Here is a 230686-nt window from a genome sequence, read left to right on the forward strand (position 1 = left end):
CCCGGCGACAGCAACTCCCAGCCCGCGAACAGATCCACCACCTGGTTACGGCTGCGGAACGTCAACGGCGACCCCGTCGACTCCCGGTACCGCCGCACCACCCCGACCGTCTCCCGCGACATCTGCGCCGGCGTGGTCAAGTGCGACAACACGAGATAGCTGCCCGGCACCACCGCGGCCCGGAACCGGCCCAAAATCGGCGCGGGGTCCTCCTCTACAAAGTGGAACACCGCCGCCGCCACGATCCCCACCGGACGATCGAAATCGATCAAACGCCGGGTGGCCGGGTCCTCTAGGATCGCCTCCACGTCACGAACATCGGCCTGGACCACCGCAGTCCGCTCATCCCCAGCCAGGAGCTGCTGACTGAAAGCAACCGCCACCGGATCCACATCGACGTACACGACCCGCCCGTCAGGGGTGACGGCGTGCACGATCTCATGAACGTTCCCGACGGTCGGGAGCCCTGAGCCAAGATCGATCACCTGGTCGACGCCCTCGTCCAGCAAGCCGTCGACCGCCCGGCGCAGGAAACGACGGTTCGCCCGTGCATAACGAACGGCCTGCGGCTCGGCCGCAAGCATCCGACCAGCCATCTCGCGATCGACCTCAAAATTCGCCGACCCCCCAAGCAGCACGTCATAAACTCGAGCGGCGCTTGGGTGATCCGCACCCATGGCGCCGAAACTCCCGCCGGTAGCGCCTTGGGCATTCATACGGCGACCCGCGCGCCTCGAACCGCTGACATTCTGAAGTCCTCCATCAGTTGACCCGGCGATTCAGTAGCGAGTTGAACCACGTCGGATGCCCGACCGATAGGCAGGCGCACCGCACCAAAGCGTCGCGACAGGAAACGCCGACTGTTCCTGCCGCCGCCCCATTGACGTCAGCGGGCGCAGGTGCACGCCCCAGTCATCCAGCCGTCGAAGCGTGCTCCCTCTCGCCGCTTATCGCTGGGAGCACGATGCCGAACGATTTGAGGCCGTGACATGACCAAGAGTGGGTAACGGTATGCACAGCTCGCATAACGCCCTTGCGGCTTACGAACTCGGCCAGCCCAGGCGACTCCGGTCGGCGCCGCGATATGGGGGTAGCCGAACGATGTCGCACGCGGGGGGCGCCGACCACTATGGCGCGCCCGCCGCTACGCCTGGTTCACCGATACCTGGTACGACAGCCTCGAGGTCTTCAGCGTCAGACACCCATGGCCGACTCCCCCTTCGTTGCAAGCGGGCCTCTATCGCCGGGCCACTCGCGTCCTCTGCGGACGGCAGTTCTCGTGGTTACAGACTGCGTTGGCCGACCGTGACGACTTAACCTCAGGCGTGGACGACTAGGGACGTCCTCGATAAGGTGAGCCGTCCCTCTAGATGTCCCTACATGTGCCGATGGAGAGTGTGGTGCCGAACGACCGGCTACGAGACGGACTGCTCAAGCGAGGGCTGACGCCGGCCGCCCTTGCCGAAGAACTGGGCGTAGATCCGAAGACCGTCGAGCGGTGGATCACACAAGACCGCACGCCGTACCCGCGCTACCGGCACGCCATCGCGGCCCTGCTCAGGGAAGGCGAGTCTTACCTGTGGCCGTCCGCCCTGCCCGCCGAGCGTGCCGCGCAGGTCAGCCAGTCGGAAATCGTGCACGTCTACCCGCGTCGCGGAGCCGTGCCGCAGGAACTGTGGCAGCGCCTACTCGACGGCGCCAGCCGCCACATCGGCATCCTGGTCTACGCCGGACTATTCCTGCCCGAGCAGAATCCGCGGTGGGTGGCGACGCTGCGGGCCAAGGCAGAGGCCGGCGCCCAGGTAGAACTGCTGTTCGGCGACCCGGAGGGCCAGCACGTCGCCCAGCGGGGCGAGGACGAGGGCATCGGGTCGGCCATCGCCAGCAAGGTGCTCAACACCCTGGCCTTCTACAAGGACCTACGAGGACTGGACACCGTCGGCATCTACTACCACGACACGATCCTCTACAACTCGATCTACCGCTTCGATGAGGAACTGTTGGTGAACACCCACCTCTACGGCACGCCAGCAGCCTACGCTCCCGTCCTGCACCTCCGGCGGCTCGGCGGCGGGGAACTGTTTGACAACTACGTGTCAAGCTTCAACCGCACGATCTCGCAGGCCCGAGCGGTCTGGCCAGAGGACTGATGGGAAGCTGAGACATGGCACGGACCGAGCACTTCAACAACCCGCAGGCGCCCAAACCGAACAGCATCGTCGTCGCCGTGACCGTCTTCGTCCAAGACGACAAGGACCGTGTTCTACTCATCCAGCGGACCGACAACGGCCTATGGGCGCTCCCCGGCGGCGCCCAGGACTTCGGTGAATACATTGCCGAGACGGCCGTACGCGAGACCCGCGAAGAGACTGGCATCGAGGTCGAAGTGACCGGGGTCGTCGGTATCTACACCAACCCGAACCATGTGGTGGAGTACAGCGACGGCGAGGTTCGACAGCAGTTTTCTATCTGCCTACGGGCTACGTACATCGCGGGGGAACCGACGATGAGCGACGAGTCCTCCGCCGTCCAGTGGGTTCCACAAGAAGGCTTGAACTCTATATCGATCCATCCGTCCATGCGCCTCCGAATCGATCACGGGTTCGAGCGGCGCCCCGATCCCTACATTGGCTGATTGGCGATACGTTCTTCGGTCCTTCGAATAGAATCGATCAGAGCAGGCTCGGCCCTCTCCCAGAATCGCGTCACCAAATCGTCAGGACCGTACCGATTTCGGATTTCGGCAAGCCTGTCTTTGACAGTTAGATCTTGCCCGTCTGGACCGGTCGTCATATCTGCATACCAGAGCGCGTCCGCCGTCGGCGAGAGTTCGCACGGAAATTCCGCCTCGAGGGCACCGCCCAAGCCTCGTTCGTCTGCCTCGTATTGGGCACACGAATGGTAAGCGACTAGGGCGGCGAGCCGCAGATTGTAGCCCGACGCCCTGAGCCACCGTGCGCCGTCGAGGGCGTGAAAGCCAGTGTCCGTGATGGTGGGGGCGTATCCGATGTCGTGTAACCAGGCGGCTGCGACGAGTAGGTCGGCATCTCTCGCGGCGAGTGCTCCTAGGCCGGCGGCCTTGCGCGCGACTGCTTGCACGTGGCGCCACCGGTTGGGCATAACCACGGCGAGATGGCGCTCGGCGACCTGGGCAGCTACGTCTTGCAGTCGACTCACCGCTTGATCGTAAGACTCAGCCGAAATCCCTGCCAGAGAACGTCGCCATCGCCGAGATGACTCTCACTGCTGGAGACATCAGCAAGTTCGATAAGTGTCGATCAGGTTAACAAAAGGGCGTCAGAAAGCAGGGCTGTTCCCGCAATAGTCGCGGTGGTTCGAAAAGCAGGCAGCGTATGGAACACTGGCATGCAGCGAACTGGGGCGACAAGCGACGTCCGGCGTGGTACCGGGCCGGACGGTCAACCGGCCGCCCGGGTCGGGTACGGGAGGTGGACATCGTGGCGGGAGCGGGTGCGCGTTGCTCGTCCTGTGGAGGACGCCTCGCCCGAGACAACCGCAACGCGCAGTGCGGGGCATGTCAGACAGCCAAACGCGGTGAGCCGTTCCACGTACCCCACATGACCGGGGAGTTCTGGGACGACCCGGCGATGCGAGACGCGCTCCGCAACCGCCACCTCGGCCAGATCATCCGCGCCTGGCGAACCCATCCACAACAGGGGCGGCAGGCGGTCAGCCAAAACCTCGTCGCGGCATGGATGGGCATCACCCAGACCCAACTCAGCCGCATCGAGACCGGAGGCCCAGTCGTCCACCTCGACCGACTCATCGAGTGGGCCAAAGCGTTACGCATCCCACCCCACCTACTGTGGTTCACACTGCCCACCAACGACAGCAGCGACAGCCAAAAGGCGCCCAGCCGCAGCGAATTGCACGATCCCGGTCGAACGGCCCCGGCCGAGACCCGGTACCCGGATCACGACAGGCATCAAGCACTCCGGTCGAGAGTGCTGAACTACCGGTGGGACGGCCCGGCAGAGCCGATGCCATTGACACAGGATGATGTGGTGAATCGTCGGGCGGTCCTGTACGGATTGATGGGGACGGCCGGGGCGGCCGGCAGCTCGTCTCTTGCCGCCCGTCTGGAGGCACTGCGGCGTGGCCTCGACGACAGGCTCAGCGGCGACGTAGTCGACAGTGCGGATGTCGATGAGTGGGAGCGTGTCATCGACCAGTACGCGCATGATGTCGGTCTGCTGTCCGCCGGTCGTGTGCTTCCGCAGCTCGCTACGGACCTCGAGGACATTCAGGCCAGCTTGCGTGGCGCCTCCGGGAAGCAGCGCGCTGACTTGGCGCATGTGTGTTCGAGGTTGAGCGCGCTCATCGCGATCACCCTGCTCAATCTCGATGAGGCGCAGATGGCGCGGCGCTATTGGCGTACGGCGACACGTGCCGCCGACCAGACGTCGGACCTTCGGCTACGGGCACTGATCCGCGGCCGGCGGGCCGTGTTCTCCCTGTACGACCAGCGATCCGCGTCGACGGTCCTGGCCCTGGCCGACGAGGCAATCGAGGTCGCGCCGGGGATCGCATGTACTGGAACCGTCAGTGCCCACGCAGCCCGCTCGCAAGCGCTCGCCCTGTTGGGCGATCACCGCGCTGCCCTGGACGCCCTCGACGAGACGTTCAAGGCGTTTGCCCGGCTACCGGAGGCGACGGTGACCGACCGTAGCTCGCAGTGGGGCTGGAGCGAACAGCGTCTCAGACATGTGGAAAGCCATGTGCACTCGTACGCCGGCCGCACCCACGACGCCGCGAGGGCCCAGAACGTCGCGCTGTCCTTGTATCCGGCTCAGGCATATCAAGGGCCTGCCCAGATCGAGTTGCACCGGGCGGTGTCCATGATCGTCGCAGGTGACCCCTCCGAAGGCGCCCGCCACACCGTCCGTACCGTGAGCGGCCTTCCGGCTCACGTCCGCGACGACGCCCTCGTACGCCGCACGGCCGCACTGGCGCTCGACGCCATCCCCGCTGGCGCGGCGAAGCTACCGGCTGTTTCCCAGGCCCGTGACCTGCTGGCACTACCGATCGGCCCCTCATGACCCACACCCCACAAGCAGCATTCGCCCACTACACCGCACAGGACGTTGACGCCGTCCTCGACTCGGTCGTCGTTCCGATCTACGAGGCAACGCACGCCGACGTGATCAGCGACCCGTTCTACAGCGCCGAACGGTTCGTCGAGCGAGTCCGCCGGTACATGACGTCATCCGGATTCGAACTCGTCGCCGCCGAGGTGAACCGCCAGCCGGTGGGGCTGGCCTTCGGGTACGCACTACCCGAGGCAGCCCGCTGGTGGCAGGGACTGACCACCCCGGTCGACCCGGACCTCATCGCCGAGACCGGGCACCGGACGTTCGCCCTGTGTGAGCTGATGGTGCACCCCGACTGGCAACGCCGAGGCATCGCGCAGGCCCTACACGACGAACTGCTGCACCACCGGCCCGAACAACGAGCGACGCTGCTGGTCCGCGAGGACAACACCGCCGCTCAGACCGCCTACGCGAAGTGGGGGTGGGAGAAGATGGGCAAGCTGAAACCGTTCCCGGACTCCCCGAACTACGACGCCCTGATCCTGCCGCTGGACAGGTAGCACACGGGAGGTGGACATCATGGCGGGAGAAGCGAGTGCGCGTTGCTCGTCCTGTGGAGGACGCCTAGCCCGAGACAACCGCAACGCGCAGTGCGGGGCATGTCAGACAGCCAAACGCGGTGAGCCGTTCCACGTACCCCACATGACGGCGGAATTCTGGGACGAGCCAGCGATGCGAGACGCGCTCCGCAACCGCCACCTCGGCCAGATCATCCGCGCCTGGCGAACCCATCCACAACAGGGGCGGCAGGCGGTCAGCCAAAACCTCGTCGCGGCATGGATGGGCATCACCCAGACCCAACTCAGCCGCATCGAGACCGGAGGCCCAGTCGTCCACCTCGACCGACTCATCGAGTGGGCCAAAGCGTTACGCATCCCACCCCACCTACTGTGGTTCACACTGCCCACCAACGGCGACAGCCAAGAAACACTAGATCAGTCGCCGATTGGCCCACCCCCCTTGCGGTCGGCAGCGGAAGGCGCGGCGGCGGCCGAAAACACCACTGATGTCCCCTTGCCGCTAGACCGCGAGTCCGATGAGGAGGACCTCGTTGACGTGGCTGGCCGCATCCAACGCTTGAGAAGGACTGTAGCTCCCGAAGTTATCGACCATCTTAGGGATAGCTTACGAGGTGCCATAGAAGGGTATGAGCGTTCTGCTGCCTCGACTCAAATTCATCGCCTGGTTCGACAACGAAGGTGGATCGATGAACTAGTTGGCGAATGTGGAGATCAGGCGCAACAACGGCAATTGTTCGCTGTTGCCGCAGGAGTTTCGGGGCTACTCGGCTATATAACTGTGGGACGCAGTAGGTTTGTACTTGCGCGCGCTTACTGCGAGGAGGCTTTCCAGCTTGGGCGTGCCGCCAATGACGCAAACCTGCAAGCCTGGGCCCGCGGCCTACAGAGCTTCTGCGAGTATTACGCACGGAGGTACAATAGCGCATTCGATTTTGCAGTCGACGGCCTAGCGATCGCAGGATCGGGTCCGCAGAGCGTCCGCCTCGCAGTTAACGGTGTAGCACGATCGCTGGGTAAACTGGGCGACGTGGAAGGCGTACATCGCATCATCGGTGATGCCTACGGGTTGTTGGCAAGGAACGAGCCTCCTTCGGGTATTCCATCGAGCATCTCGTTCGGTTGCTACAATGAGACGCAGGTTGCGAGTAACGCCGCGACAGCTTACGTATCCCTAGGAATGCCGGAAAAGGTTGACGAGTACATCAGTCTCGCACTGCCGGAAATCATCGACTCTGGATCCACATGGAGTCGATCACTGGTGGCGCTTGATATTGCCAAATCCTGCACGGTCTCGAAGGGCGATCTTGATCGTGCCTGCGATGCCGCGATCGAAGCACTTAAGATCTCGTTCAACAAGCCGGTAGTCTCCGTCGAGCAGCGGGCAACCGAGTTCGTACAGGCAGCCACTCAAGCCTGGGGCAATGTAAGCCAGGTTCAGCAGGTCAGCGAGGCTCTTGCCCACTACGTGAAGGGCTACCGGGTTGGGTAAACGCGAGACCGGGCCGGTCGACACTGAAGAGTTCCGCCGGTTTCAGCGAATTCTCATGCTGACCAATCACTGGGATCGACCTCGGGGACCTCGCTCCTACTACTGGTATTTGACTTTCCGCAGATCTCCTCAATTGCAGGCTTTCGTTGCGCGCTGTCAGGCTCTCATCAACTTCCCTTTCTATGATCTCGTCGAAAACCGCGCCTTGCACCTCACGATTGATCGGATCGCCTACGAGGGCAACGTTGCCGACAGGGAACTGATCGAGATTGAAGCGACCGCGAGGCACACCTGCCGTGCGGTGCCGGCATTCGAGTTGCATGTGGGATCAATAGGAGGAACGCCAGGCGCTATCGGATTCAGCATGCATCCTGTTGAGCCGCTACGGCAACTAAGGAACGCACTCCGAGAGGCCACCCGGCTTGGGCCATTTAGTGCGTGCCGTGGATGGCGTCGAGTGCGGTTTGGAGGTCGTTTGGGAGGGGGTCGGCGGCGGTGATGGTGTGTTCTCCGGCCTGGATCTGGATGGTGCGGTAGCGGCGGGCGGTGGTGACGAAGCGTTTGATGGTCCAGCCGGTGGTGTTCTCGATCCAGCGGGACACGGCCAGGGCGGCGAACACGATGGTCAGGTGCGCTTCGATCGATTCGCGGGTGTGGTGGTAGACGGGTCGGGCGGCCAGGTCGGTCTTGGACATCCGGAAGCTCTTCTCGACCTGTAGCAGCCGGCTGTAGGCGGCGATGACCTGCTGCGGGTCGGGGTTCGGGAGGTTGGTGACGTAGCCCTTGATCCCGGCCAGGGCCCGGTTCTTCGCTTCCAGGGTCCGGTTGACGCTCTTGGTCGCGCCGGTCAGGCGTACGTACCGGTTCCGCTTGACTGGGGTCCGGCCCTCGACGGCGTTCTCGGCCTTGGCGATCTGGGTGTCGATCCCGCGCAGGGTGCGGCGGGCCCTGTCCGCCTTGTACTGATAGAAGAACGTGTGGTCGCGGCGGTTGTCGCCGCGGCCGGCCGGCCACGGCTGGACGAACACGTGCCCGTCGGGGATCTCGGCGTCGGGGTGGGCGTCGCGCCATACCTTGACGACGTAGGGCACCTCGGGGATGCGGGCGCCGAGGATGAACGACAGCCCCGCGGCCTCGATGGCGCGTTTGTTGGCCTCGGACACCATCCCGGCGTCGGCCACGACGGTGACGTCGGCCAGGCGGTGCGCGTCGAGGAAGGCCCGTAGAACGGGCAGCATGGTGGTGGTCTCGGCCCGGTTGCCCTCGAACGCGTGCACCATCAGCGGGAACCCCGACCCGTCAGTCAACAGGCCGACGGTGATCTGCGGCTCCAGGCGACGTTCCTTGCTGAAGCCGGGCTCGCGGAACCCGTCACCCTCGTCGGTCTCGAAGTACAACGTCGTGACGTCGTACAGCAGCAACGTCGCCGGCCCCAAGCCGACGTGCGCGGCGCAGGCACGGGCCAGCCTGGCCCGCCACCGCCCGCCAGCGGGATCGACCTGCCCGGTTTCCAGGTCAGCGGCGCCGTCGCCGTCCCGGGCGGTGTCGTCGGGGTTCTGTCCGGCGCCGGCTGTAGATACGCAGCCGTCGCTTCACCGTCCGGTAGGACGGCGGGTCCATACCCGCCTCAGCCAGGACCCGTAGGGAGTCCAGCTTGCTGGTCGGCTCGATGATCCTGGCCAACACCAAGGCCTTGAACACCTCGTCGCGGCCGGCCGCGGCCGCGAACCCCAACACGTCGTAGCCACGGCCGAGCGCGTCCAGCAGGTGCCCCATCCGGGAGGAGGTGATCGGCAACGCCTCGCCCTGGTTGGCCGGACCGCCCGGCAGACGCAGATCCAACTCGCCCTGCCCCGCGGCCAGCCGCTGCCGCGCCACCGCCTTCAGCAACTCCAGGTCCGCATCGGTGTGAGCGGACCCGATGTGCTCGATATCCCGCGACCCCCGCCGCTGCGAGTGCACGATCTGCACCGCCCGCGCCCCGGACGCCGTCCTCACCGTCCGCACGTACGCCACAGCCGACACGATAGAACCCGGCCCGTTTAGTGCGTACCTCCCGACACAACACCCCAGCTCACAGCCCTACCCGCCATCGAATCAGCCAACCGTGGCCCAAGTCGGGTCAGGCTCTCATCAACTTCCCTTTCTATGATCTCGTCGAAAACCGCGCCTTGCACCTCACGATTGATCGGATCGCCTACGAGGGCAACGTTGCCGACAGGGAACTGATCGAGATTGAAGCGACCGCGAGGCACACCTGCCGTGCGGTGCCGGCATTCGAGTTGCATGTGGGATCAATAGGAGGAACGCCAGGCGCTATCGGATTCAGCATGCATCCTGTTGAGCCGCTACGGCAACTAAGGAACGCACTCCGAGAGGCCACGCTTTCAGTGCTACCTGACGCTCCCGTGAAGAGTCTCAGCTTCAATCCGCACCTCACGATTGCCTACAGCAATACGCACGTTTCCGCTGCTCGAGCGATTGCCGCCGCCGAGGCAGTGAATGAGTTGCCCCGTGTTAGCGTTTCCGTAGAGACTGTAGACCTGGTATTAATGGAACGCCGAGAAAGCGCGTACACCTGGGAAGAGGTCGCACAGATAAATCTCGCCACCAAGAGGTAGCTTTATGACTGTCGAAGTAAGGACCTTCGAGTCGGCCCACGCACCGCTCGAAGAGCAGTCAACTGGGCATTCTTGGGGGAGCCGCTGTCCGTTTACGGACACGTCTATTCGAAGGAATTGCTTGAACCCGCTCTGCGGCGCGCAGGAGGTGGCACTGATCGCGGCAGAGGCTCTCGCCGTCCACCCACGGCACGCCCACCCGCGCTACCTCTCGGTACGAGGCGCACTCCTGTTACACGCCGCCGTCATGGCCGCCCGACTCCGCCAACGCACCGACGCTCAACAGAGGCTCGAAGAGGCCGAGCAGGTCGTCAACGACCTCGGCGACGACCGCAACGAGATGTGGACCGCCTTCGGCCCGACCAACGTCGCCCTCCACCACTTGTCGGTAGCCGCTGCTCTCGCCGACCACCACCACGATGCCGTCGACCTCGGCAACCGCATCGACACCAACCGCCTCCCGCCCGCCCTGGTCAGCCGTCGCGCCCAGGTACACCTCGACCTCGCCGCCGTACACAGCCAACGACCCAACGGCGATCCGCAGGCGCTGCTACACCTCATGGAAGGCGAGCGCATCGCACCCCAGGCCATCCGTCACAACGCCGACGCCCGCCACCTGATCGCCGCAATGCTGAGACGGGCCCGCCGCGGCGACACTCCCGGGCTTGCGGCCTTGGCCGAGCGAGCGGACGTAGCCGCATGACAGCAGACCAGCGCGCCCCCGTGCTGATGCTCGTGGTCTGCGCCGCACCACCCGCCATGCAGATCCACGAACTGGTAGAGCAGGTCCAGCTCGACGGCTGGAGGTCCAGGTGATCGCTACACCCACAGCCATGACCTGGATCGACACCGACCGGCTCACCACGCTGACCGGCAACCCGGTACGCGCGGCCACCCGACGCCCCGACGAACCCAAGTCGCTACCGACGGCGGACACGGTCGCCGTCGTGCCGGCAACCTTTAACACGATCAACCAGTGGTGCGCAGGGGTGAACGACACGCTCGCCCTGGGCGTACTCAACGAGGCCCTCGGCAGCCGGCTACCGATCATCGCCGCCCCGTACGCGAAACCCACCCTCACCGGCCACCCGATCTTCGGCAGGAACCTGCGGTTTCTCATGGACGTCGGCGTGGACCTCCTTCCCACCGAGGCCATCCGCCCAACGAACCCAGACCGGCCGTTTCGCTGGGAACTGATCACGCAGCGACTGAAGCCGTACCGGGAGAGAGCCCTCGCCCGGAGGGACAGCGATGCCGCCAGCCGCCGGAATGGTCCCGGCGTATAGGCGCCCGAGCCAGCCCCGGCCATGGTCATCGATAAGGGAGGTGGCGCGATCCCGCTGACGGACGAGATCGATGATGGCCTGCGAACGCTGGCCGCCACGGTGGACGGGGCAAGGAGCCAGACGGCGGCGATCGACGACGCCCTGACCCGGATCAGCACCACGGCCGCCGCGGCGGGCTTCACCGGCATCGTCGTCAGGCTGACGGCCATCCGCGAGGTAGTCGCAGATGTTCACGGACGGCTGGCGGCGGCCGGTGACGTGCTGGGGCAGGCCTTTCGGTCGGTTGCCGCCGTACCAGGCCAGCCTTCCCCTCACGACATCACCAACGCGCTCACCCCCATGCCGGCGGCCCTCACCGCCATCGACGGCCACCTCGTGGAGGCGGCATCCAGGGTCGAACAGGCCACCCGGCTCGTCACGGCGACCCTGCGAGGCGGTGAGCCCGGCCCGACCCTGTCACGCCTACAGCAGTTGGGCCGGACCCTCGCCGTAGCCAAGGCACACGGACACGCCGCACGGCAACGTGTCGAGTCGGCGCTGACGCGGGCACGCCAGGTCGGCGCCACCGGTCACCCAGCCGCCATCAGCGGTGACACCGGTGGCGGCCCCTCCAGGGACCCCCTATCGACTGGCCCAGGCCAGGCCAGGGATCCTGCCGGAACGCCGACATCCTCCCCGGTACAGGACCAGGCCATCCCCGAACCGGCCGATCCCGCCTGGGCACAGGCCGATCCCGCGACCTTGCCCGACACGGTAAGGAACGCCGCCGGCCGCCTAACGTCACGCCCGGCCGGCAGCACCCGCCCCACCCAAGGACTACTCGACGGCACCCCGGTCACCTCCGGCGGAGGCGACCGCACCCTGGCCGCCGACCTCGACCACGACCCGCTACGAGGCCCACCCGTCACCTTCTACGACCACGCCGAGTCCAAAGCCGCCGCACACATGCGCCGCACCGGCCGCACCGAATCCGACCTCGCCCTCGACAACACCGTCTGCGGCACCAACGACCGCGACAAGACCTACCCCTACACCTGCGACAAGATCCTGCCCGCCATCCTCCCCACCGGAAGCCGACTACGAGTCTGGGTCACCCGCGACGGCGGCAACACCTGGTGGCACCGTATCTACACCGGCACCGGCGAAAGGATCACCCGATGACGCCACAACTACGCGACTACCACGGACACCCCTACGAACTCACCGACCCCGAGCAGGCCGGACGCCGCTTCGACGAACAGATCGAAACGATCATGCCGCACGGAGGCTGCGGACAGAGGATCACCATCGGCCCACCCGACCAGCCCACCCTACGCATCGACATAGATATCGACGCCGACCGCGCCGCCCTACGCTGGCTACCCGACGGCAGTCACGCCGCCGCCCTGCCCCCCGACACCCCCATCACCGTCTACGAATCCCCCGACACCGGGCTGACCGACATCCCCGCCAACCTCGCCCGCCTGAACACCGCCACAACCCGCCAAGCCGTCATCGAATACGTCACCACCGGCACCCGCCCCACCAACGTGACCTGGCAACACCCGGCGCACAACTGATGCCACCCGGCGACCAGGCGGATTGCCGATCGGGGGCAGAGGAGCCGGCAGCCTGCGGTCACCCGGGCCGTGCCGCACATCAGAGAGGGGCAGCAGCCCAAGCGGGTGGTACCACCTCGGTGACATCGTCGCCGGGGGCCGCCCGACGCGGCCCAAGAATGGCCTGAGCCCGGTCGACCGCGCCCGCCCGGGCTCGAAGCACCGCGTCCTGACCGAGGGCGCCGGCAGGGTCCGTTGCGTCGGGTATCGGCAAGATCGAGGCAGACTTGAGTAGTGAGGTCATCGATCCGATCTGATTCGTGGCCGTGTGCGAGGTCGGTCTAGTACGACAGCCGTGGTTTGCCGAAGGAGTGTCTTCGCTGGTAGTGGCTGTTCTTGGCCCGGTATTGGTGCCGGCGGCGCCATCGTGACCATCGATCGATGAAGTCGCGGCAGCGCTGCGCGGTGATCAGGTGTGCCAGCGGCGTCCGTGACGGCCGATCAAGTGTCCTGTGTAGACTTCCTGCTCCGTGACCATGAGCGATCTTGAGGGATGGTCTGTCGGTCTCGACGACTTGATGTCCCGGGTGGCAGGCCGGTTCGGCCGGGTGGAGCCGCGCCGTCGTGCCCGCTCGTACGTGCTGGGCCTGCTGTCACCTCTCGCGGGGCAAGAACAGTTGGACCTTGGCCGAGGCCGCCGGTGACGTCAGCCCGGACGGCATGCAAGCACTACTCAACCGCTCGGTGTGGGACACCGACGGTGTGCGTGATGATCTGCGGGGCTACGTCGCCGAGCAGCTCGGCGACGTAGACGGTGTGCTCATCGTCGACGAGACCGGCTTCCTCAAGAAGGGCGTCAAGTCCGCCGGCGTACAGCGGCAGTACTCCGGCACCGCCGGACGCGTCGAGAACTGCCAGCTCGGCGTGTTCCTCGCCTATGCCAGCGCCGCAGGGCGCACGTTGATCGACCGCGAGCTGTATCTGCCGACCAAATGGTGTAACGACGCCGAGCGACGCACCGAGGCCGGTATCGGCACCGCAGTGCGGTTCGCGACCAAACCGCAGCTGGCGTTGCGGATGATCGAGCGAGCACTGGACGCGCGGATGCCAGCCAAGTGGGTCACCGCCGACGAAGCCTACGGCAGCGACTCGAAGTTCCGCATCGCACTGCAACAGCGCCGTATCGGCTATGTCGTGGCCGTCGCCTGCCGGCAGAAGATCCCGACAGAGACTGGCAGCGCACGCGCTGACGCCCTGGCTGCGGCCGCACCCGAGCCGGCTTGGAAACGACGCAGCTGCGGACCCGGCGCCAAGGGCGAACGCCTCTACGACTGGGCCGCCGCGACCCTGCCGGACACCGGCACCGCAGAGCACGGCTACCACCGTTGGCTACTCGTGCGACGCAGCATCAGCGATCCGGCCGAGCTGGCCTACTACCTCTGCTACGGCCCAGCCGACACCACCGACGAACACCTGATCAAGATCGCGGGCAGCCGCTGGGCCGTCGAGGAATGCTTCCAAACCGCCAAGGGGCAAGTCGGTCTCGACGAATACCAGGTCCGCCGCTACGACGCCTGGTACCGCCACATCACCCTGGCCATGCTCGCTCACGCCTTCCTCGCGGTCACCACCGCGGCAGTGGGAAAAGACCCCACTGCCACGACGGACTCATCCCCATCACCCTCGCAGAGACCCGTCGTCTGCTGGCACACCTGATCACCGCGCAGCGCTGCCGCGACTTCATCGATCGATGGTCACGATGGCGCCGCCGGCACCAATACCGGGCCAAGAACAGCCACTACCAGCGGAGACACTCCTTCGGCAAACCACGGCTGTCGTACTAGTACCAATGCCGTTCAGTTAGGCGGGTTGATCGGTTGTCAAGGTCCGGTGTCGAGGATGTTGATCTCGATGGTCCCTTTGTAGGTGGTGCGGTCGATGTCCGGGCCGCGGGCGTTGTACTTGGAGATGGCGCGTTTGACGGTCCGGGGTTTGGTCCGGACGCGCCGGTCGGGCATCAGCGTGGCCAGGACCCGCCGGCCGATCGTGCCGACGAGGTCGATGACCGTGTCGGCGATGACGTTGGCGGCTTGGATGACCTGGTCACGGGCGGTTTGCAGGGCGATGGTGAAGCTGGCCCGGTCGGGGGCCAGGCCGGGGATGGTGTCGGTGGCGTCGGTCATCGCGGTGCGGAGCACCTGGTAGGTGACCAGCAGGGCGTAGATCTCCTGGTTGATTCCGGCCGGGGTGCGGGCGCGTAGCACCCGCCCGCCCAGGATGGTGGACTTCAGTTCCAGGTAGACGCTCTCGATCTCCCAGCGCTGGTGGTAGAGGGTGATCAGCTCGCCGGCCGGATAGCGGTGCGGGTCGAGCAGGGTGGTGACCAGGCGGTAGGTGCCGGTGCACCGGCCGGCGCTGGTGACGATGCCGATCTCGGCCTCGATGACACGGACGGCGAGACTGCCGAGTTGGGACAGGTAGGTGCCGTCGCGGTGGCGGGATCTGACCGGCAGTCGTCGGCCGCTTTTGCATCGCACCAGCAGGTCCGCGCCGCTGCCGGCGAGGTGGGTCAGCAGGTTCGCAGCGGCGAAGTTGCGGTCGGCCAGCAGCAGCATGCCCGGTCGTAGACTGCCCGCTAACCGTGCCGCGTACCCGGTCTCTCCAGTACTGGCCGGGCCAAAGACCGCGTCGATGACGCTGCGGGTTCCGCAGGCCACCAGGGCCAGGAATCGGATGGTGGGGTAACCGCCCGCGCCGTGGTTGCAGCGGTGCTTGACGAAGCTGCGCAGGTTAGCGGCGCTGTCGGCCACGCTCATCAGCGTGCCGTCCACGGCGCAGACCAACAGCCCGCGCCAGGACACCGCTGCGGTCGCGGTCGTCGCGGCCGGGCCACGCAGCAGGTCGAACAACGCCCGCATCGGCGCCGCCCCGAGACGTTGCCGGGCCTGACGCAACGCGCTGGCCGTCGGCACAGCAACGACCAGGCCATGCAGCCCGGCGGTCAGCCGATGCCAGACCTGCCCGTAGCCCAACTCGGCGAACAGGCAGCCGGCCAGCAGCAGGTAGACCACCACCCTCGCCGGCAGCAACCGCACCCGCGACTGCACCGCGCCGGTACGTCGCAGCGCGTCATCGACCATCTCGAACGGCACCAGCTGGGTCAACTCACCTAGATGGCCCGGCGCGAACCGGCCCGCCGCCACCATCGTCGTACGCGTTATGGCAATCTGTCCGGACAGCGGAGCTCCTGGTTTCGGGGTGTCTTGGAGTGACAACCCTCTCTACCGGAGCTCCGCTGCTTCACATCCCCCGACACGCCTTGACAAACCACTAATCCGCCTAACTGAACGGCGTTGGTACTAGTACTGCAACGGCGGGTCGTGACTTATGGCGGTTCGAGTCGTTTGCGGTAGTGGGCGGCTCGGGCTTGTTCCTGGCGCAGGCGGCGGAACCTGGACCAGTGCAGGATGTGGTCGGCTCGGCCGCCGACGGTCAGGACGAGGTGGGCGAACAGACGGCGGATCTCGTTGCTGCTCAACGGGATCAGGCTGCCCGCGTCTGCGGTGGCGCCCCCTTTGCGTCTTCGGCGGCGCGGGTGACGACGAGGAACGCGGCAGCGGCCATGGCCAGGGTGATATGGGCGTACCAGGCGTCGTAGCGTCGGACCTGGTACTGGTCCAGACCGACCTCGTTCTTCGCGGTCTGGAACGATTCCTCCACTGACCAGCGGCTACCGGCGACCCGGACCAGGTCCCGCAGTCGAGTGCCGCGGCACCGGCGCGGCGACGGCCGTGACGTGATCACCGCAGCGGCTCATTCCTGACGGAGTACGTGTTCCACGGCCCGGCGCAGGCTCGTCGGCGGCCGGCCCAGCACCCGGCGCAGGTCGTCGGTCTGCCGTTCCAGTGCCCCGGCCAGGGCCAGGCCCTGGAGGAAGGCCATCGGCCCGGTGATCGCGCCGGCGTCCTCGTGGTATTCGACCTTTGTACCGGTGACGTCGCCGAGTTCCCGGGCGAGCTGCGGATAGGTCCACAGCGGTCCGGTCAGGTCGTAGCCCCGGCCCAGGTGGTCGTCGTCGGTCAGCACGTTCACCGCCGCCTCGGCTAGATCCGTCCGCAGCGCGGTGTTGAGGCCCCGTCCGCCGGTGCCGCTGACCAGGATGCCCGACTCGGCCGCCGCCCGCAGCCCGGCGTCGACGAACGCCTCGGTGTAGAACGGGTGCCGCAGGATCACGTAGTCGAGTCCACTGTTGACGATCGCCCGTTCGGTGGCGTGGTGGGCGGCGTTCATGCCCCCGCCGTCGCGGTCGGCGCCCAGGAAGCTGGTGTAGGCGACGGCCCGTACCCCGCTGGCGCCGGCAGCCTCGACGGCAGCCAGATGCTGCCGGATCCGACGGTCTGGAGCCAGTTCCGGCGAGGAGATGAGCAGCAGCCGCCGTGCGCCGGCGAACGCCGAGCGCAGGCTCGCCGGGTCGTCGTAGTCGCCGTGCCGTACGTCGACGCCGAGCGCGGCCAGGCCGGCGGCCCGATCAGGGGCGCGTACGGCGGCGACGACCTGATCGGCGGGCAGCCGGGTCAGCAGCCGTTCGACGACGAGCCGGCCGAGCGCACCGGAGGCGGCGGAGACGACGATCATGGGAGCTCCTTACCGTGCGTGGGCCATCCCGGCCGAGGCGGCTGCCAGCCAACACCGTCGACGCCGGTGCGCGCCACCCAATTCCCGGCCAGCTTCCCGACGGCATCGGCACCCGGATCGCCCCCCCAGCCATACCCGGCGACCGTACCGGCGAAAACCGCTTACCGTACGGCGGCAGGCTCGGCGAAGGTGATGCCCATGACGTACTGACGGACAGCACCCCCGTTTCGCTGCCGCCACACGCCGCGCCGACCGGTGCCGCTGCGTGCGTGCCGCCGGGGTCCGTTGCGTTGGTATCGGCAAGATCGAGGCAGACTTGAGCAGCGAGGCCATCGATCCGATCTGATTCGAGGCCGTGTGCGAGGACGGCGATCGCCGGGTTCCGGTTCCCGGCGGAGGTGATCGTCCTAGCCGTGCTGGTACCTGCGGTTCAACCTGTCCTATCGCGATATCGAGGAACTGCTGGTCGAGCGCGGGGTCGATGTCGATCACGTCACCGTGTTCCGGTGGGTGCAGCGGTTCACCCCGCTGTTGGTCGACACCGCCCGCTTCCGCCGGCACTCACCAGGTGACCGGTGGTTCGTAGACGAGACGTAGTGAAGGTCAATGGAGTCTGGCGGCACGCGCACAGGGCTGTCGACCAGTACGGCCAGATCATCGACGTGCTCGCGTCGACACGTCGGGACGCCGCCACGGCCCGCCGGTTCTTCCACCGGGTGCTGTCGACGGTGAAGGTGACACCGGTCGAGGTGGTCACCGACACCGCCCCCGCCTACCCCGGTGTGCTCAACGAACTGGTCCCGTCCGCGTGGCACCACGTCGAGCGGTACACGAACAATCCGATCGAAGCCGACCACAGCCAGCCCAAACAGCGACTGAGACCGATGCGCGGGCTCCGCAACGACCGCAATGCGCAGGCGATCATCGCCGGACACGCCTTCGTCCAGAACTCCGCCGCGGACACTACGAACTCGGACTCGACGGCCCGCCCCACGACGGATCGCCGCGGCGTTCGCCGAACTCGCCGAAGCGATCTGACCGCAGACCCGACACCGGTTCAACACACCCACCGATCCGGTAACGCAACCGCGCCCGCTGACACCATACGAGAAGCGGAGCGCTGACAGCCCGGCGAGAAGTCTCCACGGCGGGGCCGGACAGCAGCGCGAACCGCTCCCCCGATCGCAGCGGCCGTCAGTCGTCGCGGGGATGTGTCCGACGGCGGTGATGCCGCCGGCATCACCACCACAAACGCCCCCGGACCAGCACAACCAGGTCTACTGTAGAGAGGGTGGCCGATGGATCGTCTCCACCCGCGCACCCGATCCCGACCCTTACCCGGCGGTTCGACGCCGACAGCGCTGCCAGCGTGCTCGATGCCGTCGCCCGATGGGTCGCGACCCACCCGGACGTAGACGTGACCGCGCTGCGCTACGAGCACCAGGTGCGCTACGCCCGGCACCGCATCAGCGTCCTCTACCGGCCCTGCGACGCCGATGACCAGGAGCAGGCGAGATAGCCGTTACCGGTCGAGCGACGATGCCGGGCAACAGGTCGAGGTGACGTCGGTGCCGTACCCGCACCCGGGCGGTCGTCGGCCGTGGTGGGGCGCGAGCATGGCCTAGACCGCCCACGATGGACCCGGCCGACAAGGCGGCGACGGCCGCCGCGCTGAATCTCTACACCAGGCTCGGCTTCCAGCCGGTCGACGGACTGAGGTCACTCAACCTTCCGCTCGCACCCAGCTGACCGTCGGCGCTTCCCTGCGCCGGGCCGGCCCATCGGCTACGGCAACCGGCCATCCGCGACCGGGAGCGGGCCGGGAACCTCGTGCAGGCCGCCTGAAGGTGGGAGCGAGCAGGGACCGACCGTCCGGAAACCACCACAGCCGGTGGATCAGCGGCGGACTCGGCAGCTCGTGCCGCACCTTGCCCGCGTCGAGATCCCCCAGCCGGATCGCGTCAGGGTGCGGGGTCGCGAAGACGCCGTCCGCGGCCAGGTCACCGCGTCTGGTGAACTCGACCGTCTCGATGCGGTCGTGCCGGACGGTGCCGTCGGTCGGGTCGGTCACGGTGATCCAGCCCCGCTCCGCCAACTCCCCTGTTTCTTTCCTCGTCACGTACGTCCGTGTCTTGACCTGCAGCGCCCGGTGCGGATACAGGTGACGATGGGTGTCGGCACCGGGCTGGCCTGCGTGGATCTTCTGGCGGATGCGACGGCCTGCGACGGTGTCGTACTCGACGGCTACGCGGTCACCGCGCAGCAGCAGCCGGCGTTCATCGAGCAGATCGGTGGCGGGGTCAGCGTGCGAGGAAGTCGACGGCGGCGGGGGCGAACTTGTCGTGGAACTGGAAGATGCCGCCGTGGCCGGAGTCGGGGTAGATGATCAGTTCGGATCCGGCGATGCGGTGGTGCAGGTCCTCGGAGAGGATCGAGGGCACCATCCGGTCGTTGTCGCCGTTGGCGATCAGGGTGGGCTGGGTGATCTTTGACAGGTCGGCTGGGGTCGAGCGCCCCCATTTTTTGATCGCCTTGAGCTGCGTTCGGAATGCCTTCACGCTGATCGGGGCGTCGCGGTCGACGGTGCGTTCGTTGAGTCGGTTGACGAACGCGCGGGCGGCGGGCTTGCCTGTGGCGTTGCGGTTGAAGAACAGGAACTCTTTCGGGTCCGACCGGGTCAGTTTCGCCCGCAACATGTCGAGGTAGGTCGTGCGGGCGACCTTGTCGATGTTCTTGCCGCCCTTCGGGCCGGTGCCCGTGAGGACGAGCTTCCGGACGAGTTCGGGGTACTTGACCACGAGGGCCTGGGCGATCATGCCCCCGAGGGAGAAGGAGAAGATGTCGACCTTGTCGAAGCCGAGCGCTTTGATGAAGGTCACGGCGTCGTCAGCCATCGCCTCGATGGTGTCGGGGACCTCGCCGGTGGAGGCGCCGACGCCCTGGTTGTCGAACGCGATGACGTGGTGGCTTTTCGCGATCGGGTCGACGATGCGGGGATCCCAGTTGTCCAGGGTCGCGGCGAGGTGGACGAGGAAGATCACGGGGATCCCACCCTTCGGCCCCAACTCGCGGTAGGCGTAGGTGACGCCGCCGGCGGTGATGGTGCGTGCCGGCGCGTTCTTGTAGGCCGTGATCACGGCATCGTCGGGCTGTTTCTGGGTGCTCATGGTGGGTGTCCTTGTGTGCGGTGGTGGGGACGGTTGCGGTCAGTCGCGGGTAACGACGACCTTGCCGCGGGGCACGCCCTTGGCGAGCGCTGAGAGGGCCTCGGGGGTTTCGTCGAACGGGAGGATCCGACCGACGACGGGGCGCAGAGCACCGGCGTCGACGAGGGTCGAGATTTCGGCGAGTTGGTCGCCGCTGGCTCGCATGAACAGGAATTCGTAGTTCACCCCGCGCTTGCGGGCCTGGCGGCGGATGCCGAGGCTGATACCGGCGATCGCGAGGCGGAGCAGCGGGTTCAGGCCGATCTCTCGGGCGAAGGCCGGGTCTGGCGGCCCGGATATGCCGATCGCCTTGCCGCCTGGGCGCAGGACGCGCAGCGATTTCGCCAGGTTCTCCCCGCCGAGGCTGTCGAGCACGAGGTCGTAGTCGTGCAACTTCTCGGCGAAGTCCTCCGTGCGGTAGTCGATCGTGACGTCAGCGCCCAGTTCGCGGACCCAGCCCGAGTTGGAGCCGCTGATGGTGGTCGCCACGGTCGCGCCGAGGTGCTTGGCGAGCTGGATCGCGATCGACCCGACACCGCCGGCCCCGGCGTGGATGAGGACCTTCTGCCCGGGCTGCACGTTGCCGCGCTCCACGAGCGCCTGCCACGCGGTCAACGCGACCAGGGGCAGCGCGGCCGCCTCTGTCATCGTCACCGAGGCGGGTTTGAGGGCGAGGTCGGCCTCGGCGACCGCGATGCGCTCGGCGAAGGTGCCGATCCGGTCCTTGCCGGGCCGGGCGTAGACCTCGTCGCCGGGCGCGAAGGCGCGCACCTGGGAGCCGACGGCGCCCACCACGCCCGCGAGGTCGTTGCCGAGAATCAGCGGGAGCTTGTAGGGCAGGATCTGCTTGAACTCGCCGAGTCGGATCTTCTCATCGAGCTGGTTGATGCTGGCGGCCCTCACCTCCACCAGCACGTCCCGATCCCCCAGAACCGGCTCGGGCACGTCGGCCGCATGCAGCGGCTCGGTGTAGCGGTCGATGACGAACGCCTTCATCACCGGTCTCCTCTTCTCTGAAGCGGTTCTCCCGCGCTGACAGTCGCGGCGCGGGCCGCGGGGGGTGGATGGTCATCTCGGTCAGTCCTGTCCCCGGCCGGCCCGGACGCCGCAAGGACGAACCGCTCGATCAGGCCCGGCGATCGCATGAGCGACCGGGCCGCCCATCGACAGCCCGAACAAGGTCGGCGCGCTTCGGGCCGAGAGCATGGATGAAGAGGCCGAGGCGTCGTCGGTCATCCCTCGATCGTGTCGCGGACGGAGCCGCTCGAGTACCCGACACCTCGGGCAGGTAGCGGTAGCTGTCGTCGGCGTTCGGGCCCCCATGGACATCGTCGCAGAAGCACAGGTGCGACTGCGGGTACTCGGCGCTCAAGGGGGCGCAGTTCGACCTGCCGGGACGCGGCTTCGGTGCTCGGGGGAGTCGGAGCGTGTCGTCCTGGCGTCGTAGGCCATGAGTGCCAGGACGGCGACGCAGAGGCCGGTGAGAATCGCTGCGGCGATGCTCACCGCCACGTCCAGGCCGTTTGCGGTCGCGAGCGCTCCGGCGCCGATCGCGGTGGCGGCCTGGAGGAGGTACGCGAACAGGTAGAGCAGGGACAGGGCGGCCCCGCGGTGGTGTTCGGCCGCGGCGCGGTTGATCAGGCCGAGCCCACCGGTGAAGGCGAAGGAGTACGCGACCCCGCCGACCAGGCACCACGCCAAGAACAACACGATCGAGCCCGACGTGGCGACGGCCGCCATGAGCGCCAGACTGACGACCGTCAGGGACACGCCGACCCACACGCAGGTATGCGCCGGAACCCGTGTCAGGAGTAGCGCGGTGACGCCGATCGTCGCCGATGAGCATCCGAGTAACGCGCCGATGACGAGCGTGTCGTCGGTCTGGGTGAACTGCCGGATCATGTACGCGCCGAGGGAGAGGAACAGCGCGCCCACGCTGTAGGCGAGACAGACGGAGAGCGTCGCGATCGTGAAGGTGCGGCGCAGGCCCGGGGCGAGTCGCAGCGCCTGAGGTCGCCATCGCCGAGCGTCGGCGGGGCGGTCGTCGGGCGTGGCCGCGAGGGCTGCCACCGCGGCGACGGCGAGCACGAGCAGGACAATGTAGCTCCAGAACAACGGCAAGGGGGCGAACTGGGCGAACGCTCCGCTCAAGACGAGCGCGAGCGTCAACCCTGTGGAGGTCGCGATCGTCGCGAGGGAGTTCGCGAATCTCGGGTTGCCGGAAATGTTGTTCTGCACGAGGGATGCACTGGCGGCACCTATCGCGAGCCCGGTGCCGGCCCCTTGGAGCACCCGTCCCACGAACAGGAAGGTGACGTTCGGGGCGAGGGCGAAGATCACGGCGGACGCGGCGATCAGGGCGACGCCCCAGATCATCACGAGGCGTCGACCGATCTGGTCGGACAGACTGCCAAGGAGGGGCAGGACGACGACGAGCGCGAGCTGGTACGTGGCGAACACCGCGGTGACGACCGCCGGGCTGAGCGCCCACTGCTCCGCATAGATCGGATAGAGCACGCTCGGTGCCCCGCTCGACCACAGTGCCAGCGCCAGCACGGATGCGGAGGCCCAGAACGCTCCCCGCCTGCCCAGCCTCCGCCAGGAGTCCGGACCGCCAGGCCGCCCGGCATCTACAGTCAGCACGGTCGGTTGCGCGTCGTCACGAGCGCGTCGTCCACGACGACGCCCACCAGGCCGGCGCTCACGCGACCGGGACGACAGGGCCGTCGATGAGCGCCGAGATGCCCCCCTGCACGCCGTCGAGCTGGCGTGCGTTCGCCTCGTGCGGGGTGCCCAGTGCGATGGCGCTGACCTGGGTCAGACGGTCGTACTGCTCGGTGGTGAGCTCGATGTCGAGCGCTGCGAGATAGTCGTTGAGCTGGGCCTGGCTCCGCGGCCCGATGCTCGGGACCGCCGAGGTCGCCAGACGCCGCGAGCGCTCGTTCACCCAGGCGGTCGCCACCTGCGCCGGTGGGCGTCCGACCTCGTCGGCGATCGCGAGGACCGTGTCGACGACGGCCGCTTTCTGCTCGGTCGACTCGGTGTGGACGAGGAACTTCAGGTCGCTCAGGCGTCCCTGATCGCTCTGCCGGTATTTCCCGGTCAGCAGCCCGCCGCCCAGCGGCGACCACAGGGTGACTCCCAGGCCGAGCGCCTCGGCCGCCGGCAGCAGTTCCCGGTCGGCGGAGCGCTCAACGAGGCTGTACTCAATCTGGATGCCCGCGACCGGCGTCCATCCTGAGAGGTCCGCCAGGGTCACCGCCCGGGAGACCCGCCAGGCGGGGAAGTTCGACAGCGCCGCGTACAGGATCTTGCCCTGGGAGGCGAGATCGTCCAGGCCACGCAGCAGCTCCTCGACAGGGGTCAGCGCGTCCGGGAAGTGCACCCAAAGCACGTCGATGTAGTCGGTGTCCAGGCGCTGCAGGCTCGCCTCGACCGAGGTGCGGAGGTTCTTACGGCTGTTGCCGGTGCGCGAGATACCGAGGCCCGGGCGGGCACCGACCGTGAACTTCGTGGCGAGCACCAGGTCATCGCGGTCTGCCTGGATGAACTCGCCCAGGAGCTGCTCCGACTGACCTGCCTGGTAGGTGTCGGCCGTGTCGATGAAGTTGCCTCCGGCCTCTACGAATCGCTCGTAGATCGCCTTCGCCTCGTCGCGTTCGGCACCGGCGCCCCATCCCGTGCCGAAGTTTCCGGTGCCCAGCGCGTACTGCGATACGCGCAGTCCCGTGCGACGGCCGAACGTGGTGTAGCGCATGAAGAACTCCCGGGGACCAGCCTGAATCTGCTTACCCAAGTTAACCATCTGAGTTGGCAGTAGCAAGCCAGAGGTAAGCTTCCCCCATGCCCCGCAGGTCGAAGACCCTCGCCGACGCAATGGACAGCTCGTGCGCGATCACCCGGAGCCTCGGAGTGCTCAGTGACCCCTGGAGCTTCCTGCTGCTGCGCGAGGCGCTCCTGGGGCGCCGGACGTTCGCGGAGTTCCGCGACAATCTCGGCATCGCCACCGACGTGCTGACGGCGCGACTGAACAGCCTCGTCGAACACGGAATCATGGAGAAGATCCCGTACCAGGAACCCGGCCAGCGCACGCGCCACGCCTACACGCTCACCCCGGCCGGCGAGCAGCTGAAGCTCGTCTTCATCGCATTGCAACAGTGGGGCGACGAGCACCTCGCATCCACCGAACAGCTACGCGTACTGCCCGTCACGCGGGACACCCGGCGCCGGGTCCGCGTGACGCTAGTCGACGAGGAAGGGACGCTCGTTGACCAGGCGAACGCGGAGTTCGTGCCCGCCGCCTCCGCCATCCCTCGAATACATGGTGCTGCCCGCGTTGTCCATGACGCCTGAGCCCGCGCTGCGGATGAGCGTGCTGGCCGGTTACACCGCCAGCACACCGGCCCGTCTAGGCAACGTCGTCACCAGGCTGAAGAAGCGGGCCTGGGTCCGTCGCGCCTCGAACCTCCAGCCGTGGACGGGCAGAGCTCTGCAGGTCGGCGTCCAAGTACACCTTTCCGTCTCACTTGCCGCGCCCGGACCGTCTGGCAGTGCCGGTCCCCCTCGTCGTTGTCAGGGCCGCTTCCGCCCTCACCCCGCCTCGGGCATCAGGTGGCCCTCAGCTTCGTCACCCCGCTGCGACGGAATGACAGCGATGCCCTTTCACCATCGCACCGTTCGTCAGCGCCTCGTGGCGCTCGACGTCCGTAACCCACTGGTTGAGCAACGAGCGGGCAAAGTCGCGGTTGACCAGGTCGCGCGATCGGTGTCTGCATCTTCGCCTGGGCCGGCGACTACCGGGCAGCCCACGGATGCCGGCGCGACGCATCATCATCTCCACCGCGCGATAGCCGACAACCAGGCCACGGTCCAGCCGCAGTTCGACATGCACCCGGCGGAAACCATACGTCCTTTGGGACGCGAGGTGCACCGCACGGATCCGATTGATCAGCCACGCGTGACGCAGCGCCCGTACCGATGGCGGCCGGTTACGCCACGCGAAGTACCCGGAGGTGGACCCTCCACCACGCGGCAACACACTTCGACCGGCAGTCCATCAGCAGCCATCCGCTTGATGGCAGCCCAGCCGCCCGTCGATGCACGGCCAGCTCGGTCTCCAGCTCGGCGATACGCCGCCGGGCAGCGACCAGCTTCGCCTGGTCAGCGGAGCTGACACCGGGCATCTGGCCGGTGTCGATCAGCTCCTGGCGATGCCAGTTGTAGATCGTCTGTTCACTGATCTCCAAGTCTCGGACCAGCTCCGCGACCGACCGCCGGCCGGCCGGCCTTGAGTAGATCGAGGCCTTACGACGAGACTCGGCTGGGTATCCCCTCGGCACGTCTCTCCGCACCGAGTGAGAAACCTGACGAGTCAACCAACCCGACTCCACCGAACCCGGGAGCATCAAAGCCTCTACAAAATCCGGGGCGGTTCAAAGATCGCCTTGGCTTCGTCCCGTTCGGTGCCCAGGGAGTACTCGGAGACCCGCAGCCCGGTGCCGGCGGCCGAAGGTGGTGAGCCATACGTCGGCTCCTTGTCTGAACGTGCCTTGACCCCACCCGGGCTGGATTGGTTGACGCAACCCAGCCGGCTAGGGTGAGACACCTCCACGTCACAAGTCATCGAGGGAGTCGATCATGCCCGTGTTTCAGGTACACCTTCCGAAGGGTCGCTTCGACTCGGAGCAGAAGCGCGCCCTTGCTGGTGCCCTACCTCAAGCGCTGACCGATGCACTCGGTATCCCCGTCGAGGATCAGTTCGTGACGATCACGTCTCACGAACCCGACGAGATCTTCCTGGACGCCACGTACATGGGCATGCAGCGCACCGCGGATGCCGTGATCATCTCGGTGCTTTTCACGGCCGAGCGTCCCCTGTCGGACAAGCGGGCACTTGCGAAGGCTATCTGCCGGAACGTGACTGACGCGTTGCGGATCAGCGCTGATGACGTGTTCATCGCGCTGGTGCCCGTCCCGAAGGAGAACTTCTCCTTCGGCCACGGAGAACTGCAACTAAATGAGCCAAGTCGGGTTTGAACGGTCGTGCTGACTTCAGAGTGAAGCAGACTGTCCTCGGGGCGGCGCGGCTGGAGCCTGCGGCGTCCGTTTGCCTGGCAGCGGCATGGGTACCCCGCCGAGCGTGGCGGACGAAGGGGGTCCGTCAGCGTCGAAGGGATTGGCTGTGATCGGTGCCGTGCAAATCCTCGCCATCGGCTACAAGCAGGCGGAACTGCCAAAGGAGATTGGGCGCCAGATCAATCTGCTCCGGTCGAGTGACGCCGTCAGGCTGCTTGATGTCTACGCCATCCACAAGGCCAGGGACCGCACCATCACCGAACAGGCGATCGAAGCGATCAGCGATTGGGATGGAAACCTCATCAGGAAAATATTGACGTCGGCTGGAGCTCACAGGGCTTTCAGCTCCTACACGACGGATGCCTCTGGCTTCCTCGTGCAGGGAACCCCCATCCCCGATCCGACGGTCAGCGTCCCGGCGGGCACCAACCTCGTCATCCTCCTCATCGAGCACTTGTGGGCGGGCCCGCTTCAAGACGCGATGCGAAACGGTTCGGCGTTTCCGCTGGCGGGCGGCTGGGCCGGCCGCGACGTGCTCCAGAAAGCCGGCCTCGTCATGAACGACACCGCCGACTGACCTGCGCGCCGAACACGTCAAAACCCGTCGCGATCGGCCGAGGTCCTGGACGGCGCACGGTCGACGTGGGCCACTCACCCGTGTTCAAAACAGCCTGCCGCAGTGGTAGCAGCACTTCCCATCACCCTCGGGTGAGTCGAAGGTCACCCCTGGGTCGGCCAGCGTGGGGCCACGTCGGTGGACCGGCCAGCCGTCGGCGCGGCGCCGGTCTGGTCCGGACGGCGCGGTGGGAACACCGTGCACCAGGGGTTGTGGTAGCCGACAACGGCATGGGTGGTGCTGTAGTCGTGCTGCGGCCCGCACGTGTCGGCCGCCGACGTCGTCAGGGTCCGGTTGGCCGGGCAGGATCGTGGCCGATTCGGGCACGGCATGACGCCGCTTCGGCAGCAGCCGCGCGCGGGTTCACGGTTCCTCACTTCCGTTGGGCAGGCGTAGGGCGTGAGTGGCGGGGCGGTGAGGTCGAGGCTGGCCGCGAGCAGCATCCCGGTGTCCGGGCCGGCCGTTCAGCGCCAGGGCGGGAACGTCGCAGCCGGCGAGGGCGCGTAGCGTCTCGGTTTCCGCGGGCCGCGGACGGCGAGGGTGACCTGCCGGTGCAGCAGCTTGCGCTGGTCGGCCAGGCTATCGAGGAACGCCACGTACGCGCGGGTGGCGTCCTCCAACGCGGGGTACGGCAGGGCCGGCGCGACGGCGAGGTAGGTCAGGTCGAGGACTTGCGCCCGCACCACAATCTGCGCCGGCCCGTCGAGGCCCTACCGCATCGCACCCCGCGAGAACAACAGCGGATGTAGCAGCGCCATCGCTCTGCTGCCGCTTTGACGAGCACAGCTTCCCCACGACCAGCGCCGCGGTGGCGTGTCCGCCCTGCACGGACGCGGCGACCCGCAGCAGGTCGTCCCACATGCTCGTGATCAGGTCCAGGTTCAGCCGCCGGGTCAGCAGCGCCCCGGCGCACGGATACCGGGCCTCGAAGTCGGCCTTCGGGCCATTGCGGTATAGGGAGCCATTTTCATCGTGGGTAGCGGGCGTCCTCCGCGGCTTGGAGGACGAGGATGGCCTGCACGATCGCGGTGGCGCGGCGGGGGCAGCAGCGGAGCTTGGTGAGGATCTTCCAGCTCTTGAGGGTCGCGACGGCGCGTTCGCCGAGGGCTCGGATCTTGGCGTGGTGGCGGTTGACGGTCTTCTGGCGGCGGGACAGGCGGGTGCGTCGGCGTTTGAAGGGTGTCCAGACGGTGCCGCCGGCGCCCTGGTAGCCCTTGTCCGCGAAGGTCATCACATTCGCGGTGGTCAGGGCGTCGATGAGGCCGTGGGTGCGGGCGGCGGTCAGGTCGTGCGTCGATCCGGGTAGCGCGGCCGAAGCCCATTTGAGCCGGCCGGCGGGGTCGGCCAGGACCTGCACGTTGACTCCGTGCCGCTTGTGCTTGCCCGAGTAGTACGGCCGCTGGTCGGCGACCCGGTCGATCGGGATCAGCGTTCCGTCGAGGATCGCGAACGCCAGCCGCGCCGCCGTGTGCATTGCTTCGGTGAGGTCTGGTGCGCAGGTGGCGAGTAGGTCGACGGCTTCTCGTAGGTATCGCCACGCGGTGGTCACCGATACCCCGAACCCGGCGGCCAGGCGGGTGAGGGTGTCGCCGTTGCGCAGGTGGGCCAGGGCCATCAACGCCTGCCGCTGCGCCGGTAGTCTGCGCCACCGGCCGCCAAGGGAGACCCTGCGGGCGCGGATCAGGTCGGTCAGGCGGGTCAGGCTGCGCGTGGACAGGGGGATGCTGGCAGGATAGGCAAGCAACGAAGCTCCCGTGGCGGGCGGTGTGTCTTGGTCGACTGCTGTCCTACCGGGAGCTTCGTCCTATCTGGAGCAGCGACACGCCATCCCCGCCCGGCCTGCCCAGACCAGCCCTGCTCACGATGAAAAAGGCTCAGGAGTGGCTATGGGCCGGGCAGTTTCTAGTGTCGCCCGGATGTGGTGTCTGGAATTTCTGGGCAAACGGCGAACGGCGGACGGGGGCCTGAGTCGATGCGTCGACGTGAGGCACCCGACGTGAAACCGCCGGTAGGCGGTGCCACCACTTGCCGGCGGGGCGCGAGGGCACCGCCTACCGGGGTTAGTAATCGATTCTGGACCGCCATTCGCGGATGGTCAATGGACGATATCCCGCCGCCTCTGCCCGCACACCGCCGACGATCCGACCGGGACAGAACATCTGACGTTTTCCGTCGACATCGTGGGGTTATTATCGCGCGACACGAAATTTCACGCTGATGACCCCGGTTGACCTGCGGGTTCCCGATCAATCAGAGGCGAACCTAAGGCCGAATTTACAATTGCGGAACTCATCATTTTCAGTTGTGACACTCAGGCGCGGCCAGGTTCGCAACATACTTGACGGCGAAATCGAGTACCGTCCACTCATCGGGACGCGCCGTTTCCCTCCGGAGGTCCTTTTCGACACTCGCCGAAGGATCGCTCGCGCCGGAAGGTTGCCTCGTGCGGAGAGTTCTTGCCGTCGTGAGGGTGCCGCGATAGCGCTTGCGTTGAACCCGCCCATGGTGCAGGCAACGCCGGCACGGGTATCAGAGTCCGGCTCAACATCTCGAGCGTCGCGGCCAGAAACACGTTCACGTGCTCGCACTGCATCCTGGGCAACGATGTCACCCAGAAAGGAATCGACTACCGGATCAAGCTCCATGAACGGACACGAAGCCATCCGTCGATGCATGCAAGATCGGGTTCGACCTCCTCGAACCGGATCCGCCAAACGATTTCGACGGTGGCGTGTCGTCACCGTGGCGCCCAGGTGGAGGAGGCATACGTCAAGATCAGGAGCGGATTGACCGGCGGGCTCGAGCCGAACCCGGACGCGGAAGGCATGACGCGACTACCGCAGTGCCTGTCACCGCACCACCGAGCAGCGAACGCACCCGCACGATCAACGCGCTGACCGCCCTGCTACGCCCCGTCGATCTCGGCATCGACACCCGACGGGCGTTGACCTCCACAGCCACCGCCACGAGATAGATTGGGTGCGGCTGTTACCGTGTTCGATGCCTTGACAGAAGGTCGGCGCCCTTCGGCCGAGGGCACCATTGAACGGCTCCACCAAAGGTGTCCGGCTCCGGCCCCTCGGAATGAGACCGGAGCCGGACTTCGCACCGCTCGCCTTGGCGCCCGCACACCGGAAATCTTGACGAAGACGCACCGCCAGCACCGCGATCCCGGCCCGGAAGAGCAGCGCCTCGCCCACAGAACGACGTCCCACTATCCGGACTTGCGGGCCGACAGGGACACCATGATCCAAACCAACCCGGACAGGACGGGCCGCCGCTGGACAGGCCTGGACGCAAGGGATGCTCGTCGCACGAGCACCCACCGAGCACCCAACCATCCACAAGGGACGAAACAAACAAGGGGCCTGACCGACATTCCTGCAGGTCAGACCCCTGTTGATTCTGTGCGCCCGAAGGGACTCGAACCCCTAACCTTCTGATCCGTAGTCCGAAGCAGACGCGCACTCTCATCCAGAGTCGACCTTACGGCAAGAAGCGTCCGACCGCAACCCACCCGGTCCGACCCCATCCCGACCCATCCGCCCAGGTCCTAGCCCCACAGACCCCAGCCATCTAGACTTATGGATTCTTCGGAACGCTTGTGGAAGCCTCGAACTCCGGCTACCTCCTGATGCGTCCGTGCCAGTTCCCCGACGTCCGAGCACCCACGGAGCACCACAGATCGCCGCCCTGGCCCCGATAGCCGGCGCGACGACCGCTGCAACTGCCCCGGCCCACACGATCACGGCAACTTTCGGACGCTGACAGCGTTGCCTTCAGCCACACGTACTCGACGCACTCACATTCGCCCATGGCTACGCTGGGCCCGGTGACCCACCCCCGGCAGGCCCGCCCCTACCCAACCTTCCACAGGGCTGACGATCACCGCCAAGACGACGACTACCTCAGACGCATCGCGGAGGCAGTAGAACGCATCGCTGACGCAGTCGCCGGACCGGGTCCCGACCAAGACCCGGACATCCTTCCGACCTACCCCATCGTCGACTGCGACGGCCCCTCCCCGTAGGTGGGGACGCCCGAGCCACACATCCAATGCTCGGCGGGACGGCTCTACATCGCCGTATGCACCTACTGCCCGGAAGGTCCGGGTGCAGCCGCCGACTCAGGTGAACCATTTACCTGGCTGGAGTACCAGGAATCCTCCTATGACCTCGACGAGCAACGGGCCGCACTCGCCCGCCACCTCACCCACCACCGCAAGCAGACCGATCCCACAGCGGCGCTGCCGATCTGGACATGGTCCGATCACACGTGTCCCCGTTGCCACGCACCGGCCGAGCACGAGTGCCGCAGCAGCTCTGGACGGCCGAGCACCACAGTCCACGTCGAACGATGGCAAGACAATTCAGGCAACTACTGGTAAGCCAACCAACACTCGGAGCAACGAACAACGCGACCCAATGTGGTCGGATCGGCGCGTTAAGGTGCCAGGGACCCCGACTACCGACAGAGACGGCAACCGAAGGTGAGATAGGGGGACTTCGATGGCCGACCTTCGGAACACCAAGCTCTTCAAGGAGCGACTCGCCCAGCTTGAGGAAGAAGCCCACCGGCTCGGAGTGGTCTTCGCACCCGCCGAAGCCGCGGACCTCCTCGCCGAACGAGTCACCGCCACCGCCAACCAGCTCGGCGTCACCGAACGAACCGCGCTGCAGACCTACACCACCCCGCACAACATCTCGCTGTTGGCGAACGTCCTCGGCGAGCACGCCGCCACCTACCGCGAGGTGATGGCCGAAGCCGACCCCGTGACCATCACCGTGCCGGACGCGGGACGGGTGATCGCCGCGCTCGGCATGGTGTGCAAGCTGGCCACCGAGCAGATCAACAAGGATTCCGCCGACGCCGCCGGCGTCCTGACCGACGCGGCCGACGCGATCGTCGGCATCGGCGCGCAGGTCAGGACCAACCAGGACTACGAGCCGGTGACCATTGCCGGCAGGACTCTGGTCTACTCGCGTACCGTTCTCACGCACGCGGTCGACCGGCTCACGACTGGCATCTGGGCATGTCCTTGCAGGCAGCCGCACCCGTCCGGAGCGGACAGCTGCACCCTGGTGCAAGGGCTCACCGCCGACCTCAACATCGTCGCTGGCTGGCTGACCACGTCCAACGAGCGGCCCGGCGACCAACGGTAGACCTCTGGTCTGGCGAGGCATGCCGACGGCCTACGCGCCGACCGGAATCCTGGTGACCGGCACGGCCCCTTCAGCAGAGAATCATCTTGTGAGTGACGGTCTTGACCCTGTTGCACTGATACGTAGCGCCCCCACGCCGTGGCCGATGGCAGCGCCGTGGACGGCGCTCGTCGCCGTGGCAGACACGAACGTTCTGCTGCAGCGAGCGTGCCACGAGGTTCGCAGCGGCCCGGACGGCAACGTTTTTCGTGGGCTGACCGCGACAGGGCGCTCCAGGACCTTCGTAGCCGCGCACGTTCCGGCGGAGTCGGTCAAGTACTTGCCGACGGTCGCCGACAAGAACCGTGTGAGGCCCGATGACGCCGCAGCGACGCTCCGAGAAGTGATCATGCCCGCGATCCCGGTGGTCGACCTGCCTATTCGCGACTTCCTGCACCCCCGCGTCCGGCCGCTCCTTTCCGTCGACCCGTCGTTGCCCAAGAGGCTACGAGGCGATCCGGACGATGCGGGCACCGCTGCCCTCGCTGAGTTCCTCGCCCCGACCATCATCTTGAGCGCCGACACAGTCTTCGAGCGACTTGGGATCACCGCCGCGGCAGCGGTCGCCTATGTCGAGACGGCGCGAACTCTAATTCGCATGGCGGGCTTCGAGGCCAGCCTCGCGGACACCGTCGCCTTGGTCAACATCGCCGTCCGAGCAGCCGGGTTCCTCGGAACCCAAGCCGTGCACGGGCTGCGCCAGCACCCATTCGCCGGCGCGGCGATCATGGGCGCGATGTTGTGGCTCGCGTACCGATTCGGCTGCTTCAAGCGCGACCGAATCCGCGAGGGGCTGCGTCAACTCGGGAGGATGGCCGGCCCGGTCGTGGAGGCCGCGACGGAAGCCGCCGAGGGACGCCAGACCGCCCGTGATGCACTGCGGGGCGTCGAACCACACGGCCCTGCAACCGTCGAACAGGCTGCGGCACGTCACCTCGCACGCCACGGACGACAATTGACCCCCAGTGAGCTACGCGACCAACTCCGTATCAGCGGGATCGCGATACCCGCGACCGCCCTGAAACGGGCGATGCGTAGCCACCCCGCGTTCATCCGCGCCCCCGGAGAACTCTACGGAGTCGGCGCGCCCATGCTGTGGCACCCGATCTCGCTACCTTCCTGACCTGCCTTCCTTGACTGGATTCCCGTGAAGTGGTCCACATACTCTGGTCTATGGACGTGACCCAAGCGGGGACGACGAGCTAACGAGTGAAGATCAATCACCTACACGATCAACGTGCGCTCTGCCGGCCGCACAAAAATGGCTCAGTGGCGCTCGGACGCTACTTTCATACCCGACTCTCGGGATCCTCACCATCGCGACGACGTCACGAAGCCGGAGAATCGGTCGCCGTCCAGGGAACCAGCGTAGGGTTTCCAAGCCACCCGTAAGGAGGAATCGCGCTCAGGTAGCCACCCGTGTAGCCGATTGCATGCAGCAGCAGGAGACAGATGTACTCGCGGCTCTGCTGCCAGGCCTCCACCACCAAGGATTCCCGTGCATACAGACCGTCGTGTGGATTCTTGGGGTGGATCAGCCTGTTCCGCACCCAGGTAACCATATCCGGACCGTCGACTCCCTTTTCCACGGCGAATCGATACAGAACGGGTAACCGCTTCTCGTCAATGTCGACCGGAATCTGTGCGCGGACGAGAAGTTCACGGAGACGGCGTGCAGTCGGCCACACCTTCGAGTCCTCGAACTCCTTCTTCGGAACGAGCCCGCCAAGCACGAAGGTCTCCCAGCTTAAGTTCTCGATTGCGGGAAACGCGGAAAAGATTCGATTCTCCACGAAACCCAGATTGGAGGTCTGCGTCGCCAACTGCATCTGGAACCCGGTAGTGTTGGTGGCGTCACCATCGTAAAGCCTGGCAACGCTGGCCTTGATGAACGCCTCTAGATCGCTGGAGACGACGGGACTGATAACCGGTGAACCAATCCTCTCGTAAGGTGCACAGATCGGCGACCCCCACCGCTGCCACGCCCCCCCGCCCATCGCGTCGAAACCGACAGTAAGTGGCGGCGCGACCCATCGGCCAGCTGCGAAGGAAAGCGAAAGCCGCAGCGCCTCGATCACCCGCTTCGCACTGTCAGAATCAAACGAGGCGCCGTCAGTGCGGCGGAGTTCCAGAACGTGCGTAAGGACGTAACGCGCCAAGCCGACGTCGTCTTTGAAGAGACGACTGTTGTCTGGCCGGCCATCGAGCGTGAGACCCCAACCGTCGACTTCCAAGGCGAGACGGCCAGAGGTCCAAGTCCTGCTGCCATCAGTGTCGTAACGGAGCGTCGCGTTGCCGCTATAGTCCGGCAGATTCATCCAGTGCACGAGGACGCGGTCCATTGGATCGCCGGACTCGAACTCTAGGCTAGACAAGGTGCCTGCGGCGGAACCGAACGACGTACTGGTGACCAGGCCGCGCCCGGTCATCCGGCCCGCTGTCAGGTCGAACAAATCGCGAGGGCTGTTCATCAAGTAGCCGTCGGCGTCCGGTACATCCACCTCCCAGCGGAGGCCCGGGGACGGGAAAGGGGCCAACCGAATTGTCCCTTCCAGCGCACTGTCGTACAGCCCGCCGATCGGCCCCGAGTAGAGATCGACCGCCTCTCCCGGCTGGTTGAACGGGTAGATCGGCGTCAGCGGTACGTTGTCACGCTCGCCTTCTGACTCCTTTGTCAACACCCGACCATGCTGTACCTGCCATTGCCGATACTCAACCTCATTTTCGGTTGCCCAGAAGGGGTCTGTTGCATTGGGTGGAGACATGATCAATCATCGGATTGATCGTTGTGGTCTGCTTGGCTGGTGAGGTCGCTGTCTCGTGTCCGGTCGGGGTCCCCGCCGCCGTCGGCGTTCGCCGGGTTCCGGTTCCCGCCGGAGGTGATCGTTCTCGCGGTCCGCTGGTACCTCCGGTTCAGCCTCTCGTATCGGGATGTGGAGGAACTGCTGGTCGAGCGCGGTGTGGAGGTGGATCACGTCACGGTCTACCGGTGGGTGCAGCGGTTCACCCTGCTACTGGCCGACGCTGCCCGGTTCGCCCGTCACGCACCAGGTGACCGCTGGTTCGTGGACGAGACGTACGTCAAGGTCAACGGTGTCTGGCGGTACGTCTATCGGCCCGTCGACCAGCATGGGCAGGTCATCGACGTGCTCGTCTCCGCCCGCCGGGACGCCGCCGCGGCCCGGCGGTTCTTCCAACGGGCCCTGACCACGCTGAAGGTCACGCCCGCCGAAGTGGTCACCGACGCCGCCCCTGTCTACCCCGGCGTGCTGGACGACCTGGTCCCGTCGGTGTGGCATCACGTCGAGCGGTACGCGAACAATCCGATCGAGGCTGATCACAGCCAGCTCAAACACCGGCTCAGACCGATGCGCGGGCTCCGCAACGACCGCACCGCCCAGACGATCATCACCGGACACGCCTTCGTCCAGAACCTCCGCCGCGGACACTACGAACTTGGACTCGAAGACCCGCCCGCACGACGGGTGGCCGTGGCGTTCACCGAACTCGCCCGAGCGCTCTGACCACAGACCCGACACGGGAACAACACGCCCACCGATCCCACAACGCAACGGCGCCGCGTAGATCAGCGAGCGGCCGGCTGTCCGATCCTGGACGGAGTCGGCGGTGACCGCGACGAGCAGGAGCTTGCCGATCGTGTCGACGGTGACGTGTCGTTTGCGGCCGTTGATCTAATGGGCAGAAGTTGAAGCCGCTGACGTCTGCTGGTCACTCGAGCGCGAGTTCTGAGTGTGGATCGGCTTGGCGACTTCAGCGGGTCCGTCGTCGGCCGGCCAGCGCCAGCACTACGTCCTCCGTTGATCCGTGCGTGCAGCCCTCAAAGAAGGCTGACGGGTGCTGACGCTGGCCGCCGGCGACGTGCCTAATTGCGCGATGACAACGAAGATGATCGTGGTTCGAGTCGCCCGCGGGAATCACCTCCCACCGTGTTCGGGAGCCGACGAGCTCCTGATCAGACCGAGGGCCCCGCGGGCTGCTGGGGTTACGAACGACCAATCGGATGTCGGGCCACCGAGCCCTTCCATTAGGGAGCCGCGTGCCCTGCACGACAACGACCAGCCAGATTGCGCCTATCAACGGAGACAGCGTGGATCAACCGACCGTGTTCTGCGGCATCGACTGGGCCAGTGACCACCATGACATCGCCGTCATCGACGACACCGGGGCCTTGCTGGCCCGGGCCCGCATCGACGACACCGCCGCAGGCCTCGCGCAGCTGCTGCAGGTCCTCGCCGAGCACGGCGACTGCGCCGAACAACCCATCCCCGTGGCGATCGAGACGTCGCGAGGACTACTCGTCGCGTGTCTGCGCGCCACCGGACGGCGGGTATACGCGATCAACCCGATGGCCGTCGCCCGATACCGCGAACGACACACGCTCACCCGCAAGAAGTCTGACCACCTCGACGCCATGACACTCGCCAACATCCTGCGCACCGACTCAGCCGCGCACCGCCAGTTGCCCACCGACACTGAGCTGGCCCAGGCCGTCGCGGTCCTCGCCCGAGCTCAGCAGGACGCCGTCTGGGACCGCACCCAGGCCGGTAACAAGCTCTGCTCGCATCTGCGTGAGTACTTCCCCGGATACCTCGCCGCGGTCGGCGTTCGCCGTGAAGGCGTCTTCCACCCCATCGCCCGAGTGCTGCTCGCGGCGGCGCCTACCCCCGAACAGGCTGCGAAACTCACCCGTGCCCAGCTGCGGTCACTGCTCAAGCAAGCCGGCCGCAAGAACACCATCGACGCCGAGGTGCAACGGCTGCACAACGCTTTCCGTGTTCCGCAGATGCGGCAACTGCCGCTGGTCGAGCAGGCGATGGGACGGCAGTCCCTTGCGCTGCTGCGGCAGATGGAAGCCGCCTGCGTCAGCGCTGACGACCTCGCAGACGCCTCAACGCAGGCGTTCGAGGCTCACCCCGATGCCGAGATCATCGCCAGCTTCCCCGGCCTCGGAGCCGTCAGCGGCGCACGCGTCCTGGCCGAACTCGGCGATGACCGATCACGCTTCACCGACGCCAGAGGCCTCAAGGCCTACGCCGGAGCAGCGCCCGTCACCCGCGCCTCCGGCAAGAGCCGAGCCGTCCTCGCTCGCCGGGTCAAGAACCAGCGACTCGCCGCCGTCGGCTACGTCTGGGCCTTCGCCGCCCTGACCCACTCCACCGGCGCCAGAGCCCACTACGACCGCCGCCGGCAAGCCGGCGACCGGCACACCGCCGCCCAACGCAACCTGTTCAACCGCATGATCGGCTGCCTTCACCACTGCCTCAGCAACCGCATCACCTTCAATGAAACCGTCGCCTTCCCCGACGCTGCCAACCAGCGACTACCTTCCGCTGCTTGACAGCAGTTCCGCATCGGATGTCTTCTTGCCGGCGTCATAGCGGCGGCCGGTGGCGGTGACGGTTTCGGCGGAGCGTACGGACTGGGAGTCGATGATCGCCGCGGCAAGGTCGCGGCCGTCTCCCTCGGTGGTGCCTACCTGGTCGCGTACGGCGTTATGGACACGGTTGACGGTGCCGTCGCCGGTCCAGCGGGCGTGGTAGTCGTAGACGGTCTGCCCGGGTGGGAAGTCCGCTGATAGTGCCCGCCACACGCCACCGTTGTGGGCGAGGTAGCGGATCGCGTCGATGATGCCGCAGCGTGGGTGGACCAGTCGCCTTCCGCCCTGCCGGCCGGGTTGGCCCTTCGCACCAGTGGGGCGAGCAGTGCCCATTCGGCGCCGCTGGTATCCGACGGGCAGCGGCGCGGGCGGCGGGAGGGCAGGTGTATGGACCGGGGCGGCTGAATGGTTGGCTACACCGACGCCGACGATAGGTAAAAAGTCATACAGGGCTCTCCTTATGACACTACTGTTTAATCGCCAGTGCACCTACCGGAGAGCCCTATCTGCCGTCACCGCGACACGCCGAACTCGCCCAAGACCGATCGCCGGCCATGAAATCCGGTTAAAGACGGCTTTAACATCCTATCAAGGGGTGGCACAATTTCATCACATATCATCGGCACGGGCCGTAGCAACGCAGCAGCAGGCTGACGATCACATCACTGCGACCTAAGGCACCAGCATCCACCGCGTGACCTCTGGCAGTGAACCTCCAGACCAGCCAACCCACCGCCGCGCCACTCACGTTAAGCCCGCAGGCTCGAACAGAGCTATAACACCCGAGATGCCGACCCAAAGCATTCGCCGGCTATATCACGGCCTCAAACCGATCCCGGTAGTAATCTGCCCAGGAGCCGGAGTAGTCCAAGGCGTCAACAAAAGCCACCGATGCCCTGACCGAAAAATCTTTCAACCCAACCGGGAAGCCGGCAAAAAATATGGACAGCAGATTTGAGAGATACTCAGCAAACCATTCTCCGGGAACCAGATACGCACCTTCCCCTTGCCTTATGCGACGCTCCACACGAGCACGAACGAGCCTATTCACCACCTCGCGCCGCTGCGCCGGCAGTTGGGATTTGCTCTCGATTGCCTTGAGCGCCCCCTTCACTGCCTTTGCATCGATAGATCCGAAATGATCTTGATTTACCACTGACTTTTTCGAGAACCCTACGTGACACCACGCACTATGCGCTTTAGCGAGACAACATAGAGTGATCCATTCAGCCCACAGGAAAGAGAGCGCTCCCGGCCAGTTCACGTGCCTCGCCAGGAACTGATTGACGCTCCGTTCATCCAGATGAGCGGCCGACATGATTGCGACACGCGAATCACCGAATACGAATGCGTGAGCAAGGGCATCGTAGGTTCGAGTGTAGACGACATGCGGCGACCGCCGAAGACTACCCGACACGTCGTCATTGTCGCGATCTAGACAGAACACAATCGATCGCCTGCCCGATGAATTTTCTACCGTAAGCGATCTTCGCCGACGACAGTAATCGTACATCGAAAGAACCGCGCTCTTACCTCCCGGCGCCGGAGCCAAAGAGCCGGGCACTCTACTAATCTGCTCGATAAGCCAAATCTGAACACCTGCCGATTTAACTCGAGGGCTACTAACGGCCAAGCGCTCATAGAATGGCACATCAACCTCACGTCCCTCCACAACAAGAAAGAGGGAAGCGACTTTCGACATTCGCATTCTGGCAACGAAGCCGGCGCGAGAATAGGAGAGTTTGCGACTCAAAGCTCAAATACCCTACTATTCGGAATCTCAGCCATCACCTCAGGCGAATGGGTTGCCAGAATAATCTGAACTTCATCATTCACGGCACGCATACTCTCGACGAGCCTATGCTGCCAGTCAACATGGAGCGACAACTCGGGCTCGTCGATCAAGATGCAGTGATTCCCAGCCGCCAAACATTCCAACAGAATTCGAACAATTTGCTTCTCCCCACTCGACAATGACTCGATAGGGATCTCTTCTCTCCCAACCCGCACCGCAACAGACCTCGAGTCAAGCACAACCTCTTTACCCCTCGAGAAGAGAGACGAGAGCAAGTTTGTCAGACGCCGCTGAGGCTCCTGCGCCATTCGTATGGACACCTCCACGTCGGCTATTCGAGCCACAACATCTCGGAGGAGTGCGTTCTTCTCGTAGTTCTCTTGAAATTTCTCACGCGTACTTAATTGGGGACTGATTCGCTGTTGCTGAAAGAACGAAGTCACCAGCGTGAAAGCGAGATCACTCGGAATAGTGTCCGCATTCTTTGTCCGACGCCTCGACCTTTCCCCAGTCAGAATCGCAGACAGCACTTCAGCCAGACCCTGCTCTTGAGCCCTGCGGATTTTAATCAGGGCTTGATTATTGTATTCACGCCATAAAGCAAGCGTCTGACGAGCAAATTCTTCATCGATCTGCGCTTCATCAAGAAGACCTCCAACATCCCGCCTCCCCGTACTAACGTGCCGCGATCCTCTAACAAGGTCAGTCATTCTTGAGATCGGGAGATAACCGTGACGAAGCCGCCGCACTGGACCTTCAGGCTCGGTCTTCCAAGCCATCTGCCGACTCATTTCCATAAGCATGAACTCTTCGACCGCTTGGCCCGATGCCGCCAAGTCCTCAATGAATTCCAATTCGCGCTTACTGGGCCGCCTGGACGTCTTCCGGATTGTGCGTGTGTAGCGCTCGCCTGACGAGACTTCAAAAGTCACCGAAGCAGACTTGAACGGAACACGAACAATATAACTTGGGTCACCCGTCAGGGCACTATGGAGAATTTTCAGAAACGAAGTCTTGCCCGACCCATTCATGCCCCAAAAGATGTTCAAGTCTTCATTAAAATCTACAGAGAAGGTCCCTTCCCTTCCCGCTAATCCAACAATCTGGGCGTGCCGTATCTTAGCCACGGGACCTTCCTACTCTCGGTTTGTGCGACACAGCGACGCCACGAGCAGCGGCGAGGCTGGGAAGGTTGACTCTAGCGGAGGTGGCCCGTCTTCGGAGCCCTCACATAAGCCAAGGTCAATCACTGACATAGCCCCCGCAACAGGGCCCCGGCAAAGTCGTGACGGTGTCTGACTTGTAGGTCTTGGAGTAGAAGCGCCGCTGTTGGTGACACAAAACGGGCATGACCTGTTCAGAAGATCATCAGGGTTCTCTACGCCATGCTGATCATCCGAAGTGAGTCATGCCCGCGCTGCCATCATCGCTGATCTCGTCCCTGTCCCACGCACCGGCTCTGACCGTGCCAGAAACCGCTGGTGGGCTACCCGAAGCGCTCGCCGGTCTGCCTGATCCACGGGCCCGGCGAGGTGTCCGGCACCAACTGACAGTCGTGGTCACCGCAGCGGTGTGTGCCGTGGTCGCCGGCTACCGCTCGTACGCGGCGATCGCCCAATGGGTCGCCGATGTTCCGGCCACGACGGCGCTCGCCCTGGGCATGACTCCCGATCGGCGCCCGCCGGAGGCGATGATTCGTCGGCTGTTGCAGGCCATGGACCGGCAGCTACTGACCGCCGCGATCGGCGTCTGGCTCGCCAGCCGGGCCACCACCGCTGCCTCGACGACCCCGCAGGCGATTGCCGGGCGCCGTTGCGTTGTGGGATCGGTGGGCGTGTTGTTCCCGTGTCGGGTCTGTGGTCAGAGCGCTCGGGCGAGTTCGGTGAACGCCACGGCCACCCGTCGTGCGGGCGGGTCTTCGAGTCCAAGTTCGTAGTGTCCGCGGCGGAGGTTCTGGACGAAGGCGTGTCCGGTGATGATCGTCTGGGCGGTGCGGTCGTTGCGGAGCCCGCGCATCGGTCTGAGCCGGTGTTTGAGCTGGCTGTGATCAGCCTCGATCGGATTGTTCGCGTACCGCTCGACGTGATGCCACACCGACGGGACCAGGTCGTCCAGCACGCCGGGGTAGACAGGGGCGGCGTCGGTGACCACTTCGGCGGGCGTGACCTTCAGCGTGGTCAGGGCCCGTTGGAAGAACCGCCGGGCCGCGGCGGCGTCCCGGCGGGCGGAGACGAGCACGTCGATGACCTGCCCATGCTGGTCGACGGGCCGATAGACGTACCGCCAGACACCGTTGACCTTGACGTACGTCTCGTCCACGAACCAGCGGTCACCTGGTGCGTGACGGGCGAACCGGGCAGCGTCGGCCAGTAGCAGGGTGAACCGCTGCACCCACCGGTAGACCGTGACGTGATCCACCTCCACACCGCGCTCGACCAGCAGTTCCTCCACATCCCGATACGAGAGGCTGAACCGGAGGTACCAGCGGACCGCGAGAACGATCACCTCCGGCGGGAACCGGAACCCGGCGAACGCCGACGGCGGCGGGGACCCCGACCGGACACGAGACAGCGACCTCACCAGCCAAGCAGACCACAACGATCAATCCGATGATTGATCATGTCTCCACCCAATGCAACAGACCCTCAGGTTGGCCTCGTCGGCGAGGGTGGCGGATCGCGCCTGCTGCAGCAGGGCGGTCAGCTGGTCGATGGCGCGATATCGAGTTTCGCGCCGCCGTCGCCTTCGGTAATCTGCATGTACACGACGGATGCCTGCCCGGTTCGTGAGTCGCTCAGAATCGGAAACCGAAGAGGCCGCCGTCGTTGTACCGGTCAGTCAGTCGCTGCGACAGTAGAAACTCGTCGGCAACGAAGTTGCGGCGTCGGGCTTTGTCCAGATCGTCTGAGTTCAAGGTGACGATGTACTGGAGACCCTCGCGAGCAGTTACCTCTGCAGCCAGTGATAGGGCTGCGGCCAGTTGGCGGTCGTCGACGCCGTCGAACAGGTGGCTGTCGTGGACGAGGATGCCGGGGGCGCGTCCTGCCCGCGTTGCGAGGACGCTGAGGGTGAGGTCGAAGCAGAAGATGACCATGCTGCTGATGCCGGCGCTGTTGTCGCTGTCGATGTGCGGATCGATGCGCAGGCTCTTGTCGCCGGCTTCGAACTTGAGGTGGGCGGTGCGGCCGGGGCCGTAGAGGCGTCGGGCGAACTCGGAGAACATCACGGTCGCTTCGTCGATGAAGCCCCGCCGGTCCTCGATGTCACGGTCCATCTCCTGCTGCAGCGTCAGGCGGGCCTGGGTGATTTCTCGTTTCGTCGCTTCAAGGGCCTGGGCGGCCTCGTAGCGGTGGCGCAGGGCGGACAGGAGTGCCTGTTGCTGGGCGAGGACCTGTTGGAGTGTGGTTAGAGCTTCTAGGGCCCCACCTTCCTGCAGGGTACGGAGCGTGGCGGCGAGTTGGTCGCCGAGGCGTTGACGGTCGGTTTCGCTCTGGGCGAGGCGTTGCCGAATGGTGGCGGCTTCCTCGTCGAGGTAGCGGCGACGGTTCCGTACGACGGACTCGTGGAAGGCTTGGACCTCGTCGAACCGTCGCCGCACCTGGTCGTTGAGTAACACGCCGAGCTCGGCGTATACCGGCTCCAAATAGCTGACGTCAGGGTCGGTCGTTTCCTGCAGCGCGTGTTCCAGGTCCTGGAGATTGCGCCGATCCACGACGTCGCGTGCGCGTAGTTGTCGTATCTGCTGGTCAAGCGCGTCTGCCTGCTCACGCAGACGCTCGTACTGCGGGACGACGCGGAACTCGGAGATCTGGCGTTCCAGATCGCGCACCCGCCGCTCGGCCAGGGCGATCTCGCTACGCAGGTCCGCAACCTTGCCGATGATCCGGCCCAGCAGCGGGTCCTGGGCAGCCTTCTGCATCTGGGTCCGTGCGGTGTCTCGCGCCTTGAGCAGCCGGTATCGGTCGGCGAGATGCCAGTCGAGGCCGAAGAGGTAGGCGAGGTTCGTGGTCGCGTCGGCGTCGGACTGTCGTCCGTGACTACGCACCGCGGCGTTGTAGCCGTTGGAGCTGGTGCGACGAATGAGGAACGACACCAGGCTCCGGCCGCTGATGCCGGCGTGCTCGCCGGGCAGGCTGAAGAGGTCGCGTTCGATGAGGCGCTGCCACTCCCCGAGCCGGAGGTGACCGGTGTTCAGCTCGAGTTGGCCGCGGTCGGTGGCTGGCGGCAGCGGATCGAGGTGTACCCAACCGGGACGCGATCCCATGCGTCTCACCTGCAGCGGTTTGGTGAGCTGCGGCCAGTCGAGTGACAGAGTGAACTCGATGCCGCGCAATTCCGGACGTGCGGGAAGGGTGGAGGCGTCTGCCCGCTCTCCGAGGAGGAAGTGCAATAGTTCGATCATGCTGGACTTGCCGGCACCGTTACGGCTGTCGGTATCCCGTGACCCGGGGGTGATGTCGGCGACGAGGATGTTGAGCCCGGGGTGGAAGCTCAGCGTCCGGAACCGCGGGTCATCGGCTCCGAGCTGACGCAACATCCGCCTGCCTCCTCGTGAGCAGTTCCCGCTCCAGTTCCAGCGTCCCTAGCGCGAACAGCACATCCAGGGAGAGGACGAACCACCAGAACGGTACGGGCGCGTGGTGCCCGTTGGCGGTCCGCCACTCCCGCAGCCTCGTCCACGTCTGGCTGATCGTCATCGGTTGGTCGAGGATCCGCAAGATCTGCGCCCCGACGACCAGCAGCGCCCGCTGCGGCGCGATACCTTTCGTCGGCGTGATCATCAGCCTGTTCCCTGTAGAACTGGGGCCCGCCAGTTGGTGGGCGGCTCTTCGAAGATGTCGCAGGTCTCGAAGAAGTACGCCAGGACGACCATCACGGCCCGCTCGTGATCACGTCGGCCGCGGGCGTTGCCGGCGACGTACTCCTGCAGCTTCCACAACACGTCCCCCGGGTCGCCGTAATCAGCCTTGACCTGCTGGTAGTAGGCGTTGAAGCCCTGCGCGACCTCGTCGCGCTCGGTGACGTCCTGACGTTGCTGGTAGTACTCGTCCACCAACGGGGTGTACCGCATGGCCGAGATGATCTCGTCACGATCCTCGATAGCAAGGCGGTTGTAGGCAAGCTTCTCAGGCGGGACCTCGCGGGCGGGCGCCTGAGATGTCGCCTGACGCCGCTGCGCGACCAAGTGCGTCAGGAGGGGCTCCAGGTCCTCCAACCCGATCCGGTACACACGCTCCGACACCGGAATCTCACAGCCAAGCAGCTCCTGAATCTCGTCGCGCTCCAAGCGGCATAGCTCCCGGTGCAGGTGCTGCGGCCCTCGCTGCTCGAACCGCAGACTCGAGTGCGCGGCGCGTGCCTCGCTCAACAGGATCGACAGCTCTGGGTGGACGCCGCGCAGGTCGTTGTGCACGAACACGAAGGTGTCGAAGTGGTCTCCTCGCTTGGCGATCGCCTTCTCAAGATCATCGGCGAACTTCGTCCGGACAGCCTTTGCATCCGGGACCTCGGGCGCGTAGCACGCGTAGAGCTTGCCGTCATGCAGGCTCAACCCATCCGCCCCGATGTCACCGAGGTTGCCGTGGGTCCTGACATCAATGAAGTCGGGATAGCGGGCGCACATCAGGTTCTGGAAGAACCGCTCGAAGGACTTGCCGAAGCGTTCCTCGAGGAGCCGCCGCAGCATGGCTCGGACGAAGCTCTGCTCCTCGAAGCTGAGCACCGGCCCTCCGTCACCTATGTGGATGTACTGCCGCACCCAAGGTAACCAGTTCACTGGCGGTTTGGTAGGTACCAACGACCGAGGAAGCACCGACCAAGCGGCTCCCGCCGTTTGGTGCGCCGAAGCGCCAGGCCGGCGAACTGAGGAGGTCGATGAGAGACCTGCCCGCAGCGCTGGCCGTCTCCGGCCACCCGTACCACTCGACGCAAGTGAAATCTTTCCCTCAACCTGCCGTGGCGTCAGCCACCTGCGTACGCCAGGGTGCGGACGGGTCCGCGAGCGTGTCGAGGACGACCTGGCACCAGGTGTGTGCAGCGCCGACGGCAAGGTAGCCGTGACGGGGACGAAGACCGGTACGGCGGGCGGCGTGGCCGGTTCCCCAGCCCTCGTTACGCAGCTCGCCGAGACCGAGCGCGATGCCCGACAGCCCGCCGAGGATGCGCTTGACTGCCTGGCTACCGTCCGGCCCCGGTGCGGCGGTCTGTGGGTGGAGTCCCAGCTCGCGTTGTGCCCTGTCGATGAGCTGCGGCAGCTTGGCCGTCTTGTCCTCGAACGGCACGCCCAGTTCTTCCAGCACCGTCTTCGCCGTTGCCTCGACCAACTCCTTCGCGGAGCCAATGGCCTGCGCCGGGTCGGTCGGAAGCGCTCTGTTGATCCGTTCGAACGAGTCCAGGATCATCGCCGGGTCCCGCAAGGTGTTCAGGGACCGCGGCATCGCCGCGACCATGGCAAGTGCGGTATTCGACTTTGGCCTGATTCTTCCCTCGGCATCGACGTCGAAGCCTTGCCGATCCATGAACTTGCGGGTACTCGCCAATTCCTCCGGCGTAATGGCGTCGACCAGCGTTTCGTAGACCCGCACTACACGGTTCACGTGGCCAGGATCGGTCCAGTCCACGTTGTCCTCGAACTCCCGCCAGAATCCGCGGCGCTCGCCGCTCTCGTTGTTCGGCTCACCGGACGGCGTGAACCCTTGGTCCTCCCACATACCCGCGATCAAACGGAGCGTGCTGTAGCTGGCGCTGAGATCACGGAAGTGCCGGCGCACAGGTAGCGGCACGAGGCTTCGGATCGTCACGACCACCCAGGGTATCGAGCACGCAACGTCCCGGCGACCGGTTACGGCATGCTCCGAAGGGCGCTGTTGCATTGAGCGATCGCCAAGATCGCTTACCGCAAGACTTTCTGCAAGATCAAAGTGGGTCACCGAACTCGGCAGCCGAGACCGGAACAAAAGGTTCCTACTCGATGAGGCGGTCGAGCGTCGGACGCCCAGCTCTACAACCAGCGGACGTCACATCGGGAAGATCTGCGCCGCCGAAGGCGGGAACGCTCAATGCAACAGGGCGCCGTTGCGTTGTCGAGACTCGGTTCCATGTCCTCCTCGTCGATTCCGCACTCGGACACGACGGCTGGGGCGTCTGCTTCCCGGTCCTGAGCGACCAAAGCCTGTGTCACGACGATGACGGCGGCACGCAGGCGCCACCGCGAGTGGGTCTGGGCTACAAGATTCGGGGCGGTTCAGGTTGCTGAGGTCTCGTAGGTGTGGGCGTTGGTTCGTCGGGGTGGATCGGATCAGGGTTGAGGATGTGCTGTTTGTACAGTTCGACCATTCGCGCGAGTCCGATTTGGAATGCGTTGGAGATTCCCGGTTGTTGGGTGGCTAGCAGCCTATGCAGCCGGATGCAATGTGCTCGATTTTGCGTTCGTTCGCCGGAGATGACAGCATTCTGGGCTGCAACGAGGGCTTCCTCTTCATGGCCGTTTGCGAGCAGCGATACGGCGATCAGCAGCGGCCCTGTGCCGGGCAGTTCGGCGGAGCGTGGGCAGACCAAAAGGATCATGGCGAGGGTTGTCAGGTCGCCGCTTTCGAGGGCATTGGTGGCAAGTTCGGCGGCTTCGGCGGGATTGGTAATGATCCGCAGGAGTGTGTCCGGCTGGTATTGGGCGGCGAGGGCGAGAATCGCGCCATGCTGTACGGCGATTGGATGGTCGTATTCGAGAAGTGTTTTACGGAGGTGTGGACGTTGCAGGGTGTCGGCGTGGTCCTGCAGGAAGGTGATGGATTCGGTCCAGCTGGGGGTGGCGATCCAGGCCTCAAGGGTGGCCTGCTCGTCGTGCGCGGTACGAAGGTGCTCGATTACGGTGTCGAATCCGTGCTCGTGCAGATCGGCCGTCAGTTCGCGCACGTCCTCCAGTTGGGGAATGTCCGGGTGCAGGATGGTAAGGATAGTGAGGGTGGTGGGGAGATCGGGCTCGTGAATCGTGGTTCGGTGTCGGTGGAGGGCGGTTTCGCGGTCGGGCCAGGTGTGGGAGTTGAGCAGGTCGTTGGCCAGTTGCAGATGATGGTCGGGAATTGGAACGATGGTCCAATTGGGCTGGTTGTCGGGTGGTGTCTTGAGGTGGTTGGTGACGGCGCGGACGTGTTGGCGAGCCGCGGCGGTCGCGTGTGGCGGCGCGCCAGGCTCAGGCTCGGTCGTCTCGACTGCTGCTGTGGCGAGCATGGCGGCCGCCTGGTCGGCCCGGTGGTTGAGGGCAAGCCATTGGGCGTAGTAGGCACGTAACCAGCCGCGATAGAGCGGGGGAAGGTTGTCGTCAATGGCGGCCTGCCAGGTTGCCTCGCCGGTTTCGGGGCGTTGGTTGGCTTGGTTGTTCAACGATCTGGCGAGGTCGGACAGGAACGCACCCGGGTTCGCCTCCGCCAGCTTGCGGTAGAACGCGACCGCCTCATCAATCGCAACCAGAGCCCCGGCCCGATCCCCGACCTCCGCCCGACGGCCGGCCTGGTTGTTCAACGACCCGGCGAGATCGGACAGGAACGCACCCGGATTCGCCTCCGCCAACTGACGTCGCAGGGCAACCGCCTCATCAATCGCGACCAGAGCCCCCACCCGGTCCCCGACCGCCGCCCGACGGCCGGCCTGGTTGTTCAACGACCCGGCGAGATCGGACAGGAACACGCCCGGGTTCGCCTCCGCCAGCTTGCGGTAGAACGCGACCGCCTCATCAATCGCAACCAGAGCCCCCACCCGGTCCCCGACCGCCGCCCGCTGGTTCGCCTGGTTGTGCAACGACATGGCGAGGTCGGACAGGAACACGCCCGGGTTCGCCTCCGCCAACTGACGTCGCAGGGCAACCGCCTCATCAATCGCGACCAGAGCCCCGGCCCGATCCCCGACCTCGGCCCGCTGGTTAGCCTGGTTGTTCAACGACCCGGCGAGATCGGACAGGAACACGCCCGGGTTCGCCTCCGCCAGCTTGCGGTAGAACGCGACCGCCTCATCGATCGCAACCAGAGCCCCCACCCGGTCCCCGACCGCCGCCCGCTGGCCGGCCTGGTTGTTCAACGACATGGCGAGATCGGACAGGAACGCACCCGGGTTCGCCTCCGCCAACTGACGTCGCAGGGCAACCGCCTCATCAATCGCGACCAGAGCCCCCACCCGGTCCCCGACCGCCGCCCGCTGGTTCGCCTGGTTGTTCAACGATGTGGCGAGGTCGGACAGGAACGCACCCGGGTTCGCCTCCGCCAGCTTGCGGTAGAACGCGACCGCCTCATCGATCGCAACCAGAGCCCCGGCCCGATCCCCGACCGCCGCCCGATGGGCCGCCTGGTTGTTCAACGACCCGGCGAGATCGGACAGGAACGCACCCGGGTTCGCCTCCGCCAGCTTGCGGTAGAACGCGACCGCCTCATCAATCGCAACCAGAGCCCCCACCCGGTCCCCGACCGCCGCCCGCTGGTTCGCCTGGTTGTTCAACGACCCGGCGAGATCGGACAGGAACACGCCCGGGTTCGCCTCCGCCAGCTTGCGGTAGAACGCGACCGCCTCATCAATCGCAACCAGAGCCCCCACCCGGTTTCCGACCTCGGCCCGCTGGTTCGCCTGGTTGTTCAACGACATGGCGAGATCGGACAGGAACGCCGCCCGGTCGGTCTCCGCCAACTGACGTCGCAGGGCAACCGCCTCATCAATCGCGACCAGAGCCCCCACCCGGTTTCCGACCGCCGCCCGATGGCCGGCCTGGTTGTTCAACGATGTGGCGAGGTCGGACAGGAACGCACCCGGGTTCGCCTCCGCCAGCTTGCGGTAGAACGCGACCGCCTCATCGATCGCGACTAGAGCCCCGGCCCGGTCCCCGACCTCGGCCCGCTGGTTAGCCTGGTTGTTCAACGATGTGGCGAGGTCGGACAGGAACGCACCCGGGTTCGCCTCCGCCAACTGACGTCGCAGGGCAACCGCCTCATCAATCGCGACCAGAGCCCCCACCCGGTCCCCGACCTCGGCCCGCTGGTTAGCCTGGTTGTTCAACGACCCGGCGAGATCGGACAGGAACACGCCCGGATTCGCCTCCGCCAACTGACGTCGCAGGGCAACCGCCTCATCAATCGCGACCAGAGCCCCGGCCCGATCCCCGACCTCCGCCCGATGGGCCGCCTGGTTGTTCAACGACATGGCGAGATCGGACAGGAACACGCCCGGATTCGCCTCCGCCAGCTTGCGGTAGAACGCGACCGCCTCATCAATCGCAACCAGAGCCCCGGCCCGATCCCCGACCGCCGCCCGCTGGTTAGCCTGGTTGTTCAACGACCCGGCGAGATCGGACAGGAACACGCCCGGATTCGCCTCCGCCAACTGACGTCGCAGGGCAACCGCCTCATCAATCGCGACCAGAGCCCCGGCCCGATCCCCGACCTCCGCCCGATGGGCCGCCTGGTTGTTCAACGACATGGCGAGATCGGACAGGAACACGCCCGGATTCGCCTCCGCCAGCTTGCGGTAGAACGCGACCGCCTCATCAATCGCGACCAGAGCCCCCGCCCGGTCCCCGGCGTTGGCGCGGCGGACGCTTACTCGTAGAAGGAGTTCGGCGTGTTGCTGGGGTGCATTGGAGGCGGCGTGTAGCTGACGTTCGTCAACGAGCCGGGCCAGGTGCCAGAGTCTGGTGGCGTGGAAGGGCAGTTGTTCGGACAGTTCATTCAGCGGCAACGGGCAGTCGGTGGCTTGGACTAGGGTTTCGAGCGCCTGCCCGGCCGGGCCGCCGAGAGCGGTGGCGATGGCCAGCACGAGCGGCCACCGCTCGGGGCTGGCCCGTAGCAGTGACTCGAACAGTTGGCTGTCGGTGCTGGCACGTTGCAGCACGAGCATCGGCGGCAGCACTGCGTCGTCATCGAGGCTGGCGGGTAGCCATCGGGCGAGCGACTCCGGTTTGGCGGCCAGAGTGCGGGTCAGGTGATAGTCGCCGATCGGGTCGGGCCGTATCGCCCACCGTTCGCCGGGGCGTCGGGCGAGGCAGGTCGCGAAGGTCCTGGCGATGTCGCGTCGCCATCGAGCGTCTTGGTGTAATGGTGGGACAACTTGAAGCGCCTCGGTCGCTGTGTCGAGGTCGGTCGGCCCGAGCAGCGTCAGGCAGGCTCCAGCGGTGGCCAACAGTTGCCTGTCGCCACGGCCACCGGCTAGGTCCTCGTAGGTGGTGGCCCAGTACTTCTGTTCATGTTTGAGTACAACTTCGTGCAGGCCGGCCTCGGTGGTCGGTAGCTCGGCCGTGCTGGTAGCGGCTAGCCAGCCGAACAGCACCAGGTCCAGTGTGGTCCAGTCGTGGCCGGGGCGGGCAGGCGGAACCGGCGGCGTCTTGGATGCGTGAGCTCGGATGCTGGCATAGGTGCGCTCGTAAATACGGTCGGGGTGCGGGTGGGTGTCAGCCAGTTCGACGCTGTCGAGGACGCACGGATGAAGGTCGGCGGTCAGCGCGTCTCGGACGTCGACCAGCCAGTCGCCCTCAACAGCGCGGGCGGTAACCACCACCACGGCGGGTGGTCCAGCACGGTGTTTGACAGTGGCCAAGAGCAGTTTGAGGTCCTCGACGCGGGCGTCGGCGTAGTCGACCAGCACGAGCATCGGCGCGGTGACCTCGGCCAGCCAGGTCAGGCTCGCCTGCCGGTGCGCCTCTTCGTCGTGGGTGATGAACTCGCGCAGCGGGCCGGCGTACCAGCCGGCTTTGCGTAGCCGGTCGGCCAGTTCCAGAGCGAGGCGGGTCTTGCCGGATCCACCGGTGCCGTGGATGATGGCTAGCCCGGTACGGTCGCCGACGGCAGTGCGGTGGGCGAAGTCCTCGAGGACGGTGAGTTCGTCGCGAGCCTGGAACGGGGTAAGGGCATACTCCGCGCGGACCAACTTCAGCACCGACTCGGCTACGTCGGGCCGCTGGTAAATCTCGCGCAGCGGCAATACCGCCGGGACGGGCGCCGGCCGGTACCGCGCCTCACTGTCAGGGGTGACGGCCAACCGCCACGTCAAAGCCCCACCGGTCAGGTGTCGGTAGCCGTTGCCGATCGCCCTGTCGAGATCGGTATCCAGGCCGGCGGTCGCAGTGGCGCCGACTGCGGTCGCGAGTCCATTGGGGTCAACGATGACCACGTCGCGTGGTGGCCCCTGCAGAGTCCGGGCCGTCACGGCGGCCAGGCGTTCCGGTGCGGCCATCGATATGCCACCGAACGGCCACCGGTCGGTAAGGCCAACCGCCACCAGCGCATGCCCCGCTTCGGCTCCATCAGCAGGTGACAGCACGATGACCGCGGTGGGCAGGCCGGCGTGCACACACGCCCCCGCCAACACCAGAGCCAGATCAAGACAGGTCCCGGTCCCCGGAGCGACCAGCACCTCGCCCGGTGCCCGCACACGCTGAAAACCCAGGGCGGCGTCAGGTGGCTCGACCGCGTACCCGACCCGGACATCACGCAGACCCGACCATACCTCCTTCAGCCGGCTGGTCGGTGAGCCGTCGCCCGCCGGTATCCGGACATGCCGGGCGACCACATCCGGAACGATGTACCGGGCCAGCGCCGCCGGATCGGTGGCGACCGACCACGCCGGCCAGTCCACCCCCGACGTCCGGCCGTCCGGAGTCCCGTCAGCCGAGGTCGGCGTCATCGAACACCTCGACCGTCTCGGTGGTCTCCAGATCCCCGGCGCCGGGCACCTCCCGCGCCGACAGCCGCACCGTGTACGTGCCGGGCGGTAGGGGCGGCAGCACCGTCCGGTACCCGCCCGCGTCGGCCACGAATTCGACGTCGTCGAACGCCGGTCGGCCCGTCGCGGGATCCTCAACCACGGCCCATACCCGTACCCCGGCGGTGTCGACGTCATCGCCGCGGATGCTCGCCGCGACGTCGACGGGCTCACCGGCGACCTGGACCTCGTCGAGGTCGGCACCCAGCACCGCCGGATGCTGCACGCCGCGGAACGGGCGCAGATCACCGCGGCCCTCGTAGCGGGCCGTGAGATCGGCGACGGCCGTCATCGCGGCGAAACGGCCGTGCCGGTACGGCATGAGGAAGTCGTCCGGCGGCTCATCGGCCATCTCCACCGGAACCGCCGCATAAGCCGGCACCGTCCCGTCACCGAGCTCGCCGTCCCATCGACCGAGCCGTGGAAACGACAGCGGGTCGGATGTCACCCGCACCCCCTCACCATCCCAGGCAGCGGCGCGCAGGGTGCCATGGCCGTAACCGACCCGCGGCACCACCTTCGTCCCGTCGCGGGGCAGTTTCGCCCACGCCTGCTCGATGTCCACGTGCAGCCGGTACGCCGCCGCCGGGTCAGCGCCCCACTCATGCCACGGCAACGGCAGCTCGTACGGGTAGAGCAACCCGCCCGTGCCACCCACGTGCGCCGGCCGTGCGTCCACCACCGCCTGGTAGCGCGGCAGCAACTCCGCGATGGACGGCCACTGCCGCAGCACGTCTCGTAGCCCAGAAAACGCTGGCAGGCCCTTGACCAAGATGCCGTTGGCCAGCACGTTCAATGCCTTCGGCGCGCCCCAGTGCGGCGTCCCCAACGTGATCAACGCCCGACAGTACGCATCACCGCCGCCGAGACCGATCCAGTGCCGCGCGACCAGGCCCCCCATCGAGTGCGCCACCACGATCACCCGACCGGCATGGTTACCGCCCGGCCACAGCTCTCGCAACCGTTCCTCGACCCGGTCCGCAAGGCGCTCGGCGGCCGGCGCGACGCCGAGACGGAAGTCGTACGGCACCGGCAACACCGTCGGATGCGGATGCCCGAGCGCCTTCAACAGCCCCTCGTAGCCAGGTACCGCCGTCCAGAACGGCACCGGCCGCAACGACCGGATCAGCCCCACCGGCTCCAGCGCCGGCGTCTCGGCCAGGCTCAACAGCTCCGGACGCCGCAGCAGCCGCCGATCCGTCCAGCCCACCGACCACAGCGGAGCATCAGGCTGCCCCGGCCGGGCCAGGACACTCCCTCCGATACCAGGCACCACGACCACTAGATGCTCGCGCACCACGCCCCCCTCGGCATCGTTTACCGAGCAACGTGTCACACAACGTTCACTGGCGGCAGTCACGATCCGGACAGAGAGCATCCGCCAGTCGGCCACCGCGCTAAGGATGGCCGCCGTTGATGGTTTACTGCCGACAAACTAAAGCCGATCTTCGCGTGCCACCGCTCCTCGTCGCGCCGCAGGAGCCACCACGTTAAACGGAGGCGACAAGGGTCTGTTGCGTTGGGTCATCGGCGAGGTCGAGGCAGACTTGAGCGGTGAGGTCATCGATCCGGCCTGATTCGTTGCCGTCCGCTTCGGCGTTCGCGGGGTTCCGGTTCCCGCCCGAGGTGATCGTCCTTGCGGTCCGCTGGTACCTACGCTTCAACCTCTCGTACCGCGATGTCGAGGAACTCCTGGTCGAACGTGGTGTGCAGGTGGATCACGTCACCGTGTTCCGGTGGGTGCAACGGTTCACCCCGCTACTGGCCGACGCCGCCCGCTTCACCCGCCACGCGCCGGGCAACCGCTGGTTCGTCGACGAGACCTATGTAAAGGTCAACGGGATCTGGCGCTACGTGTACCGGGCCGTCGACCAGTACGGGCAGGTCATCGACGTGCTCGTCTCACCGCGCCGGGACGCGGCCGCAGCCCGCCGGTTCTTCCAGGGGGCCCTGACCACGCTGAAGGTCACACCTCGCGAGGTGGTCACCGACGCCGCCGCCACCTATCCCGGCGTGCTCGACGACCTGGTCCCGTCGGCCCGGCACCATGTCGAGCGACATGCGAACAATCCGATCGAGGCCGACCACAGCCAGCTCAAACAGCGACTCAGACCGATGCGCGGGCTACACACCGACCGGACCGCACAGACGATCATCACCGGCCACGCCTTCGTTCAAAACCTACGACGCGGACACTACGAACTCGCCGCCGACATCGCACCCGTACATCGGGTGGCCGCCGCGTTCACCGAACTCGCCCGAGCGATCTGACCGGCGCCCCCGCCGCAGCTCACCATGCCCAGCGATCCGACAACGCAACGGAGCCCTCGGTCGCCTTCGCCACCAAGCCCGCCCTCGGGCTGAGGATGCTCGCCCGAGCCCTGGACGCCGGCCCACCCGCGTCGTGGGTCACCGCGGACGAGGCATACGGCAAGGACGGCAAGTTCCGCCTCGAACTCCAGCGACGACACGTCGGATACGTGCTCGCCGTACCGGCTAACCAGAAGGTCCCGACCGAACGCGGTAGCGCCCGCGCCGACGCCCTGGCCGCCGCCGCGCCCGATCTGGCCTGGAAACGCCGCAGCTGCGGCGACGGCGTCAAAGGGCCCCGCCTCTACGACTGGGCCGTGGCCACGCTACCGGACACCGGCACCGCCGAACACGGCTTCGCCCGCTGGCTACTCATCCGCCGCAGCGTCGCCAGACCCACCGAGTTGGCCTACTACCTGTGCTACGGCCCGGCCGACACCAGCGACGAAGAACCGGTCCGGGTCGCCCACCCGGTGGACGGTCGAGGAGCGCTTCCAGACGGCGAAGAACGAGGTCGGACTCGACCACTACCAGGTCCGCCGCTACGACGCCTGGTACCACCACATAACCCTGGCTATGGTGGCCCACGCCTTCCTCGCGATCACCGTCACACACGCACAAAAGGGGGCGCCGGAACAGGCCGGGACGGACTCATCCCACTCACCCTCGGCGAGATCCGCCGTCTCCTGGCACACCTGATCACCAAACCCCAACCAGTCGATCACATCGATCGATGGTCAACATGGCGCCGCCGACATCAGTTCCACGCCAGAACATGCCACTACCAGCGAAGACTCCATCTGACGGAAGGGCGGCTGGAGTACATAGGTGCCAGCCCCGCGGCCTCGGACGCCTTCGGGCTCCCGGGTCGGGTCGCTCTTTGCGTACTTCCGCGACATCGTCAGCCCTGGGCTGCGCAGCGTGGAAGGCCCATGCCGCCTCGATGCTCGGGGGCGATGTACACCTCCGACAGCCAGCCGGCCCGCCCGTCGTGTAGGACAACCTTGTACCACAGGTCAGAGGTCACACCTGCCGGGTTGTGGTCAATGCCCTCACTGGTCAGGTCGCTGTTGGTCATGGTTTCACCGCGGGACCAACAGCGGGCTACGAGTTCCGCCCCGGACCACACCTCCGTGTTGGGGATCTTGCAATTCCGGGCACCGCACCGCGCCACTGGTCGGGTTGACAGGTACGACGGTGTGGAATCTTCCGCTATCCCGGTCGCCCCGATCGCAACCTTGTTATGCACGGTGATCGCCGCTGACGACGGAGCCCGGGCACCTTTAATTGGCTGATCATCGCGTAGCCCTGCCCAGTACGCCCCGCCCAATGCGAACACCACGATACCTACGCTGCTGGCAATCTGGACGACGCGACGGCGTCCCCGCGACGCGGCCGTAGGCTCGACCATCGTCGCGTCTGGTACCGGCTTAACCGGGTTCGGTCGTGCTGACGCATCCACGAGACCTGTCGTCGTAACCGGGGACGGTGGTTCATCGACCGGGCGAACCCGGTCCCGAACCTGCTCCCACCGTGCGCGCCATACAAGCAAGTCGCCCCCGCACGCTTTTACAAACGCCTCCACGGTTTCCCAGGTGGGCAGATGGTCGCCTCCGGCCGCCTCTGCGAGGGATGTACGGGACCGGCCGGTCGTCCGGGCCATCTGCAGGTACTTCGGTGTGCCTGCCTCCTTCCGGAGGTCACGTAACTGCTGGGCGAAGGCCTGAATTGGGCCAGCGGTGGGGTCAAGGGGTCGCTCCGGGCGGGGCATCGCGGCTCCACAAGCTCGAAGTGTACGGCCTGCCAACATTTGCTGACGCAGAGTCATCCGATGGTACCGAAAGCGACCGCTAGCCCGGGATGCCCATCGCATTGACGACAGCTCGGTCCGACCCCGGGCCGATAAACCGTCGCCGCAGGTCGTAGACCGTCGCCACGCCTGAACAACATCCCCGGACGCTAGACATGGCGACAGGATCGGCACAGCATCCAGGGCGGCATCGGAATTACTCGTGCGAATGATGTGCACTGATGTGTGCCGAACTGGCGTCCGCTTCGAGAGAGGAACCGGTATGAGGTACGCACGTCTCCTGAAAAGAGCAACCCTTCGGGCATTGGTGCTCGTGCTCGGCGGCGCGGTGATCGCCACCCCAACGCACGTATACGCCAAGCCCGGCGACGCCCAGATCGCCGCTGGCGCATGCACCTTCTCAGCGCCAACCCCGTCGAAGAGCGGCGACAACGTGACCGCGACGGCCCACATCAGCGACTGCGGCACTGCCTACTGGACGCTCACTATCCAGCGACACAGGACCGGCCCGTTCTGGCAGACCATGGGCACGAGCAACCGCAACAATGACGGAGAGGTCCGGGTGACAACCGGCTGCAAGGAGTTGGGAACGTACACATACCGCAGCATCCTGGAGTCCAACAAGGGACATCAGAGCGTGAGTGGACACAACCGATTCAGCTGCTGATCCATCCACACGTGTCCGGAGGTAGCACGGCCTCCGGACACCTGTGATTGGCCAACTCTAAAACACGATGGCCCTGGCTGCGCCCAGTTAAAAATCTCTGACACCAGGGCGGGTCGAATCCGTCCGCAGCGGGCACCTTCACGAGGTCACGGCGAAGCCGAGCCCGCCGGGGACTGCAAGTCGCTGATCGATGTAACTCCTGATCAAGGAGCAGCATCGAACTGTCCGGTGCGGCGAAGCAGGATCGCTGATGAACAGGATGCCTATCGCTCGCTAAGGGCGCCGATCCAGGCGTCTAGCCCTGCGAGTCGTCCTGATTCGATGTGTTTTAGGGCTCTAGCCATACCGACTCCTCGCTGGGGTGCAGGAGCACCATACGCCGCGCGGGGGCCATCCGGATTTACGTGCACGACATCTGTGAAGAGGTGGCCGTTCTGGCGACGGACCTCGCAGGCTGCGGCGAGTCGGGCTGGATCGAATTCGTTAGTAATTAGCACATACTCGAAGTCCTCGCCGGCGTCTTCGAGCTGGTCGTAATCTCGGAAGTCGCTGACAAACTGCTCCTCCCGGTCGCTTCGAACGCTCCACTTACAGGAGACAAGCGTGCGCGTTCCTGTCCACCGATGAACGAGAGCTAGATCCACCTGGCGGGTCTTGCTGTTGGCGCGGGGGGGCCTGAAGCCTGGAAGATTGTGAAGCAGAGGACGCACGGATACTTCGTAACTATGTGAGATCGAGGGAACTCGCCTGAGCAACGCTGCGATCGTATCCTCGAATCCTTCACCTACGAGGTTCTTCCGTTTGTTCTCGAGCCCGACGTGGGCCTGGATTCGCTCCGTAAGCGTCCTTAGGGCCGTACGCGGAGGCTGCTGAAGGAGATATGGTTCCAGCAGTTCAGTAACGATGGACTCCAGTTCGGGATCCTCGCCCGGCAGCGGCAGTCCTAGCCCTTCAAATGGCTCGCGCTGCATCGCTATCGCTGGTTCCAGCCTGGCGCGGTTCCTGGCGGCCGCTCCAGCCAAGTCGGCGGTGGCGTTCCTGAACAGGAAGTCGATGTGCTTATCAAGCTCTGCAGGAGCGACGCCGAGAGCCTGGGAGACCCACACATGAAACGCTAGGCTTCTCGCATACCAGGGGCGTCCAGGTTGGCACTTGTCGCTCTCATAACAGTGAGCCAGCCCAGTGGTGCGGTCGATCCAGAGTAGTAGCCTATAAACATCACGCCAGGCGAGTCCGGGTTCAACCGGGCCAGATTGGGCGAAGTACTCCTCGAGGAGACGGTTTCGATTCTCTTCGCCAAAGGCGCGTGTACCTGCCGCAGGTGCAGCCCCCGTGCGCGCTTCACTCACTCCTGGCAGTACGGCCTGGTCGTAGTCCACGATGGGAGAGTACTAGAAGCTGACGACCTCGCGAGAAGGAGATTTCGCTGTAAAAGGGATATGGCAGACCCCCTCGGACTGAAGCCACCGGCCGGGTGCCGTCCGGTCACCTGGCCCCATCCAACAGGCCCTCAACCAGAATCGATGCTACGGAGCCCACTATCCGGAAGAGATCATCTCGGGCCTCGCACTGCGCACCGGAGCCGCAGCCGCTCCCAGATAACGTCCAAACTATGCGATGTTCCCAGGAGGCGACCGGTGCTTGCGGGTGTCACGCAAGCTTGAGATGCCGGCAGGGTTCTCGCCAGAGCACGTGCCACCGAACCAGCAGGGCGGCCGGCCGATCCCAGCCCATCACCGTGCTCAGCCATCCGGGAGAATCATGGCGGATCACCTATCCAAGCAAGGCCGCTCGCGAGTCATGGCAGCAATCCGCTCGGCGAACACAAAGCCAGAACTGCTTCTTCGGAAAGGGCTGCGCTCCGCTGGGGCGCTAGGCTATCGCTTGCACGTAAGGTCGCTGCCGGGAAAGCCGGATATTGCCTACACCCGCTGGCGTCTTGCGATCTTCGTTGATGGCGTCTTCTGGCACGGCCATCCGGATCACTTCAATCCGGCAACCGCGAGTCCTTACTGGAGAGAAAAGATCGCGCGGAACCAGGATCGGGACCGCCGCGTAAGCGCTGAACTTGCCGGTATGGGCTGGACAGTCATTAGGTTGTGGGATCTTGATGTCAAACGTGACCTCGATGCTGCGGTCCGGAGGGTTACCCAAGAACTGGCCGCGCTAGGCCGGAGCGTCGCTGCAAGCCCACCGGCCGGCGCGCCATCTGACAACGGGCCCCTCCAGGAATCCTCGATGCGGGTCGAATGGCCAGTTACTCCTGGCAAGCCGCCTGCCGCGCCCGCCGAATTGTAGCCTGGACAGCCTTTCCGATTTCCTCTGCCAGCAGAGGGGGGACCGCGTTCCCGACCTGGCGGTAGCGCGAGTGTGCCTGACCTCCGTCGATGCGCCCGGGAAGGGGACCCCGGCGTGGATCGGTCGTGAACACGAAATGGTCCGGAAAGGATTGCAGTCTCGCAAATTCTCTGACACTCAGCGCCCTGGCCGCCCGGTAGTGATAAGCCGAGTCCGCTTTTGTATTCAGCGTCCACGCCCACATTCCAGGATGCAGCCGGCGATATGCATAGAAGTGAGCGCGCACGAGCTTTCCACTATCAGTGCTCGGACCCCACTTCTCGCCACTGATATAGCGGGCAGTTAACGCTTCGGGGAGGTCGCGATGATTTCCTCCGGCCGGGATTTTCTTCAGTCGGGTGACGGTATCAGCATTTATTCTAGGAACACTGACGTTTGCTATTTCTCCAGATAGGTGTTTCCGCATGAGGCGCTGGTAGGCCGACTCCGCCTCTTTCAGTTCCCCGATACCCATGTTGTCCTCGCGCCTGCCCGCCTGCAGGCCGCGCAGGTCGGATAGGGCCTGATCGGTGGATACCACGCTCAGGTTGTCTGGGTCGGCTAGCGCCTCCATGAGGAGAGCAGCGCGCCCTTCGTCACGACGGCCTTCAACAGCGTACTTTCCCTTCGCGTGTCGCACGAGCGACAGGTACGCAGTCGCCTCACTTCCCATGACCATCGGCGGCGACTCCCCGAGGTCCCTCCGGATACCGACAAAGACTAGACGCTTGCGCGTCTGGGGCACGCCGAAATCAGCCGCGTCGAGGACCCTGGCGATGACCCTATAGGCTCCACCCAACTCAAGATCTTCCTTGACTTGCTCGAGGACCCCCATCTGGGCCATTCCTGGCACATTCTCCATCACGAATGCAGGAGGCTTGATCTCATCTACCGTCTTGACAAACTCGCGATAGAGCGAGTTACGGGGATCATCGATGATCCGAGAGTGATTTCGAACCTGAGAGAAAGCCTGGCACGGGGGCCCTCCTACCACGACATCGACGCCGCGGCCGGCTTGGACCACCTGCTCGTGAACCTCGGGCAGGCGGATGTCGCCACAGATAACCTGCGCGCCCGGGAAGTTGCGACTGTAGGTAGCGCAGGCATCGGGGTCAATGTCCGATCCGCCGGCAACCCTGAACCCCACCTGCTGAAACCCCTGCGACAATCCCCCTGCCCCTGCAAAGAGGTCCAGGACACGCAACTCTTCCCCGCCAGGAGGCACCAGCGAGGCCGCAGCGAGAGCACCAACATCCAGTCCTGGAAGTGGCAGCGCCAGTGGCTTGCCCACGGAGCCTCCTCAATCTTCACGGTCGCACCCGCCGTGCTGGCAGGCCTATCGTCCTTGACCCCAGGCTGCAAGCCTGGCTGCCGCGCCGCAGGACGCGGCCCCCACATTTGATCCCTTCCTACACGCGTTCGACAAGTCGTCCTCCGATCTTCCTGCTGGCCTGTCCGGCTGAGGCGAGTGGCAGCAGTGGCATGCGCCACTGACAGTGATGATGTGGGAGCGGGTCACCCTGAGGTTCCCCCGATAGCTCGGAGACTTTCGATCGTGGTCTGATAGGCCCTGACCAGGAGGTTTTCGTGCCCGCCCCTCGTAAGTACCCCGACGAGCTGCGTCAGCGTGCGGTACGGCTCTACCGGGAGTCCGACCCCAAACCGGTGATCAAGCGTCTGGCCGAGCAACTCGGTGTGCATCCCGAGGCGTTGCGTAACTGGATCCGTCAGGACGAGGCCGATCACGGTCAGCGGTCCGATCGGCCGACGACCGTCGAGGCCGAGGAACTGCGCCGGCTTCGCAAAGAGAACGCCGAACTGCGCAGAGCCAACGAAATACTCAAGGCCGCCTCGGCTTTTTTCGCATCGGAACTCGACCCGACCCGGCGACGGTCATGACGCTCGTGAACGAGCTGAAGGACCGGTTCGGGGTCGAGCCCGTCCTCCGGGTCCTGAAGATCGCCCCGTCGACCTACTACGGCTGGCTGGCCCGCCAGGCCGCTCCCGGACCACGGGAGATCGAGGACCGCCGAGCAGGGCTGGCGGGTCTCGGACAACACGATCGCGCGGTTCATGGCCGGGTCCGGCCTGACCGCCCGCATCAGGCGCCGCAGGCGGAACCTGACCCGCCCAGGTATACGTCCGGCCGCGCCGGACCTGGTCAACAGGGTGTTCACCGCGCCGACGGCCTGCTCGGCTTCGGAGTCGCCCTGAGCTGGCTGGTCGGCCGCGAGTTCACCGACGGCACGATCACCGGCCTGTTCGCGTTGCCCGTGTCCCGGCGGGTCCTCGTCCTGGCCAAGCTGCTGTCCCACCTGCTGTGGGCCGTACTGGTCGCCATCGTCCTCACCGCCGTCGTCGCGGTCGCCGGAACGCTTCTCGGGCTCGGCGCCTGGAACGGTGATGTCGTCGCCGCCCTGGGCCGGCAGTTCGTGCTGACCGTCCTGTCGGCGCTCGTCGCGGCCCCGGCCGGCTGGGCAGCGACCCTCGGCAGGGGGCCGCTGCCCGGCATCGCGACCACGATCTGCCTGATCGTCGTCGCCCAGGTCGCCGTCGTCGCCGGTCCCGGGGCGTGGCTACCGGTCGCCGCGCCCGCGCTGTGGGCGCTGCAGCCCGGCACCGTCGCCCCGGCGCAACTCGCGCTGGTCGCCGCCGTACCGGTCGGGTTCGCCGCGCTGACCGTCACCGCATGGAGCCGGCTGCAACTCGACCGCTGACGGTCCGGGACCCTCCTACGGCTGTCAAGCCGCGATGGTGATGGCTTGTTGTGGTCTGGGTGTGGGGTTGAGGACCTGGTAGATCTCTCGGGCGATGTAGCGTTTGAGGCAGCGGATGATCTCTTTCTTAGACATGCCTCTGCACCGCCTGCCTGACCGGCGAGTACCCCGTCGGGGTCGACGTCAGCGGCGGCAAGTACGTGCTGGAGGGCCGGTAGCGCCCTGCTCAGCCCGAACGGCAACCGCTGGCCGGCGCTGCGACACGCGTCGGCTGCCGGCCAGCGGTCGTTGCGGCTCGGCGGGGCGTTACGCCGCCTTCGGGCGGTTTCGGCGTGGGATCAGCTTGGTCGTGGCTGCGGCCGTGGTCTTCTTCAGCTCCGCCAACACGGAGGTGTAGGTGTCGGCGGTGAGGTTGTAGGAGGAGTGGCCGAGGGTGTCCTGGATTTCTTTGATGGTTGCCCCGGTGGCGAGCATCAGGGTCGCGGCGACGTGCCTGAGATCGTGGAACCGTACCGGTGGCAGCCCGCTGCGTTCGACGAGCCGGTCGAACCGGCCGGTGACCGTTTCCGGGTGCCAGGGTTGTCCGTCGCGCTTCCTGACGAAGAAGATGTCGCTGTCGACCCAGGCGTGACCGGCGACGACCTTCCACCCGGCGCGGCGGAACAGGTACTGGCGTAGGCTGGTCACGCTCTCGTCGCTGAGGTCGACGACCCGGTCCCCGGCCGCCGATTTCACGGCCTTCTCGATGATCTGGTAGCCGACGCTGGTGCGCTGGGTGGTGATGGTGATCGCGGCGGCTTCCAGGTCGACGTCGTAGTCGTGCAGGCCGCACAACTCGCCCCGGCGTGGCCCACGGTGAACGGCCAGGTCGAACAGGGCATACAGTTCGGGGTCCTCGGCTTCGGCGAAGTCCAGGAACTCGCCCACCTGGACGGGTGTCCAGACCATGACCGGGCTGGGTCGCTGGCCTGTGCGACGCCACCGGTTGACCGCCGCGTCCGTCCACAGCCGGGGCTTCGGCGGCCTGCCGGATTTCAGCTCGACCGACTCGGCCGGGTTGTGGTCGACCAGTTTGTGGTGGTAGAGCCGGCGGGCGTCGTTGAGTGCCTTGCGCAGCGTCGCGAGGATCCGCTGCTGGCTCGCCGCACCGACCGTGCGGATTCCCTTGACCGCGTCGCGGATCTCCTGGACGGGGCTGGCCTTGGCGGCGAGGATCTCGGCGTTGCGGGCGTCGATCGTGGCGAACACCGACTCGATGTGCGCGGCGCCGAGTTCCTGCAACGCCACCTGCCCCAGGTGGGGTGTCCAGTACTTGTTGATGTGGTCCTGGTAGCTGCGCCGGGTCGCGGGCGCCAGCTTGGTCCGCCCTTTGATCCATTCGGCGAGGTAGTCGCCGAGGGTGAGTCGGTTGTCGGCGGGTACGTCGGCGCGGATGCGGCGGGCGACGTGGTCGCGGTCGGGAAGCGGCTGGTTCGGCTTGCACGCCTGCAGCAGGTCGGCGATCCGCCGACGCAGCACCTCGTCACGGCCGGCGAGGTCGAGCAGCGTCCGGGCGTGGTCGCGTTCCTGTACGGCGTCCTCGCGGGTGTCGAAGCCGGTGCGGCGTAGCTGCCGCCGTCCACCGGCGGCGTCGACGGGGAGTTCGAGCTGGTACCGCCACGAGCCGTGGTGGGGGTTCCACCCGTTGCCCCGGCGCAGCTTGGGGCATCTGGCGCCCAGGCGCTTGCCGCCCTCACGGCATCCGCAGCGTTTGGTGATGGATCCGTCTGCCATAACGAGTCTGTCTCCTCATCGACACCCGCTGGCGGCGGGCATCGGATTGTCGGGTGTCCGGCTGTGGTGATCACCGCTCGTCCCGGCGGTGTGATCAAGTCGCGGGTGGCGGTGGGGTGGGGTGTTCGGTGGGGACGCCGAGGGCGGTGAGGATCGCGGCGACCGAGACCCGGTAGCGGGATCCGACCCGCAGCACCGGCACCGGCAGCCGGTTGGTGCGTGCCAGCTCGTAGGCGCTGCTGCGTGACATGCCGAAGATTTCGCCGGCGGTGGCGACGTCGGTTACCGCCCCGAGCGCGCGGATGCGCTCGACGGTCCACACCACGGAGGGCACCGCAGCGCCGTCTGCGGAAGTGCTGGCCGTGCTGTCCATGGGAGTTCGTCCTTTTCAGAGGTGGGAAAGGGGCCCGCCACCGTGGTGGTGGCGGGCCCCTTGGATTGGATGGTTCGTTGGTGCGGTGGTCAGCTCGACGGCTCCCACCGGTACCGGCCGATGCCGGCCGTGCCCTGGTCGACGCGTGGGCGGCTCGGACGTGACCAGCCCGGTTGCGGTGGTCGGGAGGCGACGATCCGCCACCCGGCCGCTCGCAGGCTGGCCCCGCTCTCCCCGTCCTGGGTGTAGGTCACCAGGCGCCGATACCCGAGCGCCCGGGCGGCCTGCCACGCCGCGGAGAACAGCAGCGAGTTCGCGTTACGGGTTCCGTCGGTGGCGACCCTGGTCACCTCGAGGGTCAGGCCGTCGTCGAGGAGCCGGGCGACCGGCCGCCCGACGACGGCCACGCCGACCAGGACATCGTCTCGGGCGACACCGATGCTGAACTTGTGGCCACGCGGCGGCCGGTGATGCCGATGCCACTGCTCGACGAAGCGGCAGGCTTCGGCGAAGGTGATCGGCACGGTCCGTAGGCTCACCTGCCGTCCTGCCTCGACGTCTTGTCGGGCAGGTGTGGGGCGAGCCGGGTCAGGGCCTCGTCGTGGAACGCGTAGCTGATGTCGATGCCCATGTAGCGGCGGCCGAGTCGCAGTGCGGCGAGTCCCGTCGTTCCGGCGCCGGAGAACGGATCCAGAACGCGGCCTCCGGGTGGGCAGCCGGCCGCGATCGCCCGCATCGGCAGGTCGACCGGGAACGGCGCCATGTGCGAACCGCGGTAGGGGCGGGTCGCGATCCGCCACACATCGCCGGGGTTGCGTCCCTTCGGATGGGCGGCGGTGTGAGCGTGGCCGAGCGGGGCGAGGTTGCCCGCACCGGCCCGGGGTTCGACACCGATGTCTTCGGCGCCGTACTTGCCGGCGCCGTAGGCGCTACTGCCGCGGCGGCGGGCGGTCGCACCGATCCCGCCGGTGCGGCCTTTGCGTGCCCCACCGATGATCCGGGTCCCGTCGGCGGCCTGCGGCCGGGCGAGCGGGATCCGGATGGGGTCGAGGTCGAAGTAGTAGGAGTGGGATCTGGTGAGCAGGAACAGCAGTTCGTAGCTGGTGGACAGGCGGTCGCGTACCGACTCCGGCATTGGGTTGGGCTTCGACCAGATGATGGCGTTGCGCAGCCACCAACCGCGTGCCTGGAGGGCGAACGCCACCCGCCAGGGCACACCGATGAGGTTCTTCGGCGGCAGCGGCGCCCGTCCTGGGGAGTTGGTCTCGCCGCTGTGGTACGCGCGGCGGGTGCCGCCGGTGTAGCTGTCGCCGATGTTCAGCCACAGCGTCCCGGCCGGGTCGAGGACCCGCCGCGCACCGTCGAACACGGCGGCGAGCCGCTCGACGTACTCCTCGACGGTCGGCTCCAGCCCGTACTGCGGGTCGACCCACGTCGCCCCGCACCGAGGACACGGCGCGCCGACGGTCCGCCGGTCCGCCCCTGGTGGGTGTGGGCAGGCGGGATCGCCGCCGTGCCACGCACCTGTGCCGTAGTCGCGTAAACCCCAGAAAGGAGGGCTGGTGACGATGGAGTCGACGCTCGCCTGCGGCATGGCAGCGAGTACCTGACGGGCGTCGCCGAGGTACAGCTCGACCGGGCCGACCCGCCGGTACCGGTAGGCGTCCAGCAAGGTGGGATCGGTCACGCGGGCACCGCCCACCGGTACGGGCACGTCAGGAGCCGCAGCGCCGCTTCGGCCTGTTGCGGCACGACGCCGTTCCCCAGAACTCTCAGTGCGAGCGTGCGTGGCAGGTCCAGGTCGGGGTCGGTCACCCATTGCGGCGGCAGGCCCATGAGCCATTCCACGAACGGTGGAGCGAGGACGGGTTTGCCGTGCCGGCCGGGCTGCGTCGGGTCCGGCGCGGGCCGGCCGAGCAGTGTCTCCCACCGGGCGACGGCGGCGGCGTAGATGCCCCACCGGCCTTCGTCCGGCGCCGCCGGCGGCAGGTCGGCGACGGTGGACCGCAGGTCCGGCCCGCCGGTGCCGTGCCGGCCCGGTCCCCGCCCGTCCGACGCCGTCGGCGTGGGCAGGGTTCGCAGCGGGATCCGGACCGCCGCCGAGGGCAGCGTCAGGTCCCCGTGCGAGCCCCGCTGTCCCGGACAGCCCTTCGCGCCGTCCGTCGCCCGCGGGGTGGGCAGCAGCCGGCTGGCGTCGGTCAACGTCCGGCCGGCGTGACCGCTGGGCGCGGTCCGGCCGGCGGTCGCGTTCGCCGACGACCGGCTGTCCGCCGCCGTGGGCGTCGGTAACAGGCTCCCCGAACCAGGGGCACCGCTGTCGCCGTGATCGGCGCGGCTGACGGGCGGGGCCGACGGTAGGCGTGCGGCCCACTGGTGCAGGCCGGGCCTGCGGGCCGCCCCTGGTGACGGCGAGCGGTTCGATCCGTACACCGTCGCGGTCGGGGTCGGCAGCAGGCCGTGCCGGGTGCCCGTCGGCTCGACCAGGTCCGGCAGCCCGTACTGATGGCCGGGGCCCTTGCCGTCACGGGCGCACGGCGTCGGCAACGTCCGCACCCCCTCCCAGGCGGTCGGTGGGAGTGGCCAGCAGGAACAGCCTGTCTCTACGGTGGGCTGCCCCGATGTCGGATGCGCGTAGGCACGTCCAGCTCGTGTCGTACCCGATCTCGGCCAGGTCGGCCTGGACGACGTCGAGTCCTCGGGTGAGGAGCGCGGCGACGTTCTCCACGAACAGGAGCGGCGGTCGAAGTACGCGAACGGCTGTGGCGACGTGCTTCCAGACGCTGGAGTGCTCGCCGGTGATGCCGGCGCGCTTGCCGGCGTTGGAGATGTCCTGGCAGGGGAAACCCGCCGTGATGATGTCGACCGGCTCGACGTCGGCCCAGGTGACGGCACGGATGTCCCCGAGGTTCGGAGCCTGCGGCCAGTGGTGGGCGAGGACGGTGCCGGCGTGCCGGTCGGTTTCGGCGTACCAGGCGAGGTGGCCGCCGAACACCAGCTCGACGGCCAGGTCGAGTCCGCCGTACCCGGTGCAGACGGATCCGATCCGCGGGCCGGTGGTGTGATCAATGCTCACGCCACCTCCCCGCGCCCGGTGTCCCCTGTCGACGGCTCGTCGTGGGGGCAGGTCCATGGCCCGCAGCCGGGCACATCAGCCGGCTGCGGGCGTGGACGCAGGATCACCTCGTCGAGCGGCACCCGCTGCCGGTGCAGGAAGAACCGCCCCCGCAGCGGGTGCCCGCCGGCGTTGGCCCGCGCGGAGCCGTCGCGGATCGCATGGTCGAACGCGACCGCGTCCGCCCACTCCCGCGGACTGTTCTCACGAAGCGCGAGCCAGAAGCCGTCGTCGTGGTACGGACAGCCCACGCACGACGACTTCGGGGTGTCCCCGAGACCCTGCCGGTGCAGGTAACGGACGCAGTCGGTCCGCCGCCACCCCAGGTCGAGCAGCGGAAAGACGTTGCGCATGTAGCCGACGTCGGAGTCCCGCGCCCGGCCGATCTCGTCCAGGCTGATCCCGATCGCCATCTCCGCCTGGACACCGGCTGGCACCCGGGCCGGGTGCGGGTAGCCGAGCCGGCGCCGCACCTCCGCCTTGATCGGTTTGATCTTGTATTCGGAGGTGCACTGCCGGCGTGCCATGCCCCGCTCGCCGTTCGGTCCGAGGGTGAACAGCGGCATCGAGGCAAAGCGATGCCGCGGGTCGAGCGCGTCAGCCCGGATGTCTCCGGTGCCCACGCGTACGACCTCGATCCCGGCCCGCTCGGCGATGCCGGTCAGGCGGTTCAGATGCCCGTAGACGGTTGAGGGTTCCCAGCGCGTGTCGGCGAAGATCGCCGCGTCGAATCGTGGGATCCTGCCCTGGACGGCCAGCAGCAGGAGCGTGGAGCTCTGCACACCGGCGCCCAGGGACAGGTAGCGGTGGGTGGATGCGGTCACGCCACCACCCCGGTTCCACCTTCCGCCGACCCTTTGACAAAGATCAATACGTCTTCGTGGGTGATGAGGTGCATCGGCACCCCGCCGGCCCTCGCCTTACGCACCTGCTGGAGCTGAAAGAAGCTGGGACGGGCTACCAGCTGCCCGTCGCGGACCGCCGCAAGCAGCGCGACGCACCGTTCGATCGGGACGAGCCCGGCGCGCAGACCGGCGGCGATGACGGCGCTGGGCAGGTCGACCAGCTCACCCCGCTTGCGCCACGGCCTCGCGGTCACCACGACGACGCCGCCCGGCCGCAGCAGGGTGGCGCAGCCGGCCAGGATCTGCGCGAACCCATCGGCCAAGCCGGTCAGGTCGCGGTAAGCGAGATTGCCCTTGTCCCCGCCGTCGTTGTAGCGGTCGTCGTACTTGACGACCCCGCCCTCGCCGGGACGGACCAGTCCGTGCACCGTCGGCCCGTACGGCGGCGAGGTAACCACGAGCGCCACCTGACCGGTGAGGACGTTCGGTACCAGCGACATCAGTCGGGTGGCGTCGCCGCGGATCACCGACGCGCGTCCGCTGGCGCCCTGGTCGTGGGCGTGGCGGATGTTGGCGTCGGCGATGTTGCTCCACTGCGGCTCGTACTCGATGCCGAAGGCGTCGCGGCCGGCGTGGACCGCCTCGACCAGGGTGGTGCCGATCCCGCACATCGGGTCCAGGACCAGGTCGCCGGGCTCGGTGTAGGCGCCGATTGCGTGGGCGGCGATCGCCGGCAGCATCCGGGCGGGGTGCTTGACCGACTCCGGCACGTACCGGCCGCGCCGCTGGACCGGGCCGGTCGACTGGGCGGTGGCCCAGACCGACAGGCCCTCGGGGTCGGCGCGGTGGCGTCCTTCGTACTCCCGGTGCCGGCCCGGGTAGTCCTGACCGGCGGCGCGACTGCTGGTGTCCGGCTCGTTCGGACCGGGGCGCCCGGCGGCGGTGTGCTCAGGCACGGCGACCACCACCGTTGCCACGTCGTCCCGACCCGGACGCCGCGGCGGACGGGTGTGGCGTGAACACCAGCAGGTCGGCATGCACCCGCAGGTGAGCCACCGCCCACTGCTCGGAGTTGGCGTGGGCCAGGGTGAGCAGTTCCTCGTCGACGACGACGTGGTAGACGAACTGGTCGCCGTCGGTGTCGGCCTCGACCGCGACGATGTGCTGCAGGTAGCCGAGCCCCACGCTGGAGGCGGCGGCCACGAGGGGGCCGAAGTCCTCCGGTGTGGGCTGGGTACCGGCGGGCACGCCGACCACGAGGACGAGGCAGCCGCCGGGACGCAGGAGCCGCGCGCAGGCGGCGAGGAGCCAGGCGAGCCGGATCCGGGCGGTCGTGTCCGCCTCGTGCAGCGGCCAGCAGGCGACCACCAGGCTGGTGGCCGCATCGAGAGGGCCGTCCTCGGGCGCCTGGACGGCAGCGGTGTCGGTGCCGGACAGGTCGGGGTCGGTGAGGTCGTCCCCGAACCACTCGGTCAGCTCGGGCGGCTCCTCGCCGTCGCCGGCCTGCGGCTCGTGCGACGTGGGGAGCGGGTTGGTATCGGTCGCCGGCGGCAGGCCGGTGGTGGCCGGGCCGATGAGCAGCCCGGAGCCGTCGGTGAACCAGGCGCGGTGGTGCCGGCGACCGCCCCGGGCGCAGATCGCTGCCAGGGTGTGATCGGTGGTGAGGTCGACGACCGCCTCCCCGGGCCGGCTGTAGGCGGCGACGAGGCGGTAGGCGAGACGGGTGGGAAAGCTGGTACGGGTTTCGGCGCCGGTACGGGCCGTACGCCAGACCGTGATCGGTATCGGCGGCTCGCCTGCGACCAGGTCGATAAGTGTGGAGTCGGCCGACTCGATGTAGTCGGCCTGGTTGTGCTGGTGCGGCGTGTGCTCGCTCATATGGATGTCGGCTCCGCGCCGCGCCGTGAAGCGCTGACACCCCCAAACCGGGATTTGTGAGTCCTGGCGAACTCTTGCGGGACTCACAGCCGCTCACAGCCCCGGGCGGCGCACGAGTAGTTCTGCTTCGTGCCGATTTGGGGCTTTCTGGATGCTGCAAGGGGTGGCGGTGCGGTTGAACTGTCAGCGGAGGGAACGGGTCGGCCTCTCCTCGTCTGTCAGTCACGCCGTGTTACTGGCAGAAGGCGGCGTTCACATCGGCCCGGATGGGAGGAAGGACGGGAGGACCGGCGTCGACCAGCGGTGTGAGGCGGCGCCGCTGTCATAGGAGCGGCCGAGCGTCGCCCGCGAAGGGTCTCGCGTCATTCGCGTCGTGTCACAGGCCGGGGACCGGGGCGGGTGTCACAGGTCCACGGGTGGGCTGGCACGGGGGGTGGCGGCGACAGGTTGTGACAGCGGCGCTGTGAGCGGGGCCAGTTGTCACAGGGGCGCCCGTGCGAGCGCTGTGAGTGCCGGCACGCCGGGCGCGGGGCTGCGCCGCCAGGGTGGCATGAACCGTTGTCACGGCCGCCCGAATGCCTCTGACGCGGGCCCTGTGACGTGTCACAGGGCAGGTCAACCAGCCTCGGCCAGCACTTCTGTCAGCGATCACAGTCGATGACACGCCGGTGTCACAGGTCGTACGCCGACAGCCGGGAGGTGCCCGCTCATCGGGTGGTTGAGCAGCTTTGTCAGAGCCGTGTGAGCCCGCTGTGGCGGAATCGGCGTCACCGATCGCTGCGACGCACCGGCGATGCCATCGATCCCCTTCCTTGTCACAGGAGCTTTGACATGAGCGTGTCCGACACGACGGACTGGCCCACCTCCGCCCTTGACGCGGCGGCGACCGCCTTCGCCGCCCTGACCTGCGAGCCCCAGCCGATGGTGCTCGACTGCACGATCTTCGACCCCGGCCTGGGACTGCCGGCGAAGGCGATACCGCTGCCCGCACTGCGGGACTGGCTGCTACGCCACCCGAACGCCTACACGGCCCGTGACGAGGTGTGGCGGGAACTGATCCGCCGGGCCCGGCTCGACGGGCCGCAATGGGTGGTCGCGGCCGTCGGCATGGCGATGCCTGCGCTGCGGCAGTACGCGGCCCAACTGTCCGCCGTCTACGGTGGCGACCCTGCGGACGTCGACGCCGAGATCCTCACCGGCTTCCTGACCGCCCTACGCGACCACGTCGACCTGGCCAAGCCAGCCCCACACGCGAGCCTGTGCAAGGCGGCGTGGCGAGCCGGACACCACCTGCTGCGACAGCAGCAGGAGTACCTCCCGGTGGACGACATCGAGCACGTCGCCGCCGGTCCCCGCGCCCCGCGCGTTCCCTACGGTCATCCGGACCTGCTCATCCGGCGTGCGGTGACCCTCGGCATCCTCGACCCAGAGGACGAGCAGGCCTACGTCGACGTACGGCTGGGGCACCGGGCGATCGAACCCATCGCCGCCGCGAACGGGGTCAGCGTCGACGCCCTTCGCATGCGACTGTCCCGCATCGACAGCCGAATCGCCGACGCGCTCACCGACGGACTGCTGACCGGCACCGCGTCGCCGGAGACAAGAGCGCACCTGCGTAAGCAGGCAGCACAACGCGCCCGGCGGCGGGCTGGACGTGCAACACCCGCCCACCGCGTCGCCGCTACGCCAGCCGCCTGACCGCTCTCGGCCGGTGGCCCGACGCTCGGCGTCGGGCCACCGGCGCTTCTTGCCGCCCGCACGCTGCGCGGACGACAGTTGTTGTCCCTGTGGCGGTATCCCGAATCTGATTGCAACCCGACTACGGCTTGACGGTCATACCCCGGGCGGCCGTAGGGGTGGCAGTGGTTCAGGCGGCGCTGTTGCATTGAGCGATCGCCAAGATCGCTTACCGCAATACTTCCTGCAAGATCAAGATAGGTGACCGAGCCGGGCAGTCGAGACCAGAACAAGAGGTTCCTACTCGGTGAGGCGGTCGAGCGTCGGACGCCCGGTTCTGCAAACAGCGGACGTCACGTCGGGAAGATCTGCGCCGCCGAAGGCGCGGAAGCGCTCAATGCGACAGCGCCGCCAGAGGGCCCAAGCCACCGGGCACCTCGCGAACGGCCTACTTCACCGTGCGGAAGCCCTGGGGTGAAATTCCCTCGGGCTACCCCGACCCGGGCGGCTGCGCTCGCCTTCGGATGGCAAGCTCGTGTGCCGTGATCGATGATTTCGCGAAGGACTACCCGCTCGGCCAGCTCCGGTCGACACGTCGGGCGCTGGTCTGGAAGCTCGATGGCCTGCCCGAGTATGACGTCCGGCGTCCCCGAACAGCGACGACCGCCCGGCGTGCCGGGCACGCCGACATCCCGCGTGAGCGGATCGACGGTCGGACCGGGGCGATGGCCGAGTACGAGGAGCAGGTCGACACAACGGCCCGCGAGGCGCACGGGGCGAAGATCAAGCGGGCTGCGCAGGAAGCGGCCAGCGGCTCGCATCATGCCGACCTGTCCGACACGCGTTACGCGGTGGGGACCGCGCCGTGAGAAATCCGGTTCTCGTGGAGGCTCGCCCGTGAGGGCGGTCATCGTCGCGGCGGCGGTCGCGTTCATCGTCTCCCTGCTTGGCACGCCGGTGGCGATCCGGGTCTTTACCGCACTCAAGGCCGGCCAGCCGATCCGCTCCCTCGGACTCGCCTCGAACCAGGGCAAGAAGGGCACCCCCGCGATGGGTGGCGTCGCGTTCATCGTGGCGACCCTCTTCGGCTACGTCGCCGGGCACGTGGCGCTGACCACGCTGCCCGAGCGGCAGATCGCGCAGGTGGGGCCGACCATGACGGCCCTCGTCCTGCTCGGCCTGTTCGTCTTCTGCGGCGCGGTCGGCTTCATCGACGACTACCTCAAGGTACGCCGACGCAACTCCGATGGCCTGTCCGCCAAGGGCAAGCTGCTCGGCCAGGCGATCGTCGGCGGCGGGTTCGGTATCGCCGCGCTCTACGTGGCGAGCACCAACGGCCAGACCGTGGCCAGCGAGCACATCTCGTTCATCCGCGACGTCGACTGGCTCGACATCGGCAAGGTCGGCTCAGTCATGATGTTCATCTTCGTCATCACGGCGATGTCGAACGGCGTAAATCTCACCGACGGCCTCGACGGCCTGGCCACCGGCGCGTCGATCCTGGTCCTCAGCGCCTACGCGCTGATCGGGTTCTGGCAGTACCGGCACTGGTGCGCCGACGACGCGTACGCCCGCGTGAGCGACTACTGCTACCAGGTCCGGGATCCCCTGGAGATAGCCATGATCGCGGCGGCGGCGGCCGCCGCCTGCGTGGGCTTCCTGTGGTGGAACACGTCCCCGGCGCGGATCTTCATGGGTGACGTGGGCTCGCTCGGGCTCGGTGGCCTGATCGGCGGGCTCGCGGTGGCGACCCGCACCACGCTGCTTTCGATCGTGATCGGCGGGCTCTTCGTCATCATCACGACGACCTGGGTGATCCAGATCGTCTCGTTCCGGACCACCGGTAGACGTGTCTTCCGGATGGTGCCGTTGCACCATCACTTCGAGCTGGCCGGTTGGAGCGAGGTCAATATCGTGGTCCGGTTCTGGATCGTGGCCGGTGTCTGCGTGGCGGTCGGCCTGGGGCTGTTCTACTCGGATTTCTTGGCGGCTGTTGGATAAGAGCCAGGCGACCAGCCTGCGTCGTGCCTGTGCTGCGCCAAGACCAGTCGCACACAGCGCGAGCTGGCACTTCCCGATACGCGTCGAGGAACATCGGAATGGCAGTTCGGCTGGTCGGCACTCTGGGGCTGCGGGTCCGCAGCGACACTGCGGTGCTCGCGGAGATCCTCGCCCTGCGTCATCAGGTGGCGGTGCTCCGGCAGCAGTCGAAGGTCCGGCCCCGCGTGTCGTGGCCGGACCGGGCCGTCCTGTCGGCGCTGCCCGGCTGCTACCCACCACGGTCCGGGCCCGCCGGCTGGTCACCCCCGCAGGCGCGGGAACGCTCAATGCGACAGTGCCCGCCGCAGACCACGCTGTCCCGGCCTGCCGTCTGTGCGTGTGTCTGCACTGACGCAACGTCGACGCCCGCCGTCCCGACGTCCTCGCCGCGTCAGGCCAACTGTTTCGTCACGGTTCGTCCACCGGCCTGCCAATCTCGCCGAGGCTGTCCAGCAGCCGCTCCCGGGCGGCGTCAAGACGACCGGCGTAGTCCGGCATGAAGACCTCCACCAGCGAGGTCTCCAACGTGCCGGCGATCTGGTGCAGCGGCGACCACACCGCACGGTCCCGGTTCACCAGGCCGTCGAATTCCGCAGTCCCTATCTCGCGGTATAGCCAGTCGGACAACACCAGCGCCTGATCCCGGGTGAGCTTGATCGTGAAGTCGTCGTCGGCCACGTCACGCAGATTACTTCCCGATCAGCCACCGTGGATGTTTCGTGGCCGGCGCACCAGCCCGAGGTGACCACGTGGCGGGCACTGACGATGCCACGGTCGCGAGACCGCGCGCGGGCGGATCCTGACGCGTCAGTCCTCTTCCGGCGGCAGCTGGTCGGGTGACCATCGTCCCAGGTACACAGCCGCTCTGCCCTCAGCAGGGTCGTCGGCGAGCGGCGCCGCAACGTCCAGGATGCGCCGCATGACCGGCACCGGCAGGTGTGGGTTGGCGGCGGCCGCTTCGCCGGTCGACGGGTCGTCGAACAGTTCGAGCACCCGACCGGATGACAGCCTCGGATCATCGGCTGTCCACTGCCGCACCACGGGATGCGCGTCGTGGCTGATCCGCTCGATGAGTTCCGGCGCCGCGTCGGGGTCGAGGACCACCAGGGCCCTGGCCTGCGGATCCGGTGAGCCGGCGAGCCGGGCCAGCCCGGTACGCGGGAACCTGGGGTGGTGCAGCAGACGGCCTCGGGTCATCGTCGTGGCCTCAAGGTACGTGTCGAGGACCGTGTCGGAGTCGACGTGCGGATTGTTTTCGCACAGCATCAGCCGGACCGCGAAGTCGTCGTCGGTGGCGAGGACGGCGACGAGGTCGGGCGTCAGGTGCCGGTTGCAGGCGACGCTGCGGCGTAGGCCGATGTGGGCCGAGAAGACGCAGCGGCGCTGCACCCGCGGGTCCCTGGTGTCCGTTGCCCAGCGGGCGGGCCGGACCCGGTCGTCGGGTCCGACGTGGTAGTCGATCGCCGCGCGTTGCTGCTCGTTGAGCTCGGGGCGCATCGACACGGCGAGCCGGACCTCGGGCGAGGGGTCCACGGCGAGCCGGGCGACGAGGTCGCCGGGCAGCCTGGGATCGGTGGCGGCGGCGACGCGTGTCCATTCGTTGTCGTCGCAGGCTCGGGCCTCGGCCTGCTCACGGTCCAGTGGCGGCTCGTCGGGTGCCGGTGACGATCCGGCCGGATACAGCCGGGCGCGTAGGTCCTGCGGCAGCCACGGGCTATCTGCCAGGATCAGTTCGAATTCCGGGTTCCGTTCGAGCAGCCGTTCGTATGCCCACACGGGCAGTGTCGGCTGCGGCGTCCACGTCCACGTGAGGAGGTAGTCAGGTCCCTCGACGAGTGCACGGAGCACACCGGGTTCTGGGTCCTCGACCAGTCTGGCCCGCTGCTCGGGCATGACGTGCACCGCTTGGGCCAGCATTTCACGCACCTTGCGGTCGGGGCTGCTGGCCACCGCCTCGAACTGCTCGTCGGTCCACTTCTTATGGAAGGTCAGAGTGGAGCCGATTTCCCTTAGCTGCTCATCGACAAGCCGCCGCAGCAGGCCGGCGGGGATGGCGGGATTGCGGGCCAGGCCGCGCAGGCGGGCTCGGGCGGGCTTGTTGTAGTGGGCGAGGAACGCGTCGTTGACGTACAGCGCAGCCTCCGGGTTGATCGTTAACCGGCGAGAAGCCACCGTAGAAGACGAAGACGCAGCTCAACAGGGCCGCGCGGCCGAGTGATCCGCGTCGTTGCCGGCGGTAGGCTGGTGCTGTTCAGCGCTGCGGCCGGTTGTCCTGTCGCCGACCGTGTAGCGCCTGACACGGCAGGTGGGACCATTCGACGTCCGTCCGCGACGACGCAGTGGTAGTCACCCATCCCGAAGATGGGATCTGACCTGCGCTGTGAGTCTCCCTTCGCGCGTTGTGAGCGCGGTGTGACAGCGGCAAGTGTTCGCCAGGGCTCACAAGACCCGGTTTGGGGGTACGGGACACTTCGCGGGTTGCACGGCTCGCTGGTCCCGCCCGCCGCCGGGCGCAATGAGGAGACGCGTATCCGCGTGCCTCGGGTGCCGCGCCACTTGATGCGCTGACACCACATCGATCACCGCAACCCACCCCAAGAGGGAGGACAAGCTCCTCCCGGGGCTGTCGCGGTTCGCTTCGCCTCGACCCGCGCCCGGCGGCGGCCTGTCCGAACCGCTCTCGACATTCGCCGCGCCCGTCCGTGCCGTCTCTCGGCGCCACCGGGCGTGGCCGGAGGTGCCCCATGTCCCGCATCGCACTCCATACCCTTCTGGCACGCACGGCACTGCGCGCGCTCGTGCCCCTGACAGGCGTTGGCCTGACCCTGTGGTTTCCGGCCATCGCATACGCCGTCCCCGGCGTTGCCGTTGATCTGGCGGCGAACTCGTTGCCGGTGGTGATCGGCAACCTGCGGAACTGGATCATGGGGATCCTGGCCGCGGTCGCCACCTTGTTCCTCGTTCTGGCCGGGGTGTACTGGGCCACCGCTGGTGGTGACCCGGCGCAGGTCGAGCGGGCCAAGCTCGCCCTGCGCAACGCCTTGATCGGCTACGGCCTGGCGGTCCTGGCCCCGATCCTGCTGCAGGTCGTCCAGGGCATCGTCGGGGGCTGACCGGCATGGGTTGGGCCCTCGATCAGGTTCTCGACTGGCTGACCGGGGCGGTCCTGGACTGTCTCGACGCGATCTTCGGCCTGGTCACCGGGGTGCTGCTGACCACGCCGCAGGTCACGGCGCTGCCGCAGGTGCAGGCGCTCACCGGCCGGTCGGTCTGGATCGTGGACACCGTCTTCGTCCTGGCGTTCGTCGCCGCCGGCGTGCTGGTCATGGTCGCCGGTGGCAGCGAACAGTCCCGGTACACGGTCAAGGACCTGCTGCCGCGGCTGGTCGTCGGTTTCACCGCCGCGCACTTCTCCCAACTGGTCTGCGCCCAACTCGTCGACGTCGCCAACGCGCTGACCGGCGCTGTCAGCGACGGCGGCCCCGACGATGACAGTGCGTTCTCGGCGATCCGGGCCCATCTCGCGGCGGGCCGGGACCAGACGGTCGCGCTGCTGTTCCTGATCCTGGCCCTGATTGTCACCGTGTTGGTAGCGACGACCGCGGTCCAGATGGTCGGCCGGATCGTGGCGCTGCTGGTCCTGACCGGTATCGCGCCGCTGGCACTGGCGTGCCACGCCCTGCCGCAGACCGACCCGGTCGCGCGCATGTGGTGGCGCTCCTACACCGGCTGCCTGGCGATCCCGGTCGTCCAGGCGTTCTTCCTCACCGCCGGACAGCAGATCCTGCTCGACCCGTCGGCGCTGCTGCCCGTGCTCGGCCTTCCGGTCGAGCCCGGCGGCGTCCTCAACCTGCTCGTCGTGGTGGTCCTGCTGTGGACGACCACCAGGATCCCCGGGCTGATGGCCCGCTGGGCAGGGCAGGCCGGAGCCGGCCCGAACGTGCTCGGCGCGGTCGTTCGCGTCGTCGTGGTGCAGCAGATCACCCGCAACCTTCCCGGACTGAACACGCTTCGGAGGACACGTTGACCAGACCCGAACCGGACGAGCCGTCGTCGAGGGCCCGCATGCCCGCCGACGTCGACGCCCCCGACAAGGTCGCCTACGGGCTGACGTTCCACCAGCTGGCGATCGTCGCCGCCGGCGCACTCTGCTTCTACGGCGTATGGCTCACGCTGCACGACGTCGTACCCGCGCCGCTGCTCGTCGGCGCCGGGGTGGTGTTCGGCGGCCTGGTCACCGGACTCGCGCTCGGCCGCCGCGACGGCCTGTCCCTGGACACATGGCTGCTCCACGCGATCCGGCACACCCGTAGCCCGCGTTCGTTGTCGATTGCCGGCCTGGCATCCGGTCAGGGACTACCGGACTGGGTCGAACCACCGAAGGCCGGTCGGATGCCGCTGCCGGCGCCGTTACGGCTGCCCGCCGACGCCATCGACGACGACGGGCAGATCGCCCTCGGCGGCGTGCGGGCGGCGATCGTCGGCACGACCACCGTGAACCTGGCACTACGCACCCCGGCGGAGCAGGCGGCCCTGATCGACGGCTTCGGGCGCTGGCTCAACAGCCTGTCGACGCCGACCCAGGTCGTCGTGTCCGCGCAGCCGGTCGACCTGGCCTCCCACAGCCGTACCCTCGCCGCCGCGTCGGATGCCCTGCCGCATCCGCGGCTGCGGGAGGCGTGTGCCGACCACGCCGCGTTCCTCGCCGATCTCGCCGCCCGCCGCGACCCGCTGCGCCGGCAGGTCCTGGTCGTCACCCGCACCGCCACCGGCGAGCAGGGCGGTCACGCCGCCCTGCGGCGGGCCGACGACACCGTACGGGCGTTGTCCGGGCTCGGCGTCAGCCCTCAGGTGCTGAACGGTCCGGCGGTCACCGCCGCCCTCACCTGCGCGGCCGACCCCTACCGGCCGCCTCGCCCGGGTGGCCTGGCCCCGCCCGACGCCGTCATCACCACAGCCCCACCCATGCGAAGGACGACGAACAGATGATGACCATCAAGCGACGCGGCATCCGCCGCTTCGACGGCCCACGGCCGTCCGGTGTGGCGGCGACGGTCGCGCCGGCCGCGGTCGAGGTCACGCCCCGCTGGCTGCGCGTCGGCGACGGGTACGCGGCCACCATGGTCGTGACCGGCTACCCGGCCGAGGTCGGCCCGGCCTGGCTGGAGCCGCTGCTGTCCTGGCCCGGCCGCCTCGACCTCGCCCTGCACGTCGAGCCGTTGCCCGGCCCGGTCGCCGCAGCACGGCTGCGGAACCAACGCGCCCGGTTCGAGTCCAGCCGCCGCGCCGACACCGGCAAGGGCCGGCTCGTCGACCCTTTGGTCGAGGCGGCGGCCGACGACGCCGCCGACCTCGCCGACCGGATCGCCCGCGGCGCCGCGAAGCTGTTCCGGGTCGGCCTGTACCTGACCGTGCACGCCCGCGGCGAGGCCGAACTGGTCGAGGCGTGCGCGCAGGTCCGGGCCGCGGCGGCGTCCACCCTGCTCGAGGTCCAGCCGGCGACGTGGCGGCAGCTCGCCGGCTGGACCACCACCCTGCCCCTGGCCACCGATGGGCTGCGGATGCTGCGGACCATGGACACTCAGGCCCTGGCCGCCGCGTTCCCGCTGTCGAGCCCGGACCTGCCCGCTCCGCTGCCCGGTGACCCGCCCGCGACCGGCGGCGTGCTCTACGGGACCAATCCGGCTAGTGCCGGCATCGTCTGGTGGGACCGGTGGGCGCAGGAGAACCACAACTCCGTCGTCCTCGCCAGAAGTGGGGCTGGGAAGTCGTACTTCGTGAAGCTGGAGATCCTGCGCAGCCTCTACCAAGGCGTGCAGGTCGCGGTCGTCGACCCGGAGGACGAGTACCCGCGGCTCGCCGACGCGGTCGGCGGCAGCATCGTCCGGCTCGGCCTGCCCGGCGTGAAGATCAACCCACTCGATCTGCCGGCCGGTGACCGTCGCCCGGACGTGCTCACCCGCCGGGGCCTGTTCCTGCACACCCTCGTCAGCGTCCTGCTCGGACACCAGCCCCCGCCGGCGGAGCGGGCCGCGCTGGACCGGGCCGTCATCGCCGTCTACCGGCAGGCCGGAATCACCGCGGATCCGGCCACCCACCACCGGCCCGCGCCGCTGCTACGAGACCTTGCCGCGGCCCTGGACGCCGACGGCGACCCGGCCGCGGCGGCTTTGGCCGCCCGGCTCGTCCCGTGGGTGCGGGGCAGCTTCAGCAACCTGTTCGACGGGCCGACCACCCACACCCCGGCCGGGCACCTGGTCGTCTGGTCCCTGCGGCAGCTACCCGACGAGCTGCGGACCGTCGGCACCCTCCTCGCGCTCGACTCGATCTGGCGTACCGTCGACGCCCCCGAACATCCGTCGCAGCGCAGGCTCGTCGTGGTCGACGAGGCCTGGCTGCTGATGCGCGACGGCGAGGGCGCGAAGTTCCTGTTCCGCATGTCGAAGGCCGCGCGCAAGCGCAACGCCGGGCTGACCGTGATCACCCAGGACGCCGCCGACGTGCTGGCCACCGACCTCGGCCAGGCCGTGGTCTCCAACGCCGCCACCCAGATCTTGCTGCGGCAGGCTCCGCAGGCGGTCGACGCCGTCGCCGCCGCGTTCGGGCTGACCGGCGGCGAACGCCGCCTGCTGCTGTCCGCCCGCCGCGGCCAGGGCCTGTTGATCTCGGGCACCAACCGGACCGCGTTCGAGGCCATCTCATCGCGGGCCGAGGACGTCCTGGCCACCACGAATCCGGCCGAGCTGACCGACCCCGGCGAGGAGGACGAGGACCTGTGACACCACCACTGGACGTGATGAGCCCAGTGCTCACCGAGCTGTCACCGGCGCCCCGCCCCACCTTCGGGCCGGGCGCCGGTGTCGTTGCGCCGCCCGCCGATCCCACCGACGCTGTCGTCGACGCCGTCCTGTGGGTCGTACAGCGGCCGTGGCTGGCCGCCGTCGCCGCCGGCCTGCTGGTCCTCGCCGTCGCCGTACGCAACCTGGTCGAGTGGTGGCGGCACCGCCACCACGCCCGTGGGGCGCGGCTGGTCACGATCGCGCCGCCGCCCGAGGTCGACCCGCGCAGCGCGGCCGCGTGGTGGGCGAACCTCGCCGGCATCCTCACCCCGTCACGCCGGCGGCGGCTGCTCTACGGCACCCCGCACGTGGTGTGGCAGTACACCTGGTCCGGCCGGCAGCTACTCATCTCGATCTGGGTGCCCGGCACCGTCCCACCCGGCGCGGTCGAGGCGGCGGTCCGGGCCGCGTGGCCCAGCTCGGCCAGCACCACCGACGACACCCCGGGCCCACCGATCCCACTCCACGCGCATCCCGCCGCCGGGGGACACCTGCTACCCGTTCACGCGGAGTGGCTGCCGCTTTCGACCGACCACGACATCGACCCGCTGCGCCCGCTGATGTCCGCCGGGGCGCAACTCAAGACCGGCGAGTACGCCTGCGTGCAGGTCCTCGCCCGACCCGCCGCCCCACGACGGGCGGCACGGGCCCGCCGCGCCGCCGGCCGGCTACGGGCCGGCAAGACCGCGCTGCCCGCGGTCAACCCCGCCGCACCGCTGCTGTGGCTCCTCGACATCTTCATCCCCGGCAGCGGCGGGCAACGCGCGGCGCCCGCTACCGGGCGGGACCCGACGATCGAACGTGACGTGCGCGCGATCCTGGACAAGACCGCGCACCCGCTGTGGCAGACCGGCCTGCGCTACGCGGTCGCCACCACCAACACCCGGACCGGCGCCGACCCGCGCGGACGGCTACGCGGCATCGCCGACACCCTCGCCTCGGCGTTCGCGATCCACACCGGACGCAACCAGCTCACCCACCGCACCCGCATGACCGCCCCGGTGGCGGTCCTCGCCGCCCGCCGGCTCGGCCCCGGCTTCCTCACCTCCACCCCGGAACTCGCCGCGCTGGCCGCCCTCCCACAGGACCTCGCCGTGCCCGGCCTGGACCGGGCCAGGGCCGCGTCCATGCCCGCACCGGTCGCGGTCCCCGCCGGTGGACGCGGCGTGAAGATCCTCGGCGACGCCGAGATCGGCGGCCACAGCATCGGGCTGTCCGTCACCGACGCCCGCTACCACACGCACGTGATCGGCTCGACCGGCTCGGGCAAGACCACCCTGCTGGTCAACCTGGCCGTCGACGACATCCGCGCCGGCCGCGGCACCATCGTCATCGACCCGCACGGCGACCTCGTCACCGACATCCTCGACCGGCTACCCGCCAACGTCGCCGGCCGCGTCGTGCTGTTCGACCCCGACCAGGACAACCCGCCCACGCTGAACCCGCTGCAGGGCGACGACCCCGACCTCGTCGTCGACAACCTCGTCTCGATCTTCGGCAACATCTTCGCCAACGCCTGGGGCCCACGCATGGACGACGTCATGCGGGTGGCCTGCCTGACCCTGCTACGCCACAACAACGTCACCCTGCAGCACATCCCACCGCTACTCAACAGCCCCCAGTTCCGGGCCGCGATGACGGTCAACCTCGACGACCCGGCCGGCCTGAGCGGCTTCTGGCAGTGGTACGACGGCCTCAACGACTCCCTACGCTCGCAGGTCATCGGCCCGGTCCTCGCCCGGCTGCGGTCCTTCCTACTACGCGACTTCGTCAAGCGGACCATGCGCTACCCGAAGTCGAGCTTCGACATGCGCACGATCCTCGACGGCGGCGTACTGCTGGTCCGCATCCCCAAAGGCATCCTCGGCGAGGACACCAGCCGCCTACTCGGCTCCCTCGTCCTGGCACAGGTGTGGCAGGCCGCCACCGCCCGCGCCGCCACCACCCCCGAACGCCGCCGCGACGCCACCCTGATCATCGACGAGGCCCAGAACTTCCTCACCCTGGCCAACTCGCTGGACACGATGCTCGCCGAGGCCCGCAAGTACCGGCTCTCCCTCGTGCTCGCCCACCAGGACCTGGCCCAGTTCCCACGTGACCTGCTCGCCGCCACCTCGGCCAACGCCCGCAACAAGATCTACTTCACCTGCGCCCCCGAGGACGCGAAACTGCTCGCCCGGCACACCCAACCCGAACTCGGCGAGCACGACCTGTCCCACCTCGACGCCTACACCGCCGCCGCCCGCCTCGTCGTCGACGGCCGGCAGACACCGGCGTTCACCATGCGCACCCGGCCACCGAAACCGGTCGTCGGCGCCGCGACCGCCATCCGCCAGGCCGCCGCCGCGGCCGTACCGAGCCAGGACACCAGCGCCGTCGACGCACTCGTCGAACGGCTTACCCGCAAGCCCGGCGACCGCCGACCCCGGCCCAGCCGCGGTCCCGGCTGACCGGTCCGGTCCCGCTGTCAGCCGGTGGCGTCACCCGGGGCGTACACCGGCTCGTCACCCGGATCACCACAGGTCACCGCCGGGTCTGGTCGACCACCTCTGACCTGGGCTGTCAGTGCCGCACACGGCCCTGACAGACCCCACAGGCCGATCCCGCCCGTGCCAGACACCCTCCCGATCGGGAGGGAAACCTCTTCCTGCCTAGGAGCAACCCCCGTGTACTCCCGCGTCCCCACCGCCTCCAGCAAGCCCGACCCACTCGCGGTCTACGGCCGCATCGTCGCCCGCGACCGCGCCCTACTCGCCCTGCTCGCCGAGCACTACCTGCTGTCCACCGACCAGATCACCAGCGCCCTCTTCGACGGCCGGCGCACCGCCCAACGCCGGCTGACCATCCTGCACCGCCTCGACGTACTGCACCGCTTCGGCCGCAGCACCGCCCACGGCCGCCACGGCCCGCTGCTCTACACCCTCGGCCCAGTCGGTATGCAACTACACCCCACCACCTACCACGACCCCGACCACCCCGGCGCCAGGCCGCCACGCAGCTCCCTCGACCGCGCCAGACGCATCGCCGCCAGCAGCAAGATCAACCACCTGCTCGGCGTCAACCAGTTCTTCACCGACCTCATCGCCACCGCCCGCGCCACCCCCGGCGCCGACCTGTCACGGTGGTGGTCCGAACAGCACGCCACCACCGTCTACGCCCAGTCCGGCATCCGCCCCGACGGCCACGGCATCTGGACCACCGGAGGCACCTCGACCGGATTCTTCCTCGAGCACGACAACGACACCGAAAACCTCGCCCGCGTCGTGGCCAAGCTCCGCGGCTACGAACGCCTCACCGAGTTCGGCCCCCGCTACCCCGTCCTGTTCTGGGTCCCCACCCGACGCCGCGAAGCCAGCCTGCTCGGCGTACTCGCCGGACTGCGTACCGCCAGCCCTATCGCGACCGCCGTCCACGGCCCCGACCCGGCCGGACGGGTATGGACACTCGTCTCCGACCTGACCCACCGCCGGCACCTGCACGAACTGCCCTCCGACCACGGCCCCGACGCCGCCACCAACCCACAACGCTTCGACGACTGGTGAAAGGGGCCAAGGTTCGCCTCGCGAGAACTGCCAAGATGCGGGTATGGACGACACGTTGATCGTGCTGAGGCGAGAGTTCGAGGCCGCAGAGGGCAGCTTCCTGGCCCGCCTGCGGAGCGATCTTGTCTGGGATCGAGTGGCGTTCAGCCGGTTGGAACGCGCGATGCGGGTGGCCTGCGGGCAGTACGAAGGTCATGACGGTCTGCCCCGCTGGGTCGCTGAGGGGTTCTACGAGGTCTCACACGTCGTGGCCGAGTGGACCGCCCACCCGAACTTCCCTCGGCCGCACCCGGCGCACTACTACCAGGATTGTCTCGAAAGGATTCGGGAGCTGGCGGACTGGTTTTTCCGTGGCTGGCATGCCTACCAGGAGCTGCACGTGGCCTCTCCCGAGTAGACGGCCACTAAGCTTGTTCTTAACCTGCGCGTTGTTTGCGGGCGGTGATGCTCAGGTCGCGGACGGTGGTTTTCCCGACGTCGTGGCGGTGTGCGCGTAGGCGGTTCGGGGTGCCGGGCGGGCGTCCGGGCCCTGGTGGTGCGGGTTTCGGTGCACTGGTTGGTAGAGCGCTTTTGGCGCGGATGTTCCGGAAGGCTCGACGGACGCGGGCGGGGGTGAGGCGGCCGGGTCGGCCAGGCGGAATTCGGGTCCGTGTTTGGGTGGCCGGCCGGCCGCACCGGCCGTGCGGGGCGGTTTCGGTAGGCGTAGCACCCGGTCGGTGCGGATCCGGCCGAGCAACCGCACGGGCAGGTCGGCCAGCACGAACGCCAGCCTGGCCACGTCGTAGCCGGTATCGCAGACGATCAGGATCTCGGGATCGCCGTCGCGCCAGTGCCCGGCGCGGATCAGCCGGTCGACCACGCCGCGCAACTGGGCCGCGCGGGCAGCGGGGCTGCCCGCGCCGCGGTGAACCCGACAGAGGCCGATCGGACCGAACTTGATCAGTCGACGCACATCGCTTCGTGGGTGGTCTCGTAGACCCATGTGCCGCCCGGAGAGGCGTAGACCAAGCGGGTGCGATAGATCCCAGGGGTGCAGTCGGTGCCGACCGCGAGGATTGCCTCTCGGGCCTTCTGTATGGACTGGTCAATCGCGCCGTTGACGCTTTTGTCCACTCCAAAGCCAATTGCGCTGCGGGGAGTGTCGTAGTCGTTGGCGTGCGCGGCCACGGGCGTGACTACCAGGCCGAACGCCGCCACCGCCGAGACGAGGCCGAGCCGGCGGAGCCAAGATTCTCTCAGCATGCTTCTCCTTCCGAGACGAGCCCTTAGGTCGATTAATTTACGTTTTTGGATCTGTCAGTGCAAGGGAGAGTGTCGACCATTCACAAAGCGGCAGGTGGGGTGCTGCGTAAGGCGTGGGCCAGGGTCATTGCGTAGCGGGCTGGGCGGCGGGCAGTGACGCCACCAGGTAGACCGTCTCGCGGGTGCGTTTGCCGGCCACGGTGCGGGTGCGGGCCTCGCATGCACAGGGGCCCCACTTCGGGGAAAAGGGAACGCGGAAGCTCCACAGCCCGGTCGTCAGCCTTCATAGTTGTCACGATTGTCAGCGTTGAACCGTATGGGATCGGTTCGGACAAACTCCGGTGGAGTCATCGCCTCTGCCGAGCCGCAACCGCATGAGCCGAGACCACCGAGCCTGGGACGTGGTACGCCGCACGCAATGGCCAAGCTACTTCGATGCTATGTCGTGGAATGGGTCCCAGTGGGCTGCGTACCGCAACAGCGAGCGGGCCAGATCCGGGTGGGCCGCCGCCCACCGGGTGTCGAAGAGGAACCACTGGTCGAATCCGAAGAAGTCATCGATATGCCGCGAGACCTGCGCGATGTGGGGATCCAACTGGATCAGCGACCCGGCGGACGGCTCCGGGGCCAGCAGCCGCAGCATCTCCTGGTGGATGACGTGGTGCGTGGGCATCGTGTCGATGCTGGCAGGCGACGGGTCGTATCCGGGCAGCCGGACGTAGCGCTCCAACGCCACGCGGGCGTCGTCCTCCGCAGGGGCTACCAGGGCTCGCAGCAGCCGGGCGTCGTGCGGCCAGCGGCAGGCACCGGGGTCGTCAACGGCACGCAGGCTGGCGGCGAGGTCCGGCAGCGTTAGACCCGGAAAGGCAATGGCGCCGGCCAGGTCCAGGTTCCGATGGGTATCGGGCGATCCCCAGCACACGCGGACCGAGAAGACGGATTCCGGCCCGGGCGGGGCCAGCCGAACGGTACGAACCGGTACGCCATGACTGAAGACCGCACCGGGCTCGGCGGCGCCAGTCGGCAGCGGCCAGGTGTCGTACAGCAGGAACGCGATCCGGTCGGGTGACGCGGCAGCGGCCTGGTCGTCGACGAAGTAGTAGGCCAGGTCCACCTCGTCGTCGTCGGTACGCACGCGCAAGGCGTGCTCGCCGAGGCGGATGAAGGTGTCCTCGTCGTCCCCCTCGATCCAGAGATGCTCGTTGAGCAGCTCGCGCAGTTCGTCAACCGTCTCCGGCCTGGGCAGGCCCCGTTTCTGGACCTCCTCGAAGACCGAATCCAAGCCGTAGACGTAGCCGCCCAGCTCGCTGTCGATCCATCCGTCGGGGTCGTCACGGTCCCAGCCACGGCGGAACCAGTCGAGCACCGTCGCGTCGGGCACGGTGACCACCCGCTTACTGAACGGCGATCCGTCCCGCCACCGGCACACGAAGTACATGCGGCGAACTCTAGGCGAGCGGTCTACAGGGATGGGTGCCGCAGCGATCGGCTCGTCGCGGGTCCGGCGCACCGTGGGCAGCCGTTACCCCCGCCTCGTTGGACGGCGCTCGGAATCTCGGATGTCCGCCACCACACCCCCGGCATTATCGCGCCGACCGAAGGCCGAAAACAGGAACGGCTCCCGTCGGACGCTGGCCCATGACCGTTGTCGTACGGGCCTGAAACCCACAAGATCACCTGTGAGCGCGGTCAAATCTCACCGCGACGCGCCGATCGCAGCCCACAGTGTCGCGGAAAGTCTCACAGCACAGGTCAGCCCTACTTTCCGGCGATCATCGCGCCGTATCGGCCTGACAGATCAGGCCTCTACCGTTCACGGCACCAACAGCACCTCACATATCCCCACCGGTTCGGCCCCACCCGGGGAGTCACCGCCGCATTAACACGGCACGCCACGCCCACCCGCCTTCAAAGGGCCGGTCGGCATCGCGCCGCGCGGCGCCCCCTTGGTCGCGCCGATCCATCAGCACCACCCACATCCCGCAATCGACCCATGTACCCGGTGGGCCGGTCACCCCTGCGTGCCCAGACACGCGTACCAGCAAGGAGGAACCCTCATGGCCAAGACCCGCACCAGCAAGACCGCCCAGGCCGCCCCGGCCACCCCGGCCAAGCCGGCCAAGCCGGCCACCCCGGCGACGCCGACGGTGACGATCCGCACCATGATCGTCTGTGTTCCGGACGAGTTGCCCGGCGAGGCGCTGACGTCACGCCAGCTCGACCGCAACTTCGGTGTACAGGGCAACCTGTTGCCGCGTTTTTGGGCGTCCCAGGCCCTGCGCCTGTGGCACCACCGGCAGATGATCGGCCTGCGCAAGGGCCGCCCGGCCTGCTGCGCCGGCGGACCGGCACACCTGCTGGACCTGGCCGGCCTGCGCCAGGCGTTCGGTATGGGGGCCGGTATCCGGCACCAGCTGTTCAGCCGGGTCGTCCACGGCACCGCGCCCGCCACCCCGTGGCACGTCTACGAGGCCCGCCACCTGGCGGACCCGGACGCCTACACCGGCGAGGCCGCCGTGGCCGACTTCAAGAACCAGCCCCGGGTCAACGCGATCCGGATGCACAACGCCGCCACCTACGGTGCCGGGCAGATCCCGCTCGAGGAGCTGGAGATGTTCCAGGCGGGCTGCATGGCCTACCAGCACTACAGCGCGTCCACCGCCCTCGCGGGCGACGCGCTGATCACCGTCGAGGGCGCGAAGCTGGCTCCGGCCAGCGACGCGATGGCCGACCGGGTCACCTACCTCGAACAGGCCAACCGCCTGCTCGACGGCATCGACCCCGAACAGCGGCTCCTCGCGGTCTCGCTCTAGTCCGACCCGCACCGCCCGCTACCTGGGCGTGCGTCAACCAGTGGAACCGATCGGGCCAGCGGCTGCCATCCCTGTACCCGAAGGATGCGCGCTGCTGCCCGGTCGGCCCCACCCCACCCGCCATCTCGCCTGCAGAAGGAGACTCCACCATGATCTCGGTCTTCCGGTTCCCGCTCGCCGACGTCCTGGACCTCGCCGAGCACGCCGTCGCCGCGACAGAACACGCCGACCCGGTCTGTGACGAGCCGTCCGGGCCCGCGCTGCTGCTCGTCGGTGACGACGGCGTCTACCTGATGTCCAACGGCCTGCCGCAGCCGCCGCCGGCCCCGGGCCAGCCGCCGGCCTCCACCGTCCGCGCGGTGTTCGCCGACCGGCTCGGCCGCGACCAGCCGGACCCCGACGGCGACGACCTGCTCGTCGCGCTGCCGCTGCGCCAGCCCGGCACACACCTCATCGAGCGGCTACGCGCCGCCGCCGGCACCGGCCGCAACTCGGTGATCGTCACCATCCTCGGCCGCCAGGTCACCGTCTCGGCCGCCCACGTGCCCACACCACGCCAGGCCTGAACCATGCCGGCCGCCCCCGGCGCAGGGGCGCCGCTCGCGCCACCAGCCCGCGAGACGGCCTGGCCTCCCCGGCTTCCATGACCAGCTCGACGCCGGCCCGGCAGCCCGCCGGCTGGCACCGCACCCACCAGGCCTACGGCGATCCGAACGCGTTCGCCTGTCGCCGCCCGTCTTTAAGGAGAAGCAGCATGATCCAGATCCCGGTCTGTCCTGTGTGTAGGGAACCCGTGGTAGACCAGCCCGCTGTCCGCTGGAGCAGCGGATTCCGCGGCGGTGCGGTCCCGTGGTGGCACCTCGCGGACGACACGCCTATCTGCTCCACCGGCGGCGGACGCCCTTCGCACGCCGTGTTCGTCGAGGAGACGGTGCCGGCCGACGAGGCCTCCAGCGCCTGGCTGGCGATGATGCGCGACCTGTTCGCGGCCGACGGCCGATTCAGCCCCGCCCGCCTGGGCAGCGCCGTGGTCGCCGCCGGGCACCTCAACCACTGGCTACACACCGCCACCGGCCCCTTCAGCGCCTCGACGGCCCTGCCCACGCCCTCCGACGTCGCCTTCCTCCTCGGTCACCTGTTCCGCACCTCACGGCTGCTCGCCCGGGTGCACGCACAGACCGGGGACCACTTTTTCGGCCAGGTCCGCCAGCCACACTTCACCGGCCTCGACGCCGACAGCGACATCCGGGGCGACCTCATCGACGCCGCCGACGAGGTCGAGGTGCTGCTACGCGAGGCCGCGGACTCGTCCACGGACACGGCACGAGCCGCCGGCAGCGCCTGGTCCCTCGTCCGCGACATCGCAGCCGCGACACCAGCTGCGGCCGGTCCCGTGCCGCCGGCTCCCGCACACGGCGCTCCGGTCGTCGAGGGCAGGGTCCGCCGGGTCCTGAACAGGCTCCGCCGGCACTGGCGGTGGACGGTGCCCGCCCCGGGATGGCGTCGCCGGTCCGGGGACGCCGACGAGGCGACGGCTGCCGCCTGTGCGGCGTCCGGAGCGTCGCTGGCCGATCAGATCGGTGTGGCCTTCGGCGGCGGGGCGACCTTCGGCCCCGAGCTGACCCGGACCGCCGCGGAAGCCACCGGCACCCTCGTGACCTACCTGGCAACGTGCCTCGGTCCCGCCCGGTCCGCCGCCATCCCCACGTCAGGAGATCTCGCCGGGGTCGCCACCTCGCTGACCCACCTGACACACAGCCTGGTCAGCGGACTACGGCAGCTCGCGGACAGCCCACCCGGCAGCGAGAGCGACGGCCTCGACGAGACCGACGCCGCGGCGATACGGGCGTCACTGACCGATGCGGCCGAAGCACTGCGGATCGCCGCTGGGCACCTCGCCGCCGTCTCCTACACCGCCGCCGGCCCCGACCTTCCGCAGCAACGGCAGTGACCGTTCAGCCCGCGATGGGTGTCATCGGTACGGGATCACGATGGGCTCATCTTGGCCCCGCGCGTCGGTGACGGTGACGTGCCCGGGCCCGGCGGGGCCGTTGCAGTCCGGGCCGTGCAGGTCCAGGGATGCCAGGTCGGCGGCGATGACCTGGCCCGGGCCGAAGTAGGCGTCGTCCAGCTCGAAGGACACGCGTGTCCCCGCCCCTGGCGGCGGGTCGATGCCGCGGGGCTCCGCGACTGGGTGCAGGCCGGCGAGTTCCTGGCAGAGGCCGTGGCCGTCCCGCCACACCTCGACCACGGTTCGTGAACTGACAGCCGCCGCTGCGGCGCTGATCCACCGGACGGGCCCGAGCAGCGACCCGTTGTAGCCCAGGCGTACGGAGCCGGACTCGTCCAAGGCATCGGCTTGATCGTCGGTGACCACGAAGGCAAGGTCACCGGTGATCTCGGCCGTCGCGTGCGGGGTATGCGGCGCGGCAACCCGCGTGGCCGGGTGCAGCGCATGCGCCAGCACGCTGCTCAGCACACGGGTGGCGAGGTCAGGGCTGCCTCGACCGGCGCCGAAGTACATGGCGGGCCATCTCTTCACGGACTCGTCGAACTCGACGACCTCGATACGGTCCGCGCTGTACCCGTTCCCCTCCACCGAATCACAGTACTTTCCCCGACGGGCCCTACAGCCCCGCGAGCAGCGCCGATAACCACTACGGGCCGCCGCTGCTGATGGCCAGCGTCCTCCTCACCGGCTGCCCGTCATGCGGAAGGTTCGGGCGTGTGCAGCCCGCGTGAGGGTGACCGCCCAGTGGTGCATGGCAGCCCGCGGCCCCGCCGACGCCCGCACCTGCAGGCCCCCATGCGAGCAGGCGTCACGCCTGCCCGCCTGCCCGGGCACACGTCCCGATCGCACCGCCTTGCGCGGCTCAGGCGAACCCCCGGGTCGGCGGCGTGGGCGCACCTGCGGTCGCCGCCGGCCAGGCCGAGCCAACTTCGGCTTCGGCGGCATCCCGAGATCCGGTCACCGCACTTGATCCGCGGCGCCGTCGAAGCGTGCATCAGTGCACGCCGATCCCATCAGCTCGACCAGAGAAAGAGAGGCAACAGATGGAAAACCCCACGTCAGGTAACACCCCACCCACCACCCTGGACAAGGTCGCCGCCGCCATCGCGGAACTCGGCGAGGCCACCGCGGCCGCGATCGCCGCCCACGCGGGCATCGGCTACTCGACCGCGACCAAGCGGCTACGCGCGCTGGAGGACGCCGGCCTGGCGCAGCCGTTCCGCGCCGACGACGGCCGCACCCTGTGGAAGCCCGTAGGGAGTACCGGCAGCGGCGGCGAAGGCGTCGACGAGCGACCCGACGGCGAGCCGTCGTCCGGGCAGCCGGAGCCCACCGGCCCCCACGCCCCACCAGAAGCGGCTCCGGACGACGACAGCAGCGGGCCCGAAAGCGTCGAGCACGACCACGTCACCTCGGCCGGGCAGACCGACGACGAGACGGCGCACCCGTCGGATCCCACCGCGCCGGCAGCAAACCCCGAGCCGGACGGCGAGAAGCTCGCCGCCGTCGGCGAGCCGCAGGACGTCGCCCCCGCCGTGCCCGGCGCACCGGACGCCGGGAACCAGGACGAGCCGGCAGTCCCGGCAGCCGCCGAAGAGCCGGCCACCGAAGGCGACGGCCGACGAGCCGACCTCGATCAGCCGGTGCCCGCCGACGGTATGCCGCAACCCACGCCCGCGCTGGTCGAGCAGGCCGCGACGGGCAAGGCGCGTCGGGCGGGCGGCAGCCTGCGCGGCGCGATTCTCGACGTCTTGGAGGCCGACCCGGACCGGCAGTTCAAGACCAGCGAGCTGTGCAAGGCGATCGACAAGGCCAACGAGGGCACCGGCGCGGCGAAGGCCAGCGCGGGCGCGGTCGTCAACGCCTTGCACAAGCTCGTCACCGCCGGTGCGGCGATCCAGACCGTGGAGCGGCCGGCGACGTTCCGGCTCGCCCCGAAGACCGCCTGACCCCGACCTGTCGGTAGCCCGGGGCGGGCGTCGAAGTTTGGCGGCTTGCCGCCCGCCCCAGTGCTCCCTTTCCACAGAGGAGCGATGCCCAGTGTCCCACCTGCACTCCTACCTCAGCGCAGCCGGCGGCATCCTCGCCGGCCTCGCCGCCGCCGGACCGCTACTCGGCTGGCAGCGGCGGGTACTCCGCCGGCAACGGCAGGCGATCGCCAGCCGGGAGCGTGACCTGACCCGGTGGCGCCGCCTGGCCATGCGCAACGACACCAGCGGCCTGCCGAACCGGCGGGCCCTGCTGGCGCATCTCGACGCCACTCTCACCCTCGGCGAGCCGCTCGGGGTCGTCCTGCTCGACCTCGACCGGTTCAAGGCGGTCAACGACGTCCTCGGCCACGAACTCGGTAACGACCTACTGTCCGAGGTCGGTCGCCGGCTGAGCGCCCTGCCACCGCCGGTGGCGCTGGCCGTGCACCTGTCCGGTGACGAGTTCGCCCTCGTCGTGCACGGCGACGGCACCGACACCGACGCCTCCGCCCGGGCCGCCTACGACCGGATCGCGGGGCAGGCCTTCGACATCGCCGGCCGGTGGGTCGCGGTCTCCGCCAGCGTCGGCTACGCCGTCGCCGTGCCGGGCATGGGCGCCCGTGATGTGCTGCACGCGGCGGACCAGGCCATGTACCTGGCCAAGCGCGGCGAGGGCGGCGTGTGCCCGTACACGCCTGACCGTGACGGTGACCAGACGCCGCCCGGCCGGTACCGCGACCTGCGGTAGCCGCATCCCCTTCTCCGGGACGAGCCCACATCCGCGCCCGACGACTTGACCTTGGCCAAGAGATAAGCGTCGATCGACACGGTCATCGTTCAGCCCGCCATCAGGCACGACCTCGCCGGCACCACCCGGCCGCTGCTCCCTGCCCGCAAACCATAGGAAAGGTCGCCCCGCATGTCCGACCGCAGCCGAATCCGCCCCTCCCACCGCGCCCTCGTACCCGCCGACGTCACCGACCCGCTGCTGTGGCGCCTCGCCGTCGACGTCCTCACCGCCCACCAGCCCGGCCCCGACAACCGGTGCACCAACCTGCAGTGCACCGACCAGGCCGGGCCGTGCCCCGCCGCGACGCGGGCACAGCAGGCGATGCGCGCCGCCCGGACCACCACGCCCCAGGTGCGGCGCCACTCCAGCCCAGCAGCCGTGGTCACCGGCCGGGCCGCCGTCGCGCACCGCCGTGAGCCGGGCGGATTCATCGGCTGGTTCAACCGGCATCACCCATCTGCGGTCGCGGCTGCCACGCCGGACTCCCGGCGCCGCACTGGCCGCCGCGTAGCCCGCCGTGGCTTCAGCCCGCCGCCCGCAGCCCATTTAGCCCACAGGAGGAACACATGCCCTTCCGCACCGAGCACACCCTCGCCGGCTACGCGCGAGTCGCCGTCGAGATGAAGACCCGCATGCGCGATTACTGCGCCACCATCGCCAGCGACCAGTACGCGAGGGCGTTCGTCGAGGCCCGCTGGGCAGCCCTGCCGCCCACGGGCGACGAGGCCCGCCGCACCGACAAGCTCACCGCCGTGCTCAACCAGGCGAACAGCACGGTGTGGGCACACGGTGAGGCGTACGTACTCGCCCCGGCCATGACCGCCGTCATCGCCGCCGCCGCGCAGGCCCTCGACCTGTCCGGCGAGCTGCTCACCGCCGACGCCGCCCCCACCGACACCGGCGTCCTCTTCCTGCCCGAACCGATCTACCACCGCAACCCGGCAGGCCACGTCAGCGGCATCGCGGCCATCACCTGGGCCACCGTCGCCTCCCCCTCCGGACAGTCCTGGCTGATCTGCGGCTGGGCCAACCGCGACGACCCCGAAGACCCCCACGCCGCCCGAATCCGCGACTACGCCCGCCAGGACCCGACCCTGCCCGCACGGCTCGGCCCCTACGTCCTCACCGTCCTCGACGTCCTACCGATCGCCAAACCGGTACCGGCCATCACCCAGCCTCATGTCGACGAGCCCGACCGCGACTGGCAGACCGCACCCGACGGCCGCTACCTCATCACCAGCGACACCGCCCGCGTGTGCGCCGCGATCGCGTACGCGTTCTGGCGCATCCAGGCCCAACCGATCAGCGTCTGCGCGCCCGCACCCCTGGACCGGCCCGCCCGCCGACGCGCCGTACGCGCCCGCATCGTCCACGCCACCCGCGTCGTGATGCTGCGCCGCACCTCCCCCATCACCGAACCCGCCGGCGGCCCCCCAAAGTGGCACTACCGGGTCCGGTTCCTCGTACGCGGCCACTGGCGCCGCCTCACCAACAGCCACGGCCAGGCATACCGGATCTGGATCCACGCCCACATCAAGGGACCCGACGGCGCGCCGCTGCTGCACGGCGAGAAGGTCGCCGTCCTCACCCGCTAACTCCACCCATCACACCACCCGACGACCGCGCGGCCAACCAACCGGTAGCCGCGCGGTCGTCGCCGTGCCCCCCACCCGAACCCGGCTCTCGACTACCGCTCATGGCAAGGAGACAGCTCCGTGGGAACCCCCTGCTACGTCGGCATTGCCAGTCCTCACCAGCCGCACCTCATCCACGCCCGCTACGTCCACTTCGACGGCTACCCCAGCTCGCTGCTCGCGCGGCTACGCGGTATCTGGGCGGGCGTGGCCCGCCGCGACACGAACGCGCTCACCGGCGCGGTCCTCGCCCACGACTGGGCGTACCTCGACCCCGAGGTCACCGCGACCACCACCTACGGACCCGGCGGCATTCCCACCCAGCGGCCGGTGCCCGGCGTCGGGATGACCCTCGGCACCCTTGAGCCCGACGGGTTCGAGCCGGTCACCGTCTTCCCGCTCAGCCTCGCCGCCGACCTCGGCGCCTCGTGGATCTACGTCATCGACCCGGCCAGCGACACCGTCGCCGTGTACACCGGCGACGGCGAGCCGGCCGCCGTCCATCCCCTCGCCCCGATCCCCATCGCCGCGCACCCGCTACAACCCCTTGTCAGGAACGGGTTCTCGCCCACCACCGCCAACACCAGCGCCCGCCGGACCCCGACACCCGGACAGGGTGACGCGGGGCGCCCGCGCCCCTGCCGGCCGCCCGCCGGACGATGCCGGCGGACGCGATGACCCTGCGATCGCTGCTGTCCCTTGCCGTAGCCGTCATCGCGGCGTTCGTCCTGTGCGCCGGTGGTCTGGCCGGTCTCGTCGGCGGCGGAACCGCGACCGCCGGGTGCGTTCCGACGGCGTTTTCGGCCTCCGCCGCGTCGCCGGTGGTGTGGCCTGCCGTCGGCGGCTGGGACAGCGACCAGGTCGGCAACGCCGCCACGATCGTGGCCACCGGCAACCGGCTCGAGGTACCAGCCCGCGGCTGGGTCATCGCGGTCGCCACCGCCATCCAGGAGAGCGGCCTGCGGAACCTGGCCGGCGGCGACCGGGACTCGGTCGGCCTGTTCCAGCAACGCCCCAGCCAGGGCTGGGGCACCCCCACCCAACTCCAGGACCCCGCCTACGCCTCGCAGGCGTTCTACCGGAAGCTCGTCACCGTCGCCGGCTGGGAGACGATGCCGCTCACCGACGCCGCCCAGGCCGTGCAGGTCTCGGCATACCCACACGCCTACGCCAGGCACGAGAACGCCGCCACCGACCTCGTCACCACCATCGCCGACACCCTCGACCTCCCCGCCGACGGTCTCGCCGGCTGCGCCACGACCGGGCCGTGGACCGCACCGGTTCACGCGCCCCTCGTCTCCGGGTTCCGTGTACCCGAGCGGCCCGGCCACGACGGGGTCGACCTCGCCGCACCACGCGGCACCCTCATCCGCGCCGCCGCGGCCGGCACCGTACGCACCGTGGCCTGTAACGCGGTCCACGCCGACAGCGGCGCGGACTGGGGCTGCGACCGCGACGGCGACCCCGTCCGCACCCGCGGCTGCGGCTGGTACGTCGACCTCGAACACCCCGCCGGCCTGCTCACCCGCTACTGCCACATGGACCAGCCACCCACCGTCCGCCAAGGGCAGCAGGTCGCCGCCGGGCAGCCGCTCGGCGTCGTCGGCTCCACCGGCCACTCCAGCGGCCCGCACCTGCACTACGAGGTCCGGGTACACCGGCCGGCACACGACAACCGGGCCCACGGCTACGAGCCGGTGGACCCGGTCGCCCACCACAGCCGGGTGGGAGCACCACTGGGGCATCACCCGCCACCCGGCGGGCCGCCGCCCCGCCCGTTCCAGTCCCACCGCCCTCGGCCATCTCGGCCGAGGGCTTCTTCGTATAGGAGCAAGGAGTAGCACGTGACCAGACAGCTCTGGTTCGACCTGCGGGAGACCCTCCGGCAGGCCGAAACGACCATCGCCGGCCCGACCGGCGAGCCGGGGGAGCCGTGGCTCGTCGTGGACACGGCCGCCGGCCGGCTGTGGTTCACCCCGGTCAACGCACCCCGTCCCCGGTCAGCGACCGTCACCGCCGTCCACGACGACGGGCCACGACCTTCGCGTCCGTGGCCGCCGTACCGGCAGCCCTTGACCGAACCCGGCCCCGACGACACCAGCCTGCTCGACCGGCTCCACGCCGCCGCCCGCGAGGGACACCGGTGGCTCGTGATCGACCCGACGACGCCGCCCCAGCTACACACCGCCGCCGCCTACGACACCGCCACGGTGCCGGCGACAGCGACCTGGACACCGGCCTACCTCGCGGCCGGGGAACTCGGCCCGTACCCGGGCGAGATCGCCGCCGGCTACCAGTACAACGGCTGCGTCATCGCCCGCTTCCGCCTCGAAGCCGTCGAGCGGATCGCCGCCGACGCCCACGCCCGCACCTGGCCCGGCCAGACCGCCGACCTGCTGGTCCGACGCGGCTACGGCAACCGCACCGAGGTGTTCATGGCACACGCGGCCGGCAGCATCGACGCCCCCACCCCTGGGCAGCCCGAGGTGGGAAACGAAACCCTCAGGATGCGGCGTGTCACCGCCGTCACCGACGGCTGGTACGTCCTCGTTAGCGACCTCTGTTCGTGGCGACAGGTCGACCCACCCATGGTGCAGACACGACATCACCGACACGCCCCCGAGCAGGACCTGTTCGAGCCGGACGGGCCACACGGCAGCCGGTGCACGGTGTGCGGGGCGACCGGCTACGACATCGCCGACCAGGCGCTGCCGTCGATGGCCGGCTACGGCAGCGACACCACGACCTGGTGCCGGATCTGCCGGTCCAGCGAAAGCCTATTGCAGGAGATCGGCTGGGTTAACCGCCGCGCCATGTGGCCACCCTCGATGGACGCCTGGACGGGTTAGTTATCCACAGCGGTTGCCCACAGGCGGATCCGCCCGTGGACAGGCCTGTCGTAAAAGGGGCGGCGCGGCGGCCGGCGACGGGATCCGTCCCGATCGTCGTGCCACCGCCCGGCCAGGCCGGGCAGAAGCCACCGACCCGCGCCACGACCGTCCGGGGCGCGGTGTCCCGCCGGTGATGGCTCGACCGGTGAGCCCTGTCCGCAGCCACTAGAACCCCCGCGCAGGGCCGATGCCGTTCCCGATCCCAGCCGCCGCGCCGAACGGTAGGCGCCCGACCTGAGTACCGCTCCGCGTAGCCGCCGCTCGGCTACGCGCGCTCTTCCCACCCGCAGCGGATCAACCACCGCCGCCGCGCGCCCCGGGAGGGCGCGCGGCGGCTTTCAACGCCGAAGGAGCACCCCATGTCACACCAGAAACAGTCCCGCCACGACCGACGCCCCACCGGGCAGCCGCCGACGTCGGGCCGCGACCGCGACGACTTGAGCACCCCCAGGCCGGCAGGTATCGGTTGCACGCCGCCCGCAGCCACTGTTGGAGGTGCCCGGTGACCACCCCCACCCACCCCGCCAAGCCGAAAGCCAAACCACGCCCGATGTTCTGGCCCGTGGTCAACCTCCTCGCGGACGAGCCGAGCCGCGCCTTCTCCATCACCGACATCGGCAAGGCGTTGCCCGGCCGGTCGTCCGGCGCCATCGGCTCAGCCCTGAACCGGCTCACCGATCGCGGCTGGGCCACGATGTCCGCCGGCCCGCCCCGCCGGTACACCATCACCGCGCTCGGGCTGGCCGCGTTCAAGGCCCGCGCCGGCTACGGCGCCATCCCCACCCCAGCCGCCGCCCTCACCCCTGCCCCGGCGGCGCCAGCGGCGGCTCCGGGCGGGCCGGTGCCGCCACGGCCCGGCGCCGTACTGCGCCCCAACGGCGACTGGTACCTGCCCCGCCAGCTCGGCGATGGCACCGACATCGAAGTCCTCCGCAAGCTACGCGGCGACAAGATCGCCGTCCTGCTCTACGGGCCGCCCGGCACCGGCAAGACCAGCCTCATCGAGGCCGCCTACCCCGACGCGATCACCGTCGCCGGCCACGGCGACACCACCGTCGAGGACCTCGTCGGAAACTACGTCCCACTACCCGACGGCGGATTCGAGTTCTCCCACGGCCCCCTCGTCACCGCCATGCGCGAAGGCCGCGCCCTGTTCATCGACGACGCCACCCTCATCCCACCCCGCGTACTCGCCGTCCTATACCCCGCGATGGACGGCCGCGCCACGATCACCATCACCGCCCACCACAACGAGACCGTCACCGCCACCGACGGCTTCTTCGTCTGCGCCGGCCACAACCCCGGCGTCCACGGCGCCATCCTCACCGAAGCCCTCGCCAGCCGCTTCTCCGTCCACATCGAGGTCACCACCGACTTCGACCTCGCCCGCTCCCTCGGCGTCCCCCACGGCGCCATCGACGCCGCCATCACCCTCAACCAGCGACTGAGCAAGCACGAGATCGACTGGGCACCCCAACTACGGGAGCTGCTGGCGTTCAAGCGCATCGCCGCGAGCCTCGGCCTGCCCGCGGCGGTGGCGAACCTGGCCGCGATCGCGCCGGAACCCGACCGGCCAGCGGTCGTCGAGGCCCTCCAACGCGCCTACCGCGGCGCCGCGATCACCCCACTCACCCTCGGCAAGCAGAAGTAGAGGCAGCCCCTTCCATGACCAGCGTTTCCGCACACGTCGTCACCTCCGGCACCAGCCCAACCCCAGCAGCGACCACGGCGGCGGCCACGTCGCCGTGGGATCCCTGGTCGGTGGCCTGGACCAGGCACGCCGCGCGGCTCACCAGCCGCACCGACGCCCACGTCACCGTCGCCCCCGCCGCGGCCGGCGGCTCACCAGGACGCAGCTACCCGGCCACCGCCCAGATCCAGATCGACGCCGACCTCATCCCCGACCCGGCCATCGCCGACCCCCGCCGCTCCGTACACAGGGCAAGGGCGAAGGCTCCCGTCGCCTACGGGGTCCTGCTCCACGAATGCGCCCACGTCATCCACTCCAAGTGGGACCCGCCGCCCAGCGTGCCACCCGTCGTCCGCGAAGCCGCACTCCTACTTGAGGAATCACGGATCGAAGCCCGCTACCGCGCGGCCCGGCCCCGAGACCGCCGGTGGCTGCGCCGCGCCGTCACCAGCATCATCGACCCCACCGACACCGCCACCGACACCACATGGAGCGCCGCCTACGCCGCCGGCCTGCTCCTCGCCCGCGTCGACGCGAAGATCCTCTACAACGGCGACGTCCGCGAACCACGACGCGCCATCACCAAAGTCCTCGGCCGCAAGCTCCTCAAAGGCCTCCGCACGATCTGGCAAGAGGCCCAGACCGTCGACGACACCGACGTCGACACCATGGTGACCCTCGGCGAGCGGTGGTGCCGACTGCTCGGCATCGACCCCACCACCAGCCCCGACCTGCCCGCCGACGACGCCGCCACCAGCACCATCGCCGCGACGATCGTGATCGCCCTCGACACCATCCGCCTCAACCCCACCGACACCCCACAACCCGCACACGACAGCACACGGACCGGCGGACCCGGCCGCCACGTCGACACCGACACACCGATCACCTGGCAGGAACGCGAACCGACCGACGCCGAACATCACGCCGTGAACCGGCTCACCGCCCTGCTCCGACGCGCCCGCCACCGCGAACCCGTCCGCACCACCCAGCCCAGCACCAGCCCACCCGGACGGCTACGCACCCGCGCCGCCGTCACCCTCGCCGCCCAACGAGCCACCGGCGCCACCCCCACCGCCCAACCCTGGCAACGCACCGTACGCAGACCCGTCCCCGACCCCGAACTGACCGTCGCGATCCTGATCGACGCCTCCGGCTCCATGCACGACTTCGCCGCCCCCATGTCCTCCGCCGCGTGGATCGTCGCCCAAGCCGCTACCCGCGCCGGCGCCACCACCGCCACCCTCGCCTACGGCGACCGGATCACCGTCCTCATCCCACCCGGCCGCAGACCCACCAAGGTCCGCGACATGCGCGCCGACGCCGGAACCGAGAGGTTCGTCGAGGCCTGCGCCGAAGCCGACCGGCTCCTGCACCTGTCCACCCCTGGCACGGCACGACTACTCGTCGTCGTCTCCGACGGCCACTACGTCAACCCCGACCAAGCCCAAGCCACCATCACCAGCCTCCACAAGACCGGATGCGCCGTGCTGTGGCTCGCCCCCGCAAACCACCACTGGCCTACCAGGGCTTACGACAACACGACCATCATCATGGTCGAGGACCCCACCACCTGTATCAACCTCATCGGCCAGGCAGCCATCGAGGCGCTCGCCGCCGCCTGACCCGGCAGGCCTTCATGTGCTGATCGAGAGTTCGAGGAGGCCGCTCCAGCCCTCTGCCCCAGGGCGGCCTCCTCATAGGCGTGCGGCCACGGCCGACGAGAGTTCTCCGACACGCGCACCCTGTCCATCCCCACTGGCATCAACGTCCCCGACGCCGCCGCTGGCGCCTGGACCAGCCGGCGCGCTTCACCACCGAACCACCTATGCCGTACCGACCTGCGCGCAGTCCCCCGGAAGCGTTCGCTCGAGGGGCACTGATCACAACGTAGTCGCCTGAAAGTCAGTCAGGGATGGGACGCCGGAATTCGGCGTCCCATCCCCGCCCTGGGAGCCGGCATAGTCGTCATAGCCGCCCTACACATCCTGTTGGGTGCGCCTACACTAAGCAGCCCGGACCGGATGTCCTCCATGCCTTCGGGCGCTGGTGTCCGGCGTTGGTGTAGTAGCTGACCATGCTCATGCAGCGACCTGCATCATGCCAACGAGCGCCCGCAATTCAGTCGAACGTGATGCGCTCGGCAGTGGGAGGGATCCACGGGCTCGGCTCTGAGGCCCAGCCGTGGTCGTACCGCCCTACAGCTTCGATGAACTCCGTTGGTGGCCGGTAGGAATGAGCGGTGACGTAGTGCCAAATGAGTGAGGGTGCGGCGAACATCCGGCCCGGCCCGGCCGGCACCCTGATCTCCGTGTGTCCAAGCAAGATCGCGCCGCTCGCATGGCCCACCGAGAGCATCGACCCGTCCGAGCGCGCCGGGCAAAACTGGCACCGATGGTATCCGCGCATCGTGTTGATGCGCGGGACCACGATGATGTCTAGCAGCGCGCCGGCGAACCAGGTCGGCGTAGGACCTTGCTCGAACGCGCGCGAGGCATCGAGCCAACCGACGTTGATCCGGTCGTATCCGGGCCGAAGTTGAAGCCACCCCCAGTCCATTTCGATGGTGTCGACGTCGGTGTAGCTGTAGGCGCTCAGGTCTTCGAAGTAGGCCACCTGGAGTTGGTACCAGAACTGCCGGCTGCTGCTCTCGCCGGCTCGACGGCAACTATCCACTGATGACTCTGTTGTGGACGCGCCAGTCAGCGTCGGAACTCCCGGTCAACCGTCGCCGAATGCGTGCTACCGGCCTCGTGCCCGTGGTACTCCGGGCTTTCGTGGGTAGTCCGGGGGAAGGTGCCGGTAGACCGATCGCAGGGACTTGCCGATCCGGCCGGCGATCACCTCGAGGTCCATCTCCGGGTCCACGCCGAGCCAGTAGGCGACAGCCTCCGCCGTCTCGGTCGGTGCCCGTGGATCGTCGCGCTCCGGCCCGACGACGGCGGGGCCGCCGTCGTGGCGGTCATCGTCTCTTGTCATGTCGTCGGCCGGGACGGCCTCCGCCGCACCTTGCAGGCCCCCGTCGAGGTCCGGTGTGCTGTCGGACGGCGGGGGAACCCATGCCGACTCCGGCGCGAAGATCGTGCCCCGCCCGGCGGTGTCCCGCGCGTTGATGACGATCGCCTCCGACGTCGCCGCCCAGACCGATCGTGGCGAGTGATCGACGGAGGTCGTCTTCTCCGTACGGTCGTGTCGTGCTCGGTTCGGCCTCAGCCCGTCCGTGTTGTTCCCGATGATTCGCTGTGGGGTGAGGTCTGTGGAGATGAGCGCGGTGAGGCCGTCGTAGTCTGCGGTGGCGGCCAGCCGCGTGGCGATCTCGTCGAGGTCGTAGACCTGTACCGCGATGTCCGCCATCGTCGGGTCGACCGTCTTCCTGATCTTTCGGCGCAGGACCTTGGCGATGGCAGCGTCGCGGCGTTCGCGGTGAATTGCGGTGCGGGCGGCGGTGAGGGACTCGTACAGGTCGAGGCCATCGGCCTTGGCCAGCGTGCGTGCCCGTGAGGTGATGACGGGGTGGCGGAGCCAGTGTCCGAGCATCTCGTAGGCCGGTGGTGTTGGTGGGAGGTCGCCGGTGGCGCGTAGCCGGTCGCGTCGCTGGTTGCCGGCGTGCATCACCCATACGGCGTAGCCGAGCGCGGACATGAAGGAGAAGAAGCCGCCGTGCAGGTGGTCGGGGTGTGCGGCCCAGTTGAACGCGACGGCCGCAGCGGCGATCGCGGCGGAGAGCAGCCGTGAGGCGAGGGCGCGTTCGCCGAGGCGGCGGCGTACGTCGGCGTTGACCATGACGACCACGCCGCCGAGTTCCAGGGCGGCGACGGCCGGGACCGCGACGAGCAGTGGGATGTCCAGGGTCTGAACGGCGCCGGTGACCTGCCCGACGAGGGCGACCAGCAGCACCAGGACGTAGAAGCCCTGGCGCAGTCGGGCCGCGTGCCGGACGGCCTTGGCAAGGTCGGCGTCGAGGTCGCCGTGTGCGGACACGGTGTGCGGTGACCGGTGCACCAACGCCCGCCGCCGGCCGTCGCCCTGGCTGGTTGCGGCGTCGTCCGCTGGTCGCCGTTTCGCGGTGTCGGGGCCGGTGATCGTGGTGCTCATGCCCGCCCCCGCCGCTGTGGGGCTCCGCCGTTCCGCCGGCCCACGCCCCGGTGTTGTCGCACGCTGGCGGTGAGCTGGTCTGCCAGGGCGGTGGTGTCGGGGCTGGGTTCGGCGTCGATCTCTTGTAGGCGGCGTGCCAGGGTCTGGTGTAGGGCTCGGATCTGGTCGGGCTGTCCGAGGGCGGCGTGGGCGTGCATCGCCTGCTGGTAGAGCGGTTCGGCGTACGGGTCGTGGACGATCGCGGCCTCCACGACGGCGAGGGCTTCGGCCGGGTCGGTCAGGGCGGCGGCGAGGGCGAGGTGGGCGTCGCGGGCCTGCCTACGGATGGCTTCGCGATACGCCTCGATCCACTCGTAGTCGAAGCCGTCGGCGAGCCCGCCGTCGTAGGCGTCGACGGCGCGTCGCAGGGCGGTGATGCGGTCGAGGTCGTTGGTGGCCCGTTCGGCGTCGCGTATCGCGTCGCGCATGCGCCACAGGTCGATGTCGAAGGCATGCGGGTTGAGGGCGTAGCGGTGGCTTGGGTGGGTGAGGTAGGTGTCGGGGCCGCCGGTGAGTTTGAGGGTCTTGCGTAGGGCGGATACGTAGGTGTGCAGGCGGTGTGGGGCCTTGGCTGCGGGGGCCTCGGGGAGCAGGTCGTCGAGGATCGCGTCCTGGGTGGCCTCGCCGTCGTGGACGGCGAGGTAGACGAGCAGTTCGAGGGACTTGGCCCGCAGCGGGATCGTGGTGTCGACGTCGACGATGCGCGCGGCTCCGAGAACCTGCACCCGGACCCGGCCTCCGACGTCCGCCACCTGGCCCGCCGCGTCGTTTGGCGGCCGGGCCTCGGTGGTCACGCGTCCGCCGGTAGCGGCTGATTCGACGATCGCCCGCGCGTTGCCATCCTGGCTCTGCTGGGGTTCCCGTTCGCCGGAGTGGAGACTCCTGTCTGTGGCATGGGTGCCGCTGTCTGGGCGGGTGGGAGAGGGATCGGCGGCCTTTTCGTCGTTGTGGCCCTGGCCAGGGCCGGGTCCACCGGTCGAGACGGCGGCCGACTCCGTGGTGGTGGCGCTGCCGGCGGGCGCCTGCCCGTCATCCGATTCCGCGAGGAGCTGGAGCAGGTCGGTGACGGCGGCCGTGTCGACGACAGGCAGCCACCCACCGTGGGAGGTGTCCGGTTCGTCGGCCGCCGTGGGGCTGGTGGCGCCGTCGGGTGCCACGGTGACGGTCGGGGTTTCAGGCCAGACACCGAGGAGTAGGCCTCGGATGTCGAGGTGGTGGCCCTGGGTGAGCAGGACCGTGAGGCGGGCATGGTCCCGGGCGGCGGTGGCGGCGTCGGCGATGAGCAGCAGGGACGGCAGCGGTTCGACGTCAGTGACGGTGTTTCGTAGGTCGGTGATGGTGTCGGCGTCGTGGTCGGCGAGGATCCGGCTGCGGTGCAGGATCTCCTGCTCGAGCAGGGCGAGGGCGTCCGGCAAGCCGCCGGTGACGGTCAGGCCGGGAACGGTGCCGGTGTGATCGGTGCCGCCGGTCAAGGCGGCCAGGGTGTGGCCGTCAACGACGACGTGGCCATGGACGTCGGGTTCGTCTTGCTGCTCGTTGGTCAGGGCGTCGGCCAGGATGCCGCGTGCCGCCGCGAGGGCGCCGGGGCCGGTGACCGCAAGCCCATGAGCCGGCCACGGGCGCGCCCGCCAGTCGAGGTACGCAGGGCCGGGTACGGCGCTGGCGCGGGTGGCACCGGCTGGCCGGCTGTCCTGCTCGGGATCGTCGAAGCCGTCGGTCGTTGCGACGTCGTCGGCCTGGGTGTCGGGTGTGCTGGTCTGGTCGAGCAGGGCGCGTTGGATGTCGGTCACGACGGGAGGCAGTCCTGCGAGGTCGGCTTCGTCGAGGGGTGTGCCGGGCGGCGGTGGCGGCTTCCCGTCGTGGCGTCGGCGGCGGGCCACTGTCAGGGCGGCCGCGGCCATGATCGCGGTCGCGACGCCGATACCGATCCAGCCGCCGGGCAGCGACACCCCCGGCGGGCACTCCTCACCCTGGCCGCCGGCCAGATCTTGTCCGTCGGCGGACGGGGCGTGGGTGGTGGGCCCGCTGGTCTGCGGTGCGGCCGGCGCAACGGGGCCGCCGTCCGCCGTGGTGGGCGGGGACTGGTCCTCGGTCGGGGCCGGTGGCGGCTGCTGGCTGGGCGGGACGGTCGGGGCTTCTGGTGGGGTGGGCAGGGTCAGGACCCAGCCGGGCCGTAGGTGGTATCCGCCCCGTAGCGGGTACTGGTCGGCGTTCAGCCGGTAGATCTCGCGCCAGCGGGTCGGGTCGTCCAGGCGGGTATCGGCGATCTTCCACAGGGTGTCGCCGCGCCGCACGGTCACCTGCCCGGACTCGGCCGTCGTACCGGCCTGTCCGGTCCTGGTCGTGGCGGGGCCGTCGGCGACGGTGGTTGGTCGGGTCTCGCGGGCCTGGTCGGGGTGGTTGTCGGTGACGGCGACCGGCGTAGTGGGGTGGGCGAGGGCGGGGCTGGCGGAGCTGACCGCAGCCGCGCCGAGCAGCGCGGCCGCCAAGCCCTGCACCGGTGCGGGCAGGCGCACCCGGGCCAGCCAGCGACGCCGCGACGACAACCTCGTCGTGACACGGGCGACGGCCACCGCCACCACCAAAGCCCAGAGCAGCCACCCGACGGCGGCCAGACAGCCGCCGACGAAACCGGGCGTGAGCGGCTCGGAGACCCAGGCGACCAGCGCCTGCCTGTCGGGCACATCTCCAGGGGTGGGTAGGCCGGCCAGGCGAACCAGGAGCACTGGTACCCCGGCCAGGAACAGCATGATCCATGCGGCTCCCCACACAGCCCGCGCCACCCGCATCGTCGACTCCTCCGCACCGTCTGCAACTGCGGCTGGCCCGGTGAACCCCTTTCGACGGGCACGAGGGCATGGACGATCACCCGGGCCGGCCGTGATGATCGGGCCGGCTCGGGATCGCCAGTGTGTGCCAGGGGATGAGAGGTTCGACCGGACCAATCCGGTCGAGATCGACGCTAGGACGGATCGGGCCGGTAGGGCAGGGGAACGGACCTTACACGACCTAACAGGACCTGACACGACCTTACAAACCGACCTTGACCTGCGACTTCTTCAGCAGCCTCCATTTGGCCGCCGGTCGACATGCCTGGTCGGCAACTCGAGAACGCTCCGCCAGTCCAGGGCATCGCCGTCCTCCCGCAGGTAGGCCTCGACGATGCGGTCGGCGAAGCCTCCCCCGATGCCGAAGATGAGGTGCGGCAGAGTTCACCCACATTCTCCGCGCGAGTGCCACGCCTCGACCGCCTCGTCAACGGCGCCCACCAGCATCCTCGGCACCCCGACTGACGCCGGGCAACTCATCGCCCGCACCCACCTCGCTCGGCAACACCTGACCGGATGCCGGAAGGCCGGCACCGCCTGGGCCGCCCGCATCGGTCAGGCCCAGCGCACGGCAGTTGGTGCGCTGGTAAGCGGTGAGGTCTGGCGCGACGGACTGATGATGGGCACACCCTCGCTCAGCACGATCTTCCGGCCGAGCCGTCGACCCTACAGAGGCTGACCACTGACGACGGGGTAGGCAGTCAACCTGTTTCGATATGAGGTTACTCACGACCAAACGGACAGACATCCAATGATCTAGATGGAACCATGAGCTCACCGCCGTAACACAGAGAGATGATTCGGGCACTCTTCGCCATCATCCTCTGTGTTTCGCGCTGTCTACCCGGAGCCGACCAGGCTCCGGAACAGTCGCAACGGAGAGGAGTCCATGACGTGCGTAACTCCAGAGGACGGTTGGCGTATTCACTCGCCGCCGTAGTCACGCTGGGCAGTGGCTTCTGGATAGCGGAACCTGCGAGGGCGGCGACGCCGCCACCTGAGCCGGTCGCAATCGGCCAGGCAGTACAGGGCGATCTGAATGTGCTCGCCACCGACGCTGACGCCGCGGGCACGCAGGTACGTGTTCGAACCTTCCAGTCCGGACTTCCGGCTGCGGTGAAGGCACAACGGTGGTCATTCGAGGTCGTCACCGGTGGCACCAGCCCGGTCTACCGGATCAAGCACCTGTCGTCGGGACGGTGCCTGGAGAAGTCCACGGCGAGCGGCGACGTCGTTGGCGCCTCTGTCATCATCGCCGACTGCAACAGCACGAACGAGCAACGCTGGACCATCGGGGGCAACCAGGTATTCCCGACCGGCGGTTTCGAGCTCAAGAGCATGCGTGATGGCCGGTGCATCGACATCCTGACCCGCACCAACGGCGAACCCTTGTCAATGTGGGGATGCGGGCTGTATAGCACGCAGATGTGGCGGACCCGCATCGGTCCGGCCGAGTGCCCCAGCCGCACGGTAATCGGTCTCTGCGTGGACCTTCCCAGCCCGGTCTCGGGAGTCATGGCCAGCTGGCGGCAGCAGCCGGCCACCCTCAACGCCCAGGCCACGGAGCCGCAGCACAACAGGCTCGACAACATGGTCGCGTGGAATCCGATCGACAGCTCCGGCGGCGACCCGTGCTGCGACAGCGTCGAGATGGGATGGCGCGCCCAGTTCGATCCAGACCTGGGCCGGACCGACTACACCGCGTACTGGCTCGAGCAGGGCGGCATCGTTCAGGAGTACCACGCCATCATCGCTCCCGACTCACAGCTCGCCAACGGGCAGATGCACACCTGGATGAGCCTGGGAACGTCCAACGGCCAGTGGGACATCCTCTATGACTTCAACCCCGTGGGAACCACCCACCTGATCACCGGCAGTCGAACCAGAGAAGTCGAGTACGGGCTCCTGCCGCAGTACGACGAAACCACCGCCCTCGCCACGCCCTTCGAGAATCGGGTGCAGGTCATGGACGCCAACAGCCTCTGGCGGCGGCCACGGCTGTCCGAGATCGGCGGCTTCGCCGCCAACGTCTGCGGCCAGCCAGATCCCCTGGCTCTCGCGTTTGGTAACCCGAACACGCCCCCGTGGTGCTTCACCACCTCCCTTGTCCCGCGCGCCGTGGCCAACAGCGTGCCGGAGGTCGACCGGTTCGTCGTAGGCAAGCCCGCGGTCGGAACTCTGGCCGCGCCGGCCACCACCGTCCAACCACAACCTTCCGCGATGCCGGCCTTCCATAACGGCGTCGACCAGCGCGCACTCGCCGCCTGCATGGCCACCGATGCCGCACAATGCATCGACACCGTCCCCGGCCTCGCCGACTGCGTTCACGCGCGCAAGGTCTGCAACGTCACCAGCACCTCCGCTGCGACCATCAGCGGTGAAGGGCGTCCGGTGACAAGCGACAAGGCCCTCGAGTTGGCGCACGGCACCTTGGGTGGACGCACGACCACCGACACCGCACTTGCCCCCGCCCAGGTGACGACCATGACGATCAACGACCTCAGCAGCCGAACGGGTACGTCCGTGCCCGTCGCGGGGACCGAACTGGTCCACGTCGTGACCGGAACTGACACCGTCCCCGGCCTGGGCAGCCGCCCCGGAACGTTCGACGGCTACACCCTGGTCTATCAGGCCTCCACCGGTCGCCTGCTGTACGCGTGTCTCGGCGACGACTGCTCCCGGAAGGAGTTGGCGTGATCCACAGCCGGCGCGGCCTGATCGCCCTTCTGGCGACCACCGCCACAATGATCACCCTTGCTGTTCCCGCCTCCGCGTCCCCTTTTCCCTCCGGAGACGCACCTGCGGCGTGGGTCGTCACCGAATCCGAAGGCGGCACGCCGGTCGCTCCCGACACCGCCCCACAAACGAACAGCAACCCACCGGACCATCACCTCCCCTCCGCCACAACCGCCGCGCTCCTGCCCGAAGACAACTTGAAGCAGGAGTGCCGTACCCACCACGCAACGGCGGCGAGTACCCAGGAAGGATGGATGAAGGACCGGTTCAACCGCTGTTTCATCGGTCACCGGGAAGTCCAACTTCGCTGCCAGGGATGCAGCACCTCCATCGCCAGCGTCGAATTCGACTACACCCTCGTCGGCATAGCACAAAACGGCACCCGCCAGATCGACTTCTACCTGACCTTCGACGACTGGAAGGCGCTGGGCGGCGCCGAACGGGAAACCACTCCCATGCGCGTCACCCTCTCTGGCTGCGGCAGCTTCATCAACTGCAACCCGATCCTCGGTGAACTGACTCAGCCCCTCGGGACCTGGCGCACCACCGGCGGCTTCCACCTCACCATGACCTCGGCAAACGGCACCGGCATCGGCGACGAGTTCATCGCCCGCGCCTTCACCACTATGAGCATGGCCATCACCCCGGCACAGCCGAACATCACGCCATGGATCGATAACGACATGACCAAGGCCGAGGTCCGCTTCGATTCAGCCGGGGCACGTGCCGGCCAGCACAACGGCACGGTTTTCTCAGACTTCATCCCCACCTTCGACCTAGTCAAACTGGCACGTGCGGAGAACGACGAGGACTCCGTTACCGAATCGATTCAGCACATTGACGATGCCCTTCATCGACCCGAGCGAACCTTCCCTTCGTTTCCAGGGAAGAGCGTTCCCGGCAAGTATCGGCCGGAACTCGGCGCCAACCAGCGCCCACTCCACCGGATGGTCGATCCACCAAATCAAACGAGGAACAGAGAGAACGCCAACCTGGTATGCGACGATGTCTGGGGCGAGGACGCCCACGCTCCCAATCTGAACTGCGATGAGTATCCTTTCGCCAGCACATTCGAAGGCGCTTACATGGGCAGCACCGTCTCTACGGGAAACCCCGATGGCTGGCAGACGTGGAACGGATCAGCCCGCATTATCGGTGAGGTGGACAACCAAAGGTCGGGCCAACGTTACCTAAACACCCGATTCTATCAGGCCAACCGAATACTCCACACCGACGCATTCTTCGTCGACATTCAACGCTGACAACTACAGTCGGTGTCCCAGGCGCACGCCTGGGACACCGACTTCCGCATAGGGAGACAACATGCCCGTGGTAGCCGAGAGCGCCATCCTGACCAGCGATGGGCTGTTCTTCGTCCAGGATACGGATTATGAGGCGATGGTCGACGCGGAACTTGCGGCTTTCGACGATGCGCGCGAGCCGGGCCAAGGACGAGGTGGCGGGCGGCTCTTCGGTACTGCCGGAGGAACGCTTCTCGTCCGCTGCGCTGATCAGTCCAGTCACCCGACGGTTCGGGTAGAGATCTGGGGCACCGCCCCAGAGGTCTTCGAAGCCCCTTGGCAATGGCAGGAACCTCGCACCTTGACGTGGACGACCGGACACTTCTGGGTATCCGATGGCGAGGGAGACGCACCGGAACCATTTCGGAACCTTGACGCCGGAGCGGGTGCGGGTATGTACTCCGTACGCCTCGCCCATGATGGCCGAGAGGCGGCACGGGAAGCCATCGTTCGTGCGCGACGTCAAACCAGGCACGCGACGACCGCAGAGTCGGACGCCGCCTGGCATCGAATAATTGGAATCGAACGCTATCTTATCCGCGTCTGGCCGGCAGCGACCACCGTATGACTGAGTTCAGCGAATAGTGGACTGAAATCTAATCAACCTCAGGCCTCGTACGGATCTTGCCGGTATCAGCCACGCCGAAGGGACTCACGCCCGCCCTTCCGCGTGATTGACCTCGCAGACACCTCCGGTCGCCGAACCCGGGCGATCACCAGACGGGACTTTCAAGCTGATCGCGGGCCGTACGGTTGCCGACACGCCACTCAGAGGCTGTCGGATACGTCGGTTCGTGTCTGGCTCGCAACCAGGGACCGCAGGTCGTCGCTGATCGTGAGGCCGACGCTGGCAAGGTGGTCGGCATACGTGTCGATGAGCGTGGGGATGGCGGTGTGCTGGCCGGTGTCGGCCAGGGCTCGGGCGGTGCGGCGGTACAGGTCCTCGTTGAGTGGGTCGACATTGATGGCCTCTTGCAGCAGCACCAGCGCAGTCTGTGGATCGCAGGCGCCGGCCAGGGTGGTGTGGGCGTCGATGACCTCCCGGCGCAGGGCTTCACGGGCGGCGGCCAGCCAGGGCCAGGGCCGTCCCTCCGCGAGTGGTTCGGGTGGCCGGCCGACGATTGCGCCGAGGACCTGCTGTCGGGCGCTGGGCGTCACCGCGCGGGCCGCGGCCTGGAGAGTGCAGCGGAGTTCCCACAGGTCGACGGTGATGTGGTCGGGGTCGAGTCGGTAGAGGTCGCCTTCGCGGGCGATGATGCCCGAGCCGGTCGCGGCGCGCAGCGTCCCTCGCAGGTCGCTGACAGTGGTGTAGAGCCGGGTTGTGGTCACAGCTGAGCGGTGGTGCGGCCAGATCATGCGGGCCATCCGCTCACTGGGCACCCCGTCGGCGTGGACGGCGAGCAGGACCAGGACCTGCCAGGCCGCGCTGCGGCGGACGACCAGTGGCGTGCCGTCGCAGGTGATCTCCAGTCGGCCCAGGACACGTAGCCGCAGCCGGCCGGTCTCGACCGCAGGTGGCGTCGCCGCGGTGGCCGGCGAGGCGGGTCCTCGAACGTCCGAGCTGGTCGGGTATGCCTGCCGGGCCAGGGAAAGCAGGTCCCGCAAGGCGCTGACGCCCAAAACACACAATCGCCGTCCGTCGGTGGTGGTGCCGTCCGCGGCCACCTGCCAGGCACGGCCGTCAGCCGGTGCCTCACCGAGCACGACCACGGTCCACGACGACCCCGGCAAGCCAGCCGACGCCAGACGGTCGGCGATGTCGGAGTCGACCGAGGTGCGGGTGAGCAGGATCAGGCACCGCTTTGCGAGTTCGACAGCCTGGCGGCTGTTGCCTGCCCCCTCTTGTTCGAGGGCTGTGGGGGCGTCGTGAATCGTATCGATGACCCGTAGCGTGTTGGTGTTTTGCCAGGTTCCGGCGGAGCTGGGGTCGGTGTCGAGCAGGGTGGCCAGGTCTGCTGTGGTGGTCATAAGCGTGTGTGGGCCGTCGTGGCTGGCGAGGGCGGCGGCGATGAGCAGGCCGCGGCCCGCGTCGGTGGCTCCGGGACCGGTGAGGTGGAGCAGGCCGGTCGGCAGGTCGCCGAGCCCGGCGACCTCGACATCGAGTGCCGGCTGCCGCGGTTGGTCTTCCGGATCGTCGGTGTCGGTCGGGTCGAGGGCGGCCTGGACGGCGGCGACCGTCGCCGGCAACGGCGCCAGGTCACCGTCGGCCTGGGTGTGGGGGGTGTTGGGGATGTAGTCGCGGCGGCGCCGGAACCATACCAGGGCCGCGGCCGACGCCACCTGTACCGCGAGGGCGTACGGAAGCCAGCCGCCGTCCGGCAACCCCACCCCCACTGAGGCGGCCGGGGAAGGCGGGGACCGGTCGGAGTCGTGGTCGGCGGGCGTCCCAGTCGGGGGTGGTGGATGCGCGGTGGCGGATGGTGCCAGGTCGGCGCTGGCGGCGGTCAGCATCGTGGCCCCGACGAGACCGGTCGCGGTCGCCTGCCATGGTGTCGGCACCGGCACCCGGCGCAGCCACCGCACCGTACGTCGCAGCCGTACCAGCGCATCGGCGACGATCGCGGCGACCAGCAGAAGCCAGATCAGCCAGGCCGCCAGCGCGAACGCTGCCGCGAGCGCCTGTTCGGTCAACGGCTCGGCGATCCACGCCGCCAACTGCTCCTGGTCCGGCCACCGTCGCGGCAGCGGCCAGCCGACCAGCCGCACCAACGCCAGCGGCAGCCCGACCAGCAGCAGCATGAGCATCAGCCCGGCCATTACTTGCCGCGGCCACCGCATCACCTACCCCCACCCGTCATCGGGCGTAAGCCGCCGCAGCCGACCGGTCCCGCCGGATCAGCACCCGGCCTGGCCACCTCACCCCGCCAAAGGCGCCGGCTCGTGTCGCGGCCCGGCACCTGGCACGCTCCGGACCCAGCGGCCACATGTGTCGGGCGGAGGCGCCAGGCCCGGTCACCAGGCATGGTGCTCGGCCCGTATCGGGCTGCGAACCAGGTGCCACAGGCGGCGGAGCCACCACACCGTCACCGCCACCACGTACATGACCGCCAGCACCCCGGTCGCCGGTGCGCTGATGACCGCCGCGCAGAACACCGCCAGCGGCGCCGCCGCCAACAGCCTGGGCAGCCACCCCGACACCACGGCCAGCGCCATCCCCACCCCGAGCAGCAGCCCACCGACCCGGCCGGCCGCGTCGAGGAGCAGCACGAGATCCGGCCACCGCGACGCGGTCATCGAGTACTGCAGCAGCACCATCCCGACCGACGCGGCCAGCACCGACGAGACCGGGAACGCCAGCCAGCCATGCCACCCCGCCGTCGGCGCACGCCCCGACCGGGCCGCCACCAGCGAGCCGACCACCGCCACCACCGCGACCGGTACCACCGGCCACAACGACCACCGCAGGAACGGATTCAACGGCATCCCGAAGAACAACGCCGCACCCACCCCGTACAAGCCCGCGACAGACACCCCCATCACCGCCGCCGCGACCAGCCCCGTCCCGACCCGCACACCCGGCGACCTGGCCGCCGACCCCGACACCGCCAAAGCTGAGGCGAGGACCCCGCCGAGCGACAGGCACGCCAGCAGCGCGACCACCGCCGCCATCGCCAGCTCACCCCAGTTCGCCAGCAGATACGTGTACGGCGACCTCGACGTCCGCGTCCCGTTGAACAACTCCGCCGTCGCCACGAAATGCGTCAACAACCCCAGCGACGCCAACGCCGGCACCGCGCCCGCGACCACCCGCCACACCGACGGCAAGCCCAAACTCTCGCCCGGCGTGCCCGCCGAGCCGACGCCAGGGTGTCCGCGGCTGGCGGGGCCGGTCGGCACCAAGGCTGTGGCGGGTCCGGTCGCGGACGCCGCGCCGACCACCGCCGCCAGCCCCGGCTGCTCCACAGCCGTCGGCGCCAGCCCGGTCCCCTCCGCCACCGCCCGCACCGCCCCCGGCATCACCGCGCCCCCACCGGTACAGAACACCCCCGCCACCTGTGCAGGGTCGACCTCCGCCGCTGCCAGGGCCTCACCAGCCAGGCCACCCGCCCGCCGCAACACCGGCCCGGCCACCGACTCCAGCACCTGACCGGTCACCACCAACGCCGGCAACGGATCCGGCAACACCACCGTCACCACCGACCGCGACGACAACTCCTCCCGCCCCGCCCGCACCGCGGCAAGAACCCCATACCCGCCCGGCTCCGACACATCCGGCAACCCCGGATCGGCCTTACGCAGCCGCTCCAGCAGCAGCTCGTCGACACGGGTCCCGCCTGCGGCCGGGTCGTGCAGGGTCGACAGCACCTCGAAACCGTACGGACCACGCCGCAACACCGTCGCCTCGAACCCGCCACCAAAGTCACACACCAGCAGGAACTCACCCACCAGCACCCGCGCCCCACCCGCCACCAACTGCCCCGCCACAGCGACCGGCGCCTCCACAAGCGACGGCTGCCCCAAGCCCGCCCGATGCGCCGCCTGCCGCAACCACATCCGCCGCCGCGGACCCCACCCCGCCGGCACCACCAACCGCACATCCCCCACCCGCACACCCGCCACCCGCGCCGCCTCATCCCCAACCCGGCGCAGCACCGCCGCGACCAAATCCAGCACCGCGACCTCGACCCCGGCCACCACAGTCGTCTCACCGGTCAGGAGCAGCGGTGAGGCCACAAACCGGGACGGATCTTCGGACGCCCGCTGCCACGCCGCGTCGCCGGTCAACAGGCTGCCGTCCGGTGCAACCCACACCCCGGGCGGCAACACCAGACCGCCGTCGAACCGCAACTGGGTCCAGCCACCACCAGGCCAGGCCACCACCCCAACCGTCGACAAGGTTCCACAGTCGATCGCCAGGCACGCCTCCCCAGGCCCCATACCCACGTTCCTACCCCATGATCCACCCAAACGTCACGCACAAATACACACAGTTACCATCGCAAGGGGACGACATCCTGGCCGCATCGCCAGGTAGCAGCACGACCAGGAGCTCGCAGGAGGGGTCCGGCAGGTCACCGTCTCACCAACGAGCAGTTGCGCGCAGGCGCTCCGGAGGTCGTCACTGCGCTCATCACGTTCATCCGCGAGCAGGTGGGGCTGTGAGCTGGCCCGAGCACCGCGACGAGCCCCGCACGCCAGCGGGTCGCCCGACGGTGTTGATCCCGGCCGCGGACTGGCGGCCCAGCGGCGTCGACGATCTCGAACCGGCCATTTGGAACGCCCTGCGAGACCCCGGAAACACGGCGGTCGTGGCCGGACCGGGGGCCAGCAAGACCGAGTTCCTCGCCCAACGGGCCACCTACCTGCTACAGACGGGCATCTGCCCGTGGCCGCGACGCATCCTGGCGATCTCGTTCAAGCGCGACGCCGCCGCCAACCTCGGCCGAAGGGTCGCCGCCCGGGTCCCCGAGCCCGTCGGCCCGGTCCATGTGGGGACACCTGCTGAGCCACGGCATATGGCAGGGCATCGCCGCGATTCGGGGTATCGATGCACTGGAGCCCCTGCCCCAAGCCGAGAGGTCGGGCAAGGTCTGCGGTGACCTCGGCTCACGGACCGCTGGTGGTCCAGGCCGCTGACACCGACGTTCGTGGGGGACGTGTGACCGTCAACGAGCGCGTTCCGCTGGCGCGGCCGACACGGTGTGACGAGGTGCGGCGGGTACCGGGGCGTACGCCAGTGGAGTTCGGTTCGGCCGGCGAGTTGGCCGAACTGATGGCCAGGTTGCCGGCCGGTACTCCCGTTCGGGTCGCGGACCGTGTCCGGGTTGACCCCTGTCTCGATGAGGGCGTCACCGAGAGTCGCGTCGCCACCGCCGCGATCGCCGTCGCACGCATCGAGGCAGGCACATCGAGAGAGCCTGGCGAGGACCAAACAGACCGGGTGGTCCCAGATGCGGCCGAGGTGCTGCTCGGGACGTACATCGTGGCCGAGGACAAACCGGTGCCGGCTCATACGGTGGCGTATGGGGCGTACGAGCGCGCCTTCGAGGCGCTGCATGCCGGCGAGGTCGGCACCGTGCTGGAGACGCTGCGAGAGCTGGTGCGCGAGGTTGGTTACCTGCTCACCGGCGAGTTCGACTCCGGCGTACCCGACGGGATCAGCGACGACGACCTACGTGGGCGGGTGTGTGTCGAGGGTGAGCGTCTGGTTCAGGCCGCGTTGCGGATCGACGCGCTACGCGAGCAGCTCGGGGATGTCTGAGCGGAGGCTGCCCCGTCGGTCGGATATGCCCTACCCGCAGGTTTCCCGATCACCGGATGCGGCTGCCTGGCGTTTGTGTCCGGCCGGCGCGGAACCCCGCGGGCCTGTTGATGGCCGCGGAGGGCGCTGGCTGCGGCTTGGGTGGGTGCTCCGGTAGCGTCTCGGCCGGCGGCGGGCCAGGCTCACCATCCGCAAACACTGTCCCGCCGCCTTCACCGTCATGGGGTACCACGGGCCGGACCGAACTGGCCGGCCGCCCGTTCATGGCAAGCCGGGTCCGTGCGAACGAGCGCAGATCGATCATCCGGGTCCATAGGTTGGCGCGGTCGGCTGGCAGTCTGGGCCGGTCGCGTTGAGGACGACGGGCGAGCGGGAGGTGGGTGTGTCGCTGGTTGACGGCGTTCAGGCGGGTTTGCGGACGTTGGTCGCTGGTATCGATCGTGCGGGGCAGGAGGCTGCTTCGGCTGATCACGGTGCGCGGCAGGCGGCCGCGCATGCGGTGGCGGTGGGCTTCGTCGGGGTCGCGCAGAACGTGGCCGGGGTCCGCGAGGTGATCGGCCAGATTCGGGCCGGCATCGGCGGCCTGGCCGCCCATACCAGCGAGGCCGCCGCCGCTTTGGCGAATGTCCCGCAGCAGCCGACGCCGCAGGAGGTCATCGCGACGCTCGCGCCAGTGGCCGAGAAGCTGAGCCGTGTCCACGACGGTGTCGGTGGCTGTATCGGCCTGGTCGACCAGGCCAGGCAGATGACCGCGACGGTGCTGCGCGGCGGCGACCCCGGGGCTCTGCTGGCCAGGCTGGACGCGGTCCAGCAGGTCCTGGCCGCGGTCGGCCAGCACGGCACCACGACCAGGCAGCAGGTCGAGGCGGCGATAGCCGAGGCGAGAAAGACCGGTGGCTCGGGAAACTGATCCCGGGTGGCGGCCAGCCGCAACGCCAGCCACCCACACCATCACCCGTACCGCAGGCAGTGTCGGCCGCCGCGGAACTGCTGTCGCGTCGGACCGGCCCGCACGACAAGACCGAGGCCGTGCTCCTCGCCGGCGACACCGTCGTCCACGACCCGGTGTTCGCCGCGGAGTCCGACGGGCGGCTGCGTAGCCGGCAGATCCGCGACGGGAACCTGCCCGCCGCCGGGGTCGGCCTGCGCCCGCCCCTGGCGCAGGCCGTGGTCATGGACCATGCCGAGGCGCAGGCCGCCGCCGTCCTGCGCCGGCCGGGTGCCCCGACCGACGCGACGCTGGTCATCAACAACGCGCCCTGCGACGACCCGAACCTGCCGCTGGTCTGCGAGAAGATACTGGCGAAGATCCTGCCCGCCGGCAGCCGGCTTACCGTCTACCTCACGAACAGCGACCGGACCTGGCTCCACCGGGTCTACACAGGAACCGGGGAAGGAATCCGACGATGACCATCCAGATCAGCTGGGGACGCGGCGCCGGCAGCGCCACCGTCGACAGCGTCACCGGCCTCGACACGGTGCTGGACTCCATCACCCCCACCGGCGGGCTGCCGTACTGCGTCAGCCTCATCGTCCCCGACGGGTCGGACTTCCCACCCATGCTGCAGATCTGCGTCGGCCACCCCGAACGGTCGTTCGCCTACCACGTGGCCGCCGACGGCAGCAGCGGCTGGGCCCACCAACCCGAACTCGACAACGGCCCCGCCTTCACCTTCGACTACGCCGGCACCCCGACCGACGCCTGGCCCGAACGCACCCGGGTCACGCCGGCGGGCGCGCGGGCCGCCGCCCGCGAGTTCCTGGCCAGCGGCGGCGGCCGGCCGTCGAACCTCGCCTGGGACGTCGTCGCCGACTAGGCGGCGACGACGTCGCTGGTGTCCGGACGCCGTTCAGGTCGTGCTCTGGCGGCTGGGACCGGTTCAGGCGTCCCTGGCGGCGATCATGATCATCTTGGCTGATTCGGCGGGGTTGAGGGCGGCGTCGCGGAGTTGTTCGTAGGCGAAGACGAAGCGTTTGCTGTGGGGTGCCTCGACGTAGATGTGGCCGGCGAGGTTGTCGAGGTAGCCGACCTCGGGGTAGGGGTCGGGCATCAGGAACACTTCGAAGGGTCCGAAGGCGCGGGCGGCGATCGTGACGTCGGCGGGTAGGACGCGGATGGTGACGCGTGGGTTGCGGGTCAGGTCGGCGAGGTGCGCGAGCTGGTCGCGCATGAGGCCGGGCTCGGGCGCCGTGGTGTGTAGGACCGCTTCGTCGATGACGATGTCGAGGCTGGTGATGCCTTCGTTGAAGGCGTGTCGGCGGGTGGTGCGGCGTTCGACCTGGCGGGCCTGGTGTTCGGTGGGTTTGCGGGTGCGTTCCCGTAGTTGGATGACGCGGGCGGTGTAGGCGGGGGTCTGGACCAGGTCGGGCAGGATCTGGGTGGCGTAGGCGCAGATGGTCTTGGCGTGTTGTTCGAGCCAGGTGTGGTCGACGTAGCCGCGGTTGAACACCTCGTCGGCGTTGTCGATGTCCCATTCGTTGACGCGCCAGCATTCCTCGGCCAGTTTCAGGATCCGTGACCGGCGGACGGCGTCGTCGACGCCGTAGATGTCGAGCAGGGCCAGGACGTCGTCGCGCTTGAACGGCCATTCGGCGCGTTCGTAGCGGGCGAGTGCGGAGTGGTCGCGTTGCAGGTATTCGGCGGCTCCTTTGAGGGTGATGCCGCGTTCGCGGCGGAGTTGGCGCATGAGGTAGCCGAGCCATTGGGCGCGCAGGGTCTTGCGGACGGGTTCCTTGAACGGCACAGGGAATCTCACCTTTGACGGGGCGGGCTGAAACGGACGGTGGTGGTGAGGCAGGACCTCACGGCCTCGAGGGATCGCAGGGCTCGGTGGTCGCGGGCCGGAACGCTCGGTACAGGCTGGCGCGATGGAGGCGCTGGTTGCCCTGGGACTACGGGCGGGCCGGGACTCGGCCGGCCGGTGGACGCCGTCGCCGGCACACGACCAGTACCCCGAGCACCACCGCCGCGGCGAGCGCCGCGACGGCCACGAGCATCAGGTCGTGGCGCGGGAAAGGCCTGGTTCCGCCGCTTGGTGGTGGGGTTGTGGAAGGTGTCGGCGGCGTTCGGGGGCGGGTGGGGTTGGTCGGCCAGCGCGGCGGCGGCCCTAGGGTCCCTCGTTCGGACCGGGTCCGGCCGTCACCGCTGGCCCTGGGTCGGCCCGGCGGGGTCGTGCGCGTCTGGCGGGCTGTCGCTCGTGGCCTCGGCGGCGGCCGGCGGCGCCGCCGGTGGTAGGCCGGCGACGCGGACGACGAGGCGTCGGATGTCGCTGGGCGGCTGGTCGATGTCGTGGGCGAGGATGCTGACCCATTCCAGGGCGTTGAGCTGCAGGTGGTTATGGCTGGTGTCGATGTCGACGACCCGCACGGTGATAGTGGTGTTGCCGCCGAGGTAGTCGCAGGCGGCGATCGTGACCTCGTCACCGGGGCGGGGCAGGACCACGGCGGGCTGGTGAGACGGGGTGGCTGTTCGTCGGGGCAGTGTGCCGGCGGTTGTGGTGGTCATCTTCGCTTCCTGCTGGGTGTCTGGGTTTCGGGTGGCCGGCGGCGTTGCTGGCGGCCGCCGCCGGCCCACAGATGGGGCCTCCTCGGGCGCCCCTTCGCGCCGAGAAGGCCCCCGGCCCTTCGGGTGGGTGCCGTGCCGTAGCTCACGGCGGGTACGGCACCTCGGTTCCGAGGGGTTCGGGGTTGAGCGGCAGGCGGGCCGATCGGCCCGCCGCCTGTGGTGGGTGCCGGGCCAGGCGCGAGAGTCCGGCACCTACGGCCGGTCTGGGGGAGGGACGGTGGGGCCGTTCTGGGCATGGTGCTGAGTCATGGTCTGCGGCCCCTGACCGAGTAGAGCTGGTGGCCGCGTACGACGAGCCCGGCGTCGGGGCTGATGAGCATGTGTTCGACGCGGGTGAGGTCGGCGTCGGTCAGGCCGGCGTCGCGCAGCCGGTCGCGGTGTTCGGCGATCGCGGTCAGGGCGAGGATCAGCCCTGGGCTGCCGGAGTGCCAGACCGGGGCGTTGATGACCGTGTCGACGTCGTGGAGTCCGGCGCGCCGCATCTGCTGGTGCAGGCGCAGCGACCATTGCGGGTCGGAGCCGGCGGCCTGGAAGACGCGCTGGTTGACCGCACGCTGGTAGGTGGTGAACAGGTCCCGGTCGTCGTCGGTGGCCGCGTCGAGGACGACGGCGTCGGCGGTGGCGTGCCAGTCCTCGACCATTAGGACACCGCCAGGAGCGAGGGCGGCCGCGAGGCTGGCGAGGAGCTGCTCGCGCTGTGGCAGGTGCATGAGGACCAGGCGGGCGTGGATGAGGTCGAACGGGCCGTCGGGAAGCGGATCGGTGGTGATGTCGTGCCGGAGCACGGTCAGCCGCGGGTGCGAACCGATGTGCCGCGGCTTCAGATCCGTCGCGGTGACGGTGCCGGCCGGACCAACCTGAGCGGCCAGCCAGACCGCGATCTCGCTGCCGCCGGCACCGATCTCGAGGCAGCGCTTACCGGCCAGGCCCAGATGCTGCAGCCGGCCGATGGTGAAGTCGTCCAAGGCCCTGGCAAGCGCGGACAGGTGCCGGCGGGCGGACGGCTGGTCGTTGTCGTAGGCGTACCCGTGTGGTGTGACAGTCGCGTCGGTCATGACGAAACACTCCAGATCAGAGGCGGGTGGGCCGGGAGCCGCCGGCCGGAGGCGCCCAGGAAACTCCCGGCCCACCCTGCTGGGAAGGAAAGATCAGGCGGGGACGAACCCGGTCGCGACCACATCCGGGGGCGTCAGACCGGCCGGGATGACCCCGGCGCCCTGCAGGACGGCGATGGCGCGGGCGATCCGTTCCGGGTCGAGGACGCCGGCGCGGGCGTTCGACAGCACATAGGGCTGCATCAGGGCGACCTCCTGCGCGGCGGCCTGCGGGTCGGCGGAGGGTACGTGTTTGTGCAGGATCTGGCCGGCCTCTTCGGGGTGGTCGATTGCGTAGACGAGTCCTTCGAGCAGGGCTTCGCTGAAGCGGCGCACCAGATCCGGATCCTCGTCGATCAACCGGGTCGGGGCGATCAGGGCATTGCCGTACAGGTCGGCGATCACGTCGGAGTACGGCAGCAGGTGCACCGGGCGGCCCTGGGCGGCTTTCTCGACGGTGCCGCGGGCGACGGTGAACTGGCCGATCCCGTCGACCTTGCCGGAGGCGAGGGTGGCCGGGGTCTGCTGTGCGGGCACGTTCAGCCATTGGACGCTCGCGGGGTCGATCCCGGCGAGCTTGGCGTAGGCGGGCCACAGCAGCATCGGCGCACCACCGGGGACGCCGCCGATTCGCTTCCCGACCAGGTCCGCTGGCACGGTGATCCCGGATTCCTGTAGGACGGTGATGGAGTTCAGCGTGCGTTGCTGGATCGCCGCGACCGCCCGCACACCACCCTTGTGATTCCCCTCCCCGAGCATCACCATCACCCCGGACAGGTCGTTCGCGGAGAACTGCGCCTGACCCGCCGCCAACAGCTTCAGATTGTCCGCCGACCCCTGCCCAGGCTTGATCTCAACCTCGATGTTCCGGTCACGGAAGAAGCCCTTCTCCAGGGCCACCCAGGCGTACGCCTCCCGACCGAACGACGCGACCGCGGTCAGATACGTCACCCGATCCACGCCGTCCGGTGCCTTCGCCGGCGTGCCGGTGGTGCAGCCGACGGTGAGAGCCAGCAGGCTAACCACCGCCGCAGCGCCGATCCGGCGCGCGATTCTGATACTCACTTATCCTCCCCAGATGGATAAAACAGGCGCACTGTGGGCGCGCCGATCCACCGGCCAGACCATTCGCGGACTCCAGCCGCCGGCCCGACCGGCGACAGCTACACAGATCCCCGCAGACCCACACCCGCCCAGATCGGCACCGGGCCCAGATCAGCGGACTCCTCAAGGTCTTCCGGCTCCGGCGACCACTGGTCGACCGGCACCACCCCCGGCGACAGCAACTCCCAGCCAGCGAACAAATCCACCACCTGGTCACGGGTACGGAACGTCAACGGCGACCCCGTCGACTCCCGGTACCGCCGCACCACCCCGACCGCCTCCCGCGACATCTGCGCCGGCGTGGTCAGATGCGACACCACCAGGTAACTGCCCGGCACCGTGGCCATCCGAAACCGGCCAAGGATCCCTGCCGGGTCGTCATCGACGAAGTGCAGCACCGCCACCGCGAGAACCCCGACCGGCCGGGAAAGGTCGATCAGCCGCCGGGTCTCGGCAGCCTCGAGGATCGAGCCCACGTCACGGATGTCGGCCTGCACCACCGCCGCCCCATCCACGCCAGCCAACAGATAGCGGCTGTACCCGACAGCCACCGGATCCACATCGACATACACAACCCGACCATCAGGATTCGCGGCATGCACGATCTCGTGCACGTTCCCCACCGTCGGCAAACCCGAACCAAGATCAACAAACTGGTCGATCCCATCGTCCAGCAGGACGCCGACCGCCCGACGAAGAAAAGCTCGGTTCGCGCGTGCATAACGAGCGGCCTGCGGCTCCGCCGCCAGCATCCGATCCGCCAGCCGGCGATCGACCTCGAAGTTCGCCGAGCCGCCAAGCAGCACGTCATAAACGCGAGCGGCGCTTGGATGATCCGCGCCGCCGTCGCCGAAACTCCCGCCGGTAACGCCTGGAGCATTCATACGGCGACCCGCGCGCCTCGAACCGCTGACATCTTGAAGTCCTCCATCAGTTGACCCGGCGATTCAGTAGCGAGTGGAACCACGTCGGACGGCGCCCTGCACCAAGGCGTCACGACAGGCAACGCCGACCGTTCCGGCCGCCGACCGTTGACGCCAGCGGGCGCAGGTGCACGCCCGGTCATCCAGCCGTCGAAGCGTGCCCTTCTCGCCACTTATCGCTGCGAGCACGATGCCGAACGATTTGAGGCCGTCCCATGACCAAGAGTGGGTAACGGTATGCACAGCTCGCATAGCGCCCTTGCGGCTTACGAACTCGGCAAGTCCAGGCGGCACCGGTCGTCGCCGCGATGTGGGGGTAGCCGGACGATGTCGCACACGGCGGCGCCGACCGCTATGGCGCGCCCGCTGCTACTCCTGGTTCACCGATACCTGGCACGACAGCCTCAAGGTCTTCAACGTCAGCCCCCCATGACCGACCCCCCTCGTTGCGAGCGCCTATCGCCGGGCCACTCGCGTCCTCTCCGGACGGCAGTTCTTGTAGTTACAGACTGCGTTGGCCGATCGGGACAACTTCACCTCAGAAGTGGACGACTAGGGACGTCCTCGATAGGGTTAGCCGTCCCTCTGGATGTCCCTAGATGTGTCGATGGAGAGTGTGGTGCCGAACGACCGGCTACGAGACGGACTGCTCAAGCAAGGTCTGACGCCGGCCGCACTCGCCGAAGAACTGGGGGTTGATCCGAAGACGGTCGAGCGGTGGATCACGCAGGACCGGACGCCGTACCCACGCCACAGGCATGCCATCGCGGCTCTACTCAGGGAAGGCGAGTCGTATCTGTGGCCGTCGGCTCTGACCGCCGAGCGTGCCGCGCAGGTCAGCCAGTCGGAGATCGTGCAGGTCTACCCGCGTCGCGGAGCTGTGCCGCAGGAGCTGTGGCAGCGCCTACTCGACGGCGCCAGCCGGCACATCGGGATCCTGGTCTACGCGGGCCTGTTCCTGCCCGAGCAGAATCCGCGGTGGGTGGCGACGCTGCGGGCCAAGGCAGAGGCCGGCGCCCAGGTGGAACTGCTGTTCGGCGACCCGGAGGGCCAGCACGTCGCTCAGCGGGGCGAGGACGAGGGCATCGGGTCGGCCATCGCCAGCAAGGTGCTCAACACCCTGGCCTTCTACAAGGACCTACGAGGACTGGACACCGTCGGCATCTACTTCCACGACACGATCCTCTACAACTCGATCTACCGCTTCGATGACGATCTGTTGGTGAACACCCACCTCTACGGCACGCCGGCCGCGTACGCCCCCGTCCTGCACCTCCGGCGGCTCGGCGGCGGGGAGCTGTTCGACAACTACGTGTCAAGCTTCAACCGTGCGATCTCGCAGGCCCGCGCGGTCTGGCCGGAGGACTGATGGGAAGCTGAGACATGGCACGGACCGAGCACTTCAACAACCCGCAGGCGCCGAAACCGAACAGCATCGTCGTTGCCGTGACCGTCTTCGTCCAGGACGCCGAGGACCGTGTTCTACTCATCCAGCGGACCGACAACGGACTGTGGGCGCTCCCCGGCGGAGCCCAGGACTTCGGCGAATACATCGCCGAGACGGCCGTACGCGAGACCCGCGAAGAGACCGGCATCGAAGTCGAAGTGACCGGGGTCGTGGGCATCTACACCAACCCGAACCATGTGGTGGAGTACAGCGACGGCGAGGTTCGACAGCAGTTCTCGATCTGCCTACGGGCCACGTACATCGCGGGAGAACCGACGATGAGCGACGAGTCCTCCGCCGTCCAGTGGGTTCCACAAGAAGGACTGAACTCTCTTTCGATCCATCCGTCCATGCGCCTCCGTATCGATCACGGGTTCGAACGGCGCCCCGATCCCTACATCGGCTGATTAGCGATACGTTCTTCGGTTCTCTGAATAGAATCGACCAGAGCAGGCTCGGCCCTCTCCCAGAATCGCGTCACCAAATCGTCAGGACCATACCGATTTCGGATTTCGGCAAGCCTGTCTTTGACAGTTAGATCTTGCCCGTCTGGACCTGTCGTCATGTCCGCATACCAGAGCGCGTCCGCCGTCGGCGAGAGTTCGTACGGAAATTCCGTCTTGAGGATACCGCCCAAGCCTCGTTCGTCTGCCTCGTATTGGGCACACGAATGGTGAGCGACTAGGGCGGCGAGCCGCAGATTGTAGCCCGACGCCCTGAGCCACCGTGCGCCGTCAAGGGCGTGGAAGCCAGTGTCCGTGATGGTGGGGGCGTATCCGATGTCGTGTAACCAGGCGGCTGCAACGAGTAGGTCGGCATCTCTCGCGGCGAGTGATCCTAGGTCGGCGGCCTTGCGCGCGACTGCTTGCACGTGGCGCCACCGGTTGGGCATAGCCACGGCGAGATGCTGCTCCGCGACCTGGGCAGCTACGTCTTGCAGTCGACTCACCGCTTGATCGTAAGACTCAGCCGATATCCCTGCCAGAGAACGTCGCCATCGCCGGGATGGCTCTCACTACTGGAGGCATCAGCAGCTTCGATATGCGTCGATCAGGTTAACAAAGGGCGTCAGAAAGCAGGGCTGTTCCCGCAATAGTCGCCGTGGTTCGAAAACCGGGCAGCGTATGGAACACTGGCATCCAGCGAACTGGGGGCGACAAGCGACGTCCGGCGTGGTAGCGGGTCGGACGGTCAACCGGCCGTCCGGGTCGGGTACGGGAGGTGGGCATCATGGCGGGAGCCGGTGCGCGTTGCTCGTCCTGTGGAGGACGCCTCGCCCGAGACAACCGCAGCGCACAGTGCGGGGCATGTCAGACAGCCAAACGCGGTGAGCCGTTCCACGTACCCCACATGACGGCGGAGTTCTGGGACTACCCAGCAATGCGAGACGCGCTCCGCAACCGCCACCTCGGCCAGATCATCCGCGCCTGGCGAACCCATCCACAGCACGGGCGACAGGCAGTCAGCCAAAGCCTCGTCGCGGCATGGATGGGCATCACCCAGGCCCAACTCAGCCGCATCGAGACCGGCGGTCCAGTCGTCCACCTCGACCGGCTCATCGAGTGGGCCAAAGCGTTACGCATCCCACCCCACCTACTGTGGTTCACACTGCCTACCAACGACAGCAGCGACAGTCCAGAGGCGCCCAGCGGCAGCGAATTGCACGATCCCGATCGAACGGCCCATGCCGAGACCCGGTACCCGGATCACGACAGGCATCAAGCACTCCGGTCGAAAGTGCTGAACTACCGGTGGGACGGCCCGGCAGAGCCGATGCCGTTAACGCAGGTCGAAGCAACGGTGCATGCGGCGAATCTTGCCTACCAGGCCGCCGATTACGGCTTCCTCGACCGCCTTCCCGAGGTGGCGGCGTCGACCGCCTCCCTGATCACGGGTTCCTCGGGCGCCGACCTACGCCGCGGTTACAAGGCGCTCGCGTGGACGTACCTGATCTTGTCGAAATTCGGCGCCAAGGTCGGCGACGGAGAGCTTGCCTGGATCACCGCCGACCGGGCCGCGACGTGGGCAATGCACCTGCAGGATCAGGCGGTCTCCGGGGTGGCTGCCTACCAGACGGCGTGCGCGATGGCGAAGAACGGCCGTCCTCACGACGCGCAGGAGGTGGCACTGGTCGCGGCAGAGGCTCTTGCCGTCCACCCACGGCACGCCCACCCGCACTACCTCTCGGTACAAGGCGCACTCCTGCTGCACGCCGCCGTCATGGCAGCCCGACTCCGCCAGCGCGACGACGCCCAACAGAGGCTCGACGCTGCCGAGCGGCTCGCCGACGACCTCGGCGGCGACCGCAACGAGATGTGGACCGCATTCGGCCCAACCAACGTCGCCCTCCACCGCCTGTCGGTAGCCGCCGCGCTCGGCGACCACCACGACGCCGTCGACCTCGGCAACCGCATCGACACCACTCGCCTCCCACCCGCCCTGGTCAGCCGCCGCGCCCAGGTACACCTCGACCTCGCCGCCGTACACAGCCAACGACCCAACGGCGACCCCCAGGCACTGCTGCACCTCATGGAAGGCGAACGCATCGCACCCCAGGCCATCCGCCACAACGCCGACGCCCGCCACCTGATCGCCGCACTGCTGAAACGGGCACGCCGCGGCGACACGCCCGGGCTGTTAGCGCTGGCTCAGCGAGCGGGTGTGGCCGCATGACCGAGGGCCAGCCCCGCCCTATGCTGATGCTCGTGGTCTGTGCCGCACCACCCGCCCTACAGATCCACGAACTGGTAGAGCAGGTCCAGCTCGACGGCTGGACGGTTCAGGTGATCGCCACCCCCACGGCCATGACCTGGATCGACACCGACCGGCTCACCACGCTGACCGGCAACCCGGTACGCGCGGCCACCCGACGCCCCGACGAACCCAAGACGCTACCGACGGCGGACGCGGTCGCGGTCGTGCCGGCAACTTTCAACACGATCAACCAGTGGTGCGCGGGGGTGAACGACACCCTCGCCCTCGGCGTACTCAACGAGGCCCTCGGCAGCCGGCTACCGGTCATCGCCGCCCCGTATGCGAAATCCGCGCTAACCGACCACCCGATCTTCGGCAGGAACCTGCGGTTTCTCATGGACGCTGGCGTGGACCTCCTCCCCACCGAGGCCATCCGCCCAACAAGCGCAGACCAGCCGTTCCACTGGGAACTGATCACGCAGCGACTGAAGCCGTACCGGGAGAGAGCCCTCGCCCGGAGGGACGGCGAGACCGCCAGCCGCCGGAATCATCCCGGTGTATAGGCGCCCGAGCCAGCCCTGGCCGTGGTTGTCGATGAGGGAGGTGGCGGGATCCCGCTGACCGACGAGATCGATGATGGCCTGCGGACGCTGGCCGCCACGGTGGACGGGGCAAGGAGCCAGACGGCGGCGATCGACGACGCCCTGACCCGGATCAGCACCACGGCCGCCGCGGCGGGCTTCACCGGCATCGTCGTCCGGCTGGCGGCGATCCACGAGATGGTCGCAGACGTCCACAGGCGGCTGGCGGCGGCCGGTGACGTGCTGGGGCAGGCACTTCGGTCGGTTGCCGCCGTACCAGGCCAGCCCTCCCCTCACGACATCACCAACGCGCTCACCCCCGCGCTTGCCGCCCTCACCGCCGTCGACGGCCGCCTCGTGGAGGCGGCATCCAGGGTCGAGCAGGGCACCCGGCTCGTCACGGCGACCCTGCAAGGCGGTGAGCCAGGCCCCACCCTGTCACGCCTACAGCAGTTGGGCCGGACCCTCGCCGCGGCCAAGGCCCACGGACACGCCGCCCGGCAACGTGTCGAGTCGGCGCTGACGCGGGCACGCCAGGTCGGCGCCACCGGTCACCCAGCCGCCATCGGCGGCGACACCGGCCGCGGCCCCTCCAGGGATCCCCTATCGACCGGCCCAGGCCAGGCCAGGGATCCTGCCGGAACGTCGACATCCTCCCCGGCACAGGACCAGGCCATCCCCGAACCAGCCGATCCCGCCTGGACACAAGCCGACCCCGCGACCTTGCCCGAGATGGTGAGGAACGCCGCCGGCCGCCTGACGTCACGCCCGGCCGGCAGCACCCGCCCCACCCAAGGACTACTCGACGGCACCCCGGTCACCTCCGGCGGAGGCGACCGCACCCTGGCCGCCGACCTCGACCACGACCCGCTACGAGGCCCACCGGTCACCTTCTACGACCACGCCGAATCGAAAGCCGCCGCACACATGCGCCGCACCGGACGCACCGAGTCCGACCTCGCCCTCGACAACACCGTCTGCGGCACCAACGAACGCGACAAGACCTACCCCTACACCTGCGACAAGATCCTGCCCGCCATCCTCCCCACCGGAAGCCAGCTACGGGTCTGGGTCACCCGCGACGGCGGCAACACCTGGTGGCACCGTATCTACACCGGCACCGGCGAAAGGATCACCCGATGACGCCACAACTACGCGACTACCACGGACACCCCTACGAACTCACCGACCCCGAGCAGGCCGGACACCGCTTCGACGAACAGATCGAAACGATCATGCCGCACGGAGGCTACGGACAGACGATCACCATCGGCCCACCCGACCAGCCCACCCTGCGCATCGACATCGACATCGACGCCGACCGCGCCGCCCTACGCTGGCTACCCGACGGCAGCCACGCCACCAACCTGCCCCCCGACACCCCCATCATCGTCTACGAATCCCCCGACACCGGCCTGACCGACATCCCCGCCAACCTCGCCCGCCTCACCACCGCCACAACCCGCCAAGCCGTCATCGAATACGTCACCACAGGCACCCGCCCCACCAACGTGACCTGGGAACATTCGGCACACAACTAAACACCCGACCCAGGCATCGCCTGTCACCGAGTAGGTAGTGCCCCGGTAGGTGGGCTTCCGCCTCGGATGTGGACACCGTGAGACTGGGACGTTGGTCCAGAGGGAAGGGGTGTCCCCATTGAGGCGTCCATCGAAGTACACGGAAGAGTTCCGGCGTGACGCGGCCGACCTAATCCACTCGTCGGGCCGGCCGATCAACCAGGTCGCGCGTGAGCTCGGAATGAGTCACGAGACGTTGCGCAACTGGGTCCGTGCCGTCGAGCGTGAGGCCGGGGGCGGGGCCGGTGACCGACGGGAGCGGGTTGTCGGTGGCGGACAAGGACGCCGAGGACGCCCGACTGCGGCGTGAGGTCGCCGAGTCGCGGCAGGAGAAGGAAGTCCTACGCAAGGCGGGCCGCGACGCCGACGTGCCGGAAGCAGGTCTATGGATCTAACGGTGTCTCCGGCCAGACCCGCCGGGCGTTGTCCAGGGTGGACGACAGGCGCGGGTAGGTTGGCGCGACTGTTACCGTATTCGATGCCTTGACAGGCGGTCGGTGCCCTCCGGCCGAGGACACCAAAGCACAGCCCCACCGAAGGTGTCCGGCTCCGGCCTCCCACAAGAGACCGGAGCCGGTCGTCGCACCGCTTGCCTCGACGCCCGCGCGCCGGGAAGACGCACCACCAGCACCGTGATCCCGGCCTAGAAGAGCAGCGCCTCGCCCACAGAACGCCGTCCCACTATCCGGGCTCCAAACAACAGGGACACCATGATCCAAACCAACCCGGACAGAAAGGGCCGCCGCTGGACGGGCCGGGACGCGAGGGACGCCCGTCGCACGAGCACCCACCGAGCACCCAACCATCCACAAGGGACAAAACAACAAAGGCGCCGACCCACGTTTCCGCAGGTCAGACGCCTTCTGATCTTGTGCGCCCGAAGGGACTCGAACCCCTAACCTTCTGATCCGTAGTCAGATGCTCTATCCATTGAGCTACGGGCGCTGGTGCCTGGGCCAGTCTACACACCGGTCCGAGCGCGGAGACTCCGGGATTCGAACCCGGGAGGGGCTTTAAGACCCCAACCGCATTAGCAGTGCGGCGCCATAGACCAGACTAGGCGAAGTCTCCCAGGTGGCCCGTAGACCACCGCCGACCGAGAATACAGTGCGCCCACCGGACGGGGCAAAGCGACTATCCTGCGCGCGCCGATCATGGCACCCTGGGGCACCAAACCGACACATACCGCCACCATGGCGCCCCGGGTCCCCTCACCCCCAAGGGACGTACGTGCGCAGATTCTCATCTGTCCGAACAACCGTGATGGTCGTCGCGGCGCTGGCCGCCGCGACCGCGATCGCCTCTCCCGCCGTGGCCAACCCCACTACTGGCTCGATCAGCGGCATCCTGACCACCAGCGGCGGGGCACCCAGCCCGCACGGGTCGGCGACGCTCTGGACCGTGGACCAGGACTACGTCGACCACGCCTCGATCAACCGGAGCGGCCGTTACGTCTTCTCCGGTGTCCCGGCCGGCAGCTACAAGATCGAGTTCCGCACCCAGGACAACCTTCGGTAGTGGGCCCACCAGAAATCCAGCTTCCAGGCTGCCGACGCGATCGCCCTGGATCCCGGTGAGGCCCTCGTCGTCAACGAGGTGCTGCGGCCGACCGGCTCGATCCTCGGGCGGCTGACCAGGTCGAACGGCGCACCGGTGGCGTACGCGTCGGTGACCGCGATCGCCCCGGGCGCCGACTTCGGCTACGGGGACACCGACCAGAACGGCAACTACCGGATCCCGGCGCTCTTCCCCGGCGACTACAAGATCGAGTTCCAGCTTATGGGTGGTTTCCGGCAGTTCGCCCACCAGAAGCGGACCCTCGACGCGGCAGACACCTTCACCGTGGTCGCCGACCAGGACGCGGTCGTCGACGACGTGCTGCTGCCCACCGGCTCGATCGCGGGCCGGTTCCTCGACCGCTCCGGCAGCCCGCTGCCGGATGTCAGCGTCGAGGTGAGCGGCGCCGGTTCGACGAGTTGGGCGACCACAGACTCGACCGGGGCGTACCGGGTCGACGACCTGTCGACCGGCAACGACTACCGGGTGGCGTTCAGCGACCAGAACCGGACGTGGCGGCAGTACGCGACCGGCCGTACCGGCCCGCAGGACGCCGACCGTTCCCCGGTCACCGACGGCGGCACCACCGTCGTCGACGACCAGCTGCTACCCGCCGGCAGGTTGGTGGTCACCAGCCGCGACTCGGTGACCGGCCTCCCGGTTTCCGACTACTGCCTGTATCTCGAGGGTGCCGGCAGCCGGAACCTGTGCACCGACAACGGCGGTCTGTCGTTCACTGATCTGGCGCCGGGCACGTACAGCGGCAGTGCGGAGACGGCCGGCGACTACCTGCCCCAGTCGGTGCAGGTGACGGTACGGTCCGGGGAGACCGGCAGCTGGAGATCGTCTTCGTACGCGGCGGCACGATCACCGCCGCGGTCACCGACGCCGCGACCGGCACCCCGCTCGCGGACGCCTGCATCACGGTGGCGAAGGCCGGCACCGGCGTGCTCCGCCCCGACGGCCAACACTGCACCGACTCGACCGGCACGGTCTCCGCCCCGCGGCTGGCGCCGGGTGACTACAACGTCTTCGTCAAGGCGCCGGACGGCAGCGGCCTCGGCGCGCAGTGGGTCGGCACCTCCGGCGGCACCGGCGACGCGGTCACCGCCCGCCGGATCACCGTCACCGGCGGCGCGACGGCGACCGTCGCCCCGGCGCTCGACCCGACCGGCACGATCACCGGTGTGGTCCGCAGCGCTTCCGGCGGCGGCCTGATCACCAGCGGGATGGTCGCGCTCTACCCACACGATCACTCCGGCAACGGGGTCGTGGGCACCGCCGTGGACGGGCAGGGTCGGTACACGATCGACTGGCTGGGACCGTACCGGTGGCCGCTGGTCTTCGACGTGCCGGACCACGCCCGGCAGTGGTCGGGTGGCACCGGCAACCGCCTGCTGGCCCAGAAGACCCGGGTGACGGCCGGGGCGACCGCCACGTACGACGTGCACCTGCGGGTCGGCACGGTGGTCACCGGGGTGGTCCGCGGCCAGGCCGGCCAACCGCGTCCGGGCGCGAGTGTCTACGCCTACAACGCGGTCACCGGCGAGGAGGTCGGCCGGGGCGGCGGTGACAGCGGCTACCGGATGCTGGTCGTCGGTCCGCAGCTCATCAGGATCAAGAGCGAGGTCCACAACGGATACGGGCACGACACCGTCTGGTACGACAACGACGGCTCCTTCGCGGCCGCCCGAACGGTGCTGGTCTCCGGCACCGGCACCCGGACGCTGGACATCGTCAACCCGGTGAACTGACGCTCACGGATCTGCCGGGCCGGCGGCCGCAGGCCCGGCAGAGTTCCAAGTGTTAACCGATGACCACCGATAAATGGCCCCCACCGTACGAAGTGGATCAACTATCCTGCGTGAGCCGATCATGGCACACGGGGACCAGACCGTCACACTATGTTGCCGGGCCACGTCCCCGGACCTTCCTTCCCCTCAAGGATGGCCGTGTACAGAAAACTGCTCCGCTCGGTGGCCATCGCGAGCATCGTGGCTCTGACAGCCACGGTCGCGCTCGCGTCGCCCGCCACCGCCAATCCCACCTTCGGCTCGATCACCGGCACCCTGACGACCAGCACCGGCACCCCGGCCACCGGGGTGCGCGTCACGCTGCTGACCACCAACCACCACCACGTCGCCGAGGTCGGCGTGAACGGCCAAGGCCACTTCACGTTTCCCCTGGTACGACCCAACGTCTACAAGATCAGCTTCACCAACCTGGTCAACCAGGTGCAGTGGGCCTACCAGCAACGGTCGTTCGACACCGCCGCCGAGATCACCGTGACAGCCGGCACGACAACCGTCGTGAACGACTCGCTCCTGGCTCCCGGCACAATCACCGGACGGCTGACCGACGAGACTGGGGCGCCGCTCGCCGGCGTCTGGGTCAGCGCCCAGGGGTCGGACGGGTCCTTGGGCGCCAACACCGGCCTCGACGGCCGCTACTCGATCTCGCTCTTGCCCGGGACGTACCAGGTGGAGCTCTATCTCGGCTCCGGCTTCACCCAGTGGATCCCGCAGCAGGAGCACCAGCACGACGCCCAGGTCTTCACGGTCGAGCCCGGCGGCACGGTGGTCGCCGACGACACGGTCGCCCCGACCGGATCGATCGCCGGCCGGGTGATCGACGCCGGCGGACAGCCTGCGGCGAACGTCCCCGTCAGAACGCGGTCGACCACGACTGGCAGCGGCCCGAGCGGGTGGACCGACGACAACGGCGATTACCACATCCCGCGCCTCTTCCCCGGGAACTACAAGATCCAGTTCCAGCTTCCCAGCGGAGCGATCCAGTGGGGGCACGGCCAACCCGCCGAGGATTACGCCGACACCTTCAGCGTCACGGTGGGCACCCAGACGACCGTGAACGAGACGCTGCTCGCCACCGGGGCGATCGCCGGCCGGTTCGTCGACAAGACCGGCGCCGGAATCGGCCACGCCGAAGTCATCGCCTACCCCACCTACGGCGACAGCGCCTACACGATGACGGACGAGACGGGCGCGTACCGGTTCGACGACCTGATCGTCGGCGACTACAAGGTGTCCTTCGTCGACCCGACGACCGGCCGCCGCCAGTACGCGTACGGGGTCGGCAACTCAGAGGACGCGGCGACGATCGTGGTCCAGGCGAACGCCACCGCCACCGTCGACGACACCCTCATCGACGGTGGGGAGCTGCGGGTCACGGCGACCGACTCCGGCACCGGTGCCCCGCTGACGGCGTTCTGCGCCCACCTCGAGGGGCCGTCGTACGGCTACGAGTGCACCACCAGCTCGGAGATCCTGTTCGACGGCATCGCTATCGGTCGCTACATCGTGTCGATCAATCCGGCCCCCTCCTCGCTGTACCTGGACGGCAAGGCGCAGGCGACCGTCACGGCCAACGCGACCACCGACGTGGCCGTGCCGGTCACGCTCGGCGGTGCGCTCACGGCCACGGTGAGCAACCGCGCCACCGGGGCACCGGTCGCCGGCGTCTGCGTCGCCACCGTGGCGGCCGGAACCGCCCGGCTTCCCGACGGCGAGCCCCACTGCAGCGACGGCGCTGGACAGATCGACATCAGGCCGCTGGAGCCGGGCGACTACCACATTTTCGTACGCCCCCGGGAATCGACCGGCCTCGGTGCGCAGTGGCTCGGCGCGAACGGTGGCACGGGTGCCGCGAGCAGCGCGAAGCGGATCACCGTCACGGCGGGCGCGACGACGGCCGCGCCGGCGGTGCTGCTCGATCCGGCCGGCGCCATCACGGGCGTCGTCCGCGGTGCGGACAACACACCGCTCGCGGATGTCGGCGTGGCGCTGGCGAGCATCCACCCCGGGCTCGGCGGCAACTACCCGCGTACGGACCAGAACGGGCGTTACACGGTCAGCGGCCTCGGCCCGTACGCCTGGCCGTTGTTCTTCATGGACCACCAGCATGCCCGGCAGTGGTCCGGGGGCACCGCGAACCGGATGGTCGCCAAGAAGATCCAGGTGACCTCGGGTGCGACTGCCACCTACGACATCAGGTTGAAGACCGGCACCGTCATCACCGGTTCCATCCGGGACCGGGCCGGGCAACCGGTGCCCGACGCCTACCTGATGGCACACAGCGCACTGACGCAGGACATCATCGGGATCAAGTGGGAGAACGGCGACACCTACGAGATGCGGGTGCTCGCACCCGAACTCGTCAAGGTCTGGGCGCTTGCCTACGTCGACGACCAGGAGGTCGAATTCTGGTACGACAACGGCACCGACTTCGCGAGCGCGCGGACGGTCGCGGTGCCGGCGCAGGGTCGGACCCTCGACCTGGTCGTGCCGATCAACTGACGGTGACGGTGTCCGGGCCGGCGGCGGTGACGCGTCGCCGGCCCGGACGCTTTCAAGAGGTGTACGCCGGCCAGCCCGGATAGGCTTCCTGGTCATGGAACAGCCGCCTGCCGAGCCGGCCGACCGCAAGCCACGCAAGCGCACTCCGAAGGCCGCCTTCACGCCGGCCGAACCGACCGGGACGGCTGCCGCGCCGGCGCCGCGGGCGCGGAGAGCGAAGGCGGCAGCGCCGGCCGTCCTCTTCCAGCCGCCGGCCGCCGAGACCACGAGCGGCCGGCGGGCCGATGCCCGGGCCGACGACGGCAGGGACACCGGCGACGGGGCCGGGTCGCCGGACGTGCCGGCCGCCCGGACGCCGGCATCCAACGAGGGCGCCGGTGACGGTGCCGGCACCGACGCCGCGAAGCGGCCCGCCCGCAAGACAGCGGCGAGGCGCACCCCGGTTAAGACGGCGACCACGGCCGCCGCGAAGAAGGCGAGCCCGGCGAAGAAGACGGCCGCGAAGAAGACAACGGCTGCGAAGAAGGCGGCCGCCACGGAGAAGGCGGCCGCCACGGAGAAGGCGGCGCCCGCGAAGACCACCCGCCGCAAGGCGGCACCGGCTGACGCCGACCAGCCCACCGACCGGCAGCAGCCGGCCCCCAGGGAGCCCGTCGAGCAGCAGCCCACCGGGCAGCACGTCAGCCCGGAACCGGCAGCCTCCACAGAGGTCACCGACCCCCGGATCACGGACCGGGCCGGCGACCCCGCCCCGGTGGAGATGACCGGCCGGGCACCGGAGGCGACGGTGCGCCGTACCGGGGAGGGAGCGGGACCGGCGACCAGCCGGTTGGTCGACCACCCGGGGTTCGCACCGGAGTTGTTGGCCCTTGCCGCTGTACGGCGGCAAGGGCCGGCGGCGGCCGCGTGGGCGGAGCGGCTGCGGGCGGAGTATCCGACCGCGACGCCGGACGGGCTGGCCCGGCTGGCGACCCGGCGGTTCGTCCGGCTGGCCGGGGCGGGCGGGGCGGTGTCGGCGGCCGCCGGGCTGCTCGCGCCGCTGGCGGAGCTGGCGGCGGTCGCCTGGACGCAGACGGACCTGGTGCTGCACGTCGCCGCCGCGTACGGGCATGATCCGGCGCATCCGGACCGGGCGGTCGAGTTGCTGGTGCTGACGCAGGTGCATCCGGACGAGACGTTCGCGCGGGCGGCGCTGGACGCGGCGCTCGGTGCCCGGCCGGACGGGCGGGTGCCGGCGCGGCGGGCGGCGGAGGCGGCGTGGCGGTTGGCGACGCCGTTGGTGGCGCAGGCCGGCGGCTGGCTGGCGTTGCGGCTGGCGGCGCGGCTGCTGCCGGGTGCGGCGCTGCTGGCGGCGACGGCGGGTGACTCGGCGGCGGCGCAGCGGCTGGCGGCCCGCGCGGTCGCCCGCTATCGGGTCGGCGCCGCCTGACCTCCGACACCGCCTGGACCGGACCGCGTCCGGCGCCGGCGCGGGCCGCGCGGGGCCGTCAGAGCCAGTCGAACCACTCGCGGGGTAGTAGGGCGTATCCGACGAACGCGAATATGTCCAGCACCGCGTGCGCGACGATCAGCGGCATCACCCGCTTGGTACGCAGGAAGAACAGCGCGAACACGATCCCCATCACCACGTTGCCGACGAAGGCGCCGAAGCCCTGGTAGAGGTGGTAGGTGCCGCGCAGCACCGCGCTGGTGAGGACGATCAGCTCGATCCGCCAGCCGAGGTCGCGTAGCCGGGTGATCAGGTAACCGACGACGATGACCTCTTCGAGGATCGAGTTCTCGAACGAGGCGAGGATCAGCACCGGCACCGCCCACCACAGGTCGGGCAGGGCGGCCGGGACCAGGCTGGCGTTGACGCCGAGCTGGGCCGCGACGAAGAAGAGCCCGATGCCGGGCAGGCCGATCGCGGCGGCGAGCGCCGCGCCCCAGCCCAGGTCGGCCCAGGGTGAGCGGGCGTCCAGGCCGAGCAGTCGGCGCGGGTCGTCGCGGTCCCGGTTGAGCAGGTGTACGGCGAGCAGCACCGGTACGAGCGAGAAGAGGATGCCGAGCAGTTGGTACGTCAGGTCGAGCCACGGCCGGGCCGACTGTGACGCGTTGAGGGTGGCGGTCTGCTGCGACAGCGGCCGGTCGGCGGTGAGCCGGGCGGTCAGGCTCACCATGGCGTAGATGGCGGACTGGCCGAGGGAGAGGCCGAGGACGAGCAGCACCTCGGTGCTGATCGTCCGCCTCGACAGCGGCGGCTTGACGAGATCCACGCTCACCTGATCACTGTGCCGGACGGCCCTGGGAAACGGGCCGGCGGTCCCTCGTTTTGGGCCATTCCGCCGCCGACCATAGGCATGACGACCTCACATCGCACAGTCTGTGCGATAACTCCTCACGTTCTGTGCCCAATCTGGAGTCAGGATCTACAACGAATGACCACCCACCCACGGAACGCAACCTAGTCCCCCAGGTGCGCGGCACCCGCCGCCGCCGTCACTGAAGAGGGCGTCAATGGGTAATCTCTCGCGACTGCTCAAGGAGAGCTGGACGCTCGTCGAGGAGCAGCAGGACAAGGTCGCCGGATACTTCTACGCCCGGATGTTCCTGTCCAACCCGGAACTGCGGAACCTCTTTCCGGTGACGATGGACGTGCAGCGGGCCCGCCTGCTCGGCGCGCTCGTCACCTCGATGCAGTTGGTCGACGACCCGGACCGCTCCGACGAATACCTGCACGCGCTCGGGCGCGACCACCGGAAGTTCCACGTGAAACCCGAACACTACGAGGTCGTCGGGTCGGCGCTGTTCGAGGCGCTGCGGACGTTCGCAGGTGAGCGGTGGGCGATCGAGTACGACCAGGCGTGGCGGGACGCGTACCAGGTGATCTCGGCCCGGATGATGGCCGGCGCGGCGACCGACACCAATCCGCCGTACTGGGACGCGGAGGTGCTGACCCACGAGCGCCGGGGGCCGGACGTCGCCGTACTGACCTGCCGGCCGTTGCAGTATCCGCTGTCGTACCGGGCCGGCCAGTACGTCAGCGTCGAGACGCCGCGGCACCGGCCCCGGCTGTGGCGGACGTACTCGATCGCGAACGCGCCGGACGCCGACAACACGCTGGAGTTCCACGTGCAGGCGGTCGGTGCCGGCTGGGTGTCCAGTGCGCTGGTCCGCAAGGTACGGCCGGGGGAGCTGCTGCGGGTGGCGGCGCCGATGGGGTCGATGACGCTGGACGCGTCGTCCACCCGCGACATCGTCTGCGTCGCGGGCGGCACCGGGCTGGCCCCGATCAAGGCCCTGGTGCAGGAGCTGACCCGCTACAACCGCACCCGCTGGGTGCACGTGTTCTTCGGTGCCCGCGACCGCGACGGCCTCTACGACCTGGCCGAGCTGAACCAGTTGGCGGCCCGCTACCCGTGGCTGTCGGTGGTGCCGGCGTGCAGCGACGACGAGGGCTTCACCGGCGAGCAGGGCAACATCTCCGACGTGGTGGCGCGCTACGGGCCGTGGGCCGAGCACGACTTCTTCGTCTCGGGTTCGGCGCCGATGGTCCGGGCAACGCTGCGTACGCTCGCCGAGTTGCAGGTGCCGTCGATCCGGATCAGGTACGACAGCTTCAGCGACGGCTGAGCCCGCCTCAGTAGTGCCAGGGGCGGCCGGTCTCGCGGTATTCCTCGACCGGGACGAGCGGCACGTCGGCGGCCATCCGGTCGTCGTAGAGCCGGCCCTCGAGGTGGTCGATCTCGTGCGCGACCAGGCGGGCCATGCCCTGCTCGAACGAGGTGATGATCCGGCTGCCGTCGGCCCGGGCGTGTTCGACGTCGATGCGCAGCGGCCGGGTCACCAGGCCGCGTACGTCGAAGAACGACAGGCAGCCCTCGTACTGCTCATCGGTTTCGGCGGAGGCGTCGACGACGCGCGGGTTGAGCAGCACGACCGGCTCGGCGCCGTCGGGCGGGCGGACGATCGCGGCGGACCGGGGCTGGCCGATCTGCGGGGCGGCGAGACCGACCCCCTTGCTGAAGAGGTGGAGCTGGTCGACGCGGGCGAGGGCCTCGCGGAGCCGGGTGACGACATCGTCGGCGGTGGCGGCGTCGGTGGGCAGGTCGAACGGTTCGGCGGCGTGGCGGAGCAGTTCGGCGTCGCGCTGGACGATGCCGGCCGCCCGCATGCGGTCGCTGGCCCGGGCCGGCACGGCGCCCGGCGTCTCGGCCGCCGGCACCGCCCCGTCCGCCGCCGCGGCCCCGACGGTCGCCGGCGCGGCGGCCGGCCCGTCGGTGGCGGGTTCGGCCGGGTCGGGCGCGGTGGAGCCGGGGGCGGGATCGGCCGCGGCGGGGTCGGCCGCCGCCTGGGCGCGGAACCGCCACTCCAGCCGGTAGCGGGCGTTGAGCAGCGGCTCCTCGGTCGTCCAGTCGACGTGGGTGCGGCCGTCCTCGACCCGCCGCTGAAGGGGCGTACGCAGTGGCGCCTCCTCCGCCGACAGCGAGGTCTCGACCCCCCACACGTGCGGGTCGAGCCGCTCGGGGAAGTCGAGGCGGACGGTCAGCTTGCGGGTCGGCACGCGTACGGCGCGCTGGAACCACTGCCCCCACTTCTCCTGCCCGACGGTGTAGCCGTATTCGATGGCGACGCGTTCGCCCGGGTAGAGCGGGAAGCGCCCTTCGGCGTTCTCGAAGAGCAGCCACACCTCTTTGAAGGCGTCCCGGTCGTGCTTCTTGCGCCAGTGCATCGGCTCGCGGGTGGGCGGGTCGCCGCAGTAGGCCCGCAGGTCGAGTTCGTCGAAGGTCAGCGGCCGGTCGCGGTGGTAGCGGTTGGACAGCTCGGGGTCGTGCGGGTAGCGGTCGACGGCGACCCGGATGAGGTAGCGGGTGACCGGTTCGGTGCCGGCGTTGTAGAGCGCCCGGCGGATCACGCAGCGATAGGCGCCGTCCCGGTAGGACAGCGTGGCGACCTCCTGTTCGACGATGAGGCCGGTGCCGGGCGGCAGCCACTGCTCGGGTACGGGCGGGTCGCGGTGTGCCGAGCCGGGGACCCGGGCGTGGCGGAGTTCGTCGTACTGCTGGAAGCAGCGCCAGATCGCGCCGCCGGCGCCGAGTACGGCCTCGGCCCGGCGGGCGAAGTCTTCGGTGGGCCGGTGTCGGCGGCCCTCGACGTGGCTGACGTAGGAGGGATCGAAGCCCATCCGGGCGGCGAGCTGCTTCTTGGTCATGCCCCGGTCGACACGCCACCGGCTGAGCTCGGCGGCGAAGGTGTCGGCAGCCCGCTCGATGGGCGAGATGGTCATCGCACGTCCTATGGGCCGGGACCTTCAAGTCTCCGTTCTGACTCGCCCAGCCGGGCATCAGTGCCTTGTTACCGACATAACTATTGACAAAGGCGACATGCGCCGATGACCGTACGGCCAGATTGATCGACGGCCGGTCCGGGTACCCCCACCCACATGGCGACGAGCCGCGAAACGCCGGATACCGAGAGTGGCGATTGTGGCGTCAACACGCCCCGGTCTGGTTAGGCTAGCCTTATCGCGCTATCGTGAGCCGTCCGCGCAGGTGGCAGGGGGATTCTCAAGGTGACAGGCAAGACCGTGGGACAGGGGCCGGCCCTGGTCACACCCGCCGCGTGGAACCTCGCCCACCCCGGAACCGGCGACCCAGCGTGACCGCCACCGTCGACCTCCGCACCGCTCCCGGACCGCTCGGCCCGGTGACGGCGACGCTGCGGGCGACGTTCGGCACCGACGACCTGCCCGGCCTCGCGCCCGGCCTGCTCGTCGACGACGAGCGCGGCTGGCTGCCGGCGACCGAACTGGTCGACGGCAGCCAGCTGCCGCATCTGCTCGACTCGGCCCGGCGGCGCTGGGACGGCTCCTCGCACGCCGCGACCGCGCTCGCCTGGAAGGCGTACGTCTACTGGCTCGCACTGCCGGCGGTCCTGGGCTGGGCGTCGGCCCGCCGGGTGCCGCTGCCGCACCCGTCCGACGTGCTGGTACGCGTCGACGACGACGGCCCGCTGGTCACCATCGGCCTGCGCCGCTCGACGACGATCGCGGTGCTGCCCGGCGACCCGCTGGCCGTGGCCGGGCTGCCCGAGGTCGTGGTGGTCGACGGCGAGGCCGAACTGCTGGCCGCGCTGCGCACCGCGTTGGTCGACGACCACGTCACGCCGATGCTGGACGCCATCCACGAGCGGGTCCGGCTCGGCACCCGTACGCTGCTCGGCTCGCTGGCCTCCGGGGTGGCGCACGCGGTGCTGCGGGCGGCCGACGCGCTGCCGGGCTCCTCGGCGCAGACGATCCGTACTCTGCTGGCGACGTTCGACGTGGGCGATCTGGTCGACCTGGTGCCGGGTCCGAACGGCGAACTCACGGTGCAGCGGCGCACCTGCTGCCTGGCGTTCACGTTGCCCCGGCCGAAGGTCTGCGCGGGCTGCTGCATCCGGTCGGAGCGAGCCTGACCCGGGCGTCGGTTCGCTCCGCGCCGCCCCGGTCCCAGCGACCAGATCGACCAGATTGTGATGGGGATCACAGATCAATGTCGACCGGCATAGCCACCAAATCGCCCACCGCCGGACACCACGCAGCGACCCTCGCCGATTCCAGCCCAACGGCCTCTTGCGTAGGGGCAACCGGTGTGATGATCTCCCCTGGCGACATGTCACGGAAACGTGACGGAAACCTGCTCCCTGAGCTGCCCGGCTCCCGCAGGCGCAAAAGTGGTAACCAGACCGTAACGGACGTAGTCCCCGAGAGTGACGTAGGTAGGCCAAAGCTGGCCGTATGATGGCCATATATCAGCCTTTGGCATGGGCAAACATGGCCCAAGTCGAACATTCTGCCTACATCAGACCCTGACTTTCCTTACGGTCGCTCTAGATGGTTCACTCTTTCGGTCCCGGGCAGATCAGGTTCAGAGCGTGAGGAATCTACGCATGACACAAATTACGGGGGATCAGCGAGTCCAATCAGAGGTCCTCGAAGGCCTCGCCACCGCCGTAAACCACCGGCGCTGGTTTGTCAACCTCGCCATCCCCCACCTCGGTGACAACCCGATCGAAATCGGCAGTGGGCTGGGCGACTACGCCCTGGAATGGGCCAAGCACTTCGACCGCTTCACCGCCACCGAAGCCGACCCGGACCGTCTGGTGCTGCTCAAGGAGCGCATGTCCGCGGTACCGAACGTCGAGGTCCGCCAGATGCTGCTGCCGCACTCCGAGCACGGCGACTACAGCGCCGCGGTCTCCTACAACGTGCTGGAGCACATCGAGGACCATGTCGAGGCGCTGCAGAGCATGCGCGACCTGGTCCGGCCGGGCGGCAAGATCGTCCTGATCGTGCCGGCCTTCCCGTTCGCCATGAGCCCGGTCGACATCGCCACCGGGCACGTCCGCCGCTACACCAAGAAGACGATGCGGGCCGCGCTGGAGGATGCCGGCCTCACCGTCGAGAAGCTCCACTACGCCAACGCACTCGGCCTCATCGGCTACTACATGGCGACCAGCGTCTTCAAGCTGACGCCGAAGGAAGGCCCGATGGTCAAGGTCTACGACACGTTGGTCCTGCCGACGACGAAGGCCGCCGAATCGCTGGTGCGCCCGCCGTTCGGGCAGTCGGTCTTCGCGGTCGCCCGCGTCCCGTAACCGGCCGCCGGACCGGCCCCGCCGGCAGCACATCCGACACCGACGCGCCGGTCCCGGCGCCGTGGCACGGCGGCCACGGCGCCGGATCAGCGCCTCGCTACTCCTTGACCGCGAACGTCGGCCGGATCGTCGCCCGCGCCAGCGTGTGGAACGCCAGGTTGAAGCCGACGACCGCCGGCGTCGACTCCGGCGACACGTCGAGCCGGTCGACGTCGAGCGCGTGCACCGCGAAGACGTACCGGTGCGGCCGGTCACCGGCCGGCGGCGCCGCACCGCCGTACCCGTGCGAGCCGTAGTCGGTGCGGACGCTGAACGCGCCGCCGCCCGCCACGCCGCCGGCCGTCGCCTCGCTCCCGGCACCCCGGGGCAACTGGGTGACCGAGACCGGCACGTTGACCAGGACCCAGTGCCAGAAGCCACTGCCGGTCGGGGCGTCCGGGTCGAAGCAGGTCACCACGAACCCCCGGGTCTCGGCCGGGAAGTCCGACCACGCCAACTGCGGCGACAGGTTCTCCCCGCCGACGCTCAGGTGCGCGAACTCGACGTCCATCGGCTCGCCGTCACGCACGTCCTCGCTGGTCAGCGTGAACGACGGCACGGGTGGCAGCAGGTCGTACGGATCCGGGGCGATCGGGCGCTCAAGACTCATGAGGCTTCCTTCCGTTTGGTGTGCGCTCATGGGTTCATACCCCATCGCGCGCCGGCCGCGCGTACCGAGCCGCCCGCGCGGCGGTGCCGGTCAGCCGGCGCCGAAGCAGACGAACGCCGCCGCGGTCGCCGACCGCTCGTCGAGGGTGCCGTCCATCTCCGCCTGTGCCGCGGCCAGCGCGGCCGCCGCACCGCTCCCGCCGGCCAGCCGGCGGTGCAGGTCCAGCATCAGTTCGAGGGTGGCCTCGTCCTGGGCCGGCAGCACACTGCCGAGCACCGTCGCGGTCCCGACCCCGAGCAACGCCGCGGCCAGCCCCATCAGCTCGTCGCCCGGATGCACGGTCGACAGCCCGGACTCGCACGCCGACAGCACCACGACCGCCGGCGGGCGGGCCACCTGCTCCAGGTCGTAGACGGTGATCGGCCCGTCGGCGAGCCGCAGGTAGGAGAACATCGGGTTGTCCGACCGGAACCCGCCATGGGCCGCGACATGCGCCAGCGGGGCGCCGTCGAGCGCGGCCAGGACCGGTTCCGCGCCCGCCGCCGCCCCGACGAACACCTCGGCCGGCGCGAGCGCGTCCGCGAGCCGCCGTACCTCCCGGTCAGCGTGCGTCAGCCCCGGCCCCGCCACCAGCAGCGGCCGCCCGCCCGGTGGCGCCCCGGCCGCCCGCGCCGTCGCGTCCAGCCACGCCGTCGCCGACGGCGCGACGCTGACCGCACGCCCCCGGCAGGTCGGCAGCAGCGCCCACGGCGTCGCGTGCAGCAACCCCACCGGTACGACCACCAGTTCGCCGTCCCCGAGCCAGCCCCGTACCGGCGCGAACAGCGCCCGGTCGAGCTGCTCGGCGGCGTGCCGGGCGCCCTGCACGGCGGCGGACCGCGACGCCGGCCCGCCGTGGCGCAGCACGATCCGGCGCAGCGCGAACCGCAACGCCTCCAACTCCGCGACCACCCGGTCCGTACGCCCCAACGGCCGGCTCCGGAATCGGCCCCGGTGCACCACGATCACGTGCAGCTCGCCACCGATGTCGATCAGCTCGAACAGGGTGCGGTCGGCCAACTCCCCACCGAGGCGGGCGAGCAGGTTGGGGGACCGGCTGGCCGAACCGCTGCCCCGGGCGTGCCAGCTCCGCCGCCGGATCCGCTCCTCCAGCGCCCGCCGCTGCCGCCACAGCGCGTTGACCCGCCCCGCCGGCACCCCGGAGTCCGCCTCGGCGACCGCCCGACGCAGCTCGGCGAGGTCGGCGGCCAGCGCCGGCTCGTGCGGCGGCCGGGCCGGCGGCAGCCGCAGCGCCGCCGCCTTCCACCGCTCCGCCCACCACAGCACCGACCGGGCCCGCCCGGTCTGCCGGGCCAACCGCAACCCCGTCGCGGCAAGGTCGGTGGCATAACTGGCGGCCAACGTACGCAGCTCGGTCGCGCCCAGCGCGGCCCGGTAGGTGTCGAGAATCCGGGCCCCGGCCAGCAGCGCCCGGCGGGCACCGGCGGCATCCCCGACCGCGTCGCGCAGCAGGGCGGCGGCGTGCCAGGCGCGTACCCGCAGTTCCGCCGGCCCGTTACGGCCGGCCGCCAGCACCAGCCGCAACTCCTCGGCCCCCTCGGCCCGACCGGCGGCCAGCCCGGCGGCGTAGAGGCGGGCGTCGAGCGCGGGCGTCGGCCAGCCGGCGGCGGCGAGTTCGGCGGCCACCTCCCGGGCCCGGCGCAGCCGCCGCGCCGGCGCCGTCTCGTCGGCCGCCCGCAGCGCCGTATATCTGGCCAGCGCCGCCCACGCCGGCCGGCCCTGGCGCACGAAGGCCCGGTAGGCGGCCGACGCGTGCCGGCGGGCCGTCCGGCGGTCACCGCCACCAATCGCGACCTCGGCCAGCATCAGCCGCGCCTGTGCCTCGTAGAGCCGGGTCCGGCCGGCCCGGGCCGCCTCCAGCGCCGCCTGCGCGACATCCCGGGCCTCGGGCAGCAGCCGGGCCCGCAACAGCAGCTCACCACGGTCCATGAGGGCGATCGCGGGACGGCCGTTGCGGGCGAAGTACTCGTCGGCGACGTCGTACCAGCGCAGCGCGCCCGGCACGTCGCCGGCCTGCGCGGCCACGAACCCGAGGTTGTGCCGCACCTGCGCCACCGCCAGGTGCTGCCCGAGTACGTCGTACAACCGCTCGGCGGCGAACAGGTCCGCCTCGGCCTGCCGCAGACTGCCCCGGTAGGCGTGCAGGACACCACGGTTGGTCAGCGCCCGAGCCTGCCAGAGCTGGTCACCGGCCCGCCGGAACGCGGCGATCGCACCGGTGTATCCGTCCATCGCCTCGGCGAACCGGCTCAGCCGGTCCAGGGTCAGCGCCCGCTGCATGCCCAGCCGGGCGGCGGGCAGGCCGTCCAGCGCCGGTGCCGCCTCGTCGAGCTCACGCAACGCCTGGCCGGGCCGCCCCACCTCGGCCAGGACCAGCGCCAGGCTCATCCGTGCCTCGGCCGTCCGCTGCGCCAGCCCGGCCACCCGCGCCACCCGGACCGCCCGCCGCAGGTGCCGCAGCGCCGTACCGGAATCGTTCAGCTCCCGGGCCGCCAGCCCGAGCGCCCGCTCGGCCGTCGACTCGGCGTCCCGGTCCCCGGCCCGGCGCGCCTCGCGGCGGGCCTCCACCGCCAACCTGCCCGCCTGCCGCGGATCAGCGGTCACCAGCCGCAACGCCCGCTGGGCCGGCCCGTCCCCCAACGCCCCCTCGATGGCGGTCACCGGACGATCCTGGCACGCCGCCCGGCTGTCGGGTACCGGACGTATCGGCGGCCCCGGTACCGCCGTCTGCTCTATGACGTCAGACAACGTCCACGCAAGACGAACCGGGAGGCCCCATGTCACCGTCCGACGACCGGCTCGCCGGCTACCACCACCGCCGGCAGCGCCGGCTGCGGAGCCTGCCCAGACTGCGGTCCACCGCCACCCGTCCGGACCACCCGGTCTGGTACGTCGCCGACGAACTGCTCGTGGTCGAGGAGGACCGGCGGCACGTGGAGCGTTACCTGACCGGCCACCGCCGGGAGGTGAACGCACTCGGCGACGAGGAGGTCGTACCCGGGCTGCGCCGCTACTTCGCCACCGGCCTCGACGTGCCCGACACCGTCCGGACCGTACGCGGCGGCGCGCCCCGGGGCGCCGCGGTGCTCTGCCCCAACCACGTCTTCCTCGGCACCCCGTTCAACCACGGCGGGCCGTGCGGGCCGCCGGTCCCGGCCGGCGCCGCCGAACTGGCCGGCCGCCCACACGACGAGAACCTGGTCTCGGTGGCCATCGTGGACACCGGCGTGTGGGTCGACAGCAAGCTGCCGGCCGGCTACTACCGGCCCGGTGGCGTCGACGTGGAGACCGAGACCGACGTCGACAACGACGGCCTGCTCGACGGCGACGTCGGACACGCCAATTTCATCGCCGGCGTCATCGTCCGGCACGCGCCCCAGGTGGAACTGAGCGTGCTCAAGGTGCTCGACACGTTCGGTGTCTGCACCGAGGAACAGCTCGTCCGGGCGCTCGGCCGGCTCGACCCGACGGTCCAGATCGTCAACCTCTCCCTCGGCGGCTTCACCGAAGACGACCTGCCGCCGGTCGGGATGCGGGTCGCGCTGGAGAACGTGCTCGCCGTACCGGACCGGGTGGTGGTCGCCGCCGCCGGCAACAACGGCAACCGGACCAGCCCGTTCTGGCCGGCCGCGTTCGCCGGCGCCGGACACCCGTGGAGCGACCGGATCGTCGCCGTCGCCGCCCACGACGGTGCCGCGATCTGCGACTGGAGCAACGCGGGCCCCTGGGTGACGCTGGCCGCCCACGGCCAGGACATCCACAGCACGTTCATCAACCACGACGAGTTCTTCCCGTCCGGCTGGGCGGAGTGGAGCGGTACGTCGTTCGCCACCCCACGGGTGGTCGCCGAGATCGCCGGTCACGTCGCCGCCGGCCGGTCGCCCGTGGCGGCGCTCAAAGAGGTCGTCGCCACCGCCGGCAGCACCTTCGACGGCTACATCGGACTGCCATGAGCATCTCCGTCGACCCCCGCCCCGGCCGGCACCGTGGCCGGGCAGCCACCGCCACCGCCCGGATAGGCTCCGAAGCGATGGACGCCGACCCGAACACCCTCGTCGTGGCGGCGGCCGCCGGCGACCGCGACGCGTGGATCTCCCTTGTGGACCGCTACGCCGGCCTGGTCTGGGCGACCGCGCGGGCCTTCCGGCTCAACGACGCCGACGCCGCCGACGTCAGCCAGGTCACCTGGCTACGCGCCGTCGAACACCTCGACGATCTGCGCAACCCGGCCGCACTCAGCTCGTGGCTGGTCACCACCACCCGCCGCGAAGCGCTGAACCTGCTCCGCCAGCGCCGCACCGGCGCGCTGCCGGACGCCGACGCCCCCGAGGTGGCCGACGACGAGCAGCCGCCGCCCTGGCACGACATCCTCGTCGACGAACGCAACCGCGAACTGTGGACCGCGTTCCGCCGGCTCTCCGCCCGCTGCCAGACCCTGCTCCGGCTGCTCGTCATCGACCCGGCGGGCAGCTACACGAAGGTGGCGGCCGCGCTCGACGTACCGGTCGGCAGCCTCGGCCCGACCCGGGCCCGCTGCCTGACCACCCTGCGCGGCCACCTCGCGCAGTCGGGGGTGGACGGATGAACCCCGCCGAACACCCGGACGACACCGCCCTGCTCGCCGAACTACGCGACATGCTGTGGCGGGTCGACCCCGTACCGGCCCGCGCCATCGAGGCGGCCCGCAACAGCTACGACTGGCGGACCCTCGACCTCGAACTCGCCGCGCTCACCGCCGACAGCTCGCTGGCCACCGCCGACGTCCGGGGCGAACCCGCCCGGCTGCTCAGCTACGAGGCCGGGTCGTGCTCGATCGACGTCGAGGTCGGCGAGGCCGCCGGACGGCTGCGCATCCTCGGCCAGCTGGTGCCGCCGCAGGCGGCCCGGCTCCGCGTCGAGCAGCCTGGCGTGAGCGTCGAGGTGACGGCCGACGAGATGGGCCGGTTCACCGTACGCGACCTGCCGCCCGGCCCGACCCGGTTCGTCGTCGAGCCGGCGGACCCGGCCGCACCCGGGACCGGCGTACGCACCGACTGGGTCCGGCTGTGAACGGATAGGAGGCCAGGCCACCGACCGCGTCGCCGGCGGAGTCAGTCGACGACGGCGGTGGCCTCCACCTCGACCAGCAGATCGGGCTCGCCCAGGGCGGCGACACCGAGCAGGGTGATCGGCTTGACCGGGTCGACCCCCAGTCGCGCGGCCGCCCGGGCCACCCCCTCACCGAGCAACGGCAGCTTGTCGGGGGACCAGTCGACGACGTAGACGGTCAGCTTCGCCACGTCGTCGAACGAGCCACCGATCCCGGCGAGCGCCGTGCCGATGTTGACGTACGCCTGCTCGACCTGGGCGGCCAGGTCGCCCGCGCCGACCGGGTTCCCCTCGGCGTCGCGGGCGACCTGCCCCGCCAGGAACACCAGCCGCGAACCGGTGGCGACGGACATCTGCCGGTACATCTCGGGCTTCGGCAGCCCGTCGGGGTTGATCAGTTCCACGGCCATGGAGCACTCCTCACAGCGGGTACACGACTTGCCTGCTGGCTAAACATAGCACTGCTATGTAATGTTGGGCCATGGTCAGAACGAAAGACCCCGCCATCCGTACCCTGCTGATCGAGCGGGCCGCGCAGATGCTGCGGGCCCGGGAACCGATCAGCCTGCGCTCGCTCGTCGCGGGCACCGGCGTCTCGACCATGGCCGTGTACACGTACTTCGGCGGCATGGACGGCCTGTGGCAGGCGGTGCGACAGGAGGGATTCACCCGGTTGGCCGCCAGACTCGCGACCGTCCCCCTGACCCCGGATCCCGTTCGAGACCTCGCCGCCCTGGGCGCCGCGTACACGTCCAACGCCCTGGCCAACCCCGACCTCTACCGGGTCATGTTCGACGCCGGCTTCGCGCTGGAAGACCCCGCCGCTGCGGACGAAGCGCTGCACTCCCTGGTACGCGCCATCGAGCGGGCCAAGGACACCGGACGCTTCCGCCCCGACGTCAACGCCGTCGCCCTGGCCACCCAGACCTGGGTCATCGGCCACGGACTGGTGTCCCTCGTGGCCACCGGCCCCCTGCCGCGCCAGGCACTCGACCACGGCGCACCCATCCTCACCGCCCTGTTCACCGGTTGCGGCGACGCACCGGACCGGTGCCGCCAATCGGTCGAACTCGGCTGGCACCCGGACTTTGCCCCCGGCACGCCCCAGGAACACCCATCCGCGCCGACCACCGCCGACCCGTGAGCCGCTACCGGCCGAACAAGAGCGCTACCAGCGGTCGGGACGGGCGTGCGCAGCGATCAGCGCGGCCTCGACCCGGTTCCGGGCACCGGTCGTACGCAGGATCGAGGTGATGTGCGCCTTTACCGTGCCCTCCGACAGGAACAACCGGCCGGCGATCTCGGGGTTCGACAGCCCCTCGCCGATGAGGAGCAGCACCTCCTGCTCGCGCGGCGTGAGCCGGGCGAACCGCCGGCCGGCCTCGTCCTGCTCGATGAAGCGCGTGACGACCCGGGAACCGAGCAGCTTGCGGGAGATTGCCGGTGAGAAGAAGGCACCACCGGCGGCGACCGCGTGCACGGCGAGGATGAGCTCACGGGGGTCGCCGGACTTCAGGAGGAACCCGTCCGCGCCGAGCGCGATTCGCCCGCGCGACGTACGCGTCCTCGCCGAAGGTGGTGACCATGAGCACCCGCGGACCACCACCCGTACGCCTCAACCCCTCGAGCGTGCGCAGGCCGTCCATGCCGGTCATACGGATGTCCAGCAGCACCACGTCGACCCGGTGGCCGCGGACGAAGCCCAGGGCCTCCTCACCGCTGGCACACTCCGCCACCACCCGGATCGCGGGGTCCGTCCCGAGGACGCTCGCCAGGCCCAGCCGGATGAGTCGTTCGTCGTCGACGATCAGCACCCGCAGTGCCGCGTCGTCACCGTGCTTGCCGTCGCCGCTCATCCGTGCCCAGCCGAGAGCAGATCTGCGGACACGACCACGCCACCGTCGAAGCAGATCCGGTAGTAGTCACCGGACGCGTCGTCCAACGGATTGGAGGTGACGGCGTAGTAGGAGCAGTCGCCCCCGGCCGGCGGATCGTCATCGCGGTCGAGTTCCCCGGCGGGCAGCAACGACTCGACCTCGACGCGGGCGTCGCCGGGTTCGATGCGGGCGAACACCGCCGGTTCGAGTTTTGCCTCGCGGGCCTGCTGCATGGTCAACAGCTGCACCGCGACCGCGATACAGCCGACGGCGACGACCGGAACCAACGCCGCCGCCCAGATCAGGGCGGTACTGCGCCGCCGCGCCCGCCTCACCTCGTTCGGTGCCTGCCTGACGGATGCCGGCCGGTCGGCCGCCACCGTTCCCTCTCTTGGCAGCATCACCGACAGTGTGAACACGTCGCTGTCGGTCGTCTCGACCGTGCCCCCGGCGAGACGGACACGTTCGCCGAGCGCCAGCAGGCCGTAGCCGACCTCGTCCCCGGTGCGGCCGTACCCGGCCGGCAGTTCGTTGGTGACGACGATGCGCAGCCGGTCTCCCGCGTCGTCGAAACGCACCGTCACCGGCTTCCCGGGGGCGTGCTTGACGGCGTTGGTCACGCCCTCCTGCATGACACGGAACACGGTCGCCGCACCGAACCCGGCCACCCGGGCCGGCGACGGCTGGCCAGCCACCTCGATCACGGCACCGGCGGCGCGGGCATCCGCCATTAGTTCGTCCAGGTCGATGTGCCGATGCCGGGACGCCAGCGCCGGTGACCTGCCGCTGCGCAACACCTCGACCGACGCGCCGAGCCGGGCGACCGCGTCGGCCACCTGCCGGCGCGACGCCGCGATCGAGTCCCGCCTCGACTCCTCGATGCCCGGCTCCAACTCCAACCGGCCCAGGTTCAGCGCCACCAGGCTGAGCGCGTGCCCGAGATCGTCGTGCAACTCCTCGGCGAGCAGCATCCGCTCACGGGCGAGGCGGCCTCCGCCTCGTGGCGTCGTACCCGCTCACCCTGCTCCACGGCGGCCGCCGCCGCCTCCGTTGACGCGCGACGCGCCCGCCAGGCCACCGCCACCAGCCATGGCAGTACGCCGAAGCACACGTCGAGGCCCGCCATGACCAGTACGTCCTGAAGCGACACCGCCGAGACGAGCGGCGCGACCGCACCTGCGACCACAGCGGCCAGGACCGCGAGCCCTCCAAACCGGACACGCCGTGACGACCAGCCACAGAGCGCGGCGACGACGGCCAGCGGAATCACGAACAGTCCGGAAACCGGCGGCAGCACCAGCAGCGCCCCGAAGGCGACGGCGAGCAGGGCGTCCCGATCCCGGCGACCGCCGCCCGGCGGGCGCCTCCGACCAGCAGGCGCGAACGCGCGGAACCAGGAGACCATCAGCCCCATCATCGCCCGTAGGTGGCGCCCGGGGGATCGGACCAGGGATGTGATCACCACCGGCCGTTCTACGACCAGGGTCGTACTCGACCCCGGAATCGAGTCAGAAGTACGGCGCCCGCGGCGCTCCTAGCGTCGAGGCACATGAACCCACCACGCCGAACTCTGCCTGTTCTTGCCCTGGTCACCGGCCTGCTCGTCGTCTTGAGCATCGTCACGTACGCCGCCCGCGACCGGCTCTACCGGACCGTCGCGGGACTCGAACGAAACCCGCCAGAGGCGGTACGCGACGCGATCGACCTGACTGCCAACCAAGGGCTTCTCGTCCTCGTCGCGATCACCGGACTCGTGTCGATCGTCGCGTGGCGACGGGGACGGGACTCGTTCGTCATGCTCGTCTGCCTCGGCGCCGGCACGATCAGCGCCTATCTGACCAGCGAACTCGTCAAGCTGATCGTCCGCGAGGAACGCCCCTGCCGCACACTCGACCTGGCAACGGTCCTCGCCTGCCCGGCCCCGAGCGACTGGTCCTGGCCCAGCAACCACTCGACCATCGCGGCGGCCCTGGCCACCGCCTGCGTCCTCGTCGCCCGCCGAAGCTGGTACGTCGTGGCACCCGTCGCGGCCCTCATCGCGCTGTCCAGGGTCGGCGCCGGCGTGCACTACGCCCACGACGTGACCGCCGGACTTGCCCTCGGAATCGTCGTCACCTGCGCCGTCGGGCTCCTCGGCAACGCCGTCGTACGGCGGCTGTTCGCGCCCTGGTAGGCGCTCGGCACGGATACTGTCCGTACCGACCGGGTCAACTCCAGAGCTTGATCAGCGACAGAGCAACAGCGACAACGACCGACCCGGCAAAGACCACCAGGCCGAGTTGCAGCCGGCGGGTCGCACGACGCAGGAACTGATACCGATAGTTGTGGGCCTGAAGCACCACCCATAGGTTCACGGTTGCCGACTCGCGCTCCCGTCCCAGCGTCTGTTCCACGAACGCAGTGTCGAAGCTGGCGAAGTCGGGAGCAACGCGCATCGTGTCCGAATGCTGGTAGAACAGGCTAACGGGTGGCTCCTGCCCGTACAGTTCCCGCCAACTCTTTCCCGCCAGAAGCGCCTTGGTCGCATAGATCACCGAGAAGACCGAGCAGCCCAGCACCCAGAACGCCCCTATGGCAAGGGCAACCAGGGTCAGCCGTCCGCCCGCGACATCCTGCCCCACCGTATTGGGGAAGAGGATGGCGACGCCACCAATAAGAAGCGCGTTGCCACTTATCAGCAGTGAGGCTCGATTGGCAATCGATGCCCTGAGTGCGTCGTAGCGAAGAATATGCCAACGTGCCGTCTCGATCATCCTTCGAAGATCACTAGCAGTGAGTTCCGGATCGGCAGCGACATCCGTCATAGCGACACCCTACGCAGACTCCGCAACAGACCTGCGCGGCAAAGATCCTTTCGAAGGCCGGCACCGTACAACTTGCCATGTTCGTAGATCGAGGACGACCTGTGGCCCTCTCCGCTTGCGGAGAGGGCGGATGAAGTCCGGGTTCCACGAGTGGATCATGTCGGCGACGGCGTTCTGGTCCGCGCACTTGGCCGGGATTCCGTACCCGCAGGCGCCGAAGTCGCTGACGACGGCCACCCGGAGCACGTCGGCGCGCGGCTGCGCCGGGTCGATGTCGCTGGTGAGCAGTTCGAGACCGGGCGCGTCCACGGCCGCGTTCGCGGTGGGGGCGAGGGCGATCAGGCCGGTCAGGGTCACGGCCGCCGCGGCCGCCGCCGCTGCCAGTCTTCGGGGGACGGGAGTTACCCGCATCAGACGCTCCTTGCTAGCTCAGATGATCGGCACCGTCGTGACGACGCCGATCACCGAACGTAAGCAAGTGCCGTTGCGCCAAGATCGCCCCTTGCCGAACCCTGCCCAGCCGGCGGGTGACCCGACTTGGGCCACGGTTGGCTGATTCGATGGCGGGTAGGGCTGTGAGCTGGGGTGTTGTGTCGGGAGGTACGCACTAAACGGGCCGGGTTCTATCGTGTCGGCTGTGGCGTACGTGCGGACGGTGAGGACGGCGTCCGGGGCGCGGGCGGTGCAGATCGTGCACTCGCAGCGGCGGGGGTCGCGGGATATCGAGCACATCGGGTCCGCTCACACCGATGCGGACCTGGAGTTGCTGAAGGCGGTGGCGCGGCAGCGGCTGGCCGCGGGGCAGGGCGAGTTGGATCTGCGTCTGCCGGGCGGTCCGGCCAACCAGGGCGAGGCGTTGCCGATCACCTCCTCCCGGATGGGGCACCTGCTGGACGCGCTCGGCCGTGGCTACGACGTGTTGGGGTTCGCGGCCGCGGCCGGCCGCGACGAGGTGTTCAAGGCCTTGGTGTTGGCCAGGATCATCGAGCCGACCAGCAAGCTGGACTCCCTACGGGTCCTGGCTGAGGCGGGTATGGACCCGCCGTCCTACCGGACGGTGAAGCGACGGCTGCGTATCTACGCCGGCGCCGGACAGAACCCCGACGACACCGCCCGGGACGGCGACGGCGCCGCTGACCTGGAAACCGGGCAGGTCGATCCCGCTGGCGGGCGGTGGCGGGCCAGGCTGGCCCGTGCCTGCGCCGCGCACGTCGGCTTGGGGCCGGCGACGTTGCTGCTGTACGACGTCACGACGTTGTACTTCGAGACCGACGAGGGTGACGGGTTCCGCGAGCCCGGCTTCAGCAAGGAACGTCGCCTGGAGCCGCAGATCACCGTCGGCCTGTTGACTGACGGGTCGGGGTTCCCGCTGATGGTGCACGCGTTCGAGGGCAACCGGGCCGAGACCACCACCATGCTGCCCGTTCTACGGGCCTTCCTCGACGCGCACCGCCTGGCCGACGTCACCGTCGTGGCCGACGCCGGGATGGTGTCCGAGGCCAACAAACGCGCCATCGAGGCCGCGGGGCTGTCGTTCATCCTCGGCGCCCGCATCCCCGAGGTGCCCTACGTCGTCAAGGTATGGCGCGACGCCCACCCCGACGCCGAGATCCCCGACGGGCACGTGTTCGTCCAGCCGTGGCCGGCCGGCCGCGGCGACAACCGCCGCGACCACACGTTCTTCTATCAGTACAAGGCGGACAGGGCCCGCCGCACCCTGCGCGGGATCGACACCCAGATCGCCAAGGCCGAGAACGCCGTCGAGGGCCGGACCCCAGTCAAGCGGAACCGGTACGTACGCCTGACCGGCGCGACCAAGAGCGTCAACCGGACCCTGGAAGCGAAGAACCGGGCCCTGGCCGGGATCAAGGGCTACGTCACCAACCTCCCGAACCCCGACCCGCAGCAGGTCATCGCCGCCTACAGCCGGCTGCTACAGGTCGAGAAGAGCTTCCGGATGTCCAAGACCGACCTGGCCGCCCGACCCGTCTACCACCACACCCGCGAATCGATCGAAGCGCACCTGACCATCGTGTTCGCCGCCCTGGCCGTGTCCCGCTGGATCGAGAACACCACCGGCTGGACCATCAAACGCTTCGTCACCACCGCCCGCCGCTACCGCACCATCCAGATCCAGGCCGGAGAACACACCATCACCGCCGCCGACCCCCTCCCAAACGACCTCCAAACCGCACTCGACGCCATCCACGGCACGCACTAAATGGCCCAAGCCGGGTCAGGGTCACGGCCGCCGCGGCCGCCGCCGCTGCCAGTCTTCGGGGGACGGGAGTTACCCGCATCAGACGCTCCTTGCTAGCTCAGATGATCGGCACCGTCGTGACGACGCCGATCACCGAACGTAAGCAAGTGCCGTTGCGCCAAGATCGCCCCTTGCCGAACCCTGCCCAGCCGGCGGGTGAAGCGTTCGTGCTGCTCAGGGGGCGTTTCGCTGTCGCGAGAGCGGAGGGTGTGGGATTCGAACCCACGAGGTGGTTGCCCCTTACCCATGGTCCGGACCACGGCGACCAAGGCGCTGACCAGCGTGAACAGCGCATCAAGGTTGGTCGAGTTTCTGTAGTCCCTTGATGGTGTCGCTCACGAAATGCAGCCATGAGTCCAAGAAACGAACGGGCCCGTTTGGATCTAGTTCCTCTAGAAGCCTTCTGCGGTTATAGGGGAAGGCAGCCTGTAGCGACTTCCTGCGCCGACCTGTCGTCTCGGAGGCATCTGCTATCAATTCCTTGAGGAGCGCCTTGGGATCTGCGATTCTTTCGGCCTCCCTGGCGGTAGGTATTTTGAGGCGGACTCGCCCATTTGGATTGCCTGCAACCTCCCTGATCGGCCCCTCGTCCAACACCAGCCAGGCCTCAGTCATCCGTACGGGTACGACCGGGACACGGACGGCGTCTGGCATGACCTCGCTTATCCCGGAACTTATCTCCGAGATACGAGCGTCTCGCCCGGCGTTGTCGGCATCACGGTGAACAAAGACGATGTCGTACCTGCCGCCCAACCGGGCAAGAGCACGAAGCTTGCCGGCGATCGTTCGATCCGTGGTGGGCAGCAGATCAGCAGCGGGTGCGGTCAACTGAACACCGATCCCACACTCTGTCGCGATCCGCTCGATGTGGACGGAGATACCGTCGTCGGTCGAACCTTCTCCAAGAAACACGCCTCTGTGCATCACGCAGCGTCCAAGTCCAGTTTCAACTGGGCTCCAGGGGGAGCAACAAGATACGGAAGGATGTCTGCCTTCGTGTAGGTAGCGACCTCACCACCGGCGCGCCACGTGTCTACCAACGGGTGGAGGACAAGGCCCCGCGCAATCGTGCCGTCTGGAGCCGGGCGGGAACCTACTGAGGCAAAGAGCAAGTGGTCAGGGTTGATCAACTGCACAACAAAGGGTGAGTGTGTGTTGATAACGACTTGGCGGAATGGATTGTCCCCCCCCGGCGCATCTGACGTATCCACCGCCAACTCCTCCACGAGGCGGACCATCGACGGCAGGTTCGCTGGGTGAATACCGTTCTCCGGCTCCTCCATGCAGAAGAGTCCCACAGCCCCGGGGTCCTCTAGTAGTACACATAGCGCAAGGAAGCGCAGAGTTCCTTCGGAGAGGCTACGTGCGGGCAGTCGAAGTCCTGACCGTTCTTCGAGGTACACAGTCAGCAACTCCCGCACATCGTCCGCCACCACCTCGACGCCACGAACCGAGACCCCGGTCAATTCTGCCAGCCGATTTGCGACGCGAGAATAGATCCGCCGGGGGTCTCCCCCAGACTCAGAGGTAGCGATTCTATAAAGCGCACCAGGCAGGTGCCTACCGTCCGATTCCATGAAGCGCGGATCAACAAAGCGGTCCGAAGTACGGAGTGCTGATGGCTCCAAAGCGAGCCGACGCCATGACTGCATCTCACGTCGGGCCGCAAGTATCGTCGGATCGTCGCTCCCGGTCACGGTGCTGACAACCGTTCCCGGCGCACGAGAGGCCGCAGATGGGCGCGGCTTCCCCCGGCTCCCGCCATCTTGATGAATGCTAATTACCGGCTCACCGTGTTCCTCTGATGTAGAGATGAACGCGACGCCACTGCGGCGACCTCGAAGAACATTCGAGCGAAATCGGGCTGCACTGTGAGGGAATCGGATCCGAGAAGGCGCATCACCAATATTTATATGCCGGAGGGCCTCCTTCAGAAGACGGAGTCGGCCAATCCGCTCCAGGCCGACAGCGGCCTGGTAACCGATCTCGAGCTCGTACCTCAGAAACGAGATCGTCGGGCGCGCCACGCGACCGAAATCGTCTTCCACCGTAAGCGGGACGATCATCTCCGCCGCGAAGCGCATCCGGCGATCATTCGCCTCGTAGCCGTTCCAGAACAAATCGCGGGGGTCACCGACCCGCTCGCCATGCACACCTCTCACCTGCTGCGCCGCATCCATCATCGGCATGTCTGACAGCAGGCTCAGGAAATTGATCGCATCGAACACGTTGGACTTGCCGGTGCCATTCGGGCCAGCAATGCACGTGAAGGCTCCGAGCTCGATATCCAAGCCAAGCAGGTTTTTGAAGCCGTCAACTTCCAACCGTGTAAGCATCATGTCTCCTATGCGGGCCTCTGGCAGCGTACCGCCATCGGCCGCCAGGTCAGCGGACGCCGACGACCGGGACGGCTCCGGACTGTCCCAGACAGATATCCAGGAGGCAGGGCGTGTTGCCGAGAGAGCACGAGACTCTGACAGTCGTCACCGGAACGTCCCCTGGTCTGCGTTCACGCTGGTCAGGGGGCGTTTTTGCTGTCGCGAGAGCGGAGGGTGTGGGATTCGAACCCACGAAGAGATTGCTCCCTTACCGGTTTTCAAGACCAGCGCCATCGGCCTCTAGGCGAACCCTCCTTGACCCGGCCCTGCTTGCGCCGACCCGGAGTCGTGCCTAGTGTGCCACGGTCATGCACGCCCCACCCGGAAGGAGGACGCGGGTGCCCACCAGCGTCGAGCGACCGCAGGCGGTCGTGCTGCTCACCGGCATCATGGCCGCCGGCAAGTCGACGGTCGCGCAGGCCCTCGCCGAACGCCTGCCCCGCTCCGTACACGTGCGGGGTGACGTGTTCCGCCGGATGGTGGTCAACGGGCGCGCCGACATGACGCCGGACACCGAAGAGGAGGCGCGGCGGCAGCTCCGGCTGCGGCACACGCTGACCGCGGACGTCACCGACGGCTACTTCGACGCCGGGTTCAGCGTCGTCGCGCAGGATGTCGTACTCGGGGCCGAGCTGCCGGCGATGGTGGCCCGGATCCGGAGCCGGCCGCTGCTGGTCGTGGTGCTCGCGCCGTCGGCCGCGGCGGTCACCGCCCGCGAGGCCGGGCGGCCCAAGGCCGGGTACGGCGACTGGACGCCCGCCGACCTCGACGCCGGGTTGCGGGCCGAGACACCCCGGATCGGGCTGTGGCTGGACACGTCGGCGCAGACGCCGGAGCAGACCGTCGACGAGATCCTGGCCCGGGCCTGGTCCGAGGCGGCCGTACCGGACTGACCGGGGCCGGCCGGACCCGCCGCGCCCAAGCCACGCTGGGGAACCGGTCGACACGCGGGGACGGCGGATCTGCGGTATGACTGGGACGTGCACGCGATCACGATCACCGAGCCCGGCGGCCCCGACGTGCTGGCCTGGACCGAGGTCCCCGATCCGACGCCCGGCCCCGACGACGTGCTCGTCGAGACGGTGGCCGCTGCGGTCAACCGGGCCGACCTGCTGCAACGGCAGGGCCACTACCCGCCGCCGAAGGGTGCCCCGCCGTACCCGGGTCTGGAGTGTTCCGGGGTCGTCGCAGGCACCGGCGAGCAGGTCTGCGCGCTGCTGGCCGGCGGCGGCTACGCGGAGAAGGTGGCCGTGCCCCGGGCACACACGCTGCCGGTCCCGCGCGGGCTGTCCGTCGAGGAGGCGGCGGCGCTGCCGGAGGTCGCGTGCACGGTCTGGTCCAACGTCGTACGGCTGGCCGGGCTGAGCCGGGGCGAGGCGCTGCTGGTGCACGGCGGCGGCAGTGGGATCGGCACGTTCGCGATCCAGTTGGGTGCCGCGCTGGGTGCGACGGTCGTCACGACGGCCCGGCCGGCCAAGCATGCCGCGCTGCGGGAGCTGGGCGCGGCGCACACGATCGACTACACGAGCACCGACTTCGTCGAGGAGGTACGCCGGGTCGCCGGCGGCGCCGACGTGATCCTCGACATCATCGGCGCCGCCTACCTGGACCGGAACGTCCGGGCGCTGTCCACCGGCGGGCGGCTGGTCGTGATCGGGATGCAGGGTGGGCGGAAGGCCGAACTGGATCTGGGTGCCCTGCTCGCCAAGCGTGGCTCGGTCTTCGCCACCGCGCTGCGGTCGCGGCCCGACGACGAGAAGGCCGAGATCGTCCGGGGCGTACGTGAGCAGGTGTGGCCGCTGGTCGAGTCGGGTGCGATCCGGCCGGTGATCGACCAGCGGGTGCCGATGCCGGACGCGGCCCGCGCCCACCGGATCGTGGAGGGCAGCGACCACCTGGGCAAGGTCCTGCTCACCCTCGGCTGAGGGCGCCGCCGGACCGGCGAGAACCGTCGGCGCTCAGCCGCGGCGGCGGAGCCGTACGGGCGGTTGTGCCGGAGCCGGGCGGCCGGGCTGCATCAGCCGGGGGCCCGGTCCCTCGGCGGCCAGGGTGTCGTCGGGGTTGTAGAGGGCGCAGCGTTGCAGGGACAGGCAGCCGCAGCCGATGCAGCCGCTCAGGTCGTCGCGTAGCCGGGTGAGCAGGTCGATCCGCTCGTCGAGCTTGGCCCGCCAGCCCGCCGACAGCCGGGCCCAGTCGGTGGCGGTCGGCGTACGGGCGTCCGGCAGCGAGTCGAGGGCGGCCCGGATGTCCGACAGTGGGACACCGACCTGCTGGGCGATCCGGATGAACGCGACCCGGCGCAGTTCGGCCCGTTCGTAGCGGCGCTGGTTGCCGCCGGTGCGTCCGGCGCGGATCAGGCCGAGCCGCTCGTAGTAGCGCAGTGCGGACGCGGCCACCCCGGACCGCGCGGACAGATCACCGATGGTGAGTGTCTCCTGCATCGCCTCGCCCTTGAGTTGAAGTCCACTTCAACTTGCAGGCTACCGGCATGACAGTCACGACAACGACCGCCGATGCGTCCGTGCTCGGCGGGCTGCTGCGCCGGGTGACCGGCGACGAGAAGCACGCCCCGAGCGCCCACTCGACCCTCGACGTGCTGTGGGTCCTCTACGACCGGATCCTGCGGGTGACCCCGGACACCGTGGACGCCCCGGACCGGGATCGGTTCCTGCTGTCGAAGGGGCACGGTCCGGCCGCCTACTACGCCGTACTGGCCGCCAAGGGGTTCATCCCGCCCGAATGGCTCGACGACCTCGGCGGGCCGGACAGTCCGCTCGGCTACCACCCGGACCGGCTGCTGGTCCCCGGCGTCGAGATCGGCTCCGGCTCGCTGGGGCACGGCCTGGGGCTGGGCGTCGGCACCGCGCTCGGCCTGCGCGCCCAGGGTCTGACCGACCCCCGGGTGTACGTCCTGCTCGGCGACGCCGAACTCGACGAGGGCGCCAACCACGAGGCGATCACGTACGCGGGCGCCACCGGAATCGACACGGTGACCGCCGTCGTCGTCGACAACCGCTCCGCCACCCACGGCTGGCCGGGCGGCATCGACACCCGGTTCACCGTCAACGGCTGGACCGCGGCGACGGTCGACGGCCGCGACCACGACGCCCTCGCCGCCGCGCTCACCGCACACCGGCCCGGGCGTCCGCACGTCGTGGTAGCCGTCGTCGCCCCGAAGCACTGACCGATCCGAGACGGAGAAACCTCATGCGGGACACCTTCATCGAGACCACGACGACCCTGCTGGCCGAGAATCCGCGTACGGCGGTGGTGCTCGCCGACATCTCGGCCGTCGCACTGGAACCGGCGGCACGCCGGCACCCCGACCGGGTGCTCAACGTCGGCATCCGCGAGCAGTTGATGATCGGCGTCGCCGGCGGGCTGGCCCTGACCGGACTGCGGCCGATCGTGCACTCGTACGCGACGTTCGTGGTCGACCGCGCGTACGAGCAGATCAAGCTCGACCTGGACCACCAGGGGGTCGGAGCGGTCCTGGTCAGCGTCGGCGCCTCGTACGACGGCGCGGAGATGGGCCGGACCCACATGTCCCCCGGTGACGTACGGCTCTTCGACACGCTGACCGGCTGGACGGTGCAGGTACCCGGGCACCGCGACGAGGTGCCGGCGCTGCTGCGGGCGGCGGCCGACCACGACGAGCCGGTGTACGTCCGCCTCAGCACCGCGTCGAACACGACCGCACTGCCCGGCAGCGGACGGCTGCGGGTGGTCCGCCGGGCCGGCGCCGGGGCGCCGCTGGCGGTGGCAGTCGGCCCGACCCTCGATCCGCTGCTGGCGGCGACGGAGGGGCTGGACGTGACGGTGGCGTACACGCACACCCCGCGCCCGTTCGACGTGGCCGGGCTACGGACGCTCGCCGGCCGCGACGTGATCCTGGTGGAGCCGTATCTGGCCGGGACGTCGAGCGCGGTGGTGGCCCGGGGACTGTCCGACCTGCCGCACCGGCTGCTCGCGCTCGGTGTCGGCGGCAGTGACCTGCGGCGCTACGGCACCCCGGCCGACCACGACCGGTGGCACGGGCTGGACGCCGCCGGGCTGCGGCGTTCGATCAACGCTTTCCTGGCTTGACCTGGCGGCGGGCGCGTTCCCGGCCCAGGATCCACAGCGCCTCGACGCCGTCCTTCCAGGTGATCTTCTTGCCTTCCTCACGGCCCCGGGCCCGGTAGCTGATCGGCACCTCGTAGGGGCGGATGCGGCGGCGCAGCAGCTTGCCCGTCACCTCCGCCTCCATGCCGAAGCCCTTGGAGCGCACGTCGAGCGACCGGTAGAGGGCGACGGGCAGCAGCTTGAAGCACGTCTCCAGGTCGCCGATGTAGGAGTTGAACATGACGTTCGCGGCGGTCGTCACGGCCTTGTTGCCCATCACGTACCAGAAGCTGTAGGCGCTGTGGCTGCCGAAGGTCCGATTCCCGTAGACGACCGTGGCGCGACCGTCGAGCACCGGGTCGAGCAGTTTCGGAATGTCCTGCGGGTCGTATTCGAGATCGGCGTCGAGGATGACCATGTATTCACCCTCGGCGTTGTCGACCGCCGTCCGGATCGCCGCGCCCTTGCCGGCGTTGCGCTGGTGGGTGATCACCCGGACCCGGGCGTCGTCGGCGCGGCCGAGGATCTCGGACGTCCCGTCGCGGCTGCCGTCATCGACAACGACCAGCTCGATCTCGCACGGGTAGTCGACCGCGAGAGCCTGCTTGAGGGCGTCCGCAACGCGGTCTTCCTCGTTGTAGACCGGCATGAGGATCGAGAGTTTCACTGGAACTCCACCTTACGGACGACTGGTCGGCCTTAGCCTAGCCTGGAGTGGCGCCACCACCGGCCCCGGTCGTGGATCGGCACCCAGCATGGTGGTGTTTACTTCCCGCCATGTCGGCTGCGTGGTCACCCGTTCTCGTGGCTCCGCTCGTGGCGTTCGGCGTACTCGTCCATGCCACCCGGCCGCCGGCCGGCAGCACCGCGCCGCTGCGGCTGGCGGTGGTGCGCGCCGCGCTCGCCGTCGGGGCGTACGCCGTACTGGTGGTCGAAGGGCTCGGCGCGCTCGGGGCGTTGACCGCCCCGGCCGTGGCGCTGGCCTGGCTGCTGTTCCTGGCCGGTGCCGGCACGCTGGCCGGGCTGCGCCGCCGCCGCGGCGCGGACCACCGCCCGTGGGCCTCCGCCGTCGGCCGGCTGCGCGAGTTCCGGCGTACGGCCAGCCGCGGCGAGCTGCTGCTGGCCGGCGGGATCGGGCTGCTGGTCGTCGCCGAGCTGGTCGTGGCGCTGCTGGCCGAGCCCAACAACTTCGACTCGCAGACCTACCACCTGCCGAAGATCGAGCGGTGGGTGGCGCAGGCCGACCTGACGCCCTGGCCGACCGCGATCCACCGGCAGGTCACGATTCCGCCGGGTGCCGAATACCTGTTGCTGCACCTGCGGCTGCTGACCGGCGGCGACGCGCTCTACAACCTGGTGCAGTGGGCCGCCGGGGTCGGCTGCCTGCTGCTGGTGGCCCGGATCGTCGCCCAGTTCGGCGGCGGCCGGCGGACGCAGCTTCTCGCCGCGTTCCTGGTCGGTACGACCCCGATGGTGACGCTCCAGGCCACCAGCACCCAGACCGACCTGGTCGTGGCGGCGTGGACGGTGTGCGTGGCCACGCTGGCGCTCGACGGGCTGCGCCGCCGGGCGACCGCGGGCGAGGTGCTGGCGCTCGGCGCGGCGACCGGGTTGATCGCGATCACCAAGACCAGCGGGCTGCTCGGTGCCGCACCGATGCTGGCGCTGTGGGGGGTCGCCCAGTTGCGGGTGACGGCGACCGGCTCGGCGGTCGCCGCCTGGCCGGCTGGCGGCGGGTGGCGGCGGGGCACCCTGCGTACGGCCGGCGCGTCGGTCGCCATCCTGATGGTGGCCGCCACGCTGGCCGGGCCGTTCCTGATCCGGATGACCGCCGACTTCGACCACCCGCTCGGGCCGCCCCGGCTGCGCGAGTCGATCCCGATGCAACGCCACGACCCGCAGTCCATCCTGGTCAACGGCCTGCGGATCGCCCACACCGCGCTGGACACCCCGATCGCGCCGCTGCGCGACGTGTCGGCGGCCGCGATCGAGGGGGTGGCCCGGCTGGTCGGCGTCGACCCGCAGGACCGCGCGATCACCTTCGGTACGACGACGTTCCCGGTCCCGTCCTGGTATCCCGACGAGGACCGGGTCGCGTTCCCGCTGGCCGGAACGCTCTGCCTGATCGGCGGCACGCTGGCGCTGCTGCGCCCCGGGCGGATCGCCCCGGCGCGCGCCGGGGCGGTGCGGGCGTACGCCGCCGCGGTGGGGGTGGCGGTGCTGCTGCACGTCTCCACCATCAAGTGGCAGCCGTGGGGCAACCGGCTGATCCTGTTCGCGCTGATCCTGGCCGCCCCGCTGGCGGCGCTGTGGCTCGACGCGCTCTTCCGCCGCCGGGCCACGATCGGGGACGGGGCCGCCGACGCGGACCGGCCCCGCGCGGCAGCCGGGCGGCGGTCCGTGGCGGCCGGGCTGGCCGTCGTCGTGCTCGCCGGATCGGCGCTGGCCGGGGTGCTCGCGATCTCGTACGGCTTCCCGCGCCGGCTGGTCGGCGCCGGCTCGCTGCTGACCACCAGTGACTGGGACACCCGGTTCATCCGCCGGCCGCAGTGGGCCGAGGAGTTCCGGTGGGCGGCCCGGCAGGTCGACGAGGCGGGTGCCCGCCGGGTCGGGCTGGTGCAGCAGAACGACAACTGGGAGTACCCCTGGTGGCTGCTGCTGCGTGACGGTGCGCCGTACGGCCGGCCGGACCGCGAGATCGTCGCGCTCCAGTCGGTGCTGCCGCGGCGTCCGGCGGCCGACCCGGCGGGTGTCGACGCGATCGTCTGCACCGGCGACCGGAAGGTGTGCACCGACCTGGTCCCGGACGGCTGGCGGGTGGAGTTCCGCGGCTACGTCGGCTACGCCGTCCCGCCGACGTGAGCACCCGCCGGGTCGGGACGGTCAGCCGGTCACCGGCTCGGCATGTTTGCCGAGCGCCGAGCGCAGATGGGCCTTCGGCCGGGATCCGACGACCGATCCGACGACGTCGCCGTCGCGGAACACCAGCAGCGTCGGCAGCGACATGACGCCGTAGGCCCGTGCGGTGGCCGGGTTCTCGTCGATGTCGAGCGTGGCCACGGTCATCCGGTCGCCGAATTCGGCGGCCAGCTCGACCAGGCTCTGCGAGATCGCCTTGCAGGGCGGGCACCACCGCGCCCAGAAGTCGACCACCACCGGCCGGTCGCTGGCCAGCACGGTGCTTGCGAAGGTGTCGTCGGTGATGACGGTCAGCGCACGGGCTTCGGTGTCGTGCAGCATGTTTCCTCCCGGTTGGCGATGGCGAGGGTGAGTTGCGTGTGCAGCTGCCGGCGTACCGCGCTCAGCCGGTCGACGTACACATCGACCTCGGCGATCTTGCGCCGGAGCACGGCCACCGAGTCCGGGCAGACGTCACCGGAGCTGTTCCCGGCACGCAGGCAGGCGACGAAGGGGCGGATGTCGTCGAGGTCGAAGCCCACGGCGAGCAGGGCCCGGATCTCGTGTACGACCCGTAGCTCCGACTGGTCGTAGTCCCGGTAGCCGTTGGCGGAGCGTCGGGCCCGCAGCAGCCCGTGCTCCTCGTAGTACCGCAGGGTGCGGGTGCTCGTGCCGGCGCGTCCCGCCAGTTCGCCGATCCGCATCTTCGACCTCCTCGCCCGGCCCGTCATCGCCACGCTAAACGTTCTCGCCGGTGTCAAGGCAAGGTGCGCATGGCAGGGGCCGGGGCGGCGACCTGGAAATCAACCAGAAACATATTTAGCGAGATCTATTCACATCTGCCCGCCAACCACGCTACGTTCTGAAGACTCGATCGATCCCTGACGATCAGAGTGAAAGGAGTGCGTCGATGCCCGGCATCCGTACGCCGGGAGGACGCACCGCGCGAACGTCCCGGCGGCGCAGCCTCACCGCCGCGACCCTCGTCGCGGGACTCGTCCTTCCCCTGCTCGCCGGCGTGGCCGCTCCGGCCGGCGCCGCCGACCGTCCCGTCGTCCAGCCGCTGCCCGCCAACCTGGAAGCGATCCGCGCCGCCGAGGCGACCGAACTCTACGGCAGCCCGGCCATCCGCCCGTTCGAGCAGCGCAAGACCGCCCTCATCACGATGGGCGACAGCGAGATCTCCGGTGAGGGCGTCGGCAACTACGTCCCCGGCACCCATCAGGCCGGCAACTGGTGCGACCGCAGCTTCGACCAGGCCGTGTTCCGGACCGGCATCGCCTCCGACGTGCAGTTCAACGTCGCCTGCTCCGGCGCCACGCCGTGGAACCTGATCGCCGGCGGTCCGACCCAGTGGAACGAACTCAACCAGGGCGACAATCTCGCGATCAAGGCCCGGAACACCCGGATCAAGCTGATCTGGGTCGTCGCCGGCGCCAACGGCGAGGGCACCATCCAGTTCGGACCGGTCGCCACCGACTGCGCGATCAGCCGGGTCTTCTTCCTCGGCAACTGCTTCCCCGACTACACCGACCAGTGGACCATCCGCACCGACGGCAGCCGCGCGGCCGTCGAGGAGGCGCTGAACAGCATCCGCGACACCATGACGAAGGCCGGCTACCTGCGCACCGACTACGAGCTGGTGCTGCAGTCGTACCCGGGTCCGGTCAGCCCGGACGTCGAGGACAATCCGAACTTCCCCGGCTGGTACTCGGGCGGCTGCCTGTTCTACCTGTCCGACACCGCGTTCGCCCGCAACAAGGCCGTACCGCTGTTCGAGGCGGCGCTGCGCCGGGCGGCGACCAACACCGGCACCCGCTACCTCGACGCCAGCCGGCTCTTCCACGGCCACGAGGTGTGCACCGACAACACGTCGGTGCGCGGGCTCTTCATCGAGGTCGGGATCTGGGACGAGAACGCCGCCCGGCAGTCGTTCCATCCCAACTACCGCGGCCACGGCATGTTCGCCGAATGCATGACGGCGTTCTACGACTCCGGACAGGAGCGGGCGACCTGCGTCGACCCGGCCAGCACCGGGAGCGGCGTCCTCTACCCGGGCCTGTTCGAGTTCAAGCAACTCCGCAACGCCGGCACCGGCAACTGCCTCGACGGCAAGGGGTACGACTCACGCAACGGCACCCCGCAGCAGCCGTACACCTGCCACGGTGGCCGGAACCAGGGCTTCTGGTACGACCCGACCAACCGTTCACTGCACTCGGAGCTGTCGCACGACCGGTGCCTCGACGTCTCCGGCGGCACGCTGGCGGCCGGCCAGGCGGTCAACATCCACGACTGCCACGGCGGCGCCAACCAGAAGTTCGTCTTCGCCGGCAACCAGATCAAGCCGGCCGGCGCCGGCAACCTGTGCCTCGCCTTCGACAACCCGATCATCGGTTCGCCCCGGCTGCGGCTGGCCAACTGCGGCGGCAACGCCCGGCAGCAGTGGTCGTTCGAGTCGCGCTCGTTCGCCAACCCGGTGGGCTACGGCCACGACGACTTCATCGGGTCGCGGGTCTACTGACGCCCGCGGGCGAAGGTGCCCGCCGGGCCGATCGGGCGGCTCGGCGGGCCCCTCCGTCACGTCGAACCCGGGGCACCCGACGGTGCCCCGGGTTCAGAACGCGACGGCGGGGCTGAGCTTCGGCGCACGGGGAGCGCCGGCCAGCCCCTTTCGGGTCTCGGTGCGGTCCACGGTGATCCGCGGCCGGAAAAGGTGGGTCAGCAACGCGTCGACGTGCCAGACCTGCTTCGGCTGGCTGACCGGGATGGCGAACCGCTCCCGTACGCCGTCGACGGCGGTGGCGGCCACCTCGATCGCGGACGTACGCGGGTCCGGGTTCCAGGTCACGTTGCTCAGGTGCCGCAGTTCGGTGTTGAGGTGCAGGCGCAGCCGGTGCAGCAGCCGGGTCTCCTGGGTGACGACGAGGCGCCGGTAGGTCAGCAGCATCAGGAACTCTCCCCGCAGCGGGCGGTCGACCCGGATGCAGCGACTGACCAGCACGGTCGCGTCGTCGGCCTCGACACACCGGCGGAAGACCGGCATGTGCCGGCTCACCGTCGGGATGGCCACCCCGGCCTCGGCCGCGGCGGGAAGGAACGTACGTGAGAACACGTCCATGACCTGGTTAACGACGCGTTGACACATTATGACGCGGCGTCGGTCGTGAAAAGTGCGGCTAAAGAAGTTCCACGATGGTCGCGTTCGCCATCCCGCCACCCTCGCACATGGTCTGCAGGCCGTAGCGGATGCCGTTGTCCCGCATGTGGTGCAGCATCGTCGTCATGATCCGGGCGCCGGAGCCGCCGAGCGGGTGACCGAGGGCGATCGCCCCGCCGAGCGGGTTGAGCCGGGCCGGGTCGGCCCCGGTCTCGGCCAGCCAGGCCAGCGGCACCGGGGCGAACGCCTCGTTGACCTCGTAGACGCCGATGTCGGTGATGTCGAGACCGGCCCGGCGCAGCGCCTTCGCGGTGGCCGGGATCGGCGCGGTCAGCATGATCACCGGGTCGTCGGCGGCGACGACGGCGGTGTGCACGCGGGCCAGCGGGTGCAGGCCGTGGGCGCGGGCCCACTCCGAGGTGGTGACGGCCAGGGCGGCGGCTCCGTCGGAGATCTGCGAGGCGGAGCCGGCGGTGACCACGCCGTCGGCCCGGAACGGGGTTTTCAACTCGGCGAGCCTGGCGACCGAGGTGTCCCGGCGTACCCCCTCGTCGGTGGTCACCTTGCCGCCGTCGGGCGTGCCGACCGGCGCGATCTCGGCGTCGAAGGCACCGGCGTCCTGGGCCGCCGCCGCCCGCTCGTGGCTCGCCAGCGCGAACTCGTCGAGCCGGGTGCGGGACAGGCTCCACCGCCGGGCGATCAACTCGGCGCCGACGCCCTGGTTGAACGGGACCGGCTCGTCGACCGCGAACCCCTCGACGCCCCGGTAGCGGTCCCGCACCTGGTTGCCGTACGGCAGCCCGCCGGCCGCGCTGGCACCCATCTGCACCCGGCTCATCGACTCGACGCCGCCGGCGACGACGAGGTCGGCCTGGCCGGAGACGACGGTGGCGGCGGCGAAGTGCAGTGCCTGCTGGCTCGACCCGCACTGCCGGTCGAGGGTGGTGCCGGGGACCGACTCCGGCCAGCCGGCGGCGAGTGCGGCGTTGCGGCCGACGTTCCACGACTGGTCGCCGACCTGTGACACGCAGCCCCAGACCACGTCTTCGACGTCGGCGGGGTCGAGGCCGGTGCGCTCGGCGAGGGCGCGCAGGACGTGGGCGGAGAGGTCGACCGGGTGGACGCCGGACAGCCCGCCCTTGCGCCGCCCGACCGGGGTCCGTACCGCGCCGACGATGACCGCATCCCGCATATCTACTCCCCGGTAACTTGAGTCGGATCGATACTACCGCCCGCCACGCGGACCCGCCCCTCAAGATCGCGTCGATCAAGGGGATTTCCCCGACAAATCAGGGCGCGAATCCCGCAACTACTCCTTGATCAGCGACAAGAGGCGGCAGAGGGCGACAAGAGGCGGCGGGGGCGGGTGGCGGGGAGGCGGGGGTGGCATGCTCGCGGGATGGGTGACGTGGGTGCGGTGACGAGTTGGCGGGTCGCCCGGTCGATGCCGCTACTCAAGATCGTCAGTGCCGCGGCGCTGCTGCTCATCGGGTACGGCCTCGCCGGCGGTGACCCGGTCACCCTGGGCCTGGCGGTGCTGGTCGCGGTGGTCCTGCTGGGCTGGGCGGTACGCGACATCGTCGTACCGGTCCGGCTGGCCGTCGACGAGGACGGCGTCACCGTCGTCACCGGCTATGCCCGCCGACGACACCTGCCCTGGGACCGCATCGAGCGGATCACCGTCGACACCCGGCCCCGCCTCGGGCTGCGTACCGAGACCCTGGAGATCGACGCCGGGGATTCGCTGCACCTGCTCGGGGCGTACGACCTCGGCGCCGCCCCGGCCGACGTGGCCGCCACCCTCCAGGCGGCCCGGCGGGTGGCCGCCGGCGACCCGCCCGGCTGACCATCCGGCCGGGCCCGCCCGGGTAGGCGGCCACCGGCCGTCAGATGCTCAGCATCGCCGTTCGCATGATCGTCAAGGCGATCAGCAGCAGGAAGATCGCCCCCATGCCGACGCCCTGGACCAGGTTGCGGTGCTCGCGGGGGGCGTACGCCAGGATCGTGCCGACCAGCGCACCGACCACCATGCCGCCGAGGTGCCCGGCGATCGAGATCCCCGGTACGGCGAACGTGAACACGATGTTGATGATGATCACGGGAAGCACGGCCGAGGTGTCCCGACCCATCCGGCGCAGCAGGAGGAACAGCGCGGCGAAGAGTCCGAAGATCGCGCCGGAGGCGCCGGCGGTCAGCGCGTTGGGGGCGAAGTAGTAGACCGCGACGCTGCCGCCGAGCCCGGACAGCAGATAGAGCCCGAGGAAGCGCAGCGGTCCGAGGGCGGCCTCCAGGTTCCGGCCGAGGACCCACAGCGCCCACATGTTCATCAGCAGGTGCAGCACGCCGTAGTGCAGGAACAGCGCGGTGACCATGCGGTAGTACTCGCCCTGCACGATGCCGCCGACGATCGTCCCGTCGGACAGCCTGGTCGCCAGCTCCGGGTCGCCGCCGTAGTTGGCGCCCCAGCCGATCAGCGGCGTGTAGCCGCCGAGCAGGCCGCCCCAGCCGCCGCCGGCGAGGCCCTCGCCACCGCCGGAGATGACCGAGAGGATCATCACCAGGACGTTGAGCCCGAGAAGGGTCTTGGTGACCAGGCCCCGCTGGCCGGCGGCACCGCCACCGAAGGCGGTGCGCACCGGCCGCTGGGTCCGCCGGCCCTCGGCGACACACTCGGGACACTGGTGACCGACCGACGCGTCACGCATGCACTCGGGGCAGATCGGCCGGTCGCAGCGGGTGCACCGGATGTAGGTCTCGCGGCCCGGGTGGCGGTAGCAGACCGGGACGGTCGGCGGGGACTGGCTCACCGGGTCGCCCCGCGCCGGGGCGACCGGCGGTGATCATCGACGGCATGGGGCGGGACGGCCCGCGAGCAGCGCTCGGTCATGCCGGCAAAGATACCCGCAGGACGTATCAGGCGGCGGTGCGCTCGATCTCGACCCGCTCGATGACGACCTCGCTGCGGGGACGGTCGCCCGGACCGGTCGGGGTGTTGGCGATCGAATCGACGACCTTCTTCGACTCTTCGTCGGCGACCTCACCGAAGATGGTGTGCGCGTTGGTCAGGTGCGGCGTCGGGCTGACGGTGATGAAGAACTGCGAACCGTTGGTGACCGGCCGCGAGGTGTTCGCCATACCCAGGAGGTAGGGCCGGTTGAAGCTCAGCTCGGGGTGGAACTCGTCGGCGAACGTGTAGCCCGGGCCACCGCGGCCGGTGCCGGTCGGGTCACCCATCTGGATCATGAAGCCGCTGATCACCCGGTGCGAGATCGTGCCGTCGTAGTACGGGCCGCTGCCCGGCTGGCCGGTGCGCGGGTCGATGTATTCCTGGGTGCCCTCGGCGAGCCCGACGAAGTTGCGGACCGTCTTCGGCGCGTGGTTGGGGAAGAGTTCCAACCGGATCGCGCCGTGGTTCGTGTGCAGAGTGGCGTAAATGGCCTCGGCCACGGGTACTCCTCTGTCGTTGGTCAGTTCCTTGCGGATCCTCCCATGTGCCCGTTCCGGCAGTGCGGAGGCATCCGAAGGTGCAGGATGACATTGGAACAACACCCAGGGAGGTGGGGACTGGTGTTTGGAATCGGGCGGCGCAAGACCCATGGCCAGCTCGCCAAGTCTGAACTGAGCGAAGGCTTCGACCATCTGAGGCAGGCCGCGACACACGCGGCCGGCGGGGTCGGCGCGGCCGTCGGACCTCGGGTTCAGTCGGCACGCGCGTACATGCAGCCGACGGCGGGACGGATCCGCGACGGCGCGATGTCGGGCTGGGGGTCGACGATGGCCGCGCTCGCACCGCTGGCCGTCGCCGCGTCCGACGGAGCGCGGCAGGCCGGCACGGTGGCGCGCAAGGCCAAGAGCAACAACCTCAAGAAGCTGCGGAAGTCCGGGTCGAAGCGGTCGAGCCGCAAGTGGCCGATGATCACCGGACTGGTGGTGGCGGGGGCCGCGGTGGGCACGGTCGGTGCGATCGCGATGCGCCGCCGGCAGCAACAGCAGTGGGAGGAGTACGACCCGAGCCGCCCCCTGGACACGCTGCCCGACGACCCCGCCTCGGCCATCGACACCGCGCCGGACAACCCGCTGCGCGATCCGGCGGCGGGACGTTCGACGACCGGCGAGCAGGTCGGATCGATGGGCGACCGGACCGCCGCGGCGATGGACGAGGCGAAGAACCGGGCCGCCTCGGCCCTGAGCGAGGCCAAGGGCAAGGCGTCCTCGGCCGCCGACTCGGCCTCGTCGAAGGCGAAGTCGACGACGGAGTCCGCCAAGCAGAGCACCGGCAACGCCATGAAGCCCGACGGGGTGATGAGCAACGCCTCCGCGCCGTCGCGCAACAGCCGTAGCTGACCGGCCCGGCCCGGCCCCGGCGTGGCACCGCCCGCCGGGGCCGGTTCGTGTCCCGGCGCGTTTCGCCCGGTCGCGAAAGGGGGTCGTTCGCCCGGTCGCGGGAGGGGGTCGTTTCGCCCGGTCGCCGGACGGGGTCAGAGCCAGCCGTTACGGCGGAACCAGCGGTAGAGCCCGACCGAGCTGAGCACCATCACGGTGAGCACGATCGGATAGCCGTATCGCCAGCCGAGTTCCGGCATGAACGTGAAGTTCATGCCGTAGATGCCGGCGATCGCGGTCCACACCGCGGCGATACCGGCCCACGCGGCGATCTTGCGCATGTCGTTGTTCTGGTCGACGGTGACCTGCGCCAGCCGGGCCTGCAGGATCGAGTTGAGCAGGTCGTCGTACGAGTTGACCTGCTCGACGGTGCGGGTCAGATGGTCCTGCACGTCCCGGAAGTAGCGCCGGATCTCCTTCGGCACCTCGCGGTTGATCTGCGCGGTCAGCGTCATCAGCGGCCGCTGGAGCGGAGCCACCGCCCGCTTGAACTCGACCAGTTCACGCTTCATCTGGTAGATCCGCTGGATCCGGCCGTGGCCGTGGCGGGCGAAGACCTCCGACTCCAGCGCGTCGAGGTCGATCTCGACCTGGTCGGCGACCGCGATGTAGAGGTCGACGACCCGGTCGGCGACCGCGTACGCCACCGCCCACGGACCGTGTGCCAGCAGGTCCCGCTTGGCTTCCAGGTCGGCCCGGACCGGGGAGAGCCGGCAGGCGTCGCCGTGCCGCACGCTGATCACGAAGGACGGGCCGATGAACAGCATCACCTGGCCGGTCTCCACGACCTCGGAGTTCTCGGTCAGCTCGCCGTGTTCGACGTAGCGGGCGGTGCGCAGCACCAGGAAGTTGATCTCACCGAAGCGCTCCAGCTTCGGGCGTTGTTCGGCCTTGACCGCGTCTTCGACCGCCAGTTCGTGCAGCCCGAACGTCTGGGCGATCTGCGTCATCTCCGGCAGTTCGGGCTCGTGCAGGCCGACCCAGACGAAGGCGCGGTCGGCCTCGCGGGCGGCGGCCAGCGCGTCGGCGTAGTGCCATTGGCCCGGTTGCCGCGTCCCGTCGACGTAGAGGGCGCAGTCGACGATGGCGCTACGGCCGGACGACGGCGCGGAACGGGTCGGCGGCCTTGGGGGTTCGGGGGTGAGGATGCGGGTCACCGCTCGTACGGGGCCCCGCCAGGCACGTCGGTTCATGTCGACCTCCCTCCGCCGGCACGGGTGTGCGGGTTGCACGGTACGCCGCTCGGGCGGGGTCCGGCGGAAGGATCACGAGGGTGTGCCGGCGTGCCGACGGGGTGGCGCCGGGCGGACCGACCGCTTACAGGGGGTGGGGTGCGAGCGGCCCGCCCGGCGCCGAGGGGCGGGGGTGGTGTCCAGGGGGTCATCCGTACGGGGATCGACCGCTCGCAGCATTGTGGGCCGTTGGCCGGCCCGGCGGGAACCCCGGACCGGCCACGACGGCTCATTGTCAAAAATCCGACACAAATTTAGCGGCGGACAGCCTCGACGGCAGCCGCCAGACGACGTACACCCTCGTCGATACGATCGGCGGTCACCGCCGAATACGCCAGCCGCAACGCGTGCTCTCCGCCCTCGGCGACGAAGTCGCTGCCCTTGACGACCGCCACACCGCGCTCCTGCGCCGCGACGAACACGTCCGCCGCGAACACGTCGTCGGGCAGCTCGATCCAGAGGAAGTAACCGCCGTCCGGCTCGGTGAACCGCACTCCCGGGATGTGCTCACGCAACGCGGCGGCCAGCAGGCCGGCCCGCTCACCGAGCGCGTCGCACACGGTGCGGATCGACCGGTCGATGTCGCCGGAGACGCAGAACTGGTGGACGATGCCCTGCGCGACCATGCCGGGCGAGATGTAGAGGTTGGTGGCCCGCTTCGCGATGTCGGCGATCAGCGCCGCCGGCCCGACCAGGTAGCCGACCCGTACGCCCGGGCAGACCGTCTTGGTGAAGCTGGACGCGTGCACGACCACGCCCTGCTCGTCGAGGGAGAGCATCGACGGCAACGCCTCGCCCCGGAACCGGATGTCGGCGTACGGGTCGTCCTCGAAGATCGTGAAGCCGTACTCGACGGCGAGGGCGAGCAGGGCGCGGCGCTTCTCCAGCGACAGCGTCACCCCGGCCGGGTTCTGGTAGTTCGGGATGATGTGCGCCAGCTTCGGGCGCACTCCGGACTCCAGCAGCTTGCGCAGCTCGTCGGTGTCGACGCCGTCCGGCGTGATCGTGACGGCGTGCACCTCGGCACCCTGCTGCCGCAGGTTGAGCAGGGTCCGGTCGTACGTCGGCCGCTCCACCACGACCGCGTCGCCCTCACGCACCACGTGGTCGAAGAGGAACGCATCGGCCTGCAGCGACCCGTTGGTGATGAGCACCTGCTCCGGGGTCACGCCGTGCTTGTCGGCGATCCACTTGCGCAGCGGCAGGTAGCCGACCGACGTGCCGTACGCGGTAAGGCCGGCCGGGTCGGCCTCGAAGGCGCGCACAGCCGCGGCCTTGAGCCCTTCGATGTCGACGATGTCCAGCGAGGGCGCCCCACGGGCGAAGGAGATCAACTGCTCGGCGGTCATGGTTCTCCAGCCTACGGCCGCCGTCGCGCCCTTTTCCGGCGACCGGGCGAAGTCCGCATCCTGAGCAGTCCGGCGTGGGTCGCCTCGTCCTGTTCGAGGGTTCCCCCTGATCGCTACTGTCAGGGCGTGTCCACCGAGCCCCTCTCGTGCGCCGGAGCGTTGATCGTCGACGACGACGGCCGGATCTTCGTCCAGCGCCGGTCCGCCGCCCGCAAACTCTTCCCCAACTGCTGGGACGTGGTCGGCGGCCACGTCGAGCCCGGCGAGAGCATCGAGGACGCGCTGCAGCGCGAGGTGACCGAGGAGACCGGGTGGACCGTGTCACACGTGCTCGGTCTGGTCGGTGAATACACGTACGTCGGCGACGACGGCATCGCCCGGGTCGAGAGCGACTTCCTGGTCCGGGTCGACGGCGACCTGACCCGACCCCGGCTGGAGGCCGGCAAGCACACCGAGTTCCGCTGGCTCGCCGAGCACGAGACCGTCCTGCTCGACGAGCACCGGCACGTCAACGACGGGCTGATCCGGCGCATCGTCGAGGACGGGTTCGCGGCGCTGCACGTCATCGGCCTGTGATCGACCCTGTCCCGCTCGACCCGCCGGGCTTCGCCGCCCTGGTCGCGCCGGCCGTCGACCGGCTCGTCGTCGGCACCGCCGCGACCGGCTGGGAGCGCGGCGGCGCGGCCCTGAGCCAGCGGTACGGCGGGCCGGCGGCGACCGGCTTCCTGATGGAGTTCCGCACCCGGCTCGCGGCGCCGGGCGGCACCGTCAGCGCCCCCGGCTTCGCCGCCGTCACCCGCCACCGCGACCCGGTGCGTTGCCAACGTGGCCTCGACAAGCAGGTCGCGTACGCGATGATCCACCGCACCACGGAGGGCGGGTTGCAGGCCACCGAACGCGGCCGGACCTACCTCGCCGAGGTCTACGAACTGCACGCCCGGATCACCGGCGAACTGTGGGAGCAGCGGCACGGCGGGCGGGTCGCCCGGCTGGTCGACGTACTCGGGGTGCTGGTCACCGAGGCGGCGCGCGACGGTGGCGACGCCTTCGGCGCGCTGGCCCCGCCGTACGAGCCGGACGGCTGCCCGCCCGGGGTGCTGCTGCTCAACCGGCTGAGCGTGCTGCGCCAGCACCGGGCCGACGCCCACGCCGCCGCCTGGACCGCCGCCGGCCACACCCGGCTCACCATCGCCGACCTGCCACCCGGCCCGGAACGCCTGGCCATCGAGCAGGAGACCGATCGCCGCTCCGCCGCCCCCTACGCCGCGCTGGCGCCGGAAGCCCGCCTCCGCCTCCTGGCCGATCTGGCCGCCCTCCCCACCTGACCCGTTTTTCCTTGATCGCCCCTATCCGCCGGCCCCTCCAAGATCCCCGTGATCAGGGAATAAGCCGCGCGTGTCGTCGGCGCGGCGCGGCTCCAGGTCCCTGATCACCCGGATCTTGGAGGGCCGCCCGACCGCCACGACCGGTGGACCGGTTGGTGTGGCGGATATCCTCCGTCCGTCAGGTGTTCACCTTCAGAGAGGATCTCGTGATGATCGGTCTGGTGCTCGCCGCCGGTGCGGGCCGCCGGCTGCGCCCTTACACCGACACCCTGCCCAAGGCCCTGGTGCCGGTCGATGGCGACACCACGATCCTCGACATCGCGCTGCGCAACCTCGCCGAGGTCGGCCTCACCGACGTCACGGTCGTCGTCGGCTACGCCGCCGGCGCGGTCGAGGACCGCAAGGCCGGCTTCGAGCGGCGCTACGGCGTCAAGCTGACCCTCGTGCACAACGACCGGGCCGAGGAGTGGAACAACGCATACTCGCTCTGGCTCGCCCGCGACCGGTTCGCGCAGGGCGCGCTGCTGGTCAACGGCGACACCGTCCACCCGGTCGGGATCGAGAAGACCCTGCTCGCCGAACGCGGACCGGGCATCCTGCTCGCCATCGACAACGTCAAGCGGCTCGCCGACGAGGAAATGAAGACGACCTTCGACGCGTCCGGCCAGCTCACCCGAATCACCAAGCTGATGGACCCGGCCGCCGCGTTCGGGGAGTACATCGGGGCGACGGTGATCGAGCCGCACGCCGCCGCCGGCCTGGCCGAGGCGCTGGAGGCGACCTGGCGGCGCGACCCCAACCTCTACTACGAGGACGGCTACCAGGAATACGCCGACCGTGGCGGCGAGGTACGCGCGGCCACCATCGGCGAGGTCGACTGGGTGGAGGTCGACAACCACGACGACCTGGCCCGGGCGCGGGAGATCGCGTGCCGTTACTAGCCCGGACCGTCAGCACGCCGCTGGCCATCGAGGTACGCCGCGGCGCCGTCGCCGAACTCGGCGCCCTGCTCGCCGACCGGCGGATCTCGGCCGGCGGCGATGTCGCCCTGGTCGTCGGCCCCGGACAGGGCGAGCGGATCGCCGACCTGTGCCTGCCCGGGCTGCACCGGGCCGACCTGTTCACCGTCGCCGGCGGCACCCTCGACGCCGCCAACCAGCTCGGCGACCGGTTACGCGAGCGGTCGTACGACGCCGTCGTCGGCATCGGCGGCGGCAAGACCATCGACACCGCCAAATACGCCGCCAGCCGGCTCGCGATCCCGATGGTGTCGGTGGCGACCAGCCTCGCCAACGACGGGATCGCCTCCCCGGTCGCCTCCCTCGACCACGGCACCGGCAAGGGCTCCTACGGCACCCACGTGCCGATCGCCATCGTGGTCGACCTCGACTTCGTCGAGAACGGGCCGGACCGGCAGACCCAGGCCGGGATCGGCGACGCCGTCAGCAACATCAACGCGGTCGCGGACTGGGAACTCGCGCACCGGGTCCGGGCCGAGCCGATCGACGGACTCGCCGTGACGCTGGCGCGTACCGGCGCCGAGGCGCTGGTCAACCACCCCGGCAAGATCACCGACGACGGCTTCCTGACCACGCTCGCGGAAGCACTCATCCTCGGCGGGATCTCGATGGCGGTCTGCGGCTCCAGCCGCCCCGCCAGCGGCGGCTGCCACGAGATCTCCCACGCCATCGACCACCTCCACCCCGGCACCGGCTCGCACGGCGAGCAGGTCGGGCTCGGCGCGCTCTTCTGCACCTTCCTGCGCGACGAGCCGGAACGGTTCGGGCAACTCGCGCTCTGCCTGCGCCGGCACGGCCTGCCCGTACACCCGGCCGACCTGGGACTCACCGACGAGCAGTTCGTCGATGTCGTCGCCCACGCGCCGGCCACCCGGCCGGACCGCTACACCGTCCTCGAACACCTCGCGATGGGGCCCGACGAGATCCGTAGGCGGCTGGCAGACTACGCCGATGCACTCCGCGACCATGCCGGTTGATCTTCCCCGGCCGACGTTCAACGACTTCTACCGCGTCAACCGTGGTGGTGGGCTGTTCAGCGAGGCACTGAGCCAGCGGCTGGGCGCCGCCTTCGCCCTGACCGGCCAGCGCTTCGGGCTCAGCCCCACCGCGCTGACGCTGACCAACCTGGTCATCGGCCTGTCGGCCTCGGTCGCGGTGATCGCGCTCGCCGGGCCGGTCGCGGACGGGTCCCTGCCGGCCTGGGTGGTCGGGCTGGTCGCGCTGGTCGGCTGGCAGATCGCATACGCCCTGGACTGCGCGGACGGTCAGTTGGCCCGGGTCACCGGCAAGGGCAGCGCGGCCGGCGCCCGGATCGACATCCTCTGTGACGTGGCCGCCCAGATCGCCCTGGTCACCGCACTGTCCGCGACCACGGTCGCACAACGGCCCGATACTCCGGTCTGGCTGGTCGCGGTGTTCGCCGGCACCTGGATGGTCAACCTGGTGACGTCGGTGCTCCAGTCCGGAGACAACGCGGCCAGCATGGTCACCTCGACGTCGCTTCCGGTGCGCCTGGTGAAGCTGATCCGCGACTACGGCGCGGTGATCTTCGTGGCCGCGCTGGTCCTGCTGTTCGCCCCGGCGCTGACGGTGTGGCTGATCGCCGCCTTCAGCCTGGTCAACGGTGGCTTCCTGCTGGCGAGCATCGCCTTCTCCGCCCGCGCCGCCGTCCGCTAGACCGCGTCCCTACCGCCCCGCTCGCTGTTGGGGCGCCCCGAGATCCGCGTGATCAGGGAGTTCGTGCCGCCACCCGCCGACGGCACGCGCAAATCAACCCCTGATCACGCGGATCTCGGGGCGGACATGTTGCCGTACACGTCGAGCAGTTGCTTGGTGACCACGTCGGGGTGGAAGGTGCGTTCGTAGCGGGAGCGGGCGACCGCCGACAGTTCAGCCGCACCGGCCCGGGCCACCGCGAGCGCGGCCGACATCGCCGCCGGCTCCGCCGGCACCACCCACCCCGCCGGCACCTCGCCGGACCCGTCGGCGCCGAGCAGGTAGGGGATGCCGCCGAGCGCGGTGCCCAACACCGGCCGGCCGGCCGCGAACGCCTCAATCACCACCGTCGGCAGCACGTCGTGCCAGGTCGACGCGGCGACCACGACCGCCGAGGCCCGCAGCGCCCGGCGTACGCCGTCCCGGTCGAGCGGCCCCAGGAACTCGACGTCCGACCGGTTCGCCGCGACCTCTTCGGCCAGCGACCGCAACTCGCCGTCACCGGCGATCCGCAGCGGTCCCAGTGCCCCGTCGGGGTGCCGCCGCCACGCGTCCAGCAGCAGCCCGAGCCCCTTCTCCGGCGACAACCGGCCGAGGAACAGGAACCCGTCGCCGAGCGGAGCCGGCGGTCCCGGGTCGGGGATCGCGTTCGGCTTGACCACGATCCGGTCGGCCGGCACCCCGTAGTCGACCAGATGGTCCTTGATCGCCGAGGTCAACGCGATGTAGCGGTCCACCGACTTCCACGTCGGCCGGTGCACCGCCAGCGTCGTGGCCATCAGGGCGCTCTGCGCCCGTGAGTCCCGGTAGCACCGGTTCACCACCGCCGGCAGCCCGAACGCCTTGCCGCGGCAGTCCTGGCAGATCTTCCCGTCCCGGAAGTAGAGCCCCGACGAGCACACCTGCCGGTAGTTGTGCACGGTCTGCACGACCGGCACGCCGTGCCGGTGCGCGGTCCGCACGATCCAGGGCGAGATCAACGGGTACGGGTTGTGCAGGTGCAGCACGTCCGGCCGATGCTCGGTGATCAGCCGGGTCAGGTCCTGCTGCGCCTTCGGCGCGTAGATCGGCGAGAGCGGCAGCAGCGCCTTGCCGGCCTTCGACATCGACGGGATCTCGTCGGAGCTGCGCAGGAACGGCAGCACCTCGACACCGGCCGCCGTCAACTGGTCGATCTCCAGGTCGACGATGATGTTCTCGCCGGACGGCTGCGCCTGCCGGTAGCGGTTGTGCGCCACCACGACCTTCACCGCGCCACCCACCCGTCTGTTCCACCTGCCCGGTCGCGCCAGAGGCTACCTTTGATGACGTGCCCGAACTACCCGAGGTCGAAGCACTCGGCGCCTACCTGCGAGAGCGCGCTGTCGGCCGGCGTGTCGAGCGGGTCGAGATCGCGGCGATCAGCGCCCTGAAGACGTACGACCCACCGCCGGCGGCGGCCGCCGGCCGTACCGTGGTCGGCGCCACCCGGCACGGCAAGTTCCTCGACGTGGTCCTCGACGGCGACCTGCATCTGGCCGTGCACCTGGCCCGGGCCGGCTGGCTCCACTACCGTGACTCGTTCGCCTCACCCGCCCCGCTCAAGCCGGGCAAGGGCCCGATCGCGGTCCGGGTACGCCTCGACGACGGCTCCGGCTTCGACCTGACCGAGGCCGGCACCCAGAAAAAGCTGGCCACCTACCTGGTGACCGATCCGGCCCAGGTGCCCGGCGTGGCGAAACTCGGCCCGGACGCGCTGGCCGCCGACCTCGCCACCTTCGGCGACCGCGTCCGCGGCCGGCGCGGCCAGATCAAGGGCGTGCTCACCGACCAGTCGGTGCTCTCCGGAGTCGGCAACGCCTACTCGGACGAGATCCTGCACGCGGCGAAACTGTCTCCGTTCGCGATCTCCAGCCGGCTCACCGACGAGCAACTGGCCACCCTGCACGGCGCCACCCGCGAGGTGCTCACCGACGCGGTCACCCGGTCGGTCGGGCAGCGGGCCGCGACCCTCAAGGGCGAGAAACGCTCCGGGCTCAAGGTGCACGCGCGCACCGGACTGCCGTGCCCGGTGTGCGGTGACACCGTACGGGAGGTGTCCTTCGCCGACTCCAGCCTCCAGTACTGCCCCACCTGCCAGACCGGCGGCAAGCCACTCGCTGACCGTAGGTTGTCCCGACTTGTGCGGTAAGTAACAGCGGCGCTGTCACGCTGAGGGAAACGTCCGCGAAGCGATGAACCACGCACAACGGAGACTTCCCACGGCATCATCCATCGGTATAGTGACCCGGTCCGCGCGTCAGTCCGCGGCGAAACCACAGGGGCCACGCCGGTGTGACAGCCCGGCGTAATGTCTCCCGGGTCACCGTCCACGAACGGTCACCATGCAAGACTTGAGCGGTGGCGACCCGGACCTCGGTGGCTTCGGGCGGCACGTGTCATACGGGAGGACGTAGGTGAGGTGACGACCAGCCTCCAGCGCCCGGTGACCTACATAGGCCGGAGCACCGTGCGCCACCTCAACAGCTTCGAGATCCAGCCGACACCGCCGCCGGCCCCCAACGGCGTGCCCCGGTCCGCATGGTCGCGTTCGCGTCGGCGGGCGTCCCGCTGGCACCGTCCCTACACTGTCGCGCTGCTCCTGCTCGACTTCGCCGCCGCCGTACTCGCGAGCTGGATCTCGATCAGCCTCTTCGAGAAGGCGACAGCCGGCTTCACCGACGCCGACCAGGACGCCACCTGGTTCCACACCGTCACCTACCTTCTGCTGCCGCTCGGCTGGCTGATCGTGCTGTGGGGCAACGGGGCGTACGACCGCCGATATCTCGGGCTCGGCACCGACGAGTTCAAACGAGTCATCCGGGCCGCGGTCACGGCCACCGCCAGCGTCTCCTTCCTCGCGTTCGCCACCAAGACCGACCTCTCCCGGCTCTCCGTCGCCACCGCCCTCGTCGGCGCGATGGTGCTGATCCTCCTGGCCCGTTACCAGGCCCGGTTCGTCCTGCACCTCATCCGGAAACGAGCCGGCCAGGCCGGCCACCGGATGGTGCTGGTCGGCACCCTGCCGGAGTGCCTGGAGGTCTACACCGCGGTCACCCGCAGCCCCGCCGCCGGGCTGGTGCCCGTCGCCATCCACATCACCGACGGATACGCCGCCGCCCGTGGCATGCAGACCCCGATCCCGGTGTACGCCGGACGCGACGTACTCGCCCTCGTCCGTGAGGTCGGCGGCGACACCATCGCGGTCTGCGGCTCGGCCAGCTCCGAACCCGGCGAGCTGCGCCGGCTCGCCTGGCAGCTCGAAGGCTCCGGCATCGACCTCGTCGTGGCGCCACAGCTCACCGACATCGCCGGCCCACGGGTGCACATCCGCCCCATCGAGGGCCTGCCGCTGCTGCACGTCGAAGAACCCACCCTGTCCGGCGTCGCCTGGCTGGTGAAGAACCTGATCGACCGAGTCGCGGCCGCCGTCGGCCTCATCGCGCTCGTACCCGTCTTCATGGCCATCGCCATCGCGATCCGGCTCTCGGACCCCGGCCCGGTGTTCTTCCGCCAACCCCGCGTCGGCCACGAGGGCCGCACCTTCCGGGTCTGGAAATTCCGGACCATGTACGTCGACGCCGAAGACCGCCTCGCGTCGCTGGTCGACCAGAACGAGACCGACGGCATGCTCTTCAAGATCCGAAAGGATCCCCGGGTCTTCCCCGTCGGCCGCTTCCTGAGGGCCAGCTCGCTCGACGAGCTACCCCAGTTGATCAACGTGCTCTGGGGCGAGATGTCCCTCGTCGGCCCGCGCCCCCTGCCCGCCGACGACGGCGACTTCCTCGGCGACGTACGCCGCCGGCTCCTGGTTCGCCCCGGCATCACCGGCCTCTGGCAGGTCTCCGGACGCTCCGACCTCTCCTGGGACGAAGCCGTCCGCCTCGACCTCTACTACGTCGACAACTGGTCCCTCGCCTACGACCTCAGCATCCTCTGGCGCACCATCGGCGTCGTCGTGGCCCGCAAGGGCGCGTACTGAACTAGTTGGTCCTCGCTCCGCTCGGACGGCTCGCTCCGCTTCGCGCCGCCTAAGTGCACCGTCTTCACCCTGCGGGCATGACGGCTTCGCCGCATGTCCTCGGGCTCCAGACGGTGCGGCGGCGCTCGGTCGACTCGCGACCTGGGTTGCGGTTCAGGGCTGTCCGTCGATTGCTCCGTCGATCGGTGGCGGGCCCGCGTGGCTCGAGTGTCGGGGGGCGTATCTGGGACGGCCGTTGTTGATCTGGGCAGTAGCCACCTAACCGGCGCTGAATAAGGTGGTTTGCGCTCAGATCAACTCGCCCTTCGTGCGCTGCGGGGTGCCTGCCGCGTGTCGTGGGGTGTGGGTGGTGGTGCTCGCCTCTGGCGGATCGGGGGGCGAACCGACAGGATTTCGGCGTGGGTGCCAACCTGTCCGCCGTACTTGCCGTGCTGGCGCTGGTCAGCGCGCTGGCCGGGGCGGTGTTCGCGGTCGTACGACTGCGCGCCCGGCGGGGCATCGCGACCGCCACCCAGCGGGCCACGTACGAGGTGCTGCACACCGCCGGCCTGGCCGCCGAGCCACTGCGCACCGGGCTCAGGCCGACGGGCGCGGCCAAAGCCGTACGGCACCTGCGGGCCCTGGTCGGCGCACCCGGACTCGCGGTGGTCGACGGTGCGGAGGTGCTGGCGATCGACGGCCGGGGCGGGCACCACTCGGCGCAGTTCGTGGCGGCCGCCAGGCGGGCGCTGGACACCGACCGGTCGACGGTGCTCGGCCAGCGGGAGCTGCGCTGCGACCGGGTCGACTGCCCCGTACGCGGCGCCGTGGTGGCGCCGATGACCGGGCCGGACGGCCAGGCGGCCGCGGTCGTGGTGTCGATCGCCGACAGCGAGCCCGCACCCGGGCTGGTGCAGGCGACGCTGGAGACCGCACGCTGGGCCGGGGCGCAGTTGGCGCTGGCGGAACTGGACTCGTCGCGGGAGCGGCTGGCCCGCGCCGAGGTCCGGGCCCTCCGGGCGCAGATCAGTCCGCACTTCATCTACAACGCACTGACGGCGATCGCCTCGTTCGTACGCACCGATCCGGAACGGGCCCGCGAGCTGATCCTGGAGTTCGCCGACTTCACCCGCTACTCGTTCCGGGCCCACGGCGAGTTCACCACCCTGGCCGAGGAGCTGCGGTCGATCGACCGCTACCTGACGATCGAGCGGGCCAGGTTCGGCGACCGGTTGCAGGTCAGGTTGCAGATCGCGCCGGAGGTGCTGCCGGTCGGGCTGCCGTTCCTGTGCCTGCAACCGCTGGTCGAGAACGCCGTCCGGCACGGACTGTCGCGCAAGCCGGGCGTCGGTATGGTGAGCATCGAGGCCCGTGACGCCGGCGCCGAGTGTCACATCACGGTCGAGGACGACGGCGTCGGCATGGATCCGGCCGTGCTGGCCGCCCGGATCGCCGAGGGAGTCGTCGACCCGGCCGACGACTCGGGTCAGCACGTCGGGCTGTCGAACGTCGACGAGCGGCTGCGGGCGGTCTTCGGCGACCAGTTCGGCCTGGTGGTCGACACGGGTGTAGGGGCGGGTACGAGAGTGAGCATGCGGGTGCCGAAGTTCCACCGCCACGTACGGGCAAGCACGTGACCGAGCGGAGCGAGGGAACCGACAGGCACGGTCCCCGGCACGGTGACGCCGAGCGCGGCGAGAGAACACCGTGACCGCGTTCCTGCGGGTGCTGGCCGTCGACGACGAGCCGCCGGCCCTGGACGAACTCGCCTACCTGCTGCGGGCAGATCACCGGGTCGCCCGGCTGCACACGGCCGGCGACGCGACCGAGGCACTGCGGGTGCTGCGCGACAACGACATCGACGTGGTGTTCCTCGACATCCGGATGCCGGGGCTGGACGGGATGGAGCTGGCCCGGATCCTGCACCGGTTCGCCCGGCCGCCGGCCATCGTGTTCGTGACCGCGTACGACGACGGTGCGGTGGACGCCTTCGATCTCGGGGTCACCGACTACGTACGCAAGCCGGTGCGGGCGGAGCGGTTGGCGGAGTCGTTGCGGCGGGTGGTCAACTCACGGGTGGTGCCGTCGCATCCGGCGGCGCTGGCGCGGGCGGAGGACGATCCGACGATTCCGGTGGAGTTGGCGGGGACCACCCGGATGCTGCCCCGCTCGGCGGTGCGCTGGGTGGAGGCGCAGGGCGACTATGCCCGGCTGCACACCGCCGATGCCTCCCATCTCGTACGGGTGTCGCTGGCCACTCTCGCCGACCGGTGGGCCGATGCCGGTTTCGTCCGGATCCACCGCTCCTTCCTGGTGCAGTTGCGGCTGATCGCCGAGTTGCGGCTGGCCAACACCGGCTATGTGGTGGTCATCGACGGCACCGAACTGCCGGTCAGCCGCCGGCACACCCGGGAGCTGAAGGACAAACTGGTACGGGCGGCGAAGCAGGACTGGAACCGCTGACCGGTGGGTGATATCGGTGCGACAGCGGCCGAACTGCTCGGCGTACGCCTGCCGTCGCCGCTGGTCCGGCTGGTGGACGACCGGGTGGACCGGCACGGCGTACGGCTGCTGCTCAAGCGCGACGACCTGCTCAGCCCGGTGGTGCCGGGCAACAAGTGGCGCAAGCTGAAGCACAACCTGGTCGCGGCCGGCCGGGGTGGGCACCGGACGTTGCTGACGTTCGGCGGCGCCTATTCGAACCATCTGCGGGCGGTCGCGGCGGCGGGACGGGCCTGCGGGTTCGCCACGATCGGGGTGGTTCGCGGCGAAGAGCATGTCCCGCTGAACTGGTCGCTGTCGCGGGCCAGCGAGTTGGGGATGACGCTGACCTACCTGGACCGGACGACCTGGCGGCGGAAGGCGTCCCCGGAGGTCGTCGCCGCGCTGCGTCGCAGGTTCGGCGACTTCTTCCTGATTCCCGAGGGCGGCAGCAACCGGCTCGCGCTGCCCGGCTGCGCCGAGTTGGTGGCCGAGATCGCCGAGCCGTTCGACGTGATCTGCTGCCCGGTCGGCACCGGAGGCACCCTGGCCGGCATCATCTCGGCCCTGCCCGCCAGACCAACCGAAGCCGCCGGCCCAGCCGGTCACGCCCACCCGGCCGAAGCCGCCAACCCGGCCCGGCCCCGGACCCGGGCGATCGGCTTCGCGGCGTTGAAGGGCGGCACGTTCCTGACCGTCGAGGTCGCCGCCCTGCTCGACCCGGCCGCCCCGCCGACCGAGCCACACCGGGCGGCGGCAGCCGAACCAGGCGTCGACTGGGCTGTGGAAACCGACTTCCACTTCGGTGGGTTCGCCCGCACCACTCCCGAACTCGATGCGTTCGTCGCCGACTTCGAGGTCCGGCACGGCGTCCGGCTCGACCGGATCTACGTCGGGAAGATGCTCGCCGGCCTGTTCACGATGATCGGGGCGGGACGGTTCGCGCCGGGTACGACGATCGTGGCCGTGGTGACCGGTCCGGCCGAGCCGTGACGAGCGCGATCCACAGCCCGCACGACACACAAGTTATCCACAGGCCATCTGAGTTATCCACAGCTTGTGCACAGAGCTGTCCACCTTGTGGATAACAGCCCGTCTTGACTTTCCGCCGCAGCCGGCCAGACTGCCGGCATGGAGGCCCCCGCCGACCCGCCCCCACCCCGAGCCCCGGTCCCGGCTACGAACCCACCACCCGCCCCGGCCCCGGAACCTCGGCCGGCCACGAACCAACGCCCGGCCCCGGACCAACGCCCGGCCCCGGACCGGCAACCACAGCCGCGCACACCCCCGCAGCGAACCAGGGTGGTGCTCGCCGACGTCACCCGCCGACCGGCCGACCACGACCGCACCCGCAGTGAACTGACCGAGCAGACCCAGGTCGGCGAGGCCCTCGTACGCGGTCTGGTCCGGGCCCAACTCGCCCTCGCCCTGCGGCTCTGCCTGGTCGTCGCGATCGGTCTCGGCGCCCTGCCGTTGCTGTTCGCGGTCGCGCCTACGGTCAGTGACGTGCGGGTTCTCGGCGTCGACCTGCCGTGGCTGCTGCTCGGGCTGGGTTCCTTCCCGTTCCTGGTCGCGGTCGGGTGGACGTACGTCCATCTGGCCGAACGCAACGAGCAGGACTTCACCGCCGTGGTCCGGCGCCCGGAGCGCTGAGTGGACAACCCGTACATCGTTCCGGGCATCGTCGCGGTCACCCTGGTCACCGCCGCGATCGGCTTCTACGGCCTACGGCTGGCCCGGACGACGTCGGACTTCCTGGTCGCCTCGCGTACGGTCAGCCCGACCTGGAACGCGTCGGCGATCGGCGGCGAATACCTGTCGGCGGCGTCGTTCCTCGGGGTCGCCGGCATGATCCTCGCCGAGGGTGTCGACATGCTCTGGTATCCGGTCGGGTTCGCCGCCGGCTACCTGGCCCTGCTGCTCTTCGTGGCCGGGCCGTTGCGCCGCTCGGGCGCCTTCACCCTGCCCGACTTCTGCGAGGTGCGGCTCGGTTCGCGTCGGCTGCGCAAGCTGGCCACCGTCTTCGTGATCTTCATCGGCTGGCTCTACCTCGTACCGCAGTTGCAGGGCGCCGGCCTGACCCTGAGCACGGTGACCGGCAGCCCGTACGAGCTGGGGGCGGTGCTGGTCGGCGCGGTCGTCACCGCGAACGTGGCGCTGGGCGGGATGCGGGCGATCACCTTCGTGCAGGCGTTCCAGTACTGGCTGAAGCTCACCGCGCTCGCCGTACCCGCGATCTTCCTGGTCCTGCAGTGGCAGGCCGACGGGCGGCCGGCGATCACCCCGCCGGACGGTCCGGCGTTCCGGACCGCGACCGCCGTCGTGGTGGAGCAGTCCGCGACCCTCACCCTCGGCGACGGCACCACCATCCGGGTACGCCCCGGCGACAAGCTGTCGTTCGCCGCCGGTGATCCGGTGCCGCAGGTGGCAGGGGTGCCGGACGGGTTGGACTGGCTGCTGCCCGGCGATCCGACGCAGGAGGGTGGCGGGCTGTTCGCCACCTATTCACTGATCCTGGCGACGTTTCTGGGCACGATGGGGCTTCCGCACGTACTCGTCCGCTTCTACACCAACCCGGACGGGGCCGCCGCCCGCCGGACGACGCTGGTGGTGCTGGCGCTCGTCGGGCTGTTCTATCTCTTCCCCACCCTGTACGGCGTGCTCGGCCGGGTCTACACCCCGCAGTTGGTGATGACGGGCCAGACCGACGCGACGGTGCTACTGCTGCCCGGCGCCGCGCTCGGCGACGGGCTGACCGGCCAACTGCTGGCCGCGCTGGTGGCCGCCGGGGCGTTCGCCGCGTTCCTGTCGACCTCGTCCGGGCTGCTGACCAGCGTCGCCGGGGTGATCTCGACCGACGTGCTCGGCCGGGGTTCGGTACGCGACTTCCGGCTCGCCACGCTGATCGCCGGTCTGGTGCCGCTGGTGCTCGCGATCAACGTGGCCGGACTCGACGTCTCGCAGGTGGTCGGGTTGGCGTTCGCGGTGGCCGCGTCCAGTTTCTGCCCGCTTCTGGTGTTGGGCATCTGGTGGCGGCGGCTGACCGACGCGGGCGCCGCGGCCGGGATCGTCGCCGGTGGCGGCGCGGCGGTGGTGGCTGCCCTGATCACGGTCGCCGGTCCGCCGCTGGACGGCTGGCCGGCGACCCTGGTCGCGCATCCGGCGGCCTGGACGGTGCCGCTCGCGTTCGCCGTGATGGTGCTGGTGTCGCTCGCCACCCGGCGCCGTACGCCGCTCGACGTCGGCGCGACCATGCTCCGGCTGCACGCGCCCGAGTCGCTGCGTCTCTGACCTCCCGGAACCCGCGCCGGGGCAGGTCCTTCCCGAGGAGGAGTGGAAGATCCCCCGTGGGCCGGAGCGCGTCTCACGGGTACGGGATAACGTCGTCTCATGACTGGTGAGCACGCCGCACTCGCCCTGCGCGGGCTGGCCAAACGGTTCGAGACGAAGATCGCCGTACGCGGCGTCGACCTCGACGTTCCGGCCGGTTCCTTCTACGGGCTGCTCGGCCCGAACGGCGCGGGCAAGACGACCACCCTGTCGATGGCGGTCGGCCTGCTCCGCCCCGACCACGGACGGGCGTGGGTGCTCGGCCACGACGTGTGGGGCAGCACGACCGAGGCGAAGCGACTGCTCGGCGTGATGCCCGACGGCGTACGTCTCTTCGACCGGCTCAACGGCGCCGAACTGCTCGCGTACAACGGCTTGTTGCGCGGCATGGACCCGCAGGTGGTCGACCAGCGGGCGCACGAACTGCTCGACGTGCTCGCCCTCGGCGACGCCGGAAACACGCTCGTCGTCGACTATTCGGCGGGGATGAAGAAGAAGATCGGCCTGGCCTGCGCGCTGCTGCACGGCCCTCGCCTGCTCGTGCTCGACGAGCCGTTCGAGGCGGTCGACCCGGTCTCCGCCGCCCTGATCCGCGACATCCTCCAGCGCTACGTGGCCGGCGGCGGCACGGTGATCTTCTCCAGCCACGTGATGGAGGTCGTCGAGCGGCTCTGCAGCCACGTGGCGATCCTCGCCGACGGGGCGATCAAGCGGGTGGGAACCCTCGCCGAGGTGCGCGGCGACCGTTCGCTGGAGGAGGTGTTCGTCGAGGTGGTCGGCGGACGGACCGCGACCGGTGCGGAACTGGCATGGCTGTGACCGCCACCGGCGGCCCCGTCGGTCCTGGGCCGGCGGGCGTCGGTGAGCCGGTGGCGGTGACCGCACCGGCCCGGCAGGGTGTCCGGCCGGTCACGCCCGGGTTGTTCGTACGGCTCAAGCTGCGGGTGATGGCCAACAACTTCCGTGGCCAGGCCTGGCGGATCGGCCTGTTCGTCGGCGGCGGCCTGGTCGGGCTGTTCTTCGCGGCCATGGGATTCCTGCTCTTCGCGGTCACCGGGGTGGCCGACGACATCGGCATCGCCCGCCTGGCGGCGGCGTTCGGTGGCGGTGCCCTGGTGCTCGGCTGGCTGTTGTTGCCGTTGGTCTTCTTCGGCGTCGACGAGACGCTCGACCCGGCCCGGTTCGCGCTGCTGCCGCTGCCCCGGCGGACCCTGGTCGGTGGCCTGTTCATGGCCGCCCTGGTGGGCGTGCCGGCGCTGGCCCTGCTGATCGCCACGTCCGGGCTGATCGTGTCGGCGGGGCTGCACGGCGGCTGGTTCGCCGCGCTCGTCGCCGCGGTCGGCGTGGTCGCCGGGCTTTTCCTGTGCGTCGCGGTGAGCCGGGCGGTGACCAGCGCCTTCGCCACGATGCTGCGGTCGCGGCGGGTCCGCGATCTGGCAGCCGTGCTGCTGGCCGTCCTCGCGGCGCTGCTCGGCCCGTTGCAGATCGCCGTGCTCGGCGCGGCGGAGAACACCGACTGGCGCCGGTTCAGCAGTGCTGCGGAGATCATCGGGTGGACGCCGTTCGGTGCCCCGTACACGATGGGCCTGGACGTCGCGGACGGGCGACTGTGGGCCGTACCGGTCAAGCTCGCGCTGCTCGCGGCGACCCTGTCGCTGCTGCTCTGGTGGTGGTCGCGGTCGCTGGAGTCGGCGATGGTCGGCGCGGTCAGCGGCGGTCCGGCCCGGGCCGCGAAGGGCGAGCCCGGGCAGGCCGTCGACCAACTCTTCCCGGCGAGCCTGCGCTGGGTGCCGCGTTCCCGGTTCGGTGCGCTGGTCGCCCGCGAGGCGCGCTACTGGTGGCGGGACGCCCGTCGCCGGGCCAACCTGATCACGCTGGCGATCGTCGGCATCTTCGTCCCGGTGATGATCAACTTCACCTCGTTCGAATTCAACGGCGACGTCTCCGGCCTGACCGCCTCGCCGACGACCGTCGCCCTGTCGATGCTCTTCGTCGGCATACTCGCCGCGGTCACCCTGGCCAACCAGTTCGGCTTCGACGGGAGCGCGTACGCGGCCAACGTCGTCGCTGGGGTACCCGGCCGGGTGGAACTCCAGGCCCGGGTGGCGGCGTTCTCGCTGTACATCGTGCCGTTCCTGGCCCTGGTCACGGTCGGCTTCGGCCTCCTGCTCGGCGAGCCGGGCTGGATCGGGATGATCGGTGGCACCGTCGCCGCCGCGTACGGCACCGGACTGGCGGTCAACCTGGTCATGTCGGTGGCCGCCGCGTACGCGCTGCCGGAGACGTCGAACCCGTTCGCGATCAACACCGGTGCCGGCGTGGCCAAGAGCATGCTCAGCCTGGTGGCGATGGTGGGATCGGCCGCCCTGGGCCTGCCGATGATCATCGCCACGGCGCTGCTGCCCGACTTCTGGCTGTGGCTGGCGCTTCCGGTCGGCATCGGCTACGGCTACGGCGCGGTGGCGCTGGGCACGTACATCACCGGCGACATCCTCGACCGCCGGATGCCGGAGCTGTTGCAGACCGTCACCCCGCGCCGCTAGCCGGGGACAATGTTTCACGTGAATCATCCGGAGCCGGGTGGACGTATCCACCACACCGACCCGTTCGCCGCGCCGGCCCACGAGCGGTCGCCCGTACGCCGGTTGCGGGGCCGGCTGGCGGCGGCCGTGACGCTGTGGACGGCGCCCGGACCGGCGGGCCTGACCGTGTCGTCCACGCTGGTCGCCGACGGCGAACCGGGCCGGCTGCTCGGTCTGGTCGACGACGAGTCCGACCTGTGGGCGGCGGTGTCCGCCGCCGGGCGCTTCGCCGTCGCACCGCTCGGGCCGGCCCACCGGCAGCTCGCCGACCGCTTCGCCGGCCTGATGCCGGCACCCGGCGGCCTCTTCAGGGGGCACGACTGGACGGAGACCGACTACGGCCCGGTGCCGGCCGACGCCGGCGGCTGGGCCGGGTGCCGCCTCGACGGCGCCCGCGAGTACGGCTGGGCGCTGCTGGTCGAGGCGACGATCGAGCACGTCGAACTGGGTGACGACGACCCGGGACCATTGATCCACCACCGGGGCCGCTACCGCACCTGATCCCGCGATCAGCGTCTTCTCCGCCGTTCGGCGACGTGACCGGGGTCACTCGGCGCAGCCAATCGCCCGTTCGGCGCACCCGGTCGCAATGACGAGGATCACAGCTTCCCGTCGATGGGTACACCTCCCTACGGTGCGCAGGACCCACTCACGTCCTGCACAAAGGTGGTGACCCGCATGAGTACGGATACACCCGCGCCGACCACGTCCACGCCGGACCGATACGTCGTCGTGCAGCGGTCGGACGAGTTCGCCGGGCTACGCAAGGCGTTGCGCGGCTTCATCTTCCCGATGACCGTCGCGTTCTTCCTCTGGTACGCGCTCTACGTGATCCTCTCCGCGTACGCGCGGGACTTCATGGGCACCAAACTGTTCGGCAACATCAACATCGCCCTTCTCTTCGGCCTGCTCCAGTTCGTCACCACGTTCCTGATCGCCTGGCTGTACTCCCGGTACGCCGCCCGGAAGGTGGACCCGATCGCCGAACGGATCCACGCCGACCTCGAAGGGAAGGGTGACAAGCGGTGAGCGGCAACCTGACGCTCGACGGCGTCGTCGACGGCGTACGCAACCTCGCCGCCGAGGCCGGCAACAGCACGGCCCGGACCCTGACCATCACGCTGTTCCTGGTGTTCGTCGCGGTGACGCTGGGCATCACGCTCTGGGCCAGCCGGCAGACCAAGACCGCCACCGACTTCTACGCCGGTGGCCGGTCGTTCTCCGGCTTCCAGAACGGGATGGCGATCGGCGGCGACTACATGTCGGCGGCGTCGTTCCTCGGCATCGCCGGCATGATCGCCCTGTACGGCTACGACGGCTTCCTCTACTCGATCGGCTTCCTCGTCGCCTGGCTGGTGGCCCTGCTGCTGGTGGCGGAGCTGCTCCGGAACTCGGGCCGATACACGATGGCCGACGTGCTGGCGTTCCGGATGCGGCAGCGTCCGGTGCGTACCGCCGCCGCCGTCTCCACGATCACCGTGTCGATCTTCTACCTGCTGGCCCAGATGGTCGGCGCGGGCGCCCTGGTGGCGCTGCTGCTCGGCATCCGGCCCGGCACGACGTTCCTCGGCATGGACGCCGACACCGCCAAGGTCGCCACCATCATCCTGGTCGGCGCCCTGATGATCATCTACGTGACGGTCGGCGGCATGAAGGGCACCACCTACGTGCAGATCGTCAAGGCGTTCCTGCTGATGGGCGGCGCGCTGATCATGACGGTGCTGGTGCTGGCGCACTACAAGTTCAACCTGTCGGCGCTGCTCGGCGACGCGGCGGCCACCTCCGGCAAAGGCAACGCGTTCCTCGAACCCGGGCTGAGATACGGCGTCGAGGTCGCCGGCAACGCGACACAGACCTTCTACAACAAGATGGACCTGCTGTCGCTGGGCATCGCGCTGGTGCTCGGCACCGCCGGCCTGCCACACATCCTGATCCGCTTCTACACGGTGCCGACGGCCAAGGCGGCCCGCAAGAGCGTGCTGTGGGCGATCGGCATCATCGGCACCTTCTACCTGTTCACCCTGGCCCTGGGCTTCGGCGCGGCGGCCCTGGTCGGCGGCGAGGCGATCACCACCCAGGACGCGGCCGGAAACACCGCGGCACCACAGCTCGCCCAGGCCCTCGGCGTCGACTTCTTCGGCGGCGAACTCGGCGGCGCGGCGATGCTCGCGGTGATCGCCGCGGTCGCGTTCGCCACCATCCTGGCGGTGGTGGCCGGCCTGACCCTGGCCTCGTCGTCCAGCCTGGCCCACGACTTCTACGCCAACGTGCTCAAGCGGGGCGAGGCGTCGGAGCGCCAGGAGGTACGGGTGGCCCGGATCTCCGCCTTCGTGATCGGCGCGGTCTCCATCGTGTTGTCGATCTTCGCGCAGAACCTCAACGTGGCGTTCCTGGTGGCGCTGGCCTTCGCGGTCGCCGCCTCCGGCAACCTGCCGGCGATCCTCTACAGCCTGTTCTGGAAACGGTTCAACACCTCGGGCGCGGTCTGGTCGATCTACGGCGGCCTGCTCGCCGCGGTGGTGCTGGTCTTCTTCTCCCCGGTGGTCTCCGGTGCCCCGTCGTCGATGTTCCCCGACGCGGACTGGCAGTGGTTCCCGCTGTCCAACCCGGGCATCATCTCGATCCCGCTCGGCTTCCTCGCCGGCTGGATCGGGACGGTGATCTCCAAGGAACGCGACGAGGACAAGTACGCCGAACTGGAGGTCAGGTCGCTGACCGGACACGGCGCGCACTGACCGCGACCGGTGCCGGGTGGGTCGACACCCACCCGGCACCGGCGGGTCGGGCGCCGAGGTCCACTCACCTCATGCCGGGCCCGATCGCGACAAGTAGGCTGACGGCATGGTGGTAGCTCAACGTTATGGAAAAGGTCAGCGAATCCTCGTCACCGGCGGTGCGGGCTTCATGCCGTCGCATCTCGTCGATGCGCTGCTGGCCCGGGGCTGCACCGTCGTCGCGATCGACAACTTCGTGACCGGATCCAAGAACAACGTTGCCCACCTGGCCGAAAACCCGCTGTTCACGCTGGTGGAGGCGGATGTTTCGGACGGTCTGCCGGTGCACCACCCGGCCGTGGCCGAGCGGTTCGACGCCATCATGCACATGGCGTCGCCGGCGAGTCCGAAGGATTTCGCCACCCTGCCGGTCGAGATCCTGCGGGTGGGTTCGCTGGCCACCATCCACCTGCTCGAACGGGCGGTCACCGACGGTGCCAGGTTCATCATGGCGTCGACGTCCGAGGCGTACGGCGACCCGCTGGTCCACCCGCAGCCGGAGTCGTACTGGGGCAACGTCAACCCGGTCGGCATCCGCAGCGTCTACGACGAGGCCAAGCGGTTCGCCGAGGCCACGACGATGGCCTACCACCGCTACCGGGGCGCCGACGTCGGCATCGTACGGATCTTCAACACGTACGGTCCCCGGATGCGGCCCGACGACGGCCGGGCCATCCCGACGTTCATCACCCAGGCGCTGCGCGGCGAGCCGATCACGGTGCACGGCACCGGCACCCAGACCCGGTCCATCTGCTACGTCGACGACCTGGTCAAGGGCATCCTGCTGCTGCTCGACTCGTCCGAGACCGGTCCGGTCAACTGCGGCACCGAACACGAGGTGACGATGCGCGACCTGGCGGAGCTGATCGTGTCACTGACCGGCAGCACGTCGACCGTCACCTACCTCACCCGGACCGCCGACGACCCGGAGATGCGTCGCCCCGATCTGACCCTGGCCCGGGAGCGGCTCGGCTATACCCCGTCGGTGCCGCCCGAGGATGGCCTGCGCCGCACGATCGCCCACTTCAGCGCTCACCTGAACTGATCGGGGGAGGGGCGATCCCGACTTCGTGCCGCCATCGTCGTGCCTGAACTGCGCTTTTCGCATCTGTCCGTACTCTGAAAAGCATGGCAGCCAGGACGTCTCCCCACGATGGCTCATACCGCCGGTCTTCGATCCCTCAGGCCGGCTCCGGCGGTTCGGGCCGGATTTCCGGCCGTGCCCGGGTCGGCGGTCAAGCCGGCGCTCGGCAGCCGGGCCACCCCGCGTCGGGCGGTGGGTCCGGCGGCGGGCCTCGCCCGCCCTACGGCCGGTCCGGCGGAGCGGTCCGGTCGGGCCGGCGCGGGCCACGTCCCAGGTGGGGCCGGATCGCCCTGGTGGCCGGGCTCGCGGTGCTGGTGCTCAGCCTGCTGGGCGCCGGCGGCATGTGGGTGTACGCGAGCAGCCTGGAAAGCGACCTGGACCGCACCGACGCGTTCTCGGACATCACCGGTGGACGACCCGAGTCGGTCACCGGGGCGCTCAACATCCTCCTGGTCGGCACCGACTCCCGTGATCCGGATGCCCCGCTGGACCAGCCCGGCGAGTGGCGCGCCGACACGGTGATCATCATGCACATCCCGGCCTCGCACGACGAGGCGTACCTGGTCTCCATCCCGCGCGACCTCTACGTGCCGATTCCGGAGAACGCGGGCGCGCCCTGCGGTTCGGGACAGCGGTCGAAGATCAACGCGGCGTTCGCGTGGGGCGGCCTGCCACTCGCCGTACACACGGTGGAGTGCTTCACCGACATCCGGATGGACCACGTCATGGCCGTCGACTTCGGTGGGTTCAAGGAGGTCACCGACGCTCTCGGCGGGGTGGAACTGTACGTCGAGCAGGACACCACCTCGATCCACAAGCCGTACCGCAAGTTCAGCAAGGGTACGAACCACATGAACGGCACCGAGGCGCTCGACTGGATCCGCCAGCGCAAGCAGTTCCCGGACGGTGACTTCGCCCGGATGCGCCACCAGCAGGAGTTCCTGCGGGCGCTGATGGACAAGGCGGTGAGCACCGGCACGCTGACCAACCCGAAGAAGATGAACGACTTCCTCAAGGCCACGACCGCCGCGGTCACCGTCGACGAGGGGTTCTCGCTGGTCGACATGGCGGTCAAGTTCCGCAACCTGCGGGGCGACAACCTGCGCTTCATGACCAGCCCGCACAACGGCAGCGAGACCATCAACGGCGAGTCGGTGGTCGTCTCGGACCGGGAGAAGGCGCTCGCGATGTACAAGGCGATGGCGGCCGACAAGATGGCCGACTGGGTGCGGGCGAACGCCGAACCGTCGCCGTCGGCCGACAACGGCGGCTGATCGCCTGGTCAAGCCGGGTACGGCGGGGCGGAGCGGGCGGGTGCCCGGCCGCCCCGGCGGCGTCGCGGAGGCTACCGACCAGTATTGGTCACAAAATCGAAACAGGATGGGGGCTCGCGAGAACGGATCGGTGTCCGTACAGTGACGTCGGCCCATCGTCCCGCCCCTGGAGTACCAATGCCCGTCGAGACCCCCAGACGGACCCGATCGGCCCGTTCGGCACCCCCGCCCAGCCGTTCGGCCACCGCACGGAGCCATTCGAAGCCGGCGAAACGCACCAAACGCAAGGATCCGCTCTGGTCGCGGCTACTGGTGATCGCGGGCGCGTTCCTGATGATGGTCAGCGGAGGGGCCATCGTCGGCACCAAGGTCATCATCGACCAGGCGACCAGCAACATCGCACAGGACGACCTGCTGGGCATCGCCGGCACGAACGACCAGGGCGGCAACGACCTTGACGGGCCGATCAACATGCTGCTGCTCGGTGTCGACCTCAGGAAGGGCTGGGACAAGAACGACACCCGGGCCGACACCATCATCATCCTGCACATCCCCGCCACCCACGACCAGGCATACCTGATCTCCATCCCCCGGGACACGGAGGTGACCGCCCCGGCGTTCCCGAAGAGCGGCTTCCAGGGCGGGGTCGGGAAGATCACCGACATGTTCCACGCGGGCGCCCAGAACGGTGGCGAGTGGTCCGGTGGGGCCCAGTTGGTCGCCCAGACCATCAAGAACTTCAGCGGCATCACCTTCAACGGCGCCGCGATCATCGACTTCAGCGGCTTCAAGGGCATCATCGACGCGCTCGGCAGTGTGCGGATGTGCGTCGACCAGGAGGTCGAGTCGATCCACATGCTGACCCGGGAGCGGGACGGCTACCCGGTCTACATCTCCGACAAGGAGCGGCACTCGGGCGAGAAGCTGAACCCGGTGGTCTACAAGAAGGGCTGCCGGGAGATGAAGGGCTGGGAGGCGCTGGACTACTCCCGGCAGCGCTACGGCCTGGACAACGGCGACTACGACCGCCAGAAAAACCAGCAGCAACTGGTCAAGGCGATCGCCAAGAAGGCCGTCGACAGCGGGGCCATGACCAACCCGATGAAGATCAACGAGTTGATGAAGGCGGCCGGTGAGGCGTTCGTCCTGGACACCGCCGGCACGCCGGTCGCCGACTTCGTCTTCACCCTGCGGGGCGTCGCGGCCAACGACATGGTGATGCTGCGCACCAACGGGGGCACCTTCAACGGCAACAACTCCGGCCGCGAGGCGCTCCAGCCGATCAGTCTCGAGATGTTCGAGGCGGTCAAGAACGACCGGCTCGCCGAGTTCGTCATGAACAACCCGACCGTGATGGCGAACAACAAGTCGTAGCACCACCCAAGGTCGGCAAAACACCATCAACTCAGGCAAGTCCTCCCTACGCTGACGTGAGAAGGGTTCACGCCATGCGTAGGGAGGCGTCACGTCCAGATCCGAACGGGCGGACCCGGACCGGAACCGCCCGACCGGCACCGAGCGGGGCGGCACGCTGGCCGTACGGCCCCGGGACGACGCGGAAGCGCCCCGGCCACCCGCCCCACGCTGGACCCGCGCCCTGATCACCCTGGGCCTGGTGCTGCTGGTCGTCGCCGCGGCGGGGCTGACCGGGCTGCGCAGCCTCACCGACCGGTACGGCGGCTCGGTGACGACCGACCAACTCCTCGCCCCCGACGCCCGGGGCGACCGGAACGGCGTCACCGGCCCGCTCAACTACCTGCTCATCGGCTCCGACCTGCGCGCCTCCAACCCGGATGCCGGCCAGCGCGCCGACTCGATCCTCATCGTCCACGTCCCGGCCGGGCTGGACCGGGCCTACCTCGTCTCGGTCCCCCGCGACCTGCTCGTCCAGATCCCGGCCGACCCGGCCGCCGGCTACTCCGGCGGCACCGACCGGATCAACGCCGCCTTCCAGTTCGGCAACGCCGGCGCCAGCGGGGCCAAACTGCTCTCGGCCACGGTCACCCTGTTCACCGGCGTCCGGTTCGACGGTGCCGCCATCCTCGACTTCTCCGGGTTCCGCCGGGTCATCGACCTGATCGGCGGGGTCGAGATGTGCGTCGACAGCGAGGTGCGGTCGATCCACACCGGCCACCTGTTCACCACCGGCTGCCAGCAGATGGACGGCGCGCGGGCCCTCGACTACGTACGCCAGCGCTACGACCTGCCGAACGGGGACTACGACCGGCAGCGCCACCAGCAGCAACTGCTGAAGGCGATACTGCAGAAGGTCGACCTGGGCGGTCTGGTCACCCAGCCCGTCAAGCTCGACCAGCTCATCCGGGCGGTCGGCGCCTCGTTCACGGTCGACACCGGCGGGGTACCGGTCGAGGACCTGGCGTTCGCGTTGCGCGGCCTGCGCCCGGAGACGCTGCTCGGGGTGCAGATGCCGGCGCACGCGCAGGACGTGGCCGGATCGTCGTACTCGATGCTCGACCCGGCCGCCGACTCCCTCTTCGGCGCCCTGCGGCAGGCCGGGATGCGGGACTGGACGACCCGCAATCCGAACTGGGTGAATCGGCTGTAGGACCGGCCGGCGGCACGTCGAAGGAGCACGCCCTAAGCTTGGTAGCCGTGTTCGGACGCCAGATCCCCTCCGTGAGCGTGCCCCAGATCGCCGACGACGCCTACGTGCTCGACGTACGCGAGCCCGACGAGTGGTCGGCCGGGCACGCGCCCGGGGCCCACCACATCCCGATGATGGAGATCCCGGCCCGGCTCTCCGAGGTGCCCACCGAAGGCGACGTGGTCGTGATCTGCCGCTCCGGCGGGCGGTCGGGCCAGGTCGTCGGCTATCTGATGAGCAACGGGTGGGACAACGTACGCAACGTCGCGGGCGGCATGCACGACTGGGCCGCCGCCGGCCGCCCGGTCGTCAGCACGGACGGGCAGCCGGCCCGCGTGCTGTGAACGGACCGCTGGTCTTCGCCCACCGGGGCTCCTCGGCGCTGCTGCCGGAGCACACCCTCGCGGCCTACCTGCGCGCGATCGAAGAGGGTGCCGACGGGGTCGAGTGCGACGTACGGCTCACCCGCGACGGGCACCTCGTCTGCGTGCACGACCGGCGGCTGGACCGCACCAGCAACGGCACCGGCCGGGTCAGTGCCCGTACGCTCGCCGAACTCGACGAACTGGACTTCGGCTCCTGGCACACCGCCGCGCTCTCCGACGACCGGGTCACGGACATACCCGCCGACCCGTCCCGGACCCGGCTGCTCACCCTCGACCGGCTGCTCGACGCGTTGCACGACGCCGGACGCCCGGTGCGACTGCTGATCGAGACCAAACACCCGTCCCGGCGGGGCGCGACCGTCGAACGCACCCTGGTGGCGACACTGCGGGCCTGGGGACTGCTCGACCCCGCCCCGGACCATCCGGTCCAGGTCACCGTGATGTCGTTCTCGCCGCTGGCCGTCCGGCGGATGCGCGAACTCGCGCCGGGACTGCCGACGGCGCTGCTGCTGGAGATGCTGCCGCCCGGGTTGCGGGTCGGCCGGCTGCCGTTCGGCGCCCGGATCGCCGGGCCGGGCATCGGCCTGGTCCGGGCCCGGCCGCAGCTCGTACCGAAGCTGCGGGCCGCCGGCAACCGGGTCTTCGTGTGGACGGTGAACGAGCCGGACGACCTCGACCTGGTAATCGGCCACGGGGTGGACGGGATCATCACCGATCGGCCGGCTCTGGTCCTCCAGCGGCTCGGACGTTGAGTGCCAGGACTGCCCAAAACACGCGGGAGTTGGCAGACTCGGGGCATGCCGGAGCGCCCCGACTACGCCGCTCTGATCGCCGGCCAGACCGTCGTCATCGAGATGACCAACTCCGGCGAGGCAGGGATTCCCGTCCTCACCCACCTGCTCCGGGTCGCCGAGCGGGCCCTCGGCGCGGGCGGCATGGCGTTCGTGGAATACCGGCCGGACAGCGGACGGATCATCGCGGCCACCGGCGGGGTCGGTTGGGCGCTCGGCCGGCCGGTCGACCGCACCGGTCCGGCGGCGGCGCGGCTGATGCACGGCCCTCGCACCGACGAGGCCCTGATCGGCGAACTCCCCGGTGACCTGGCGCACCAGCTCGCCGGGCACGGGCTGCACCGGGTGATCTCGGCCCGGGCCGAGGTCGGCGGACTGGTGGTCGGCAGCCTCCACGCCTACTACGCCGACCCGCCCGCCGGCCGCACCCGGCACGCGTACGGCGATCCGGCCGACTCCGCCGAGCACCACGCCCTGCTCGCCTACCTCGCCGCCTGCGCCGCCCACATGTACGGCGACCAGGCCGGGCTGCCGATCCACGGTGACGGCCCGGTGGTGGCGGCGCTCGCCGACGGCCTGGCGATCGTCGACCGGGACGGCTACGTCCGGCTGTGGAACCCGGCGGCCGAGCAGGTGACCGGGCATCCGGCGGCGCAGATCCTCAACCGCCCGGCACCGTTCCCGCTGCCGCCGGCAGGGCAGGTGGTCGACCACAAGCTGCCGGACGGTCGGTGGTTGACGATCACCTCCGGCGACCTGCCCGGCGCGATCTCGTCGCGGGTGGTGACGTTCCGCGACATCACCGACCAGCACCGGCGCGACCACGACCTGTTCGTCGCGGTCACCAGCCACGAGCTGCGAACTCCGGTCACCGTCATCAAGGGGTACGCCGACACGCTGTGCAACCACTGGGACTCGCTGACCGACCCCGACCGCAGGCAGGCGGCCCGGGTCATCGGGCAGCGTGCCGACGAGTTGGCCCGCCTGCTCGACCGGCTCCTGTCGGCGGCCGACGACATCGGCCCGGTCGGCGACGCCCCGCCCGTACCGTTCGACCTGGTCGAGGCGCTGCGGGCGGCGGCCCTGGACCTGCCGGCGGACCTGCGCCGACGGCTGGTCGTCGACCTGCCCGGTGACCTGCCCAAGGCGTTCGGCGACCGGGCCAGCCTGGCCACGGTGCTCACCGAACTGGCGACCAACGCCGACAAGTACTCGCCACCCGACACCCTGATCGAGCTGACCGCCGAGGCCGACCGACGGACCGTCGTGTTCCGGGTTAGCGACCGCGGCATCGGGGTACGTCCCGATCACGTGGAGCGCGCGTTCGACCGCTTCTGGCAGGGCGAATCGGGCGACCGGCGGCGTTACCCCGGCGCCGGTCTCGGACTCTTCCTGGTACGGCGGATCGTCGAGCGACAGAACGGCTGGGTCTCCCTGCGTCCGCGCGACGGGGGCGGTACGGTCGCAGAGGTGCGGCTGCCCCGCGGATGAGACGGCGCGGCCCGCCGCCGGAATGTCCGAGGAGGCACGATCGTGTCCATGGCGTTGGCCGAACGATCCTGGTGCGTGGTCGTCCCTCACCACACCGGGGGAGCCCGCATCGCCCGGCACCGGCTCGCGGCGGAACTCTCCGACGTCGTACCGCCGGAGCTGCTCTCCGATGCCGTCGCCGTGGTCGCCGAGTTGGTCGGAAACGCCGTACGGCACGCCGACCCGCTGCCGGGCGGGGTCGTCCGGGTGTCGTGGCGGCTGCGGCCCGGGGTCGACGCCGACATCGTCGAGGTACGGGTCACCGACGGCGGCGCGCAGGCACCGCCGACGCTGCGTACGGTCGGCCCGGAGTCGCTCGACGGCCGTGGCCTGTGCATCGTGGCGGCGCTGTCCGGCCGCTGGGGTGTGGAGCGCGACGGGCTGGGGCAGAGCGTGTGGGCGGAGCTGTCGTAGCGGCGGCCATTTACCCGGTACGCGTCCCACGGGACGCCGCCGGGGCCTAGGCTGTTTCGCCGTGAGTAAGCGTCGAAAGAACCCCCGGTCCGCCGACCAAGCGCCGAAGCGCGAAAAGGTACGTGACATCTTCGTCCCCCGACCGTTCGAGGGCCTCGCCGACGAGGCCGAGTGGATCGCCCTGCGGGAGCTGGTGCCTGCGGCGTCGGCTCCGCTGACGCTCGCCCCCGACCTGGTGGAGCGCTTCGGTGACCGCCCGGTCACGCTGGCCACGGTGCTGCCGATGGCCTGGCCCGCGATGACCAAGCCCGACGGCCGGATCTTCATCGGCCTCCAGCGCCACGTGCAGTCCGGCGACGTCTCCCGAGACCTGGCCGTGGCGATCCTGTGCGCGCTGCAGACCGCGCCCGGTGGCACCGTGTCGGTGCCCGCCCTGCCCGGTGAGGGTCCACGGTTGCAGGACGTCCTCGTCGACGGTCCGCTCGACGTGACGATGCACGACGGTTTCGAGTTCTGGCTCGACGAAGACGCGGCCGACGACTCGAACGTCAAGGCATCCCTGGAGCGGGCGAACGCCTCGATCTACCCGACCGTACGGCTCGCGGCCGCACCGGCCGCGTACTGGTGCCGGGTGCCGGACAAGGGGCACGTCCGTTGGGTGCTGCCGGACCAGGAGGATGCCGCGTTGGCGGCGCTGTCGCGGCTCGCCGCGGCGGGTGAGCTGCTACTCGGCGACGGGACGAAGTTCGCCGGGATGTTCCGGGCACACGGCCTGCTCGTGCCGGTGTGGGACATCCCCGGCGCGCCCGAGGCCGCCGAGTGGGAGGCGCCGCTGGCCGAGTTCGCGAAGCGGTACGCGGAGGCACTCGCCGACACCGAACCGCTGGACGCGGCGGCGCGACGGGCCCGGCAGGGACTGCTCGGTCGCCAGCTCACCCTGCGCTGAGCCCGGCCGCCCAGCCGGCGCGAGCCCAGCCGCTCACCCGGCGCGAGCCCGGCCGCTCACCCGGCGGCGACGGCCGGCAGGGCGAGCGGTGAGCGGACGATCGGGCAGGACATGCATCGCGGACCACCCCGGCCGGAGCCCAGCTCCGAGCCGGGGATCCGGATGACCTCGATTCCGGCCCGTTCGAGCTGCCCGTTGGTTTCGATGTTGCGCTCGTACGCCACGCACAGCCGGGCGGCGATCGCCAGGGTGTTGTTGCCGTCGTCCCACTGCTCGCGTTCGGCGGTGACCGGGTCGAGCCCGGTGTCGATCACGCGCAGGGTGTCGATGTCCATGGCGTCGGCGGCGGCCCGTAGGAAGGGTGCCGGGCCGTCCACCTGTGGCTCGCCGTCCGGCCCGGAGATCACCGTGTAGGCGAGCAGGGTGTCGGCGATGTTGGGATACATCAGGACGGCATCGACGTCGACCATCGTACAGACCGTGTCGAGGTGCATGGTGGCCCGCTCCTGCGCGATCGGCACAACCAGGATGGTGTGCGCCAGGCCGGCACCGAAGACCCGGCGGGCCAGCCGTTCGGCGCCGGCGGGCGTGGTCCGCTCGCCGGTGCCGATGGCGATCACGCCGGGACCGAGGAGCAGCAGGTCGCCGCCTTCGAGCGGTTCGAGGTCCGGCCCGTACGCGAACCGGGTCCCGCCGAATCGCGGGTGGTGCCGGTAGATGGCGTCGAGCAGGGTGGTCTCCCGGCGCCGGGCCGGCATGGCCAGGCTGGTCACCGCGGCGTGGTCGCGGATCCAGACCGACGAGTCGCGGGTGAACAGCAGGTTGGGGAGCGGGTCGATCACGAAGTCGTGTTCGTCCATCAGGGTGTGGACGAGGCCGCCCAGTCGGTCCCAGCTGGTCCGCAGCTCGTGCCGGGCGAGTCCGGCGATGAGGATGTCGGCCAGTCCGGCGGGATCGAGGTATGCGAGATGGTCGGAAACTCTTCGACTCAGGGTATCGCCTAGCCTGCGGTCGGCGAGTATCATCTCGGTCAGCTCAGATCGGGCCGCCGGCACGGCCAGTGTCTCAGCAAGCAAATCTGCGACATAGAGCACTTCTACGCCGCGGTCGCGAAGGGCCGCCGCGAAGATGTCGTGCTCCTCTTGGGCGCGACCAACCCACGGGATGGCATCAAACAGCAGGTCATCGTTGTTTCGTGGGGTCAGCCGGGCGAGTTCTCGGCCGGGCCGGTGCAACAGGACGGTGCTCAGCCGTCCGACCTCACTGTCGACGTAATGGGTCACAATGGCAGCGTAGGACCTTGCGTTGGCACCATCTGGCAAAAGAGGCGTGGAGTGAATGAGGCATTCATCCTTACTCACTCCGGTTTTGCACCTTGCCCGACAGGCGGTGTCACCACGTAGGGTAGTGGTATCACAACTCAGAGGACCTTTTGCCGGAGGTCGAGAAGAGATGACTGTCTTTCCTGCGCGTTCGGGTGCACCAGTCCAGCGAGCCGTTCCTCGCCAGCGGGCTCTGCCCACCAATAGCGAGAAGTCGCCACCCTCGTCGCCGGGAGGGCTGGCCGCCGTCCGCCCCACCGCACTCGAATGGGCCCGCCGCCGCCGTGCCGAGCGGGACGCCCGTCGCGTCGAAGCCGCCGGCGCCCGCGCGCTGAACCGGCTGGACCACCTCGGGCCGTCGTGGCACGTGGTGGACTGGCCGCGGACCGACTCCCCCGAGACCCAGATCTTCGACACCGGCCGCGCCGGCGACGACCGGGCGGGCTTCCTCGCGATCGGCCCGAGCGGGCTGTTCGCGGTCACCATCGCCGATCACGGCCGCTCCCGGGTGATGGTCGCGGGCGACGTGGTGCAGATCAACGGCAAGCGACCGACCTACGTCGGCCAGGCCCGCCGGGACGCGAAGCGGGCCAGCAAGGCCATGTCCGCCGCGACCGGGCACACCATCCCGGTCACCCCGGTGCTGACCTTCGTCGGCTCCGGCGTCATCAGCGTCTACGGCCTGCCGAAGGACTGCCTGGTGGCCACCCACCGCGAACTCGACCGCCTGCTGGTCGCCGGCGGCAGCCGGATCAGCGCGACGACGGCCGAGAAGCTCTCCGCGGTCGCCCGACACCCATCGACCTGGTTGAACGCGCCCTACCGTTCCGCCGCCGACTACCGGTGGTACGAGGACGGCCGAACGGCCGCTGACAAGAGCGCGGCGCGCCGGTAACGTCTGCTCCCAACACCACCCGCGCCCATCGACCACCCTCGAAGCACTGGCCTGCCCGCGGCACCAAGGTGCCCTCCCCCGCTGCGGTCGCTCCGGGCAGGCACGGGTCGGCGGGAGTGTGGCGATCGACTAACGTTGCGGGTCGGTTGACTCCGCGGATCCGCCCCGACGGCGGATCCGGCGAGGTGATCCGGCAAGGTGCATGGGAGGCGCGGTGGCACACGTCGAGCTTGAGCTGACCGAGGCGTTGGCGCCATCCAGTCGCACACCGGCGGAGCCGGCGGTCGGCGACAGCCTGCAACTCTGGTTGGCGACGGTGTCACACGCGGCGGAGCCCTGCCTGGTCATCGACCGGCAGACCACCATCACCGCCGTCTCCAGTTCGTGCTGTGATCTGCTCGGGCTGGGCACGCCCGCCGAGACGGTCGGGCTCGCGCTGCTCGACGGCAAGCTGCGGCTGGTCGACTTCACCGCGGCCCGGGGCGAACTGACCGAGACCGAGATCGACAAGATTCCCCCGCTGCTCGCGCTGACGTCCGGCCGGCTGGCCCGGGGCCTGCTGCGCGTGCAGTCCGACAGCTCCGCCGAAAACGTCGCCACCGTCGACGCGATCGCCACCCCGTTGTCGGTCGACGGGACGGTCGCCGGCTCGCTCACCTTCTTCTCGCCGGTCTGACCGGTGCCCACCCCGCGGGCGCCGGGCCCGGTGAGTGTGGCGATCAACGCATCGCCACACGGTTGGGAGCGGGCCCGGTGAACCGTAGTGTTCCCACCATGCTGGACCTCGACCTGCTGCCGGACGAATACGCGGTGTGTCGACTGCCGGCCGGCTCCCCGCTGCCCGCCAATCTGGTCGGCGGCCCGGACGGCGGCGTCGTCTCGGTGACCTGGACCGCCGACGAGGTCTCCATCATCTGCCGGTCCGACCTGGTGCCGGTCGAGGCGACCGCCGAAACCCCGTGGCGTTGCTTCCGGGTCGTCGGCCCGCTCGACCTCGCGCTGACCGGCATCCTCGCCTCCCTGGTCACCCCGCTGGCCGACGCCCGGGTCAACATCCTCGCCTTCTCGACGTACGACACCGACTACCTGCTGGTGCCGTCCGTACGGCTCACCGAGGCGCTGGCCACGCTCACCCACACCGGCCACCGGATCACAACCTGATCTTCCCGGCGCGAGCACGCACCGCCTACCATGGGGCTCCACCCTGCCCCCGCCACCACATACAATGACGTTCACCTATGCCAAGGAACCGGTCCGTGCCCCGCGTGCCGCGCCTCGCCGCCGCTTCAGCCTGCGTGCTGGCCGGCGCCGTGCTGCTGGCTGGCTGCGGCACACCGCCGGAGCTGCGGCCCCGGCCGGGCGTACCGGTGCCGTCCGCGAGCGGTTCCAGCGGTCCGAGCGGCCGGCCGGGTGCCGACGCAGGCCGACCGCCGACCGAGTCGACCACCCGCCCCACTCCCGGAATCACCCCCGTGCCCGGCGGCACCCCGTCGCCGAGCTACGGCGGATACGTGGCGGTGAGCTGTGCCGGCAACCCGTCCGGCGCCCAGGTGACCGACCTGCTGCGCCGGTCCCCCGGACTGCTGCGCTCCGACGCCACCGTACGGGTGGTGCGTGAACCCGTGTGCGCCGACACCTGGCAGTACACGGTGGTGGAGGTGAACGTCCCGGGCCGGGGCAGCTCGGCGATGCAGGTCGTCTCCACCGGGCGGGCGGCCAGCCTGATCCTGGTCACGGCCGGCAGCAACGTCTGCAACGCCCGGATCCGGGCGACCGCGCCGGCCGGGATCCGCACCCTGGCCTGCGACGCGTGACTGTCGCCACCGAGGGGTGCGTAGGCTGGGCCCATGCCGGGAACACCACCGACCCGTTTCGTCTACCTGGGCCCGCAGGGCACCTTCGCCGAGCAGGCCCTCCGCACCATCCCGGCCGCCGAGCGCGGTGACCGTACGCCGGCCCGCAGCGTGCCCGAGGCGCTCGACGCCGTACGCGCCGGGGACGCCGACGCGGCGCTCGTGCCGCTGGAGAACTCCATCGGCGGCGCCGTCGGCGTGACGTTCGACGAACTCACCGGCGGCACCCCGTTGATGATCACCCGCGAGGTGGTGCTGCCGGTCGAGTTCGTCCTGGCCGCGCGGACGGGCGTGCACCTCGACGGGGTACGCGCCGTCGCCGCGCACCCGCAGGCGTCGACGCAGTGCCGGGGCTGGCTGCACGACCACCTGCCCGACGCGCAGGTCGTCGACGTGCTGTCGAACGGGGCCGCCGCCGCGGCTGCCGCCGACGGCTCCTACGACGCGGCGATCTGCGCGCCGATCGGAGCCGCCGGGCACCGGCTGGTCGTGCTCGCCGACAAGATCGCCGACCACAGCGACGCGGTGACCCGGTTCGTGCTCGTCTCCCGGCCCGGCCCGCCACCGCCGCCGACCGGCGACGACGTGACCTCACTGGCCGTCTACATCGCCCACGACCGGGTGGGCGCGCTGCTCGCGGTGCTGATGGAACTGGCCGTACGCGGGGTCAACCTGACCCGGATCGAATCCCGGCCGACCGGTGAGGCCCTCGGCCGCTACGCGTTCTTCCTCGACTGCACCGGACACGTCGCCGAGGACCGGTTCGGCGAGGCGTTGCAGGGACTGCGCCGGATCTGCGCCGAGGTTCGCTTCCTCGGGTCGTACCCCCGGCACCGCTTTCCGACGACTACGGACGAGCGGCCGGTCCCGGCGCCGGCCGGTCAGTCCGACACCGACTATGCCGACGCCGCGGCCTGGCTCGCCCGACTGCGGTCGGGCGAGCTGACCTGAACCACGGCGGCGGAAGGGGCGCCCGTCAGCCGAAGATGCCGCTGCCGGACTGCTGGCCGGCACCCCGGACCGGCGCCTCCTCCGACGGCTGCACGATCACGAAGCCCTGACCGGCGAAGCTCATCGTGAACGCCTCACCGGTGGTGCGGCCGATCAGGTTGCCGCCGAGGCCGGTCTGGTCGGCCCGGTGGAAGCCGGTCTGGAGGCTCGCCGACCAGCAGACCGCCGCCTGCGGGTCGACGAACGTGGGCTGGTTGGGGGCGACGTTGAGCACCAGCGGGGTGCCCTTGGTGGTCACCGCGATCCGGCCGTGTCCGGTGAAGACGCAGTTGAACAGCCCGGCGGAGGAGAGCATCCCCATGCCGCTGACCATCTTGATGTCGTACGACAGGGTCGAGTCGAAGGCGAGCACGCTGGAACCGTTGATCGACAAGGCGTCGCCGGGCTCGAGGTCGATCAGGTGGATGTCCGACGCCAGGTCGGCGAGGTAGACCTCGCCACGCCCGGTCAGCTTCATCAGCGGCACACCCTCGCCGGTGAGCTTCTGCTTGAAGAACTTGGCGACGCCACCGGATCCGAGGGCCTTGAACTCGACCTGCCCCTGGTAGGCGACCATCGCGCCGGTGCGGGCCATCACCTCGCCGTTCAGCGACACCTTGAGCATCTTGTGGTTCTGCAGGCTCATGCCGGGCTGGCCCGACGCCTTTTCCAGGTTTTCCGCGGAGAACAGCGCGCTGCGCATGAGGGTTCCTCCTGGTCAGGGATTTCTGCGCCGAGCCTAGGCAGCGCTGGCAAGCACCGGCTCGGCGGGGGCGGCTCAGCCCCAGCCGAGTTCGTGCAGCCGATCGTCGTCGATGCCGAAGTGGTGGGCGATCTCGTGTACGACGGTCACCGCGACCTCTTCGACGACGTCGTCGTCGTTGTCGCAGATCCGCAGGATGGGGTTGCGGTAGATGGTGATCCGGTCCGGCAGTACGCCGCCGTAGTCCCAGCCGCGGGTGGTCAGCGCGTGGCCCTCGTACAGCCCCAGCAGCTCGGGCTCACCCGGCGGCGTGTCGTCCTCGACGAGGATGACGACGTTGTTCATCAGACCGAGCAGTTCCTCGGGCACTTCGTCGAGGGCTTCGGCAACCAGTTCCTCGAAACGCTCGCGGTTCATCTCGACCGGCACGAACCCATTCTGCCCGGCCGGCCACGGCCGTGTGCTCCCGGTGATCAGGTAGCCGCCCCGACCACCGGGAGAGCCGGTCAGGAAAGACGCGCGGACAGGGTGATCTCGGCGCCCGGCGAGAGCAGGCGGGAGATCGGGCAGTTGGCCTTCGCCGCCTCGGCCAGCTTGGCGAACTCGGCCTCGTCGATTCCCGGCACGTCGCCGACCGTCTCCAGGTCGATGCGGGTGACGGTCATCCCGGCCTCGGTCTTGTCGAAGTGGACCTTCGCGGTGGTCTCCACCGAGGTCGGGGTGTGCCCGGCGTCGGCCAGCCCCTTGGAGAAGGCCATCGAGAAGCAGCCGGCGTGCGCGGCGCCGATCAGCTCCTCGGGGTTGGTGCCCTCTCCCTCCTCGAAGCGGGATTTGAAAGAATAGTTCCCTTCGTAGCCGCCCTTACCAGTGCGGATGGTTCCGGAACCTTCGGTGAGATTCCCCTGCCAGCGGGCGGCTGCGGTGCGAATAGGCATGAAGACGACGCTAGCCCAAACGATCCGGTGATGCGACGATGCGGACGAAGCACCGCGCCGACGCGGGAAGGCGAACGCATGTCCCAGGATCCCCCGACGCCGCCCGCCGACGGTCACCCCGCAGTCGCGCAGTGGGGAGACGACGAACCGGCCGGCGGTAGCCGGGCCGGCCGACTGCTCGCCGCCGTCGGGCGGGACCGCCGGCTCGCCCCCGTCGTCGGCGGGTTGAGCCTGCTGGCCGTCTTCGCCTCGTTCGCCGGCGAATGGGTGATCGCCACCCTGGACATCGGCGGGATCGGCAGCGAACCCCTGGTTCTCACCGCCGGACTGGTCCGGATGGACGCGATCGGAGCCGGATACCTGCTGGGTGTCTTCGTGGTTGTCGGCTGCACCGCGCTGGCCCTCTTCGGCGACGCCGCGGTACGCCACAACGCCCGGGTCGTCGGCCTCGCCGCCGGCGGCACCACCATCGCCGTCCTGGTCGCCGCCACGACAGTGGGCGAGCAGGCCGTGGACCGCTCCTACTTCGCGCCGCAGGGCTCCATCGACGTCGACCAGGGTCGCGGGCTGGTGATGGCGTTCGTCGGCACCATCGGGCTGCTGCTCACCCTCTACCTGATCGGGCGGCTGGCACCCGCCGCCGCGCGCTTCGCCCCGGCCGGGCAGGGCCCCGGCACCGGTCCGGCCGCGACCGACCCCACCGATCCGGGCGACCCCGGCCCGGCAGAACCCGGTCCGGGCAACCCCGGCCCGGCCGGAGACTGGCCCTGGCGCCGGCCACGGCGGTCGCCCGAGCCGGCCGATCCCGACGGATCCATGATCGACGTAACGGTCACCCCGGCCGCGCCGTTCATCCGCCCGGACCGGGGCGACCCCCGCTGACCGGTGCCGCCGGCGTCGACCGGCGCGGGCGTACCGGTGGGCGGGCGCCGGCGTCCACCCGCGCCACGGACATATCCCCGTGAGTACGTCGGCGGACACCGGTAGGCTCAGCACCCGTGATTGATCTGCGCCTGCTTCGCGACGACCCCGATGCCGTACGAGCCAGCCAGCGGATTCGCGGTGAGTCCGAGTCGGCGGTCGACGAGCTGCTGCGCGCCGACGAGGAGCGCCGGGCCGCCGTGCAGCGGTTCGAGGCGCTACGCGCCGAGCAGAAGCAGCTCGGCAAGCAGATGCCGAAGGCCAGCGGTGACGAGAAGACCGCGCTGCTGGCGCGTACCAAGGAGCTTTCGGCCGAGGTGAAGGCGGCCGAGGCCGCCGCCGGCCAGGCCGAGCAGGAGCTGCGCCGGGCACACCTGGCCATCCCCAACATCGTGCAGGAGGGCGCGCCGGCGGGCGGCGAGGACGACTTCGTCGTGCTGCGTGAGGTCGGCGAGCGGCCGCAACTGGAGAATCCACGCGACCACCTCGAACTGGGCGAGGCGCTGCGCGCCATCGACGTCGAACGCGGCGCCAAGGTGTCGGGCAGCCGGTTCTACTACCTGACCGGGGTCGGTGCGCTGCTCCAACTCGGCCTGCTCCAGCTCGCGATCGCCCAGTCGGTCGAATACGGCTTCACCCCGGCGATCCCGCCGGTGCTGGTCAAGCCGGAGTCGATGGAGGGGACCGGGTTCCTCGGCGCCCACGCCAGCGAGGTCTACCGGCTGGAGGCCGACGACCTCTTCCTGGTCGGCACCAGCGAGGTGCCGCTGGCCGCCTACCACTCGGGCGAGATCCTGTCGCTCGACGAGCCGGCGCGCTACGCCGGCTGGTCGTCGTGCTTCCGCCGCGAGGCCGGGTCGTACGGCAAGGACGTGCGCGGCATCCTGCGGGTGCACCAGTTCGACAAGGTCGAGATGTTCTCCTACTGCCGGCCGGAGGAGGCCGCCGCCGAACACCTGCGCCTGCTGGCGTGGGAGGAGGAGATGCTGGCCAAGGTCGAGGTGCCCTACCGGGTCATCGACGTCGCAGCGGGCGACCTGGGCAGCAGCGCGGCCCGCAAATACGACTGCGAGGCGTGGGTGCCGTCGCAGGGCCGCTACCGCGAGGTCACCTCGACCTCGAACTGCACCACCTTCCAGGCCCGGCGGCTCAACATCCGCTACCGCGACGAGGACGGTCGCCCGCAGATGGCGGCGACGCTCAACGGCACCCTGGCCACCACCCGCTGGCTCATCCCGATCCTGGAGAACCACCAGCAGCCGGACGGCTCGGTGCGGGTCCCCAAGGCGCTCCAGCCGTACCTGGGCGGAAAGGACGTACTGGAACCTCGGTGACGTGCGCAGTTGATCCGTACTTCGCCAGGAAGTCATGGCTGCGTCGCGGAGCGCGAGGTACGGTTGCTGCCCCGCCGTCGCAGGACGGATCCGCCCCGGAGCCACGCCTGCGAAGGGCCGGTCCAGGCCCGCCCCGGCGGTGAAGGAGGAGCCATGCCGCGACCTGGGCTGCCGAAGCTGATCGCCACCGACCTCGACGGAACGCTCGTCCGCAGCGACGAGACGGTGTCCGCCTACACCCACGAGGTCCTCGACCGGGTACGCGCCGCCGGCATCCCGATCGTCGGGGCGACCGGACGCGGCCCGCGGCTGACCGAACTGACCCGCAACGACATCCGCGCCGCCGACTACCTGGTGATGGCCGGCGGCGGCCGGGTCGTCGACCAGGTCGACCCGACCAACCCGGTCGTGCTCCGCGACGAGCGGCTCAGCGCCGCCGTGCTCACCGAACTGCTGAACGCCCTGGAAGACGCGGTCGGCCCGCTGACCGTGATGGTCGAGGCGCTCGACGGGCACGAAGAGCCGCTGTGGGGCGACTTCGACCCGTCGTGGCCCTACCCGGAGCGGTTCCAGGCCCGCAGCCGGGCGGAGTGCCTGTCCGTCGACGTGATCAAGGCGTTCGCGCGTACCGCCGACCACGACGTCGACGCCCTGCTCGACGCCGCCCGGCGGATCATCCCGGTGACCCATGCCACGGTGACCCAGGCCGGGCTGGGCTTCATCGAGATCCTGCCGCCCGGGGTCGACAAGGCCAGCGGCCTGTCGGTGGTCGCCGGGGCGCTCGGCGTCGACCCGGCCGAGGTGCTGGTCTTCGGCGACATGCCCAACGACCTGCCGATGTTCGAGTGGGCCGGCTGGGGACGGGTCGCGGTCTCCAACGCCCACCCGACCGTACGGCGGGCCGCCGACGAGATCGCGCTGCGCAACGACGACGACGGGGTGGCGGTCTACCTCGATCGACTACTGTCCCGTTGATGGGAACACTGCCCCGACTGATCGCAACCGACCTCGACGGCACGCTACTGCGCGCGGACCGCACGGTCAGCGCCCGTACCGCCGCGACGCTGGAGCGGATGTCGGCGGCAGGCACCCACGTCGTCGCGGTCACCGGCCGCCCGGTCCGCTGGCTGGCCGGAGTCTTCGAGCAGCTCAAGGCGCCGCTGCCAGCCGTCTGCGCGAACGGCGCGGTGGTCTACGACCCCGTCGGCGACGAGATCCTGCGCGCCGACCCGCTCGCCCCCGACCTGCTGGCCGAGGTGGCCCGGCGGCTGCGGGCCGAGATTCCCGACGTGATGTTCGCGGTCGAGATCGAAGACGGCCGGCGGATGCTCCACGAGGCGGCCTGGCCGACGCTCTGGGAGGACGGCGACCCCTCGATCCGCCTCGTCGACCTGCCCGACGACCTGCTGACCGCCCCCGCGGTCAAGCTGCTCGCCCGGGCCACCGCCCACCAGGACCCGGACGCCTTCGTCAGGCTCGTCGCGGGCGCGCTCGCCGGGGTGGCCGAGGCCACCCACTCGTCGCGGTCGGGGCTGGTCGAGATCTCGGCGGCCGGGGTGACGAAGGCGGCCGGGCTGGCGTGGCTGTGCACCCGGTACGGGGTGACCGCCGACGAGGTGGTCGCCTTCGGCGACATGCCCAACGACGTACCGATGCTCACCTGGGCCGGCACGGCGGTCGCGGTGGCCAACGCCCACCCGGCCGTACGCGAGATCGCCGACCGGGTGACGCTGTCACACGAAGAGGACGGCGTGGCTGCGTACCTGGAGAAGTTGCTCGCCGACGCGGACCGTGACTGACCGCCGCCGGCGCGGGCCGGCGGCGGTCGCAACGTGTTACAGGTACTGGCCGGTGCTGTGGCCGTTGTCGGCCCCCGGGGCACCGGGCATCCCCGGCATCATCTGCGCACCGCCCGGGCCGACCGGCAGCGCCGCCCGCCCGCCCTGGCGCATCTGCTCCAGCTGAAGGCGGGCCGCCATCTGCTGGGCCACCAGCGTCGCCTGGATGCCGTGGAAGAGCCCTTCCAACCAGCCGACGAGCTGGGCCTGGGCCACCCGCAACTCACCCTCGCTCGGGGTGGCACCCTGCTCGAACGGCAACGACAGCCGGTCCAGCTCCTCGCGCAACTCAGGGGCCAGGCCGTCCTTGAGTTCGGCGATCGACCGCTGGTGGATCTCGCGCAGCCGGTGCCGGCTGGCCTCGTCCAGCGGCGCGGCGCGGACCTCCTCCAGCAGCTGCTTGATCATGCTGCCGACCCGCATCACCTTGGCCGGCTGCTCGATCAGACGACCCGGGTCCTCCTCGCCGTCGCCGTCGCCGTCGGCCTCGACGGTGCCGACCGGCCGGCCGTCCGATCCGACCACGACAACCGTGGAGGGCCGACCGGCGCCCGGTCGGGCCGCCTCGTCGTTTTCCTCAGGGGTACGGGGCTCCTCGGTCATCTGGTTCCCTCGCTTCGCTCGGTCATGCGACACCTCGCTTCGCTCGACGATCGCACGACTGCTGACTGCGCCGGCTGATTCCCTCGCTCCGCTCGGTCATCACCCCATCTTCGCGCAGCGGCGACGGGGGGCGGGGCGCGGGTCGGACTGGTGCATGATCCTGGTGATCAGGGGCTGGCAGACCCGACGCGCCGCCGACACGCGCGACGTACTCCCTGATCACGGGGACCATGGGGGGATGAGCAGTGATCCACGTTCCGTACTCAGCCGCCCCGCGCCGCCGCCGGACGCGACCGTCCGCTACGGCGGGCACCCGGACCAGATCGCCGACGTACGACTGCCGGGCGGGACGGGTCCGGTCCGGCCGCTCGTCGTGGTCGTGCACGGCGGGTTCTGGCGGGCCGAGTACGACCGTACCCATACCGGTCCCCTCGCCGCCGACCTGGCCGGCCGGGGCTATCCGGTCGCGCAGCTGGAGTACCGGCGTACCGGACAGCCCGACGGCGGCTGGCCCACCACCCTCGACGACGTCGCGGCCGGCATCGACGCCCTGCCCCGGCTGGTCGCCGAACTCGGGGTCGCCGACGGCGGGCCACCGATCCTGCTCGGTCACTCGGCCGGCGGGCACCTGGCCCTGTGGTACGCCGCCCGGACCGCCGCCGAGCTGCGCGGGGTGGTGGCTCTCGCCCCGGTCGCGGACCTGGCCGAGGCGTACCGGCTCGACCTGGACGGCGGCGCGGTGGCCGACCTGCTCGGCGGCGGCCCGGACGAGGTGCCCGACCGGTATGCGCTGGCGGACCCGTCCGCCCAGGCGCTACCCGTACCCGGATCACCGTGCGTGATCATCCATGGTCTGGCGGACGTACAGGTGCCGGTCGGGATCAGCCGCCGGTACGTCGACTCGCTGGCCGGGCGCGGCGCCGAGGTCACGCTCGTCGAGCTGCCCGATGTAGAACATTTCGGGCTCATTGATCCGGCCTCCGCGGCCTGGCCCGAGGTCACAGCCGGGTTGCTGACCCTGCACTGACGATCAACTTGCATTGACGCAGCGTCGTGAGAGGGGTAGAACGCCGGAGGGGCCGTGAGCAGGCCCACGACCAATGGGAGGCAGTCGCGTGTCGCACCTCGATCGCCGGCAGGCACTCAAACTCCTCACAGCGCTCGGCGCGGGTGGGTTTGTCGCCGCTTGCGGCTCCGACGGCGACCCGGAGACGGGCGATCCGGTGAGCGACGTACCGGTCAAAATCGGTCTGGTGGCCCCGCAGACCGGCGGCTACAAGCCGATCGGCGACGAGATCGTCAACGGCTTCCAGCTCTTCCTCGACCTCAACGGGCGGCGGCTCGGCGGCCACCCGGCCGAACTTCTGATCGTCGACGAGGGGGAGACCCCGGAGGCCGGGCGGACCGCGGTCGAAGGGCTGCTCCAGCAGGACGTGCTCGCCCTGACCGGGGTGGCCAACTCGTCGGTGATGCTCGGCATCAGGGACGTCGTCGAGCAGGCCCGGGTGCCCCTGATCGGCTCCGACGCCTCCCCGTCGACCATGCAGGGCGTCGTCTACATCTGGCGCACCTCGTACGTCAACGACGAACCCGGCCGCGCCCTCGGGCCGTACGTGGCCGACCAGGTGTCCAGCGCCGGCCGGGTGGCGATGATCGCGCCGGACTATCCGGCCGGCCGGGACGCGGTCACCGGATTCCGGGAGGGATTCGGGGCGTCCGACCCACGCATCTCGTCCCCGGTCATCTGGACCACGTTCAACACCAGCCCGGGCCGGGACTTCTTCGCGTCCGACATCGCCCAGCTCCGGGCGCTGAACCCGGAGGCGGTTTTCTGCTTCTACGCCGGCGACGCGGCCGTCGAGTTCATCAAGCAGCTTCGGGCCGCGGGCTACCGCAAGGTCGTCTACGCGCCCGGTTTCCTGACCGAGGGCACCGTGCTGGACGAGCTGGGTAGGGACGCGGAGAACATCTTCACCGCGCTGAACTACTCCGCCGACATCAACAACGCCGCCAACCGGCGGTTCGCGTCGAACTACCGCAAGAGCCACGGGTCGTCGCCGACCACCTACGCGATGGCGTCGTACGACGCGGCGCAGGTGCTCGACAAGGCGATCCGGCTGGTCGGCGACGACCTGAACCCGCAGCAGGTCAACCTGGCGCTGGGCCGGGTCGGCCAGATCGACAGCCCGCGCGGCCCGTGGCAGTTCAACCAGCCGCGCACCCCGCAGCAGATGTGGTATCTGCGCGAGGTGCGCCGCGACGGTCAGGTGCTGTCGAACGTGCTGATCACCGAGCTGGCGACGCTGGGCTGAGCCACCGGACGGGGTGGCGCCGGGAGGTCAGGGGCGCAGCTCGGCGACGCAGCACTTGATGCTGCCGCCGCCCTTCTTCAGCTCGGCGAGTTCGACCGGCACCGGCCGGTAGCCGGCGGCGGCCAGCTGCTTGGCCAGACCGGTCGCCTCGGCCGGCAGCACCACGTTGCGCCCGTCGCTGACCAGGTTGAGGCCGAAGGCCAGCGCGTCCGCGTCCGCGGCGACGATCGCGTCCGGGAAGAGCTGGCGCAGCACCGTCTGCGAGGCCGACGAGAACGCCGTCGGGAAGTAGGCGATGTTGCTGTCGTCGATCGAGGCCAGTGCCGTGTCGAGGTGGTAGAAGCGCGGGTCGGTCAGATGCAGCGACACCACCGGGCGGGCGAGCACCTCCTGTGCCTCGGCGTGCGCGGCCGGGTCGGTCCGGTAGCCGTAGCCGGCCAGGACGAGTCCGCCGTACGCCTCGGGCAGGTAGGCGAAGTCGCCCTCGCCCTCGTTGGTCTCGCTCGGCGCGACGTATCGCCAGCCGAGCCGATCGTAGAACTCCCGGTGCAGGGCGGCCTCGGCCGTACGCTGCGGATGCTTGAAGCGGGCGCCGTAGACGGTGCCGTCGACGCTGAATGCCCCGTTGGCGGCGAAAACCATGTCGCGCAGGCCCGGCTCGGGCGGCAGGACGTGCACCTCGTGCCCGAGGGAGAGCAGCGTCTCGCGCAGGCCGGTCCACTGCTTCAGGGCCAGTTCGGTGTCGACCGGCGTGGCCGTGTCCATCCACGGGTTGATGGCGTATTCCACCGCGAAGTGCTCAGGCGGGCAGATGAGGTATGTCCGCTTCCGAGGCATCCGATGCTGGGTCACGGAAACCAAGGGTAGGTAGGCTGTTACGCCGATAACAGCCGCGATTATTGCTTCCAAGGGGCGGAACGTTGCAGATGGACAGCGTCGATCAGCGGATCGTTGCGTCGCTTGTGGCTGACGCGCGAGCCTCGTACGCGGAGATCGGTGCCCGCGTCTCCCTCTCCGCACCGGCGGTGAAACGACGGGTCGACCGGCTCCGATCGGCCGGGGTGATCAAGGGGTTCACCGCGGTCGTCGACCCGGCAGCGGTCGGGTGGACCACCGAGGCGTTCGTCGAGCTCTTCTGCACCGGCCGGACCACCCCCGCCCAACTGTCCGTCGCGACCCGGCGGCACCCCGAGGTGGTCGGCGCGTACACGGTCTCCGGTGAGGCCGACGCGCTCGTGCACCTGCGGGCGGCCGACATCGCCCACCTGGAGCAGGCCCTCGAACGGCTGCGGGCCGAACCGTTCGTCACCTCGACCCGGAGCATGATCGTGCTGTCCCGGCTGGTCGACTCGCCCGCCGTGGTGCCCGGCACATCGGTCTGAAAGTCGCCCCGGCCCGGAGGGAACGGCCGGGCCACGGGTTACGTCGTACCCCGCATGAGACCAGAAGGCCGGGTCCGACGGCGGTCCCGGAGCGCCGCCACCGGCGTGCTCGTCGGCCTCACGCTCCTGGCCGGATGCACGTCGGCGGCACCACGACCGGCGCCCGTCGACCCGGGCGTGCCCGGCGGCGGATTCCGGCTCGTCGCGTTCGACTCGTGCGCCGAGGCGCTGGCCGGGCTGCGGACGGCCGCCCGGGCGTACGTCGGCCCCTGGGGTTTCGGCGGCCCGGTCCGGGCCGACATGACCGGCGGCGGGCGGGAAGCGGTGACCGCCGAGCGGGCCGCTCCCGGTGCCGGGGCGCCGGACCCGCCCGCCTTCTCCGGCACGAACACCCACGAGGCCGGGGTCGACGAGCCCGATCTGGTCAAGACCGACGGCCGGCGCATCGTCACGGTCGGCGGCGGGGTGCTGCACGTCGTCGATCCGGCGACCCGCCGGGTCACCGGCCGGCTCGACCTCGGCACGTCCACCGACGACCCGGCCCGGTGGGCCGACGCCAGCCTGCTGCTGCACGGCGACCGGGCGCTCGTCCTGGTGCCCGAACCGTGGTCCGCCCGCCCGGTCGGCATCGTCCCGGGTCGCCCGGGTCCGGCGACCCCGTTGCCGGAGGGTACGCCGACCGGTCCGCGCCTGGTCCTCGTCGACCTCGCCGGACAGCCGAGGGTGGTCAGCGACTTCCGCGTCGACGGCGGGCTGGTCGACGCGCGCCAGGTCGGTCCGACCGCCCGGGTCGTGGTGCGCTCGGCACCCCGGCTCGACTTCCCGTCGGTCGACCAGGGTTCCGACGACGAACGGCTCGCCGCCAACCAGGCGGTGATCGACCGGGCGCCGATCGAGGACTGGTTGCCCCGCTGGGCGGTCACCGACGATGGCCGGACCAGCACCGGAAGCGTCGACTGTGGACAGGTGACCCGGCCGGCGACGTACTCCGGCACCTCGATGGTGACCCTGTTCAGCTTCGATCTCGCGGCCACCACGCTCGGCGACGGGTCGCCGGTCACCGTCGTCGCCGACGGCGACACCGTCTACTCCAACGGCGCCAACCTCTACATCGCCAGCGACCAGCGCTGGCGGCTCCTGCCGGCACTCCAGGAACGGGAGCGCGACCCGAAGCCCGAGGATCAGCGGACCGAGATCTACCAGTTCGACACCACCGGACCGGACCGGCCGCGCTACGTCACCGCCACCTCGGTGCCCGGCTGGCTGATCAACCAGTACGCCATGTCGGAGTGGAACGGCCATCTGCGGGTCGCCACCACAAGTGGCCGGGACTGGGGGGCGCGGCCGAAGTCCACCTCCTCGGTGTATGTGCTCCGCGCCGACGGCGGCACCCTGCGGGAGACCGGTCGGGTCACCGGGCTCGGCCCCGGCGAGCGCATCTACGCCGTACGTTTCGTGGCCGGCACCGGATACGTGGTGACGTTCCGGGAGACCGACCCGCTCTACACGGTCGACCTGCGCGACCCCGACCGGCCGAAGGTCCTCGGTGAGCTGAAGATCCCCGGCTACTCCGCCTATCTGCACCCGGTCTCGGACAGCCGGCTGCTCGGGATCGGCCAGGATGCCACCGAGGAGGGCCGGCGGCAGGGCACCCAGGTCTCGTTGTTCGACGTCGGCGACCTGGCCCGGCCGACCCGCCTCGCCCAGTACCACGTACGCAACGGCAACTCGGAGGCCGAGTTCGACCCGCACGCGTTCCTCTACTGGCCCGCGGAACGGCTGGTGGTGGTGCCGTTGACGACGTACGACCCGGGCCGGCGGGGCGCACCGGACGCCGGGGCGCTGGCGCTGCGGGTGTCCGACGAGGGATTCACCCCGGTCGGCACGGTCCGGCATTCGGCGTCCACACCGGACACCCACGGGACCGGCATGATCCGGCGTTCGCTGGTGGTCGGTGACGTGCTGTGGACCGTCTCCGACAGTGGCCTGCAGGCCAACAATCTATCCACACTGGACACCCTGGGCTGGGTGCCGACGACCTGATTCCCCCTCCCCCGGACGGTGGGGCCCGGTCTCGGGGTTTCCGGGCCTCACCGTCCGTCAAGCGGAGGTCAGAGATACATCCCGGTACGGTGGCCGCCGGTGTCACGCTGGGCCGGTTTGTCGGCGTCGCCGAAGAACCGCTTGCCGCCGAACTCGCCGTGCAGCCGGTCGTCCAGTTCGTCGGCCAGCCCCATCATCACCTGCACCGCGAGCATCAGGTGGGTGGCCTGGAAGTTGCGGCCGAAGACCGGGATCGACGCCCAGACCGTGTCGTTGACGCAGTAGAGGCGACCGATCGGCATCCGGTTGGTCAGCTCGGACAGCTTGACGTAGAGCTGCTCGGTCGGCTCGACCTCCGTCAGCACCGGCGAGAAGACGTCGACGAGCGGCGGGTTGTCGCGTACGCGTACGAAGACCATCGCCGAACCGGCGCGGATGCCGATGTCGCCGTCCGCGTCGACCTGCAGCTCCTCTGGCGGGGTCTTGAGCAGGGTGGCGACGACGGTACGGACCCGCTCGGCGAGGTCGAGCTGCTCCTCGCTGGCCGGAACCGTGCTGGGCGCGCCGGCGAGCGCGTTGTCGAGATCGAAGCCGTGGTCCTCGGGGCGCAGTTCGTGCCGGGCGGTGCCCAGCGGGTCGGCCGGGATCGGCTCGTCGTCGGCGTCGTGCACCAGGTAGACGAGGAAGGCGGGATGCGGGGCGTGGTAGACGTCACGCAGGGTGCGGGAGACGGTGACGGCCAGGCTGCCGGCCTCGGCGCGGGTGGCCTGGATGCCGAACGAGTCGCCGGATCCCTCGACCACTCCGGGCGGCGACCAGCCGAGCGCGACCAGGTCGGCGACGGCCGTCCGGTCCATCCGGTAGCCGGCGGGCAGGGCGGCGTTGCCGACCGCGAGCGCACCGAGCCGGTCCTGCTCGTCGATGCGGATGCTGACCGAGTAGACGGCGTCGCCGGTGCCGGACGCGGTCGGATCGAGGGTGAGGTCGACCTGCGCACCGGCCGGCAGGGTACGCAACGAGTCGGCGAGCGCCTGGGCGAAGTCCTGCCACGCCTGCGTCACCTTCGCCCGCAGGTCGGAAGTGCTCGGATCGTCGAGCAGGATGTGCTCCGTCATGACATCTCACTCCGCTCGCCCATGATCGCGTCCGTCCGTCGTGCATACCCTACCCAGCGCGAGCGGCCGTCGACATGCCCCGTTTCGGCCGGTGGATCGGCCCTGACGAAGGCTCAGCGGCGGTGCCGGACGAAGAAGTCCCAGATCACCTCGTTGGCGTCGACGGCGACCGGCGGGTAGGCGGGTGATCCGGGCCAGGCGTGCCCCATGTCGGTGACGACGTAGTCGACGATCTCACTGCCGTCGGCGCACTTCGCGGTGGTCCGCCCGACGCCGCGGCCGGGGTCGACGAAGGCCGGGCGGCCCGGCCGGCAGGCGAGGTTGTCCCGCCACCGGCCGATGCCCTCGATCATGCTGGCGTGGGACCGGTCCGACGTGCCGACGAAGGTGATCACGGAAACCGGCCGGGGTGGCTTGTAGCCGCTGTCGTCGTACGCCCGACCGCCGGTGAAGCCGCCGCTGACCGGCGCCACGGCGGCGAAGACGTCGCTGCCCTCCACCGCCAGCTTCCAGGCCATGTTGGCCCCGGCGGAGAAGCCGGTGGCGTAGACCCGGGCCGGGTCGACGCCCCAGGTGGCGACGAGTTCGCCGACCAGGTGGCGGAGGAATCCGACGTCGTCGGCGTCGGTGCAGCAGCCGATGCCGTTCCAGGCCCGCTGCGGGGCGTTGGGATAGGCGACCAGGAACCCGTGGCGGTCGGCGGTGGCGTCCAGCCGGCTCGTCTCCCGTACGGCGGTGGCGTTGCTGGGCCGGCCGTGCAGCACCACGACGAGCGGGGTGGGGGTGCCGGGCCGGTAGCCGGGTGGGGCGTGCAGGAGGGTGTCCCGGGTCCGGCCCTCCCAGGGCAGGTGCAGGGTGTGGTCGCCGGGAGCCGGTGACGGCGGTGGAGCGGTGGGCGTATCCGATCGGGTCGCCGGCGCGGTGGTGGCCGGCGCGGCGGCCCCCGTCGGGGCGGCGGGTCCGGGGTCCGGACCGCCGCAGCCGGCCGCGCCGGCCGCGAGCACCAACACGTACGCGATGAGCCGCGTGATCCGTCGCATGGCGCCCCTCCTCCTCTATGTCACTTCTGACATGGCACTATGTCAACCCAGACATAGTTACGTCGTCGCCAGGAGGTAACGGTTTGGCCACCGTCAGCACGCTCGGCTACGCGCTGCTGTGCGTGCTCCACCGCGGGCCACTCACCGGCTACGACATCGTGCGGCGGATGCGGCGACCGATCGGCTACTACTGGACCGCACAGCAGAGCCAGATCTATCCCGAACTGGCCCGCCTGTCGGCCGCCGGCCTCATCGAGCACGAGGCGGACAGCGGACCCGGGCCACGGCAGCGCAAGACCCACCGGCTCACCACCGCCGGCCGGGAGGCGCTCGCCGAGTGGCTGGTGCGGCCCGCGGTCGTACGCCCGCCACGCGACGAGACCGTGCTCCGGACATACGCGCTGGCCATGGCCGACCCGACCGCGATGCGGGAGATGTACCTCGCCGAGGCGGAAACGTACGAGCGCCAGCTGGCCGACTTCACCGGGCAGCACGCCGAACTCGCCGCCCGCGGCGCCGGCGATCCCACCCATCCGGAGTTCGGCGCGTACGCCACCCTGGAGTTCGCCCTGCTGCGCTACCCGTCTCGCATCCAGTGGTGCCGATGGCTTGCCGACCGGCTCGCCGAGCTGGCCAGCCGAAACGCCAAGCCGTAGGCCGATCGGCCATCGACCCCGACCGGCAGGCTGTGAGATGGTTCAGGCATGGCGAAGAAGCCGCCGCGCGACGACGCCGGCGACCGTGACCTGCGGATCAGCCCACCGAAGCGGTCGGCCGCCGGGCTCCCCGGCGTCACCCACGCGCTCGCCGACGGGCTCGCCCAGATGGGCGTACGGCGCACCGCGCTGACCCTGCTCAAGATCAACCAGGCCGACGGGTTCGACTGCCCCGGCTGCGCCTGGCCCGAGCCGGCACCCGCCAAACGGTCCCATGCCGAGTTCTGCGAGAACGGCGCCAAGGCCGTCGCCGAGGAGGCGACGCTGCGCCGGATCGGCCCCGACTTCTTCGCCGCCCACCCGATCTCCGAACTCGCCGGGAAGTCCGACCACTGGCTCGGCCAGCAGGGCCGGCTCACCACACCGATGGTCCGCCGCCCCGGCGCCGACCACTACACGCCGATCGCTTGGGACGAGGCGTTCGAACTCACCGCCTCCCACCTGCGGGCCGCCGCGCCGGACGAGGCACTGTTCTACACCTCCGGCCGTACGTCGAACGAGGCCGCCTTCCTCTACCAGTTGCTCGCCCGCGCCCACGGCACCAACAACATGCCGGACTGCTCCAACATGTGCCACGAGTCGTCCGGCGTGGCCCTGACCGGCACCATCGGCATCGGCAAGGGCTCGGTCACCCTCGACGACATCCACCGGGCCAAACTGATCGTCGTCGTCGGGCAGAACCCCGGCACCAACCACCCCCGGATGCTCTCCGCCCTCGAACACGCCAAGCGGACCAACGGCACGAAGATCATCGCCGTCAACCCGCTGCCCGAGGCCGGCCTCCGCCGCTTCCGCAACCCGCAGCGGCCGGACGGCATCGTCGGGCCGGGCACCGTGCTCGCCGACGAGTTCCTGCAGATCCGCGTCGGCGGCGACCTCGCCCTCTTCCAGGCGATCGGGGCCCTGCTGGTCGAGTGGGACGCCGTCGACCCGGCCTTCGTCGCGGCCCACACCACCGGCCATGACGACTACGTCGACGCGCTGCGCAAACTCGACTGGGACGACGTGATCGCCTCGACCGGCCTGACCCGGGCCGAGATCGAGACCGCGGCCCGGATGTTCGCCGACTCCGAAGCCACGATCGTCTGCTGGGCCATGGGGCTCACCCAGCGCCGCGACTCGGTCGGCGCCATCCGCGAGATCGTCAACGTGCAACTCCTGCGCGGCATGCTCGGCAAGCCCGGCGCCGGCCTCTGCCCGGTCCGCGGCCACTCCAACGTCCAGGGCGACCGGACCATGGGTATCTGGCACGAGACGCCGTCGTGGGCCGGCCGGCTCGGCGAGTTGCTGTCGGTCGACATGCCGACCAGGCACGGGTACGACACCGTCGAGGCGATCCGGGCGATGCGCGACGGCCGGGCGAAGGTCTTCGTCGCCCTGGGCGGCAACTTCGCCGCCGCCACCCCGGACACCGACGTGACGCTGGCCGCCCTGCGGTCCACCCCGCTGACCGTCCACGTGTCGACGAAGCTCAACCGCTCGCACGTCGTACCCGGAGAGACGTCGCTGATCCTGCCCTGCCTCGGCCGGACCGAACGGGACGTGCAGGCGTCCGGCGAGCAGTTCGTCACCGTCGAGGACTCGATGTCGGCGGTGCACTCGTCCCGGGGCCGGCTCGCCCCGGCCTCCGACTCGCTGCTGTCGGAGATCTCGATCGTGGCCCGGCTGGCCCGGGCACTCATGCCGGACTCCACCATCCCGTGGGAGACGTACGAGGCCGACTACCGGGCGATCCGCGAGATCATCGCCGCCGTCGTACCCGGCTTCGAGAACTTCGAGGCCCGGGTGTCGCGACCCGGCGGCTTCACGCTGCCGCACCCGCCCCGCGACCGGCTGGCCTTCGACACTCCGTCCGGCCGGGCCCACTTCACCGTCAACGAACTGTCGGTGATCCGGGTGCCGGAAGGACGGCTGCTGCTCCAGACGATGCGCAGCCACGACCAGTACAACACCACCATCTACGGCATGGACGACCGCTACCGGGGCGTCAAGGCCGGCCGGCGGGTGGTGTTCGTCAACCCCGACGACCTGGCCGCACTGGGGTTCACCGACGGCGAACTCGTCGACATCGTGTCGGAGTGGTCCGACGGGGTCGAACGGCGGGCACCGGCGTTCCGGGTGGTCTCCTACCCGTCGGCGCGCGGCTGTGCCGCGACCTACTTCCCCGAGGCGAACGTGCTGGTGCCGCTCGACTCGACGGCGGTCGGCTCGAACACACCGACCTCGAAGCAGATCATCGTTCGGCTGGAGCCTGCTCCAGCGCAAGCGCGCTGAGGCGGGCCGCCGCCTGGGCCGGGTCGGCACCGCGACCGACCGCCAGCCCGAGCAGGTAGGCGGTCACCGGGGCACCGGGCCGGATCACGTGGTGTGCGACGTCGCGGGCCAGGTCCAGCACCACCGGTACGTCGACCTCGGTCGGATCGAGTCCCAGTTCGGCGCAGGCGGTCGTGACCCAGTCGTCCAGTGCCGTCATCGCGTCCACTCCTCCGCCCGCCGTACGTCGTCGACAGTGTCGCAGTCGAACCATGGCGGCGGGGCGTTCCCGGTCCGGGTCGGGCCGTGCTCCTCCCGACCGGTCGGGCCGTTCCCCTCCGGACCGGTCGGGTCGGGCCGGCCCGGGCTGCCGGAGTCGGTCCCCCACGTCACCTCGGCGACGTCGAGCCCGTCGAGCAGCGCGCGCATCGACGCGCCGACCAGCGTCCCGCCCCGGGCCTCGGCGAGCCGGGCCGTCGCGGCCAGCAGAGAGTCGATCCGCCACACACCGCACAGCAGTTGCCGGCGGCCGTTCCCGTCGACGAAGAGCGCCCCGTCGCGGGTGCAGTGCCGACGCAGCGACGCCACCGCCTCCGCGGTGAGGAACGGCAGGTCGGCGGCGAGCACCGCGACCAGTTCCGGCCGGAGCGCGGTGTGGGTGAGGTGTGGCGCGGACGGGGCGACGACCGCCTCGGGCCGGGCAACGGCCACGGCCGGGTGGGCGATCGGCGCGACCGGCAACGGGTGCAAGCCGGGCAGGGCGGTCGGGGTCGGGGTGACCGTGACGGACGGGTCGGCCGTGGACAGGTCGGCGGTGTCCCCGGTGAAACGGTCGGAGATGTCTCTGCCGGGCCGGACGGACGCCGCCATGGTCAGCCGGGCGAGGCCGGCGGCCAGCGCGGCGACCGGTCCGGAGCCCGGTGGGTCCTCCCGGGCGGTCAGCACGTCGGCCGGCAGACCGTCCGGGGGACCGACGACGATCCGTGGGTGCGCGTCGGCGATGGCGGCGAGGACGCGGTCCCGCATCGGCCGGCCGCCGACCGGTACGGCCGGCTTGTCGACCCCGGCCATCCGGCGGGCAGCCCCACCGGCGAGCAGCACCGCCGCGTACTGGTCCACCGCCCCACGGTAGCCGCTCCGTACGTCCTTACGATCGGAGGTACGCGGCGGTGTTTCCGGGCTGCGTGATCGTCTGCGGGTGAGGCGTTCCGTGGCCGGCGTGTCGACGGTCTGAGCCGCAGACGATCGAGACGCCATGGACGGGGCGGGGCCGGCACGCCGTCCGGCGAGGCAAGATGGCGGGATGGGACGGGCGACGGATCGGCGTACGGTGCTGCGGATCGACACTGCGGCGCAACCCGCCGCCCGGCGCCGGCCGGACACGCTCAGCGCCGAGGAGCCACTGGAGATCCGGGTCGGCCGGGCCGGTCCCGACCCGCGGCGGCCGCTCGCCGTGACGATGCGTACGCCGGGCGACGACCTCGACCTGGCGATGGGTTTCCTGCTCACCGAGGGCCTGATCGGCGCCACCGACGACGTGGTGACCGCCCAACTGTGCGCCGGCACCGACACCCCGAACACCTACAACGTCGTCGACGTGGTGCTCGCCGACGGGCTGCCGGAGCCGCAGACCGACCCGTCCCGCAACTTCTACACGACCAGCTCGTGCGGGGTGTGTGGCAAGGCGAGCATCGACGCGATCCGTACCCGGTCGCGGTTCGCCGTCGACACCGATCCGCTGACGGTGCCGGCGGAGCTGCTGACCGTGCTGCCCGACCGGTTGCGGGCGGCGCAGCGGGCGTTCGAACGCACCGGCGGACTGCACGCCGCCGGCCTGTTCACCAGGGACGGGGACCTCGTCGTGCTGCGCGAGGACGTCGGCCGCCACAACGCGGTCGACAAGGTGGTGGGCTGGGCGCTCCGGGAGCAGCGCCTGCCGCTGCGGGACCATCTGCTGCTGGTTTCCGGGCGGGCCAGTTTCGAGCTGACCCAGAAGGCGTGGATGGCCGGGATTCCGCTGCTGGCGGCGGTGTCCGCGCCGAGCACGCTCGCCGTCGACCTGGCCGCCGAGGCCGGCATGACACTGGTCGGCTTCCTGCGCGGCACCACGATGAACGTCTACACCCGGCCGGACCGGATCACCACGTGAGCACTCGCCTGAAGCCCGGCCCTTCTGGCTGCAGAACACCGACCGGCGATCCCGTGTTTGCTATATAGGCGAGTTTGCGATAGCCGCAAACTCGCCAGCATGGCAAACTAGAGCAGTGAGTTTGACGGATAGTAAGCGCCTGCTGAGCCAGGCGTGGCAACAACTGGTGACGCTTCTGCCGGAATACCTCGAGCTCAGCGACGTGACGGACGGTCAACCGGGTGCTGACGTAGCCGTTGACAGGCTGTGGAGGGTGCGAACCACCGACGGTAGCGAAAGCCTCATCTTCGTCGTCGCGAAGAACTCTCTGGAACCACGGGATGCCGGGCGCCTGCATGCCCAGGGGACAGAACCGGGTCGACTGACGGCGCAACAACCCGTCACCCTCCTGCTCGTCGCGCCGTGGTTGAGCGCTCGGTCACGGGAACTGCTTGAGCGGCAAGGCTGCTCCTATCTCGATCTGACCGGCAACGTCAACTTCCGGGTCGAGCGACCGGCCGTCTATCTGCGACTGCAAGGAGGTGACCGCAATCCCGACCCGAGGCTGCGTCCGCCGGTCCGGTTGTCCGGCGCGAAGGCGCGAAGGCTGGTGCGGTTACTTGTCGATTTCGCTCCGCCCTACCGGTTGACCGACCTCGCACGGGCCGGGGATTTAAACCGGGGCTACGTCTCCAGTCTGCTCAACACATTGGACGAACAAGCGCTCCTCGAGCGTGATCGAAGGGGGGTCGTCGAAGACGTCGACTGGCCGGCGCTACTCGTGGCCGCAGCGAGCCCGTACGATCTTTTGCGCAATAATCCAGGCAAACTCTTTATCTCACCAGTGGGTGCGGCCAACCTGTACCGCCAGCTTGGCGATGCGGCTCCAAGAGCGGTTGTGACCGGCTCATTCGCGGCATCGGCCATCGCGCCGGTCGTCGCGCCGACGCAGTTGGTCCTCTATGTGGAAGACACCTCTGCCGTTTCTCGGCTTGGCCGTCTACTTCCAGCAGACCGAGGAGCCGACGTAGTGCTCCTGCGGCCAGAGGATCCTATGCAGGTCGAACGAACGCGGCCGGTGACCGGACGCATACACGTCGGATTGAGCCAGTTGGTGCTGGACTGCCTCGGCGGCAACGGCCGACTTCCGGAAGAAGGACGGGCAGTTTTGGAGTGGATGCGCACAAACGAAAGCGACTGGCGGCGCCGAGATTTTCCTGGCTTCGATGACGGCTCTTCGAAATTAAGCGGGGTTGAGGTGTCCGCGGTGTCGGCGGGTGGTGGCGGTGCGGGTCCGTAGGCGCTGGTTCTCGGGGTTGCGGAAGCCGTAGGCATCGCGGGCGACGGTCTTGATAACCCGATTGGTTCCTTCCGAGCCGGCATTGGTGATGCCGGTGGTCAGGAACGCCAGTATTTGTGGCCACCAGGTCTCGATCGTGGTGGCGAGCCGGTGGAGTTCGGGCAGGTCAGAGGCGGCGCAGCGGGCGTAGAAGCGGTACAGCAGCCGGTGGACGTGTTCCCTGTTCGGCTGGGTGCGGGCGGTCGCGAGCAGGTCGAGCAGGTCCTCTTTCGCGTTCCACGCGGCCAGGATCGGAGCACCGATCGCCGCCGGGAGGGCATCGAGGGTGTCGACGAGGCGGTCGACGTGCTTGCCGGGCATACGGGCGGCCGAGCGGGTCAGCCGGTTCCGCATCCGCCATTCCGGGTCGCTGCCGCGACCGCGGCGCCCCCGCTGGATCAGGGTCATGCGGCGGCGGACCTCGGTGACCGCCCGGTTGGCCAGCTGCACGACGTGAAAGTGATCGACGACCAGCACCGCGTGCGGCAACACCTGCCGGATCGCGGACTTGAACACGGTGCACATGTCGATCGCCACCGCCTGGACCCGCTCACGCCAAGCCGGCGGGCGAGCGGTCAGCCAGCCGGTCACCGCCGCCGTAGTGCGGCCTTCGACCTGCGCGAGTAGTCCCTGACCGCCAGACAGATCGCAGAAGCCGACGTGCCAGCGGTCCGCAGTCACGGTCCACGAACCAGCGGGAGTGTCCCAGATCCAGCGCGGCTTGCCGCGGCGAACTTCATCGATACCCAGCACCGCGACCGGCTCCGGCTCGGCCGGCAACACCCGCTTCGCGTGGGCAGTGAACGCGGCAGCCACGACCGGCCAGGAGATCCCGTGGTCCCGGGCGGCCTGCACGATCGTGCGACCCGCATCGGCGACCGCCGCCCCGGCCGCCTGCCGCAGCCGGCTGGTCAGCCGGACACGGGCCGGGACCTGTGCCACCTGCTCGGTGAACGACTTACGCGGACAGCCTGACGTCGAGCAGTACCAGCGACGTTTGCGCCAGCGCAGCCGTACCGCCCGGCCACCTACCGGCAGGTCCCGCGGCCGGGTCGTGGTCCACTGCTTCACCCGCACTGCCCGCTGCCCGCACTGCGGGCAGCATCGTGCCTGCTCACAACCGGTGGACAGGTCCACCACCGGAACACCGGTGACATCCAGCTCGACCCGCTCGACGACCAGGCCGTCCAGGCCCAGCAGCCGGGTCGTATCGTTGACCATGCTCGCAGCTCTTCACTTGTGACCATCCGAACTAGACACTCAGATGATCACCGATGAGCTGCGAGCCCCTCACGCTCGGGTCGGCTCAGCCACGAACCCCGCCCAAGTTCGAAGAGCCTCGATGACTAAGGTCGCCTCCCGTGAGCACCTCTACGGACCCCCTGTACATAGCTGCGCGCCGTGTACTACTGGACGCTTTCGAAGCCCTGGCCGAACACCGAAAGGCTGTCATCCTGGCCGGCGCTCAGGCGATATACGTGCGCACCGGCGACGCTGAACTCGACATCAGCATCGCGCCATTCACAACGGACGCCGACCTCACCCTCGACCCTCGGATGCTCGGCCAGGAACCCAAGATCGAGGAAGCGATGCGGTCAGCAGGGTTCCGACTGACTACCGAGCCGGGC

General features: G+C 69.5%; 216 protein-coding genes, 3 tRNA genes, 9 pseudogenes and 1 other annotated feature (2 of these 229 running past the window's edge). Of the genes and pseudogenes, 132 read left to right on the forward strand and 96 right to left on the reverse strand.

What is annotated here, in order from left to right; translation table 11 throughout:
- On the reverse strand, positions 1-716 hold the 5' portion of the coding sequence (locus tag QCD66_RS35270; protein WP_407566944.1) for an SAM-dependent methyltransferase. 109 nt of this gene lie to the left of the window's left edge; only the first 716 of its 825 coding nucleotides appear in the window; it begins with the start codon at positions 714-716; the stop codon falls past the left edge of the window.
- 684 nt (positions 717-1400) lie between these two features.
- Here QCD66_RS35270 and QCD66_RS35275 point away from each other — a divergent pair.
- Both QCD66_RS35275 and QCD66_RS35280 read left to right on the forward strand, forming a co-directional pair.
- A complete protein-coding gene (locus tag QCD66_RS35275; RefSeq protein WP_375736760.1) occupies positions 1401-2150 on the forward strand; it encodes an XRE family transcriptional regulator in 750 nt (249 codons plus the stop codon).
- A gap of 14 nt (positions 2151-2164) precedes the next feature.
- Complete coding sequence (locus tag QCD66_RS35280) at positions 2165-2635, forward strand: NUDIX hydrolase (protein ID WP_375736759.1); 471 nt, start codon at positions 2165-2167, stop codon at positions 2633-2635.
- Here the strand turns inward: QCD66_RS35280 and QCD66_RS35285 are convergent.
- A complete protein-coding gene (locus QCD66_RS35285; RefSeq protein ID WP_407567270.1) occupies positions 2623-3120 on the reverse strand; it encodes an HD domain-containing protein in 498 nt (165 codons plus the stop codon). The genes QCD66_RS35280 and QCD66_RS35285 overlap by 13 nt on opposite strands.
- A gap of 458 nt (positions 3121-3578) precedes the next feature.
- Between QCD66_RS35285 and QCD66_RS35290 the strand changes: the two genes are divergently transcribed.
- The 4 genes from QCD66_RS35290 (at position 3579) to QCD66_RS35305 (ending at position 7620) form a co-directional block, all read left to right on the forward strand.
- On the forward strand, positions 3579-5060 hold the full coding sequence (locus QCD66_RS35290) for a helix-turn-helix domain-containing protein (protein WP_407566945.1): 1482 nt from the start codon (positions 3579-3581) through the stop codon (positions 5058-5060).
- Positions 5057-5611 (forward strand): GNAT family N-acetyltransferase, encoded by a 555-nt coding sequence (locus tag QCD66_RS35295; RefSeq protein WP_375737336.1) that lies wholly within the window; start codon positions 5057-5059, stop codon positions 5609-5611. The genes QCD66_RS35290 and QCD66_RS35295 overlap by 4 nt, the downstream gene beginning before the upstream one ends.
- A 142-nt stretch (positions 5612-5753) precedes the next feature.
- Entirely contained in the window at positions 5754-7121 is a 1368-nt protein-coding gene (locus QCD66_RS35300; RefSeq protein ID WP_407566946.1) for a helix-turn-helix domain-containing protein, read from the forward strand.
- Between the two features lie 55 nt (positions 7122-7176).
- Entirely contained in the window at positions 7177-7620 is a 444-nt protein-coding gene (locus QCD66_RS35305; RefSeq protein WP_375735917.1) for a 2'-5' RNA ligase family protein, read from the forward strand.
- Here the strand turns inward: QCD66_RS35305 and QCD66_RS35310 are convergent.
- A pseudogene (locus QCD66_RS35310) lies at positions 7553-9092 on the reverse strand (IS1634 family transposase). The gene QCD66_RS35305 and the pseudogene QCD66_RS35310 overlap by 68 nt on opposite strands.
- Positions 9093-9166: 74 nt before the next feature.
- Here QCD66_RS35310 and QCD66_RS35315 point away from each other — a divergent pair.
- From QCD66_RS35315 to QCD66_RS35340, 6 genes and pseudogenes are all read left to right on the forward strand, one after another.
- On the forward strand, positions 9167-9742 hold the full coding sequence (locus QCD66_RS35315; RefSeq protein ID WP_407566947.1) for a 2'-5' RNA ligase family protein: 576 nt from the start codon (positions 9167-9169) through the stop codon (positions 9740-9742).
- A 4-nt stretch (positions 9743-9746) separates the two neighbouring features.
- Positions 9747-10445: a hypothetical protein gene (locus QCD66_RS35320; RefSeq protein WP_375735895.1), complete on the forward strand. Its 699-nt coding sequence runs from the start codon at positions 9747-9749 to the stop codon at positions 10443-10445.
- Positions 10446-10575: 130 nt separating this feature from the next.
- Positions 10576-11028, forward strand: coding sequence for a flavoprotein (locus QCD66_RS35325; protein WP_375735896.1), 453 nt, complete (start codon positions 10576-10578; stop codon positions 11026-11028).
- A 21-nt stretch (positions 11029-11049) separates the two neighbouring features.
- Entirely contained in the window at positions 11050-12189 is a 1140-nt protein-coding gene (locus QCD66_RS35330) for a DUF6244 family protein (RefSeq protein WP_375735897.1), read from the forward strand.
- Positions 12186-12587 carry an Imm1 family immunity protein gene (locus QCD66_RS35335; RefSeq protein ID WP_375735898.1) on the forward strand — a complete coding sequence of 134 codons (402 nt, stop codon included), beginning with the start codon at positions 12186-12188 and terminating at the stop codon, positions 12585-12587. Before QCD66_RS35330 ends, QCD66_RS35335 begins: the two co-directional genes overlap by 4 nt.
- A 557-nt stretch (positions 12588-13144) precedes the next feature.
- Positions 13145-14410, forward strand: a pseudogene (locus tag QCD66_RS35340) (IS701 family transposase).
- Positions 14411-14446: 36 nt separating this feature from the next.
- Here QCD66_RS35340 and QCD66_RS35345 read toward each other — a convergent pair.
- From QCD66_RS35345 to QCD66_RS35360, 4 genes and pseudogenes are all read right to left on the reverse strand, one after another.
- The gene (locus QCD66_RS35345) at positions 14447-15772 is read right to left on the reverse strand and encodes an IS4 family transposase (RefSeq protein WP_375735899.1); all 1326 of its coding nucleotides are present in this window, start codon (positions 15770-15772) and stop codon (positions 14447-14449) included.
- Between the two features lie 179 nt (positions 15773-15951).
- Positions 15952-16104, reverse strand: coding sequence for a hypothetical protein (locus QCD66_RS35350; protein WP_375735900.1), 153 nt, complete (start codon positions 16102-16104; stop codon positions 15952-15954).
- A 5-nt stretch (positions 16105-16109) separates the two neighbouring features.
- A pseudogene (locus QCD66_RS35355) lies at positions 16110-16334 on the reverse strand (IS701 family transposase); the annotation flags it as partial.
- Positions 16335-16379: 45 nt separating this feature from the next.
- The gene (locus QCD66_RS35360) at positions 16380-17201 is read right to left on the reverse strand and encodes an NAD(P)H-binding protein (protein ID WP_375735901.1); all 822 of its coding nucleotides are present in this window, start codon (positions 17199-17201) and stop codon (positions 16380-16382) included.
- A gap of 371 nt (positions 17202-17572) precedes the next feature.
- Here QCD66_RS35360 and QCD66_RS35365 point away from each other — a divergent pair.
- Both QCD66_RS35365 and QCD66_RS35370 read left to right on the forward strand, forming a co-directional pair.
- Positions 17573-18239, forward strand: a pseudogene (locus QCD66_RS35365) (IS6 family transposase).
- A 253-nt stretch (positions 18240-18492) separates the two neighbouring features.
- Entirely contained in the window at positions 18493-18720 is a 228-nt protein-coding gene (locus QCD66_RS35370; RefSeq protein WP_375735902.1) for a hypothetical protein, read from the forward strand.
- A gap of 781 nt (positions 18721-19501) precedes the next feature.
- On the opposite strand, the gene QCD66_RS35375 is transcribed toward QCD66_RS35370, so the two are convergent.
- The 4 genes from QCD66_RS35375 to QCD66_RS35390 all read right to left on the reverse strand — a co-directional run bounded on the left by QCD66_RS35375 (position 19502) and on the right by QCD66_RS35390 (position 24164).
- On the reverse strand, positions 19502-20368 hold the full coding sequence (locus QCD66_RS35375; protein WP_375735903.1) for an alpha/beta fold hydrolase: 867 nt from the start codon (positions 20366-20368) through the stop codon (positions 19502-19504).
- A gap of 39 nt (positions 20369-20407) precedes the next feature.
- The gene (locus QCD66_RS35380; protein WP_375735904.1) at positions 20408-21403 is read right to left on the reverse strand and encodes an NADP-dependent oxidoreductase; all 996 of its coding nucleotides are present in this window, start codon (positions 21401-21403) and stop codon (positions 20408-20410) included.
- Between the two features lie 372 nt (positions 21404-21775).
- Entirely contained in the window at positions 21776-23050 is a 1275-nt protein-coding gene (locus QCD66_RS35385) for an MFS transporter (RefSeq protein WP_375735905.1), read from the reverse strand.
- A gap of 58 nt (positions 23051-23108) precedes the next feature.
- Positions 23109-24164: an aldo/keto reductase gene (locus QCD66_RS35390; protein WP_375735906.1), complete on the reverse strand. Its 1056-nt coding sequence runs from the start codon at positions 24162-24164 to the stop codon at positions 23109-23111.
- 86 nt (positions 24165-24250) lie between these two features.
- Here QCD66_RS35390 and QCD66_RS35395 point away from each other — a divergent pair, with 86 nt between their 5' ends.
- On the forward strand, positions 24251-24760 hold the full coding sequence (locus QCD66_RS35395; protein WP_375735907.1) for a winged helix-turn-helix transcriptional regulator: 510 nt from the start codon (positions 24251-24253) through the stop codon (positions 24758-24760).
- Between the two features lie 274 nt (positions 24761-25034).
- Here the strand turns inward: QCD66_RS35395 and QCD66_RS35400 are convergent, their stop codons facing one another.
- Together QCD66_RS35400 and QCD66_RS35405 are read right to left on the reverse strand one after the other, a co-directional pair.
- Positions 25035-25445 (reverse strand): IS3 family transposase, encoded by a 411-nt coding sequence (locus tag QCD66_RS35400; protein ID WP_375735908.1) that lies wholly within the window; start codon positions 25443-25445, stop codon positions 25035-25037.
- The gene (locus QCD66_RS35405) at positions 25396-25812 is read right to left on the reverse strand and encodes a transposase (protein ID WP_375735909.1); all 417 of its coding nucleotides are present in this window, start codon (positions 25810-25812) and stop codon (positions 25396-25398) included. Before QCD66_RS35405 ends, QCD66_RS35400 begins: the two co-directional genes overlap by 50 nt.
- Before the next feature lie 232 nt (positions 25813-26044).
- Between QCD66_RS35405 and QCD66_RS35410 the strand changes: the two genes are divergently transcribed.
- Together QCD66_RS35410 and QCD66_RS35415 are read left to right on the forward strand one after the other, a co-directional pair.
- A complete protein-coding gene (locus QCD66_RS35410; protein WP_375735910.1) occupies positions 26045-26443 on the forward strand; it encodes a tautomerase family protein in 399 nt (132 codons plus the stop codon).
- A gap of 145 nt (positions 26444-26588) precedes the next feature.
- The gene (locus tag QCD66_RS35415) at positions 26589-27059 is read left to right on the forward strand and encodes a hypothetical protein (RefSeq protein WP_375735911.1); all 471 of its coding nucleotides are present in this window, start codon (positions 26589-26591) and stop codon (positions 27057-27059) included.
- A 503-nt stretch (positions 27060-27562) separates the two neighbouring features.
- On the opposite strand, the gene QCD66_RS35420 is transcribed toward QCD66_RS35415, so the two are convergent.
- From QCD66_RS35420 to QCD66_RS35430, 3 genes and pseudogenes are all read right to left on the reverse strand, one after another.
- Positions 27563-27781 (reverse strand): hypothetical protein, encoded by a 219-nt coding sequence (locus QCD66_RS35420; RefSeq protein ID WP_375735912.1) that lies wholly within the window; start codon positions 27779-27781, stop codon positions 27563-27565.
- Between the two features lie 52 nt (positions 27782-27833).
- Positions 27834-28058: pseudogene (locus QCD66_RS35425) on the reverse strand (Tn3 family transposase); the annotation flags it as partial.
- A gap of 7 nt (positions 28059-28065) precedes the next feature.
- Positions 28066-28842 (reverse strand): transposase family protein, encoded by a 777-nt coding sequence (locus QCD66_RS35430; RefSeq protein ID WP_375735913.1) that lies wholly within the window; start codon positions 28840-28842, stop codon positions 28066-28068.
- A 1098-nt stretch (positions 28843-29940) separates the two neighbouring features.
- Here QCD66_RS35430 and QCD66_RS35435 point away from each other — a divergent pair.
- The 3 genes from QCD66_RS35435 (at position 29941) to QCD66_RS35445 (ending at position 33422) form a co-directional block, all read left to right on the forward strand.
- Positions 29941-30072 (forward strand): hypothetical protein, encoded by a 132-nt coding sequence (locus QCD66_RS35435; RefSeq protein ID WP_375735918.1) that lies wholly within the window; start codon positions 29941-29943, stop codon positions 30070-30072.
- A gap of 1534 nt (positions 30073-31606) precedes the next feature.
- Positions 31607-32260: a hypothetical protein gene (locus QCD66_RS35440; protein ID WP_375735914.1), complete on the forward strand. Its 654-nt coding sequence runs from the start codon at positions 31607-31609 to the stop codon at positions 32258-32260.
- 145 nt (positions 32261-32405) lie between these two features.
- A complete protein-coding gene (locus QCD66_RS35445) occupies positions 32406-33422 on the forward strand; it encodes a hypothetical protein (protein WP_375735915.1) in 1017 nt (338 codons plus the stop codon).
- 205 nt (positions 33423-33627) lie between these two features.
- On the opposite strand, the gene QCD66_RS35450 is transcribed toward QCD66_RS35445, so the two are convergent.
- Complete coding sequence (locus QCD66_RS35450; protein WP_407566948.1) at positions 33628-34980, reverse strand: hypothetical protein; 1353 nt, start codon at positions 34978-34980, stop codon at positions 33628-33630.
- 132 nt (positions 34981-35112) lie between these two features.
- Here QCD66_RS35450 and QCD66_RS35455 point away from each other — a divergent pair, with 132 nt between their 5' ends.
- Both QCD66_RS35455 and QCD66_RS35460 read left to right on the forward strand, forming a co-directional pair.
- On the forward strand, positions 35113-35823 hold the full coding sequence (locus tag QCD66_RS35455) for an IS6 family transposase (RefSeq protein WP_407567271.1): 711 nt from the start codon (positions 35113-35115) through the stop codon (positions 35821-35823).
- Between the two features lie 584 nt (positions 35824-36407).
- Positions 36408-37658 carry an IS110 family transposase gene (locus QCD66_RS35460; protein ID WP_375737230.1) on the forward strand — a complete coding sequence of 417 codons (1251 nt, stop codon included), beginning with the start codon at positions 36408-36410 and terminating at the stop codon, positions 37656-37658.
- On the opposite strand, the gene QCD66_RS35465 is transcribed toward QCD66_RS35460, so the two are convergent.
- The 3 genes from QCD66_RS35465 to QCD66_RS35475 all read right to left on the reverse strand — a co-directional run bounded on the left by QCD66_RS35465 (position 37641) and on the right by QCD66_RS35475 (position 40619).
- On the reverse strand, positions 37641-38030 hold the full coding sequence (locus QCD66_RS35465) for a transposase (RefSeq protein WP_375737229.1): 390 nt from the start codon (positions 38028-38030) through the stop codon (positions 37641-37643). The two genes, QCD66_RS35460 and QCD66_RS35465, sit on opposite strands and share 18 nt — an antisense overlap.
- A 478-nt stretch (positions 38031-38508) precedes the next feature.
- The gene (locus QCD66_RS35470) at positions 38509-39114 is read right to left on the reverse strand and encodes a hypothetical protein (protein WP_375737228.1); all 606 of its coding nucleotides are present in this window, start codon (positions 39112-39114) and stop codon (positions 38509-38511) included.
- Positions 39115-39446: 332 nt separating this feature from the next.
- Positions 39447-40619 (reverse strand): AAA family ATPase, encoded by a 1173-nt coding sequence (locus QCD66_RS35475; protein WP_375737227.1) that lies wholly within the window; start codon positions 40617-40619, stop codon positions 39447-39449.
- Positions 40620-40900: 281 nt separating this feature from the next.
- Between QCD66_RS35475 and QCD66_RS35480 the strand changes: the two genes are divergently transcribed.
- Positions 40901-41428 (forward strand): transposase family protein, encoded by a 528-nt coding sequence (locus QCD66_RS35480; RefSeq protein WP_407566949.1) that lies wholly within the window; start codon positions 40901-40903, stop codon positions 41426-41428.
- On the opposite strand, the gene QCD66_RS35485 is transcribed toward QCD66_RS35480, so the two are convergent.
- From QCD66_RS35485 to QCD66_RS35515, 7 genes are all read right to left on the reverse strand, one after another.
- Positions 41353-42063, reverse strand: coding sequence for an IS6 family transposase (locus QCD66_RS35485; RefSeq protein ID WP_407567271.1), 711 nt, complete (start codon positions 42061-42063; stop codon positions 41353-41355). The two genes, QCD66_RS35480 and QCD66_RS35485, sit on opposite strands and share 76 nt — an antisense overlap.
- A 223-nt stretch (positions 42064-42286) precedes the next feature.
- Positions 42287-44029 carry an ABC-three component system protein gene (locus QCD66_RS35490; protein WP_375737133.1) on the reverse strand — a complete coding sequence of 581 codons (1743 nt, stop codon included), beginning with the start codon at positions 44027-44029 and terminating at the stop codon, positions 42287-42289.
- Positions 44004-44273, reverse strand: a complete 270-nt coding sequence (locus QCD66_RS35495; RefSeq protein ID WP_358185013.1) for an ABC-three component system middle component 6 — start codon at positions 44271-44273, stop codon at positions 44004-44006. Before QCD66_RS35495 ends, QCD66_RS35490 begins: the two co-directional genes overlap by 26 nt.
- The gene (locus QCD66_RS35500; RefSeq protein ID WP_375737132.1) at positions 44273-45214 is read right to left on the reverse strand and encodes an ABC-three component system protein; all 942 of its coding nucleotides are present in this window, start codon (positions 45212-45214) and stop codon (positions 44273-44275) included. Before QCD66_RS35500 ends, QCD66_RS35495 begins: the two co-directional genes overlap by 1 nt.
- A 223-nt stretch (positions 45215-45437) precedes the next feature.
- Entirely contained in the window at positions 45438-46292 is an 855-nt protein-coding gene (locus QCD66_RS35505) for an abortive infection family protein (protein ID WP_375737131.1), read from the reverse strand.
- A gap of 424 nt (positions 46293-46716) precedes the next feature.
- The gene (locus QCD66_RS35510; RefSeq protein ID WP_407566950.1) at positions 46717-52146 is read right to left on the reverse strand and encodes a hypothetical protein; all 5430 of its coding nucleotides are present in this window, start codon (positions 52144-52146) and stop codon (positions 46717-46719) included.
- Complete coding sequence (locus tag QCD66_RS35515) at positions 52127-53617, reverse strand: esterase/lipase family protein (protein WP_375734020.1); 1491 nt, start codon at positions 53615-53617, stop codon at positions 52127-52129. Before QCD66_RS35515 ends, QCD66_RS35510 begins: the two co-directional genes overlap by 20 nt.
- A 188-nt stretch (positions 53618-53805) precedes the next feature.
- Here QCD66_RS35515 and QCD66_RS35520 point away from each other — a divergent pair, with 188 nt between their 5' ends.
- Both QCD66_RS35520 and QCD66_RS35525 read left to right on the forward strand, forming a co-directional pair.
- Positions 53806-54495, forward strand: coding sequence for an IS6 family transposase (locus tag QCD66_RS35520; protein WP_375734025.1), 690 nt, complete (start codon positions 53806-53808; stop codon positions 54493-54495).
- Positions 54492-54674: pseudogene (locus QCD66_RS35525) on the forward strand (transposase); the annotation flags it as partial. The gene QCD66_RS35520 and the pseudogene QCD66_RS35525, both read left to right, overlap by 4 nt.
- 761 nt (positions 54675-55435) lie before the next feature.
- Here QCD66_RS35525 and QCD66_RS35530 read toward each other — a convergent pair.
- Positions 55436-55612: a hypothetical protein gene (locus QCD66_RS35530; RefSeq protein WP_375734026.1), complete on the reverse strand. Its 177-nt coding sequence runs from the start codon at positions 55610-55612 to the stop codon at positions 55436-55438.
- Positions 55613-56098: 486 nt separating this feature from the next.
- Positions 56099-56407: pseudogene (locus QCD66_RS35535) on the reverse strand (helix-turn-helix domain-containing protein); the annotation flags it as partial.
- A 241-nt stretch (positions 56408-56648) separates the two neighbouring features.
- Between QCD66_RS35535 and QCD66_RS35540 the strand changes: the two are divergent.
- Complete coding sequence (locus QCD66_RS35540) at positions 56649-57011, forward strand: hypothetical protein (RefSeq protein WP_375734019.1); 363 nt, start codon at positions 56649-56651, stop codon at positions 57009-57011.
- A gap of 263 nt (positions 57012-57274) precedes the next feature.
- Here the strand turns inward: QCD66_RS35540 and QCD66_RS35545 are convergent, their stop codons facing one another.
- On the reverse strand, positions 57275-58390 hold the full coding sequence (locus tag QCD66_RS35545; protein ID WP_375734018.1) for a hypothetical protein: 1116 nt from the start codon (positions 58388-58390) through the stop codon (positions 57275-57277).
- A gap of 382 nt (positions 58391-58772) precedes the next feature.
- Between QCD66_RS35545 and QCD66_RS35550 the strand changes: the two genes are divergently transcribed.
- Entirely contained in the window at positions 58773-59309 is a 537-nt protein-coding gene (locus QCD66_RS35550) for a very short patch repair endonuclease (protein ID WP_407567272.1), read from the forward strand.
- Here QCD66_RS35550 and QCD66_RS35555 read toward each other — a convergent pair.
- A complete protein-coding gene (locus QCD66_RS35555; RefSeq protein ID WP_375734016.1) occupies positions 59269-60639 on the reverse strand; it encodes a DNA cytosine methyltransferase in 1371 nt (456 codons plus the stop codon). The two genes, QCD66_RS35550 and QCD66_RS35555, sit on opposite strands and share 41 nt — an antisense overlap.
- 296 nt (positions 60640-60935) lie before the next feature.
- Here QCD66_RS35555 and QCD66_RS35560 point away from each other — a divergent pair, with 296 nt between their 5' ends.
- Both QCD66_RS35560 and QCD66_RS35565 read left to right on the forward strand, forming a co-directional pair.
- A complete protein-coding gene (locus QCD66_RS35560; RefSeq protein WP_375734015.1) occupies positions 60936-61247 on the forward strand; it encodes a transposase in 312 nt (103 codons plus the stop codon).
- Positions 61202-61315 (forward strand) — a sequence feature (AL1L pseudoknot). It overlaps the preceding gene by 46 nt.
- Positions 61244-62065: an ABC transporter permease gene (locus tag QCD66_RS35565; RefSeq protein WP_375734014.1), complete on the forward strand. Its 822-nt coding sequence runs from the start codon at positions 61244-61246 to the stop codon at positions 62063-62065. (Overlaps the previous feature by 72 nt.) Before QCD66_RS35560 ends, QCD66_RS35565 begins: the two co-directional genes overlap by 4 nt.
- Positions 62066-62371: 306 nt before the next feature.
- Here the strand turns inward: QCD66_RS35565 and QCD66_RS35570 are convergent, their stop codons facing one another.
- The 9 genes from QCD66_RS35570 to QCD66_RS35610 all read right to left on the reverse strand — a co-directional run bounded on the left by QCD66_RS35570 (position 62372) and on the right by QCD66_RS35610 (position 70046).
- On the reverse strand, positions 62372-63838 hold the full coding sequence (locus tag QCD66_RS35570; protein WP_375734013.1) for a tyrosine-type recombinase/integrase: 1467 nt from the start codon (positions 63836-63838) through the stop codon (positions 62372-62374).
- Between the two features lie 94 nt (positions 63839-63932).
- Positions 63933-64211, reverse strand: coding sequence for a DNA-binding protein (locus QCD66_RS35575; RefSeq protein ID WP_375734012.1), 279 nt, complete (start codon positions 64209-64211; stop codon positions 63933-63935).
- Positions 64212-64300: 89 nt separating this feature from the next.
- Positions 64301-64750: an XF1762 family protein gene (locus tag QCD66_RS35580; protein WP_375734011.1), complete on the reverse strand. Its 450-nt coding sequence runs from the start codon at positions 64748-64750 to the stop codon at positions 64301-64303.
- Positions 64747-65898 carry a DNA-methyltransferase gene (locus QCD66_RS35585; protein WP_375734010.1) on the reverse strand — a complete coding sequence of 384 codons (1152 nt, stop codon included), beginning with the start codon at positions 65896-65898 and terminating at the stop codon, positions 64747-64749. Before QCD66_RS35585 ends, QCD66_RS35580 begins: the two co-directional genes overlap by 4 nt.
- Positions 65895-66764, reverse strand: coding sequence for a hypothetical protein (locus QCD66_RS35590; RefSeq protein ID WP_407566951.1), 870 nt, complete (start codon positions 66762-66764; stop codon positions 65895-65897). Before QCD66_RS35590 ends, QCD66_RS35585 begins: the two co-directional genes overlap by 4 nt.
- Positions 66733-67284: a DNA cytosine methyltransferase gene (locus tag QCD66_RS35595; protein WP_375734008.1), complete on the reverse strand. Its 552-nt coding sequence runs from the start codon at positions 67282-67284 to the stop codon at positions 66733-66735. Before QCD66_RS35595 ends, QCD66_RS35590 begins: the two co-directional genes overlap by 32 nt.
- Positions 67281-68147, reverse strand: a complete 867-nt coding sequence (locus QCD66_RS35600; protein ID WP_375734007.1) for a hypothetical protein — start codon at positions 68145-68147, stop codon at positions 67281-67283. Before QCD66_RS35600 ends, QCD66_RS35595 begins: the two co-directional genes overlap by 4 nt.
- The gene (locus tag QCD66_RS35605) at positions 68144-69133 is read right to left on the reverse strand and encodes a TRM11 family SAM-dependent methyltransferase (protein WP_375734006.1); all 990 of its coding nucleotides are present in this window, start codon (positions 69131-69133) and stop codon (positions 68144-68146) included. Before QCD66_RS35605 ends, QCD66_RS35600 begins: the two co-directional genes overlap by 4 nt.
- Positions 69117-70046: a hypothetical protein gene (locus tag QCD66_RS35610; RefSeq protein WP_375734005.1), complete on the reverse strand. Its 930-nt coding sequence runs from the start codon at positions 70044-70046 to the stop codon at positions 69117-69119. The genes QCD66_RS35605 and QCD66_RS35610 overlap by 17 nt, the downstream gene beginning before the upstream one ends.
- 831 nt (positions 70047-70877) lie before the next feature.
- Between QCD66_RS35610 and QCD66_RS35615 the strand changes: the two genes are divergently transcribed.
- The 3 genes from QCD66_RS35615 (at position 70878) to mraY (ending at position 73724) form a co-directional block, all read left to right on the forward strand.
- Positions 70878-71744, forward strand: coding sequence for a hypothetical protein (locus tag QCD66_RS35615; RefSeq protein ID WP_375734004.1), 867 nt, complete (start codon positions 70878-70880; stop codon positions 71742-71744).
- A 521-nt stretch (positions 71745-72265) separates the two neighbouring features.
- Complete coding sequence (locus QCD66_RS35620) at positions 72266-72592, forward strand: hypothetical protein (RefSeq protein ID WP_375734003.1); 327 nt, start codon at positions 72266-72268, stop codon at positions 72590-72592.
- Between the two features lie 28 nt (positions 72593-72620).
- Positions 72621-73724, forward strand: a complete 1104-nt coding sequence (mraY, locus tag QCD66_RS35625; RefSeq protein WP_375734002.1) for a phospho-N-acetylmuramoyl-pentapeptide-transferase — start codon at positions 72621-72623, stop codon at positions 73722-73724.
- A gap of 447 nt (positions 73725-74171) precedes the next feature.
- Here the strand turns inward: mraY and QCD66_RS35630 are convergent, their stop codons facing one another.
- Both QCD66_RS35630 and QCD66_RS35635 read right to left on the reverse strand, forming a co-directional pair.
- Entirely contained in the window at positions 74172-74441 is a 270-nt protein-coding gene (locus QCD66_RS35630) for a hypothetical protein (RefSeq protein ID WP_375734001.1), read from the reverse strand.
- A gap of 129 nt (positions 74442-74570) precedes the next feature.
- Complete coding sequence (locus QCD66_RS35635) at positions 74571-75935, reverse strand: hypothetical protein (protein ID WP_407566952.1); 1365 nt, start codon at positions 75933-75935, stop codon at positions 74571-74573.
- A 572-nt stretch (positions 75936-76507) separates the two neighbouring features.
- On the opposite strand from QCD66_RS35635, the gene QCD66_RS35640 reads away from it, so the two are divergent.
- The 7 genes from QCD66_RS35640 to QCD66_RS35670 all read left to right on the forward strand — a co-directional run bounded on the left by QCD66_RS35640 (position 76508) and on the right by QCD66_RS35670 (position 84541).
- Positions 76508-76876, forward strand: a complete 369-nt coding sequence (locus tag QCD66_RS35640; protein ID WP_375733999.1) for a pilin — start codon at positions 76508-76510, stop codon at positions 76874-76876.
- Positions 76877-76881: 5 nt separating this feature from the next.
- Positions 76882-77790: a conjugal transfer protein TrbL family protein gene (locus QCD66_RS35645; RefSeq protein ID WP_375733998.1), complete on the forward strand. Its 909-nt coding sequence runs from the start codon at positions 76882-76884 to the stop codon at positions 77788-77790.
- Positions 77791-77828: 38 nt separating this feature from the next.
- Positions 77829-78752 carry a PrgI family protein gene (locus QCD66_RS35650; protein WP_375734024.1) on the forward strand — a complete coding sequence of 308 codons (924 nt, stop codon included), beginning with the start codon at positions 77829-77831 and terminating at the stop codon, positions 78750-78752.
- Positions 78752-80542 (forward strand): VirB4 family type IV secretion system protein, encoded by a 1791-nt coding sequence (locus tag QCD66_RS35655; RefSeq protein WP_375733997.1) that lies wholly within the window; start codon positions 78752-78754, stop codon positions 80540-80542. The genes QCD66_RS35650 and QCD66_RS35655 overlap by 1 nt, the downstream gene beginning before the upstream one ends.
- A 17-nt stretch (positions 80543-80559) precedes the next feature.
- On the forward strand, positions 80560-83052 hold the full coding sequence (locus QCD66_RS35660; RefSeq protein ID WP_407567273.1) for a type IV secretory system conjugative DNA transfer family protein: 2493 nt from the start codon (positions 80560-80562) through the stop codon (positions 83050-83052).
- Positions 83053-83268: 216 nt separating this feature from the next.
- Positions 83269-84144: a replication-relaxation family protein gene (locus tag QCD66_RS35665; RefSeq protein WP_375733996.1), complete on the forward strand. Its 876-nt coding sequence runs from the start codon at positions 83269-83271 to the stop codon at positions 84142-84144.
- Between the two features lie 43 nt (positions 84145-84187).
- On the forward strand, positions 84188-84541 hold the full coding sequence (locus tag QCD66_RS35670) for a hypothetical protein (protein WP_375733995.1): 354 nt from the start codon (positions 84188-84190) through the stop codon (positions 84539-84541).
- Between the two features lie 51 nt (positions 84542-84592).
- On the opposite strand, the gene QCD66_RS35675 is transcribed toward QCD66_RS35670, so the two are convergent.
- The 3 genes from QCD66_RS35675 to QCD66_RS35685 all read right to left on the reverse strand — a co-directional run bounded on the left by QCD66_RS35675 (position 84593) and on the right by QCD66_RS35685 (position 86896).
- Entirely contained in the window at positions 84593-85003 is a 411-nt protein-coding gene (locus QCD66_RS35675) for a transposase (RefSeq protein ID WP_375733994.1), read from the reverse strand.
- A gap of 80 nt (positions 85004-85083) precedes the next feature.
- Positions 85084-85386, reverse strand: coding sequence for a hypothetical protein (locus QCD66_RS35680; RefSeq protein ID WP_375733993.1), 303 nt, complete (start codon positions 85384-85386; stop codon positions 85084-85086).
- A gap of 427 nt (positions 85387-85813) precedes the next feature.
- Positions 85814-86896, reverse strand: coding sequence for a hypothetical protein (locus QCD66_RS35685; RefSeq protein WP_407566953.1), 1083 nt, complete (start codon positions 86894-86896; stop codon positions 85814-85816).
- Positions 86897-87443: 547 nt separating this feature from the next.
- Here QCD66_RS35685 and QCD66_RS35690 point away from each other — a divergent pair.
- The 3 genes from QCD66_RS35690 (at position 87444) to QCD66_RS35700 (ending at position 90150) form a co-directional block, all read left to right on the forward strand.
- Positions 87444-88199: a hypothetical protein gene (locus tag QCD66_RS35690; RefSeq protein WP_375733991.1), complete on the forward strand. Its 756-nt coding sequence runs from the start codon at positions 87444-87446 to the stop codon at positions 88197-88199.
- A 149-nt stretch (positions 88200-88348) separates the two neighbouring features.
- A complete protein-coding gene (locus QCD66_RS35695) occupies positions 88349-88765 on the forward strand; it encodes a hypothetical protein (RefSeq protein WP_375733990.1) in 417 nt (138 codons plus the stop codon).
- A gap of 347 nt (positions 88766-89112) precedes the next feature.
- On the forward strand, positions 89113-90150 hold the full coding sequence (locus tag QCD66_RS35700) for a hypothetical protein (protein ID WP_375733989.1): 1038 nt from the start codon (positions 89113-89115) through the stop codon (positions 90148-90150).
- A gap of 21 nt (positions 90151-90171) precedes the next feature.
- On the opposite strand, the gene QCD66_RS35705 is transcribed toward QCD66_RS35700, so the two are convergent.
- Complete coding sequence (locus tag QCD66_RS35705) at positions 90172-90723, reverse strand: hypothetical protein (RefSeq protein WP_375733988.1); 552 nt, start codon at positions 90721-90723, stop codon at positions 90172-90174.
- A gap of 530 nt (positions 90724-91253) precedes the next feature.
- On the opposite strand from QCD66_RS35705, the gene QCD66_RS35710 reads away from it, so the two are divergent.
- The 8 genes from QCD66_RS35710 (at position 91254) to QCD66_RS35745 (ending at position 100810) form a co-directional block, all read left to right on the forward strand.
- Positions 91254-92159: a MarR family transcriptional regulator gene (locus tag QCD66_RS35710; protein ID WP_375733987.1), complete on the forward strand. Its 906-nt coding sequence runs from the start codon at positions 91254-91256 to the stop codon at positions 92157-92159.
- A 91-nt stretch (positions 92160-92250) separates the two neighbouring features.
- Positions 92251-92928: a diguanylate cyclase domain-containing protein gene (locus QCD66_RS35715; protein ID WP_375733986.1), complete on the forward strand. Its 678-nt coding sequence runs from the start codon at positions 92251-92253 to the stop codon at positions 92926-92928.
- A gap of 608 nt (positions 92929-93536) precedes the next feature.
- Entirely contained in the window at positions 93537-94565 is a 1029-nt protein-coding gene (locus tag QCD66_RS35720; protein ID WP_375733985.1) for a hypothetical protein, read from the forward strand.
- Positions 94566-94685: 120 nt separating this feature from the next.
- Positions 94686-95282 carry a hypothetical protein gene (locus tag QCD66_RS35725; RefSeq protein ID WP_375733984.1) on the forward strand — a complete coding sequence of 199 codons (597 nt, stop codon included), beginning with the start codon at positions 94686-94688 and terminating at the stop codon, positions 95280-95282.
- On the forward strand, positions 95279-96445 hold the full coding sequence (locus QCD66_RS35730) for a M23 family metallopeptidase (RefSeq protein WP_375733983.1): 1167 nt from the start codon (positions 95279-95281) through the stop codon (positions 96443-96445). Before QCD66_RS35725 ends, QCD66_RS35730 begins: the two co-directional genes overlap by 4 nt.
- 3 nt (positions 96446-96448) lie before the next feature.
- Entirely contained in the window at positions 96449-97453 is a 1005-nt protein-coding gene (locus QCD66_RS35735) for a hypothetical protein (protein ID WP_375733982.1), read from the forward strand.
- 544 nt (positions 97454-97997) lie between these two features.
- A complete protein-coding gene (locus QCD66_RS35740; RefSeq protein ID WP_375733981.1) occupies positions 97998-99146 on the forward strand; it encodes an AAA family ATPase in 1149 nt (382 codons plus the stop codon).
- A gap of 14 nt (positions 99147-99160) precedes the next feature.
- Complete coding sequence (locus QCD66_RS35745) at positions 99161-100810, forward strand: VWA domain-containing protein (protein WP_375733980.1); 1650 nt, start codon at positions 99161-99163, stop codon at positions 100808-100810.
- Positions 100811-101306: 496 nt separating this feature from the next.
- On the opposite strand, the gene QCD66_RS35750 is transcribed toward QCD66_RS35745, so the two are convergent.
- From QCD66_RS35750 to QCD66_RS35760, 3 genes are all read right to left on the reverse strand, one after another.
- On the reverse strand, positions 101307-101801 hold the full coding sequence (locus tag QCD66_RS35750) for a hypothetical protein (RefSeq protein ID WP_375733979.1): 495 nt from the start codon (positions 101799-101801) through the stop codon (positions 101307-101309).
- 126 nt (positions 101802-101927) lie between these two features.
- Positions 101928-103280: a hypothetical protein gene (locus QCD66_RS35755; RefSeq protein ID WP_375733978.1), complete on the reverse strand. Its 1353-nt coding sequence runs from the start codon at positions 103278-103280 to the stop codon at positions 101928-101930.
- Complete coding sequence (locus QCD66_RS35760) at positions 103277-106108, reverse strand: BTAD domain-containing putative transcriptional regulator (protein WP_375733977.1); 2832 nt, start codon at positions 106106-106108, stop codon at positions 103277-103279. Before QCD66_RS35760 ends, QCD66_RS35755 begins: the two co-directional genes overlap by 4 nt.
- Positions 106109-107041: 933 nt before the next feature.
- Between QCD66_RS35760 and QCD66_RS35765 the strand changes: the two genes are divergently transcribed.
- The 3 genes from QCD66_RS35765 (at position 107042) to QCD66_RS35775 (ending at position 110752) form a co-directional block, all read left to right on the forward strand.
- On the forward strand, positions 107042-108844 hold the full coding sequence (locus tag QCD66_RS35765; protein ID WP_375733976.1) for an RICIN domain-containing protein: 1803 nt from the start codon (positions 107042-107044) through the stop codon (positions 108842-108844).
- Positions 108841-110145, forward strand: coding sequence for a hypothetical protein (locus QCD66_RS35770; protein ID WP_407566954.1), 1305 nt, complete (start codon positions 108841-108843; stop codon positions 110143-110145). Before QCD66_RS35765 ends, QCD66_RS35770 begins: the two co-directional genes overlap by 4 nt.
- A gap of 61 nt (positions 110146-110206) precedes the next feature.
- Positions 110207-110752 (forward strand): hypothetical protein, encoded by a 546-nt coding sequence (locus tag QCD66_RS35775; protein WP_407566955.1) that lies wholly within the window; start codon positions 110207-110209, stop codon positions 110750-110752.
- Positions 110753-110952: 200 nt separating this feature from the next.
- On the opposite strand, the gene QCD66_RS35780 is transcribed toward QCD66_RS35775, so the two are convergent.
- Both QCD66_RS35780 and QCD66_RS35785 read right to left on the reverse strand, forming a co-directional pair.
- Positions 110953-112929, reverse strand: coding sequence for a BTAD domain-containing putative transcriptional regulator (locus QCD66_RS35780; protein ID WP_375733974.1), 1977 nt, complete (start codon positions 112927-112929; stop codon positions 110953-110955).
- Between the two features lie 207 nt (positions 112930-113136).
- Positions 113137-115002 carry an Hsp70 family protein gene (locus QCD66_RS35785; RefSeq protein WP_375733973.1) on the reverse strand — a complete coding sequence of 622 codons (1866 nt, stop codon included), beginning with the start codon at positions 115000-115002 and terminating at the stop codon, positions 113137-113139.
- Positions 115003-115079: 77 nt separating this feature from the next.
- On the opposite strand from QCD66_RS35785, the gene QCD66_RS35790 reads away from it, so the two are divergent.
- From QCD66_RS35790 to QCD66_RS35810, 5 genes are all read left to right on the forward strand, one after another.
- Positions 115080-115724, forward strand: a complete 645-nt coding sequence (locus tag QCD66_RS35790) for a UvrD-helicase domain-containing protein (protein WP_375733972.1) — start codon at positions 115080-115082, stop codon at positions 115722-115724.
- Positions 115725-116065: 341 nt separating this feature from the next.
- A complete protein-coding gene (locus QCD66_RS35795; protein ID WP_375733971.1) occupies positions 116066-116386 on the forward strand; it encodes a hypothetical protein in 321 nt (106 codons plus the stop codon).
- A gap of 382 nt (positions 116387-116768) precedes the next feature.
- Positions 116769-117296 (forward strand): DUF6244 family protein, encoded by a 528-nt coding sequence (locus QCD66_RS35800; RefSeq protein WP_375733970.1) that lies wholly within the window; start codon positions 116769-116771, stop codon positions 117294-117296.
- Between the two features lie 59 nt (positions 117297-117355).
- Positions 117356-117796 (forward strand): DddA-like double-stranded DNA deaminase toxin, encoded by a 441-nt coding sequence (locus QCD66_RS35805; RefSeq protein ID WP_375733969.1) that lies wholly within the window; start codon positions 117356-117358, stop codon positions 117794-117796.
- On the forward strand, positions 117793-118203 hold the full coding sequence (locus tag QCD66_RS35810) for an Imm1 family immunity protein (protein ID WP_375733968.1): 411 nt from the start codon (positions 117793-117795) through the stop codon (positions 118201-118203). Before QCD66_RS35805 ends, QCD66_RS35810 begins: the two co-directional genes overlap by 4 nt.
- A gap of 63 nt (positions 118204-118266) precedes the next feature.
- On the opposite strand, the gene QCD66_RS35815 is transcribed toward QCD66_RS35810, so the two are convergent.
- From QCD66_RS35815 to QCD66_RS35835, 5 genes are all read right to left on the reverse strand, one after another.
- A complete protein-coding gene (locus QCD66_RS35815) occupies positions 118267-119130 on the reverse strand; it encodes a helix-turn-helix domain-containing protein (protein ID WP_375733967.1) in 864 nt (287 codons plus the stop codon).
- 395 nt (positions 119131-119525) lie between these two features.
- Complete coding sequence (locus QCD66_RS35820; RefSeq protein ID WP_375733966.1) at positions 119526-119891, reverse strand: hypothetical protein; 366 nt, start codon at positions 119889-119891, stop codon at positions 119526-119528.
- A 305-nt stretch (positions 119892-120196) separates the two neighbouring features.
- The gene (locus QCD66_RS35825; protein WP_375733965.1) at positions 120197-121006 is read right to left on the reverse strand and encodes a class I SAM-dependent methyltransferase; all 810 of its coding nucleotides are present in this window, start codon (positions 121004-121006) and stop codon (positions 120197-120199) included.
- A 93-nt stretch (positions 121007-121099) separates the two neighbouring features.
- Positions 121100-122110 carry an ABC transporter substrate-binding protein gene (locus QCD66_RS35830; protein ID WP_375733964.1) on the reverse strand — a complete coding sequence of 337 codons (1011 nt, stop codon included), beginning with the start codon at positions 122108-122110 and terminating at the stop codon, positions 121100-121102.
- 98 nt (positions 122111-122208) lie between these two features.
- On the reverse strand, positions 122209-123033 hold the full coding sequence (locus QCD66_RS35835) for an SAM-dependent methyltransferase (protein WP_375733963.1): 825 nt from the start codon (positions 123031-123033) through the stop codon (positions 122209-122211).
- Between the two features lie 658 nt (positions 123034-123691).
- On the opposite strand from QCD66_RS35835, the gene QCD66_RS35840 reads away from it, so the two are divergent.
- Positions 123692-124441, forward strand: coding sequence for a multiprotein-bridging factor 1 family protein (locus tag QCD66_RS35840; protein ID WP_375734022.1), 750 nt, complete (start codon positions 123692-123694; stop codon positions 124439-124441).
- 14 nt (positions 124442-124455) lie between these two features.
- On the forward strand, positions 124456-124926 hold the full coding sequence (locus QCD66_RS35845; RefSeq protein ID WP_375733962.1) for an NUDIX hydrolase: 471 nt from the start codon (positions 124456-124458) through the stop codon (positions 124924-124926).
- Here the strand turns inward: QCD66_RS35845 and QCD66_RS35850 are convergent.
- Positions 124914-125468, reverse strand: coding sequence for an HD domain-containing protein (locus QCD66_RS35850; protein ID WP_375733961.1), 555 nt, complete (start codon positions 125466-125468; stop codon positions 124914-124916). The genes QCD66_RS35845 and QCD66_RS35850 overlap by 13 nt on opposite strands.
- A gap of 401 nt (positions 125469-125869) precedes the next feature.
- On the opposite strand from QCD66_RS35850, the gene QCD66_RS35855 reads away from it, so the two are divergent.
- The 6 genes from QCD66_RS35855 (at position 125870) to QCD66_RS35880 (ending at position 129769) form a co-directional block, all read left to right on the forward strand.
- Entirely contained in the window at positions 125870-127192 is a 1323-nt protein-coding gene (locus QCD66_RS35855) for a helix-turn-helix domain-containing protein (RefSeq protein ID WP_375733960.1), read from the forward strand.
- Positions 127189-127776, forward strand: coding sequence for a flavoprotein (locus QCD66_RS35860; RefSeq protein WP_407566956.1), 588 nt, complete (start codon positions 127189-127191; stop codon positions 127774-127776). Before QCD66_RS35855 ends, QCD66_RS35860 begins: the two co-directional genes overlap by 4 nt.
- A gap of 21 nt (positions 127777-127797) precedes the next feature.
- A complete protein-coding gene (locus tag QCD66_RS35865) occupies positions 127798-128937 on the forward strand; it encodes a DUF6244 family protein (protein ID WP_407566957.1) in 1140 nt (379 codons plus the stop codon).
- Positions 128934-129335 (forward strand): Imm1 family immunity protein, encoded by a 402-nt coding sequence (locus QCD66_RS35870; RefSeq protein WP_375737088.1) that lies wholly within the window; start codon positions 128934-128936, stop codon positions 129333-129335. The genes QCD66_RS35865 and QCD66_RS35870 overlap by 4 nt, the downstream gene beginning before the upstream one ends.
- 109 nt (positions 129336-129444) lie before the next feature.
- Positions 129445-129684, forward strand: a complete 240-nt coding sequence (locus QCD66_RS35875) for a transposase (protein ID WP_407567274.1) — start codon at positions 129445-129447, stop codon at positions 129682-129684.
- Positions 129620-129769 (forward strand): hypothetical protein, encoded by a 150-nt coding sequence (locus QCD66_RS35880; RefSeq protein ID WP_375737091.1) that lies wholly within the window; start codon positions 129620-129622, stop codon positions 129767-129769. Before QCD66_RS35875 ends, QCD66_RS35880 begins: the two co-directional genes overlap by 65 nt.
- Positions 129770-130246: 477 nt before the next feature.
- On the opposite strand, the gene QCD66_RS35885 is transcribed toward QCD66_RS35880, so the two are convergent.
- A tRNA-Arg gene (locus QCD66_RS35885) sits at positions 130247-130319 on the reverse strand.
- Between the two features lie 35 nt (positions 130320-130354).
- Positions 130355-130445: transfer RNA gene (locus QCD66_RS35890), tRNA-Ser, on the reverse strand.
- A gap of 189 nt (positions 130446-130634) precedes the next feature.
- On the opposite strand from QCD66_RS35890, the gene QCD66_RS35895 reads away from it, so the two are divergent.
- Positions 130635-130892, forward strand: a complete 258-nt coding sequence (locus QCD66_RS35895) for a carboxypeptidase-like regulatory domain-containing protein (RefSeq protein ID WP_364213556.1) — start codon at positions 130635-130637, stop codon at positions 130890-130892.
- 150 nt (positions 130893-131042) lie between these two features.
- Positions 131043-131378: pseudogene (locus QCD66_RS35900) on the forward strand (carboxypeptidase-like regulatory domain-containing protein); the annotation flags it as partial.
- Positions 131379-131410: 32 nt separating this feature from the next.
- On the opposite strand, the gene QCD66_RS35905 reads toward QCD66_RS35900, so the two are convergent.
- Positions 131411-131563, reverse strand: a complete 153-nt coding sequence (locus QCD66_RS35905) for a hypothetical protein (RefSeq protein ID WP_375737090.1) — start codon at positions 131561-131563, stop codon at positions 131411-131413.
- Between the two features lie 294 nt (positions 131564-131857).
- Between QCD66_RS35905 and QCD66_RS35910 the strand changes: the two genes are divergently transcribed.
- From QCD66_RS35910 to QCD66_RS35920, 3 genes are all read left to right on the forward strand, one after another.
- Positions 131858-132685 carry a hypothetical protein gene (locus QCD66_RS35910; RefSeq protein ID WP_375737089.1) on the forward strand — a complete coding sequence of 276 codons (828 nt, stop codon included), beginning with the start codon at positions 131858-131860 and terminating at the stop codon, positions 132683-132685.
- A gap of 198 nt (positions 132686-132883) precedes the next feature.
- A complete protein-coding gene (locus QCD66_RS35915) occupies positions 132884-135244 on the forward strand; it encodes a collagen binding domain-containing protein (RefSeq protein ID WP_375737086.1) in 2361 nt (786 codons plus the stop codon).
- Between the two features lie 94 nt (positions 135245-135338).
- On the forward strand, positions 135339-136673 hold the full coding sequence (locus QCD66_RS35920) for a hypothetical protein (RefSeq protein ID WP_407566958.1): 1335 nt from the start codon (positions 135339-135341) through the stop codon (positions 136671-136673).
- A gap of 58 nt (positions 136674-136731) precedes the next feature.
- On the opposite strand, the gene QCD66_RS35925 is transcribed toward QCD66_RS35920, so the two are convergent.
- Positions 136732-137505 (reverse strand): CPBP family intramembrane glutamic endopeptidase, encoded by a 774-nt coding sequence (locus tag QCD66_RS35925; protein WP_357534929.1) that lies wholly within the window; start codon positions 137503-137505, stop codon positions 136732-136734.
- A gap of 235 nt (positions 137506-137740) precedes the next feature.
- On the opposite strand from QCD66_RS35925, the gene QCD66_RS35930 reads away from it, so the two are divergent.
- On the forward strand, positions 137741-138856 hold the full coding sequence (locus QCD66_RS35930; protein ID WP_364213541.1) for a globin domain-containing protein: 1116 nt from the start codon (positions 137741-137743) through the stop codon (positions 138854-138856).
- A 7-nt stretch (positions 138857-138863) separates the two neighbouring features.
- Here the strand turns inward: QCD66_RS35930 and QCD66_RS35935 are convergent, their stop codons facing one another.
- A complete protein-coding gene (locus QCD66_RS35935; protein WP_407566959.1) occupies positions 138864-140510 on the reverse strand; it encodes a peptide deformylase in 1647 nt (548 codons plus the stop codon).
- 371 nt (positions 140511-140881) lie between these two features.
- Between QCD66_RS35935 and QCD66_RS35940 the strand changes: the two genes are divergently transcribed.
- Complete coding sequence (locus QCD66_RS35940) at positions 140882-141679, forward strand: IucA/IucC family C-terminal-domain containing protein (RefSeq protein ID WP_375737207.1); 798 nt, start codon at positions 140882-140884, stop codon at positions 141677-141679.
- A 474-nt stretch (positions 141680-142153) separates the two neighbouring features.
- Positions 142154-142861: a class I SAM-dependent methyltransferase gene (locus tag QCD66_RS35945; RefSeq protein WP_357534936.1), complete on the forward strand. Its 708-nt coding sequence runs from the start codon at positions 142154-142156 to the stop codon at positions 142859-142861.
- A gap of 97 nt (positions 142862-142958) precedes the next feature.
- On the opposite strand, the gene QCD66_RS35950 is transcribed toward QCD66_RS35945, so the two are convergent.
- Both QCD66_RS35950 and QCD66_RS35955 read right to left on the reverse strand, forming a co-directional pair.
- A complete protein-coding gene (locus QCD66_RS35950) occupies positions 142959-143510 on the reverse strand; it encodes a YbhB/YbcL family Raf kinase inhibitor-like protein (protein ID WP_364213531.1) in 552 nt (183 codons plus the stop codon).
- A gap of 90 nt (positions 143511-143600) precedes the next feature.
- Positions 143601-146222, reverse strand: coding sequence for a CHAT domain-containing protein (locus QCD66_RS35955; protein WP_407567275.1), 2622 nt, complete (start codon positions 146220-146222; stop codon positions 143601-143603).
- A gap of 125 nt (positions 146223-146347) precedes the next feature.
- Here QCD66_RS35955 and QCD66_RS35960 point away from each other — a divergent pair, with 125 nt between their 5' ends.
- The 3 genes from QCD66_RS35960 (at position 146348) to QCD66_RS35970 (ending at position 148619) form a co-directional block, all read left to right on the forward strand.
- Complete coding sequence (locus QCD66_RS35960) at positions 146348-147523, forward strand: S8/S53 family peptidase (RefSeq protein WP_364213528.1); 1176 nt, start codon at positions 146348-146350, stop codon at positions 147521-147523.
- Positions 147524-147600: 77 nt separating this feature from the next.
- The gene (locus QCD66_RS35965; RefSeq protein ID WP_375737060.1) at positions 147601-148155 is read left to right on the forward strand and encodes an RNA polymerase sigma factor; all 555 of its coding nucleotides are present in this window, start codon (positions 147601-147603) and stop codon (positions 148153-148155) included.
- Positions 148152-148619: a hypothetical protein gene (locus QCD66_RS35970; protein WP_364213525.1), complete on the forward strand. Its 468-nt coding sequence runs from the start codon at positions 148152-148154 to the stop codon at positions 148617-148619. The genes QCD66_RS35965 and QCD66_RS35970 overlap by 4 nt, the downstream gene beginning before the upstream one ends.
- Before the next feature lie 41 nt (positions 148620-148660).
- Here QCD66_RS35970 and QCD66_RS35975 read toward each other — a convergent pair whose 3' ends face one another.
- Positions 148661-149068: a RidA family protein gene (locus QCD66_RS35975; protein ID WP_357514081.1), complete on the reverse strand. Its 408-nt coding sequence runs from the start codon at positions 149066-149068 to the stop codon at positions 148661-148663.
- 71 nt (positions 149069-149139) lie between these two features.
- On the opposite strand from QCD66_RS35975, the gene QCD66_RS35980 reads away from it, so the two are divergent.
- Complete coding sequence (locus QCD66_RS35980) at positions 149140-149802, forward strand: TetR/AcrR family transcriptional regulator (protein ID WP_375737059.1); 663 nt, start codon at positions 149140-149142, stop codon at positions 149800-149802.
- Between the two features lie 24 nt (positions 149803-149826).
- Here the strand turns inward: QCD66_RS35980 and QCD66_RS35985 are convergent, their stop codons facing one another.
- The 4 genes from QCD66_RS35985 to QCD66_RS36000 are packed head-to-tail and all read right to left on the reverse strand — an operon-like array spanning position 149827 to position 151940.
- Positions 149827-150138 carry a response regulator transcription factor gene (locus QCD66_RS35985; protein WP_375737058.1) on the reverse strand — a complete coding sequence of 104 codons (312 nt, stop codon included), beginning with the start codon at positions 150136-150138 and terminating at the stop codon, positions 149827-149829.
- A gap of 13 nt (positions 150139-150151) precedes the next feature.
- The gene (locus QCD66_RS35990) at positions 150152-150514 is read right to left on the reverse strand and encodes a response regulator transcription factor (RefSeq protein WP_375737057.1); all 363 of its coding nucleotides are present in this window, start codon (positions 150512-150514) and stop codon (positions 150152-150154) included.
- A complete protein-coding gene (locus tag QCD66_RS35995; RefSeq protein WP_375737056.1) occupies positions 150511-151506 on the reverse strand; it encodes a sensor histidine kinase in 996 nt (331 codons plus the stop codon). Before QCD66_RS35995 ends, QCD66_RS35990 begins: the two co-directional genes overlap by 4 nt.
- Positions 151446-151940, reverse strand: a complete 495-nt coding sequence (locus QCD66_RS36000; RefSeq protein WP_375737055.1) for a hypothetical protein — start codon at positions 151938-151940, stop codon at positions 151446-151448. Before QCD66_RS36000 ends, QCD66_RS35995 begins: the two co-directional genes overlap by 61 nt.
- Positions 151941-152084: 144 nt before the next feature.
- Between QCD66_RS36000 and QCD66_RS36005 the strand changes: the two genes are divergently transcribed.
- The gene (locus QCD66_RS36005; RefSeq protein ID WP_357514074.1) at positions 152085-152708 is read left to right on the forward strand and encodes a phosphatase PAP2 family protein; all 624 of its coding nucleotides are present in this window, start codon (positions 152085-152087) and stop codon (positions 152706-152708) included.
- Positions 152709-152742: 34 nt separating this feature from the next.
- Here QCD66_RS36005 and QCD66_RS36010 read toward each other — a convergent pair whose 3' ends face one another.
- Complete coding sequence (locus QCD66_RS36010; protein WP_375737054.1) at positions 152743-153339, reverse strand: hypothetical protein; 597 nt, start codon at positions 153337-153339, stop codon at positions 152743-152745.
- A gap of 9 nt (positions 153340-153348) precedes the next feature.
- Complete coding sequence (locus QCD66_RS36015; RefSeq protein ID WP_407566960.1) at positions 153349-153696, reverse strand: hypothetical protein; 348 nt, start codon at positions 153694-153696, stop codon at positions 153349-153351.
- A 325-nt stretch (positions 153697-154021) separates the two neighbouring features.
- On the opposite strand from QCD66_RS36015, the gene QCD66_RS36020 reads away from it, so the two are divergent.
- Positions 154022-155560, forward strand: coding sequence for an IS1634 family transposase (locus QCD66_RS36020; RefSeq protein WP_407567276.1), 1539 nt, complete (start codon positions 154022-154024; stop codon positions 155558-155560).
- A gap of 333 nt (positions 155561-155893) precedes the next feature.
- Here the strand turns inward: QCD66_RS36020 and QCD66_RS36025 are convergent, their stop codons facing one another.
- The 3 genes from QCD66_RS36025 to QCD66_RS36035 form a co-directional block, all read right to left on the reverse strand.
- Positions 155894-156523: a hypothetical protein gene (locus QCD66_RS36025; protein ID WP_375734266.1), complete on the reverse strand. Its 630-nt coding sequence runs from the start codon at positions 156521-156523 to the stop codon at positions 155894-155896.
- Positions 156523-157923, reverse strand: a complete 1401-nt coding sequence (locus QCD66_RS36030) for an AAA family ATPase (RefSeq protein ID WP_375734267.1) — start codon at positions 157921-157923, stop codon at positions 156523-156525. The genes QCD66_RS36025 and QCD66_RS36030 overlap by 1 nt, the downstream gene beginning before the upstream one ends.
- A 222-nt stretch (positions 157924-158145) precedes the next feature.
- Positions 158146-158232: transfer RNA gene (locus tag QCD66_RS36035), tRNA-Ser, on the reverse strand.
- Between the two features lie 83 nt (positions 158233-158315).
- Here QCD66_RS36035 and QCD66_RS36040 point away from each other — a divergent pair.
- Complete coding sequence (locus QCD66_RS36040) at positions 158316-158870, forward strand: AAA family ATPase (protein WP_364213505.1); 555 nt, start codon at positions 158316-158318, stop codon at positions 158868-158870.
- Positions 158871-158957: 87 nt separating this feature from the next.
- The gene (locus QCD66_RS36045) at positions 158958-159902 is read left to right on the forward strand and encodes an NAD(P)H-quinone oxidoreductase (protein WP_375734268.1); all 945 of its coding nucleotides are present in this window, start codon (positions 158958-158960) and stop codon (positions 159900-159902) included.
- A 33-nt stretch (positions 159903-159935) separates the two neighbouring features.
- Here QCD66_RS36045 and soxR read toward each other — a convergent pair whose 3' ends face one another.
- Positions 159936-160418, reverse strand: coding sequence for a redox-sensitive transcriptional activator SoxR (soxR, locus tag QCD66_RS36050; RefSeq protein ID WP_364213499.1), 483 nt, complete (start codon positions 160416-160418; stop codon positions 159936-159938).
- A 47-nt stretch (positions 160419-160465) separates the two neighbouring features.
- Here soxR and QCD66_RS36055 point away from each other — a divergent pair, with 47 nt between their 5' ends.
- Both QCD66_RS36055 and QCD66_RS36060 read left to right on the forward strand, forming a co-directional pair.
- On the forward strand, positions 160466-161161 hold the full coding sequence (locus QCD66_RS36055) for a transketolase (RefSeq protein WP_375734269.1): 696 nt from the start codon (positions 160466-160468) through the stop codon (positions 161159-161161).
- Positions 161162-161184: 23 nt separating this feature from the next.
- Positions 161185-162063, forward strand: coding sequence for a transketolase family protein (locus tag QCD66_RS36060; RefSeq protein ID WP_375734270.1), 879 nt, complete (start codon positions 161185-161187; stop codon positions 162061-162063).
- Here QCD66_RS36060 and QCD66_RS36065 read toward each other — a convergent pair.
- Complete coding sequence (locus QCD66_RS36065) at positions 162044-162748, reverse strand: glycosyltransferase family 2 protein (protein WP_357534962.1); 705 nt, start codon at positions 162746-162748, stop codon at positions 162044-162046. The genes QCD66_RS36060 and QCD66_RS36065 overlap by 20 nt on opposite strands.
- A gap of 110 nt (positions 162749-162858) precedes the next feature.
- Between QCD66_RS36065 and QCD66_RS36070 the strand changes: the two genes are divergently transcribed.
- The gene (locus QCD66_RS36070; protein ID WP_375734271.1) at positions 162859-164943 is read left to right on the forward strand and encodes a hypothetical protein; all 2085 of its coding nucleotides are present in this window, start codon (positions 162859-162861) and stop codon (positions 164941-164943) included.
- A 21-nt stretch (positions 164944-164964) separates the two neighbouring features.
- Here the strand turns inward: QCD66_RS36070 and trxA are convergent, their stop codons facing one another.
- A complete protein-coding gene (trxA, locus tag QCD66_RS36075) occupies positions 164965-165321 on the reverse strand; it encodes a thioredoxin (protein WP_364213487.1) in 357 nt (118 codons plus the stop codon).
- On the reverse strand, positions 165291-165683 hold the full coding sequence (locus QCD66_RS36080; protein ID WP_375734272.1) for a MerR family transcriptional regulator: 393 nt from the start codon (positions 165681-165683) through the stop codon (positions 165291-165293). The genes trxA and QCD66_RS36080 overlap by 31 nt, the downstream gene beginning before the upstream one ends.
- Before the next feature lie 206 nt (positions 165684-165889).
- Here QCD66_RS36080 and QCD66_RS36085 point away from each other — a divergent pair, with 206 nt between their 5' ends.
- The gene (locus QCD66_RS36085; protein ID WP_375734273.1) at positions 165890-167500 is read left to right on the forward strand and encodes a ricin-type beta-trefoil lectin domain protein; all 1611 of its coding nucleotides are present in this window, start codon (positions 165890-165892) and stop codon (positions 167498-167500) included.
- A gap of 93 nt (positions 167501-167593) precedes the next feature.
- Here the strand turns inward: QCD66_RS36085 and QCD66_RS36090 are convergent, their stop codons facing one another.
- Together QCD66_RS36090 and QCD66_RS36095 are read right to left on the reverse strand one after the other, a co-directional pair.
- A complete protein-coding gene (locus QCD66_RS36090) occupies positions 167594-168097 on the reverse strand; it encodes a hypothetical protein (protein WP_357534972.1) in 504 nt (167 codons plus the stop codon).
- A 58-nt stretch (positions 168098-168155) separates the two neighbouring features.
- Positions 168156-169328 carry a thiolase family protein gene (locus QCD66_RS36095; protein ID WP_375734274.1) on the reverse strand — a complete coding sequence of 391 codons (1173 nt, stop codon included), beginning with the start codon at positions 169326-169328 and terminating at the stop codon, positions 168156-168158.
- 207 nt (positions 169329-169535) lie between these two features.
- On the opposite strand from QCD66_RS36095, the gene QCD66_RS36100 reads away from it, so the two are divergent.
- The gene (locus tag QCD66_RS36100; RefSeq protein ID WP_364213475.1) at positions 169536-169982 is read left to right on the forward strand and encodes a PH domain-containing protein; all 447 of its coding nucleotides are present in this window, start codon (positions 169536-169538) and stop codon (positions 169980-169982) included.
- Positions 169983-170022: 40 nt separating this feature from the next.
- Here the strand turns inward: QCD66_RS36100 and QCD66_RS36105 are convergent, their stop codons facing one another.
- Entirely contained in the window at positions 170023-170943 is a 921-nt protein-coding gene (locus QCD66_RS36105; protein WP_375734275.1) for a rhomboid family intramembrane serine protease, read from the reverse strand.
- Between the two features lie 106 nt (positions 170944-171049).
- Entirely contained in the window at positions 171050-171583 is a 534-nt protein-coding gene (locus tag QCD66_RS36110; protein ID WP_364213470.1) for a peptidylprolyl isomerase, read from the reverse strand.
- A 120-nt stretch (positions 171584-171703) separates the two neighbouring features.
- On the opposite strand from QCD66_RS36110, the gene QCD66_RS36115 reads away from it, so the two are divergent.
- A complete protein-coding gene (locus QCD66_RS36115) occupies positions 171704-172480 on the forward strand; it encodes a hypothetical protein (protein ID WP_375734276.1) in 777 nt (258 codons plus the stop codon).
- A gap of 134 nt (positions 172481-172614) precedes the next feature.
- Here the strand turns inward: QCD66_RS36115 and corA are convergent, their stop codons facing one another.
- A complete protein-coding gene (corA, locus tag QCD66_RS36120) occupies positions 172615-173712 on the reverse strand; it encodes a magnesium/cobalt transporter CorA (protein ID WP_357534983.1) in 1098 nt (365 codons plus the stop codon).
- A gap of 293 nt (positions 173713-174005) precedes the next feature.
- A complete protein-coding gene (locus tag QCD66_RS36125) occupies positions 174006-175100 on the reverse strand; it encodes a PLP-dependent aminotransferase family protein (RefSeq protein ID WP_375734277.1) in 1095 nt (364 codons plus the stop codon).
- Positions 175101-175226: 126 nt separating this feature from the next.
- Between QCD66_RS36125 and QCD66_RS36130 the strand changes: the two genes are divergently transcribed.
- The 5 genes from QCD66_RS36130 (at position 175227) to QCD66_RS36150 (ending at position 179121) form a co-directional block, all read left to right on the forward strand.
- Positions 175227-175676: an NUDIX domain-containing protein gene (locus QCD66_RS36130; protein ID WP_364213461.1), complete on the forward strand. Its 450-nt coding sequence runs from the start codon at positions 175227-175229 to the stop codon at positions 175674-175676.
- Positions 175673-176425, forward strand: coding sequence for a hypothetical protein (locus tag QCD66_RS36135; protein ID WP_364213458.1), 753 nt, complete (start codon positions 175673-175675; stop codon positions 176423-176425). Before QCD66_RS36130 ends, QCD66_RS36135 begins: the two co-directional genes overlap by 4 nt.
- Before the next feature lie 209 nt (positions 176426-176634).
- Positions 176635-177366: a phosphocholine cytidylyltransferase family protein gene (locus tag QCD66_RS36140; protein WP_357534989.1), complete on the forward strand. Its 732-nt coding sequence runs from the start codon at positions 176635-176637 to the stop codon at positions 177364-177366.
- Positions 177354-178421, forward strand: coding sequence for an iron-containing alcohol dehydrogenase family protein (locus tag QCD66_RS36145; RefSeq protein WP_375734278.1), 1068 nt, complete (start codon positions 177354-177356; stop codon positions 178419-178421). The genes QCD66_RS36140 and QCD66_RS36145 overlap by 13 nt, the downstream gene beginning before the upstream one ends.
- Complete coding sequence (locus QCD66_RS36150; protein WP_364213454.1) at positions 178396-179121, forward strand: CDP-alcohol phosphatidyltransferase family protein; 726 nt, start codon at positions 178396-178398, stop codon at positions 179119-179121. Before QCD66_RS36145 ends, QCD66_RS36150 begins: the two co-directional genes overlap by 26 nt.
- 104 nt (positions 179122-179225) lie before the next feature.
- Here the strand turns inward: QCD66_RS36150 and QCD66_RS36155 are convergent, their stop codons facing one another.
- On the reverse strand, positions 179226-180410 hold the full coding sequence (locus tag QCD66_RS36155; protein WP_375734279.1) for a glycosyltransferase family 4 protein: 1185 nt from the start codon (positions 180408-180410) through the stop codon (positions 179226-179228).
- 59 nt (positions 180411-180469) lie between these two features.
- On the opposite strand from QCD66_RS36155, the gene QCD66_RS36160 reads away from it, so the two are divergent.
- The 21 genes and pseudogenes from QCD66_RS36160 (at position 180470) to QCD66_RS36260 (ending at position 203336) form a co-directional block, all read left to right on the forward strand.
- Positions 180470-181330: an Fpg/Nei family DNA glycosylase gene (locus tag QCD66_RS36160; RefSeq protein ID WP_375734280.1), complete on the forward strand. Its 861-nt coding sequence runs from the start codon at positions 180470-180472 to the stop codon at positions 181328-181330.
- A gap of 318 nt (positions 181331-181648) precedes the next feature.
- Entirely contained in the window at positions 181649-183160 is a 1512-nt protein-coding gene (locus QCD66_RS36165) for a sugar transferase (protein ID WP_364213622.1), read from the forward strand.
- Positions 183161-183558: 398 nt separating this feature from the next.
- Positions 183559-184776, forward strand: a complete 1218-nt coding sequence (locus QCD66_RS36170; RefSeq protein WP_357534996.1) for a histidine kinase — start codon at positions 183559-183561, stop codon at positions 184774-184776.
- 70 nt (positions 184777-184846) lie between these two features.
- On the forward strand, positions 184847-185602 hold the full coding sequence (locus tag QCD66_RS36175; RefSeq protein ID WP_357534998.1) for a LytTR family DNA-binding domain-containing protein: 756 nt from the start codon (positions 184847-184849) through the stop codon (positions 185600-185602).
- Between the two features lie 3 nt (positions 185603-185605).
- On the forward strand, positions 185606-186613 hold the full coding sequence (locus QCD66_RS36180) for a 1-aminocyclopropane-1-carboxylate deaminase/D-cysteine desulfhydrase (RefSeq protein WP_375734281.1): 1008 nt from the start codon (positions 185606-185608) through the stop codon (positions 186611-186613).
- 309 nt (positions 186614-186922) lie between these two features.
- Positions 186923-187273 (forward strand): hypothetical protein, encoded by a 351-nt coding sequence (locus QCD66_RS36185; protein WP_364213442.1) that lies wholly within the window; start codon positions 186923-186925, stop codon positions 187271-187273.
- Entirely contained in the window at positions 187274-188911 is a 1638-nt protein-coding gene (locus tag QCD66_RS36190; protein WP_375734282.1) for a cation acetate symporter, read from the forward strand. It abuts the gene before it with no gap.
- Between the two features lie 99 nt (positions 188912-189010).
- The gene (locus tag QCD66_RS36195) at positions 189011-189769 is read left to right on the forward strand and encodes an ABC transporter ATP-binding protein (protein WP_364213437.1); all 759 of its coding nucleotides are present in this window, start codon (positions 189011-189013) and stop codon (positions 189767-189769) included.
- A gap of 50 nt (positions 189770-189819) precedes the next feature.
- Positions 189820-191493, forward strand: coding sequence for an ABC transporter permease (locus QCD66_RS36200; RefSeq protein WP_375734300.1), 1674 nt, complete (start codon positions 189820-189822; stop codon positions 191491-191493).
- A gap of 3 nt (positions 191494-191496) precedes the next feature.
- Positions 191497-192033 (forward strand): annotated as a pseudogene (locus QCD66_RS36205) (flavin reductase family protein); the annotation flags it as partial.
- Between the two features lie 177 nt (positions 192034-192210).
- Positions 192211-192561, forward strand: a complete 351-nt coding sequence (locus QCD66_RS36210) for a DUF485 domain-containing protein (protein ID WP_364213431.1) — start codon at positions 192211-192213, stop codon at positions 192559-192561.
- Between the two features lie 8 nt (positions 192562-192569).
- The gene (locus tag QCD66_RS36215) at positions 192570-194267 is read left to right on the forward strand and encodes a cation acetate symporter (protein WP_364213619.1); all 1698 of its coding nucleotides are present in this window, start codon (positions 192570-192572) and stop codon (positions 194265-194267) included.
- 106 nt (positions 194268-194373) lie between these two features.
- Positions 194374-195351, forward strand: a complete 978-nt coding sequence (locus tag QCD66_RS36220; RefSeq protein WP_364213428.1) for an NAD-dependent epimerase/dehydratase family protein — start codon at positions 194374-194376, stop codon at positions 195349-195351.
- Between the two features lie 83 nt (positions 195352-195434).
- The gene (locus tag QCD66_RS36225) at positions 195435-196664 is read left to right on the forward strand and encodes an LCP family protein (RefSeq protein ID WP_375734283.1); all 1230 of its coding nucleotides are present in this window, start codon (positions 195435-195437) and stop codon (positions 196662-196664) included.
- A 312-nt stretch (positions 196665-196976) separates the two neighbouring features.
- On the forward strand, positions 196977-198038 hold the full coding sequence (locus tag QCD66_RS36230; RefSeq protein WP_375734284.1) for an LCP family protein: 1062 nt from the start codon (positions 196977-196979) through the stop codon (positions 198036-198038).
- 247 nt (positions 198039-198285) lie between these two features.
- Positions 198286-199230 (forward strand): LCP family protein, encoded by a 945-nt coding sequence (locus QCD66_RS36235; RefSeq protein WP_375734302.1) that lies wholly within the window; start codon positions 198286-198288, stop codon positions 199228-199230.
- A gap of 47 nt (positions 199231-199277) precedes the next feature.
- The gene (locus QCD66_RS36240; protein ID WP_357535018.1) at positions 199278-199613 is read left to right on the forward strand and encodes a rhodanese-like domain-containing protein; all 336 of its coding nucleotides are present in this window, start codon (positions 199278-199280) and stop codon (positions 199611-199613) included.
- Positions 199610-200407: a glycerophosphodiester phosphodiesterase gene (locus QCD66_RS36245; RefSeq protein WP_375734285.1), complete on the forward strand. Its 798-nt coding sequence runs from the start codon at positions 199610-199612 to the stop codon at positions 200405-200407. Before QCD66_RS36240 ends, QCD66_RS36245 begins: the two co-directional genes overlap by 4 nt.
- 45 nt (positions 200408-200452) lie before the next feature.
- Positions 200453-201937: an ATP-binding protein gene (locus QCD66_RS36250; RefSeq protein WP_364213413.1), complete on the forward strand. Its 1485-nt coding sequence runs from the start codon at positions 200453-200455 to the stop codon at positions 201935-201937.
- 48 nt (positions 201938-201985) lie between these two features.
- Positions 201986-202390 carry an ATP-binding protein gene (locus tag QCD66_RS36255; protein ID WP_357535249.1) on the forward strand — a complete coding sequence of 135 codons (405 nt, stop codon included), beginning with the start codon at positions 201986-201988 and terminating at the stop codon, positions 202388-202390.
- 61 nt (positions 202391-202451) lie between these two features.
- Entirely contained in the window at positions 202452-203336 is an 885-nt protein-coding gene (locus QCD66_RS36260) for a DUF5926 family protein (protein WP_357535024.1), read from the forward strand.
- A gap of 56 nt (positions 203337-203392) precedes the next feature.
- On the opposite strand, the gene QCD66_RS36265 is transcribed toward QCD66_RS36260, so the two are convergent.
- Positions 203393-204622, reverse strand: a complete 1230-nt coding sequence (locus tag QCD66_RS36265) for an arginine deiminase (RefSeq protein WP_375734303.1) — start codon at positions 204620-204622, stop codon at positions 203393-203395.
- A 166-nt stretch (positions 204623-204788) separates the two neighbouring features.
- Between QCD66_RS36265 and QCD66_RS36270 the strand changes: the two genes are divergently transcribed.
- From QCD66_RS36270 to pheA, 5 genes are all read left to right on the forward strand, one after another.
- Positions 204789-205553 carry a hypothetical protein gene (locus QCD66_RS36270; protein ID WP_364213407.1) on the forward strand — a complete coding sequence of 255 codons (765 nt, stop codon included), beginning with the start codon at positions 204789-204791 and terminating at the stop codon, positions 205551-205553.
- Between the two features lie 214 nt (positions 205554-205767).
- Entirely contained in the window at positions 205768-206229 is a 462-nt protein-coding gene (locus tag QCD66_RS36275) for a PAS domain-containing protein (RefSeq protein WP_364213404.1), read from the forward strand.
- 98 nt (positions 206230-206327) lie between these two features.
- The gene (locus tag QCD66_RS36280) at positions 206328-206714 is read left to right on the forward strand and encodes an ACT domain-containing protein (RefSeq protein ID WP_364213613.1); all 387 of its coding nucleotides are present in this window, start codon (positions 206328-206330) and stop codon (positions 206712-206714) included.
- Between the two features lie 95 nt (positions 206715-206809).
- Positions 206810-207367 carry a hypothetical protein gene (locus QCD66_RS36285; RefSeq protein WP_364213401.1) on the forward strand — a complete coding sequence of 186 codons (558 nt, stop codon included), beginning with the start codon at positions 206810-206812 and terminating at the stop codon, positions 207365-207367.
- A 33-nt stretch (positions 207368-207400) separates the two neighbouring features.
- Positions 207401-208357: a prephenate dehydratase gene (gene pheA, locus QCD66_RS36290; protein WP_375734286.1), complete on the forward strand. Its 957-nt coding sequence runs from the start codon at positions 207401-207403 to the stop codon at positions 208355-208357.
- 25 nt (positions 208358-208382) lie between these two features.
- Here pheA and QCD66_RS36295 read toward each other — a convergent pair whose 3' ends face one another.
- The 3 genes from QCD66_RS36295 to QCD66_RS36305 all read right to left on the reverse strand — a co-directional run bounded on the left by QCD66_RS36295 (position 208383) and on the right by QCD66_RS36305 (position 210034).
- Positions 208383-209099: an AIM24 family protein gene (locus tag QCD66_RS36295; protein ID WP_357535038.1), complete on the reverse strand. Its 717-nt coding sequence runs from the start codon at positions 209097-209099 to the stop codon at positions 208383-208385.
- A gap of 75 nt (positions 209100-209174) precedes the next feature.
- A complete protein-coding gene (locus QCD66_RS36300; RefSeq protein WP_364213610.1) occupies positions 209175-209516 on the reverse strand; it encodes a metallopeptidase family protein in 342 nt (113 codons plus the stop codon).
- Between the two features lie 89 nt (positions 209517-209605).
- Positions 209606-210034, reverse strand: a complete 429-nt coding sequence (locus QCD66_RS36305) for an OsmC family protein (RefSeq protein ID WP_357535040.1) — start codon at positions 210032-210034, stop codon at positions 209606-209608.
- Between the two features lie 78 nt (positions 210035-210112).
- Between QCD66_RS36305 and QCD66_RS36310 the strand changes: the two genes are divergently transcribed.
- The 4 genes from QCD66_RS36310 to QCD66_RS36325 all read left to right on the forward strand — a co-directional run bounded on the left by QCD66_RS36310 (position 210113) and on the right by QCD66_RS36325 (position 214088).
- Complete coding sequence (locus tag QCD66_RS36310) at positions 210113-210916, forward strand: hypothetical protein (RefSeq protein WP_375734287.1); 804 nt, start codon at positions 210113-210115, stop codon at positions 210914-210916.
- Positions 210917-211032: 116 nt separating this feature from the next.
- A complete protein-coding gene (serS, locus tag QCD66_RS36315) occupies positions 211033-212289 on the forward strand; it encodes a serine--tRNA ligase (protein WP_375734288.1) in 1257 nt (418 codons plus the stop codon).
- Between the two features lie 153 nt (positions 212290-212442).
- Positions 212443-213264: an HAD family hydrolase gene (locus QCD66_RS36320; protein ID WP_364213389.1), complete on the forward strand. Its 822-nt coding sequence runs from the start codon at positions 212443-212445 to the stop codon at positions 213262-213264.
- Entirely contained in the window at positions 213264-214088 is an 825-nt protein-coding gene (locus QCD66_RS36325) for an HAD family hydrolase (protein ID WP_375734289.1), read from the forward strand. Before QCD66_RS36320 ends, QCD66_RS36325 begins: the two co-directional genes overlap by 1 nt.
- A gap of 36 nt (positions 214089-214124) precedes the next feature.
- Here QCD66_RS36325 and QCD66_RS36330 read toward each other — a convergent pair whose 3' ends face one another.
- The gene (locus QCD66_RS36330; protein WP_375734290.1) at positions 214125-214730 is read right to left on the reverse strand and encodes a bacterial proteasome activator family protein; all 606 of its coding nucleotides are present in this window, start codon (positions 214728-214730) and stop codon (positions 214125-214127) included.
- 238 nt (positions 214731-214968) lie between these two features.
- On the opposite strand from QCD66_RS36330, the gene QCD66_RS36335 reads away from it, so the two are divergent.
- Positions 214969-215757 carry an alpha/beta hydrolase family protein gene (locus tag QCD66_RS36335; protein WP_375734291.1) on the forward strand — a complete coding sequence of 263 codons (789 nt, stop codon included), beginning with the start codon at positions 214969-214971 and terminating at the stop codon, positions 215755-215757.
- Between the two features lie 88 nt (positions 215758-215845).
- Complete coding sequence (locus QCD66_RS36340) at positions 215846-217042, forward strand: ABC transporter substrate-binding protein (RefSeq protein ID WP_375734292.1); 1197 nt, start codon at positions 215846-215848, stop codon at positions 217040-217042.
- Positions 217043-217069: 27 nt separating this feature from the next.
- On the opposite strand, the gene ddaH is transcribed toward QCD66_RS36340, so the two are convergent.
- Positions 217070-217903: a dimethylargininase gene (gene ddaH / locus QCD66_RS36345; protein ID WP_375734293.1), complete on the reverse strand. Its 834-nt coding sequence runs from the start codon at positions 217901-217903 to the stop codon at positions 217070-217072.
- A gap of 59 nt (positions 217904-217962) precedes the next feature.
- Here ddaH and QCD66_RS36350 point away from each other — a divergent pair, with 59 nt between their 5' ends.
- Positions 217963-218424, forward strand: coding sequence for an Lrp/AsnC family transcriptional regulator (locus QCD66_RS36350; protein WP_364213371.1), 462 nt, complete (start codon positions 217963-217965; stop codon positions 218422-218424).
- A gap of 54 nt (positions 218425-218478) precedes the next feature.
- Entirely contained in the window at positions 218479-220467 is a 1989-nt protein-coding gene (locus QCD66_RS36355; protein WP_375734294.1) for a beta-propeller domain-containing protein, read from the forward strand.
- Positions 220468-220535: 68 nt separating this feature from the next.
- Here the strand turns inward: QCD66_RS36355 and QCD66_RS36360 are convergent, their stop codons facing one another.
- A complete protein-coding gene (locus QCD66_RS36360; RefSeq protein WP_364213365.1) occupies positions 220536-221582 on the reverse strand; it encodes a T3SS (YopN, CesT) and YbjN peptide-binding chaperone 1 in 1047 nt (348 codons plus the stop codon).
- Positions 221583-221695: 113 nt separating this feature from the next.
- Entirely contained in the window at positions 221696-222622 is a 927-nt protein-coding gene (locus QCD66_RS36365) for a PHB depolymerase family esterase (protein WP_364213363.1), read from the reverse strand.
- A gap of 83 nt (positions 222623-222705) precedes the next feature.
- On the opposite strand from QCD66_RS36365, the gene QCD66_RS36370 reads away from it, so the two are divergent.
- Positions 222706-223278, forward strand: coding sequence for a PadR family transcriptional regulator (locus tag QCD66_RS36370; protein WP_375734295.1), 573 nt, complete (start codon positions 222706-222708; stop codon positions 223276-223278).
- A gap of 48 nt (positions 223279-223326) precedes the next feature.
- Entirely contained in the window at positions 223327-225612 is a 2286-nt protein-coding gene (locus QCD66_RS36375; protein ID WP_375734296.1) for an FdhF/YdeP family oxidoreductase, read from the forward strand.
- Here QCD66_RS36375 and QCD66_RS36380 read toward each other — a convergent pair.
- On the reverse strand, positions 225572-225811 hold the full coding sequence (locus tag QCD66_RS36380) for a DUF6457 domain-containing protein (RefSeq protein WP_407566961.1): 240 nt from the start codon (positions 225809-225811) through the stop codon (positions 225572-225574). The genes QCD66_RS36375 and QCD66_RS36380 overlap by 41 nt on opposite strands.
- A complete protein-coding gene (locus tag QCD66_RS36385; RefSeq protein ID WP_407567277.1) occupies positions 225808-226662 on the reverse strand; it encodes a molybdenum cofactor guanylyltransferase in 855 nt (284 codons plus the stop codon). Before QCD66_RS36385 ends, QCD66_RS36380 begins: the two co-directional genes overlap by 4 nt.
- A 232-nt stretch (positions 226663-226894) precedes the next feature.
- Here QCD66_RS36385 and fdhD point away from each other — a divergent pair, with 232 nt between their 5' ends.
- Both fdhD and QCD66_RS36395 read left to right on the forward strand, forming a co-directional pair.
- The gene (gene fdhD, locus QCD66_RS36390) at positions 226895-227740 is read left to right on the forward strand and encodes a formate dehydrogenase accessory sulfurtransferase FdhD (protein WP_375734298.1); all 846 of its coding nucleotides are present in this window, start codon (positions 226895-226897) and stop codon (positions 227738-227740) included.
- Between the two features lie 115 nt (positions 227741-227855).
- Entirely contained in the window at positions 227856-229019 is a 1164-nt protein-coding gene (locus QCD66_RS36395) for a hypothetical protein (protein WP_407566962.1), read from the forward strand.
- Here the strand turns inward: QCD66_RS36395 and QCD66_RS36400 are convergent.
- Positions 228963-230279 (reverse strand): ISL3 family transposase, encoded by a 1317-nt coding sequence (locus tag QCD66_RS36400; protein ID WP_407566963.1) that lies wholly within the window; start codon positions 230277-230279, stop codon positions 228963-228965. The two genes, QCD66_RS36395 and QCD66_RS36400, sit on opposite strands and share 57 nt — an antisense overlap.
- Before the next feature lie 140 nt (positions 230280-230419).
- Between QCD66_RS36400 and QCD66_RS36405 the strand changes: the two genes are divergently transcribed.
- A protein-coding gene (locus QCD66_RS36405) for a hypothetical protein (RefSeq protein WP_375732625.1) crosses the window boundary here: on the forward strand, positions 230420-230686 show its beginning. It continues 588 nt past the right edge of the window; the window shows 267 of its 855 coding nt (coding positions 1-267); the start codon lies at positions 230420-230422; its stop codon lies off the right edge, out of view.

The sequence above is a fragment of the Polymorphospora sp. A560 genome (assembly GCF_045781765.1).
Lineage (GTDB): Bacteria > Actinomycetota > Actinomycetes > Mycobacteriales > Micromonosporaceae > Polymorphospora > Polymorphospora lycopeni.

Excerpts from the sequence above, each read along its gene's own strand:
- QCD66_RS35280 (WP_375736759.1), top strand. The coding sequence starts at position 2,165 with ATGGCACGGACCGAGCACTTCAACAACCCGCAGGCGCCCAAACCGAAC.
- QCD66_RS35285 (WP_407567270.1), bottom strand. The coding sequence starts at position 3,120 with ATGCCCAACCGGTGGCGCCACGTGCAAGCAGTCGCGCGCAAGGCCGCC.
- QCD66_RS35290 (WP_407566945.1), top strand. The coding sequence starts at position 3,579 with ATGACCGGGGAGTTCTGGGACGACCCGGCGATGCGAGACGCGCTCCGC.
- QCD66_RS35295 (WP_375737336.1), top strand. The coding sequence starts at position 5,057 with ATGACCCACACCCCACAAGCAGCATTCGCCCACTACACCGCACAGGAC.
- QCD66_RS35300 (WP_407566946.1), top strand. The coding sequence starts at position 5,754 with ATGACGGCGGAATTCTGGGACGAGCCAGCGATGCGAGACGCGCTCCGC.
- QCD66_RS35305 (WP_375735917.1), top strand. The coding sequence starts at position 7,177 with ATGCTGACCAATCACTGGGATCGACCTCGGGGACCTCGCTCCTACTAC.
- QCD66_RS35320 (WP_375735895.1), top strand. The coding sequence starts at position 9,747 with ATGACTGTCGAAGTAAGGACCTTCGAGTCGGCCCACGCACCGCTCGAA.
- QCD66_RS35325 (WP_375735896.1), top strand. The coding sequence starts at position 10,576 with ATGACCTGGATCGACACCGACCGGCTCACCACGCTGACCGGCAACCCG.
- QCD66_RS35330 (WP_375735897.1), top strand. The coding sequence starts at position 11,050 with ATGGTCATCGATAAGGGAGGTGGCGCGATCCCGCTGACGGACGAGATC.
- QCD66_RS35335 (WP_375735898.1), top strand. The coding sequence starts at position 12,186 with ATGACGCCACAACTACGCGACTACCACGGACACCCCTACGAACTCACC.
- QCD66_RS35345 (WP_375735899.1), bottom strand. The coding sequence starts at position 15,772 with ATGGTGGCGGCGGGCCGGTTCGCGCCGGGCCATCTAGGTGAGTTGACC.
- QCD66_RS35360 (WP_375735901.1), bottom strand. The coding sequence starts at position 17,201 with ATGATCGTCGTCTCCGCCGCCTCCGGTGCGCTCGGCCGGCTCGTCGTC.
- QCD66_RS35375 (WP_375735903.1), bottom strand. The coding sequence starts at position 20,368 with ATGAGCACCCAGAAACAGCCCGACGATGCCGTGATCACGGCCTACAAG.
- QCD66_RS35380 (WP_375735904.1), bottom strand. The coding sequence starts at position 21,403 with ATGAAGGCGTTCGTCATCGACCGCTACACCGAGCCGCTGCATGCGGCC.
- QCD66_RS35390 (WP_375735906.1), bottom strand. The coding sequence starts at position 24,164 with ATGCGCTACACCACGTTCGGCCGTCGCACGGGACTGCGCGTATCGCAG.
- QCD66_RS35395 (WP_375735907.1), top strand. The coding sequence starts at position 24,251 with ATGCCCCGCAGGTCGAAGACCCTCGCCGACGCAATGGACAGCTCGTGC.
- QCD66_RS35405 (WP_375735909.1), bottom strand. The coding sequence starts at position 25,812 with ATGCTCCCGGGTTCGGTGGAGTCGGGTTGGTTGACTCGTCAGGTTTCT.
- QCD66_RS35410 (WP_375735910.1), top strand. The coding sequence starts at position 26,045 with ATGCCCGTGTTTCAGGTACACCTTCCGAAGGGTCGCTTCGACTCGGAG.
- QCD66_RS35440 (WP_375735914.1), top strand. The coding sequence starts at position 31,607 with ATGGCCGACCTTCGGAACACCAAGCTCTTCAAGGAGCGACTCGCCCAG.
- QCD66_RS35445 (WP_375735915.1), top strand. The coding sequence starts at position 32,406 with ATGGCAGCGCCGTGGACGGCGCTCGTCGCCGTGGCAGACACGAACGTT.
- QCD66_RS35465 (WP_375737229.1), bottom strand. The coding sequence starts at position 38,030 with ATGGGCACTGCTCGCCCCACTGGTGCGAAGGGCCAACCCGGCCGGCAG.
- QCD66_RS35480 (WP_407566949.1), top strand. The coding sequence starts at position 40,901 with ATGCCCGCGCTGCCATCATCGCTGATCTCGTCCCTGTCCCACGCACCG.
- QCD66_RS35490 (WP_375737133.1), bottom strand. The coding sequence starts at position 44,029 with ATGTTGCGTCAGCTCGGAGCCGATGACCCGCGGTTCCGGACGCTGAGC.
- QCD66_RS35495 (WP_358185013.1), bottom strand. The coding sequence starts at position 44,273 with ATGATCACGCCGACGAAAGGTATCGCGCCGCAGCGGGCGCTGCTGGTC.
- QCD66_RS35510 (WP_407566950.1), bottom strand. The coding sequence starts at position 52,146 with ATGACGCCGACCTCGGCTGACGGGACTCCGGACGGCCGGACGTCGGGG.
- QCD66_RS35530 (WP_375734026.1), bottom strand. The coding sequence starts at position 55,612 with ATGACCAACAGCGACCTGACCAGTGAGGGCATTGACCACAACCCGGCA.
- QCD66_RS35550 (WP_407567272.1), top strand. The coding sequence starts at position 58,773 with ATGGCGGATCACCTATCCAAGCAAGGCCGCTCGCGAGTCATGGCAGCA.
- QCD66_RS35565 (WP_375734014.1), top strand. The coding sequence starts at position 61,244 with ATGACGCTCGTGAACGAGCTGAAGGACCGGTTCGGGGTCGAGCCCGTC.
- QCD66_RS35570 (WP_375734013.1), bottom strand. The coding sequence starts at position 63,838 with ATGGCAGACGGATCCATCACCAAACGCTGCGGATGCCGTGAGGGCGGC.
- QCD66_RS35575 (WP_375734012.1), bottom strand. The coding sequence starts at position 64,211 with ATGGACAGCACGGCCAGCACTTCCGCAGACGGCGCTGCGGTGCCCTCC.
- QCD66_RS35610 (WP_375734005.1), bottom strand. The coding sequence starts at position 70,046 with ATGAGCGAGCACACGCCGCACCAGCACAACCAGGCCGACTACATCGAG.
- QCD66_RS35615 (WP_375734004.1), top strand. The coding sequence starts at position 70,878 with ATGAGCGTGTCCGACACGACGGACTGGCCCACCTCCGCCCTTGACGCG.
- QCD66_RS35640 (WP_375733999.1), top strand. The coding sequence starts at position 76,508 with ATGTCCCGCATCGCACTCCATACCCTTCTGGCACGCACGGCACTGCGC.
- QCD66_RS35645 (WP_375733998.1), top strand. The coding sequence starts at position 76,882 with ATGGGTTGGGCCCTCGATCAGGTTCTCGACTGGCTGACCGGGGCGGTC.
- QCD66_RS35650 (WP_375734024.1), top strand. The coding sequence starts at position 77,829 with ATGCCCGCCGACGTCGACGCCCCCGACAAGGTCGCCTACGGGCTGACG.
- QCD66_RS35655 (WP_375733997.1), top strand. The coding sequence starts at position 78,752 with ATGACCATCAAGCGACGCGGCATCCGCCGCTTCGACGGCCCACGGCCG.
- QCD66_RS35660 (WP_407567273.1), top strand. The coding sequence starts at position 80,560 with ATGAGCCCAGTGCTCACCGAGCTGTCACCGGCGCCCCGCCCCACCTTC.
- QCD66_RS35670 (WP_375733995.1), top strand. The coding sequence starts at position 84,188 with ATGGACGACACGTTGATCGTGCTGAGGCGAGAGTTCGAGGCCGCAGAG.
- QCD66_RS35680 (WP_375733993.1), bottom strand. The coding sequence starts at position 85,386 with ATGCTGAGAGAATCTTGGCTCCGCCGGCTCGGCCTCGTCTCGGCGGTG.
- QCD66_RS35690 (WP_375733991.1), top strand. The coding sequence starts at position 87,444 with ATGGCCAAGACCCGCACCAGCAAGACCGCCCAGGCCGCCCCGGCCACC.
- QCD66_RS35695 (WP_375733990.1), top strand. The coding sequence starts at position 88,349 with ATGATCTCGGTCTTCCGGTTCCCGCTCGCCGACGTCCTGGACCTCGCC.
- QCD66_RS35705 (WP_375733988.1), bottom strand. The coding sequence starts at position 90,723 with ATGTACTTCGGCGCCGGTCGAGGCAGCCCTGACCTCGCCACCCGTGTG.
- QCD66_RS35710 (WP_375733987.1), top strand. The coding sequence starts at position 91,254 with ATGGAAAACCCCACGTCAGGTAACACCCCACCCACCACCCTGGACAAG.
- QCD66_RS35720 (WP_375733985.1), top strand. The coding sequence starts at position 93,537 with ATGCCCTTCCGCACCGAGCACACCCTCGCCGGCTACGCGCGAGTCGCC.
- QCD66_RS35730 (WP_375733983.1), top strand. The coding sequence starts at position 95,279 with ATGACCCTGCGATCGCTGCTGTCCCTTGCCGTAGCCGTCATCGCGGCG.
- QCD66_RS35745 (WP_375733980.1), top strand. The coding sequence starts at position 99,161 with ATGACCAGCGTTTCCGCACACGTCGTCACCTCCGGCACCAGCCCAACC.
- QCD66_RS35755 (WP_375733978.1), bottom strand. The coding sequence starts at position 103,280 with ATGAGCACCACGATCACCGGCCCCGACACCGCGAAACGGCGACCAGCG.
- QCD66_RS35760 (WP_375733977.1), bottom strand. The coding sequence starts at position 106,108 with ATGCGGGTGGCGCGGGCTGTGTGGGGAGCCGCATGGATCATGCTGTTC.
- QCD66_RS35775 (WP_407566955.1), top strand. The coding sequence starts at position 110,207 with ATGCCCGTGGTAGCCGAGAGCGCCATCCTGACCAGCGATGGGCTGTTC.
- QCD66_RS35780 (WP_375733974.1), bottom strand. The coding sequence starts at position 112,929 with ATGCTCATGCTGCTGCTGGTCGGGCTGCCGCTGGCGTTGGTGCGGCTG.
- QCD66_RS35790 (WP_375733972.1), top strand. The coding sequence starts at position 115,080 with ATGATCCACCCAAACGTCACGCACAAATACACACAGTTACCATCGCAA.
- QCD66_RS35810 (WP_375733968.1), top strand. The coding sequence starts at position 117,793 with ATGACCATCCAGATCAGCTGGGGACGCGGCGCCGGCAGCGCCACCGTC.
- QCD66_RS35820 (WP_375733966.1), bottom strand. The coding sequence starts at position 119,891 with ATGACCACCACAACCGCCGGCACACTGCCCCGACGAACAGCCACCCCG.
- QCD66_RS35825 (WP_375733965.1), bottom strand. The coding sequence starts at position 121,006 with ATGACCGACGCGACTGTCACACCACACGGGTACGCCTACGACAACGAC.
- QCD66_RS35835 (WP_375733963.1), bottom strand. The coding sequence starts at position 123,033 with ATGAATGCTCCAGGCGTTACCGGCGGGAGTTTCGGCGACGGCGGCGCG.
- QCD66_RS35845 (WP_375733962.1), top strand. The coding sequence starts at position 124,456 with ATGGCACGGACCGAGCACTTCAACAACCCGCAGGCGCCGAAACCGAAC.
- QCD66_RS35855 (WP_375733960.1), top strand. The coding sequence starts at position 125,870 with ATGACGGCGGAGTTCTGGGACTACCCAGCAATGCGAGACGCGCTCCGC.
- QCD66_RS35860 (WP_407566956.1), top strand. The coding sequence starts at position 127,189 with ATGACCGAGGGCCAGCCCCGCCCTATGCTGATGCTCGTGGTCTGTGCC.
- QCD66_RS35870 (WP_375737088.1), top strand. The coding sequence starts at position 128,934 with ATGACGCCACAACTACGCGACTACCACGGACACCCCTACGAACTCACC.
- QCD66_RS35920 (WP_407566958.1), top strand. The coding sequence starts at position 135,339 with ATGGAACAGCCGCCTGCCGAGCCGGCCGACCGCAAGCCACGCAAGCGC.
- QCD66_RS35930 (WP_364213541.1), top strand. The coding sequence starts at position 137,741 with ATGGGTAATCTCTCGCGACTGCTCAAGGAGAGCTGGACGCTCGTCGAG.
- QCD66_RS35935 (WP_407566959.1), bottom strand. The coding sequence starts at position 140,510 with ATGACCATCTCGCCCATCGAGCGGGCTGCCGACACCTTCGCCGCCGAG.
- QCD66_RS35945 (WP_357534936.1), top strand. The coding sequence starts at position 142,154 with ATGACACAAATTACGGGGGATCAGCGAGTCCAATCAGAGGTCCTCGAA.
- QCD66_RS35950 (WP_364213531.1), bottom strand. The coding sequence starts at position 143,510 with ATGAGTCTTGAGCGCCCGATCGCCCCGGATCCGTACGACCTGCTGCCA.
- QCD66_RS35960 (WP_364213528.1), top strand. The coding sequence starts at position 146,348 with ATGTCACCGTCCGACGACCGGCTCGCCGGCTACCACCACCGCCGGCAG.
- QCD66_RS35965 (WP_375737060.1), top strand. The coding sequence starts at position 147,601 with ATGGACGCCGACCCGAACACCCTCGTCGTGGCGGCGGCCGCCGGCGAC.
- QCD66_RS35970 (WP_364213525.1), top strand. The coding sequence starts at position 148,152 with ATGAACCCCGCCGAACACCCGGACGACACCGCCCTGCTCGCCGAACTA.
- QCD66_RS35975 (WP_357514081.1), bottom strand. The coding sequence starts at position 149,068 with ATGGCCGTGGAACTGATCAACCCCGACGGGCTGCCGAAGCCCGAGATG.
- QCD66_RS35980 (WP_375737059.1), top strand. The coding sequence starts at position 149,140 with ATGGTCAGAACGAAAGACCCCGCCATCCGTACCCTGCTGATCGAGCGG.
- QCD66_RS35990 (WP_375737057.1), bottom strand. The coding sequence starts at position 150,514 with ATGAGCGGCGACGGCAAGCACGGTGACGACGCGGCACTGCGGGTGCTG.
- QCD66_RS35995 (WP_375737056.1), bottom strand. The coding sequence starts at position 151,506 with ATGCTGCTCGCCGAGGAGTTGCACGACGATCTCGGGCACGCGCTCAGC.
- QCD66_RS36000 (WP_375737055.1), bottom strand. The coding sequence starts at position 151,940 with ATGGTCTCCTGGTTCCGCGCGTTCGCGCCTGCTGGTCGGAGGCGCCCG.
- QCD66_RS36005 (WP_357514074.1), top strand. The coding sequence starts at position 152,085 with ATGAACCCACCACGCCGAACTCTGCCTGTTCTTGCCCTGGTCACCGGC.
- QCD66_RS36010 (WP_375737054.1), bottom strand. The coding sequence starts at position 153,339 with ATGACGGATGTCGCTGCCGATCCGGAACTCACTGCTAGTGATCTTCGA.
- QCD66_RS36025 (WP_375734266.1), bottom strand. The coding sequence starts at position 156,523 with ATGCACAGAGGCGTGTTTCTTGGAGAAGGTTCGACCGACGACGGTATC.
- soxR (WP_364213499.1), bottom strand. The coding sequence starts at position 160,418 with ATGCAGGAGACACTCACCATCGGTGATCTGTCCGCGCGGTCCGGGGTG.
- QCD66_RS36055 (WP_375734269.1), top strand. The coding sequence starts at position 160,466 with ATGACAGTCACGACAACGACCGCCGATGCGTCCGTGCTCGGCGGGCTG.
- QCD66_RS36060 (WP_375734270.1), top strand. The coding sequence starts at position 161,185 with ATGCGGGACACCTTCATCGAGACCACGACGACCCTGCTGGCCGAGAAT.
- QCD66_RS36070 (WP_375734271.1), top strand. The coding sequence starts at position 162,859 with ATGTCGGCTGCGTGGTCACCCGTTCTCGTGGCTCCGCTCGTGGCGTTC.
- trxA (WP_364213487.1), bottom strand. The coding sequence starts at position 165,321 with ATGCTGCACGACACCGAAGCCCGTGCGCTGACCGTCATCACCGACGAC.
- QCD66_RS36080 (WP_375734272.1), bottom strand. The coding sequence starts at position 165,683 with ATGCGGATCGGCGAACTGGCGGGACGCGCCGGCACGAGCACCCGCACC.
- QCD66_RS36085 (WP_375734273.1), top strand. The coding sequence starts at position 165,890 with ATGCCCGGCATCCGTACGCCGGGAGGACGCACCGCGCGAACGTCCCGG.
- QCD66_RS36090 (WP_357534972.1), bottom strand. The coding sequence starts at position 168,097 with ATGGACGTGTTCTCACGTACGTTCCTTCCCGCCGCGGCCGAGGCCGGG.
- QCD66_RS36095 (WP_375734274.1), bottom strand. The coding sequence starts at position 169,328 with ATGCGGGATGCGGTCATCGTCGGCGCGGTACGGACCCCGGTCGGGCGG.
- QCD66_RS36100 (WP_364213475.1), top strand. The coding sequence starts at position 169,536 with ATGGGTGACGTGGGTGCGGTGACGAGTTGGCGGGTCGCCCGGTCGATG.
- corA (WP_357534983.1), bottom strand. The coding sequence starts at position 173,712 with ATGAACCGACGTGCCTGGCGGGGCCCCGTACGAGCGGTGACCCGCATC.
- QCD66_RS36125 (WP_375734277.1), bottom strand. The coding sequence starts at position 175,100 with ATGACCGCCGAGCAGTTGATCTCCTTCGCCCGTGGGGCGCCCTCGCTG.
- QCD66_RS36140 (WP_357534989.1), top strand. The coding sequence starts at position 176,635 with ATGATCGGTCTGGTGCTCGCCGCCGGTGCGGGCCGCCGGCTGCGCCCT.
- QCD66_RS36150 (WP_364213454.1), top strand. The coding sequence starts at position 178,396 with ATGCACTCCGCGACCATGCCGGTTGATCTTCCCCGGCCGACGTTCAAC.
- QCD66_RS36195 (WP_364213437.1), top strand. The coding sequence starts at position 189,011 with ATGACTGGTGAGCACGCCGCACTCGCCCTGCGCGGGCTGGCCAAACGG.
- QCD66_RS36210 (WP_364213431.1), top strand. The coding sequence starts at position 192,211 with ATGAGTACGGATACACCCGCGCCGACCACGTCCACGCCGGACCGATAC.
- QCD66_RS36220 (WP_364213428.1), top strand. The coding sequence starts at position 194,374 with ATGGTGGTAGCTCAACGTTATGGAAAAGGTCAGCGAATCCTCGTCACC.
- QCD66_RS36225 (WP_375734283.1), top strand. The coding sequence starts at position 195,435 with ATGGCAGCCAGGACGTCTCCCCACGATGGCTCATACCGCCGGTCTTCG.
- QCD66_RS36250 (WP_364213413.1), top strand. The coding sequence starts at position 200,453 with ATGCCGGAGCGCCCCGACTACGCCGCTCTGATCGCCGGCCAGACCGTC.
- QCD66_RS36255 (WP_357535249.1), top strand. The coding sequence starts at position 201,986 with ATGGCGTTGGCCGAACGATCCTGGTGCGTGGTCGTCCCTCACCACACC.
- QCD66_RS36270 (WP_364213407.1), top strand. The coding sequence starts at position 204,789 with ATGACTGTCTTTCCTGCGCGTTCGGGTGCACCAGTCCAGCGAGCCGTT.
- QCD66_RS36280 (WP_364213613.1), top strand. The coding sequence starts at position 206,328 with ATGCTGGACCTCGACCTGCTGCCGGACGAATACGCGGTGTGTCGACTG.
- pheA (WP_375734286.1), top strand. The coding sequence starts at position 207,401 with ATGCCGGGAACACCACCGACCCGTTTCGTCTACCTGGGCCCGCAGGGC.
- QCD66_RS36295 (WP_357535038.1), bottom strand. The coding sequence starts at position 209,099 with ATGCGCAGCGCGCTGTTCTCCGCGGAAAACCTGGAAAAGGCGTCGGGC.
- QCD66_RS36300 (WP_364213610.1), bottom strand. The coding sequence starts at position 209,516 with ATGAACCGCGAGCGTTTCGAGGAACTGGTTGCCGAAGCCCTCGACGAA.
- QCD66_RS36305 (WP_357535040.1), bottom strand. The coding sequence starts at position 210,034 with ATGCCTATTCGCACCGCAGCCGCCCGCTGGCAGGGGAATCTCACCGAA.
- QCD66_RS36310 (WP_375734287.1), top strand. The coding sequence starts at position 210,113 with ATGTCCCAGGATCCCCCGACGCCGCCCGCCGACGGTCACCCCGCAGTC.
- QCD66_RS36320 (WP_364213389.1), top strand. The coding sequence starts at position 212,443 with ATGCCGCGACCTGGGCTGCCGAAGCTGATCGCCACCGACCTCGACGGA.
- QCD66_RS36325 (WP_375734289.1), top strand. The coding sequence starts at position 213,264 with ATGGGAACACTGCCCCGACTGATCGCAACCGACCTCGACGGCACGCTA.
- QCD66_RS36330 (WP_375734290.1), bottom strand. The coding sequence starts at position 214,730 with ATGACCGAGGAGCCCCGTACCCCTGAGGAAAACGACGAGGCGGCCCGA.
- QCD66_RS36335 (WP_375734291.1), top strand. The coding sequence starts at position 214,969 with ATGAGCAGTGATCCACGTTCCGTACTCAGCCGCCCCGCGCCGCCGCCG.
- QCD66_RS36355 (WP_375734294.1), top strand. The coding sequence starts at position 218,479 with ATGAGACCAGAAGGCCGGGTCCGACGGCGGTCCCGGAGCGCCGCCACC.
- QCD66_RS36360 (WP_364213365.1), bottom strand. The coding sequence starts at position 221,582 with ATGACGGAGCACATCCTGCTCGACGATCCGAGCACTTCCGACCTGCGG.
- QCD66_RS36365 (WP_364213363.1), bottom strand. The coding sequence starts at position 222,622 with ATGCGACGGATCACGCGGCTCATCGCGTACGTGTTGGTGCTCGCGGCC.
- QCD66_RS36375 (WP_375734296.1), top strand. The coding sequence starts at position 223,327 with ATGGCGAAGAAGCCGCCGCGCGACGACGCCGGCGACCGTGACCTGCGG.
- QCD66_RS36380 (WP_407566961.1), bottom strand. The coding sequence starts at position 225,811 with ATGACGGCACTGGACGACTGGGTCACGACCGCCTGCGCCGAACTGGGA.
- QCD66_RS36385 (WP_407567277.1), bottom strand. The coding sequence starts at position 226,662 with ATGGCCGGGGTCGACAAGCCGGCCGTACCGGTCGGCGGCCGGCCGATG.
- fdhD (WP_375734298.1), top strand. The coding sequence starts at position 226,895 with ATGGGACGGGCGACGGATCGGCGTACGGTGCTGCGGATCGACACTGCG.
- QCD66_RS36400 (WP_407566963.1), bottom strand. The coding sequence starts at position 230,279 with ATGGTCAACGATACGACCCGGCTGCTGGGCCTGGACGGCCTGGTCGTC.